Source organism: Tropicibacter naphthalenivorans (assembly GCF_900176475.1).
GTDB classification, from domain to species: Bacteria; Pseudomonadota; Alphaproteobacteria; order Rhodobacterales; family Rhodobacteraceae; genus Tropicibacter; species Tropicibacter naphthalenivorans.
Genome location: NZ_FWXX01000005.1, coordinates 115,344 through 328,186, shown reverse-complemented (window position 1 = coordinate 328,186; position 212,843 = coordinate 115,344). Strand labels below are relative to the sequence as shown.

Here is a 212,843-nt window from a genome sequence, read left to right as displayed (position 1 = left end):
CCTTCGGCCAAGTGGCTTCTGGCGGACCGAGGCTACGATGCCGACTGGTTCACGGAAACGTTGCAGGACAAGAAGATACGCGCCTGTATACTAGGCAGGAAAAGCCGCAAGACACCCGTAAAATACCCCTCTCGGGACATTGCTGCGCAATACCCTGCCGGGCAGTGGACAAGCGTCGCTACCGCCGCCGCAACAGGATCGAGATCATGTTCTGTAGACTGAAAGACTGGCGACGGGTCGCGACGCGTTACGACCGAAACCCGGTCATCTTTCTCTCAGCCATCGCTCTCGCCGCCATCGTCATCTTCTGGCTATGAATGGAAATGAGTCCTGAGCCTAGGCCGCGTCCGCCCGTGCGTTGAATTCCCCTGCTGCTCCGTCTTGGACCTTGAACCGCGCGGTCATCTCTTCGAGCATATCGGTTTCAATCGACAGGGCAGAGACAGAGGACTGCATTTGGTTGGCCATGTTCGCGTTTTCCTGGGTCACCTGATCCAGATTTGTCGCGCCATTGTTGATTTCCGAAATGGCAACCGACTGCTCTTGGGCGCTGCGCGCGATATCGCCGACCAAGGCCGAGATGTTGGTGATATGACCCACGATGAGTTCCAGGGCGCTACCGGCCTCTTCGACCATCGCCACCCCGCTAGACACTTGATCCGCGCTGGTGCCGATCAGTTCCTTGATCTGCGCCGCCGACTCCGACGCCCGCTGCGCCAGTTGGCGCACCTCGCTGGCGACCACGGCAAAGCCCTTGCCCGCTTCACCGGCGCGCGCAGCCTCAACCCCGGCATTGAGCGCCAAGAGGTTGGTCTGAAAGGCAATATCGTCGATGACGTCGATAATGCCGACAATGTTGTCCGAGGACTTTCTGACCTCTCCCATTTTCGACACCGCCTGCCGGACCACTTCACTGCTGGACGAGGCATCGCCCTGCGCCTTGGAGGTGACCCCGTCGACGTTCTGCGCCGCTTCGGCGGCCATGCGCACCGAGGCCGACACCTGTTCGAGCGCCGCTGTCGTCTCTTCCAAGGTGGCGGCCTGACTGGTGGTGCGATGCGACAGGCTGTCGGACGCGCCCCGGATGCCGCGGGCGTGTTGGCCGATGACATTGGCCGAAGAAATCAGCCGCTGCATGGTGTCATGCAGTTGAGTGACGGCCGCGTTGTAGTCATCGCGCATCTCGGCGTAGCTGTCCGGGACATCCTCTTTGATGTGATTGGTCAGATCGCCCTCGGCCAATTGGGCCAGCTTGGCGCGGAACAGCGCCATGACGGTCTCTTGCTCGGTGCCCCTGCGGGTCTGCTCTGCCTCCAGCGCCTGGGCAGAATCGCGCATCCGCAGGCTTTCATCGCGGAAGTCATGGATCGCGCGCGCCATCCGGGTCAGTTCATCCCGCCCCTCGGTGCGGCCCAAAGACGCCTCATAAGAGCCGCGCGTCATCCCCTCGACCGCCTTGCGCAGACAGTTGATGCGGCGGATCAGCCCGTCGAAGTTGAAGATCGCAAAGGCCAGCGACAGCGCCGTGGCCACCAGCGCCGTGATCAACACCGACTGCGACCGGCCAAGCGCCGACGCCTCGTCCGCGGCAGCGCGTGTCTTGATCTGATCGGCGAGCGCCAACTCTTGCTGACGCAGCATGTCGATCCAGGCAGTCGACAGCTTGAACCAATCGGACGCGATCAGATCGCCATAGGTACCTGTTTCAACCCCGTCTCGGACCGTTTTGCGCGCCGCATCAATCGCGGCGAATTCCGGCGTTGCCTGCACCTCAGCGACCAACCCGGCCCCGCCAAGCAGCTTGTCCGCCTCGGTCAAGAGGGTCAGCTGCCCGGCCCCATTGCTTTGGAAGCCATTGAGAACACTGGGGGAAAATCCACCGCCCAGCCCGGTGGCGCCCATGGCCCGCTCGCGCCCGGCCAGTTCCTTGGCCGTAGAGACAAAGGACCGCGCCAGCAAGAGCGACTGCATATCGACCCCCTCCGCCGCGTTGTTGCCGGGATGCGAGCTGTCGAGCAGCGCCATGATAAAGCCGGTGTAGGTCTTGACCGCCTGGGGCACCGTCCGTTCGCCTGCATCAATCGCCGTGCGCAGCGCTGCAAGTCCCTCGACCTTGGCCCTGGCCCCGGTTTGGCCGCGCGCGATCTGGGCCGCCAGCACCGCGTCGGTTTCCGCCCTCTGCGCGGGCAGCTCATTGACGAAATTCTTGCCGCCGGAGGAAATGAACCCGGCCGTATACCCCCGTTCCTTTTGCAGCTCATGCGCGAGATCGGAAAACGCTTCGGCCGTGACGGTCAATTGACTGACCCCGGTGGCGATTTGAATGTCTCGCTGATTTGCGCGCATATCCAGCGCGACAAAATAGGCCGTAACGGCCAGCATCGGAGCAATGACGAGTACCATGATAAGGCGCAGGGGCATGTCGAGTCCTCTTTCAGATCCGACCTGAGGTCTAGCCCCTTGCCTTTCAGAAACCCTTAACAGCGGCCAAAATCGGCGCCTCTAATCCGTAAGATTGAGGACAGTTTTATTGCCCAAATTCTGGGCGTTTTGAGCGGCCTCAAATCAGAGCAGGATATCATCCGCGCCAAGGGTCAAAAGGCCGTTCATAAACAGGTCGAAGTCCGAAGCGCCATCGCCGTCCACATCGCCGTAAACAAGGGTGCTCGCCGCCGTGTTCACCACCCGCAATTCACCCGCCGTGCCAGAGAAATGCGCGTCGCCGATCAGCGTAAAGGCCTGGTCGCCCGCCACCGTGTGGTCCGCGTCGATGCCCGCCAAATCCAGCAGGTCGATGCCGTCCTCAAAGTCGCGAATGATGTCCCGGCCCGCGCCAAAGCGCTGCGATTGCGCCACGTTTTCAAAGACAAAGACGTCCAAAGCCCCGTCGCCGGGAAAGCCGCCCGCCACGAAGTCGCCGCCGATCAGCACATCGCGCCCGAGGCCGCCAATCAGCCTGTCCGACCCGTTGCCACCGCGCAGCTGGTCGTCGCCAAGGCCGCCGACCAGCGTGTCGGTGCCCGCCGCGCCCAGCAGCACGTCGCGCCCTTCGCCGCCATCAAGCGTGTCGTCGCCCGCGCCGCCGTTGAGGTTGTCGTGCCCCGCCTGCCCCGCCAGCGTGTCATCCCCGCCAAGGCCCACCAGCGTGTCGGCATGATCGCCCCCGGCCAGCCAGCTGTCATCGGTGCGCCCGACAAAGCGGTCGGCGTAATCGCCGCCGATCAAGCCTTCGATCCCCGTTAAGGTATCAACGCCCGCGCCGCCGGTGGCCTGCGCGCCGAACAGGTTGAGATTCACCGCGATATTGCCGCCAAAGCCCGCATACAGCGCGATGTCATAGCCCGCGCCGCCGTCGATCAGATCGTCGCCATAGCCGCCTTCGAGCGTGTCGTCGCCGTCGTCGCCGTACAGCGTATCGGCCAGATGACCCCCGTCGAGCTTGTCGTTGCCCGCCCCGCCGTGGACCGTGTCACTGCCCGACCCGGCGCGGATGGTGTCTTGGCCCGTGCCACCGTCAAGACGATCGGCCAACCCGCTGCCGTCGAGCAGATCGTTGCCGCCAAGCGCATCCACTTGCCCCGCCCCGCTCAGGCTGATCCAGTCGTCACCGCCAGACGCGCTGGTCGAGCCCGCCATGACCGCCGAGACCCGCTGATCGTCAAAGCTCAGCCATTCGACGCCCAGCACCGCCACCGCAGCCGCGCCGCCAATGGTCCACGCCCCGCCGCCATCATAGCGCACCGTGTGGCTGGCCCATGTGCCCGACAGCAGCAGATGGTCGTCCCCCGCCCCGCCGTCAACGCTGTCGCTGCCCGCCGAGCCGACAAAGGTGTCATCCCCCTGCCCGCCGATCAGCGTGTCGTCGCCGTCGCCGCCATCCAGCAGGTCGGCCCCGTCGCCGCCGTCCAGCGTGTCGTTGCCCTGCCCGCCGTCCAGCGTATCGGCCCCGGACCCACCGGACAGCGCGTCATCGTGGGAAATCGCCCAAAGCGCGCCTTGGCCGGTGGTCGTGCCGCTGGCGGTCATGTCCGCGCCGCCGCTCAGCCCGCTTTCGAGCGTGCCGTTGCCGGCGGTCCAATAGCCCACCAGCCCGGTGATGCCATCAGGGGCGCTTAGGGAATTGCCCCAAGTGGCGGCGATCTCGGCCCCCGTCAGGGCGCGATCATACAGGCGCACATCACCCACCAAGCCTTCGTCCCGGAAGCGGATCGTGCCATCGGCGGGCACCCCGCGCGTGCCGGGGGTAAAGTCGCGGCTGCCCGCCAGAGCCCCGTCGATATAAATCCCCAGATGGCCCGACGCGTCGTCGTAAGACAGCGAAATCCGGTGCAGATCGCCGTCGGTCATGGTGGTGGGAATGGCCGCATAGCTCCAGTCCTGTTCCGAGGCATTCCAGAACATGATCGACACCACACCGCTGTCATAGCGATAGAGCGACAGACCGGGGAAGGCAAAGCCATAGGCCTGATTCACCAGCGCAGTCTGCTGCCAGAGGAACTCGATGGTAAACGAGCCGGTGGGAAAGCCGGTGGTGGACAGCGACACCTCGGCAGCGCCGGACACCCCAATGAGGTCAAAGTCTTCGGGCGTGGCCCGCAGGTCGGCCCCGTCACCGATCAGCAGGTCATCGCCAAGCCCGCCCAAGAGCGTGTCGTTGCCTTCGCCGCCGCGCAAGGTGTCGCTGTCGCTGCCCGGCAGCGGCTCTGGCGTGGTATCAAAGGCCAGCGCGCCGCCTACCACCGTCAGGTCAGTGCCCGCGGGCAGCGGTGCGCTGGGGTTAGTCTGCGTCTGGGCCGAAGGGCCAAAGACGTTCAGCTCGGCGATGTGCAGGTAGTTGCTGTCGTGCGCGACGCGCACCGCCGCGCCCATCAGCCCCCAAGGCGGCTCGATCCGAACGGTCTGCCCCGACAGCGCGCCAGAGATCGGCGCAGAGGTCCACAGCACCGCGCCGCCCTCGTCCAACACGCTGACCGTCGCCCCGTCCAGCCGCACCCCAGAGGAGTCGCGGTTGACGATCTCGATGATCGCCATCTCGACGCTTTGGTCGAACTCCAGCAGCAGCCACTCATCGCCGCTGTTGAGCGTGTGGTTAAAGCTGGCCGGGTCGTCGTCGATCACCTGCGCCGCGTCATTGCCCCCGTAGACCGAGCTTTGCGAGACGGTCAGCCCCGCCGCGTGTTCGGCGGTCAAATCCACCAGAGGATGGAAATCGCCCGTCGGGACTGCGCCAAAGACGTTCACCTCTGCCAGGTGCAGGTAGTTGCCGTCTTGGTCCACCCGCAGCCCCGCCGCCATCACCGGCGCATCGGGGAACAGGCGCAGCACGTCGCCGCTGGCGGTGTCGGTGATCGGCGCAGAGGTCCAGACCGCGGCCCCGGTTTCATCCAGCAGGCTGACCGTGGCCCCAAGCAGGCGCAGCCCGCTGTTGTCGCGGTTGACCAACTCGACGAAATCCACGCTTAGCGGCTGGCCAAAGCGCACAGACAACCATTCATCGCCCCCGTTATAGGTGTGGTTCGCGGTGCTTGGGTCACCGTCCAGCACATGGGCCGCGACGTTGTCCTGGTACTGCGAGCTTTGCGACACCTCAAAGGTCGCGCCCAAGAGCGCCGTCAGATTGACCGACGCGGCCCCGGTGGCCTGATCGGCCAGCTGGCCGGGCGCAGCCCCGGCGCTCAGACCATCGCTGCGCCAATTGTGCAAAAGCCCCGCCTGCGCGCCGTCCACCACGTCAAAGGCCGTCTCCGCGATCTGCTGGGACGTCAGGGCGTGATCGAACAGGCGGATGTCGCCCAAAGTGCCTTGGAACAGCTGCCCGTCGTCAAAGCGCCCGCCAATCGCGTCTTGTTCCTGACCAAAGATCAGCGTCCCGCCGCCGCCGATGCGATAGCCCGCCTGATGCGTGCCGCTCCACTCGGGGGTGCCGTCCACATAGACCGTCAGCGCACCGCTGGGCCGATCCCACGCCAGCGACAGGCGGTGCGGCTCCCCGTCCACCAGGCTGCGCGTGAGAATATCGGTGTTGATCGTCTTATTGCCGATAGTCACCGTCAGAACGCCATCGCGCTGGCCTTCGAAGATCAGATCGTTGGTGCGCAGCTCGGACGCATAAGAGGCAAAGACCACGCTATCGGAGGGAATGCGGGTGATCTGCGCCATCATCTCAAGGGTAAAGCCCCCGGCCCCGGACAAATCGCTAAAATCGGTTGCCACAAGGTACTGCCCGCGCTCCAGCGGGTCGTGGTTGATCTGCACGCCGGTAAAGTCATGCCGCCCCAGATCCAAGGCCGTCTCATAGCTGCCGACGAGCAGATCATTGCCCCAGCCGCCGCGCAGATCGTTATCAAGACCGTTGCCCCGCAGGTCATCGGCATAGACGCTGCCCACCGCGTGTTCCACCTGCGCGCCATAGGCGATCGAGATGTTATTGGTCAGCCCCGCCCCAGAGCTAAAACCGCCCTCGCGCAGGTCCACCCGGATGCTGCCTGCCGCGCCGGACATATCCAGCGTGTCGATGCCGCCGCCATCCCAGATGGCAAAGGACAGATCGGCGTTGGCGTCCAGATCATAGAACTGCCCGGCGGTGCTGTTGAAGCCGTACACCGTGTCCCCGGCGCGGGTGGCGGTGTTGGCCCCGTACAGCATGTGCAAGCCCAGCAGATCGTGGATCAGCGCCGAACTGCGGTCCCCCATCTCGCCGCCGGTGTTATCCGCGCCCCAATAGGACATCATCGAATACTGGCCGGTGTCGTTCCAGTGGTCGGCCTCGCCCGCGTAGCCGGTGTTGCTCAGGCCGTACTCGCCCGGATGCTCCAGCCCCAGCGCATGGCCGGTTTCGTGCATGATCACGCGCCAGGTTGCGTTGCCGGGCGCTGCCTCGTCTTCCCAAGAGACATGACCGATATTGACGATGCCGCCACCGGGGGACGGCAGATGCGCCCAGCCGCCGCCGTTGGTGGTGCCGATCTCGAACTGGTAGGTGATGTTCGGTCTCTCACCGGGGTCCAGATCGGCGCTGGTGACCTCGACAAATTGGATGTTCGCCAGCTCTGCGAAATAGGCGAGGATCTCGCGCACATGCGCCTGGTTCGCGGGGTCAAAGGCCTCGCCCGTGTCGTTGAAATACGCGGAATCAAAGCTGTAGGTGATGGTGATCCCGTCGCTCAGATCGGCGGCGTGATCGGCCCATGTGCCCCAGCCGCGCACCATATGCGCCGCCGTTTCCGTGGCCGACCAGATCGGCTTGCCATTGTCCGCATTGGTGCCCGCAAGGCCCGCCTCTGGGCTGGAGGGGTCAAGCGTGTAATCGGTGCCCGCGGTGATCGCCACCGCCTCGAAGGCGCCCACGTCCCAGCCTGCGGGCGCGCGCTGCACCCCGTCCATGTCATAGGCGATCTGGGTTGTCTCTGGCGTTACAATGGCGGCCTCATGAGCGGGCGAGTCCGGCGTCAGGCGGTAGTCGCCGCTGGCCGCATCAACAAAGCCTGCGTCGTCCATCAAGCGCACGCCCTGCGCCAAAGCCTCATCGCCAGAGCGCAGCAAGACCCCGCGCGTGCCCGCCGCGATATTGCCCGCCATGGTGGTCGTGGCGCTGGTGGCGCTGGCGGCGGCGTCCACCGCCCAAAGCGTGGAATCGCCGTTCGAAATCAGGTTGTTGATGATCTCCAGCCGGTCCGTTTCCGTCCCGCCGATGCGGATACCGCCCGCCGCAACGCCCACATGGCCAACCATATCCGCCAAGTCCTCTGGCGCGATGGACACGCCCTTGAACTGACCCGAGAAATACCCCTGATAGACAGAGCCCGCCTCGCCGTTCAGCGCAATCAGCCGGTTGACGTAACCTGCGTCGATCAGCGTGTTGAACAGCACCCGCAGACCTTGCGCGTTGTTGCTGGTGATCGCCGCATTGCCAGAGCGTTCCACAAGGTTATTGGCCACCAGCACCTCGCCGCTCCACCCGCCTTCGGCAGTCAGATCCTGCAAGTGGATGCCTTTGCCTTCGTCGATGTGCATGGTCACCTTGGTTTTCGAGGCGACCCAGGAAATCAGCAAATTGTAGTTATCATACAGATGGTTGCCGGTGATGGTGATCTGGTGATCGCCGCCCGCCACGTCCTCGGCCCCTTTAAAGGAAATCGCGTGGGTGCCGTTCGAAGTGTAGTGATTGTTCTCGAATATGGTGTTGCCCGAGACGGTGATCCGGTCGTTGCCGCCATGCCCCGACACCGCATGGGCGGCGCTGTGGTGGATGGTGTTGCCTTGGATCGTGATGTCATGGCTGCCGTTGGGCAAGGAAATCGCCGGCGCGTTCCAGAGCAAGGGCTTTTCCGTGTCCAGCCCGCTGATGTCGGCCAGATCGTCGGTCTGGGTGGTCGTCTCATCGATGCGCTCGTGATAGGTGAAACCGCCCTGCCCGTCCGGGATGCGGTAAGTCCACTGGGCCTCTGCCGCGGCGGCCATCGCGTCTGCATCGCTGGCAAAGCTCGCCCCCGGCCCTTCGATATCAAAGCCTTGGACGACGATATGGCTCGACCCGCGCAGCACCACCGCGCCGTTGCCGTCATATTGCAAGGTCACCTGCGCGCCGGGCGCAGGGGCGATGGTGATGGGCGCGTCAGCGGTGCCATGCACGTTGTTCAGCTTGAAGATCGTATCGCTGCTGTCCTTCCAGATCTCGCGCGCGCCGGTGGCATCCACCGCGCCATAAGTCGCGTTCTGATAGGTGCCGGACAGGTAATAAACCGTGTCACCGGGCTGCAACTGGTTCGCAATCGCCGCGATGCTCGCCAAGGGGCTGTCTTGCGTGCCCGCGTTGCTGTCGCTGCCATGTGTGCCGATGTAATAAACTGTCACGTGCCCTGCCCCAAACCTTGTCTTAACCGCCCCAAAACGGCGTTAACCTTTGGGAACCGTTAAGACAGGTTAAAGATGGCCCGTATAAGGCAAGCTTTGGGCGGTTTTCGCCCAATTCGCTTGCCTTTGAGTTAGGCCAGCAGCGCCTCGATATGCGCAGGGCCCGTGGGGCGGATGCGCTTAGGGTTCAGCGCCTTGATCGCGTAATAGCCGCGCGTGATGTGATCCATATTCACCGTCTCGCGCACGCCGGGAAGCCGCAAAACGCGGGCCATATGCGCCGACAACCGCGGGTAATCGGCGATCTGGCGGCGGTTCGTCTTGAACAGCCCATGATAAGCGGCGTCAAAACGGATCAAGGTCACGAACAGTCGAATATCCGTCTCGGTCAATTGGTTACCAAAGAGGTAGTCGCCGGTCAGCCGCTCTTCGAGCATGTCGAGCGTGTCGAAAACGCCCACGACCGCCTCGTCATAAGCCTCTTGGCTGCTGGCAAAGCCCGCCTTGTAGACGCCGTTGTTCAGACGGTCGTAGATCACCGGGTTGAGCGCCTCGATCTCTTCGGCCAAGTCCTCGGGGTAGAGGCGCACATCAGAGGGCACGATGCCTTCGAACGCGGTGTCCAGCATCCGCAGGATGTCGGCGCTTTCATTGTTCACCATGACGTCGCGCTGTTTGTCCCACAGCACCGGAACCGTGGCGCGACCCGTAAACTCTGGGTCAGCCTTGGTGTAGATTTCGTGAATGTAGGTCGCGCCCATTAACGGATCGTCATGCGCACCGTCATAGCCGCCGAACTGCCAGCCCTGGTCGGACATCACGGGGTTTACGACGACCACCTCGATCACATCCGTCAGACCTTTGAGCGCGCGGGCGATCAGCGTGCGCGACGCCCACGGGCAGATCAGCGCCACGTACAGACGATAGCGCCCCGCCTCGGCCTTGAATCCCCCCTCGCCGGTGGGACCGGCGCTGCCATCGGGAGTGATCCAGTTGCGAAAGCTCGACACCTGCCGCACGAAACGGCCCTTTTCGTCAGCCTTTTGAACGGGTTGCCAGTCGCTGGCCCATTTTCCGTCTACAAGCATATCGGTCCCTCCTTAGCGGGCGTGGAACACGAAAGACCGCATCGAAATCGACGCCAGATCAATGGTGTTCGTCATGAAAGTCAGGTCATCCCCGGCGTCAGAGGCGCCAGCGATGGTCAGAGCGGGCAGGTAGTGGTCCACCGACGGATGCGCCATGCGCAGCAGCGGGCCAAGCCCTTGACGGTCGGCCAGCGCGCCGAAATCGCGGTCAGTCAGACGGTCGGCAAAGAGCTGGTCAAACTCGACGGCAAAGTCATGCGGACGCGCTTTCGCGCCCCATTGCACCGCCCCAAGGTTGTGCACCACGTTGCCGGACCCAAGGATCAAGACCCCTCGATCGCGCAGTTCGGACAGGGTTTTGCCAATGGCCAGCTGGTAATCCAGCCCCTGCCCCATGTCGATCGAGACCTGGAAAACGGGCACATCCGCGCCGGGATACAGGTATTTCAGCACCGTCCAGGCACCGTGATCCAGCCCCCAGGTATCGTCGCCTTCGGCGTGATGACTGGCCAGCAGGCTGACCACGTCGCGGGCCAGCTCGGGGTTGCCGGGCGCGGGGTATTGCTGCGCGAACAGCGCCTCGGGAAATCCGTAAAAGTCGTGGATTGTCTTGGGCATAGCCGACACATCCACCAGCGTCGTGCCGCGCGTCATCCAATGCGCCGACACCACGAGGATCGCCTTGGGGCGCGGCAGGGTCTGGCCCAGCTCGGTCCAGGCCTGGCTATAGGCGTTGTCTTCGATGGCGTTCATCGGGCTGCCGTGCCCAAGGAAAACCAAGGGCATCCGGTCAGACGGAGACAGCCGGTCGCGCAGAGCGTCGAGAGTGGTCACGGTGTTCATGAGAGAGCCTCCTTTGCGTGCGGCAAGCAGTGCCGCGTCTTGAGAGGCAATATGGGGCAAGGCGTTCGACAACGAAATGGCGCATAATCGGAATAACTATCCACATTTCGTTCGCAATCTTACAATTGAAGCACGTCCCTCAGCGAACCCGCCGTCTCGGGCGCGTCGCGCAAATCCAGCGCGCTGTGCAAGTCGACAAGGTGGCTGCGCATCAACTCTTCGGCGCGATCCCCGTCGCCCGTGGCGATCGCGGACACCAGATCGTGGTGCGCCACGCTTTCGCACAGCGCTGCCTGCCGACGCCAATAGAGCGCGATGATCAACGAAGAGCGCGCGATCAGCGCCTCGATAAAGGCCGCGATGGTCGTCTGATCGGCAATGCGCGCGATGTCGATGTGGAACTGCCCGGACAGGCGCAAAGCCTTGCCCCGGTCGGCGGCGGCAAGCGCGTCATGCTCTTCTCTTATATGAAGGTTGAGCAAATCCACGTCTTCGGGGGTCGCGTGCATGGCGGCGCTGCGGGCGGTGCGCGGCTCTAGCAGCTCGCGCGCCTCAAAGACTTCGCGCGCCTCGCGCAGGGACGGGCGGGCCACAAACGCGCCCTTGTTGCGCTGGATGTCCACCAGTTGCTGATGCGCCAGTGACTGCAACGCGGAACGAACAATGGTGCGCGAGACGCTAAAGATCTCGCCGATCTCGTCCTCGCCCAGCTTGGTCCCCGGCGCGAGACGATGTTCGTGAATCGCCACCGACAACGAGTCCGCCACCGTGTCCGCTGCCCCTTTGGAGGTCGTTTTCTCAACCGTATTCATACTCCACCTACCCGTCTGCCTTCTGTCTTCAACGGAACACCAAAGCCCGCGCGACTCAAGAGCGAGTCGATTGCCGACATGATTGTATACAATGATGCGTGCAATTATCGGGCATTTTGAATTTTTTTCGCCCAAAGATTGAGCAACGAAAAAATCCCCCCCCCTTGTCGTTCAGTCCATCATTGCGCGAGGCCCCCGACGTGGGGTCCGGTCAGGTTAACGAAAGGGACACCATGACCGACATTTCCAAAGATCTCGAGTTGGTGGGCGTGACCAAGCGCTACGGAAAGACCGTCGCGGTGGACGCCATCAACCACCATTTCCGCCCCGCCAGCTACACCTGCCTGCTGGGCCCGTCGGGCTGCGGCAAGTCGTCGACGCTGCGGATGATCGCCGGGCACGAAAGCGTGTCTGACGGATCTATCCTATTGGGAGGGAGAGATATTTCCCACCTTCCTCCGGCCAAGCGCGGCACCGCGATGATGTTCCAGAGCTATGCGCTGTTCCCGCACCTGACGGTTCTGGACAACGTCGCCTTTTCGCAAAAGATGAAGGGCGTGGACGCCGCGACCCGCCGCAAGGCCGCTGCCGAGATGCTTGAACTGGTGGACCTGTCCAAGCTGGCCGACCGCCTGCCCGACCAGCTTTCGGGCGGTCAACAGCAGCGTGTTGCGCTCGCCCGTGCGCTGATCACCCGCCCGCAGGTTCTGCTGTTAGATGAGCCCCTGTCGGCGCTCGACCCCTTTCTGCGCATTCGGATGCGCACCGAGCTGCGCAAGCTGCAACAGGAACTCGGGATCAGCTTTTTGCACGTGACCCACGGTCAGGACGAAGCGCTCGCGCTGGCCGATGAGATCGTCGTCATGAACAACGCGGTGATCGAACAGGCTGGCCCGGCGCGCGACGTGTTCAACGCGCCGAAAACCGAATTCGTGGCGCGTTTCATGGGCGGGCACAACGTCATCGCCCTGCCCGAAGGCCATTTCGCCATTCGCACCGATGCCGTCGGTCTGGCCGATCAGGGTCAACTCGAGGCCGCCGTGACGGCCGTCGAATACCAAGGCACCCACGTCAGCGTCACCACCCGCGCGATTGGCGACCAAGAGATCACCGCCGTCATCAAGGACGCCGAGTTTTTCGAGAATCCCAAGGCACCCGGCGACACCGTCGGACTGACCTGGGCGCAAGACAGCCTGCACCGGCTGATCAACTAAAACCTAAAAGCAATACCAACACGGAGAGAAGACATGACCAAAATCAACCGCCGTAACCTGCTCAAAGGCGGCGCCGCTTTCGCCGCGGGCAGCACCCTTGGCGCACCGATGATCTGGGCGCAGAACATCAAGGACGTCACTCTGCGCCAGTTCGGCACCGGCGTGTCCAACCTCAACGAGGTCGCGCAAAAGGTTAAGGAAGACCTTGGCTTTAACCTTGAGATGACCGCGCTGGATTCCGACAGCGTCACCCAGCGCGCGGCGACCCAGCCCAACAGCTTTGACATTGCCGACATCGAGTACTGGATCTGTAAAAAAGTCTGGCCGACCGGCAACTTGCAGGCGATGGACACCTCGAAGATCAAGAACTACGACAAGATCGTGGGCATCTTCCGCAATGGTAAACTGACCCCCGACAGCGAGATCGCACAGGGCACCGCGCCGCACACCGTTGGCTTTACCTCTGGTCCGGACGGTAAGGACTTTGTTCAGGAAGAATCCGGCTGGATGACCCTGATCCCGACGATCTACAACGCCGACACGCTGGGCATCCGCCCCGACCTGATTGGCCGCCCGATCAAGAACTGGTCCGAGCTGCTGAACCCCGAATTCAAGGGCAAAGCCTCTATCCTCGACATTTCCTCGATCGGTATCATGGACATGGCGATGGTCGTGGAATCCATGGGCGAGTACACCTACCCCGACAAGGGCAACATGACCCGCGAAGAGATCGATATGACCATCGGCATCTTCACCGAAGCCAAGAAGAACGGCCAGTTCCGCGCCTTCTGGAAGTCCTTCGACGAAAGCGTCAACCTGATGGCGTCGGGCGAAGTGGTGATCCAGTCCATGTGGTCGCCCGCGATCACCGCCGTCAAATCCAAGGGCATCGAATGCGTCTACCAGCCGCTGGAAGAAGGCTACCGCAGCTGGGGTGGCGGCATCGGCCTGTCCGCAGCCCTGACCGGGCTCGAGCGTGACGCGGCCTATGAGTACATCAACTGGTACCTCGACGGCTGGGTCGGCGGCTTCCTGATGCGTCAGGGCTACTACTCGGCGGTTCCGGAAACCTCCAAGACCTACATGTCCGAAAACGAATGGGGCTACTGGTTCGAAGGCAAGCCGGCCACCGACGTCATCACCTCGCCCTTCGGCGATCCGCTGGCGCAAGCGGGCGACGTGCGCGATGGCGGCTCGTTCTACGACCGCATGGGCTCTGTGGCCTGCTGGAACTCGGTCATGGACGAGAACATGTACATGAACCGCAAGTGGAACGAGTTCATCGCGTCCTGATGCCAAACGGGGGTGCGTTCATCGCGCCCCCACCCCCTAAAAGACAAGCGAGCCCCATGGAAAACCTATTGCGCAACAAAGCCCTAAGCGGCTGGCTGTTGGCGACCCCGCTGACGCTGGTGCTGGCGTTCTTTCTGGTGTTGCCGATTATCCTGATCGTCGTGGTCAGCTTTTGGCAGGCCACCGAATTCTCGATCATTCCGGCGTTCACGTGGGAGAACTACGAGTTCCTCTTTGGCTCGCCCGTCACCTACAAAGTCTTTCTCAACACCTTTAAATACGCCGCGATCACCTGGGCGATGACCCTGCTGATCGGCTTTACGGTGGCGTATTTCCTGGCGTTCCACGTGCGCACGCAGACCTGGCAGATTGCGCTGTTCCTGCTGTGTACGATCCCGTTTTGGACCTCGAACATCATTCGGATGATCTCTTGGATTCCCTTTCTGGGTCGCAACGGCATCGCGAACTCGGCGCTGCTGAGCTGGGGCGTCATTGACGAGCCGCTGGAATGGCTGCTGTTCAGTGATTTCGCCGTAGTGCTGGCCTTTGTCCATCTTTACACGCTGTTCATGGTTGTGCCGATCTTCAACACCATGATGCGCATTGACCGGTCCTTGATCGAGGCGGCGCGGGACGCGGGCGCAAACGGCGCGCAGATCCTGTGGAACGTGATCATCCCGCTGACCAAGCCGGGGATGATGATCGGCACGATCTTTGTCGTGGCGCTGGTCATGGGCGATTTCATCACCGTGCGCTTTATGTCCGGCAGCCAGTCCGCCAACGTCGGGCGCTTGATTTCCAACGATATTGCGCTGCTCAACTACCCCTCTGCCGCCGCGACCGCCGTTGTGCTGCTGCTGACCGTCTTGCTGACCATCGGCATCCTGCTGCGCTTTGTCGACATCCGAAAGGAACTGTAATCATGGAACCGCGTCCGCGTTCATTCTACGTGCTTGCCGGGTTTTTCACCCTGTTCATGCTGTTCCTTTACGGCCCCACCATCACCATCGGCATCCTGTCCTTCCAAGGGCCGGGCGGCGGTCTGACCTTCCCCATGCAAGGCACCTCCCTGCACTGGTTCCGCGATCTGTTCGAAAAGCAAGCGGTGGGCGACATCTGGGGCAGCTTCCGGCGCAGCTTTATGCTGGGGCTGATGGTCATGGTCACCACCGTGGTCGTGTCGGTCATGGGGGGGCTGGCGTTCCGCAAGCGTTTTCCCGGCTCTAGCGTGTTGTTTTACCTCATCATTACCTCGCTGGTGATCCCCTCGATCCTGATCTCGCTCGGCGTGGGTCTGATGTTTTCCCAAGGCGGTCTTGACGTGCATTGGGCGACCTCGGGCTATGGCGCGCAGCTGACCTGGACCCTGCCCTTTGGCCTGCTGATCATGTTCGCCGTCTTCAACCGGTTCGACAAAAGCTACGAGGAAGCGGCGCGCGATCTGGGCGCAACCCCGTGGCAGACGCTGCGCCACGTGGTCCTGCCGATCATTGCACCCTCGCTGATTGGCGTCGCGCTGTTCGGGTTCACGCTGTCCTATGACGAGTTCGCCCGCACCCTGCTGACCTCGGGCAGCTACAACACCCTGCCGCTGGAGATTTTCGGCATGACGACCAACGTCACGACCCCGGTGCTGTACGCCTTGGGCACGCTGACCACGGCCTTTTCGTTGGTCATCATCGGCGTGTTCCTGTGCATCGCCCTGTGGGGCGCGCGGCGCAAGGCCAAGGTGGGCTCTGACGCGGGAAGCGGTTTGGTATGATCGTTCTGATTAACCCCAACAGCACGGTGTCCATGACCGAAGCCATGCTGCGCAGCGCGCGCCAAGCAGCGCCGGGGGCCACGTTCGAAGGCTGGACCTCCCACGACGGTCCGCCCTCGATCCAAGGGGCCGAGGATGGCGAGGCCGCCACCGGCCCCCTGCTCAAACTGGTGCAAAAGGCCAGCGATCAAGGGGCCGAGGCGATCATCATCGCCTGTTTCGACGACACCGCCCTGCCGCAGGCCCGCGCGCTGGCCGCCTGCCCCGTGATCGGCATCGGCCAGGCGGCCTACCACATGGCGGCGCTGGCCTCTGACCACTTTTCCGTGGTGACGACCATGGGCGTCGCGGTGCCGATCCTGCAATCCAACGTGCAGGCCTACGGCCTTGGCGGGCAACTGGCCAAGGTCCGCGCCTCCGAAGTGCCTGTTTTGGCTTTGGAACAAGACCCCGACGCCGCCACATCCCGCGTGCTGGACGAAGTCGTCGCCGCCGAAACCGAGGATCAGGTGCAAACCGTCGCCCTTGGCTGTGGCGGCATGACAGAGATCAGCGCCCGCGCCAAAGGCGTCACGCAGGTGCGCCTGATCGACGGGGTACGCGCTGCGGCGGTTGTCTGCGCCTATCTCACTGGCCATTAGCGATAACCCCAACCTATCATTGCAATCTGAAAATAGAATTTTTCTAAATCACTCTTCCGCACTAGCTTGATCCTCAAGGGCGGCACCCGCGCCGCCTTTTGGTTTCACAAGGCCCGCAACGACCGGGCCGCAAATGGGAGAGACAACATGGACGGCAATGATATCGGCAAGGCGGGCGGCTGCCCGGTGATGCACGGCGCGGTGACCTTTAACGCGCGCTCGAACCGTGACTGGTGGCCGAACCAGCTGAACATCGGCGTGCTGCACCAGAACCCGGCCAAGGGGAACCCCATGGGCGCGGACTTCAGCTATGCCGAGGCGTTCCAAAAGCTCGATCTGGAGGCGGTCAAGAAGGATCTCTTTGCGCTGATGAAAGACAGCCAGGATTGGTGGCCCGCCGACTACGGTCACTACGGCGGATTCTTTATTCGCATGGCGTGGCACAGCGCGGGCACCTACCGCACCGCCGATGGCCGGGGTGGCGCAACCTCTGGCACCCAGCGCTTTGCGCCGCTGAACTCCTGGCCCGATAACGTCAACCTCGACAAGGCGCGCCGCCTTCTGTGGCCGATCAAGCAGAAATACGGCAACGCGCTGAGCTGGGCTGACCTGATGATCCTCGCAGGAAACTGCGCGATTGAGGATATGGGCCTGAAACCATTCGGTTTTGCCGGGGGCCGCGAAGACGTCTACGAGCCCGAGCAAGACATCTACTGGGGCGCGGAGAAGGAATGGCTGGCGGATTCCAAAGCCGAAGGTAGCCGCTATTCCGGCGACCGCGAGCTGGAAAACCCGCTGGCCGCCGTGCAGATGGGTCTGATCTACGTCAACCCCGAAGGCCCGGACGGCGAGCCTGATCCGCTCAAATCGGCGCGCGACATCCGCACGACCTTTGCCCGCATGGCGATGAATGACGAGGAAACCGTGGCGCTGACCGCGGGCGGCCACACCTTTGGCAAGTCCCACGGCGCCGGCGACGCGGCGCTGGTCGGCCCCGATCCCGAAGCCTCTCCCATGGCGGCGCAGGGGCTTGGCTGGGCGTCGACCCACGGCACCGGCATCGGCGCGGACGTCATCGGCTCTGGCATCGAAGGCGCGTGGACCCCGAACCCGACCCAGTGGGACATGGGCTATTTCGACATGCTGTTCGGCTACGAGTGGGAGCTTGTGAAATCCCCCGCAGGCGCGTGGCAGTGGGCACCCAAGGACGTGGACGAGGCGCACATGGCCCCCGACGCGCATGACCCGTCGAAAAAGGTAAAAACCATGATGACCACCGCCGATATGGCGATGCGCATGGACCCCGAGTATGAGAAAATCTCGCGCCGGTTCCACCAGAACCCGGACCAGTTCGCCGACGCTTTTGCCCGCGCATGGTTCAAGCTGACCCACCGCGATATGGGGCCCAAGGCGCTGTATCTTGGCCCGGATGTCCCCGCCGAGGATCTGATCTGGCAAGACCCGATCCCCGCTGGCCCGTCCCTGTCCGATGCGGATGTCTCTGCTTTGAAAGAGAAAATCGCCGCCTCCGGGCTGTCGCTGCAAGAGCTGGTCTACACCGCTTGGTCGTCTGCTGCGACCTATCGCGGCTCGGACAAGCGCGGCGGGGCCAATGGTGCGCGCATCCGTCTTGCGCCGCAGAACGCGTGGGAGGTGAACCAACCCGAGCAGCTCGCCAAGGTGCTCAAGGTCTACGAGGGCATTCAGGCCGATTTCGGCGCGGTGTCCCTTGCCGATCTGATCGTGCTGGGCGGCAATGTCGGCGTGGAAATGGCTGCAAAAGCAGCGGGTTACGACGTGACGGTGCCGTTCACGCCGGGCCGCGGCGACGCGAGCGCCGAGCAGACCGACGCCGAGAGCTTTGACGTGTTGGAGCCGGTCGCCGATGGCTTCCGCAACTACCTCAAGACCAACTACACCGCCTCCGCCGAAGAGCTGTTGATCGACAAGGCGCAACTCATGGGCCTGTCCGCGCCGCAAATGTCGGTGCTGGTGGCCGGGATGCGCGCCATGGACGCCAACGTCGGCGGCGCGCAACATGGCGTGATGACCGACCGTCCGGGCCAGCTGACCAACGACTTCTTCGTGAACCTGCTCGACATGGGCACCAAGTGGGAAGCGGTCGACGAGGATGAGCAGGTCTTTGAAGGGCGCGACCGCAAGACCGGCGATCTGCGCTGGACCGGCACGCGTGTTGACTTGGTCTTTGGCGCAAACTCGCAGCTGCGCGCCATTGCCGAGACCTACGCGCAGTCCGACAATGGCGAAAAGTTCGTTAACGATTTCGTCGCCGCTTGGGCGCAGATCATGGATGCGGATCGCTTTGACGTAAAGTGATCCTTAACAAAAATGAAGGGGCCGCTGTTTATGCGGCCCCTTTTCTTATGTCAGCCTGACAGGCAGGTTCAGCGGTCCGCGAAAGCCAAAGCCCTTCCACACCACGGTCTCCGGGTCGACCAGCCGCATGTTCGGGAACTTGTCAAAGATCATCGGCAGCAGCATCCGCCCCACCATCATCCGCGCCATATGGGTGCCCATGCAGTGATGCGGCCCCGAGCCAAAGCTTTGATGCGGCGCGGATTTTCGCAGCGCATTGTAAAGATGGCCGTCTTCGAAAACGTCCTCATCGTGGTTGGCGCTGGCCTGACAGGTCATCACAACCGTACCCTTGGGGATGTCATAATCGCGGATCTGCGTGTCTTCGAGCACAAGACGGCTGGACACCTGGATCGGCGCAACCCAGCGCACCCCCTCTTCGAACGCGGCGGACCAGTTGCCCGAGGCCTTGATTTCCTCAAGTTGGTCGGGGTTGGTCAACAGCCCGTAAAGGATCGTTAACGCCGCATCGCGCGGTTCGTTAATCCCGCCGCCGATGGCGATCTTGATATTCGCGACAATCTGGCTCCACGGGATGGGGTTTTCCGCGTGGATCATCACCGACAGGGCCGATTGATCCGGCTCGGCGCGCAGACGGTCTGCGTTGGCCTCAATGTTGGCGTTCATTGCGACGTTGGCTTTGGCGACACGCACAAACGGCTCATCGAACCAGCCAAAGTTGCCCGCCCCGTCGATCAGAGCCTGCGACCAGTGCTGCATGTCCTCGTCACTGGCGTCGGGCATCCCCATGGTTTCCGCCAAGATCCGCGCCGCCAAAGGCCCGGCGAGCAGCGGAAACAGGTCAATCACTTCGTCCTTGGGTAGCCGATCCAGATACTCCTCGGCGTATTTTTCATACATCGGCCCCCAGATCCCCTTGAGGTTTTTGGGCGCAAAGGTCGGCATCATCGCGTTGCGCTCGGCCATATGCTCTGCGCCATCCTTGCGCATCAAGGTATGCGCTTCAAACGCCTTTTCCATCGGGGTCGAGGGATCGTTGGAGCTGAAAAGCTGTGGGTTATCTTTGACGTAGCGGCAATCGACCGCCTTGGTCAGCAGGGTCCGTTTGACCGACGGCAGCGTCACCACCGGTGTGTTCGCCCGCGCCTGTTTGTAAAATGTGTACGGTGTGTCGATCAATTGATGGACGGTCACGTCCTCGTTCACTGGCGCTAGCGGCATGGTGCTCTCCTCCCCTTTGTGCTGGCCTGTTGATACTGGATTAGCAACCATGCAACAATTCGATGTAGCTGATCGAAGTTATCAATTTCCCGTATGGAGCGCCAATGCCCCCCCTGCCCCTGAACCTTGATTTTGCAGCCCTACGGACGCTGAAATTGGTCTACGATTTGCGATCTTTCACGGCCGCGGCGGCGCAGTTGGAGGTGAACCAGTCAGCGGTCAGCTATACCATCGACAAGCTCCGCAAAGCCTTTGATGATCCGTTGTTTTACCGCCAAAGCGGGCGCGTTATGCCGACCCAGCGTTGCGATCAGCTTGCGGCCCAAGCGACAGAGATGCTGGATGCGTTTGTGCAGATGGCCATGCCGGATGCTTTTGATCCAGCCACCGCCGAGGCGACGGTGACCATCGCGAGCAATTATTATGAACGGCAAATCATCTTGCCGTCCGTAATTCGCGCTTTGCGCGCCGAAGCGCCCGGACTGCGGCTGCATCTTGTAACGGCGACCAACAAAGGACCCAATCTGTTAAAGACCGGCAAAGCAGATTTGCTGATGGGCCCCATTACACCAACAGAGGGGGAGTTCTTTTGTCAGACGCTCTTGAGCGACGAATACAGCTGCGTTGTGGCCCCCGATGCCAGATATTGCGCAGACTCCTTTGATCTTGCGGCCTATTTGGCGTGCACCCACGTGACCGTGACCTACGGTTATGAATGGCGCTCGCGCTATTTGCGAGAGTTGAGCGACGCCGGGCATACACTCAACACCGTTGTCGAGGTGCCCAGCCCCGCCGGTTTGGGGCTGGTGATTGAGGAGACCGATCTGGTTGCCACGGTCCCCACCCGTTTGGCAGTTGGCTTGGAGGGCCGGCTGAAGCGGTTGCCCTGTCCGGTCCCAGCGCCGTTTGATATTTCGCTGGTCTGGACAACCCGGCTTCATCATTCGCCAATGCACGCATGGATCCGCCAAAAGATATTCAAGTTAGTCCGCAGTGATCCATTTCTGCGATAGCCGGCATTAGCTCGCGGCTGCTTTGCCCGCAGTGGCAGGGCGCGAAGGCGCGGCCGCCGCCATGCTTGCAGGCTCTGATGAGTCCGTCTGAAACAGAGCAACCTTGTCCCGAAGCCCACCAGAGTCGGCGCGCAATGTATGCGCCGCGGCGGTCGCCTCTTCAACCATGGCCGCGTTTTGCTGCGTGACACGGTCCAGGTTGGCGATGCCGACATTGATCTCTTCAAGACCTTGGGCTTGCTCTCCGGCACCGCGAGCAATTTCGCTAACCATATCCGAGATTTCAGCAACCTTGCCCACCACCTCTTCTAGGGCTTTCCCTGCCTTTTCAACCAATTGCACGCCGTTCTGCACCTGGTCCGCGGATCCGATGATCAAATCCTTGATCTGCTGGGCCGCTTCGGCACTGCGCTGTGCAAGCCCGCGCACTTCGGAGGCGACCACCGCAAACCCTTTGCCGGATTCGCCCGCCCGTGCGGCCTCGACCCCGGCGTTGAGCGCCAGGAGATTGGTCTGAAAGGCGATGTCGTCAATGACGGTGATGATCTCGCTGATCTGCTCCGAGCTTTTCTCAATCTCTGCCATCGCGCTGATCGCAGAGTGCATGACCTCGCCGTTCTGACGGGCAATATCGCGCGCATTTCGGGCCGCGGCATCGGCGTTCGACGCGTTCTGGGCCGCGGTGTTCACGCTGTTGAGCAGCTCTTCGAGCGCAGCGGCGGACTCTTCGAGGGTGGCCGCCTGCGTTTCCGTGCGCCGCGACAGGTCATCCGACGCGCGCGCAATGGAATCGGCGTTGCCGAGAATGTCCGAGGAGGCATCGCGCACCTCGCCAATCACGACCCGCAGGCTCTGGACCGCGCGATTGTAGTTGTGACGCAGTTGTTCGTAGTTTTCCGGGAATTCCTCGTGGATGTCGCGGTTAAGGACCCCTTCGGCCAATACATCAAGGCTTTGGCCCAGATGGTCCACGACGCGCGATTGCAGTTGCATCTGGATGACCCGCTGCTCTTCGGCCACGCGCCCATCATGCAGCTTGGTCACGAGCTGGTCGAGATTTCGGGCAATGGCACCAAATTCATCGGCGCGCTCGACCATGGGCACTTTGCTGTCATAGTCGCCATCCGTCACGGTTTGCAGCGCGCCGGACATGGTCGCCAAGGGACGCCCCAGAACACGTTTGAGCACGAGCACCGTAATCGCCATCATCACCACAAAGACCGTGACCGCCGTCATAAGGATCATTTGGTTCTGCTCGCGTACACTGGCAAGCGCCACATCGGCGCTATAGGCGATCACGGCGGCACCGATTGGAGGCTCATCCGCGGACAGCATGACGGGCGTCGCTTGCCAAAGGCCGTTCTCCGCCGCGACATGGTGACCTTCGGCCAGCGCTTGCGCCGCCATGTCAGCAAAATCGCCCCCCAGCGCGTCAACCGCGCCAAAGGAGGACAAAACCGCACCGCTGGCGTCGATCACCAGCAACGCCTGACCAGACTCGCCCGCGATGTCGAGGGTGTTTTGGCCGACCTCGGTGATCTTGTCGCTGGCCTTAAAACGGATCGGCTTCACCAGTTCGACCGCGAGGGCATCGACGGATTTTTCGGCCTGATCCCCGACCGCTTTGACCGCCAGTTGGTTGGCCAGACGCCCGGACTGCACCGACAGCACGCCTGCCACGACAATTGTCGTGACAGCCATGATGGCCGCACAGCGTAGGAACACGGAATTCAAGGCCTGCCTCAGGCCCGTTTTCTTGCTCGAAGGTTTCATCAATGCCCCTATTCTTGCGACTCTTTACGTCTGTTCCCCGATTTACATCAGGGATTCAGCGTTCACCCCAACCGTGATCGCGCCGATCGGCGCGCCCGTGGCGGGATCGGTGATCGTGTAGGAAATCTGTGCCTGATACGTTTGGCTCGATTCATCGAATTCGATCTCGGAGAAGTGATGCGCCCCGGCGCCAACCGAATAGGTTTGCTGCCACTTGGCCTCATCGCCTTGCCAGTAATCCGACGTGGTGTCCGAAGACGCCACGTTCAGGCCCACGGCATCCATGACAAAAATCTCGGTCACCGCGCCGCCCATGTCATTCACCTGCGCGCGCAGGAAATCAGAGGCTTCGCTGAACAGCACAGGGTCGATGGTCGGGGCATTTGCACTGCCGACTTCGGCGCGCCACATCTGGTCCAGTTCATCAATGCGCGCCGCGTCATACCCTTGGGTCTCTGCGTTGCGGGCCTGTACGGCGGCGACAACCACCGGTGCATGCGCCCAGCCTGCCACATGATCGATCAGGAATTGTTGCATCGCCTCAGCGGGTTCCGCCGCCTGGGCAATGCCGGCCAGGGTGGAAAGAAAGGTCGACAGCACGAGTGCGCGTTTCATGAGAATCCTCCAAGGAATAAAATCCCCGGATTCTTAGGGCCTGAGCCCCTACTAGACTGTTAAGTACCCATAAAATTGCGCATACTTAAATCCGCAAGCCCCGCGCCAAGCCGCGATTTACCCCGCGCTTTCAGAACCTTGAGGACACGATGCCCTATCTCACCCTCGCGCTGGCCGTCCTGGCCGAGACCATCGGGACAACCGCGCTTCAGGCCAGCGCTGCCTTTACCCGGCCGCTGCCGTCGCTGATCGTGGTCATCGCCTACGGGCTGGCGTTCTACCTGCTGGGGCACGCGCTCAAGGTCTTTCCCGTGGGGCTGGCCTATGCGCTGTGGTCCGGCGCGGGCATCGTCTTGATCGCGCTGATCGGGCTGGTGGTCTTTGGGCAAAAGCTGGACCTGCCGGCGGTCATCGGGATCGGCCTGATCCTAGCGGGGATCTTGGTGATCCACCTGTTTTCCAACAGCACGCCGCACTAACGGCAAACGCAAAAGCGCGCCCCAAACGGGACGCGCCTTCACAATAATTACAAGACCTTAGAAGCGGAAAGACGCGCGCATGTTAAAGGTCTGCGCCTCGGCATCCGCGCCGCCTAGATCGTTGAAGTCATGGGCCAGCACTTCGCCGCCGATGGTGAAGTTGTCGGTCACCTTGTACTCCAGACCCACGCCGCCGACCGCGCCGGTATCATCGCCAATGCTGGTGTCGATGCGCGCCGCACCCACGGTGCCGTAGATCAGCGCCTGACCAAGGTCATAGCCGCCGCGCAGCTTCAGACGCTGGACGTTGTCCACATCGACACCCGCAATGTTCACATCGCCGCCATCCTGGTATTCGTATTCACCGCCCACGACCCAATCGCCAAAGTCATAGTCGTAACCGACGTGGCCGCCAAAGGCGTAGTCATTGTCCGACGCACCGGCGCTTTGCGCGGACAGGTTGCCGTAGCTCAGACCGCCGTAGGCGCCCGTCCAATCGCCGCCAAAGCTGACCGGCGCCGGGGTTGCGACGACCACCGGTGCTTCGGGCTGGGCCGGCGACAGATCGCCCGCATAAGCGCCCGTGGCGGTCAAAGCGGCGGCAGCGGCAAGAACAAAACGTTTCATGTCAGATATCCTTTTTCTATCCGAATTTCTCGAAAGGACGCCCTGTCTGGCCGCCCTTGTGACACTCGGTTAACTAAGCGCTAAGGCCCAAAGTTCCACATCACAAACGCTTGTTTTCACGTGGGTTTCTCGACTTCGTGAGTTGCCAGCCAAAGCCCGCCGACACGCCCCTGCCCGCTGCGCTGAATGCCGCCGGTTCCGGGGCGCGCGGCGAAATTCCCCCACTGTTCCCGCCATGCAACGCCCCACTGCGTCCCTTTTGCACTGGCCTTTTCACTCAGACCCGGCTAGGGGCCGTGGCAACTCCGAAATCAAAGGGTCTTTTCTCATGGAATTGCGCAACGTCGCGATCATCGCCCACGTTGACCACGGCAAAACCACGCTGGTCGATGAGCTGCTGAAACAATCCGGTGCCTTCCGCGCCAACCAAGCCGTGGCCGAACGCGCCATGGATAGCAACGATCTGGAACGCGAGCGTGGGATCACCATTCTCGCCAAGGCGACCTCGGTCGAGTGGAAAGGCACGCGGATCAACATCGTTGACACCCCCGGCCACGCCGATTTCGGCGCCGAGGTGGAACGCATCCTGTCCATGGTGGACGGTGTTGTGCTGCTGGTGGACGCCGCCGAAGGCCCGATGCCCCAGACCAAGTTCGTGACCTCCAAGGCGCTGGCCTTGGGTCTGCGCCCCATCGTGGTGCTCAACAAGGTCGACAAGCCCGACGCCGAACCCGATCGCGCGCTGGACGAAGTGTTTGACCTGTTCTCGGCGCTGGACGCCGATGAAGACCAGCTGGACTTCCCACATCTCTACGCCTCTGGCCGCTCTGGCTGGTGTGACGCCGAGCTGGATGGCGACCGCAAGAACCTTGATGCGCTGTTCAACCTGATCGTGAACCACGTGCCCGCGCCCAAGCAGGTCAAGAAGGTCGAGGATGACTTCCGTATGCTGGCCGTGACCCTGGGCGCCGACCCGTTTGTGGGCCGCCTGCTGACCGGCCGTGTCGAATCCGGCCACGTCAAGGTTGGCCAGACGATCCAGTCGATTTCGCGCATCGGTCAAAAGATCGAACAGTTCCGCGTGACCAAGATCCAGGCCTTCCGCGGTCTGCAAATGCAGGACATCGACGAGGCGTTTGCCGGGGACATTGTGTCCATCGCGGGCATGACCAAGACCACCGTGGCCGATACGCTGTGCGCGCTGGCCGTCGAAGAACCGCTCGAAGCGCAGCCCATCGACCCGCCCACCATCACCGTGACCTTTGGCATCAACGACTCGCCGCTGGCCGGCCGTGACGGCAAGAAAGTACAGTCGCGCGTCATCCGCGAGCGCCTGTACAAAGAGGCCGAAACCAACGTGGCGATCCGCATCGCGGACACCCCCGGCGGCGAAGCCTTTGAGGTGTCGGGCCGCGGCGAACTCCAGATGGGCGTTCTGATCGAAAACATGCGCCGCGAGGGCTTTGAGCTGTCGATCTCGCGCCCGCAGGTGATCATGCGCGACGAGGACGGCGTCAAGATGGAGCCGGTCGAAGAGGCCACCATCGACGTGGATGACGAATACACCGGCGCGGTGATCGAAAAGCTGACCGGCCCGCGCAAGGGTGAGCTGGTGGAAATGCGCCCCGCTGGCGCCGGCAAGACCCGCATCATCGCGCATGTGCCGTCGCGTGGCCTGATCGGCTACCACGGTGAATTCCTCACCGACACGCGCGGCACCGGCGTGCTGAACCGCGTGTTCCACGGCTGGACCCCGCACAAGGGCGACATCCCCGGTCGCCGCCAAGGTGTTCTGATCTCGATGGAAAACGGCGAGGCCGTGGCCTATGCGCTGTGGAACCTCGAAGAGCGCGGCAAGATGATGATCGGCGCGCAGGCGCCTGTCTACCAAGGCATGATCATCGGCGAGCATTCGCGCGACAACGATCTCGAGGTGAACCCGCTGAAGGGTAAGAAACTGACCAACGTGCGCGCCTCTGGCTCGGACGAAGCGGTCCGCCTGACCACGCCGATCACCCTGTCGCTGGAAGAGGCCATCGCCTACATCAACGACGACGAGCTGGTCGAAGTGACGCCGAACGCGATCCGTCTGCGCAAGCGCCACCTGGACCCGCACGAGCGTAAGCGCGCCTCTCGCGCCTAAACCACTTTTTAATAAGATTGAACGCCCCGGCCCGAACCGCCGGGGCGTTTTGCGTTTGGCTTTGTTTCCTCAAGTGGGGCCAATGCGCCGGATACCAAAAAGGCGCGAGGTGGCAGTCCTCGCGCCTTTCGTCAATGAAAGCCCGCTGTCGTGTCAGCGGAGCCGCGGCTTATTTGCAGGCGGCCGGACGGGCGATGTAATGGCCCGGCGACTTCATCTTTTTGTTCTCTTTGTAAACGGCGGGGTACCAGACCTTAACCATCTGGCCGTCCTGCCACTCCCACTCGGTGTGGGACGCCATGATCAACTCTTTGGTGTAGGCGTATTTGGCAGGCACCCACACTTTGTCATAGCACGCGACGACTTTGCCTTCCCACGCAAAGGCGGGGGCGGCCAGGGTCGTTGCAGCAAGAATTGCGCCAGCAAGAACTTTTTTCATGATCTTTCTCCCAAGAAAAAATTGAAGGTACCTAACCTTAGCCAAGATTTTCGGGAGCGCGCGACAGGAATTCCTGACTTTGATAGGCAAAAGCATCCTTTGACCCCGATTTAGGTCCGAAAACCGGGAATCTGTGCCTGTCCTGCCATAGTTTTCAATGCCTTTGGCCCCAAACTAGGGGTTGTGGATATTTCCTATGCGGAAACAATTCTTGGTATCGAAAATTATACACCACTTTGGAAACAGATCGGGCGAAATTGCCACGAATCAGTCACAGCTCGAAACGGTTTTCACCGGGCAAGCACAGCGACGCCGAACGGCACCGATGACCGGGCGAAAACATGCCGATCAAGCCAAGCGCGCATTCTATGTCTGACCGAACATCGGCCAAAAACCGCACCGAAAATTAAGTAAACTTACCACAGGATAGGTTAACGGGCCGTAATCTCGCCCACCTATCGAAACTGAGGACCAGATACCCACCTCAAACACGGCAAATATCCGAGCAACGGGTTAACAGACGCTGCCTTCGTTAACCTCTAGCAACTCCGCCCCGGCTTGGCCAGAGCCAGTTGCCCAAACCCGCCGCGAACCTGGCGGAATGGGGCAAAAGGCGACCGCCCCCTGCCCCATTGGTTTATTCAGTGATTTCAACCACCATCAGCTCACGCTCCGAAGCACCTCGCGCATGGCTCAGCGCCTCTTGGTAGGCATCCGAGTGATAGCACTCAACCGCCGCCTCGACGGAAGGAAAGCGCGCCACCACGTTGCGCGGGCGCTCTTTTCCCTCCAGTTGCACGTATCGCGCGGCGCGCGCGATAAAATGCCCGCCGTGTGCTGCAATCGCCGGCCCCGCGAGCGCCGCGTACTTGCCATAAGCTTCTTCGTCGGTGACGGTCACATGGGCAATCCAGAGCGCAGCCATTGGTTAACCTCCAATAACGGCTTCAGCGGCCTTGATGGCCTCATCGGCGTTCGACGCATCCTTGGCACCACCCTGGGCCATGTCAGGACGGCCGCCGCCGCCCTTGCCGCCCATGGCTGCCACGGCTGCCTTAACCAAATCCACCGCGCTCAAAGAGCCCTTGAGGTCGTCGGTCACACCCGCCGCCACGGCAACTTTGTCGCCATCAGCAATCAGCAGAACAGCACCAGAGCCGATGCGCGATTTGTGCTCGTCAATCAGCGGCGGCAGGTCTTTTCCGGTCACACCCGACAGGACCTGAGCCACGAATTTCACGCCGTTCACTTCGCGCGTTTCACCGCCCGCGCCGTTGCCAGCCCCGCCGGACATGGCCAATTCACGACGCAGGGTTGCGACCTCATTGGTCAACTCCTTGACCTTCGACATCTCGCCTTTGATCCGTGCAACCAGTTGATCCGGCGTGGTTTTCAGCTCGCTCAGAACTGCGTCCAGCACCTCGCGCTGCGCGCGCAGATAGGCATCGGCACCCGGCCCGGTCAACGCTTCGATCCGCCGGACCCCCGCGCTAGAGGCGCTATCGCCAAGCAGAACAAAAGCGCCAATGTCGCCAGTGTTCGCCACATGCGTGCCGCCGCACAGTTCCAGAGAATAGGTCTGACCATCATTCCCTTTTCCGGACCCGATTTTTGTCCCCATGGAAACCACGCGCACCTCGTCACCATACTTTTCACCAAACAGCGCCTGAGCGCCGAGCGCACGCGCGTCGTCAGGAGTCATGATCCGAGTGTTAACGGCCGTATTCTGACGAATGTGCTCGTTAACTTCGGTTTCCACCTGGCGGATTTCATCCAGCGTCAACGCCTTGGCATGGCTGAAGTCGAACCGCAGACGATCGGGTGCGTTCAGCGAGCCACGCTGCGCCACGTGATCCCCAAGCGCTTCGCGCAGCGCCTCGTGCAGCAAGTGCGTCGCCGAGTGGTTGGCCCGAATCGCCGAACGGCGCTTGTGATCAACCTCAAGGGAAATGGCGTCGCCGACCTTTAGCGTGCCTTTGTCGACGGTGACTTGATGGGCAAACACCTTGCCGCCACCCATTTTCTGGGTGTTGGTGACGGTTGCGCCTTCGTCCTCGTTCTCAAGCCGACGCGCCCAACCGGTGTCGCCAACTTGGCCACCAGACTCGCCGTAAAACGGCGTTTGGTTCAGGACGATCATCCCGGTCTCGCCGGGTTTCAGCTCGGTCAGCTCGGCGCCATCCTTGACGATCGCGAGGATCTGCCCTTCGGCCTCTTCGGTGTCGTACCCAAGGAAATCCGTCGCGCCGTGCTTTTCCGCGATGTCGAACCAGACCGTGGCATCCGCCGCTTCGCCCGATCCGGACCAAGCCGCGCGCGCCTTGGCTTTTTGCTCGGCCATCGCCGCGTCAAAGCCATCGGTGTCGACAAACCGCCCCTTTTCACGCAAGGCATCCTGCGTCAAATCGAGCGGGAACCCGTAGGTGTCGTACAGCTTGAACGCCGCCTCACCGGGCAGCGGAGCATCCTCGGGCAGGTCCGCCAATTCGTCGTCAAGCAGCTTGAGCCCCCGGTCAAGTGTCTGTTTAAAACGGGTTTCTTCCAGCAGAAGCGTCTCTTCGATCATCGCCTGACCGCGCTGCAACTCTGGGTAAGCACCGCCCATCTGACGCACCAAGGCCGGGACCAGCTTGTGCATCATCGGATCTTGCGCGCCCAACAAATGCGCGTGACGCATGGCGCGGCGCATGATCCGGCGCAGCACGTAACCGCGCCCGTCGTTGGACGGCATCACCCCATCGGCAATCAGGAACGAGGTCGACCGCAGGTGGTCGGCAATCACCCGGTGGTGCATCTTGCCGGGACCATCCGGGTCCGCCGAACTGGCGTGCGCCGAAGCTTCGATCAGCGCGCGCATGGTGTCGGTGTCATAGTTGTCGTGGCTGCCTTGCAGCAGCGCGCCGATCCGCTCCAGCCCCATGCCGGTGTCGATGCTCTGCATGTCCAAAGCCTTCATCGAGCCATCTTCGAACTGCTCGTTCTGCATGAAAACGACGTTCCAAATTTCGATAAAGCGGTCACCGTCCTCATCCGCCGATCCAGGAGGGCCGCCCCAGATGTGATCGCCGTGATCGTAGAAAATCTCGGTGCACGGCCCACACGGACCGGTCGGCCCCATCTGCCAGAAGTTGTCCGACGTATCGATGCGAATGATCCGATCCTCGGGCACGCCAACCTTTTTCCAGATTTCAAAGGCTTCGTCGTCCGTATGGTAAACGGTGGTCAGCAGGCGTTTAGGATCAATGCCGAACTCTTTGGTCACCAGCTCCCACGCAAAGGGAATGGCTTCATTTTTGAAGTAATCGCCAAAGGAAAAGTTCCCCAGCATTTCAAAGAACGTATGGTGACGCGCGGTGTATCCCACGTTGTCCAGATCGTTGTGTTTGCCACCGGCGCGCACACATTTCTGCGCCGTGGTCGCGCGCTGGTAGTCGCGGCGTTCAACACCGGTAAACAGGTTCTTGAACTGCACCATCCCCGAGTTAACGAACATCAACGTCGGATCGTTGCGCGGAACAAGCGGAGACGAGGGCACAATCTGGTGCCCCTGCTTTTCAAAGTAGTTCAAAAAGGTGGAACGGATGTCGTTCAGGCTAGCCATTGGTCAGGGCCTCTTTGCGGGCGAATTCAGTCCCGCGCAGGTGTACCGCTAGCCCGGCGCGCTGTCCATGCCTGCCCGGCTTTGCAGCCCCTCTTGGAATGAAAAAGAGCGCCCCAACCGGGACGCTCTTGGTATTTTCAGCTTGAGCCGAGATCAATCATCGTCATCCACAAGATCGGGATCGTCTTTGGGCATGTCGAACTCAAGCCCGTGCGCGGCACGAATTTTATCTTCGATATCAAGGGCAACGCGGGTATTTTCGCGCAGGTACGTCTTGGCGTTCTCACGCCCCTGCCCGATCCGCTCATCCCCGTAGGAATACCATGCACCGGATTTATCCACGACGCCCGCTTTGACCCCCAGGTCCAGCAGTTCGCCCATTTTCGAGATGCCTTCGCCATACATGATGTCGAATTCCACCTGCTTGAAGGGCGGCGCCACCTTGTTCTTGACGACCTTGACGCGCGTCTGGTTGCCAACGACTTCGTCGCGGTCCTTGATCGCGCCAATCCGGCGAATGTCCAAGCGCACCGAGCTATAGAATTTCAGCGCGTTGCCGCCCGTCGTGGTTTCCGGAGAGCCGAACATCACGCCGATTTTCATCCGGATTTGGTTAATAAAGATAACCATACAGTTGGACCGGCTGATCGACCCCGTCAGCTTGCGCATGGCCTGAGACATCAGGCGCGCTTGGACGCCAACGTTGGAATCGCCCATGTCCCCTTCGAGTTCGGATTTCGGCGTCAGCGCCGCAACCGAGTCGACCACCACAAGGTTAACAGCCCCGGACCGCACCAGCGTATCGGTAATCTCCAACGCCTGTTCGCCTGTGTCGGGCTGCGAGATCAGCAATTCATCCAGATCGACGCCAAGCTTTTTCGCATAGCCGGGATCCAACGCGTGTTCCGCGTCGACAAAGGCACAAACGCCGCCTTTTTTCTGTTCTTCGGCAACCACATGCAGGGTCAGCGTGGTCTTGCCCGACGATTCCGGCCCGTAAATTTCAATGATCCGCCCTTTGGGCAAACCGCCGATGCCCAGAGCGATGTCGAGCCCCAGCGAGCCGGTCGACGTCGCCTCGATATCCCGCATGGCGTTGTCGCCACCGAGTTTCATGATCGACCCTTTACCGAACTGGCGTTCGATCTGAGCCAAAGCGCTGTCCAGCGCCTTTTGTTTGTCCGCGTTACGCTTATTGTCCATCGAAAGGAGATCTGCCGTTGCCATTGCTTTGGGTCCTTATTCCACATGCTGCCAATCACAGCAATCGAAGCTTTTTTGTTCACCTCTTGTTCACATTATTTAATGAGACCAAAGTGAGAACATTTCAAGTTAAATCTTTCCTTTCGAAGCTTGGCGCAGGATGGTTAAAGAGTGGTTGAGATTTATGGAGCCTAAAGAATGCTGGTGTTTTGGAAGCAAAGGTTGGTGTTTCTGGCGGTCCCAAAGACGGGGACTTCGGCGTATGCGCGCGCGCTAGGCCCCCATGCCTCGATGGTGGTTAATGACCCGCCAGAGCTGAAACACGCGCCGGTTTACCGCTACAACAGGTTCTTCCGCCCCATGTATGAGAAAATGGGGGCCGAGCACATGGATATCCTTGCCGTGATCCGCGAACCCATCGATTGGCTAGGCTCTTGGTATCGCTATCGGCAACGACCCTTTTTGGATGGTCGTCCGACCTCGACCAAGGGGATCACGTTCGATGATTTCTGCCAAGCCTACGCGACAGGCGATCGGCCGCCGTTTGCCAATGTTGGCTCGCAGGCGAAATTCATCGAGCCGCGCCCCAATGGCGTGTCTGTTTCGCACCTGTTCAAGTACGAAAATCAGGACTGTTTGATTCATTTTCTTGAAGAGCGCTTGAGCACCAAAGTTGATCTACCGCGCACGAACGAATCGCCCAAGACAGATCTGGAACTCACACCTGAAACCCTTGCCAAGCTACACCGCAAATGCGCGGCGGACTTTGACGTGTGGGAGAGCGCAAACTAGCGTCAGTTGAGCTGGCGATGAACGGTATCTGTCAGATCCGAAAGGGAAAATGGCTTTGGCAGAAAGACCGAGTTCGGAATGACTTCGCTGCCTTCTCCAAAGACATCCTCGGCATACCCCGACACAAAAACCACGCTGGTGTCGGGTCGATTTTCACGGGCTTTGCGCACCCAGGTTGGCCCGTCCATCCCCGGCATCACCACGTCCGTCACAAAGATATCGACCGTCAAATCCTCGTCATCAAGCGTCGAAAGGGCATCTTCGGCAGTCTCCGCTTCGATCACCGTATAACCGCGCAACCGCAAAGCGCGCGCCGCAAAAGCACGCACGGGTGCCTCATCTTCGACCAACAGTACGACGCCAGAGCCTTTCTGCGGCAGTTTTCGCGTGGTTTTCTCCGGCTCTTCACTCACTGTTTTTTCCTGCGGGGTTTCATGCGCGGGGAAAAGCAGCGTAAAGCAAGTTCCCTGCCCGACAACACTGTCCAAAAAGATAAAACCGCCGGTCTGTTTGACGATCCCGTACACCGTGGACAAGCCCAAACCGGTTCCTTCGCCGGTGCGCTTCGTGGTAAAGAACGGCTCAAACACCTTTTGCAATTTGTCCTTGGGGATACCCACCCCTTCGTCGGTGATACGAACCGAGACATAAGTCCCTGGCGCAACCACAGCGCGATCCCTGTGCAATGGCTCGCGAAGGACACGGCGCTCCGTTTCGACGATGATCTCTCCGCCATCTGGCATGGCGTCACGCGCGTTGACCACGAGGTTCATCATGACTTGCTCAAGCTGCCGCCGATCACCACGCACAGTGGGCAACAACGGATCATGTTTAAGCGTCAAGCGCACCTTTTCGCCAACAAGCCGGTTCAGCAGATGCGCAAGGTCCGACAGCGTATCGCGCAGATCCATGACCTCTGGCTGCATGGTTTGCTTACGCGAAAAGGCCAGCAGTTGCCCAACCAACGCAGCGGCCCGGTTGGCATTCTGATTGATCTGAACCAAATCACCGTAGTCCGGATCACCCTGATCGTGGCGAAGCAGCAAAAGATCGCAATGTCCTGATATTGCGGTCAAAAGATTGTTGAAGTCATGGGCGACCCCACCCGCCAACTGGCCGATAGCCTGCATTTTTTGACTTTGAACGAATTGCGCCTCGAGGGTTTTCAATTCGGTTGCATCGTTCAAAACTGCGATCAAAGCGGGCGCCCCGTTTTCGATCACCCGGTTGAGCGTGACCTGCACGAAGACTTCGCAATCGTCCCGCGTCAAACGAAGAAACTCCGATCGGTGCAAGTCCCGCCCTTCAGCCGCCTCAAGGAGCCAATCCTTAATAGCGCGCCCGAGACCTTCCATGTGTTCTGTCAAGTTTCCCGGCGCTTGCGCCCCAAGGTTCAACATCCGGCGCGCCTCGGCATTCGCGCGCAGGATCGCTCCGCTCGGCGCAACCTTGAGAAGAGGGACCGGAAGCGTGTCAAAGTTGCTTGTCAGATCAGCGCTTTCGTTTGTGTCCGCGTGATCCTCATCCGGCAAAGTCGCCAAGGACACCTCAACGCGGCCTCCGCCAATATTGGATGATTGCACCAAAACCTTCTGCGTTCCCGTGCTGCTTTTCAAAAGATGCACACCGCCAGACCGCAGCGGCAGGTCAAGAAAAACATCCTCCAAACGCTTGGGCCGTTGGCCCAGCAACTCGCGGGCGGCGCTGTTCATGAACAAAATTGCGCCGTTCCGCCCGAGGGACATGACCGGCGAGTCAGCGCGCTGTACTGCACCGCTGCGCAGCACCTCAGGCTCTAGTCGCCACAGCACGAGGTTCGGCGTAAGGCACCGAACAAAAACGCGAAATCCGTCTGCGTGGCTGGTAATATCTTCGACCGCAGAGCCGCTTTTGAGCGCTTTTTGGTACAGGCGATACAGCACGCCCTCGGAGCTGGCGAAGACGCCGCGCAAGACCTCGGCCAACCCGTCTCCATCGGTCGGATTGAAGCGTTCGCGCGCCGTTGCGTTCGCAGCGAGGATGACACCCTCACCATCGGCAACAAAGCAAAACGCGGCCTCGCCCTCGACCATCTCGGCCAATAGCTGCGCCTTGCGGTCAGAGCGGCGGCGGAAGATCATGTCAAAGACAAGCCAACCCACTGCAATTGCGCCAAAAGTTCCAGTCGCGGCCAGGGCGGCGACCTCGACCACACGGTAATCCACAAAGATCGAGACCAATAGGGATAGCGTCGCAAAAACCAACAGCAATGCTGCCCCTGCAACCGGAGAAAACATGACTTTTGCAGGCACATTTGGAACGACTGTGGCCAAGACCCTCTCCCACTACGCGCGATTCGACTTCATTGGATTGGACGCGGAACGGGTTAATGGGACGTTAACTGACGGGCGAATGCAATCAGTGGTTGCTAGGCGCAGGCTCCTCTCGGCGGAAAGCCGCGACAAAAAAGCCGTCGCCCCCATCATTGGGCAGAAATTGCCGCTCTTGCAGCTTTTCCCAGCCATCGTGCCGGTCCAGGAAATCGGCCACCTGTTGATGGTTTTCCTGACGCAGAACGGAACAGGTCGCGTAGGCCAAAACGCCGCCCGCCTTAACCAATTTCGTGCAATTGTCGAGGATCTGCGCCTGCGTCTCACAAACGCGACCAAGCTCTTGAGCAGTCAGCCGCCATTTGCCCTCGGGCGAGCGTCTCCATGCGCCACTCCCCGAGCAGGGCACATCGCAGAGCACCAGATCGTAAAGACCGTCCGGGCGGGTCTTGGTAACCACGTTGGCCCCGGCACGCCGCGCCCGTTCAGGCAGGTCGCTCATGCGTTTGGGATTGGCATCATGGGCGTGAATGACGCCCTCTTGCAACCGAGCGGCCAGCGCCAAGGATTTTCCGCCGCCACCGGCGCAGTAATCAAGCACACGCTGCGCGTTTTCCAATGGAAGAGCGTCAATCACCGCTTGGCTGGCCACGTCCTGCAACTCAACCATACCGCGAACAAAAGCTTCGCTATTGGAAACGCGGCGCGCCCCTTCGGTCACCAGCAAGGCGGTCGGCGACAAGGGGTGCGGCTCGGTCTCAATGCCTTCGGACGACAGACGCGCCTGCGCCGTCTTCATATCGGCTTTAAGGAGGTTAACGCGCAAGAAGACCGGGGCGCGATGCCGCAAAGCCAGAGCAACCTCTTCGGCGCCTTCTCCCAGACTTTTCCGCAAGCGCTCCCCGATCCAATCGGGCACATCCCAGGCTTCGAACCCCTCTGGGCTGCGGCCGGTTTCAGAGGCGTCAATCGGCGTGGGTCCATGGCCTTGGCCGGAAAAAAGCGCATCTAGATCAGAGCCTTGACCGCGCAACAGACCAATCATCCGGGCCCGTCCGGTTTCGCCGCCCCCCAAGGCCGCAGACGAGCGCCAGCACCGCAGCGTGTCAAAGACATGGTCCCGCACGGCGGCGCGATCCTTGGACCCGGCGTAGCGTGCACCACGGGCCCAATTGGTTAACGCCTTTTCTGCCGCATCCCCGGCAATAGTCCGGTCGAGAATTTCGATGGCGGCCTGAACGCGAGCAGCTGGGGTCATGGGCAGTCCTTTGATCTAAAATGAAAAAGGCCGCCGAAGCGGCCCATTCCGATGTTACCCGATCCGGTAGTTCGGGCTTTCTCGCGTGATCTGCACGTCGTGGACATGGCTCTCGGAAAGACCTGCGCCAGTAATCTTTACGAAGGAACAGTTTTTACGCATGTCCGCCACCGTGGCGTTGCCGGTATAGCCCATGGCCGCACGCAAACCGCCCACCAGCTGGTGGATCACCGTGCCTGCGGGACCTTTATACGGCACCTGCCCCTCGATGCCTTCGGGGACCAGCTTGTCGCTGGCGGCATCCTTTTGGAAGTAGCGATCCGCCGAGCCGCGCGCCATGGCGCCGAGGCTGCCCATGCCGCGATAGGCTTTGAACGACCGGCCTTGGTACAGGATGACCTCGCCGGGGGACTCGTCCGTGCCCGCGATCATCGAGCCGACCATGGCACAGGATGCGCCCGCCGCGATGGCCTTGGCAAAATCGCCCGAGAACTTGATGCCGCCGTCCGCGATGATCGGCACGTCGCCCGCCGCGCGGGCACAATCCATGATGGCCGTCAGCTGCGGCACACCGACACCGGCGACCATGCGAGTCGTGCAGATCGAGCCCGGCCCGATCCCCACCTTGACCGCATCCGCGCCCGCGTCGATCAACGCCTGCGTCGCCTCCGCCGTGGCCACGTTGCCCGCGATGACCTGCACCGTGTTTGACAGTTTCTTAATCCGGGTTACCGCGTCGAGCACACCCTGCGAGTGGCCATGCGCGGTGTCGACAACCACGATATCGACGCCCGCGTCGATCAACGCCTGCGAGCGCTCAAAGCCGCTGTCGCCCACCGAAGAGGCGGCGGCCACGCGCAACCGGCCCAGCTCATCCTTGCAGGCGGTGGGGTTCACCACGGCTTTTTCCGTGTCCTTCAGAGTCAGCAGACCGGTCAGCTTGCCATCCTTGTCAGTGACCAGCAGCTTTTCGATCCGCCGCTCTTTCATCTTGTCGATCGCCTCGTCGCGGTCGGCAGGCTCATGCAAGATCGCCAGATTTTCGTGCGTCATCATGGCCTTGACCGGCGTGTCGTCATGCTGGGCAAAGCGCATGTCGCGGTTGGTCACAATGCCGACGACGCGGTGGTTTTCGTCGACCACCGGGAAACCGGTAAAGCCGTAGCGCTCGGTCAGCGCCTTGGCATCGGCCAGCGTCTGCTCGGGCGTCAGGGTGACCGGATTGTAAACAATGCCGGATTCAAAACGCTTGACGCGGCGCACTTCGCGCGCTTGTTCTTCAACGTTCAGGTTCTTGTGGATCACGCCCATGCCGCCCACCTGCGCCATGGTGATCGCCATGCGCGCCTCGGTCACGGTGTCCATCGCCGAGGACAGCAACGGAATGTTAAGGTCAATGGATTTGGTCACGCGGGTGCGCGTATCCGCCGTGCTGGGCAGAACGCTGGACGCAGCGGGAACAAGCAAAACATCGTCGAAGGTCAGGGCCTCGCGAATCTCCATGGGGCAACTCCTTGGGAGGGTTCGGTTGGCACGTCCCTATTGCATGACATTGCCCAAGTGAAAAGACCAAAAGCGGGGAATTGCGCGCCCTGCGACACCCCGCCGGGCATTTTGCGCGCTTGGCAGAGGTGGCTTGTCCTTGGCGCGGACTTGCCCCCATGATCGGATAAAACGACAGGAGAGCGCGATGAGCGGACATGGGTACGACGGCGGGCGGCTGAACCTGCCTTTCACCGGGATTTGTACGTTTGGCAAACGGCCCTACGTGGCCGACTGGACGCAGATCGACGCCGATGTGGCGATCCTTGGCGCGCCGTTCGATGCGGGGACGCAGTGGCGGGCCGGGGCGCGCTTTGGCCCGCGCGCTGTGCGCGATGCCTCGACGCTGTTTTCCTTTGGCCACGCTGGGGCTTATGACCATGAGGACGATGCGACCTACCTCGGCGAAGACGTGCGGATCGTCGACATGGGCGACGCTGACATTGTCCACACGGACACCCTGCAGAGCCACGCCAATATCCGCGCCGGGGTCGAGGCAGCCTTGGCGGGCGGTGCCTTGCCAGTGGTGATTGGCGGCGACCATTCCATTAACATTCCGTGCATCGAGGCCTTCGAAGGCCACGCGCCCTTTCACGTTCTCCAGATCGACGCGCACCTGGATTTCGTGGATGAGCGGCACGGGGTCACGCGCGGGCACGGCAACCCGATGCGGCGCGCCTCGGAAAAGCCGTGGGTAAGCGGGTTGACCCAGCTGGGCATCCGCAACGTCAGTTCGACCGCCAAAGAAGGCTATGACGACGCCCGTGCGCGCGGCTCTGACATTTTGTCCGTGCGGCAGGTGCGCGCCTTGGGGCCAGAGGCCACCGCCGCCCGACTGCCCAAAGGCGCGCCGGTCTATATCACAATCGACATTGACGCCTTTTGCCCCTCGATCGCGCCGGGCACGGGCACCCCCAGCCACGGCGGGTTCCTGTACTACGACGTGCTCGAAATCCTGCAAAAAGTGGCGCAAAATCATCAGGTTGTTGGCATTGACCTGGTCGAGGTCGCCCCCGATTACGATCCCACCGGATCTACGTCGATCCTGGCGGCGCAGGTCTTGATGAACCTGTTGGGGTTCGTGTTCCACGCGCGCGCGCAGCAAGGGTAACGCGCAATTCGGCACCACCCGGTGCGACAAGACCGCAGTTTCTCGCTTTGTCTGCCTGCGCCCCCTTGCCGTTGGCGGCACGGCGCGGTCATCTAGGCGCACCGCAGTCCAATGCCGGAGAGCCAGATGACCGCCCCCCTTGCCGGATACACGATCCTTGACCTGACCCATGTCCTCGCCGGACCGTATTGCACCATGACCCTGTCGGATTTGGGCGCCAAGGTGATCAAGGTCGAACCCCCTGAGACCGGCGACGACACGCGGGCCTTTCCGCCGTTCAAAGATGGCAAGTCCGCCTATTTTGCCGCCATCAACCACGGCAAGAAGTCCATCGCGCTGAACTTGAAGGACGCCGCGGATCGTGCTGTTTTCGAACAACTTTTGGAGCGCGCGGACGTGATCGTCGAGAACTATCGCCCCGGTGTTATGGAACGCTTGGGCTATGGCTGGGAAGAACTGCACATGGCGTACCCGAGGCTGGTCTACGGCGCGGTGTCGGGCTTTGGCCACAGCGGCCCTGACGCCAAACGCCCCGCCTACGACATGGTCGTGCAGGCCCGCGGCGGCGTGATGTCGATCACCGGCGAAAAGGATCGCGATCCGGTGCGCGTGGGCGCGTCGATCGGCGACATCATTGCGGGCATGTTCCTGACCCAAGGCATTCTGGCCGCGCTCTTGGACCGCGACAAAACCGGCATCGGGCGCAAGATCGACGTGGCGATGCTCGACAGCCAACTGGCCATCCTGGAGCACGCGGTGGCCTTGACCACGGTGACCGGCAAAGCCCCCGGCCCTTCTGGCGCGCGTCACCCGTCGATCACGCCGTTCGAAACCTTCCACGCCAGCGACGGATTGTTCGTGATCGCCGCAGGGAACGACAAATTGTTCGAAAAGCTCTGCATCGCGCTGAACCTGCCGCTGGCCGACGATCCGCGCTTTGCCACCAACCCGGCACGTTGCGAAAATGCGCGCTTGCTCAAGCGGTTGATCGAGGCGGTCACGCTCGACAACACCCGCGCCCACTGGATCGCCAAACTGACCGCCGCAGGGATCCCCACCGGCCCGATCCAGAACGTCGAGCAGGTTATGAAAGACCCGCAGATCCTCGCCCGCAACATGGTGGTGGACGTCTTGGATAAAAACGGGCGACAGGCCTACAAGGCGGCCGGCAACCCGATCAAGATGACGGACGCCCCCGACCCCACCACACGCAGCCCCGCGCCCGATCTGGATGGCAATCGCGGCGAAATTCTGCGCTGGCTGGACGAAGGGTAACCGCGCCCCAAATTCCTTCAAAGGAATTTGCAAAACTCTTGAAAGAGTTTTGTCCGCGCGCGCCGTGACGGTGCATGACACAAAGATGTCGCGCCTTGGCTTTCCTTTCGGCGCGCGCGCAGTATGTTGCCGGGAAACCAGCGAACAAGGCCGAGTATGTCTCAAGATCCTCTCGTCATCTTCACCCCCTCTGGCAAACGTGGACGTTTCCCCGTTGGCACCCCCGTTTTGACCGCCGCGCGGCAGCTTGGCGTGGATCTGGATTCGGTCTGCGGTGGGCGCGGGATTTGCTCGAAATGTCAGATCACGCCCAGCTATGGCGACTTCCCCAAGCATGGCGTGCACGTCGCCCAGGACGCCCTGTCCGAGTGGAACAAGGTCGAGCAGCGCTATGACGACATTCGCGGGCTGAAAGCCGGTCGCCGTCTGGGCTGTCAGGCCACGGTGCAACGCGACGTGATCATCGACGTGCCGCCCGAAAGCCAGGTGCACCGTCAGGTCGTGCGCAAAGCTGCCAGTGCGCGTGTCATCGAAATGGACCCGGCGACACGGCTTTACTACATCGAAGTCCAAGAGCCCGACATGCACGAGCCGACCGGGGATCTGGAACGCATCGCGCGCGCTTTGAAGGCGCAGTGGGATATCGAAAAGATATCCACAGATTTCTCCCTGCTTGGCAAAATACAGCCCATTTTGCGTAAGGGCGCATGGAAAATCACCGTCGCCTTGCACAAAACTGATGAAAATGACATTCCGCGCATGATCGCTGCTTGGCCTGGCTTGCACGAAGGCGGGTTGTTCGGCTTGGCCATCGACCTTGGCTCGACCACCATTTCGGCGCATCTGACCAACCTTGATACGGGTGAGGTCGTGGCCTCTTCGGGCATCATGAACCCGCAGATCCGCTTTGGCGAAGACCTCATGAGCCGCGTGTCCTACTCGATGATGAACAAGGGCGGCGACAAGGAAATGACGCGCGCCGTGCGCGATGCTCTGAACACCCTCACCGAGGAGATCGCGGCCGAGGCTGGCATCACCGCCGAGCTGATCCTCGAGACGGTTTTCGTGTGCAACCCGGTGATGCACCACCTGCTGCTGGGCATCGACCCGTTCGAGCTGGGGCAAGCGCCCTTTGCGCTGGCCACCTCGGATTCTCTGAACCTGACCGCCGCCGAGCTGGGTCTGACCGCCCTGCCCGCCGCGGCGCAGATCTATGTGCTGCCTTGCATCGCGGGCCACGTGGGCGCGGACGCCGCCGCCGTCACCCTCTCCGAAGAGCCGGGCAAATCGCCCGATCTCGCGCTGATCGTCGACGTGGGCACCAACGCCGAAATCCTGCTGGGCGACACCACGCGCGTGCTGGCCTGTTCGTCGCCCACCGGCCCCGCCTTTGAGGGCGCGCAGATCAGCTCGGGCCAGCGCGCGGCCCCCGGCGCGATCGAGGCCATTCGCATCGATCCCACCACCAAGGAGCCGCGCTTCCGTGTCATCGGCTGTGACAAGTGGTCGGACGAGGACGGCTTTTGGGAAGAGACCGCGCAGACCGGCATCACCGGTATCTGCGGCTCTGGCATCATCGAAGCGGTTGCCGAAATGCGCATCGCGGGCGTTCTCGACGCCTCTGGCCTGATCGGCTCTGCCGAGCAAACCGGAACCGAACGCTGCTTTTCCGAAGGGCGCACCCATTCCTACCTGATCCACGACGCCACCGACCAAGGCGGCCCGCGCATCACCGTGACCATGGGCGACATCCGCGCCATTCAGCTTGCGAAATCCGCGCTTTACGCGGGCGCCCGCCTGCTGATGGACAAGCGCGGTGTCGACAAGGTGGATCGCGTCGTCATGGCCGGCGCCTTTGGCGCGCATATCTCGCCGCTGCACGCCATGGTTCTGGGGATGATCCCCGACGTGCCGCTGGATAAGGTGACCAACGCGGGCAACGCCGCAGGCACCGGCGCGCGCATCGCCCTGTGCAACCTCAAAGCGCGCCGTGAAATCGAAAAGACCGTACGCGAGATCACCAAGATCGAGACCGCCATCGAGGAACGCTTTACCGAGTTTTTCGTCGCGGCCAACGCGATCCCCAACGCGGCGGACCCTTTTCCGGAGCTGTCCAAGATCGTCACCCTGCCCGACGTTTCGTTCAAAAGCGGGGGCGATGACAGCACCGGGGGCCGCCGCCGCCGCCGCAGGGGTTAAGCCATCGGGGCCATCAGCTCGGTCTCTTCACCCACCACCGAGGTGTAGAAACACGAACGGCGGTTGGTGTGGCAGGCCGGGCCCTCTTGGCGCACCACCGCCAGCAGGCAGTCGCGGTCACAATCGACGCGCAGATCGACCAGCTCTTGGGTGTGGCCCGAGGTCTCGCCCTTGACCCAGAACGCCTGACGCGAGCGGGACCAATAGGTCACCTTGCCGCTCTTCAGCGTTTTGGCGACGCTTTCGGCGTTCATCCACGCCATCATCAACACCTCTCCTGTGCCCTCGGCCTGGGCGATACAGGGGATCAGGCCATTGGAATCATAGACCAAGGTCGAAGGATCGAAGGGCATGGGCAAAAACCTTTTTGCATCGGGGAAATCCACGCCTATTTATGAGAAGACAGCGATAAAGGGAAAGCCATGTCCCGCGAAAACGACCTGATCAAGCTTTATTCCGGGAAGATTCTCGAACTCGCCGGGGACATTCCCCGGACCGACCGCTTGGAAGCGCCCGATGCGACCGTCAAGAAACGCTCGCCCCTGTGTGGGTCCACTGTGACGGTGGATGTGGCCGTGCAAGACGGCAAGGTCACCGACTACGGTCAAGATGTCAAAGCCTGCGCTCTGGGTCAGGCTGCGGCGTCGGTCGTTGGCGGGGCCATCATCGGCTGCACCAAGGAGCAGATCGTCGCGGCGCGTGATGCGCTCAAAGCCATGCTCAAGGAAGACGGCCCCACCCCGCCTGCGCCTTTTGACGGGCTCGAAGTGTTGCGCCCCGCCGCGGCCTATAAAAATCGCCACGCGTCTATCCTCTTGGCGCTGGAAGCTGCCTGCGAGGCGATGGATCAGGCTTTGGCCGCGCACACCGCTTAACGCTCTGTTTGTCTCATTGTGCTACCCGGAGAGGCAGCGTGAAAGGCGAGACATGCAGGAAAATACGAACTTCGACGCGCCCGACGCGTCCAAAGAGCTGGCAGAGCTGACCGAATCCGCCACCGGATTGGGGCATGAAATTGTTGATATCGTTGGTTTTTTGCAGGATTTGGACAATCGCTGCAAAAGCCAGCTGACGCTGCTGCAAGGCGTTCAAAACAACACTGCGGGCCTTGCAAGAGCCAGTGAATCGACGGTCGCTGCGGTGGATCGCATGGTTTTGGCTGCGGATGATGCCATCGAGCAGGTGCGCACCTCGACCAGCTTGATCGCCGAGTCCGGGCAAAGCTCGCAGTCGCTGGCCGAATGGGTCCGCAGCGTGCATTCCGAAACCGAAATCGTGGAAAAGCTGCTGCACGCGGTGCGCAATTCCAACGCATTGATCACCGATATCGCCTCTCAGGTGCATATCCTTGCCATCAACGCCAAGATTGAGGCCGCGCGCGCCGGACAAGCTGGCAAGGGCTTTTCCATCGTCGCGGATTCGGTCAAGGATCTGAGTGGAAAAACCACCGATGCCGCTGAAACCATTACCGAAACCGTCGCCGAACTGTCCGAGTGGATGTCGCGGTTGCATCGCGGTGCCCAGGAAACCGTCACGCAGGCCGAAACGGTTTTGACGCGCTCGGGCCAGACGGATCGCGCCTTGGCCGAGATCGAAGCCGGCATGAGCCGCCTGCGCGACGATGCCCACGCCTTGTCGCAGGATGCGGCCCGGTCCAAGGAGGCTATGGATCACACCGGCAACGCCGTCGATGACATCGCAGAATCGATCGCGGCTGTCGCCAAGGGCGTTGATGAGGCCAACAAACGCTGTGAAAACCTGATCGACACCTCCGAAGGCATCTTGCAACACGCGGTCGCCTTGGGCGGTAGCGGCGAAGACGGCGCGATGATCACCTTGGTGCAGGACCTGGCGGGCCAGATCAGCATGGCCTTTGACGCCGCTGTGCGCTCTGGCCACATCACGATCGAGCAACTGTTTAACCAAAGTTACCAACCGATTGCTGGCAGTAACCCCGAGCAGGTTTTAGCGCCCTTTACGCGGCTGACCGACCGCCTGCTGCCGCCGATCCAAGAACCCGTGCTGGATCACGATTCGCGGATCGTGTTCTGTGCAGCCGTGGACACCAATGGCTACCTGCCCACGCATAACAAGAAATTTTCGCACCCGCAGGGGCCGGACCCGGTTTGGAACGCGGCAAACTGTCGAAATCGACGGATTTTTGACGACCGGGTCGGGCTCAAGGCCGGGCAAAACGAAAAACCGTTCCTTCTACAGGTCTATCGGCGCGACATGGGCGGCGGCGTCTTTGCCATGATGAAGGATCTGTCCGCACCGATCCACGTTCAGGGCCGTCACTGGGGCGGTCTGCGCTTGGCCTATAAAATATAAAAAAAAACCGCCGCACTCTTGGGGAAGAGGCGGCGGAAAGTATGCGTCTGATCAGCGCCTTTGAACAAATTCGGTGACAGGCAGGCGTACCGAAGGGGACAGGCAGGTGCATCGGGACAGGTGATGCACGCAATGTTCACAGCGCTAAACGCAGGCAGAAAAAGATTGGCAGCCCCCGGCAGGGAACACACCAAAGCGGTTTAGAAAACCGTAGGCAGATGCAGAGCACCAAAGAAAATGACCGCCAAGGACAGTGCACCAAGCGCGTCCTGCCACAACATGTTGTTCTGGCGCGTCAGAGCGATCTTAACAGTGTCGAGCATGGCGTGTTCTCCGATGTTCTCTTGCGTTGCCTATTTGTTCTCATGAAATTAACTACGTGTAAAGAACTTTTTGAGAACATTTGAGAACAAAGTGAGTCGTCTCACTTTTCACGGCGTAAAACCACACTTCAAACGGGCTGGCTCCGCTTCCACGGGCAGCCCGTTTTTCTTTGGATTATCCGACAGTTATCAGACGAATGGCTTCGTCCTGACGCATCAACCACAACAGCAGCCGAGCCGCCTTGCCCCGTTCGCTGTTCAGGCTTGGGTCTTCGGACAAGAGCAGTCGCGCGTCACTTTGCGCCACGGCCATCAAAGCAGTTTGCCGCTCCAAATCTGCGATCTTGAACTTTGGCAGCCCTGACTGCGCCACGCCGATCAAATCGCCCGCGCCGCGCATTTCCAAGTCCACTTCGGAGATCCGAAAACCGTCTTCGGTTTCGCGAAGGGTGGTCAACCGCTTCATCCCGGTTTCGGACAAGGGCGCCTGATACATCAGCAAACAGGTCGAGGCCGCGGCCCCGCGCCCGACACGCCCGCGCAACTGGTGCAACTGCGCCAGACCGAAAATCTCGGCCCGCTCAATCACCATAATCGACGCGTTCGGGACGTTGACGCCCACTTCGATCACCGTTGTCGCCACCAAAACGCTGGTTTCCCCGGCCACGAACTTTGCCATGGCCGCATCTTTTTCAGCCGGAGGCATCTGGCCATGCACCAAACCCACCGCATCCTCACCAAGCGCCGCGCGCAACTTTTTGAACCGCGCTTCGGCAGCAATCAGATCGGACACCTCACTTTCCTCGACCAAGGGACACACCCAATAGGCTTGCCGCCCCTCGGCCACGGCGTTGCGCAGATGATCCACAACTTCGTTGATCCGCTCGGTCGAGATCAGCGCGGTTTTGACCGGGGTGCGCCCGGGCGGCTTTTCATCCAAGACAGAGACATCCATGTCGCCGTACTGAGCCAAGGCCAAAGACCTGGGAATCGGCGTCGCCGTCATCACCAAGACATCAGCGCCCTGCCCCTTTTTCCCAAGTTCCAGCCGTTGCCGAACGCCAAACCGGTGCTGTTCATCCACAATGGCAATCCGCAAGTCAGCGAAAACCACATCCTTTTGGAATACCGCATGGGTGCCTACCAAAATGTGAATATCGCCGCGGGCCAATGCGGCCAATTTTGCCTTTCGATCAGCGCCCTTATCCCGCCCGGTCAGCAAATCCAGCACCACCCCCGCCTCTTCGGCCAAGGGTTGCAGCCCTTCGAAATGCTGGCGCGCCAAGATCTCGGTGGGCGCCATCATGACGCCTTGCCCGCCCGCTTCGACGGCCACCAAAAGCGCCATCAGCGCCACCAAGGTCTTGCCTGCGCCCACGTCGCCTTGAAGCAGCCGGTTCATCCTTTCGGGCAATGCCATGTCGTCGGCAATTTCCTCCATCGCGCGAAGTTGCGCGCCGGTGGGGCGATAAGGAAGGGATTTCAATACCTTACTACGCAACACCCCATTTCCGCGCGACACGATACCGCGGGTTTTCCGCCGGTCTGCCCGGGCCAAAGCCAAGGTCAGCTGATGCGCCATCAATTCGTCATAGGCCAGACGTTCGCGGACCGGCGCGGTCATCGAGACATCTTCGGGGCCCTGCGGCGCATGCGCCAGACGCAACGCCTCTGCCCACGTGGGCCAATCTTTGGCCGCATGCTGCGCGGGATCAATCCACTCTGGCAAATCGGGAATGCGGGTTAACGCATCCGCCATCGCCTTGACCATGGTCTTTTGGGTCACGCCAGACGTTAACGGATAGACCGGTTCATACCCGGGTAGGCTGTGCGCCTCATCCACAGGTAAGATATGTTCCGGGTGCACCATTTGCGCGACACCGTCAAACAGCTCCATTCGACCCGAAACGATCCGCCGTTCGCCCTCCGGCAAAACACGCGTGAGATAATCCGACCGACCATGGAAAAAAACCAATTGAAACCTTGTCTTCGCGTCCTCGACTTCGATCCGATAAGCGCCGCCTTTGCGCGCGGCGGGGCGATGCAGGCCCACCGAAACTTCGACGGTGACCACACCGGGGACTTCCGCCCCCTGTATCGTATCGCGCAACCTACGGTCGATCACCGCATAGGGCAAAGTGTAAAGCAAATCCCGCGGCGTTTCGACACCTAGGTGCTGAATAGCCTGCCCGATCTTGGGGCCGATGCCATCCAGAACCGTCACTTCGGCAAAGAGCGGCCACAGGGGTTCGGGCCGTCCGCTCATACGCCGATCAGCTCCAACCAGCCGTCTTCGTCCAGAACCATAAGGCCCAATTCGAGCGCCTTCTTTTCCTTGCTGCCCGCCCCCGGTCCCGCAACGACGATGTCGGTCTTCTTGGACACAGACCCAGAGACCTTGGCGCCAAGGCTTTCGGCCCGCGCTTTGGCTTCGGCGCGGGTCATTTTCTCCAGTGTTCCGGTGAAAACGACCGTTTTTCCTGCAACTGGGGAGCCGTCGGTGTCAGGGCGTTCCGCGTCCTGCACGTCTAGATGCGCCACCAAACGGTCCATCGACGCGCGCTCAGCCTCTTGGTTCATCGCTGAGACAAGCGATTCCGCAAGCACTTTGCCAACCCCATCGATGGACAGAAGGTCGTCCCAAGCGGGTCCCTGAAGATCGGCCGCTTCTTGCATCGCAGCTTCGAAAGCCTGCCACGATCCATAGTGGCGCGCTAAAAGCGTCGAAGCTTGTTCACCAACGTGCCGGATTCCAAGGGCGAAGATCAGACGGGGCAAAGCAATGCGCCGTCTCTCATCAATGGCGTCAAACAGTTTGCCCGCAGATTTTTCGCCCCATCCTTCACGATTTTTCAACATCTGAAGGCCAGAGCCAAAGCGCGCTTTGAGCTCGAAAATATCGGCGGGCTCCTTTACCCAGCCGTCCTGATAGAATTGTTCGACCTGTTTTGCGCCCAATCCGTCAATGTCAAACGCCGCGCGCGAGACGAAATGTTTTATCTTTTCAACAGCTTGCGCCGGGCAAATCATCCCCCCCGAGCACCGGCGAACTGAATCGCCCTCCTCTCGGATCGCGTCCGAGCCGCATTCGGGGCAAGAAGTGGGAAACACATAAGGCACGGCAGCCGCATCGCGTTTCGACAGGTCCACATCGGCCACCTTGGGGATCACGTCGCCGGCGCGGTAGACCTGCACCCAATCGCCGACGCGAATATCCTTGCCGCCGCGGATTTCTTCGCCCGTGTTGTCGCGCCCGGCAATGTAATCTTCGTTGTGCAACGTGGCATTGGACACCACGACCCCGCCGACCGTCACTGGCGTCAGGCGCGCCACCGGAGACAAGGCGCCGGTGCGCCCGACTTGGATGTCGATGGACTCCAACCGGGTCCAGGCCAGCTCTGCCGGGAACTTATGCGCGGTCGCCCAACGAGGCGTGGTTGAACGAAAACCCAAACGCTCTTGCAGTTTAAGATCGTTCACCTTGTAGACAACCCCGTCTATATCGTAGCCCAAGGTCGCCCGCTGCGCTTCGATCTTGCGATAATGCGCGAGCATTTCGGCGGTTGTCTTGCACACGGCGGTCAGCGGATTTGTCTGAAATCCCAGGGCTTTGAACCGCTCAATCGCGTCAATCTGCGTGTCGGCGAGCGGTTCGGACAGGTCCCCCCAGGAATATGCAAAAAATTTGAGTGGGCGCTCACGCGTGATGTTCGCATCCAACTGCCGCAGCGACCCGGCGGCGGCGTTGCGGGGATTGGCAAAGGTCTTGCCCCCGCGCGCTGCGTACCGTTCGTTCAAGGCGGCAAAATCCGCATGGCTCATGTACACTTCCCCGCGCACTTCAAGTACGGAGGGCGCACCGTGGATTTCCTGAGGAATGTCCGCAATAACGCGCGCATTCGCGGTCACGTTCTCGCCGACGGCCCCATCGCCACGGGTCGCGGCCTGAACCAGAATGCCATCTTCGTACCGCAAGGACAGGGAAAGACCGTCGATCTTGGGTTCCGAGGTGTAGGCCAAGGGAGCGTCGTCAGCCAACCCCAAGTATCGGCGGATCGAACTGTCAAAGGCCGTAATGTCCTCGTCCTCGAAGGCATTCGACAACGACATCATACGGACTTTATGCTGGACCTTGGAAAAGCCCTCTGCGACCGGCGCCCCCACCTGTTCCGAAGGACTATCGGCCCGCTTCAGCTCAGGAAACCGCGCCTCGATCTGAGCATTTCGGCGCTTCAGACGGTCATACTCAGCATCCGAAATTTCGGGCGCATCCTCTGTGTGATACGCCCGATTGGCCTTGGCCAAAACGTTTGAGAGTTGTTCAAGCTCGGCCTTTGCTTCGGCCTCGCTGAGAGTGTCGATATCTTTTTCCGACATTGGCCCTGCCCCCTGTCTCGCGCGGTCACACTGTGCGTGATAGGCGCGCCCGAGGGCAAGGTCCAGATCGCTCAGCCGTTGGCGGCCAGCGGCTTGTGCTCATCTTGGGACGGCTCGGGATCACGCAGCACGTAGCCTCGGCCCCAGACGGTTTCGATATAGTTATCATCGCCGGTGGCTTCGGAGAGTTTTTTGCGCAGTTTACAGATAAACACGTCGATGATCTTGAGCTCGGGCTCATCCATCCCGCCGTAAAGATGGTTCAGGAACATCTCTTTGGTCAGGGTCGTCCCCTTACGCAGGCTCAGCAGTTCAAGCATCTGATACTCTTTGCCAGTCAGGTGCACCGGCTTGCCGCCCACTTCGACCGTCTTTGCGTCCAGATTGACCGAAACCTTACCTGTGCGGATGACCGATTGCGAATGCCCCTTAGAGCGGCGAATGATCGCGTGGATGCGCGCCACCAGCTCATCGCGGTGGAAGGGTTTGGTCATGTAATCGTCTGCGCCAAAGCCGAAACCCTTGATCTTGCTCTGGGTGTCGTCATCGCCGGTCAGGATCAGGATCGGGGTCTCGATCCGGGCCACCCGCAGCTGACGCAGAACCTCATGCCCGTTCATGTCAGGCAAGTTCAGATCCAACAGGATCAGGTCGTAATCGTACAGCTTGGCGAGGTCGATGCCCTCTTCGCCCATATCCGTGGAATAAACATTGAGGTTCGCATGGCTAAGCATCAGCTCAATGCTTTTGGACGTCGTAGGATCGTCTTCCACCAACAGAATGCGCATATAGAGGTCTCCAAGTAACATCTTCGGGTCTCCCCGAACGTGATCGAAAAAGGTTAACGCCTTCTTACCATACGTCAGGAACACGCAAATTTAAATGTTTGCTACCGGAATTTCTGGACGCGGGTGACCTTGAGCGCCTCTTCGCCATGCTGCGCCGCCGCAGTCATCCACTCTGACAGCTCCTCATCGCTAAGCTCATACCGATCAAGCGCCTGTTCTTCCGAGATTAATCCAAACTGGACGGCCTTGACGACAGCGGCCTTGCGCGATGCAACCCATCGGCGCGTATCCGCCGGGGGCAAATCCGCACGGGTCATGGTGCTACCGTCCGGTAGTTTTACCGCACGCGGGCCATCTACCTTTTTGAGATACATTTTTTCGTTCTCCACGCGATTAACTTGGCGCTATCAAGCCACGTCCGTCTTAACGCCCTCTAAAACCCGCTCTTGAGAGTATTTCGTATTTTCCTATATTCCGTTTATTCCACGGAGACTTGTCATGCCCCTCGATCCTAGCCCTTTGAATTCACTGGGCTTTCCCAAACCGCCTTCGGAAACCCGAGTCGTCGTCGCCATGTCCGGCGGCGTGGATTCTTCGGTTGTTGCGGCAAAATTGAAGGAAGAAGGCTACGATGTGGTCGGCGTTACGCTGCAACTTTATGACCACGGCGCGGCCCTGGCCAAGAAAGGAGCCTGCTGCGCGGGAATCGATATTCACGACGCGCGGCGGGTCGCCGAGGAAATGGGATTCCCCCATTACGTGCTCGATTACGAAAACATCTTTCAAGAAGCCGTGATCGAGGAATTCGCCGAATCGTACCTGGGCGGCGCGACCCCGGTGCCCTGCATTCGCTGCAACGAACGGGTAAAGTTCAAGGATCTGCTGGAAACCGCCAAGGATCTCGAGGCCGACTGCATGGCGACCGGCCATTATATCCAGCGCAAAATGGGTGAAACCGGCCCGGAACTGCACAGCGCGGCGGATGCGAATCGCGATCAAAGCTATTTCCTGTTTTCGACCACGCCCGAGCAGCTGGAATTCCTGCGGTTTCCGCTGGGCCACCTGCCCTCCAAGGATGCGACACGCGCGCTGGCGGCGAAATACGGGCTGGCCGTGGCGGACAAGCCCGACAGTCAGGACATCTGTTTTGTGCCCGACGGCAACTATGCTGGCGTGATCGAGAAACTGCGCCCCGGTGCCGCCGAGCCCGGTCAGATCGTCCATGCAGATGGTCGCGTTTTGGGCGAGCACAAAGGCGTCATCCACTACACCATCGGCCAGCGCCGGGGTCTGGGAATCGGCGGGCTATCCGAACCGCTGTATGTGGTGCGGCTGGACGTGGACAAAAAGCAAGTCGTGGTCGGCCCCAAAGAGCTGCTGGCGACCCGCACCATCCCCGTGCGCGAGATCAACTGGCTGGGGGATAAGCCCTTCACTTCGCAGAAAGAATGGCATCTGTCGGTCAAGGTCCGCTCGACCCGCCCGCCGCGTGAAGCCATCATTCGCCCGCTGTCGGACACCACCGCCGAAGTGGAATTGCTGACGCCCGAAGAAGGCGTCTCGCCGGGGCAGGCTTGCGTCTTTTACGACCCGGACAGCTCGCGGATTTACGGTGGTGGGTGGATCTGGCGCGGCTATTAACCCCGCGCCAGACGGCATGTCAGCTATCGTCTAGCGTGTATCAAAGCGCGCGGAAGCGCCCCTTTGGATCAGCCTTCGCCGGGCTTACACCCGGCTGAGCGCCAGCACCGCGTTCAGCCCGCCAAAGGCAAATGCGTTGGACAAAACCACGTCGACCGAGGCCTCGCGCGCCTCGTTCGGCACAACGTCCAGCGCGCATTCCGGGTCCGGTTCCTGATAGCCAATGGTCGGCGCGATCACCCCGTCGCGCAGCGCCATGATGCAGGCCAGCAGCTCGACCGCGCCGGTCCCGCCGATCAAATGGCCGTGCATCGACTTGGTCGAGGACATCATCAAGGCATCCGCGTGCGGGCCAAAGACGTCCGCCACCGCCGCGCATTCCGTCTTGTCGTTGGCCGCCGTGCCGGTGCCGTGGGCGTTGATATAGCCCACCTCGGCCCGGTCGATCCCGCCGTCGCGCATGGCTCCCGCGATTGCCCTCGCGGCGCCTTGCTTCGACGGCATCACGATGTCCGCCGCGTCAGACGTCATTGCGAATCCACGCACTTCGGCCAATATCTCGGCCCCGCGGGCCTTGGCGTGGGTGTATTCCTCAAAGACGAACACCCCCGCGCCCTCGCCCTGCACCATGCCGTTGCGGTTGGCGCTGAACGGGCGGCAGGCGTCCTTGGTCATGACGCGCAGCCCTTCCCAAGCCTTCACCCCGCCAAAGCACAGCATCGATTCGGACCCGCCGGTGATCATCGCGTCACACATGCCCGAGCGGATCATGTGAAACGCCTGCCCCATGGCGTGATTCGACGACGCGCAGGCGGTAGCAACGGTAAAGCTCGGCCCGCGCAGGTTGAATTCCATGCTCACATGGCTCGCGGCGGCATTGTTCATCAGCTTCGGCACCACAAAGGGGTGAACGCGATTCTTCCCCTCCTCATAGACGGCGCGGTAATTTTCGTCCTGAGTCGTCAAGCCGCCGCCAGAGGTGCCCAGCACCACGCCGGACCGTTCGGACAAGGCGTCGTGAAAGGTCAGCCCCGATTGCGCAACCGCTTCACGCGCGGCGATCAAGGTGAACTGGGTAAAGCGATCATACAAAGCCAGCTGCTGGCGGTTGAACACGCGCTCAGGCTCAAAGCCTTTGACCTGCCCGCCGATGGTGATCGCCAGCCGGTCCACGTCGCGAAATTCCAGCTCGGAAATGCCGCAGCGCCCTTCGCGCATGGCCTCGAGCGTGGCAGGCACCGACGATCCCAGCGCGTTGATCGTTCCCGCGCCGGTGATGACAACCCGTTTCACGACGTTTTCTCGGCAATCAGACGTTCGATGCCCGCCACGATGCTGGCGACGCTGGAAATGTCGAAATCGCTCTCGCTGGGGGCGTTGGCATTGAACGGGATAGAGATGTCAAAGGCCTCTTCGATGGAAAAGATCGATTCGACCAAGCCCATGGAATCAATTCCCAAATCCTCGGGCGTGCTGTCCATGGTCACATCCGAAGGCTCCAGCAACGCCTGCTCGGCGATGATCTCGATCACCTGCTGTTTGACTTCCATTTCGCGCGGTCCCCTTACCGAATTGCCCGTGATTTAGTCATTCCCCGCCAGTTTTGAAACCGCTTTCTTGAGGTCCGCAACGTCGCGGAACAGCCGCGGCAACCGGCGTAGCCCCTTATAACTCTCTACATGTGTCTCCATTTTGACAGCCGGATAACCCAGCATCACGCGCCCCTCTGGCACGTTGGAGAGAACCACCGACGCGCCGCCCAAGATCGCCCGATCGCCGATGCGCAGGTTGTCAGAGACGCCCGACTGCCCGCCCAGCACCACATTGTTGCCGATCACCGTCGAGCCCGCGACGCCCACCTGCGCGCAGATCAGACAATCGTTGCCGATCACCACATTGTGGCCGATCTGCACGAGGTTATCGAACTTGCAGCCGTTGCCCACGCGGGTGTCGCGCACGGTGCCGCGGTCGATGCAGCTGTTGGCGCCCAGTTCCACGTCGTCGCCGATGGTCACACCACCGAGCGAGTGGATTCGCGCCCAGCTTTGCGCGTCGTCCGTGCCCTCGGCCCCAAGGCTCGCGCGGGCTTTTTCCACCCCCGAAGGCTCTGGCGTCACAAAGGAGAACCCATCCGCGCCGACCACCGCGCCGGGCTGGGCGATGAACCGCGCGCCGATGGTCACGCGCGCGCCGATGCGCACGCCGGCATGGATCACCGCCCCCGCGCCGATGCGCGCCGCTGTGCCGATCTGCGCCTGCGGGCCGATCACGCTGCCTGCGCCAATCTCTGCCCGCGCGCCGATCACTGCCAAGGGACCGACGCTGACCTCCGCGCCCAGAACCGCGCTGGGGTCGATCACCGCGCTGGGGTGGATGCCCGCGACGTAGCCCTGCCCAAGGTCCATCATCGCCGACAGCCCCGCCATGGCAAAGCGCGGCCTCTGCGAGGTGATCACCGCGCGCAAGCCGTAGCCCTGCCAATCCGCGCCGTCCCACATCATCGCCGCCTGCGCCTGACCGTCGCGCAGCCCCTCGGCAAAGTCGGGCCGCATGGCCAGCGCCAGCTGATCGGCCTGCGCCTGTGCGGGTTCGGCCACGGATGTAATATGCAAGCCTCCATCCCCTTGGAAAGACAGGCCCAAAGCGTCTGCGATCTCTGCGATGGTGTGGGTCATGTCTTCTCCTGCCGTTGGCTTGCCCAAGGATTTAGGCTGTGCGCGCGACCGGGACAAGCACGCAAAGAAAAAGACGCCGGTCCCCGCTCAGGCACCGGCGTCTTACACATTATATATAGGGGCGTGTCAGCTGTTTCTGCCAACCCGCAGCGCGACGCCTTCGCGTTCCAGCGCGCGCCACAGTTGGGCATCGCGGCCATAGACGTCGTTGCGATAGTTCATCTGACCTTTGGCCGAGGTGAACGCGGTGCGGTAAATCAGATGCACCGGCACCGGCTCCACCAGATCCACATGGGTTTCCTGACCCGTGCGCAGGATCGACTGGAAGTAGTTCACCGGATCGCTTTCCTGCTTGGCCAGCAGCGTGTAGGCAAAGTCATGCGGGTCGTCCAGACGGATGCAGCCGTGGCTGAAGGTGCGCACCTCACGCGCAAAGAGGTCCTGCGACGGGGTGTCGTGCAGGTAGATGTTGTACTTGTTCGGGAACATGAACTTGACCGAGCCCAAGGCGTTCCGCGGCCCCGGCGGCTGGCGCATGTTGAACGGGAAGCTGCGGGAGGAATACTGCGAGAACCCGTTGCTGCGCGGCACCACACGGCCCCGGGCATCGATCACCTCCAGGTGACCGGCGGCATAGGGGTTGGCGCGCATGGCGGGCAGATACTCGGACACGATGATCGAGCGCGGCACATACCACGACGGGTTGATGACCATATGCTCCATCGTGTCGGAGAATTCCGGCGTCTCATGGGTCGACTTGTTCTGCCCGATCACCGATTTGGTTTCAAAGGTCAGCTTGTTGTCGTCGAAAATCTGCGCGTGAAAGTTCACGAGGTTGACGCGCACGTGCCGCTGGCCAAGGCCGTCGGGCAGGTTCAGCCAGCGCTCGCGCTCCATGGCGACCATGATGGATTTCAGCCGCTCTTCGGGCGACTTGTTCAGCGCCGTCATGGTCGAGCCGCCCGCCACGCCATCGGCGGTCAGGCCCATGTCCTCTTGGAACTCGCGCACGGCCGCTTCGATGCGGCTGTCGTAGGTCTGCGTCAGCGACGGCTGCAAATAGCCCATCGCCGTCAGACGGTTGCGCAAAGCCACCACGGCGTTGCCGCTTTGACCGGGTTTCAGGCTGCCGCCCGGCACCGTCGGCCCCCAACCGCCATGAGCGATCCGGTGCTCCAGCCGCAGCTTCGCGCGCATCAGGCGGGCATATTCGGGGCTGCTTGGCGACAGCGAACGCATGACCGCCGTGGGGTCTTCGTCCACCAGACGGGTCAGCAGCTCTGCGGCATCGCGGCGCGGAATCACTCGCTTGATGGCCGGAACCACCTTGCCCGGCTCTAGGACGCCGGTCTGAATGTCATGGGCAAACTGCAAGAAGGTGTTCGTCAGCTCAATTTCCAACAGGCCACGATCACGCCCGGTCTGCGCCTGCGCCATGCGCGCCTTGAGGGCGTTGGCATCAAAGCGGCCACGGGGCAGCCCGTGATCGTCCGACAGCGAGAACGCCTCGATCAAGGCCAGACGGCGCGCGCGGTCCGCGTCAGAGCCGCTCGTCCAGATCGGTTCGAAATTGCGCGCCCGATAAAAGGCCGCGATCTGCTCATCGGCACCGATATTTTCCGCGACGGCCTGTTTGAAGGCGGTCACCTGAAACGTCAGCGCCGAATCCCCCTGCTGCGCAGCGGCGCCAGAGGCCAGGAAAAGCGCGCCAGCGGCGACAGCGGCCTTGAGAGCGCGGGTTCGGGACGGTCGTTGAAATGAAATCATCTAAAATCCTTCATACACGAGACGTGTTTTGCTGAAATAACTGTGTAAACAATGGGGTGTCCCTGTCTACTCACAAACGCGCCAAGTGACCTGTCAAAGCGCGCGTTAAGGGTTTGGACACATTCAGGCCACAGTCCGCCGGAGTTTAAGCGGGATTCTGCCCAATTCCCCTTGCACTATCTCACGGACCCCAAATCGTTCTTTTTCGCTTAACTGATTCGTGGCATAGAGACTTCGACATCTGGGGAAAGATGGCAGAGCGCGCACAACGTTGCGCGTATGAACAGGTAACAGCGACCACGGGACAGGCGCTCATATGACTGATATGAACTCGGGCGGCATCACACGCCGCGGACTTCTTGGCGCATTTGCAGCCACGACCATTACAGCAGCTCCGACCTTTTCGAACGCAGCTGGTTTCCTACGCGGTGCGGGCGATATTCGCCGCCTTCGCATGTATTCCGGCCGCACGGGCGAGCGGATCGACATGATCTACTGGATCGAGGGCAACTACCTTGCCGATGCGATCAAGGAAGTGAACTATTTCATGCGCGACTGGCGCACGAATGACGTCAAGAACATCGACACACGCACGCTGGACATCATTGCAGCCGCCCACAACCTGATGGATGTGACCGAGCCTTATATGCTGATTTCCGGCTATCGCAGCCCGAAAACCAACTCGATGCTGCGTTCGCGCTCTTCTGGTGTGGCCAAGAACTCTCGCCACCTCCGGGGACAGGCGGCGGATCTTCGGCTGTCGTCGCGGTCTGTGAACCAGATGGCAAAAGCTGCCCAGGCGTGCAGCGGTGGTGGCGTTGGTCGCTACTCTAAGTCCAACTTCGTTCACATGGATTGCGGTCCCGTCCGCACTTGGGGCGCGTAACCTCCCTTTTGTCTAACCAGTTCCCAGTTTCTTTGTTCCACCTGCTTGTCCAAGGTAAGCGTCCCATCCGGGGCGCTTTTCTTTTGCAGGTCAGACGGTTTGTAGTTCCGATCCCTCCCGCTGTGCAGTCAGGAATACCCTAAGATACCACAAAAACGCCAAAAGCCCGGAAAAAGTTCCGGGCAGTTTCATCGAATTTTTGTGATGTTCGTGAAAGTGGCGCGGTTGACGGGGCTCGAACCCGCGACCCCCGGCGTGACAGGCCGGTACTCTAACCAACTGAGCTACAACCGCGCATTTTCACGTTTAGGCCCAATCCAGATATGCAGCGTGGCGCGGTTGACGGGGCTCGAACCCGCGACCCCCGGCGTGACAGGCCGGTACTCTAACCAACTGAGCTACAACCGCTCGCTGCTATCCAGACCGTGTCGGCCTTGGCGTGAGGTGGCTTTTAGGGATAGGCCCGGACACCGTCAAGCGCTTTCGAACGGAAAAATCGCTTTTTTCTCGGGTCGGCAAAATTCGCTGAAAATCCGAGTGATTTTTCAGCCACTATCCCCATGAGCAAAAAGCAAATTTTAGGGGAATCGCTTGAAACTCAACACCCTGAGCGCGTTTCCTCATGTGCATCTGCTTGCCCAAGTCCCTGCCAGGATACCATTTCATGACGCATTTTTCCCGTCGGACGTTCCTGTCCGCCAGCACCGCTGCCTTTGCCCTGCCCGCCGCCCAAGAGGCAGAGGCCGCCCCGATCATCGCCCTGCCCCAGGATATCGCCCAGCGGGACGCCGCCACCGTCATGGCCGTGCGCACCGTGTCCCCGGTGGTCGCCATGACCTTTGACGATGGCCCGCACCCGTCCCTGACGCCAAAGCTGCTGGACATGCTCAAGGCGCGCGGCCTGCGCGCCACCTTTTACCTGATCGGGAATCGCGTGGTGACCTGGCCGGATATCGTGCGCCGCATCGCCGATGAGGGCCACGAGATTGGCAATCACTCTTGGTCGCACCCGAATCTGGCGAAATACTCGGACCAGGGCGTGCTGGATCAGATCGACCGCACCTCGGACGCGATTTTCAAGATCACCGGCCGGCCGCCGGTCACCTTCCGCCCGCCGTATGGGTCATTCACGCGCCGCCAGCGGATGATGCTGTACACCAACCGCAACCTGCCGACGATTCTGTGGTCCGTTGACCCGCAGGATTGGCGCCGCCCCGGCGCAAGCGTCGTCTCGCAGCGAATCCTCAAAGGCTCGCGCCCCGGCGCCATCATCCTCAGCCACGACATCCAGTCCGGCACCGTCAAAGCCATGCCCAGCACCTTTGACACCCTGACCGGGCGCGGCATGAAATTTGGCACCATCAGCCAGATGATGGGCTGGCCGCTGTGGCAAAGCCGCCGGTTTCGCCGGGTTTCGGCCAAGGGCTGAGCACCGGCACCTGTGCCGTTTGCGCGCCACCACCACCTAGGATTTAACCTAGCATCAAAAGTCTCTGTTTAGGCGATCACTCCGGTGTTAACCTGCGCGCATATTTAAGCGACGTTAAGACATGATGCCCGGACCGACTTTGGCGACTCAAGACCCAGTGCCCCAACCTCTTGAGGTACGCGACTTCTTTGGCGCGCGCTTTGAGATGTCGCCGCAAGAGTTTGTTCAGATCCTGCGGCAACCCGCGACCCAGACCTATCTGGTGCTGTCCTACATCCTGATGGTTGCAACCGATGCGCCGAATCTGTTGGGGGCCATGAGCCTTGGAACCCTGATGGGCCTGTGGTTGGTGGTGCTGGCAGTGTTTCACCTGATGCTGTGGCTGTGCCTGACCGCTGCCACATGGTTGCAAGGCAGCTTTCGCAGCTTTGCTCTGTATCGCACCGTGTGGTTCCAGATCGCGACCCTCGCCACGCTGCTCGTGGGCAAGGCGATGATCGAGTTCACCACGGGCGGGCAGCGGTCGCTGCAACTGTATCCGCACGCGCTGTTCTATTGCGTGGTCGCCGAGGCGTTTGGCTTTATGTTCTTCAACCTGATCCTGCCGAATGTCGCGCGCGATGCGCCGCAAGACCCCGAGCGCCACGTGATCGTCGGGGCAGAGCCCGTGCCGCTGGCGCGCATCCAGACCATCGAGGCGCGCGAGCACCACGTTCACATTACGCTGGACGGCGACAGCCTGACCCACCGCGCGCGGCTGTCCGACATCATCGCTCAGACCCACCCCGAAGACGGCGTGCAGCCGCACCGCTCGTGGTGGATTGCGGCGCAAATGGCTGAAAAATTGGAACGCGACGGCGCAAAACACGTTTTGCACCTAAAGGATGGCAACCGCGTGCCTGTCGCGCGCTCTCGCGTGGGCGAGGTCCGGACCTGGCTCGATCAGCGCGCCTAAAGCCCCCTTGTGGCGCGCCGCGCCGGTTGCTATCGCAAAAGACAAGCCCGAAGGAGCGCCCCCATGACCGATACCCCCGATGTGCCCGCAGACATGATCCGCTTTGGCTGGGAGGAGTGGGTGTCGCTGCCCGATCTCGGCCTGCCTGCGCTGCGGGCCAAGGTGGACACGGGCGCGCGGACATCGGCGCTGCATGCGTTTGACATCGAAACCTTTGGCCCGGCGAATGCGCCCAGAGTGCGCTTTACCGTGCATCCGGTGCCGGGGCGCGAGGATCTGATCATTCCGTGCTCGGCGCGAATCGTGGACCGGCGCAATGTCACCTCGTCCAATGGCGAAACCGAAAGCCGTTATGTCATCGCCTCGACCCTGCGGGTGGGCGACGAAAGCTGGCGGATCGAACTGACGTTGACGGATCGGTCGTCTATGGCGTCGCGGATGCTGCTGGGGCGTGAGGCGCTCAAGGATCACATCAACATCGTGGCCACCGATCGGTTTCAACAGCCGCGCCTGTCCTATGACGTATATTCGGACGCCCGCGTGCGCCAAGCCGCGCCCAACCGCGCCCTGCGCATCGCGGTGATGTCGCGCGAGGACAATTACTCGACCCGCCGCCTGGTGGAAGAAGGCGAAAAGCGCGGTCACACCGTCGAGGTTATCGACACCACCCGCTGCTACATGGCGATCAACGCACTGTCGCCCGAAGTGCACTACGACGGCAAGCGCCTGCCCCGTTATGACGCCGTGATCCCGCGCATCGGCGCGTCGATCACTTCTTATGGCACTGCCGTGATCCGCCAGTTCGAAACCATCGGCACGTTTTGCGTCAACGGCTCGGACGGAATCACCGCCTCGCGTGACAAGCTGCACGCGCACCAGCTGATGGCGCGGCACAAGATCGGCATGCCCAACACCGCTTTTGCCGCCTCGCCCAAGGACACCGATTCCCTGATGCGGCTGGTGGGCACCGCGCCGATGATCGTGAAACTGCTCGAATCGACCCAAGGCAAAGGCGTCGTGCTGGCCGAAACCAAGAAAGCCGCGCAATCGGTGATCGACGCCTTCCGCGGGCTCAAGGCGAACTTCCTCGTGCAAGACTTTGTCAAGGAAGCCGCGGGCGAAGACATCCGCTGCCTCGTGGTCGGCGGCAAGGTTGTGGCGGCGATGAAACGCACCGGGGCCGAGGGCGACTTTCGCTCGAACCTGCACCGGGGCGGCTCTGCGACGGTGGCACGGATCACCCGCGAAGAACGCGAAACCGCCCTGCGCGCGGCCAAGGCGTTTCGCCTGAACCTTGCGGGCGTGGACCTGTTGCGCTCTGAATCGGGCCCGAAAGTGCTGGAGGTAAACTCCTCCCCCGGCCTCGAGGGCATTGAGACGGCGACGCATAAGAACATCGCCGAAAAGCTGTACGAGCACATCGAAGCCAAGGTCCGCCCCACCCCTGTGCGGCGCAAGATCACCCCCGAGGATTAACCAGATCCCAAGGCGCGCGCAGGGCCAAATTCCTTGCAAGGAATTTGCAAAACTCTTGAAAGAGTTTTGGTCTCGCCCTGCCCTTTACCGTGCCGCCCGAGTAACCTATATAATCTCTCAGGTTTTCCGCGAAGAGGACAGTCATGACCGATCAGAGCCCCCAGCTGGAAGGCGCGCCGTTGATTGCGCCCTCAAGCACCGATCATCCGCTTTACGATCAGGTGGTCGAGGCCTGCCGCACGGTTTACGACCCTGAAATCCCCGTGAACATCTACGATCTGGGTCTGGTCTACACCGTCGAGATTGACGACCAGAACGACGTCAAGGTGATCATGACCCTCACCGCGCCCGGCTGCCCGGTCGCCGGCGAAATGCCCGGTTGGGTCCAAGAGGCCGTCGAGCCGGTCGCGGGCGTCAAAAGCGTGGATGTCGAACTGACCTGGAGCCCGCCTTGGGGCATGGACATGATGTCCGACGAGGCCCGCTTGGAACTCGGCTTTATGTAACGCAAGCGAATTTGCTTTCTTTTCCAGAATGAAAGCGATACCACTTGCAGCATGAGACTCGCAGTATTGACCGGAGATATCGTCAAATCCGGCGCCCTTGACGCATCGGCGCTGGATGAGGTGATGCACACGCTCCAAACCGCTTCGGACCAGATTGCCACTTGGGACCCGACTTTTGCCACCTTTGCGCGGCGTGGCGGGGATGGGTGGCAATTGGCCATGGGCCAGCCTGCCCGCGTCCTGCGCGCCGCGCTGTACCTTCAGGCCAGCCTGCGCCGGATGAACAAGACCTACGCCACGCGCATCGCCGTCGCCGTTGGGCGCGGCACCTTCCCCGATATTGACGCCCCCGACCCCAACGCGGGCCACGGCCGCGCCTTTACCATGTCGGGCCGCTTGCTGGAACAGCTCGGCGGCGCGCGGCTCATGGCCCATGCCCGTGGCGGCGCACAGCACGCCGCGCTGACCCTCGCCGATCACATCGCCCAAGGCTGGACCCAAGCCCAAGCCCGCGCCGTGGTGGAAATGCTTCCCCCGGACGCAGGCCCGCGCCTTGAGGCCGCCAAACGTCTGAACATCACCCGTCAGGCGGTGGACCAAGCGCTGTGGGCCGCGGGCTTTCCCGCGCTGGAAACCGCCATAACCGCTTGGGAAACCATCTAGGTGCCCGCGCTTGACCCGGCCATCGCCCAAAGCTTTGCGGCGCTCTTGCTGGCCCACGTGCTGGCCGATTTCGTGTTGCAAACCAAATGGATGGTCGATCACAAACGCACCCCCCTGGTGCTGCTGCTGCACGTCACGCTGGTCTTTGGCCTGTCGACCGCGGCGCTTGGCGGCATCTGGCAGGTCGCCCTGCTGGTCGCCGCCGCGCATATGGTCATCGACGCGATCAAGACCTACGCCCCGCCCGCGCAGCGCGACACGCTGACCGCCTTTTTGCTGGACCAAGCGGCCCATCTGCTGACCCTCGCCGTTGCCGCCTTTTGGTGGCCGGGGGCTGCGGCACAGGGCATCTGGGCGGCGCATCTGCCGCTGCTGACCGCGCCCGCCCTGTTCATCGCGGGCCTCATCACCACCGTCACCGCCGGCGGTTATGCGGTGGGCCTGCTGACCGCCCGGTTTGACATCCAGCTGAACGGCCTGCCCGACGCGGGCCGCCTGATTGGCCAGCTTGAACGCGCGCTGATCTTTCTGTTCGTCTATATCGGCGAGCCCACCGCCATCGGGTTCCTGATCGCCGCCAAATCCGTCCTGCGCTTTGACACCGCCAAAGAAGACCAGCACGCCAGCGAATATGTGATCGTCGGAACGCTTGCATCCTTTGCATGGGCGCTTGCCGCCAGTTATGGCACCCTCTCCCTTCTTGAGATTGCAAGCCGCAGTCACTAGATTGGGGACAGGCAAAAGGAATATCTCATGTTCAGCATTCCCGGTTCGACCCCCGTGACCATCACCGACGCGGCTGTAAAGCAGATTCGCAAGCTGATGGAACGTGACAACCGCCACGGCCTGAAAATCGGCCTGAAAAAGGGCGGCTGCGCGGGCATGGAATACACCATGGATTACGTCGACGCCCCCGAAGCCAACGACGAGGTCATCGAAAAGGACGGCGCGCGCGTCTTGATCGCGCCCACCGCGCAAATGTTCCTGTTCGGCACGGAAATCGACTATGAAACCTCGCTGCTGGAAAGCGGGTTCAAGTTCCGCAACCCCAACGTGACCGACGCCTGCGGCTGCGGCGAGTCGATCAAGTTCAAGGACATCGAAGAGCTTCAGGCCGAACGCGGGCAGTAACAATGGCCGTTTCCGCCGAAGAGATCGCCTTTGCCAAGGATCTGTTTTCGGGGCTGGGCGATTTGACCACGCGCAAGATGATGGGCGGGCTGTGCCTGTACCATCAGGGCACGATCTTTGCGATTGTGCATGGTGACATGGGGATCATGCTGAAAGGCGCTGGCGATTTTGTGCAGCGGCTAGAGGATCTTGGCTGCACCCGCTGGGAATACACCCGCAAGGATGGCGCCCACGCCGCGATGCCCTATTGGACCCTGCCGGACAGCGCGCAGGACGACCCCACAGAGGCGGTCGCCCTCGCGCAAGAGGCGCTGCGCTACCTTTAGGCTTTGTCCTGCAAATGCAGGTAGGTTTCGTTAAAGCGCTTGGTCAGGTGGTCCCCGGCGTGGATCACCTCACCTGAGCCCATGGGGGCGACATTGGTGTCGTGGTTGGGATTAAAGAACAGCGGCACCGAGATTCGCTCGTCGCTGGAGCCTTTGACCCGGTGCAGCGTCGCCTTGACCTGTCCGTTGGTCCACATTTCCAGCATTTCGCCAAAGTTGATGATGAACTCGCCGGGCCGCGCCTCGACCGGCAGCCAGTCGCCATCCGTGGTCAAAACCTCCAGCCCCGGCACCCCGTCGGTGCCCAGCAGGGTCAGGCAGCCGTAATCGGTGTGCGCCGCGATGCCAAAGTCCTTGTCCCCCGCCCAGTCGGGCCGCGGCGGGTAATAGTTCGACCGCAACAGCGCCATGGGCTGGTCGAACTTGTCGTCGAAATAGCCCGCGTCCTGCCCGATCGCCTCGGCAATGCCGCGCAGGATCGTCATCGCCACTTCTAGCGCGTCGCGGTAATAGGCGGCGACAACCTGCTGAAAGCCTTCGGGTTTTTCGGGCCACAGGTTGGGCGCATAAACCGCCAGATCGCTGCCGGGCACTTGGAACCCGCAGTCAAAGACTTGTTTGTAATCGGGGTTGGCGTCCGGGTCGACCTGTTCCGATTGCGGCGCACCCCAGCCCCGGTTCGATCCGGTGCGGGCCATGTCGACCTTGGCTTTTTGCGCCTCTGGTAGATCAAAAAAGGCGCGGTAGGCGGCGATGACAAACCGCATCCGCGCCGGGGTAATCGCCGTGTTGTAAACGGTCAGAAAGCCGCTTTGCTCGGCCCCTTGGCGCAGCTCGGCCAAGGTCTGCGGATCGCGCGCGGCGATCTTTTGCACATCCAGTCTGGGGATCATGGTCACTTCTCCGAGGCGGTTCCAAGGCGTTGTCTCCCCTTGCATAATCGTCGCGCCTTGCGCAACCGGGCTTGACGCCACGCGCCCCCCCGCGATGATGCGAGCTAATCAAGAAATGGGAGACGACATGCGCACGAAACTGGCCGCAGGCAACTGGAAGATGAACGGAACCCGCGCGCAGCTGCAAGAGCTGACCGCGATGAGCGAGGCCGCGACCAAAGGCGCGGCCGAGGTGCTGATCTGCCCGCCTGCGACCTTGGTTTGCGCGGCGGCAGAGGCGGCAGAGGGCATTGCCATCGGCGGGCAGGATTGCCACGCGGCGGCCAGCGGCGCGCACACCGGCGACATCGCGGCGGATATGCTGAAGGACGCCGGGGCCAGCCATGTGATCCTCGGCCATTCGGAACGCCGCGCCGATCATGACGAGCACAACGATGACGTCCGCGCCAAGACCAAGGCCGCGTGGGACGCCGGTTTGGTGGCGGTGGTCTGCGTTGGCGAGACGCTGGACGAGCGCGAGGCGCAGAACACGCTGGATATCATCGGCGGGCAGCTTGCGGGCTCGATCCCCGATGGCGCGACGGGGCATAACCTTGTGGTGGCCTATGAGCCGGTCTGGGCGATTGGCACCGGCAAGGTGCCGACCACCGATCAGATTGGCGAAGTGCATGATTTCATGCGCGCCCGGCTGGAGCGCCGGTTTGGCGAAGGCGTGGGCCGCTCGGTCCGGCTGCTGTACGGCGGCTCGGTCAAGGGCTCGAACGCGGCAGAGATCTTTGCGGTGTCCAACGTGGATGGCGCCTTGGTCGGCGGCGCGTCGTTGAAGGCGTCCGATTTTGTGCCGATCATCGAAGCCTTGAACGCCGCCGGGTGATTTGAGGGCGGGTGCGAGGGGTCCCCCCTCGCGCTCCCCGGGATATTTGGAAAGAGAAGAAGGGGGGCCGGGGTGGCCCTCTTTTGGTTTGGTGAGGGGTGTTGATGGCTGGATCGGTTTTGTTTTGCCACGGGATGCCGGGGAGCGCGGCGGATGCGCGGCTTTTGGCGGCGGGGAATCCTGAGTGGCGGGTGGTGCCTTTGGCGTTGTTGGATCATGCGCCGGGCGATGTGGTAAAGGCCTTACCCGGGGGGCATGGGCCCGCGCATGTGGTTGGGTTTTCGATTGGCGCGATGGCGGCCATGCGTCTTGCGGCACAGGTGCCGGAGCGCGTAGAGCGGTTGACCTTGGTCTCGGCGGCGGCGCCTTTGAGCTTGGGGGATTTCCTGCCGCATATGGCGGGCAAGCCGGTGTTTGAGATGGCGATGCGGCGGCCCCGAGCGCTGGCCGCGATGACTTGGGGGCAAGGCGCGCTGGGGCGTGTTGCGCCGGGGGCCATGATCAAGGCGTTGTTTGCGCAGGCGGGCGAGATGGAGCGCACCTTGCTGGCCGATCCGGAGTTTCGCGCGGTTTTAACGGCGGGTTTCTCCGAGAGTTTTGGCGCAAAGCGGGCGGCGTATCTGGATTATCTTCGCGCCTATGTTTCTGATTGGGCTGGGCTTTTGGCGCAGGTGCGCTGTCCGGTCGATCTGTGGCACGGCAGCAAGGATACCTGGTCGCCGCTCGCGATGGCCACCGCGTTGCAGGCGCAGTTTGAAGGGGCGTCGCTGACCATGGTGGACGGGGCCGAGCATTATTCGACCCTTGCCCGCGTCCGCTTATAAGGAAATGGGGCGCCTCGCAGCGCCCCCTTTTTGGTCTATTCAGCTTTGTTTTATTCCGCACTAAAGCCGCGCGCCTGACAGAAGGCTTTTTCCAGCGGTTCCACCGGCATGACGCCTTCGCAGCGGATTTGCGGGCCCATCACCTTGTCTGGCACCAGCGTCGAGATCTTGGGGATGTAGGTCACCATGATCAGGAAGACGAACAGCACCGCGAGGAAGGGCAGCGCCGCGCGCACAACCCGCATCATGGGCATCCCGGCGACACCGGAGGTGACGAAGAGGTTGAGGCCCACGGGCGGCGTGATCATGCCGATCTCCATGTTCACCACCATGATGATGCCCAGATGGATCGGGTCGATCCCCAGTTGCAGCGCGATCGGGAAGACCAGCGGCGCGACGATCACCAGAAGGCCCGAGGGCTCCATGAACTGGCCACCGATCAACAGGATGACGTTGACGATGATCAGGAAGGTGATCGGCCCAAAGCCAGCATCCAGCATTGCCCCGGCGATATGCTGCGGGATTTGCTCATCGGTCAGAACGTGCTTGAGGATCAGCGCGTTGGCGATGATGAACATCAGTGTGATGGTCAGCTTGCCCGCTTCGAACAGGGTCTTGCGCGTGTCGCGGTGGAAGAAGGCCGTCACCAGCGCGATGGGCTTGTCCAGCAGGGTCAGCTTGCGGCCGTCCCGGTCGACGTTCAGCGGGCCCATGTCGCGGTAGATGAAGGTCGCCACGAAGAACGCGTAGATAGAGGCGACGGCGGCGGCTTCGGTCGGGGTGAACACCGCAGGGAAGACGCCCGGCAGACCGTAGATCCCGAACATGATGATCGCGATCAGCATCAGGCCCCAGAAGGCGTCTGCGAAGCTTTCAAGGATTTCGCCCCAGCCCAGCCATTCGCCCGCGGGCATGTTCTTGATCCGGGCCATGATGTAGATGGTGATCATCAGCATGGCGCCCGCCATCAGGCCGGGGATGACCCCTGCAAGGAACATGCGACCCACGGAGACGTCGGTGGCCGACGCATAGACCACCATCACGATGGACGGCGGGATCAGGATGCCCAGCGTGCCTGCGTTGGCGATGACCCCTGCGGCAAAGTCCTTGGAGTAGCCGACCTGGCGCATGGCGGCGATGACGATCGAGCCGATGGCCACCACGGTCGCCGGCGAAGAGCCCGACAGCGCCGCAAAGATCATGCAGGCAAAGACGCCCGCGATGGCAAGGCCGCCGCGCATGTGGCCGACACAGGCGATTGAAAAGCGGATGATCCGCTTGGCCACACCGCCGGTCGACATGAACGACGAGGCGAGGATGAAGAAGGGGATCGCCAGCAGCGTATAGTGGCCTGCCATGGCTTGGAAAAAGCTTTGGGCGACTGAGGCCAGCGAGGCATCGGACAGCACCAACAGGAAGATGATCGAGGAAAAACCAAGGCTGATCGCAATCGGCACACCGATCAGCATCAGGCCAATGATCATGACAAAGAGAAGTACGACGTCCATGTCCTTAGTCTTCCTTGTTGAGATGGGCGACGTCGGCGACGTCGTCTTCGGCTTCGTGGCTGACGATCAGGCTCTCGGCCTGGCCGGTCCAGATGCGGATGGCGGCCTGAACGGTGCGGAAAAACAGCAGGGCCGCACCAAAGGGCAGCATCGCGTAGGGGATGAAGCGCGGCATTTTCTCGTAGGCGTCGCCGTAGTTGATCCACGGCTCGATGAACCGCAGGATGTCGGGCATGTGGATGTCGTTGACCTCGTACCACGAGCGATAAGAGGTGCGCTTCATCTCTTCGAAGCCCGTGGGGAACCAGCGACCGGTGGTCTGCGGCAGATTGGCGAAGTTGGCCCAGTAATCCCACGCGCCCTTGAGCAACAAAAAGGCGTAGGCCACGCAAACGGCGGCGGCAATGAGGCTCATGACACGGCGCGCGGTGGGCGGCACGATGTTGAGCACCGCGTCCACCCCAAGGTTCGCCGTCTGCTTGACCGCGTAGCTGACCCCAAAGAGCACCAGCCAGGCAAAGAGGAACAAGGTCGCCTCGAGCCCCCAGATGAGGCCCGTGTTGAACACGTAGCGAAGTACGACGTTGGCAAAGGTGATGATGGTCATCGCGCCGAGGATCAGGGCGATAAAGGTTTCTTCCAGCTCGTTGACAAAGGTGCCGAGCAGGGAGTCAGACGGTTTGGATGACATGTCCCCCTCCTGTATTTCAGGAAAAACGGTATCGCGCCGGGCCTGCGCTCTCGGCGGCGGATGGCAAAAGTTTTCGAAAACTTTTGCAAAATTCTTGCAAGAATTTTGCGGTGCGCGTGACGGATGCGCGCGGCCCGGCCCCCGTGTCGGGGACCGGGCGCTGAGGTTTAGTGCTGGGCGTTGATCGCCTGAGCGGCGTCGATGTTGTCCTGACCGACGTCACCGACGAACTGCTCCCACACCGGCTTCATGGCTTCGACCCAAGCGGCGCGGGCGGTGTCGTCCAGCTCGCGCACGGTGCCGCCAGCGGCGATCACGGCCGCTTTGGCTTCCTGGTTCACTTTGAAGGATTCAGAGTTCCGGGTTTCGGTCACTTCGCTGATGATGGTCGCCAGTTGGTCGCGCACGTCGGCGTCGAGGCTTTCCCACCAGTCCACGTTGGTCACCAGCATGTAGTCGATGATGCCGTGGTTGGTTTCGGTGATGCCGTCCTGCACTTCAAAGAACTTCTGGCCGTAGATGTTGGACCAGGTGTTTTCCTGACCGTCCACAACGCCGGTTTGCAGCGCGCCGTACACTTCGGAGAAGGCCATCGGCTGGGGCGAGCCACCCAGGGCCGCCATCTGCGCCTTGAGCACTTCGGAGTTCTGCACGCGGAACTTCAGGCCATTGGCGTCGGTCGGCAGGTTCAGCGCCTTGTTCGCCGACATCTGCTTCATGCCGTTGTGCCAGAACGCCAGGCCCAGCAGGCCGCGGCGGGTCATGGATTCCTTCATCGCCTGACCGGTCTCAGAGTTCTGGAAGGCGTCAACCGCGTCGATGTTCTTGAACATGAACGGCAGGTCGAAAATGCGGAACTGCTTGGTGAAGGCTTCGAATTTCGACAGCGAGGGCGCGGCCATCTGCACGTCGCCGTTCAGCATCGCTTCGAGCACCTGGTCGTCGTTGTACAGGGTCGAGTTCGGGAAGACTTCCATGCAAGCCTTGCCGTTCATCTCTTCGTTCACGCGCTCTTGCAGCAGGCTGGCCGCGATCCCCTTGGGGTGGCGGTCGGTGTTGGTCACGTGGCTCAGCTTGATGACGATCTCGCCGTCGTCACAGGCGGCCATTGCGCCGGTTGCACCGGACATGACAGCGGCGGCCGCCACAGCGGACAAAAGAAACTTTTTCATGGGTATCCTCCCGAGAATACAAAGTTGCGTCGGGGCCTCTCCCTTGGGCCCGATGGCGTAACGAAACCGTGACGGCGACGTGGGATCAAGCATTTGGCGGAAAATTTATGCTATCAAAGAATTTCCCAGCCTTTCCAAGGCTCTGCACGCGCAAATGCCTTGACATCCCGCCACGGGGCGCAGCCCTTGTGCGAAAACCCGCACGGCTGTTAGCGGGCTTTGTGCGGAAATCCGCACATATTCCATTTCACAGAATCCCCTGCCCGCCTCACCCTTCGCGGCGGAACGCCTCGGGCTTGAGCCCGTATTTGCTCAGCTTGTCGTAAAAGGTTTTGCGCGGCAGTTTCAGCGCCTTGGCCGCCTCGGCCGCCTTGCCATTGTGCAGCCCCAGCGCCGCCGCCAGCAAGGACCGCTCCACCTGCGCCATCTGCTCGGCCAGCCCCAGCCCCTGCCCCTTGGACAGCTCTTCGGGCATCCCAAGCACAAACCGCATGGCCGCCGACATCAAGGACCGCGCATTGCCCGGCCAGTCCTGCGCCATGAGTCCCGCCAGATGGTCCGGCGTGATTTCCGGCGGGGTGATCCCGGCCTGCTCGGCGGCCTGCGCCACGTAATGCCGGAACAGGACGGGGATGTCCTCTGGGCGCTCGGCGAGCGAAGGAATGCGCATCTCGCAAACCTCCAGCCGGTAATAGAGCTCTGCGGAAAAGCGCCCCTCGGCCACCGCCCCCGTCAGATCCGAGGTGCTGCCGCCGATCAGCACCGCCCCGCCCCGGTCGAGCGCATCGATCAAGGCCACCTGCGTGTCCACCGGCAAGGCGCCGATGTCATCAAGGAACACGGTCCCGCCTTCGCAGGCCTCCCAGACGCGGGCCAATTCGTCGCGCCCAAGGCCCGCCGCCGCGCGTTTCTCGAACGGGGCCTTGGCGCGGGCGCTGCTCAGGTGAATGACCTCGGCGACCTTGGACACCCCACTGCCCGGCGCGCCGTTCACCAGCACTTCGGTCCCCATCTGCGCCGCCGCCCGTACCCGCGCGCGCAAAGCCTCGGCCTTGGCCGAATGGCCAAACAGCATCCGCGCCGCCGGATCGCCCGTCTCCAGCTGCGCCTTGAGCGCGCGGTTCTCCAGCACATGCCCGCGCGTTTTCAGCGCCCGCTCAATCACCGCGATCAAATCCGCCGCCGAGCAGGGTTTCTCAAGGAATCCAAAAGCCCCTTCGGTCATCGCGCGCACCGCCATGGGAATATCGCCCTCGCCGGTCAACAAGATCACCGGCAGGTCGGCATCCTGCCCCAAGGCGTAATGTAGCAGGTGAAACCCATCGCGCCCCGGCATCCGAATGTCCGAGACGATGACCCCCTCAAAGTCTGGCCCGATCTGATCCTTGGCCTCGACAAAAGACCCGGCGGTGATCGCGTCGAACTCGGCCAGCTCAAGCGTCTGCCCCAGCGCCTCGCGCACCGCCTGATCGTCATCCACCAGCAGAACCAAGCGTTTCATATCATTCGTCCTTTTGTGCGCCAGCGGCGGGGTCGGTGGGTGGGCGCATTCGGCACCGCCGAACAGTCCCACACGCCGTCACGCCGCAGCCTCCTGCCGCCATGGGTCCAACTCGACAGTGAAACAGGCCCCGCCCTCGGGCGCGTTCACCCCGCGAATGTCACCGCCGAAACTCTGCACCAAGCCATAGGAAATCGACAGCCCAAGGCCCATGCCATCGCCCACCTCCTTGGTGGAGTAAAACGGCTCGAACACCCGCTCGGGGTCGGCAATCCCCGGCCCGGTGTCGCGCACCGTCACCCGCAGGCGCGCGCCCTCTTCCAGCGCAATCGTAATCGCCCGCCGCGCCTGCCCCGCCATGGCGTCGGCGGCGTTGTTGATCAGGTTCACGAACACCTGCCCCAGCCGCACCTCACCGCCCACGGCATAGACCGACCCCTCTGGCCGATCCCACTGCAACGCCACGCCGTCCCCGCGCAAGCGCGCCTCGGTCAGCTCCACCGCCGTGTCGATCACATGCGTCAGGTCGACCTTGCCCATAGGCTCGCTTTCGTTGCGCGCAAAGGCCCGCAAGTTCTTGATGATCCGCGCCGCCCGCGTCGCCAGCGAGGCAATCCGCCCAAGGTTCTCCGCCGCCTTTTCAGGCTTGCCGCGCTGTAAAAACGCCGCGCCATTCTCGGCGTATTGGCCAATTGCCATCAGCGGCTGGTTCAGCTCGTGGCTGATCCCCGCCGACATCTGCCCCAGGGCACTCAGCTTGCCCGCCTGTACCAGATCGGCCTGCGCGCGCCGCAGCGCCGCCTCGGCCTCTTCGCGCTCGGACACTTCGCGCCGCAGGGCCACGTTGGCGCTCTCCAGATCACGGGTGCGCGCCTTGACCCGCGCCTCCAGCGTGACATTCGCCTGCGCCAAGGCCCGCCGCCGCTCGGTCGCAAGGAACAAAAGCGAGCCAAAGAACAGGCACAGCGCCATGACGATCGCCGCCTGCAAGCCCGCCACCCGCTGCGCCGGGGCCGCATCGACCAAGGCTTCGCCGCGCATTCCGATCACCGGCAAGGGCTGCTCTAGATGAAGGGCGGTCTGCGGCACATACTGGCTGATCCTTTGATGCCAGATCTCATGCCCGGCGACATCGGCGCGGCGCAGCGCGATCACCTCGCCACCCGGCCCGGTCAGACCGTCGTCCTCCTGCCGCCAGAACAGCAACTCCGAGCGGTTGGTGACAAACACCTCTCCGCCCTCATCGCGGAACAACACCGCCGGCCGAGAGCCGCGCCAATCCCGCTCCAGCGTGTCCACATCCACCATGATGACCAGAACGCCCTGCACCTGCCCATCCGCGTCAAAGGACGGGGTCGCATAGAAAAACGCCCGCTTTTCAAAGCGTTCACTGACCCCGTGCGACACCCCCAAAGCGCCATCCAAGGCCCGCCGGAACCACGGCTGCTCAGGCAGCGCCTCGGGCACCTCCGGCAAGGCCGAGGCCAAGACCTCCCCGCGCGCATCGGCGTAAAACGCGGTCAGCGCCCCGGTCCGGTCCGCCGAGGCCAGCAATAGACGCTCCGCCTCTGCGCGCCCACCGCCCCGGTGCAACGCTTCCAACGCCGGATGATCGGCCAGCAAAACCGCCACCGACCGATAGCGCATCAGCCCCGTCACCAAACGGTCCGAGGCCAAGGCCAAATCCGATTGCCCCCGCGCCGACACCTGCTCCAGCGCCTGCGCATAGCCATAGCGCCAGACCGACCAGCCTAAGCCCGCCACTAGGGCGAGGAACAGCACGATCCACGGCGCCCGCTTATGTCGCATGTCTCTCATGCCCTCTACCTAGCCCCCTCTTGCCCCCAATGCCAAGACAGGCCAGCTTGGCCCCATGCAACGCCTGTCCCAATCGCCCACCGATCCCGCCTTTGTCCAGAACCCCTACCCGTTCTACGACCGCCTGCGCGCCGCCGGAGACCTGACATGGTGGGAGGACTACGCCCTGCCCTGCGCCACGTCGCACCGAGCCGTGCACGCCCTGCTACGCGACAAACGCTTTGGCCGCGAAATCCCCACCGAACAAGCGCCCGACATCCCAGAGCACCTCGCGCCTTTCTATAAAATCGAGGCGCACTCGATGCTCGAACTCGAACCGCCCCGGCACACCCGCCTGCGCAGTCTGGTGCTTCGGGCCTTTACCACGCGCCGCATCCAGACCCTCGGTCCAGAAATCGCGCAGCTGTCACATAATCTGATCGACGCCTTCCCAAAAGGCGAGGTCGACCTGCTGCCAGCCTTTTGCCAACCGATCCCGGTAATCGTGATCTGCCGCCTGCTGGGCGTGCCCGAAAGCATGGCCGATCAACTGCTTAGGTGGTCCGCCGCCATGGTCGCCATGTACCAGGCCCGCCGCGACCGCACCATCGAGGACGCCGCCGCGACAGCCGCCACCGAGTTTGCCGACTTCCTGCGCGGCTACATCGACCAGCGCCGCAGCCAGCCCGCCGAAGACCTCATCACCCAGCTGATCGCCGCCGAAGAGGATGGCGCGCGCCTGTCCACCGATGAGCTGATCACCACCTGCATCCTGCTGCTCAACGCCGGGCACGAAGCCACCGTCCACACCATGGGCAACGGCATCAAAACCCTGCTGGACACGCAAACGCCCATCACGCCAGACACCACCGAGGCCACCACCGAAGAGATCCTGCGCTTTGACCCGCCGCTGCACATGTTCACCCGCTACGCCTATGAAAACGTGGACATTTTCGGCCACAGCTTCAAACGCGGCGACCAAGTCGCCCTGCTGCTCGGTGCCGCCAACCGCGACCCGGACCTCTGGCCAAACCCAAACAGCTTCGACCCGACCCGGCAGACCAAACAAAACACCAGCTTCGGCGGCGGGCTGCACTTCTGCGTCGGCGCGCCACTGGCCCGACTAGAGCTACAAATCGCCCTGCCGATCCTCTTCAACCGCTGCCCAAACCTCGCGTTCACACAGCCGCCAATCTACGCCAACCTCTACCACTTCCACGGGCTAAAACACCTCAAGGTCAAGCTCTAAGCCCTTCTTCTCTTTGAAAATATCCTCGCCGAAGGCATCCCCACCTCACAGCGGCAGAGCCACAGTCGCCTTGATCTCTTCCATCGAGAGCAGCGCCGTCACATTGTGCACCTTCACCTCGGAAATCAGCGCCTGATAAAACTGGTCATAGGCCCGCGCGTTCTGCACCCGCACCTTGAGGATATAGTCGATATCCCCCGCCAAGCGATGCGCCTCCTGCACCTCGGGGCGCTCGCGCAAGGCCTTGAGGAACTTGGCCTGCCAATCCGCCTCATGCTCGGATGTGCGGATCAAAACGAAAAACGTCGCCTCGAACCCCAGCGCCTCGGCATCCAGCATAACGGTCTGCGCGCCGATCACCCCGGCCTCGCGCATCTTGCGAATCCGGTTCCACACCGGCGTCTTCGAAGACCCCACCGCCTTGGCGATATCATCCAGCGACTGCGCCGCATCGCGTTGCAGCTCAATGAGAATTTTCCGATCCGTGGCGTCGATCTTCATCATTGTTCCTCTTTTTCCGCTTCAGAGGAAAATCCCTCCTCCTGACGCCGCCAGTTAGAACAATCATCCTTATCAACGCAAGCATCTAGCCGAAAACCGGGACAATTTCCTATATTGAGGGCATCAAACCACGCAAAAGGCGATGCCCATGTCCCAGACCTTCTCCCAGAGACTTCTGCGCAAACTGGCATCCGTGGTCTGTCCCGCGCGCCCTGCCGCTACGGTGCAATTCGTCGGCGCAGGCCCCGGCGACGCCGACCTGCTGACGCTCAAAGCCCTGCGCGCGCTCGACGCCGCAGAGGTTGTGATCCATGACCGCCTCGTCGGCGCTGACATCCTGGCGCTTGTGCCGGACACCGCGCAACTGATCAACGTCGGCAAAGCGGGCTTTGGCCCTTCGGCAGCCCAAGAGGACATTAACGCACTGATCGTCCAGCACGCCCTGACCGGCGCGCGCGTCGTGCGGCTCAAGGGTGGCGATCCCACGGTCTTTGGCCGCCTCGACGAGGAACTGGACGCGATCACAGCCGCGGGCCTGACCTACGAAGTCGTCCCCGGCATCACCGCCGCCTCTGCTGCACTGGCAGGCATCGGCCAATCGCTCACCAAGCGGGGCCGCAACAAGGCCGCGCGCGTGATGACCGGCCACGACATGCAAGGCTTTGCCGACCACGACTGGCGCAACCTCGCCCAGCCCGGCGAAGTCGCCGCGATCTACATGGGCAAGAAGGCCGCGCGCTTTGTCCAGGGCCGCCTGCTGATGCACGGCGCAGCCCCCGACACCGCCGTGACCGTGATCGAAAACGCCTCGCGCGCCGATCAGCGCGTCATCGGCACCACGCTGGCCGACCTGCCAAACGACCTGACCCAAGCCGCCCTCAGCGGCCCCGCCCTTCTGCTGTTCGGCCTCGCCCCACGCGACGCCGAGGCCCACACCATTGCTCAACAGGAGGTTTCCTGATGCCCAAAGCTTTCACCCCCAAAGTCATCACCGCCAACGCCCTGATCGAGGGCGACGTGGTCTACCTGACCGCCGATGACCGCTGGTCGCCGCGCCTGACCGAAGCGGAGCTTTTGACCGATGAGGCCCACGCCCAGGTCCGCCTGCTGGACGCGAGCAACCGCCACGCCGAAGTGGTGGGCGTCTACCTCGCGGATATGGACGCCACGCAAGACGGCCCAGAGCCCACGCATTTCCGCGAAGCCTTTCGCCGCAAGGGCCCCTCGAACTACGCCCACGGCAAACAGGCCGACCTCTGAACGACACGTCAAATCTTTTTGAAAAGATTTGCAAATTCCTTTGAAGGAATTTGGAAAGGACGCACCCGATGTACACCTACTCTGACTTTGACGCCGCCTTTGTCGCAGAACGCAACCGCCAGTTCCGCGCGCAGGTAAACCGCCGCATCGACGGCTCTCTGACCGAGGACGAATTCAAGCCGCTGCGCCTGATGAACGGTCTTTACCTGCAACTCCACGCCTACATGCTGCGCGTCGCCATCCCCTATGGCACGCTCTCCAGCCGCCAGATGCACAAGCTGGCCGACATCGCCGACCGTTGGGACAAGGGCTATGGCCACTTCACCACGCGCCAGAACATCCAGTACAACTGGCCGAAACTGACCGACGTGCCGGATATGCTTGACGCGCTGGCCGAGGTGCAGATGCACGCCATCCAGACCTCGGGCAACACCATCCGCAACGTGACCGCCGACCATTTTGCCGGGGCCGCCGCCGATGAAATCGCCGATCCGCGCCCTGTGGCCGAGCTGATCCGCCAGTGGTCCACCGACCACCCCGAGTTCCAGTTCCTGCCGCGCAAGTTCAAGGTCGCCGTCTCGGGCAGCCCTAATGACCGCGCCGTCATCGCCGCCCATGACGTAGGCATTCGCATCGTCCAGCAGGACGGTCAGATCGGCTACGAAGTGCTGGTCGGCGGCGGTCTGGGCCGCACTCCGATGATCGGCAAGACCCTGAACGGCTTTGTCGCCCAGGCCGATCTGCTGCCCTATCTCGAAGCCGTCGTCTCGGTCTGGAACCTACTGGGCCGCCGCGACAACAAGTACAAGGCGCGCATCAAGATCACCGTCCACGAGCACGGCATCGACGAGATCCGCACCCTTGTGGACGCGCGCTTTGCCGAAACCAAGGCAGCCTTCAACGGCGCCGACGTCGCCCTGTACCAGCAGATCGAGCCGCAGTTCGCCGCGCCCGCGTTCAGCACCCGTGACACCGCCGATTTCGACCGCGCCTATGAGGCCGATCCGGTCTTCCGCGCTTGGGCCGACATAAACTTGGCCGAGCACCGCGCGCCGGGCTATGCCATCGCGCAGATCAGCCTCAAGGCCCACGGTCAGACGCCCGGCGATGCCACGTCCGAACAGATGCGCGTGATCGCCGACATCGCCAAGGAGTTCGGCCACGACGAGCTGCGCATCAGCCACGAGCAGAATATCGTTCTGCCCCACGTGCACAAATCCGACCTGCCGCAGATCCACGCGCGCCTCAAATCGCACGGGCTTGCGACTGCGAACATTGGCCTGATCTCGGACATCATCGCCTGCCCCGGCATGGACTATTGTGCGCTGGCCACCGCCCGCTCGATCCCCGTGGCGCAACAGATCGCCACGCGCTTTGACGAGCTCAAGCTGGAAAACGAGATCGGCGACCTCAAGATCAAGATCTCGGGCTGCATCAACGCTTGCGGGCACCACCACGTGGGCCACATCGGCATCCTTGGCCTCGACCGCGCCGGCGTCGAGAACTACCAGATCACGCTGGGCGGCGATCACACGCAGACCGCAGCCATCGGCCAGCGCACCGGCCCGGGCTTTTCTGCCGAAGAGATCATCCCCGCCATCGAGCGCCTTGTTGACGCCTACCTGACGCACCGTACCGGGGCCGAAGAAACCTTCCTCGCCGCCTATCGCCGTCTGGGCATGGATCCGTTCAAAGAGGCGCTCTATGGCGAGACCGCTTCGAAACGTACAAGGGCCGCGTGATGTCATGGGTTTGACGCTAAGCCAAACGCCTCAGAATGAGCCACCCGAGCGGGCCGCGCCCGATCTGGACGCCCTGCGCGCCCGGGTCGAGACGCTGAACGCGCGCTATCGTCACCACGGGGCGACGGCAGTTCTCGAAGGCGCCCTGCGCGACCCCGAGGCGGGCAAAATCGCGATGGTGTCGTCCTTTGGGGCGGAATCCGTGGCGCTGCTGCATCTGGTCGCCATGGTCAATCGCAAGACGCCGGTGCTGTTCATCGACACGCGGCTGCTGTTCCCCGAAACGCTGGAGTACCAGCAAGAGGTGGCCCAGCGGCTGCGGCTGGAAAACCTGCAAGTGCTGCGCACGGATGAGGCAACGTTGGCGCAGCGCGACCCCTATGGCGGGCTGCGTCTGGGCGATCAGGACGCCTGCTGCGCGCTGCGCAAGACCCTGCCGCTGGAGGCTGCACTCGACGGCTATGACGGCTGGATCACCGGGCGCAAGCGCTATCAGGCCAAGACCCGCGCCACGCTGGAGTTCTTTGAACTCGAAGAGGCCACGGGCCGGATCAAGGTCAACCCGCTGGCCCATTGGGGGCCGGAGGACGTGCGCAACTACATGGAAGAGAACCGCCTGCCCAAGCACCCGCTGGTGGCGCAGGGCTATCCTTCGATTGGCTGCGCGCCCTGTACGTCCAAGGTGGCGCCGGGCGAAGACCCGCGCGCCGGCCGCTGGCGCGGCCAACAAAAGGAAGAATGCGGCATCCATTTCGTGGATGGCAGACCCGTAAGAAACAAAGGCTGACCCGCTCAACCCCCGATTTGAAAGGACCGACACCATGTCGATTATCGTGACGGACCAAGGCTTTGGCCCCGAAACTTTTTCTGGCGAGATCCTCGATCTGGCCTCTGACACCGCGCCGGAAACGCTGACCGGGGCAGAGACCGCGGATATGATCCGCATCGACTTCCCCAGCTTTGCCGATGGGCGCGGCTTTACACTGGCGCGGCTGCTGCGGCTGCGCGGCTACAAAGGCCAGCTGCGCGCCCGTGGGCATGTGATTGCCGATCAATACGCCATGGCGCGCCGGTCGGGCTTTGACGAGGTCGAGATCGAAGACGATCTGGCCGCGCGTCAGCCCGAAGACCAATGGCTGGCCCGCGCCGATTGGCAGGCGCACGACTACCAGGCACGTATGCGCGGAACGTCTGCTGCGTGATCATCGCCCTGATTTCAGGCGCGGTCCAAATCTTTTTCAAAAGATTTGCAAATTCCTTGCAAGGAATTTGACCCGCTGCGCCCAGAGGTCACCTTTCACCTGATACAGATCAAAGCTATGGATAAGGTGCCGGTTTAAACAGATCGGCAAAACGCAATATGACAGAGATGACCCAAGTGACCGACGCCACCGCCGCCCCTGCTCCGAAAAAGATGGCCGTCCCGGACGCCCAGACCGTGACCGAAGTCAAACATTACACGGATCGCCTGTTCTCCTTCCGTTGCACGCGCCCCGCGACCATGCGCTTTCGGTCGGGCGAGTTCGTGATGATCGGCTTGATGGGCGACCCCGACCCCAAGACCGGCCGCCAAAAGCCGCTTTTGCGCGCCTATTCCATCGCCTCGCCGTCCTGGGACGAAGAGCTGGAGTTCTATTCGATCAAGGTGCAGGACGGCCCGCTGACCTCCAAGCTTCAGCACATCAAGGTCGGGGATGAAATCATCCTGCGCCCCAAGCCCGTCGGCACCCTCGTGCATGACGCACTGCTGCCCGGCAAGCACATCTGGTTCTTTGCCACCGGCACCGGCTTTGCGCCCTTTGCGTCCCTCCTGCGCGAGCCGCAGACTTACGAGGATTACGACGAGGTCATCATCACCCACACCTGCCGCGAGGCCGCCGAGCTGACCTATGGCCGTGAGCTGATCGAGAGCCTCAAGGACGATGAGCTGCTCAACGAAGTCATCGGCGAAGGCTTCTGGAAGAAAATCAAGTACTACCCCACCACGACCCGCGAAGAGAGCGCCAAGATGGGCCGCATCACCGATCTGATGCGCTCGGGCGAGGCCTTTGCCGATCTTGGCGTGGCCCAGATCAACCCGGAAACCGACCGCGCGATGATCTGCGGCAACCTCGCCTTTAACCTTGAGCTCAAGGAGATGCTCGAAGAGTACGGGCTGGAAGAAGGCGCGAACTCCGACCCCAAGCACTACGTGGTGGAAAAGGCGTTCCTCGACTGATCCTGTCGCAAGACACCAAAAATCCCGCCGAGCGCTGGCTCTGGCGGGATTTTTTATGCGCTCTCTATAAGTGTAGTCCCCACGAAAAAGCCCCGCGCGAGCGCTTCGCACGGGGCTGTTTTTGCAGAGCAACGGGGCTTAGAGGCCCAGCATCTCTTTGAGCTTGTCCAAAGCGGCTTGCGGCACCTCGGGGTTGTCCTTGATGGTTTCCAGCACCGTCTTGGCACCGGTTTTGGCCATCATGTTCAGCTCGGAATTGTCGATGTAGTCCGCAACCTTATCGTAGTCGAACCCTTCGGGGGTCAGCAGTTCGGTGATCGCAGGGGCTGCGGTCTCTGCATCCGCCCCGGTGACCGCGTCCAGCGCGTCCTGAGCGGCCTCGACACCGGCATCGACGGCCTCGACAGCCGCGTCACCTGCCGCCGCAGCGGCATCAGCAGCAGCATCCACGGTGGCATCAGCGGTTTCGGCAACGGCTGCGCCTGCGTCAGCGGCAGCATCGGCGGCGGCATCCACAGCCTCTTGGGCGGCATCTACGGCAGCATCGGCCGCTTCGGCACCCGCCTCAACGCCAGCATCCGCCGCAGCGGCGGCCGCATCGGCAGCGGCATCAACCGCCTCGGCGGCGGCGTCCACTGCGCCCTCGGCAGCTTCGACCGCATCATCGGCCAAATCCCCGGCGGCATCGGCAGCGGCATCCACAGCCGCAGCCGCCTCTGCGGCAGCAGCATCCAGCGCGGCTTGCGCGGCTTCGGCAGCGGCGGCAGCTTCGGCCTCGGCAGCGGCGGCCGCTTCTGCTGCGGCAGCGGCAGCGGCTTCCGCTTCTGCGGCAGCGGCCTCTTCGGCGGCCAGCGCAGCGGCAGCTTCAGCTTCGGCCTTGGCCGCTTCTTCGGCGGCGGCGGCTTCTTCTGCGGCCTTGGCGGCTGCGGCTTCGGCCTCTGCCTTGGCTGCTGCGGCGGCCTCTTCTGCGGCGACTTTGGCCGCTTCGGCAGCGGCGGCGGCCTCTTGCTGGCCGGTGTACCAAACATACCCGCCTACGGCGAGCGCCGCAGCGATAAGGATCGCGACGAGATTGCGCATCTTATCCCCCTGTTCATTGTTTACAGACACAACCCGATTGCTGCATCTTTCCCGCCAAGGATGTGCCGCGCCTGCTGCACCTGCACAAGGGGAAAACGCCGCAATGCAGCACCCCAGCGCGGTTTTGCCGCTTGAAACAAGGCGTTCAGAGGTTTACCTTGCGCCTTCGAGAGCAATTCCAAAAGGAGCATTCCAATAGCCCGCCGTCCGCACAACGCGCCTCCGCAGCGCGACACAGGCCCCCGCGTCAATGATCGCATCCGGGCAAACGAAATCCGGCTCATCGGAGCCGAAGGTGAGAACGTTGGGGTTGTGACCCCCGCGCGCGCCATGGAACTGGCAGAGCGCGCCGGTCTCGACCTTGTGGAAATTTCGCCCAACGCGACCCCGCCGGTCTGCAAGATCATGGATTTCGGCAAGTTCAAATATGAACAGCAAAAGCGTGAATCCGAAGCTCGCAAAAAGCAAAAGATCATCGAAGTCAAAGAGGTCAAGTTCCGCCCCGGTACGGACGTCCATGACTATCAGGTGAAAATGCGCAATGTTCTCAAATTCTTGGAGAACGGCGACAAGGTCAAGGTGACCCTGCGTTTCCGTGGTCGCGAGATGGCGCACCAGGATCTTGGCCGCGACCTGCTGCAACGCGTGTCCGAAGACGTCAAGGAAATCGGCAAGGTCGAAAACATGCCCAAGATGGAAGGCCGTCAGATGGTCATGATGATCGGGCCGCTGCCGAAATGATCGGCGCCTAACCCAGACGACAAGAACCCGCCGCAGCCCGGCGGGTTTTTTTGTCGTGATCTTAACGAATAGGAGACCGGCATGTGGGACAAACGATATGCGCAGGATGAGTACGTTTTTGGCACCGCGCCTGCGCAGTTTCTCAGCGCGCATCCAGGGCTGATTCCCTCTGGCGCGCGGGTGCTCTGCGTGGCCGAGGGTGAAGGGCGCAACGCCACTTGGCTCGCGCAGCAAGGGTGCCGCGTCACGGGTTTTGATGCCTCCAGTGTTGGACTCGAAAAGGCGCGCAAGCTGGCCACCGCGCGGGGCGTCGATCTTGATCTGCACCAATGCGGGATCGAAGACTGGGATTGGTCGCAGCCGTTCGACATGGTCGTCGGTGTGTTCATCCAGTTTGTCGGGCCGGACGCGCGGGCCGCCCTGTTCAAAGGAATGCGTCAAGCGCTCGCGCCGGGCGGGCGGCTGATGCTGCACGGCTACACGCCCGCGCAGGTCGCCCTGGGCACGGGTGGGCCGGGCCTGACCGAGAACATGTATACCGAAGACCTGCTGCGCGACAGCTTTGCCGACCTGCGGGTCTTGCGTCTGGCCAGCTATGAAAAAGAGCTGACCGAAGGGACCGGACACGCCGGACGCTCGGCCTTGATCGATTTCATCGCCGACGCGCCGGCCTGATCGGCTGCGTCAAGCTTCGCGCAGGCGGCCCCGGACGGGAATTTCCTTGAGCAAGCCGCCCACGCCCATCCCGGCAATGTCTCGCGGGGTCACCGGCACACCGCACAGCAGCCGTTCCAACACCCAGTCCGCACCATTGAGCGCCGGAGAGCGCGCGCACCCCGGCAGTCCAATGACAGGACATTCCTGTAAGCTACCGAAAAACAACAGGTTTCCGGGGTCGACTGGCATCCCGTAGTGGGTCACCTCGCCCCCCGCCATGCGCAGCGCTTCGGGCGCGACATCGTGCAGATCTGACGTGGCAGAGCCGGTGAGGATCAGCACCATATCGGCACTCGATGCGCGGATGGCCTCGGCCAGCGGTTCAATTTTGTGGGGCACGATCTGCGGCGCGCCAAGGGTCGCGCCCATGCGATTGAGCCGCTCTTGCGTAACGCGATGGCCTTTGTCGCCGGGCTCCGTGCCGTCCACGGTCGTTTGGATCAGATCGGCGGTTTGGCAGGTCACAGGGCGCAGGCGCAGGGCGCTTTGCCCGGCCAGACAGGCCGCTTCCAGCGCCGCTTGCGGCACCGCGTAAGAGATGATCTTGACCGTGGCGACCATGCTGCGGGTGTCGACGCGCTGCCATTCCGGGACGGTCGCGACAGTGATCATCGGGTGCAGCGCATTGAGCGCGTGAATGCGGTCTGGCAGGATCTCGACAACGCCGGGGGCCTGCGCGGTGATGTTCACCCGCCCCGTGGCGGCCCGGCCAAGCGTTAACCCTGCCCGGTCCGCATCAGGCACCAGCGCGCGGGCGAGTTTCTCTGCGGCGGCGTCCTCGAACAGATCGCCCGGTTCCAACTGCGCGGCGATGATTTCGCTCAGCCCCATCTCGGTCAGTTTAGCGAGGTCTTCGGCGGTCAGCACCGAGCCCTTCTTCAACTTTCCCTTGTGCAGCGCGATGGCGTGGGCCAGCACTGCACCTTCGGCCTGCGCAACCGGGAGGGGGCCGAACTTCATGCGCCTTTCCTTAGCACGCGGGTCATTTCGGACAGAATCGATACGGCGATTTCCGCCGGGCCGGACGCGCCAATATCCAGCCCGATGGGGCCGTGGATGCGGGCGATTTCCGCGTCGGAAAACCCGGCCTCCGTCAAGCGGGCCACCCGTTTCGCGTGGGTGCGCGTACTGCCCAACGCCCCGATATAAAAGCACTTTGACCGCAAGGCGCGATGCAGCGCTGGGTCGTCCAGCTTGGGGTCATGGGTCAGCAGAACCAGCGCCGTGCCCACGTCCAGCCCCAGCTGGTCGATCGCCTCGTCCGGCCAGTCGTCCACGATCCGCTCTCCGGGGAAGCGCGCGGCAGAGCCAAAGGTCTCGCGCGGGTCAATGATGACTGGATCATAGCCCGCAATGCGCGCCATGGGCAGCAGCGCTTGGGTGATGTGAACGCCGCCCACGACGATCAAGCGCAATGGGGGGTTGTGGATCGCGACAAAGGTCCGGCTGTCCTCTTCAAAGCCCGAACGGTCCATGCGAAAGCGCGGCTCGTGCCCGTCGGTGGCCAAATGCCGCGCCCCGCTGTCCAGATCGACCACATAGGCGACAGCCTCGCGGGCGGCGCGTTTGTTAACCAACTCTTCCAGCATGTCCTCGGGCAAAACCGCACCGACGGGTTCGACCAGCACGCGGATCGTGCCACCGCAGGCGAGGCCCACGGCAAAGGCGTCGCCGTCCGAGACGCCGAATTCCAACTCGCGCGCCTCGCCCGCCTCCAGCGCTTCGAGCGCCTCGACGATCACCGCGCCTTCGACGCACCCGCCAGAAACCGAGCCTTCGATTTCGGCGTCGCCAGAGATCGCAAGCTGACTGCCCACGCGGCGCGGCGCGCTGCCCCAGGTCTGGATCACGGTCGCAAGGACAGCGCCCTTGCCCGCCTTGTGCCACGCCAGTGCCTTTTCGGGAATCCCGTCGAATTTATCCATGGACTCACCTCCCTTTGAGGGAAATTTAACACCTGATGCGGCAGAGTCTCCCCCTGCGAAGGTGCTGTTTTGCGGTGCTGTGCCGTCGCTGCGGCGATCAGGCTGTGGGCGCCGTCACGTCGTGGGCATAGAGCCAGTCGAACTGATGCAACATCTTGTCGGGGGCGATACGGCCGATCATCCCCAGACCAAGATGCGCAACCCCGCGGATCAGCGGATTGCGCAGGTGATATTTCCACGCGTTGCCGTTGGCGGCGTCGATGGCACGGGACACACGCGGGCGGCGCAGCGCCTGATAGCCGGGCAGCCCACTCGGCCCATCCAGCTGTGCGGCCAGCACCCAGGCGTCTTCAAGCGCCATATTGGCCCCCTGCGCGAGGAAGGGCAGCGTGGGATGCGCGGCATCGCCCAAAAGGGCGACATTCTCGCCGTGCCAAATTTCGGCCACGGGATGGCGGAACAGACCCCACAGACCGGGATGCGCGACGCCCGCGAGTAAATCCGGCACCATCCCGCCAAAGCTGGCAAAGGCGCGGCGCAGATTTGCGGGGTCGTCTTGATGGCTCCACCCTTCATCGGCCCAGGCGGCGCGCTCTTCGACGGCGACGATGTTAACCATTTCCCCGCCGCGCAGCGGATAGGTCACCATGTGACGCCCCGGCCCCATGTGCACGCGCGCTTCGGACGGGTGGTTCACGCGGTTCGGCACCACGGCGCGCCACGCCACTTGGCCCGTGAAGAACGGCTGTGCCGCGCCATTGAGCAACGGGCGCAGGACGGAATGCAGACCGTCGGCGCAAATGATCTGATCGGAATGCACGGTGTCGCCGTTGCACAGATGCACGACGGGAACCGGCCCTGGCTCCACCGAACAGACCTTTTGCAACAACCGGATCGAAACGCCCGCCGCACGCGCGGCCCCGGCCAAAAGGTCAATCAAGTCAGCGCGATGCACGAACCGATAGCTCTGCGCGCTCGGCAGCTTTGTCAGGTCGAGCCGCAGCACCTCCCGCCCTGCACGGTAGTCGCGCAAGGACACCGCCTGCCCGGCTACGGACACATCGCGGAACGCCTCGCCCAGGCCCAAGGCTTCGATCACGCGCAACCCGTTGGGCGAGACCTGAATGCCGGCGCCGACCTCACGGATCGCTTCGGCCTGCTCCAAAACGCGCACCTCGGCGCCGCGCGCGCGCAACGCCAACGCGCAGGCCAAGCCGCCAATGCCGCCGCCGACGATGGTGATATTTCGACCGTTCAAAGACATGCCGCCCCTATGGACAAAAGAAAACGCCGAGGCAACCGCCCCGGCGTCCGATCTTGGTCTTAACCAACCCTAAGCAAGGGTTAATCGTCGCGGTGGACCTTTTCACGGCGCTCGTGGCGTTCCTGCGCCTCAAGGGTCATGGTCGCGATGGGACGCGCATCCAGACGCTTGAGCGAAATCGGCTCGCCAGTCTTTTCGCAGTAGCCGTATTCACCCTCGTCGATGCGGCGCAGCGCGGCGTCGATCTTGTTCACCAGCTTGCGCTGACGATCGCGGGTGCGCAGCTCCAACGCGCGGTCGGTTTCTTCGCTGGCGCGGTCGGTCACGTCGGGAATGTTCCGGGTGCCCTCTTGCAGCGTTTCAATGGTGTCGCGGCTGTCCGCAAGCAACTCGGCCTTCCAGTCCAGAAGCTTGCGCCGGAAATACTCCAGCTGCCGGTCATTCATAAAAGGTTCATCTTCGGCCGGGCGATAGTCGTCGGGCAAAAAGCTTTCTTGTTTCATTTCCGCTCCCTCTTCCTTGCCAATATCCGCCATGTCAAAATTCCTTAGATATCAGGCACCCCTAGGCGCTGCACTTAACCGAAGGTAGAGGGCTTGTCACGAGGCAAACCACCAGTTTTAGCGGTAACGCGGCACAATCTGCGGTCACTGATCGCGCGCGCGGCACAACCTGTCCCGAGCGCCCCGCAAACAAGCTGGACGTGAACAATACCGCGACCGAAAACCCCTTATAGGTGTATAACTTAACCTCGAAGAGGCGCTCTTTCTAAAGCGCAGTCGCGACGACTTGATCAAATTTATACCACGATTCGCCGTTGTCCAGCCCTTGCGGTGCGCTTGCATTGCGCCGCGCGGCTCTTTACCCCTTTGCCAACGACGAAGGAGACGAAAATGCGCTTTGACGGGACTGACGATTACGTCGCAACCGACGATTTGACCATGGCCGTGAACGCCGCCGTGGCGCTGGAGCGTCCGCTGCTGGTCAAGGGCGAGCCGGGCACGGGCAAGACCGAACTGGCGCGGCAGGTGGCCAAGGGCCTTGGGCTGCCGATGATCGAATGGAACATCAAATCCACCACCAAAGCGCAGCAGGGGCTGTACGAATACGACGCGGTCAGCCGCCTGCGCGACAGCCAACTGGGCGATGAGCGGGTCAACGACGTGGCCAATTACATCCGCAAGGGCAAGCTGTGGCAGGCCTTTGACGCCGGCGAAAAGGTCGTCCTGCTGATCGACGAGATCGACAAAGCGGACATCGAGTTCCCCAACGACCTACTGCAAGAGCTTGATAAGATGGAGTTTCACGTCTACGAGACCGGCGAGACGCTCCGGGCGCGCACCCGCCCCATCGTGATCATCACCTCGAACAATGAAAAAGAGCTGCCCGACGCGTTCCTGCGCCGCTGCTTTTTCCACTACATCAAGTTTCCCGATCCGGACACGCTGCGCAAGATCGTCGAGGTGCATCACCCCGGCATCAAGGAGTCTCTGCTGACCACCGCTTTGACCCAGTTCTTTGAGCTGCGCGAACAGCCGGGGCTGAAGAAAAAACCGTCGACGTCCGAGGTGCTGGATTGGCTCAAGCTGCTGCTGGCCGAGGATCTGACCGCCGACGATCTCAAGCGCGACGCCAAGACCGCCCTGCCCCGTCTGCACGGCGCTTTGCTGAAAAACGAACAGGATGTGCATCTGTTCGAGCGGCTGGCCTTTATGGCGCGGCGCGAGCGTTAATCGTTTCGCAACAGGTCTTAAAACGGCAAACGGCGGCGCATCCCCTCGCGCCGCCGACCACCGGTTCAACCTTTGCTGTGTCCCTTTGCGCGGGAACCTTGGTTAATGCCCCGCGTGGATCATACCCGCCTGGGCAAGGGCGCTGGCCAGACGCTGCGCCGCCTCCAGTTCTTCGGCGGTGTGGGCATCCAGCACCTGATCCATGCAGTATTCCGCCAATTGCGACTGCGTCACCACCGGCTCTTTCACCAGTTGCGGAACCTCGATGGGCGCCGGCGCCGGGGCGTCCGCTGGATCGGCCAAAGCCTGCGCCGTCGCCTCATCCACGAACATGTCGCCTTCGATCCCGGCGAACGCCTTGATCTTTTCGATACGCTCGTCCGTGCAATCCAGCAGCGCCGCCATGGCCGGAACCTTGCCCATGGGCACCGTCTCACCGACGTAGTCATAGGGCGCGCAATCGGAGCGTTTCAGCACGCGGTTCATCACCGGATCAATGACCGTCACGATGTCCGTGATCCCGCTATCCTTGCAATATTGCAGCGAGGCCGCCATCAGCTCACACGTCGCATAGCCCACCGAGTTGCGCGATTTGCCGCGATCCAACGCCTCGGTATCAACGCAAAAACGTGTAGATTCCCAGATGGTTGGGCTGCGCAGCGGCGGCTCACCGGCCAAGATCGAAGAGAACACATCCGACAGCATATGCGGCCCCGTCGTCTGCAAGGCGCGCACGCAGGACACCACGCGCCCTGCATCGTTGACGCCAATCACATAGGCCGGGTCAAGATGATCGAACTGGTCGATCTCCTTACCGTCGCGCACGTCCACTTCCCAGCCAAGGCGCCCGCCAAAGACGCGCGCCCGCAGCGCAAACATTTCATCCAAAAGCCGCGTGTAGCGGTCGCGGTTTACCCCATCGACAACAATAATCATGCCAAACCTCCGTTTTCCCAGTCGTTGGAGGAATGATCATGATTTATTAACAAAGATGCTATTGGGGAAATCCCGTATGGGGAAAACCCGTAGTCGTTGACGCGCTGTTAAAGAGGGTAAACCAACCCCAGCCCAATGGCGCGCCCCACCGCCTGCGACGTGGTCAACGCACCCAGCTTGGACCGCCCAGAGCGCAGGTGCACCTCGACCGTGCGGTTCGAAATGTTCAAGATGTCGGCCACGTCCTGCTGCGTCTTGCCCGCCGCGATCCATTGCAGGATCTCGACTTCGCGAGACGAAAGCGAGGGGTGCGACAAGACCCGCGTCAGCTCGTGCGAATGCACAACATGGTCATGAAGATGAACGGCCGCATTCTGCAATTCACCAAGAATCTTAGACTTCAGTTTAGACCACTCGTCATCCGAACAGTTGCGCGTGACGCTGAACAGCCCCACATCACCGAACGGTCCGCGGACCGGAATGGTCAGCCCCTGCTCGGCGATCCCGAAATCATGCGCCTCACGGAACACGGTTTTGAACGCCTCGTCGCCGCGCATCCTCTGCCAATCCACCGGCGCAATGCTGCGCGCAGCGGTGGTCAAAACCGGGTCGCGGGTCTGAAAACCTTGCTCGACGTAGCGCGTCTGCCACGCGTCAGGGTAGTTAACAACGCCATGTACGCTTTGCGCGATCGGGTTCATCCCGGCGTAGGCTGCATAGTCCAATTCATGCGTTTCACAGACCGAGTCCAAAAACGACCTTAGGTTGTTCTCTGGATAGGCCAGCTTGCTCAGATCAACGACGGACACGGGCGCCTCTTTCAGGGTATCAGCTCGACATTCTGTCAGAGCGGTTGATGACAAGTTTGTGTATGAACGACCCGCGTGGCAACCACAAAGAGGCATTTACTAAGCATTTACCGATCATTCCCAATAAATTTTAGGGGATCAGAGATCGACAGCCTCACGGACTACGGCTGTTGTGCTTTGAAAGCGCAGGGGTTTTGCCGCGAACTGTCCGCCGCGTGATGAGATGTGCAACCGTGATGTAACCCGTTAACACTTTCGCTCGTTAGCGCAAATACCGCCGGTTCACCCTAAACCTTCGAAGCAAATTTGTGACGATCCAGCCAAATCTGCTGCAAAGGTGTGGCTGATTTGGTCTGCGCCCTTCCCGTCCTCCGCGCCAGACCGAGACCTCCAACCAAGATGCAAAACACAACTCAAAACAGAGTTGAGGGCGTGGCTTGGCGGGCGGGCCGCTGCCCCAAAGGGGCGGCCGGGGCGCCTGAAAAGCAGCCCTCCCCCCTTCCCAATTCCGCCAAGCCGATGCTCTGAACTCGTTAACGATTGCGGCGATCCACTGCTCCTGGTCCTCACCTACGACATTCTTCGCGTGTTCTCCGTGCTGACCTTGGCTTTTTGCTTGGCCCCACCGGCAAGGCCAGAGCTGACCATCGCCACCATATCGGCCCTCAAATTGCTGGCATTTCCCGCGCAAACGCTGATCGTGCTGGGTGCGGCAGCCCCGTCCGGCGCCATGGCTTTACGCTGGAGCTGCTGCGCGGCGTGCGCACCGATCAAATCGCGCCGATGATCGTCCGGCCCTCAACCTTGTCGCTGTTTTCACTGGTTTGGCTGGCATAAACGTCATCTGGCACCTCGCCCCGAAAACCGCCAAACCTGCCCTAGCGTCAGGCAACAATCTGCCCCAATGCCGCCACTGTTAACCGACGTTAAGATACAATTAATACTGCCAATTTGACTAAATTGTTGCAGCATTGCACGACCTAACCCATTGAATTCAAACAATCCATCCGCACGCATCCCGTGTGTGGGAAAAAATTCAAATGCGTAGATTAACGCTCTGTCCAGAAACCTCACTTATGCCCTATAGTGTCCAAACAGAGGACAGAAAAACACCGGATGCTGCAGGGCATCTGAGTTAAACAATCGAGCAGGCAGGCTTTAAAACGTGTCCCAAGCGACGGCCCTTATCGTGCGCGCCTTGCGTGCCGAAGACGAACCCGTGTGGCGTGAGCTCTGGAAAGGCTACCTGGCCTTTTACGAGAGTACGGCAACCGACGCGGTCTACGCTTCGACATTTGCGCGCCTTCTTGGCGATGATCCGCGCGATTTCAACGCGTTGGTCGCCGAGATCGATGGCCGTGTCGTGGGGCTCACGCACTACCTCTTTCACCGCCACGCGTGGAAAATCGAAGAGGTCTGCTATCTCCAAGACCTTTACGCCTTGCCCGACGTGCGCGGCAAAGGCGTGGGGCGCGCATTGATCGAAGGCGTCTATGCCGCCGCCGACCAACATGGCGCACCAACTGTCTACTGGATGACTCAGGAGTTCAACGAAACCGCCCGCCAACTCTATGACCGGATCGGCGTCGTTACCCCCTTCATCAAGTATCAGAGGCCATAATGCGCAGAACTCGCCAGTTACTTTTGCCGCTGTACCTGTTCCTCGGCGCCTGTATGCCGGTTGCCCCCAGCGACACCGCCGCAACGCGCGCCGCCTCTGACGCGATCGAAGCGCCCTCTGGGATGCCCCCGATGAAAAGCTTTTCGGTGCCGCGCCCGGCGCAGCCCGTGGCCTCGAATTCCGACATGGCACGCGACTTCCTCGATCTGGCGTTTACGCTGGAATCCGGGCGCAGCCTGTCGACCTTTACCCGCTTTGATGGCCCGATTTCGGTCCGCGTGACGGGCGCGCCGCCCGCGTCCCTGGGCCCGGATCTGAACCGCCTGCTGCACCGCTTGCGCACCGAGGCCGGCATTCCCATCAAGCTGACCAACACGGCATCCGCGAATATCACCGTTCAGGCGGTCACCCGGTCGGAAATCCGTTCGGCTCTGCCCACGGCGGCCTGTTTCGTGGTGCCAAATGTCACCTCGCTCAAGGAATACAAGGCCAACCGCCGCACCCGCAAAGTGTCGTGGTCGCAACTGAAAAAGCGCGACAAACTGGCGATTTTCCTGCCGAACGATGCCTCGCCCCAAGAGGTGCGCGACTGCCTGCACGAAGAGTTGGCCCAGGCCATCGGCCCGCTGAACGATCTGTACCGCCTGCCCGACAGCGTCTTTAACGACGATAACGTGCACACCGTGCTGACCGGCTACGACATGACGATCCTGCGCGCCTACTACGACCCGGCGCTGCGCACCGGCATGACCCGCAATCAGGTCGCTGATCGCCTGCCGGAAATTTTCGCCCGCATCAATCCGCGTGGAGCGTCCGCCTCGCCCAAACGCCTGTCCAAGACCCCGCGCATCTGGATCGACGCCGTGCAAACCGCGCTTGGACCGGGCGCGAACCCGGCGCAGCGCCGCGCCTCTGCGACCGAAGCGCTCAAGGTTGCCACGGCCATGGGCTGGAACGATCACCGCCGGGCGTTTTCGCACTACGCCATGGGCCGCCTGCTGCAAGCCACCGATCCCCAGGGCGCCCAGGACCATTTTGTCCTTGCACAACGGTACTTTGGCCAATCCCCTGACACCGCGTTGCACCGCGCCTATGTCGCCTCTCAGCTGGCCGCCTACGCCATCTCTGCCGGCCGCGCCAACGATGCGCTGTACCTGCTGACCCCGCATCTGGACACCGCAGCGCGCCATGAGAACGCCGCCCTGCTCGCCACGCTCATGATGCTGAGCGCCGAGGCGCTGGAATTGGCAGGCCGCGTCACCGAAGGCCGCAAAGTCCGACTGGACAGCCTTGGCTGGGCGCGGTACGGGTTCGGCTCGGAATGGGCCGTGCGTGCGAAACTGCGCGAAATCGGCTCTCTCAACCCCGCAAGACGGAGAAGCGGAGCCCTATGATCGTCATCTTTGCAGCCCTCCTTGGCGCCATCATTGGCGGCACCACTGCCCGCCGCCGCAAAGGCAATAAGCTGGACATTCTGCAATATGCCACGATCTATATGATCGCTTTCGCTCTGCTGGGTATGATCGCGACCGTCATCTTGGAAAAGAACCTCTGAGGCTGGCCGAAACCAGCCCCAGCGATCCGCCCCCTCAATGATCTTGCGCCTCCATTTTTGATCCTCCCTTCCCTGTCTACGACGGGTTCAGGATCGAAAATCCCGGTAAACAAAAAGTAAATTTGGCCGCTCCCCTATACGAAATGGGTAGCGGCTTAGCCTTTCGGACCCGCGCCTGTTGGTGTTGCGCCCTTTGCGCCCGCCCCCTACAACAGGCGCATGTTTGTTCCATTCTTCGAAACCCTGCGCAGCAATGGCGTGCCGGTCTCTTTGCGCGAATACCTGTCCTTTCTCGAAGGGCTGACCGTGGGTCTGGCCACCTATGATGTGGATGCCTTTTACTACTTGGCGCGCGCCGCCATGGTAAAGGATGAGCGCCATCTTGATCGCTTTGACCGCGCGTTTTCCCAGTCTTTCCAAGGGCTAGAGGCAATCACGCCCGAGCAGGTCCTTGACGCCGTCGATCTGCCCGAAGAGTGGCTGCGCAAGATGACGGAAAAGCATCTGAGCGACGAAGAAAAGGCCCAGATCAAGGCGCTCGGAGGCTTTGAAAAGCTGATGGAGACGCTGAAAAAACGTCTCGAAGAGCAAAAGGGCCGCCATCAAGGGGGCAACAAATGGGTCGGCACAGGCGGCACCTCGCCGTTTGGCGCCTACGGCTACAACCCCGAGGGCGTGCGCATCGGCCAAAAAGAGTCGCGCCATAAGCGCGCCGTCAAGGTTTGGGACAAGCGCGAGTTCAAGAACCTCGATGACAACATCGAGCTCGGCACGCGCAACATCAAGGTCGCGCTCAAACGCCTGCGCCGCTGGGCCCGCGACGGCGCGCACGAAGAACTCGATCTGGATGGCACGATCCGCGCCACCGCCGAGCATGGGTATCTTGACGTGCAAACCCGCCCCGAACGGCGCAACGCTGTGAAAGTGTTGTTGTTTTTCGATATTGGCGGCTCGATGGATCCTTATATCAAGATTGTCGAAGAGCTGTTTTCCGCAGCCCGCGCCGAATTCAAACATCTTGAGCATTACTATTTTCATAACTGCCTTTACGAAGGCGTCTGGCGCGACAATCGGCGGCGCTGGGATGCACAGACCCCGACGTGGGAGGTCCTCAACACCTACGGGCCTGATTACAAATGTATTTTTGTCGGGGACGCCTCTATGTCGCCCTATGAAATCGCCTATGCCGGTGGGGCAAATGAGCATTGGAATCAAGAGGCCGGACAGGTCTGGCTGTCGCGGGCCCGCGCGCAGTGGGGCGATCATCTGTGGATCAATCCGGTGCCCGAAAGTCATTGGAAATACACGCAAAGTATCCAGATGATCCGCGAGATTTTTGACGACCGCATGGTCCCCATGACGCTTGAAGGGATTGATCGCGGGATGCGTCTTTTGGGGCGGTAAGTCTAAAGTTTTTTGTATTTTTCGGGCCTGCTTTAACGCGGTCAAAACGCTGGACGCTGCATTGATATGGCGGCGAACCCAGCGGAGTAGATCATGTCCCTGAGATTCAGGATATTTCTCGCAATTCTTATCAGTGCAGTGATTTCTGCCCTGTTGGCGGCTGTGCCCTTGTACCTTGGATCGCAGAAACTGGCCCAAGAGGGGGGCGATCGTGAATTTCGCCAGATCCAGGGTCGGCTCGAAGCGTCGATGGCCGACCGCGTACAAACCGCCCTGTCCATGGCGACGGTCGTTGCGGCCATGCCGCGGGTGCAGCGCGCCGTCGACAAACAGGATACCAAGGGCTTGCACCGCTTGTTCGTCAAGAATTTCGGCGAGGTCTCAGCTTCGACCGGGGTTGCGCAGTTCCAGTTTCATTCGCCTGATGCGATTTCGATCCTGCGGGTCCACAAACCCGATCTGTATGGCGATGATCTGTCCGGCTTTCGCCGCTTGGTGGTCGCAGCCAACCAACAGCAGCGGGCCTTGGCCGGGCTGGAACGTGGGCGCGCGGGCCTTGGCATTCGCGGCATCGCGCCGGTGCGTCAAGGCAACGATCATGTGGGCACGGTGGAATTTGGGCTGCGGTTCGACAGCGCCTTTCTAGAGGACATCTTTGCCGAGGGGAAAAGCAGCGTCGAAATGTACCTGCTACCGGACGATTCGATCGCTGATTTCTCTAGCGATGACAGCGGCTTGCAACGCGTAACAGCCTATTATGATGGCCCGCCCCTACTAAGCGCGTCCGACATCGAAAAGGCATTACAGGGCGATCCCCTGAGGAAAAACTTCCCCCTGAATGACGCACCCGCCGCCGGACAAGCCTATGTCGTCAATGACTTTTCCGGAAAACCGGTGGCCATCGCGCATATCATCATCGACCAGACCAGCCTGAACGCCATCACCGACGCCGTCCTCTGGCAAAGCTTGATCGGCATCGCGGTGGCGCTCGGGATCACGACTTTGCTGGCGTTCATCTTTGGCAGGCAGCTGACGCAAAAGCTGACCCTTGTGATGGATCGCATGAGCGACTTGTCGCAAGGCAAGACAGACATCGCGCTTGACGATTTGGCCCGCGAAAAGGGCGAAATCGGGCATATGGCGAACCGCCTCGTCGTGTTTCGCGATGGGCTGGTGGAGGCGGAAACCTTGCGCACCCAGCAGACCGAGGTTCAGGCACAACAAAGCCGCGTCGTCAAAGCGCTGGAAACGGCGCTGCGCCGGGTCGCCAAGGGCAACCTCGACGCCGCCATCACCGAAGATTTTGGTGCCGATTACCAACAGCTTATGGCCGATTACAACCATGCGATCGCGCAGCTGCGGGACGTGATCACAGCGATTGCCCAATCCGCCCAGGCGGTCAGCGAAAGCGCGGACCATATCAGCAATTCGACGGACGATCTGTCCAACCGGGCCGAGCACACCGCCGCAACGCTGGAAGAAACCGCCGCCGCGCTGCAACATGTGACATCGGCCGTCTCCGACAGCACCGCCGGAGCGCGCGCCGCCAACGACAGCGGGCAAAGCGCCATCAATAAGGCCCGCGCCGGGGCGGACATCGTATCGGGCACCGTTTCCGCCATGACCGAGATCGACAACTCCGCCAAGGAAATCTCTCGGATCAGCGACATAATTGATGACATCGCCTTTCAAACCAACCTCTTGGCCGTCAACGCCGGGGTCGAAGCGGCGCGTGCGGGGAACGCTGGCAGTGGCTTTGCTGTTGTCGCCGCCGAGGTACGATCGCTGGCCCAACGCACCACCGAAGCCGCGCGCCAGATCAAAACCTTGATCTCCACGTCCGGCGAACGCGTCCAGCATGGCGTGCAATTCGTGAATGAAACCGGCGCGGCCTTGGATGACATCCTTCATGCCGTCGAAGAGGTCACATCGCAAATCCGCCGGATCGCCGAGCTGTCAGAGGAGCAGTCCCAAGGCTTGAACGATGTGAACCTCGCGGTTTCTGAGCTGGACAAGATGACCCAAAAGAACGCCGAGATGTTCCAAAAATCCGCCGCCGACAGCCGTATCCTGTTGACCGAAGGTAAAAACCTCAAGGCTTTGGTTGGTCAATTCGAAGTCAGCGCGCAGTCTGGCTTCGCCACATCACCGCAGGTCGAGACAGAGCAAGCCGCTTGACCAAGATGCGCTCAGAACAGCAGCACTGCCTCTAGACCGCTGCTCTGCGTCACGCCAGACAGCAAAATCGTGTCACCTTCGGTCAAAGTCAGCAGCAGCCCAGCCTCTGTCGTCTGCGCCGCCGCAGCCAGATCAACGACCGACTGCCCGCCTAGATCGGCCCCAGTCAGCGAAATTTTATCGTAGCGCAAATCCAGATCCGCGATGGTGTCCTGTCCCGAACCGGCCTCAAAGACAAAAAAGTCCGCGCCGATCCCGCCGACCAGCCAGTCATCTCCTGCCCCCCCTATCAGCGTATCGTCATTGCCGCCGCCGTTCAGCTTGTCCCGTCCTGCGCCCCCGTCAAGCACATCATCGTGACGATTGCCGACCAAACGGTCGTCTCCCGCGCCGCCCAACAGGGTATCCGCGTAACTACCCCCTTTAAGGAAATCGTCCCCTTCGCCGCCAACCATCAAATCAGCGCCGCCGCCGCCCTTGAGCGTATCGCTGCCCAGCCCACCCAGCAGAGTGTCGCCATGACGCTGGCCCACGATCGAGTCGTCACCAGCACCGCCATCGATCGAATCCCACTGACGCCCGCCCCGCAATGTATCGTTGCCAGCATCGCCAAATATGGTGTCGTCGCCACCATCGCCCCAGGCTTGGTCATCCCCATCACCGCCAGAAATATGATCCGCACCCCGGTCTGCATCCAGCGTATCGTCGCCGTCCCCCGCGGTCAGCGTGTCGTCCCCATCGCCGGCATAGAGCGCATCGGCAGACACGCCGCCCATCAGCGAATCGTTCCCCGCCTCGGCGTAGATGATACCGCCAACATCCGGGGCCAGCACGACTTCGTCGCTGTCGTCGCCGAACCAAACGTCCCTGGGCCCACCGTGGTTAATCATCGACAGATCATAGATGCTCGGCAACGGAACGCCGGTCTCATACGGGGCATCAAACAGCGCGACCCATTCCCCGGAGGCCGCGTAAGCGTAGAGCATGGTTCCGCTCGCGCCATCGTCCGCCTTAAGGAACAGTGTCCCATTCAAAAAGAAAAGGCCGTCGGCTTCGATCCCGATCCCGTCCGGTAGATCGAATGGGCGCAACAATCCGTTGTTCACGACGTAAACTGCGGAAGCGTCATAAGAATTCCGGGTCCACGTCGCCTCTTGGGTGTCGAAATTCACCACAAAGCTGGGCGTGTCTAGGGTCCCGTCAGCGCCGAAACCTGTCGACGTGTGGATTACGCCCGCGGCGTCCATGCGGAACCAAACCGTCTCTGCGTCATCCTGAAAGTAGACGTCTTCCCCGACCCGAAGGAAAACGGCGCGCACCAACCCGTTGGCGCTTCCCGGATTTGCGTCCAGCGCAAGGGACAAACCATCCGCGTCCAACCGAAACAACTCTCGACCCACGTCTTGCGTCACGGCGGTAAAATAATGCGCCCCGTTTTGCGTGAACTCATAAGACGGGCTAGACGACCAAAACCCCGGATCCAGATCCTCCACAATCGTCCAGACGCCATCGACCAGTTCCCACAGTTCTTTGCCGTAGGTCGAGGTCCCTATGTTTGCAAAAAGGCGGTCCTGCAGAACAAAGACGTTCGAAACAGACGCACTGCTGATCGCCCCCTCGAACTGATCGTAAATCCGATACTGGGCTTGCGCTCTGTCGATGCCAATCAGCTGCCCGTTATAATTGCCATCCACCTCGGCGATAATCAGCGCCTCGCTTTGATACTTTCCGGCAAAGCGCGCCGAAGTGATCGTGCTTATACCGCCGAAGAATTCCGAGAACGGTTCAAATGTGCCGTCTGAAAACAAGACCGTCGGCATCCCCGACAAGGAAATAAGGTAATCCGACGTCTCCAGGCTATGGACGGTTTTATCCAAGTCAAAAAAGGAAGACTCCGCGCCCGGTTCAATGTCCTGAAACAACGAGACGGTGAAATCGTCATTCAATTCATAGACTTCGTAGCCGACATCCTGTGGACCTGCGACCTTGCCCGACACGAGAATCCGCTGAAACTCGCTATAAAGCGCGGAAGAGGCCGTGAAACTCTGGCCATCGGGACCGGAAATAATGCGGAACTGGCTGCTTTGATGATCAAAGAGGTACATTCCGCTGGGCCCCTGATTCAAATGCGCCCGAAAAACCGTACGCCCAAGACCCTCGATCCACATAAAACGCCCCTCCAAACCAATTCAGCCAAAGGGTACATCCGCACACTCAGACTGACAATAACGCAGTCCAGTTCCGGAAAATGGTAGAGCAAAACAAGGTGGAATGGTGGGTGATGAGAGGCTCGAACTCCCGACATCTTCGGTGTAAACGAAGCGCTCTACCAACTGAGCTAATCACCCGCCGTGCGGTGGATTTAGCGAAAGCCAGCCCCGCGCGCAAGACCGTTTATCCGGAAAAATCCCAAGTTTTTGCGGCCACCCAACCCGCCAAAACACTCGCCCCAGTACGACGAAAGCGCACCCGTCTTAGGTGCGCTTTCTGGAATTCTGGTGGGTGATAAGGGATTTGAACCCCTGACATCTTCGATGTGAACGAAGCGCTCTACCACTGAGCTAATCACCCGGTAGAGCGGCTTCTAACCTCACTCTGCGGCGTGCGCAAGAGGGTCCGTGTCAGAAATTTCATCCGTCTGCGGCTGACGCACGCGGGCGTTGATAATCTGGCCGTTGTCACCCTTTTTCATACGCGTGACCTTGAGTTTACCCAGCGGCTGGAGGTTCAATTCGCGCCCTTCTGCAAGTGCCTCGCCCAGAATCGCCAGAACAGCTTCGATCGCCGGTTTCGCGTCGCGCTTTTTCACGCCGCTGCGCTCGACCGCCATTTCGATCAGCTCGCGCTTTTTCAGCTCGGGCTGTTCGGTCAACTCGACGATGTCCGCGGTCGGCATCGTGGTTTCCGCCGGGGTCGGCTCGCCGGTCAGCTCTGCCAGGACCTCTTCGGCCTTGGGCGTCTTGGTCGATGCTGCCGCGCTGGACGTTTTACGAGTCGACGTCGTCCGACGCCGCGTGGTCGTCTTGGTTTCAGTAGCCATGTGCCTGTCTCTGCTCTTTGTGTGATGCCACGTCGTTGCGCGCGGCTTGGCGTTATCGCCTAAGATTAACTTTAACCGATTTTTCCACCGATTTCCAGCACTTGCTTGACTCGGCGGAAAATCGCGCAAGGATAAAATCTGTTTTCTGAGCACCAGGGGGGATTTCAGATGAAAAAGATTGCTGCCGCGATCGCCATGTCCACAATTGCCGCCAGCGCCACCGCCGGCGGGCTTGAAGAGCCGCAGATGGAGGCGCCGATCATCGTCGAAGCCGCGGCCTCCAGCAGCGCGCCGAGCGCCGAAGTCGTGATGATGTTGGCCTTTCTGACCGTTTTCGGAGCGGCTGCCTCGCACTGAACACCGGTCTCTCAGACACACAAAAACGCCGCGCCCATTTCAGAGCGCGGCGTTTTCTTTGTTCTATAGCAAAGGCTTAGTGCGCGGTTGCCCCCACATCGACGCCGCCCTGTTTGGCCGCCGCAGCAGCTGCCGCCGCTTCTTCGGCCTCTTCGTCCCATTCGATGGGCTCGGGCTTGCCGATCAAAGCCATCTCAAGAACTTCGGACACGTGTTTGACCGGAATGATTTCCAGCCCCTCTTTCACGTTGTCCGGCAGCTCGGCCAGATCTTTTTCGTTCTCTTCGGGGATAAAGACCGTCTTGATCCCGCCCCGCAGAGCCGCCAGCAGCTTTTCCTTGAGGCCGCCAATGGCCGAGGCGTTGCCGCGCAGGGTAACCTCGCCGGTCATGGCAATATCCTTGCGCACCGGCAGCCCCGTCAGCACCGACACAATCGCTGTCACCATCGCCAAACCAGCCGAGGGGCCATCCTTGGGCGTCGCGCCATCGGGCACGTGCACGTGGATGTCCATCCGGTCAAAGCGCGGCGGCTTTACCCCGATCTGCGGCGCAATCGAGCGCACATAAGAGGACGCCGCGTCGATCGATTCCTTCATCACATCGCCGAGTTTCCCGGTCGTCTTCATACGGCCCTTGCCCGGCAGGCGCAGCGCCTCGATGTGCAGCAGATCACCGCCCACCGACGTATACGCCAGCCCGGTGACCACACCGACTTGGTTGTCCTCTTCGGCCAGACCGTAACGGTATTTCTTAACGCCAAGGAAATCGTCAAGGTTTTCCGGCGTCACAGTCACCTGCTCGGCCTCTTTCTTAACGATCTTGGTCACCGCTTTACGCGCCAGCTTGGCCACTTCGCGTTCAAGGTTCCGCACCCCCGCCTCGCGGGTGTAATAGCGGATCACATCGGTCAGTGCCTCGTCGGTCACCGCGAACTCTTTCTTTTTGAGCCCGTGGTTCTTGACCTGCTTGTCCACGAGGTGACGCTTGGCGATTTCCAGCTTTTCGTCCTCGGTGTAGCCGGACAGCGGGATGATCTCCATCCGGTCCAGCAGCGGCCCAGGCATGTTATAGCTGTTCGACGTGGTCACGAACATGACGTTCGACAGGTCGTATTCCACCTCAAGATAGTGGTCCACGAAAGTCGAATTCTGTTCGGGATCAAGCACTTCGAGCATGGCAGAGGCCGGGTCGCCACGGAAGTCCTGCCCCATCTTGTCGATCTCGTCGAGCAGGATGAGCGGGTTCGTGGTCTTGGCCTTTTTCAACGCCTGAATGATCTTGCCGGGCATCGAGCCAATGTAGGTCCGGCGGTGACCGCGGATCTCGGATTCATCGCGCACGCCGCCAAGGCTGATGCGGATGAACTCGCGCCCCGTGGCCTTGGCCATCGACTTGCCCAGCGAGGTTTTACCAACGCCCGGAGGGCCAACGAGGCACAGGATCGGCCCCTTCAGCTTTTGCGAACGCGCCTGCACCGCAAGGTACTCGACGATGCGCTCTTTAACCTTGTCCAAGGAATAGTGATCAGCGTCGAGAATGTCCTGCGCGCGGTTAAGGTCTTTCTTAACGCGGCTCTTGGTCCCCCACGGGATCGACAGCATCCAGTCCAGATAGTTGCGCACCACGGTCGCTTCGGCGGACATGGGCGACATGTTCTTGAGCTTTTTCAGCTCGCCCTCGGCCTTTTCCTTGGCCTCTTTGGACAGCTTGGTGTTGGCGACTTTCTCTTCGAGTTCCGCCAGTTCGCCTTCGCCATCCTCGCCGTCGCCAAGCTCCTTCTGAATGGCCTTCATCTGCTCATTCAGGTAGTACTCGCGCTGTGTCTTCTCCATCTGGGATTTGACGCGGGTCTTGATCTTTTTCTCGACTTGCAGAACCGACATCTCGCCCTGCATCAGACCATAAACCTTTTCGAGACGCTCAGAAATGCTAAGCGTTTCAAGCAGTTCCTGCTTTTGCGGCACTTCGATGCCGAGATGGCCCGCGACGAGGTCAGCCAGTTGCGCAGGCTCGGTCGCCTCGCCAACGGCGGCCAGCGCCTCTTCGGGGATGTTTTTCTTCACCTTGGCGTAACGCTCGAACTCTTCGGCGACGGTGTGCACCAAGGCTTCGATCGCGGCTGCATCGCCGGGCATTTCGGTCAGGTAATCGGCCTTGGCCTCGAAAAACCGATCGTTTTCAAGGTATTCGGTGATGCGCACCCGGCTTTGCCCCTCGACCAGCACTTTGACAGTGCCATCGGGCAATTTCAAAAGTTGCAGCACGTTGGCCAGCACACCAGCCTTGTAAATGCCATCGGTTTCGGGATCGTCCACGGACGGATCGATCTGGCTGGCAAGCAGGATCTGCTTGTCGTCGTTCATCACCTCTTCCAGCGCGCGCACAGATTTTTCGCGGCCCACGAAAAGGGGCACGATCATGTGCGGGAACACGACGATGTCGCGCAGCGGAAGCACCGGATAAGAGGGGTTGAGGGGCTGTTTCATGCTCGCGTTTCCTTGGTCTTGGCAAGACGGTCGCGCCCCGCTCAGCGGCAGCGGTTCACCGTCTCCGGTCATGCTTAGGGAGATGGGGGCATTTTAACGGTTTTCAACCCAAAGGCCCCTGCCCTTTGGCGCAGAATGGCGGTCTTGGCAGGGCGGCGCAAGGGCACATTTCGGGCGCTTTGGCCTACCCACGCCTGTCAGATGGGCGGTTGCCAGAAAAACCGTTGGTTTCAAGGGGGCTAGCCAGCGCCGGATCAATAAAATGCGACACGAATTTTGTGAGCGCCGAACGCCCTTTGATCGCGGCACGCGGCAGCGGATTGATACATGATTGATTGCATCAATTCCGCACAAAGTCCTAAATTTTCGTTGTAAAATTTGAAGATTTCGCAAAGCCAGATATATCAATCTTCAGAAAAGCTTCATTTTACCTAACCAGTGAAATGCCCTACCCAACCGTCAGAGCAACCCCGAGGACACCATGTACGACGCCCCGACCGCGCTGACCCGCCTTGATCCTGCGCTGATCGCAACCCGTCCGGCGCGCGCATCTCGTGCCTTTGTGACCCTCGTGACCAACGCCGATTTTGCGCTTGGCGCCAAAGCTTTGATGAATTCGCTGCGCTTGACCGGCACCGACGCCGATCTGGTTGTCCTGCACACCGCCGCCGTGCCCGACACCGCGTTAGAGCCGCTGCGCGCCATGGGGGTGCGCCTGATCCTGACCCATCATCTGCCGCTCTCTGACGCGTTTAACCATGCACACGCCAAGTCGCGCCTGCATGGCCGCGCCCCGTTCACCAAAGGGACCAAACCCAGCTTTCACACGCCGCTGGATAACTTCATCAAGCTTCGGCTATGGCAACTGGATTACCAGGCTTGCGTGTTCCTGGATAGCGATACGCTGGTGCTGCAAAACGTCGACAAGCTGTTCGATTACCCCGATTTTTGCGCCGCTCCGAACGTTTACGAAAGCCTCGCCGATTTCCATCGCATGAACTCTGGCGTCTTTGTGGCCCGGCCCTCGGCTCAGACCTTTGCGCAAATGCTGGCCCGTCTCGATACGCCGGGCGCGTTCTGGAAACGCACCGATCAGACTTTTCTTCAGGACTTCTTTCCAGACTGGCACGGCCTGCCGATCTTTTACAACATGCTTCAATACTGTTGGATCAACCTGCCGCAACTCTGGGATTGGAACAACATTAAGATCGTGCACTATCAGTATGAAAAACCTTGGCAAAAAGACCATGCAAAGGCACATCAGCTGCGCCCGTTGATCGACCTTTGGCACAGCTACGCCGAAGGCAATATGCCCGATCTCAGCCGCCTTCCGAACGCCGCATGAGGATCGCCCTGACCGGAGCGTCGGGCCTGGTTGGCCAGTTTTTGCTGCGCGGTCTGGCGGGTGAGGTGACGACGTTTGGCCGGACCAAGGCGTCTGACAGACACGTCACGTGGGATCTTGCAGATCAAGACATTGACCTGTCAGGGATCGACGTGCTGATCCATGCCGGCTTTACCCATGAACCCGGCAAATATCGCGGTGGTGAAGGCAACGATCCACAAGGATTTGTGCACGCCAATCTACACGGCACTCAGCGCCTGTTCCGCAACGCCGCCAAGGCGCATGTGCAGACGGTGATCTTTTTGTCGACGCGCGCCGTGTTTGATGATGTGCCGCAGGGCACGCCGCTGACCGAAGAGCTGCAACCGCGCCCCTCCTCGCTTTATGGTCAAGTGAAAGTCCAATGCGAACAGGATCTTAGCGCCCACCGCTTTCGCGGGATTGCCCTGCGCGCCACGGGCGTTTACGGGCCGGGCCCACAGCACAAGTGGCGCCCCCTGTTCGACGACTACCAAAGCGGGCGCCCTATTCCCCCTCGACGCGGGACCGAAGTGCATGGCACTGATTTGGCCGAGGCCTGCAACCTCCTGATCCAAAATGATATTTCCGGGCCGGTTCATGCGTCGGATATTGTGGTCGATCGCCATGATTTGCTGACCGAGGTGCAAATGATCACCGGCAATCCCGCCGCCCCGCCGCCGCCCGCCGGCACACCCGTAAAGCCGCTGATCTGCGACAAGCTGACCAATCTTGGTTGGCGTCCGGGTGGCTGGGATCTGCTGCGCAGCGATCTGAGCGAGATGCTCCGTTAAATTCTGTCACGCCGCCCGCACATGGGCCTCGGCAATGGCCGCGAGCAGCGCGCCGATCATCGCCTGCTGATCCGCGGTAAAGCCTTGATCTGCTGACGTTTCCTGCCTCAAATCATCGGTCTCGAACAACGCCTCGTCCTTGGGGAAATAGCGCTGGCGCACCGCCTCATTGCTGGCGGCATAGTAATCCATCAAGGCACGCGCCTGCGCGGCGGACAACAGCCGCGCCTGACGCCCCAAATCGCCGCAGCGCGCCTCAACCGCCTTGCGCAAGCGCGCCACATCATAGCCGCCTGCGGCCTTTAGCAAGTGCAGCATAGTCAGCATTTCATCGCTGGGCGAGGCGTTGATCGGCGCGGCGCGCAGCTCATGTGGCACATGAGAAACACCTAGCAGTGCATTGAAATCGCTTATTATATCTTCGTCTTTCAAGTGACCCTTCTCGAACCGACGCACGTATATTCGCGCCTGAGGAAAGCCCTCCTCCCACCGTCTTAGAAGCCGATCATAATCGCCATACGCATCCCGCGTCTCTTTGATGTAGCTGCTGATGGGGCCCCCGTAACGCCCATTCTTGACGCGTTGCCGATAGTGCGATTCCATGAACCGATCCTGCCGGCGCAGGTACACCACGATGTTCAAAGGCAAGCGCGTGAGGCTCGGCAGGATTTGCGCCAGCTGCGCCAGATCGACCCCGTTGGCCGACAGCATTTCCGACGACAACACGATATTGCGGGCCGTCGCCTGCGCGATGCCCTCTTCGATCAAGCCACCCACGTGCCGGGCAAAGTCGAGATCCCCGCGCCGCAGCGCTTTGGGCAGCCGGTTCAGCGAGGACCGCCGCACCAGCTTCACGAATTGCACGTCATGCCGCGCCAGAAACGCGGCTTGCGCCTGGCCAAAGTGTTGAATCGCCGTCGAACCGGTCTTTTGCGTCCCGATATGAAGCCACAGCTGCGTCATCGTCCTGCCCCTACCTTCAGGGGCAGGATGGCGGGTAAACATGGCCAAATTCGGGAAAGCCCGTGGCCCGATCAGAGCCGTTCGATGTCGCCTAAGGCGCGCGTCGCTTGGAAATCCGCCTCGAAAGCGACAAAGGTTCCGGCCTCGATCGCGTCACGCATTCCCTGCATAAGCTGCTGATAATAATGCAGGTTATGCCAAGTCAGCAGCATCCCGGCGATCATCTCGCCACTGCGGTACACATGATGCAGATAAGCGCGGCTATAGGACGTGCACGCCGGACAGGTGCAGTTTTCGTCCAAGGGGCGCGGATCATCGGCGTGGCGCGCGTTCTTGAGGTTCACCTGCCCGCGCGGGGTCCACGCCTGCCCGGTGCGCCCGGATCGCGACGGCAAAACGCAGTCCATCATGTCGATGCCGCGTTTGACCGCGCCGACAATATCCTCTGGCTTGCCCACCCCCATCAGGTAGCGCGGTTTATCCTCGGGCAATTGCCCCGGCGCGAAATCGAGACAGCCGAACATGGCCTCTTGCCCCTCGCCCACGGCCAAGCCGCCAATGGCGTAGCCGTCAAACCCGATGTTTTTCAGGGCTTCGGCGCTTTCGGCGCGCAGGTCTTCTTCGAGCCCGCCTTGCTGGATCCCGAACAGCATGTGCCCGGGCCGATCGCCAAACGCATCACGCGACCGCTGCGCCCACCGCATCGACAGGCGCATACTGTCGGTCAAACGCTTGCGATCCGCAGGCAGCGCCGGGCATTCATCAAACGCCATGACGATGTCAGAGCCCAGAAGCTTTTGAATCTCCATCGACCGCTCGGGCGTCAGCTCATGCTTGGAGCCATCGACATGCGACCGGAAGGTCACGCCTTTTTCCGTCAATTTGCGCAGCTCAGACAGGCTCATCACCTGAAAACCACCCGAGTCGGTCAAGATCGGCCGATCCCAGTTCATGAACTTGTGCAAACCGCCCAAACGCGCCACCCGCTCTGCGCCGGGGCGCAGCATCAGATGGTAGGTGTTCCCCAAGAGGATGTCCGCCCCGGTCGCGCGCACGCTTTCGGGCAGCATCCCCTTGACGGTGGCTGCAGTGCCGACCGGCATGAACGCCGGGGTCCGGATTTCTCCGCGCGGGGTGGTGATCACCCCCGTGCGCGCGCGCCCGTCACGGGCCTTTAGGTCAAACGATGTCAAAGCCATAAACGCCCCTTAGCGCCCCGGCCCGCCCCTGTGAAGCCCTTTGCGTGAATTACCTCTCCTCTTGCTCTATCTGCGCAATCCGGCCACTTTGCCGATATGAGCAGAACACCCACGTATAAGGGCGGTATGGCCGCCCTATTGTCCCAGTATGAGGCGCGCCGCGACTCGTTTTCCTATGCAGAGGGCGAAGCGCTCCCGCCGCTCGACCTGGACCTTGCGCCCATGGCCGACCAGATCGTCGCCGATCCCCAAGACGACCCCGTTCTCGGCCCGCCGTTTCGCTCTTCTTATCACCGCAAGTGCTTTCAACTTCGTGAAGAACTGCAAGGGCAGAGCGAGTTGGTGTTTCTCAACGGCCTGCTGATCGCGCATTTGCGCAAACGCAGCTATCCTGACCACGCGCCGACCTTGTTCCAACGGCTGTGGGCCGAACACGGCGCGCACCTGCTGGCGCATCTCAACCAACGGTGGTTGGTGTCCGCCGTCACCACCTTTGGGGATCATGGGACGACGCCTGCGCAGCGCAGCGTCGGGCTGTCTTTGACGGCGCTCTTTGGGATGATGAAGCTCTACGAATCCGAGAGGTTACACTCGGGTCAGCCGCCCGAAAAACCCTTTACGCTGGAAAAGACCCGCGCCCCGTTGCCGATGGAAATGGACGCCTATTCCATCACCAATGGCGGGCTCGATGTGAACCTGCTGGCGCGTTTGTGGCAAGAGGCCGAGGGCGACCAAGTGATCGCCCCGCTGGCGCATCACCTGCTGGATTTGCTGATCCATGACGATCGAACGCTGTTTCGTCGGTTGCAAACCATGCGCACGCGCAAGTTGAAGCAGATCGCGGCCAAGACGAACAAACGCTCGAATATCGCACCCGTTCCGGTGGACCGGCTGCACCTGACGCCTCAGAGCCTGCGCTGGGGTCTGGTCTCGACGATCAGAGCGCCGCTGCCGCAAATCGCCCGCTGGGCCGCGCACCATCTAGAGCTGGGCGCCGATGCTTTGCACATTTACCTTGATGAACCAAATGCTTCCACAGCCGGGTTCCTCAAGCAGAACCCGCGCGTTCATGTCACGCTGTGCGATGACACCTACTGGCAGAATTCCGGCAAGCGCCGCATGGATCAACACCAGCTGCGCCAAGCCTTTAACGCCACGCGCACCCTGCGCGCCAGCGAAGCCGATCTTGACTGGCTGGGGCATATCGATGTCGACGAGTTCTTAATCGCGCAAAATCCCGTTAACGAAATTCTCGCAGCCATGCCGCCCGCCACCGCCGCGGCGCGTGTCTCTCCTGCCGAATGCCTTGCGCCAGAACACGGCCAGCCGCGCCACTTCAAGTTCTCGCACAAGTACGCCGGACTGAAAAAAGCAATATTGCAAGAGGTTTACCCCACCTTCGGACTGCATCTATACGGCGGTTTCCTGTCCCATACCTCTGGCAAGGTGTTTGCCCGAACCGGCATTCCCGACACCCGCTTAGGGATACATGCGCTCAAAATGCACAAGGAAGAAGTGTCCAATCGGCACCGTCCGCCGGGCATTTGGCTGGCGCATTTCCACGCCCCCTCTTGGGAGCATTTCCGATCTCATCTAGAGTTTCGACGCACGCGTGGATCTTACCGTAAACGCAACGAGCGCCCCGAGCTTGGCCAATCCGAACTGTTCGATTTTCTCATGGAGGAAGAAGGCGACGAAGGCCTGCGCGCCTTTTTCGAAGAGGTCTGCGCCGACACGCCCGAGTTGCGCGAACGCCTGTCCGAGCACAACATGCTGTTGACCCACGACTTCGATTTCGACGGCGCGGTGCACCGCGTGTTTGGACGCCTGCCATGACCACTTGGGGAACGGTCACCACGACCAATGCGCCTCTGGATGCGATCCAACGGTTCGCGGCATGGCATTTGGAACAGGGCGCGCACAGGCTGTACATCTACTTGGATGTCGATGCGCATGACACCTTTAGGGCGCTGAAATCCCACCCTAAAATCCGTGTCGTCCAAACCGATAAAGCCTATTGGGCCAAGCGCAATGGACGCCCGGACAAGCATCAGGCCCGCCAAAGCATCAACGCCCGCCACGCCAACAACCGCAAGCCAGAGGTCGATTGGCTGGCCCATATCGACACCGATGAATTCCTCTTGTCGGAAACCCCCGTCGCCGCGCAATTGGCCGCCCTGCCCGCCTCAGCACTCTGCGCCCGCGTGCGTCCGATCGAGGCGCTGGCAAATGGAACCGGCACCGCGCCCGGCGAGACGGCCTTTAAAGCTTTCCACCAAAATCAAGCCGAGCGTCACCGCGCCGCCGAGGATTGCTTTCCAATGTGGGCCTCCCATTTGTCCGGCGGTTTCCTGTCCCATGTGGCCGGCAAGCTGTTCTTTCGCCCGGGCACCAAAGGTCTACAAATTAAGATACATAACGTTACCCTTAACGGCGTCCAAAACCCTGGCCAAGCTGACCTGCCCGGTATTGAGCTTGGACACTTCCACGCCGACAGTTGGGCGCATTTTATAAACGCTTATCGCTTTAGACTGGCGCGCGGGTCGTATCGATCCGAGCTAAAGCCGCAGGTACGCCGGGATGGCGCGCTAAGCTTGCACGACCTGTTTGCGGTGATCGAAGAGGATGGCGGCGAGCCCGCCTTGCGCGCGTTCTTTGACGAAGTCTGCGTCGCGGATCAGCCCTTGTGCGATAGACTCAGTGCCCATGGATTGCTGCGTCGACACGTTATGAAACTGGACGACCTGCGTGCGAAGCATTTCCCCGGAAACAATCCAAGCTGAATTAACCGTTTGTTTCCGTTTTGGGACGAATATAGCATCACGATTGCCCCGCAGGCGTAGGCTTTGATTGACCTTTTACGGCATTTTCACTAAAGACCCCCCCACAGGGGATGCAAACGGCGCGACGCCGGGCCAAAAGGGCTATCCCAGACAGACGCGCGGGCCAGGAAAGTGTCCGCATCGATCGGATACATATGACAAAATTTTCTGACCTGAACCTCAGCCCCAAAGTTCTCAAAGCCATCGAAGAGGCCGGTTATGAATCGCCCACTCCGATTCAGGCGGGTGCGATTCCCCCGGCGCTTGAGGGCAAGGATGTGCTGGGGATCGCCCAGACCGGCACGGGGAAGACCGCGTCCTTTACCCTCCCGATGATCACCAAGCTCGCCCGCGGCCGCGCCCGCGCCCGGATGCCCCGGTCGCTGGTTTTGTGCCCAACCCGCGAGCTGGCCGCGCAAGTCGCCGAAAACTTCGACACCTACGCCAAGAACGTCAAACTGACCAAGGCGTTGCTGATCGGCGGCGTGTCCTTCAAGGAACAGGATCAGCTGATCGACAAGGGCGTCGATGTGTTGATCGCCACGCCGGGCCGCCTCTTGGACCACTTTGAACGTGGTAAATTGCTGCTGACCGGCATCGAGATCATGGTCATCGACGAAGCCGACCGGATGCTCGACATGGGCTTTATCCCCGACATCGAACGCATCTTTGGCCTGGTGCCGTTTACCCGCCAGACGCTGTTCTTTTCCGCCACCATGGCGCCGGAAATTGAGCGGATCACCAACACGTTCCTCTCGGCCCCGGCCCGCATCGAAGTCGCGCGTCAGGCCACCGCATCCGAGAACATCACGCAAGGTGCAGTTGTGTTCAAGCCCTCGCGCAAAGACCGCGAAGGCACCGAGAAACGCAAGGTGCTGCGCGCCCTGATCGACGCCGAGGGCGACAGCTGCGACCGTGCGATCATCTTCTGCAATCGCAAGGTCGACGTGGATATCGTCTCGAAATCGCTCAAGAAATATGGCCACAACGCTGCCCCGATCCATGGCGATCTGGACCAGTCGCAGCGGATGAAGACGCTGGATGCCTTCCGCGATTCTGAACTGCGCATTCTCGTGGCCTCGGACGTGGCGGCGCGCGGGCTGGACATCCCGGCCGTAAGCCACGTGTTCAACTTTGACGTGCCGAGCCACGCCGAGGATTACGTCCACCGCATTGGCCGCACCGGCCGCGCAGGCCGTTCGGGCAAGGCGTTTACCATCTGCACGCCGCGCGATGAAAAGTACTTTGATGCGGTGGAAAAACTGATCCAAAAAGAGATCCCGCGCCTCGACAATCCGGTCAAGACCGAGGCCCCTGCCGAGAAAGTGGAAGAGACCAAGGACACGAATGAGCCGCGCAAATCCAGTCGCTCGCGGTCGCGCAGCAAGTCCTCCGATGACAAGCGCCAAGTGGAAACCCGCTCTGAGCCGCGCACAGAAAAGCGCGAAGAGCCGCGTCGGGACACCCGCGACAATCGCAATGACACCCGTGGCAAAGATCGCGGTGGGCGCAGGGACAACAACGTGGTTGGCATGGGCGACCACCTGCCCGACTTTATCGCGCTGAGCTTTGACGAGCGCCGCGCCAGCTAAGCCCTTGGTAAAATTTACAAAACCGCTCCGAATATCGGGGCGGTTTTTGTATGTTTTGATGCGAAAACGGGCGCACCGTCAAGGCGCGCCCGCAACTCGTTAAGGGTAACCAGAACAGGTAGACAAAGGCTTTTCGTTAAAACTCGTAAATCAAACCAATTCTGCGGACATGGTGATCTCGCAATCCAGCAGCTTGGAGATCGGGCAGTTCTCTTTCGCGGTTTGCGCCGCCTTTTCAAAGGCTTCGACAGAGGCACCCGGCACTTTTGCCGCCACGGTCAGGTGGGATTTCACCACCGCAAAGCCACCGTCTTTCTTATCCATGTAGATCTTGGCCGTGGTCGAAATTTCGTCGGGGACAAGATCGCTCTCGCCTAGGATCATCGACAGAGCCATGGAAAAACAGCTGGCATGCGCCGCGCCGATCAATTCCTCGGGGTTGGTGCCCGCGCCGTCTTCGAAGCGGGTGTTAAAGCCGTAGGGCTGCTCCTTGAGGGCGGTCGACTCGGTGGACACCGTGCCTTTGCCATCTTTCAGGCCACCCATCCATTTGGCGGAACCGGCTTTTTCAATCATTCTGTTCTCCTACAGTCAGGCGTGTTATCCGCCCAACCCGCCGGAGAAGGTTAAGTTCCATTAAAAAAGCCCGCCACTGGGGCGGGCTGATTAACTTTTAGGACAGGCGGCTGACCACCACCGTCACCTCTGGCTTTTTACCAATCTCGTTCATGCAGGTCTGGCGCGTGACGCGGCGCAGCCCCTCTTCGAGCTTGTCGTCGTCGGTCAGGGTCTTGTCCCCGGCGCGGCCCATGAACTGCGACAGGTCCTCTTCGAGCACGTCAACCAGCGGCGCGTTGGACCGCCCCTGCTCGGCCAGCCCCATCAGCTCGCACCACGGCTCGCCCAGCGGCTCGTCGTCCTCGTCCAGGATCACCGTCACGATCACATGACCGTTCAGAGCCATGCGGATACGGTCGCGCACGATGCCATCCAGCGCGCCGATCTGCACCGAACCATCCAGATAGGTGCGCCCGGTTTCGATGTATTCGGCCACCTTCGGCGCGTTGCCGGTGAGGTCGATCATCATACCGTTCACCGCCAGAACGCCCGCGCGGCCCTTGGCCTCGGACAGTTTTACATGCTCGCGCAGGTGACGATGTTCGCCGTGCATGGGCACCACGATCTGCGGCTGAACCACGTCCTGCATGGTTTCCAGATCGGGGCGGTTGGCGTGCCCCGAGACGTGGTAGTCGTTGGAATTGTCAATGACATCAACGCCTTTCTCGGAGAGCTGGTTGATGATGCGGATCACGCCGCGCTCGTTCCCCGGAATGGTTTTCGACGAGAACAGGAACAGATCGCCCTCTTTCAGCTCGATCCCGTGGAACTTGCCGCGCGCCAATTGCGCCGAGGCCGCGCGCCGTTCCCCCTGCGAGCCGGTGACCAGCAGCATCAGGTTTTCACGCGGGATAGAGCCTGCGTCCTCGGTGTTGATGACCTTGGGAAAGTCGCTAAGCACGCCGGTTTCCACCGCCGCTTCGATCATCCGCCGCATGGCGCGGCCCATCAGGCAGATCGACCGCCCAGCCCGCTCGCCCGCCTGCGCAAGCGTTTTGACGCGCGCCACGTTGGACGCAAAGGTCGTCGCCACAACCATGTTCTCGGCCCCGGCGATCAGCTCTTCGACGTTCTTGCCGATCGACGCCTCGGAGCGGCCCGGCTCGGGCGAGAAAACGTTGGTCGAGTCGCAGATCAGCGCCTTGACCCCGTCCTTGGACACTTCGCGCCACAGCTCCGGGTCCCACGGCTCGCCGACCAAGGGCGTGGTGTCCAGTTTGAAGTCGCCGGTATGGATCACGCGGCCCGCCGGGCTGTCGATCACAAGCCCGGAGCTTTCGGGGATCGAGTGCGAAATCGGCAGGAAGCCCAGCGTGAACGGCCCAAGTTTTACCGTTTCCGGCCAAGGGGATACGGTGCGGACGGCCTTGCCCTCAACCCCATACTCCTTGAGCTTGTGACGCGCGATATTCGCGGTAAACGCGCGCGCATAGATCGGCGCGCCGAGCGCTTCAAAGGTGTGGCCGACCGCGCCCACGTGGTCTTCGTGCGCGTGGGTGACGATGACGGCCTCGATCCGGTTGCGGTTTTCACGCAGCCAGCTGATGTCCGGGATGATCAAGTCCACCCCCGGCGTGCCGTCCATATCCGGAAAAGCGACGCCCATATCGACCACGATCAGGCGTTCCTCGCCCGGTTTGCCGTAGCCATAGACGTAACAGTTCATGCCGATCTCGCCGGCGCCCCCAAGGGGGAGGTAAATCAATCGTTCAGTGCTCATAAGGTCTTGCCTTTGTTATGATCATGGATGACCCGCAGACCGTGCATGGTCAGGTCATCGCGGAATTCGTCGAACAGGTCGACGGCCTGCTGGAACAGCGGGGCCAGCCCCCCCGTGGAAATGATGCGCATTTTACGGCCGCGCTCGGCCTTGATCTGGTTGCAGATCTCACGCACGAGGCCGACGTAGCCCCAGAAAACGCCAGACTGCATACAGGCCACGGTGTTGGTGCCAACCACCATGGCCGGTTTGGAAATATCGACGTGAGGTAGCGCCGCCGCTGCCTGGTGCAAGGCTTCGAGGCTGAGGTTAACGCCCGGCGCAATGACCCCGCCCACATAGGCGCCATCCTCGGCCACCACGTCGAACGTCGTTGCGGTGCCGAAATCGACAACGATCAGGTCGCCGCCGAATAGATCGTAACCCGCAACGGTGTTTACAAGACGATCCGGGCCCACGGCAGTGCCCGCATCGACGCGCACGTCCACCGGCAGATCGCATTCTGGCTTGCCCACCACGATGGGGCGCGTGTTGAAATAGCGGTCCGCCAGCACACGCAGGTTGAACACGACGCGCGGCACGGTGCTCGAGACGATCACGTCGGTGATGTCCGCTTCGATCTTTTGAAAGGCCATCAGGGTCGACAGCCAGACATAGTATTGGTCCGCCGTGCGCTGGTGCATCGTGGCCGTGCGCCAAGTGGCGATGAACTTCGCCCCGTCCCAGATGGAAAAGACGGTATTGGTGTTGCCGCAGTCGATGGCCAAGAGCATGGGGGCGGTCCCTTAGAAAAACACGTCCGCGGCGGCGATGGCGACGCGGGCTTTGGGGGTCTTTAAGACCAGATTGCCCTCGGCGTCCACCGTCTCAAACACGCCCACCGTCTCTTGCTGCGTGGTGCGTGCCGTGATGGTCTCACCCAGGCGGGCGGCGCGGGACAGCCACGCCTCGCGCACCGGGGCAAAGCCAAAGGTGGTAAAGGTCCGCTCCCACTTGGCGTAGGCCTGGGCCAGCGCGGTCAGGAAGGCTTCGGGCGTGAGGCGCACGCCGGTTTCGGCCAGCAGGCTGACCGGGGAGACCGCACCCGCTTCGACTTGGGACGCATCCGGCGCAGCGATCAGGTTGACGCCGATGCCGATGGCCAGATAGCCGGGACTGCCCTCTAGCAGGATGCCTGCCACCTTGCCGCCGTTCAGCAGCACATCGTTGGGCCATTTCAGCGACAGGCCCGCGTCGGTCCCGGTGACTTGTGCAAAGGCATCATAAAGCGCCAGAGAGGCCACGAAACTGCGCAGAGCGATCACGTCGGGCGCCTCAAGCGGGCGCATCACCAGCGTGGCGGTAAAGTTGCCCTCGGGGTTCACCCAAGCGCGCCCGCGCCGCCCGCGCCCTGCCGTCTGGCGCAGGCCAAGAATCCACTCCGGCCCCGCCAGATCCGGCGCAATGCGCGCCGCTTCGGCGTTTGTACTGTCGACCTCGGGCAGAACCCGCTTGGCATATCCGTCAGGCCACATTCTGAAAGCCCCCTTAGAAACGCAGCAGCGCGCCCGAAAGGCGCGCCACCGTTTGCTTAATTGTCAGGCCGTCGGTCAGTTGACCAGCGCCATGGCCGCCGCTTGCGCCGCGCCATCGACGCCGAACATGTTGACGATGCCGACCACCATGATGATCGCGGACGCCATCAGGAAGCCCCAAAGGACCGGAGACTTGCCACCGTCCAGCGCCTCTTCCTGCTCTTCGCCAAAGTACATGTAGTAGACGATCCGCAGGTAGTAGAAGGCCCCGATCACCGAGGCGATCACACCGGCCACCGCCAGCCACGCAAGGCCCGCCTCGTAGGCGGCGCGCAGCACGTAGAGCTTGCCAAAGAAGCCCAGCAGCGGCGGAACACCGGCCAGCGAGAACAGCAGCACCAGCATGGCCAGCGCCTTGCCCGGCTCCTTGGAGGCGTACATGCCAAGGGCGTTGATGTCGGTCACCGGCTGGCCGTCACGCTCCATCGACATGATAAAGGCAAAGGTGCCGACGTTCATGGTGACGTAGATCGCCATGTAAACCAGCATCGCGTGCACACCCAGCTCGGTGCCCGCCGCCAGACCCATCAACGCATAGCCCATGTGGGCGATCGACGAGTAGGCCATCAGACGCTTGATATCGCGCTGGCCGATCGCGGCAACGGCACCAAGGAACATGGACAGCACGGAAATCAGCGCGATCACCTGGCTCCAGTCCGCGACGGCCCCGCCAAAGGCGTCGTGCATCACGCGGGCGAACAGGCCCATGGCCGCCATCTTGGGCGCGGTGGCAAAGAAGGCGGTGACCGGGGTCGGCGAGCCTTCATAGACGTCCGGGGTCCACATGTGGAACGGCACGGCAGAGACCTTGAACGCGAGGCCAGAGATCATCAGCACGAGGCCCAGCAGCAGACCGACCGAGACGTGGCCTTCGGTGGCGGCGGCGATGATGCCCGAGAACAGCGTGGTGCCCGCAAAGCCGTAGATCAACGATGCGCCGTAAAGCAGCAGCCCCGAGGACAGCGCGCCCAGCACAAAGTACTTGAGGCCCGCTTCGGTGGATTTCACGCTGTCGCGGCGCAGCGACGCGACAACGTACAGCGCCAGCGATTGCAGCTCGAGGCCCATATACAGCGACATCAGATCGCCCGCAGAGACCATCATCATCATGCCGACGACGGCCAGCGCCACCAGCAGCGGATATTCAAACCGCAGCAGGCCACGGCGGGCCATGTACCCTTCGGACATCAGCAGGACCGCCGCCGCCGAGGTCAGGATGACCACCTTGGCAAAGCGCGAAAAGCCGTCTTCGATGAACATCCCGTTAAAGGCGACCGAAGCCCCCTCGCCCGTGGTGCCCACCCAGAAAGCGATCAGCAGGAACAGCGCCGAGGTCGCCCAGACCAGCACAGAGGCCAGCTTGTCCTTGCCGGTGTAGACCGCGCCGACCAGAGCCACCATCGCGAACAGCGCGATGAGGATTTCCGGCAGGATGATGTTGAGATCAGCCGAGATCATGTGACCCGCCCCCTTAATGTTCTGCTACGGCTGCAACAGGCGCAGCACCCAGACCGGCCGCCTCGACAGCCGAGTCGTAATGTTCAACCAATGCCGTGACGCTCGGCCCGATGCGGTCGAGGATCGGCGCGGGATAGACCCCCATCCAGATCGTCATGACCACCAGCGGCGCAAAGATCAGCTTTTCGCGGGCGTTCATGTCCTGAATGGTCTTGAGGCTTTCCTTGATCAGATCACCCATGACCACGCGGCGGTACAGCCACAGCGCATAGGCCGCCGAGAGGATCACACCGGTTGCAGCGCCCGCCGCGACCCAGGTGTTCTTCTGGAAGATACCCATGAGGGTCAGGAATTCCCCGATAAAGCCAGAGGTGCCCGGCAGGCCGACGTTCGCCATGGTGAAGAACATGAAGATCAGCGCATAGGCCGGCATCCGGTTCACAAGACCGCCATAGGCGTCGATCTCACGGGTGTGCATCCGGTCGTAAATCACGCCCACACACAGGAACAGCGCGCCAGAGATAAAGCCGTGCGACAGCATCTGAAAGATCGCGCCGTCGATGCCCTGCTGGTTCGCCGCAAAGATCCCCATGGTCACGTAGCCCATGTGCGCGACGGACGAATAGGCGATCAGCTTTTTCATGTCCTCTTGGACCAGCGCCACCAGCGAGGTGTAGATGATCGCGATCACCGAAAGGGTGAAGACGAGGTCAGACATCACTTCAGAGCCCACCGGGAACATCGGCAGCGAGAAGCGCAGGAAGCCGTAGCCGCCCATCTTGAGCAGGATCGCCGCCAGCACCACCGAGCCTGCGGTCGGCGCTTGCACGTGGGCGTCCGGCAGCCAGGTGTGCACCGGCCACATGGGCATCTTGACCGCGAAGCTGGCAAAGAACGCGAGGAATAGCAGCGTCTGCATCCCGCCGACCACCTGAATGCCCAGCAGGCTGAACGTCTCGGTGCCAAAGGTATGAGTCATCAGCGTCGGGATGTCGGTGGTGCCCGCGTCCGCGTACATCGCCACCATCGCCACCAGCATCAGCACCGAGCCAAGGAAGGTGTAGAGGAAGAACTTGAACGATGCGTAAATGCGGTTCGCCCCGCCCCAGATGCCGATCACCAGGAACATCGGGATCAGACCGGCCTCGAAGAACATGTAGAACAGCACCAGGTCCAGCGCCATGAACACGCCCAGCATCAGCGTTTCCAGCAGCAGGAAGGCGATCATGTATTCCTTGACCCGCTTTTCCACACCCCAAGAGGCATAGATCGTCAGCGGCATCATAAAGGTGGTCAGCATCACGAACAGCACCGAAATGCCGTCGACGCCCATCTTGTAGGTCAGGCCCATCACCCAAGTGCGTTCCTCGACCATCTGGAAACCGGTGTCGGCGGGGTCGAACTGGAACAGGATGAACAGCGAAATCACGAAGGTCGCCGAGGTGGCGATCAGCGCCAGCCACTTTGCATTGCGATCGGCCGCCTCATCCCCCCCGCGCAGGAACAGCGCGAGGACAAGGGCTGCCAGAGCGGGCAGGAAAGTGACGATGGAAAGAAGGTTACCCATTAGTGCGCCCCTCCGCTGAGCGTCATCCAGGTGATGAAGACCGCGATGCCGATGACCATGGCAAAGGCATAGGTGAAGATGTAGCCGGACTGCGCGCGCCCAGCGAGCTTTGTAAAGAAGGGCACGATGCCCATGGCCACGCCGTTGATCGACCCGTCGATGACATTGGTGTCACCGCGCTTCCAGAAGAAGCGGCCAATGGCCTTGGACGGTTGCACGAACAAGAAGTCGTAGATCTCGTCAAAGTACCACTTGTTCAGCAGGAACTGGTACAGCGGCTGCTGCTGCTGCGCCAGACGCACCGGCAGCGACGGGTTGACGATGTAGAACAGGTAGGCGGTGCCCAGACCGATCAGCATGGCGATGAAGGGGCTGATCTTGACCCAGGTCGGGGCGTGGTGCGCCTCGTCCATGACGTGGTTGTCCGGGTGGATAAAGATCGCGCCCTGCGGGGCCGCGTGGGCCACCGCTGCGCCGTGATCGTCAGCTGCGCCATGATCCGCCGCCGGGGCCGCGTGATCGTCACCGTGACCGGCGTCCGCCATCTCTTCGTGATGGGCGGGAATGCCAAAGAACTTGTTCACCGAGTTGTGGTCGCCAAAGAACGAGTTGTACCACACCATCCCCGAGAAGATCGCACCCAGCGACAGAACGCCCAGCGGGATCAGCATGACAGTCGGGCTTTCATGGGCGTGCTCATGGGCGTGCTTGTCGCCGCGCGGCTTGCCGTAGAAGGTCATGAAGATCAGACGCCAGCTGTAGAACGAGGTGAACAGCGCCGCGATGACCAGCATCCAGAAGGCATAGCCCCCCGCGGTGCCCGCCCATGCGCTTTCGATGACCGCATCCTTGGACAGGAAGCCGGCAAAGCCAAAGTGCGTCAGCGGGATACCCACGCCAGTGATGGCCAGCGTGCCGATCATCATCGCCCAGAAGGTCAGCGGGATCTTCTTACGCAGGCCGCCATAGTTGCGCATGTCCTGCTCGTGGTGCATCGCGTGGATGACCGAGCCTGCGCCCAGGAACAGCATCGCCTTGAAGAAGGCGTGCGTGAACAGGTGGAACATGGCCACCGAATAGACGCCCACGCCCGCCGCCACGAACATGTAGCCCAGCTGCGAACAGGTCGAATAGGCGATCACGCGCTTGATGTCGTTCTGCACCAGACCCACGGTGGCGGCAAAGAAGGCCGTCGTCGCGCCCAGCACGGTCACGAAAGCCATGGCGTTCGGCGCGTATTCCATCAGCGGCGACATGCGGCACACAAGGAACACACCGGCGGTCACCATGGTTGCGGCGTGGATCAGCGCCGACACCGGGGTCGGGCCTTCCATCGCGTCCGGCAGCCAGGTGTGCAGCAGCAGCTGCGCCGATTTACCCATGGCACCGATGAACAGCAGAACCGCGATCACCTCGGAGGCGGTCCACTCGCGCCACAGGAAGGTCAGCTGCGTGTCCGCCAGACCGGCCGACGCGGCAAAGATATCGTCAAAGTTGATCGAGTCCGTCAGGTAGAACAGCGCAAAGATGCCCAGAGCGAACCCAAAGTCACCCACACGGTTGACCACAAAGGCCTTCATCGCGGCGATGTTGGCGCTCGGCTTGCGGTAGTAGAAGCCGATCAGCAGGTAGGAGGCGACACCCACGCCTTCCCAGCCAAAGAACATCTGGACGAGGTTGTCCGACGTCACCAGCATGAGCATGGCAAAGGTAAAGAACGACAGATAGGCAAAGAACCGGGCGCGATAGCTTTCCTCGCCCTCTTTGAAGTTCTCGTCATGCGCCATGTAGCCGAAGGAATAGAGGTGCACGAGCGCCGAAACGGTGGTGACGACGATCAGCATGATCGAGGTCAGGCGGTCCAGACGGATCGCCCAATCGGTGCTGAGCGAGCCAGACTCGATCCAGCGCATGATCGTGATGTGCTGGGTTTCCGGCCCATGGGTCAGGAACACGACCCACGACAGGGCGCAGGCCAGGAACAGCAGGCCCGTGGTGATCCACTGGGCGCCGCGGATCGACACGAACCGCCAGCCGAAGCCCGCGATCAGGCTGCCCACCAGCGGGGCGAATAGGATGATGGTTTCCATCGGCTTAGCCCTTCATCACGTTGACGTCTTCCACGGCAATGGTGCCGCGGTTGCGGAAGAAACAGACGAGAATGGCAAGGCCAATGGCCGCTTCCGCAGCAGCCACCGTCAGGACAAAGAGCGTAAAGACCTGCCCCACCAGATCGCCCAGATGGGTCGAAAAGGCGACGAGGTTGATGTTGACCGCCAGCAGCATGAGTTCGATGCTCATCAGCAGGATGATCACGTTCTTGCGGTTCAGGAAGAGCCCGAAAATCCCGATGACAAACAGCACAGCTGCCACCGTCAGGTAATGTTCCAATCCGATCATTGTCGTCCCTCCGGGTCGTTTGCCCGTTTCAGTTCCGTCTCGTCTTGCACAAGGGCTGCGCCCCTGCCCCCGGTTGCCCGAGGTCTCAAATCTCTGTGCGGCCCGTCAGACCGCCGGGGGGCGCAACCGGGCCATCAGCCCGCGCATCACCCCGATTTTGCCGTTCACCCAGACCTGGCCAGCCTGAGGCAGGATCGAAACGGCGCGGCGGAGCACCCAAGCCCCCGCCAAAAGTTTCGCCACCCAGAACATCCCGTAGGCCGCGACCCCCCACGGCGACAAAAGGAAGTCCCAGACCGCGCTCATCGCGCGCCCCGGCAAGGGCGGGCCATTACAGGCCCTGCCCCGGTTTGACGTCGCGCAGTTCCATCGCCGTGGCGGGGTCGCGCATCATCTGGGCCACCACGTCCTGACGCTTGACGTCGGCACGGTGGCGCAGGGTCAGAACAATCGCGCCAATCATAGCGACCAGCAGGATCAGACCGGCCAGCTGGAACAGCAGGAAGTACTGGTCATAGAGGATCATCCCCAGCGCCTGCGTGTTGTGCATGTCAGCGGGCATCGGCGCGGCCATCTGGCTTGCGGCCAGTTCCGACGCTTCCCAGACGCCAAAGGCCATGGCCAGCTGCATCAACAGCACAAGGCCAATCAGCAACGCCAGCGGCATATAGCTGGCCATCTCGGCCTTGAGCTCGGCAAAGTCCACGTCCAGCATCATCACCACGAACAGGAACAGCACCGCGACCGCGCCCACGTAAACGATGATCAGCAGCATCGCGACGAATTCCGCGCCCATCAGCACGAACAGCCCCGCCGACGACAGGAAGGCAAGGATCAGCCACAGCACCGAGTGCACCGGGTTGCGGCTAACGACCGTGAACAGGCCCCCCGCAATGGCGCTGAGCGCAAACAGGTAGAAGGCAAAGACCATCATGTCTCATCATCCTTTTTGTCGGCCATCACCTCACGCGCCAGTTCCATGGCGCGGGTCATGGCGGGTATACCGGCGAACATCGACATCTGCGCGATGGTCTCGGCCACTTCTTCTTCGGTGGCGCCCGCCTCGATGGCGTGGCGCACGGTCATCCGGAACGGCGTTTCCGCCTGTGCCCCTTGCATGGTCAGCCCCGCGAGGGTCAGCAAAAGGCGGGTTTTGGCGTCCAAGCCCGACTTGGACATGCCCTTGCCAAAGAACATCTCCATGGCGTCCTTGGACATGGTCGGCCAAAGCTTTTCAAAACCCTTGGGATCGAACGAGGTCATCGCAGGGTTAAAGGCCTTGGCCATTTCCTGCGCTTGTTCCATCATCAGTTCAAAAGGCGTCTTGCCGGTCATTGCGCCGTCTCCTTTGTCGTTGCGAACGATACAGGCTCGGCACAAAACGCACCGCCACAGGCCGCCGCGCCCCGGCCAAGGGCCGAAGTCAACGCAGCACAGCTATGGCGGAGAACAGGTTTCATCGGTAGGGCGCATCCATTTCGAGGTTGCGCGCGATCTCGGCTTCCCAGCGCTCGCCGTTTTCCAGCAGCTTGGCCTTGTCGTAGAACAGCTCTTCGCGGGTCTCGGTCGAGAATTCAAAGTTCGGGCCTTCGACGATGGCGTCCACCGGGCAGGCCTCTTGGCAGAAACCGCAGTAGATGCACTTGGTCATGTCGATGTCGTAGCGCGTGGTGCGACGCGAACCGTCTTCGCGCGGCTCGGCGTCGATGGTGATCGCCTGCGCGGGGCAGATCGCCTCGCACAGTTTGCACGCGATGCAGCGCTCTTCGCCGTTGGGATAGCGGCGCAGCGCGTGTTCACCGCGAAAACGGGGCGACAGCGGCCCCTTTTCATGCGGGTAGTTCAGCGTCGCCTTGGGCGCAAAGAAGTACTTCAGCCCCAGCTGAAAGCCCTTCACGAAATCCGCGAGCAAAAAGTATTTTGCCGCCCGCCCGTAATCGATGTTTGCCATCACGCGCTCTCCTGCTTGTCGGCGTCGGGCTCTGCCGCCGCCTCGGGGAGGATCTTGTCCCCACCCGACTGATCACTTTGATCCGCGCCAGCCGCAGCCCGCGCCGTGTTATCTGAACCCGCCGGCACGTCAGCCGCCCAGCGGAACAACGCCGCGGCGATCTCGCTCGCCTGCGGCATCAGGTTTCCCTCGGCATCCACATCCGGCAAGCCGCAGTCGCGGACAACGAAATCGCCGAGCGAAATCATGTCCACATACTTGGCATCCAGAAGCGCTTGCTTGAGGTCGGACATCCTTAGCCCCCAACCGCCCAGCGAGCGTAGAGCCCCCAGAACCAGCCGAACTTGGCAGCGAAGGCCACGAAGACGACCCAGACCAGCGAGAACGGCAGGAAGACTTTCCACCCCAGGCGCATCAGCTGGTCATAGCGGTACCGCGGGGTGATCGCCTTGACCATCGAGAACAGGAAGAAGACGAAGATCATCTTGATAACCATCCAGAACAACCCGTCCGGCAGGCCTTCGACCGGGGACAGCCAGCCGCCAAAGAACAGCAGCGAGACCAGGGCGCACATCAGGACGACGGCGGTCAGTTCGCCGATCATGAACAGCAAGAACGGCGTCGAGGAGTATTCCACCTGGTAACCGGCAACCAGTTCCGATTCCGCTTCGGGAAGATCGAACGGCGGGCGGTTGGTTTCGGCCAGCGCCGAGATGAAGAACAAGATCATCATCGGGAAGTGCGGCAGCCAATACCAGCTCAGCAGGCCCATGCCGTCCTGCGACTTGACGATCTCGCCAAAGTTCAGCGACCCGGCCGAGATGACAACGCCGATGATGATCAGGCCGATCGACACCTCGTACGAAATCATCTGCGCCGCAGAACGCAGCGAGCCAAGGAACGGGTACTTGGAGTTGGACGCCCAGCCCCCCATGATCACGCCGTAAACCTCTAGCGACGAGATCGCAAAGACATAGAGGATCGCCACGTTGATATTCGCGATCACCCAGCCGTCGCCGAACGGGATCACCGCCCAGGCGATGAAGGCCATCACAAGGCTGACCATCGGCGCGATAAAGAACACCGCCCGGTCCGCACCCGCAGGCACCACGACCTCTTTGACGATATACTTCAAAAAGTCGGCAAAACTTTGCAGCAAGCCGAACGTGCCAACCACGTTCGGACCGCGCCGCATCTGGACAGCCGCCCAGATTTTGCGGTCGCCCCACATCAAGAAGGCCAAAGACACAAGAAGCGGCACCAGAACCAAAAGGATCTGGGCCAGCACGACCAGCGCGATTCCTGTGTAAGTGGTGGTAAAGAAGTCAGACATCTGGGGTCCTCACACCATCGGTATTCCGTTCTCGGCACAGGCCAGCGACACCACTTCGGCGTCGATGGTCTTGAGCCCGCGTGGCAGCGCCGCCGAGATGGTGTAAACCGCATCTCCACGCCAGAGGCCACCCTCTTCGTATACATTTGTGCGCAAATGGCGCGCGAAACCGTAACCACGGATCAACGCGTACTGCGCAGCGGCGCACTCGCTATAATCTTTGACGTCAGAGCCGCCACGGGCCCCGCGCATCTGTACAGAAAACTGCACCAGATCCCCTTCCAGCAGCCGCGTTTCGATCCCTTCATAGACCGGCACGAACGGCTGCGCCTGCTGCGTATCCGCGCAGGCGCTGAGGCTGGTGGCGCAAGCCAACAGGGATATGAAGGCGAGCCGCTTCACTTATTCCGCCGCGACCTGCGTCTGGTTGCGCAGCTTGGCGTTGCGCGACAGTTCAGCCATCAGCTCGGACGCCCGCGCGATGGGGTTGGTCAGCCAGAAGTCCTGAATGACGGGGCGGAAATCGGCCTGACCCAGGGTGCCTTCGGAAATCGGCGTCCATGCGTTTTCGGGCACCTCGTCGATCTGCGCCAGATGCGGCACCTCGGCAACCAGAGCCTGACGCAGCTGCGCCAGCGAATCCCACGGCTGGGTTGCGCCCAGCTCGGCGGACAGCGCCCGCAGGATCGCCCAGTTTTCCTTGGCCTCGCCGGGGGCAAAGCCCGCGCGCAGGGCCAGCTGGGGACGGCCTTCGGTGTTCACGAACAGGCCCTGTTCCTCGGTGTAGGCGGCACCCGGCAGGATCACGTCGGCGCGGTGCGCGCCACGATCGCCGTGCGAGCCTTGGTAGATGACAAACGCGCCTTCGCCGATTTCGACTTCGTCCGCGCCGAGGTTGTAGATCACGTCGGCCTCGTTGACCGCATCCATGCCACGCTCGTTGACCGCGCCCACGTCCATCGCGCCCACACGGGACGCGGCAGTGTGCAGGATCAGCAGCTTGGACTGCGCCGCTTCGGCCATCTTCATGACGGTGCCCAGAACGGCAGCGCCGTCGGCCTCGTTCAGGGCGCCCTGACCCACGATGATCACACCCGCTTCGTCGTGCTTGTCCGAGTGATCCATGGCGGCCAGTTTCGCCAGAGCCTCGCGGCCCGTACCGATTTCGGACACATCATAGGTCAGGTCCGCCGGCTGGCCGATCCGCGCCACCTTGGCGCCGTTCATCCACGCCTTGCGGATGCGTGCGTTCAGCACCGGCGCCTCATCACGCGGGTTGGTGCCGATCAGCAGAATGGTCTTGGCGGTGTCGATGTCCTCGATCGCCGCGGTGCCCACATAGGCAGAGCGATTCGCCGCGGGCAGTTTCGCGCCATCGGTGCGCGATTCGACCACGCCACCCAGACCTTCGATCACGTTTTTCAGGGCAAAGGCCGCCTCGACCGAAGCAAGGTTGCCGACGATGCCCGCCGCCTTGGTCGCGCCTTTCAGCTTTTCAGCGGTCAGCGACAGCGCTTCGGGCCAAGTCGCCGGACGCAGCTTGCCGTTCTCGCGCACATACGGGCGATCCAAACGCTGGCGGCGCAGACCATCCCAGACAAAGCGCGACTTGTCGGAAATCCATTCCTCGTTCACGCCGTCGTGGTTGCGCGGCATGATGCGCATCACTTCGCGGCCCTTGGTGTCGACGCGGATGTTGCTGCCAAGCGCGTCCATCACGTCGATGGTCTCGGTCTTGGTCAGCTCCCACGGGCGGGCGGTAAAGGCGTAGGGTTTCGACACCAGCGCGCCCACCGGGCACAGGTCAATGATGTTGCCCTGCATGTTCGAATCGAGCGTCTCGTTCAGATAAGACGTGATCTCTGCGTCCTCGCCCCGGCCGGTCTGGCCCATCTGGGTGATGCCCGCGACCTCGGTCGTAAAGCGCACGCAGCGGGTGCACGAAATGCAGCGGGTCATGTGGGTCTCGACCAACGGACCAAGGTCCAGATCGTCCACGGCGCGCTTGGGCTCGCGGAAGCGGCTGAAGTCGACGCCATAGGCCATCGCCTGATCTTGCAGGTCACACTCGCCACCCTGATCGCAGATCGGGCAATCCAGCGGGTGGTTGATGAGCAAAAACTCCATCACCCCTTCGCGGGCCTTCTTGACCATGGGCGAGTTGGTTTTCACAACCGGAGGCTGCCCTTCCGGGCCAGGGCGCAGATCGCGCACCTGCATGGCACAGGAGGCCGCCGGTTTGGGCGGGCCGCCGACCACTTCGACCAGACACATGCGGCAGTTGCCCGCAATGGAAAGCCGTTCGTGGTAGCAGAAACGCGGAACCTCGATCCCGGCCTCTTCGCAGGCCTGAATGAGGGTCATCGCCCCGTCTACTTCAATCTCGTTGCCATCGATGATGATCTTGCGCGTATCGGACATGCCCGAGCCTTTCCAGTTCCGTGGCTGGCAGCGCCCATCCGCAGATGGGCCGCGGTCGCGCGCTTTCTAGCGCGCCCCGCGTCGTGATACCAGACTTTAGGCGCAGGAATTGCCGGAAAAATCTTCGATAAACATGTATTTTCGCCCAGCCGCCCCAAAGTGTGATCACAAATTTAGGTAATTTTGGAACCTTTGGGTAAGAACTGCCCGTTTTCAGGGGCGGTTTGCGCAATTACTTTAAAAGAGACCCGATATTTGTGCCTTTTGCGATTTCGGCTCTGCCAAATGCGCACAGTTGGTCGCGATTGTCCGCGTCGACACCTTTGCTGGCGAGATACGACTCGGCCTTGGCGCGCATCCGGTCCTTTTCGGATTTGGATTTTGTATAGGCGTCGATTTCCGCGTTGGAATAGCCCAAAGCCTTGGCTTTGTTGCGCAAATCGTTGATGCGGCCAAGCGCGGTGAACAGGCGGGCGTCGATGCCGTCGCACTCTTTGCGGATCTCGTCGGCGATGGCGATGGCCATCAATCCGTTGTCGATGTCTGCCACGTCGCGCAGCGGCACCTTGGCAAAAGCGGGGGCCGCGAGGGCGACACAGAGGACAGCGGTGGGAATCAGGCGCATGGGTTGGCCTCCATTCGGAAAATCACTGCCTTCACATGGGGGCCGGCCCCAGTGTTATTCAATAGCGCGCCTCAAAACCGCAGATTTTCGGCGATTTTTCCCCATTGAGACGAAAGCGCCCGCCTGAGGTATCGGCAGACGGGCGCGTTCAAACGGTGTGATCACATTAATCGTCGCGGCACATGCCAAGGAAGGTCAACGTATCATTGTCCACCACAAGCGCCTCGCGCGGGGTATCGGGGCCGACATCCCAGTCAATATCCGAGGTGCCGTAGTATTTCAGACAATGCCGCGTGCCTTGGTATTCCGCCGCCTCGACCGCGCCATCAAAGGATTTTGACACCCCTTTGACAGAGGCAACAAAGTGCTGGCGGTCGCTGCGCGTGGTGCTTTTGGCGCTGGCGCGGAATTTTTGCCCGTCGAACAGCACGCCCGGCGCGCGTTTGATCCCGATCTTGGAACAGCCCGTCACCGACAGCGCCAAGGCCACCATAATCGCAATTCGCAACATACCTTTGTCCTCTCGCAGGGGCGCTCTGGAGGCGCCTTTGTTAACCGCAGTGTCCCCTTTGAGGCCGCGTGGGTCAAGCAGGTGTTATTGCTCGCCGCCCCTGATGGGGCGTCTCGCCCTGCCGCCCCGATTAAAACAAACGCAAACGCAAAACGGCGACCGCTGGGGCCGCCGTTTGAAATGTCTGTCTGGGTGTTTGTGTACCAGCGATCACTCCGCGGCGATCGTCCTGCCGCTTTGCTGCGCCTTGATGCGATCCTCGATCTCGTCGCGGAAGTTGCGGATCAGACCTTGGATCGGCCAGGCCGCCGCGTCGCCAAGGGCGCAGATGGTGTGGCCTTCGACCTGTTTGGTCACGTCCCAGAGCATGTCGATTTCCTCGGGGTCGGCGTTGCCGTTCACCAAACGCTCCATCACGCGCATCATCCAGCCGGTGCCCTCGCGGCACGGGGTGCACTGGCCGCAGCTCTCGTGCTTGTAGAACTTGGCCAGACGCCAGATGCCCTTGATGATGTCGGTCTGCTTGTCCATGACGATGACCGCCGCGGTGCCAAGGCCAGAGCCCAGCTCGCCGCGCAGGTAATCAAAGTCCATGATCGCATCGCGCATCTTTTCGCCGCGCACGCAAGGCACGGAAGAGCCGCCGGGAATCACCGCCTTGAGGTTGTCCCAACCGCCACGGATACCGCCGCAGTGCTTTTCGATTAGCTCTTCGAAGGAAATCGACATTTCCTCTTCGACGACGCAGGGCTTGTTCACGTGGCCAGAGATCGCGAACAGCTTGGTGCCCGCGTTGTTCTGGCGGCCAAAGCCTGCGAACCACGACGCGCCGCGGCGCAGGATGGTCGGCACAACGGCAATCGATTCGACATTGTTCACGGTGGTCGGGCAGCCGTACAGACCCGCGCCTGCCGGGAACGGCGGCTTCATGCGGGGCATACCCTTTTTGCCTTCGAGCGATTCGAGCAGCGCGGTTTCCTCGCCGCAGATGTACGCCCCTGCCCCGTGGTGCAGGTAGAGGTCGAAATCCCAGCCCGAACCCGCAGCGTTGCGGCCCAGCAGGCCGGCATCATAGGCCTCGTCAATCGCCGCTTGCAGCGCTTCACGCTCGCGGATGTATTCGCCGCGAATGTAGATGTAGCACGCGTGCGCCTGCATGGCGAAGGAGGCGATCAGGCAGCCCTCGATCAGCGTGTGCGGATCGTGGCGCATGATTTCGCGGTCCTTGCAGGTGCCCGGCTCGGATTCGTCAGCGTTCACAACCAGATAGGACGGGCGACCGTCGCTTTCCTTGGGCATGAAGGACCATTTGAGACCGGTGGGGAAGCCCGCCCCGCCGCGTCCGCGCAGGCCAGAGGCCTTCATCTCGTCGATGATCCAGTCCCGACCCTTTTGGATCAGGCCCGCCGTGCCATCCCAATGGCCACGCTTTTTCGCGCCATCAAGGGTGCGATCGTGCATCCCGTAGATATTGGTAAAGATCCGGTCCTGGTCCTGCAGCATCTCTCAGTCCTTGTTCTTCTGGCGCGCACGCCAGAGCCCGTAAATCATCCAAAAAGCCATCAAGAACCCCGCCCCGGCGGCGAGGTCAAAGAAGGCCCGCGTGCGCTGGCTCCAGTCCAGCGCCGCGCCCAGAGCGTTGGCGGCGACCCATCCGACAGCCACCCCGGCAATCAACAGGCCGATATTACGCCCTTGCCGGTTAAGCTCTTCAGAATCTGCCATCGTCGTTCCGGCCCTTATTTAGCCAATTTGGCGGCTTGTGCCACCCATCCATTGCGCGAGGCGCGTCCGCGCACCCCGGCAATATTGTCGTCAATCCAAGCGACATTGGCCTCGGACCATGCTGCCACTTGCGAAAACTGGTATATACCCGCCTCGTTTAGCGCCTTTGCAAGCTTAGGTCCAACCCCTTCGAGCGCGGTCAGATCATCCGCCTTGGCGGGTGCGCTTGCCAAAGTGGCCGGTTTGGCCGGGCCTTTGGGTGCCTCGGCCTTGGGGGCCGGTTTGGGCGTCTCGGCCTTGGGGGCGGGCTTGGCGGTTTCGGCTTTTGGGGCGGATTTGGGAGCTTCGGCTTTGACCTCTGGCTTGGGAGCCGGCTTCGGGGTCTCTGCCTTGGGCGCGGATCCGGCTTTCGGCGCAGAGATCGCAGGCGCGGCTTTCACTTCTGCCTTGGGGGCGGGCTTTGGAGCCTCGGCCTTGGCCGCAGGTTTGGCGGCAGGCTTCGGAGCCTCTTTCGCCACGGGTTCGACCAGTTTTGGCTTGGGGGCCGCTTTGGGCGCAGCCTTGGCGGCGGGCTTTTCTGCAACCTTTGCCTTGGCGGCGGGCGCAGGTTTGGCGGCGGGTTCGGTCGGGGCACCAATCCCCCCAAAGCCCAGCTGCATCCCCTGCCACGGCAAGAACGCCAGCTTTATCATGCCTTGGCTGGTTTCCATCGCAAACCGCGTCTGCATCGCCATCAGCTTTACAACCGGCGAGAAATCAGGGGTCATTGCAAAAATCGGAGTATTCATGGTCACGTCATCGCTCCATTGACTAAGAGGCGCGGACAATCCGCACCTGCTTGAGCGCCGTTCCTCCCCAACAGTGCAATATCAGGCCTTGCATACAGCACAGCCGTACGCAAGGCATAGTGGTGTCGCAGGGGTTAGTAAACCTCCCCTTTATCGACACGTTTCGAGAATTCGGTGTCGCCACCGGCGGCCAGGATCTTGGCCTGTTCGACCCAGCCGTCGCGGCTGACACGGCCCTTGAACCCGCCAAGGTTGGCGTCAACCCAAGCGACCTCTGCGTCCGTCCAGGCTGCGATCTGGTCAAAGTGATAGACCCCAAGGCTATGGCACAGCTTTTCCAGCTTGGGACCGACCCCTTTGATTTCCTTGAGATTATCGGCACCGCCATCGCGCGGAGCATCCATCAGTTGGGGCTTTTCGCCCTCATCGGTGCCCTCTTTGACGCCGTCGCCGTCAAAGTCGGGAGTCGTCTCGGCGGCAGCGGCCTTGGCTTCCTTGGCCGGGGCTTCGTACTTCCAAGAGCCCTTGCGCGTCGCCAGTTCAGCCTCGCCAGCCAAAGGCGTCGAGGGCTTTAGAACAGCCGCAGGCGCGGCGGCGCTGCTGGTTTCCTGAGCAGGCACCGGGGCCGCGTCGGCGGTGTCAGGCGCAGGGGCTTCGGTTGCGGCGGTGTCGTCCGCCTGAGCCGCTGGGTCTGCCGAGGCGTCGGCGCCCGCAGCGTCCGACGCCGTGGCTTCGTATTTCCACTCGCCCTTGCGTGTTGCCAGTTCGGCGGTCCCCGCCAACGCTTTGGACGGTTTTACCAGCGCCTCTCCCGACGCGGCGGGCGCATCGGTCTCGGCAGTCGGGGCATCGGCAGGCGCATCCTCGGCAGGCGTGTCGTCTGCGACGGTGTCTTCAGCGGCGGCCTCGCCTTCGTACTTCCACTCGCCTTTGCGATCGGCCAGCTCAGCCTCACCGGCCAAAGCGGCCGAGGCCTTTACAACCGAATCGCTGGCCGTGGCCGCGCCCGCGTCACCCGCAGCAGCAGGGGTCACCGGTTCGATCAACTCATCGCTGGAAAACTTCGCCGGTTCCGGCAGCGGCGCGCAGAACAGCCACGTCAGCAGCAGCCCAAGCAACACAAAAGTGATCGCGCCCAAAACAACCGCGGTAAAGACGCCCTGGCCACCCGCGACCACCAGCATCACCGCTGCGAACAGACCCATAAGAGCCGCGCCGCCCCATGTCTTGACGGCGCAACCGCTCTGTCCATTCATCTCATTCATCCCATGTCCCTCCAGGTTGAGCAGTCTTTTTGTTAACTTATTCTTAGGTTAACTATTGCTTCTAAAAGGACAAAGGGCAAATCCCGAGTTTATTCCCCGGATAGGACTTTAGCCTGAGCCACCCACTCATCGCGGGTCGCGCGGCCCTTGAACCCTTCGAGATTCGCATCCACCCAAGCCAGTTCCGCCTCGGTAAAGGCGGCGATCTGCGAGAAGTGGAAAATGCCCATGCCGTGCAGCATCTCTTCGAGCTTGGGACCGATGCCTTTGACGCGCTTGAGATCATCCGCCTGCCCGTCCTTGGGGGCACTCAGCGCTTCGGGCTTGGTGCCCACCTCTTCGGCCGGAACCGAGTCGCTCTCGGGCTTGGCGGTGGGCTGAGCCTGCGCCTCGCGCTCGTCGATGCCGGTCTTGTCGGCGGGCTGGCCTTCGGACGGCTTGATCTTGATCTCTTCGCCGCCCGGCGCACGGGTGCCCGACGCATCGCCCCAAGGCGCGCGCAGCGGCACTTCGGTGCCATCGATGCGTTTGACCGTGTCGCCGATGTCATGCGCCAGCTGCGCCGAGGCGTTCAGCGTGATGTTGGCGTTGACGTATTCGGTGAGCGAGGTGATGCCGCCCAGAGGCTCTGCGGCGAAACGACCGTTCTGGGGGCCGACCTGCGGGACTTCGCCCTTGCCCAGACGGGTCAGCAGGTCGCGCAGGCTGTCGGCGGTCAGATCTTCGTAATAATCCTTACCGATCTGGGCCATGGGCGCGTTGGTGCAAGCGCCAAGGCACTCGACCTCTTCCCAAGAGAACTTGCCATCGGCGGACAGCGTGTGCGGCTTGTCGGCGATCATCTCTTTGCAGACCGCGATCAGGTCTTCGGCGCCGCAGATCATGCAGGACAGGGTGCCACAGATCTGGATATGCGCGACCGCGCCCACCGGCTGCATCTGGAACATAAAGTAGAACGACGCCACTTCGAGCGCGCGAATATAGGCCATGCCCAGCATGTCCGCGACGGTTTCAATCGCCGGACGGGACAGCCAGCCCTCTTGTTCCTGCGCGCGCCACAGCAGCGGGATGATCGCGCTGGCTTGGCGGCCTGCGGGATACTTGGTGATCTGCTCTTTGGCCCAGGCGAGGTTCGCCGGAGTGAATTCAAAGCTCTCGGGTTGTTCGTGGTGCAGTCGACGCAGCATGGCAACGTTTCCGTTCTTATCTACGGGGGATCGGCCCCCGGTTATTCCCTAACCCCCTGAGACGCAGGGGAAAATCTTAGACCTCTTTGGGCGTGCAGACCCCGGTGACCAGACGCACACCGCCGTTCTCAAGGCTGACTGCCTCGTCGGTGCTGACCTTGTAGGACGCCACTTCAAGCAGCTTTTCGCGGGTCAGACCGGTTTGCAGTTCCACCGGCAGATAGTCGCTTTCGCCCACCAGATCGCAGCCGATCGAGGCCACGGCGGCATCGAACTGCTCCAGATCCTGCTGGGTGACGTCCTTGGGCGGCATCACGCAGGCGGCGGTCATGCCAAGGGCGGCACAGGCAAAAGCGATCTTCTTCATCTTTGGTCCCTCGTACACCGGCCGTTCTGGCCAATTTCTTTAGTTCGCCGGACAGGTCTTGAGCCGCACCGAACCGGAGCCGTGCAGCACCTCTTCGCGGTCATCCAGCACCTCTCCGCCGTCCTCCAACTTCTTGCTCAAAGCCTTGATCAATTCGGAATCCAGCCCGGCGGGATAGTTAAAACGCTCGATCACCAACTGGGCATAGGCGCGTTCGATCAGCGCGAGTTCCTGTTTGTTGGACGCCGTCAGCGTGCAATCGGGCGCTTGGCGCAGCAGATCGGCCAGCAGGTTGGCAAAGACCACGTCCGGCATGACCTCAAGGTTGCGCAAAAAGATTTCGCGCGCCTCGGTGTTTTGCTCAACGGCGGCAGCCTCAACAGCGGCGCGCTCCTCGGCCTCGATCTGGGCGGCCATGGCGGGGCCGATGATCGGCTCGCAATTGGCCAGTTGCCAGACGTCCCCGCCCGCGCGCAGCGAACAGATAAAGCTGTGCCCGCCGTTGGCGACAACCAAAGAGCCGTCCATCACACCCACAACGTCAAAGCCCTTGGCGTCATCGAACACGGGCATCCCCTGCGCCAGCGCGGGCGCAGCGAAGCCGATGGTCAGGAACGCCAAGGTGCGGATCATCGGTCGATTTCCCCGAACACCACGTCCATGGTGCCGATGATCGCCGCGACATCCGCCAGCTGGTGGCCCTTTGCGACGTGGTCCATCGCCTGCAAGTGCAGGTAACCCGGCGCGCGCAGCTTGGCGCGGTACGGCTTGTTGGTGCCATCGGCCACGAGATAGACGCCGAACTCGCCCTTGGGCGCCTCAACGGCGGCGTAAACCTCGCCTGCGGGGACGTGGAAGCCCTCGGTGTACAGCTTGAAGTGGTGGATCAGGCTTTCCATCGAGGTCTTCATCTCGCCGCGCTTGGGCGGGGTGAACTTGCCACGGGCCAGAACGTCGCCCTGCCCTTCGGGCGCGCGCAGCTTGGCAATCGCCTGATGGATGATCTTGACCGACTGGCGCATCTCTTCCATGCGGCACAGGTAACGGTCGTAGCAGTCGCCGTTCTTGCCCACCGGGATTTGGAAGTCGAACTCATCGTAGCACTCATAGGGCTGGGCGCGGCGCAAATCCCACGCCAGACCCGAGCCGCGCACCATCACGCCGCTAAAGCCCCACTCGTTGATCTCTTCTTCGTTGACCACACCGATGTCGCAGTTGCGCTGTTTAAAGATGCGGTTCTCGGTCAGCAGGCCGTCGATGTCGTCCAGCTTGGCCGGGAATTCATTCGCCCAGGTTTCGATGTCGTCGATCAGCGCCGGGGGCAGGTCCTGATGGACACCGCCGGGGCGGAAATAGGCGGCGTGCAGACGGGCACCACAGGCGCGCTCATAGAACACCATCAGCTTTTCACGTTCCTCAAAGCCCCAGAGCGGCGGCGTCAGCGCGCCCACATCCATGGCCTGCGTGGTCACGTTCAGCAGGTGGTTCAGCACCCGGCCAATTTCCGAATACAGCACACGGATAAGCGACGCGCGGCGCGGCACTTCGATCTCGCAGAGCTTTTCGATGGCCAGACACCAGGCGTGTTCCTGGTTCATCGGCGCCACGTAGTCGAGGCGGTCGAAATACGGCAGGTTTTGCAGGTAAGTCCGGCTCTCCATGAGCTTTTCCGTCCCGCGGTGCAGCAGACCAATGTGCGGATCGCAGCGTTCCACGATCTCGCCGTCCAGTTCCAGAACCAGACGCAACACCCCGTGCGCGGCAGGGTGCTGCGGGCCGAAGTTGATGTTGAAATTGCGGATTTTCTGCTCGCCCGTCAGGGCGTCGTCAAATTTGGAGCCGTCCATCATTTGTCTACTCCTTGTGCTTCCAAGGGCGAAAGCCAGCAACCCAGATTAGGACGATGGCCGCGGGCGGAAATGCTGCCAAAAGAGACCACCATTTCGACAGTCCTACGCGCGGCAGCATGCGCCAGAGAGGAAACGCCACGAGACCAAGCGACACGACCGAAATTTGTGCGACGATGACCGACGCCTCTAGCCAGAGAAGCATGGTTTTCCAGCCGCTTGCCCCCGAAATCGGCGCAACCACAAACTGGTCCATTGGTTCGAATTCCATAGCCTATCACCGTCATCCCTCTTTCTGCGCCTCTTTCTCATCGCCGGGCAGGACGTATTGCGCGCCTTCCCACGGGGACATGAAATCAAACTGGCGGTATTCCTGCGTCAGGCTGACCGGTTCGTAGACGACGCGCTTTTGCTCTTCGTCGTAGCGCACTTCGGTGTAGCCCGTGGTCGGGAAGTCCTTGCGCAGCGGGTAGCCGCGAAAGCCGTAGTCCGTGAGGATGCGGCGCAGGTCCGGGTGGCCCGAGAACAGGATGCCGAACATGTCGAACACTTCACGCTCGAACCAGTTGGCCGACGGGTGCACGTTGACGATCGACGGCACCATCTCGTCCTCGCGGATCGAGACGCGCAGGCGGATGCGCTGGTTCTGGTACATCGACAGGAAGTGGTAAACCACGTCGAACCGCTTGGGGCGGTCGGGGTAATCCACCGCCGTGATGTCCACCAGCGTGGAAAAGCGGCAGGTCGGGTCGGTCTTGAGAAACTCGACAAAGCCCGCGACGTTCGCCGGGGCCACGTCGATGTTCAGCTCGCCGTGCGTCACATCCCATGCGATGACGCAATCGGGGCGTTTCAGCTCGATATGGGTGCCAAGCTCTTTCACTGGAGCGCCTCCATCGTGGTGTTGGTCGGATCGGCAAATTCCCACGCCGCCGTGCTGCCGCCATACATGGTGGACACGCGCGTCAGGAGCGCCTCGAATGTTGAAATGATCGCTGCCTCGGGCAGCACCCGCGTGGTCAGGCGCAGCTCATAGACCGGCTCGGCGGTCTCGTCTGCGTCGTCCACCAGAATCTCGAAACGCGCGGTGGGCAGCGTTCCCGCCGCCTTGACCATGCGCTCTGCCGCGCCAAGCGCGCTTTCGGCAAGCTCGGGGTCCGGGAACTCTGCGATGAAATCCATCCAGACCTCCTGGTCCAGACGCATCCCCTGCTGTTCAAAGCTGGACAGCATCGCGGTGTTCTCTTCCACCAACGCCTGCGACGGCGCGATCTGCGCGGCGCCTTGGCTCATCGGGTGATGGTCCCCGTGCGGCGCATCTTCTTTTGCAGCGCGAGGATGCCGTAAACCAGCGCCTCTGCCGTCGGCGGGCAGCCGGGCACGTAGACGTCGACCGGCACGATGCGGTCACAGCCGCGCACCACGGAATAGCTGTAGTGATAGTAGCCGCCGCCGTTCGCGCAAGACCCCATAGAGATCACGTAACGCGGTTCGGGCATCTGGTCATAGACCTTGCGCAGCGCCGGGGCCATCTTGTTGGTCAAGGTGCCCGCAACGATCATCAGGTCCGACTGACGCGGCGAGGCGCGCGGCGCGGTGCCAAACCGCTCAAGGTCGTAGCGCGGCATCGAGGTGTGCATCATCTCGACGGCGCAGCAGGCCAGACCAAAGGTCATCCAGTGCAGCGAGCCGGTGCGCGCCCAGTTGATGATGTCCTCTGTCGAGGTCAGCAAAAAGCCCTTGTCCTGCAACTCGGCGTTCAGCGCCTGGGTTGCGTGTTCGCGATCACCGCCAGCGGTGTTCAGACCGGTCATCACTCCCATTCGAGCGCCCCCTTCTTCCATTCGTAGGCAAAGCCAGCGGTCAGCACGCCGAGGAATACCATCATCGACCAAAAGCCCACCATGCTCACGTCCTTGAAGGCCACGGCCCAGGGGAACAGGAATGCGATTTCGAGGTCAAAAATGATAAAGAGGATCGACACGAGGTAGAACCGTACGTCGAACTTCATCCGGGCGTCATCGAATGCGTTGAACCCGCATTCATAGGCCGACACTTTTTCCGGGTCCGGGTTGCGCACCGCGACGAGGATGGCGGCGAAAATGAAGACGAGACCAATGGCGATGGCCACGGCCAGGAAAACGAGGATGGGAAGGTATTCCCGCAGCATCTCTTCCACGAGGCGGCTCCTTCGATGTCATGCGTGGATCGCATGGTGGCTCATGCGTTCACGTGCTGACTTATCCCTACGCGCCCCAAGGGTCAACAAGTCGCAGCGATATTCAAAAGATTGAAATCAAATAGGCTTTTGGTCGTATTTTCTTGATTTTCCCTTTGTGTACAAGGGAATACCAAATTTTCCCTTGGATTGCGAGGCGTTGGGCGCGCGCAAGGGTCGCGGGATTTCTTTGGTAAGCCAAAGGTTAAGCCGCCGGAATGGGCAGGTGAGTCTCTTTTGCCGCAGGTTACAGCGTGACAATCACCACATAGGCCGCAAGACCCGCCATGACGGTGGTCACGGGGAACCAAACTGCGCGTTCGCGCGCACTTGGGGTGATGCCGTTGAGGATCATTGTGATCACAGACACGCTTAGCGCCGCGTAAGCCGTCCATCTTGGCCAGCCGAGACCGGGAAATCCGGCGGCGCTGAGGATTGCAAAGCCTTGGAACGCCAGCACCGGGATCGACACGGCGGCGATGATCCGTCCCTTGGCGTTCAGCGCGCCCTTTTGCTGGCCGCCTTGGGTGTATTCCCCCAAGGGCGCGCCCGCGATCAGCGCGATCTGGAAAAAGATCACGGCAAGGCAAGCGGTTGCGTAAAGATGCGCGATTTGGGTCAGCATGACTTACTGTGCCCAGGGCGCGGGGCGTTTGTCAAAGAACGCGCCGATGCCCTCGCGCGCCTCGTTGCCCTGCCAGCGTTTGGCCAGCGCGTCGATGGCGCGGTCCACCTGGGCCTGCGTCACCTGCCCGCCCAAGGCGCGCAGCAACGCCTTGCCGTCCCGCACCGCCCCCGGCGCGCAGGCGAGATAGGGCGCAACCTCGGCCTCGACGGCGGCGTCGAGGTCTTCGGCAGGCACGGCGCGGGTCAGCACCCCGAGGTCCACGGCCTTTGCCGCGTCAAAGATCACCCCGTTCATGAACATCTGCGCCGCCTTCACCGCGCCGAGCCGCGCAACCACATAAGGGCCAATATTCGCCGGGATCAGCCCCAGCTTGACCTCGGTCAGCCCCATCTTGACGGTTTCGGCCCCGATGGTCACGTCACAGACACAAGCCAGCCCGACCCCGCCGCCAAAGGCATTGCCCTGCACCCGCCCGATCAGCGGCTGCGGCAAGGCATAAAGCGCGCCAAGCGCCGTGGCGATCCGCGCGCTTTCGCTGCGCTGGGTCTCGGCGTCCATCTCGAACTGCGCTCGCATCCACGCCAGATCGCCGCCCGCGCAAAAGCTGCGCCCCTCAGCGGCCAGCACGACCACGCGAATGCTGTCGTCTTGCCCCAGCGCCTGCGCCGCGCTTTCAAGGTCGATCATCATCTGCGCCGACAGGGCATTGTGCTTGTCCGCCCGCGTTAACCAAATCGTCGCCACACCGCGCGGATCACGGTCAATTCGGATCAAATCAGACATGGGCTTTTCTCCTTGGGTCAAAGGCTTCGGACGCGCCGTTCAGGTATCGCGCGATGGTTAACGCGCTGCTTTTAAAGCGCTACACGAGCGACCGCGCGCAACGCCTTGTCTTTAAGGGGTTTCTAGGCGGATCGCATGGCGCGCGCCATCTGTGCCGCTTGGGACAATGTCTCGCGGTCCAACCCCGTCTCATACCCCAGCGCGGAGACGTGATCATGGACGGCTTCGGTCGCCACATTGCCCGCAGCGCCGGGCGCATAGGGACAGCCGCCAAGCCCGCCAACTGCCGCGTCGAACACCCGCAGGCCACGCGCCAATGCCACGTCCACGTTGGCCAAGGCCATCCCGCCGGTGTCGTGGAAATGCCCCGCCAGACGCTCCGCTGGCAGCTCGTTCAACACCGCGCTCAGCATAGCGTCCACCGCCTCGGGCCGCCCGCGTCCGATGGTGTCGCCAAGCGAGACCTCGTAGCAGCCCATGTCGCGCAAGGCCGCCACGACCCGCGCCACCGCGCCCGGCGCGACCGCCCCGTCATAGGGGCATTCCACGACGCAAGACACGTAGCCCCGCATCGGCACGCCCGCCGCTTTCGCTGCCGCGGACACCGGCACGAACCGCGCGAGGCTCTCGTCAATGCTGGCGTTGATGTTCGCCCGGCTGAACCCTTCGGAGGCCGCGCCAAAGATCGCCACCTCGTCCGCTTTCGCCGCAAAGGCCCGTTCTAGCCCCTTCAGGTTCGGCGTCAAAGCCGCATAGGACACGCCATGTGACCGCGAGATCCCCGCCAAAACCTCGGCGCTGTCGGCCATCTGCGGCACCCATTTGGGGCTGACAAAACTGGCGCATTCGATACGCGCAAACCCCGCTTCGCTCAGGCAATCGACCAAGGCGATCTTGTCCGAGGTCGCAATCTGCCGCGCCTCGTTCTGCAATCCGTCCCGAGGGCCAACCTCGAAAATCTCAACGAAATCCGCCATCTGCGAGCCTCTCCTCTTGCGATACCTTCAGCAGGACACGTCACGGTGCGGCCTGCGCCCTACCAACCTGCGCGCCGCAAGGCGCTCCGCTGGATCACGCTTCCGGCACCGGGTAAAAGTCCTGCGCGTAGAACCGCTGTGCCCCTTCGCGCGCGATGCAGCGCTGATAGGCAGGCCGTGCCTCCATCCGGGCTTTGTACGCCTGCAACTTGGGAAATTCGTCCAGTTTCACGTAAAAAGGCGCCGCGAACAGGTTGAATCCCATCATAATATCCGCCGCGCTAAAGCCCCCCGGCAGCAGCCAGTCGCCGCTCAGCCGCGCCTCCATCCCCGCAAGGGTCTGCCGCAGCCGCGCGACGTTCAGCTTGATCACAATCGGCGAGGGCTTGGCGGGCGGCCGCAGGAACACCATTTGCAGGTTCAGCTGCTCAATCAGGCTCGCCATGGTCTCTGAGTAGTGCACCCATTGCAGCCAAGACGCGCGCTCTGGATCGCCGATCCGGCGGTTGAGCTCCGGCGCGTAAGTCTCTGTCAGATATTCCACAATCGCGCCGGACTCGGACATCTCGAGCCCTTTGTACTCGATCGCGGGAATGCGCGTGGCGGGCGAGACGCGCCCCAGATCGCTCTCGCGCATCGCGGCGCTGCCGATCTGATGCTCGATCACCTCCAGTCCGCCAAAGGTTTCGATCCCGATCTCTTCGAGCAGCCAAAGCACCCGGAACGACCGCCCATATTGCACGTGATGCAGTCGGATCATGCCGCCGCCTCCTCTTCTTCCTCAAGCTGGATCAGCGGCGCGCCCGCCTCGACCTGATCCCCCTCGCGCACCAAGACCTCGGCGATCACGCCATCGCGCGCCGCTGTCAGGGTGTGCTCCATCTTCATGGCCTCCAAAACCGCGAGGCGATCGCCCGCCTCGACCGCCTGCCCCGCGTGCACATGGACAGAAACGACACGCCCCGGCATCGGGGCCAGCGTCAGGCCACCCCCGGCCTCCGCCGCGGCATCGCGCGCCAAAAGATCAACCACGCGGTAAGCCCGGCCAAAACCCGCAAAGACTGTGATCACATCGCCGGAAATCGACACATCTGCAGCGGCAGTGCCATCCAGATACCATCGCCCTCCCCGCCGTTCGGCAGAAATCGCGTCTATCTCGACCCGATCCGGGCTGTGAACACGCAGTGTGATCACATATTCTTCGTCACCCTCAGCCAATCGCACTTGACGCGCCAAAGGCGCCCACAACGCAAATCCTGTCTCTGGAGTGGCATTTTCCCAAAGCCCCGTTGCCACCAGCGCCGCCTGCGCCCGCGCCAAAGGGGCGTCCCCTGCCGAGGCGGTCAACGCGTCCAAATCACGCGCGATCAAGCCGGTATCGACCTCGCCGCGCGCAAACCCTTTGTGCCCGGCCAACGCACCGAGAAACGCAAGGTTCGTCACCGTCCCGGCCACCTGCGTCTGTGCCAACCCTCGCGCCAACTGCCGCAGCGCCACGGAGCGCGTCGGCCCATGGACGATCACCTTGGCGATCATCGGATCGTAATGCGGGCTGATCTCGTCGCCCGCACGCACCCCGCTGTCGGCCCGCACCCCTTCGGGAAACGACAGAGCGGTCAGCCGCCCTGTCGCGGGCAAGAACCCGGCGGGTACATCCTCGGCATAAAGACGGGCCTCGAACGCGTGACCGGTCAGCGTCAGCTCGTCCTGCCCACAGGGCAAGGCCTCGCCCCCAGCCACACGCAACTGCCATTCCACCAGATCAACACCTGTGACCATTTCCGTAACAGGATGCTCGACCTGCAAGCGCGTGTTCATCTCCATGAACCAAAACCCGTCAGGCCTCAGCCCGCCCGAGCCGTCCACGATAAATTCCACCGTCCCCGCGCCTTTGTAACCAATCGCCTCGGCGGCCCGCACCGCCGCCGCCCCCATGGCCGCGCGCATCTCGGGGGTCATGCCCGGCGCGGGTGCCTCTTCGATCACCTTCTGGTGCCGCCGCTGCAAGGAACAGTCCCGCTCGAACAGATGCACAGCGCGCTGACCATCGCCAAAGACCTGCACCTCGATGTGGCGCGGCTGCTGAATGTACTTCTCGATCAACACCGCGTCGTTGCCAAAAGCGGTGCGCGCCTCGGCCTTGGCCCGCTCGAGCGCATCGACAAAATCGCCCGGCGCTTCGACCAGCCGCATCCCCTTGCCGCCGCCGCCCGCCACGGCCTTGATCAAAACGGGATAGCCAATCGCTGCCGCCTCGACCTCCAGCCGCGACGGCTCTTGATCCTTGCCCAGATACCCCGGCACGATCGGCACCCCGGCCTCGTCCATCAACCGCTTGGCCGCATCCTTAAGGCCCATCGCCCGGATCGCCCGCGCCGAAGGCCCAACGAACACCAGCCCCGCCGCCTCAACGGCTTCGACGAAATCGGGGTTCTCGGACAGGAACCCATAGCCTGGATGGATCGCCTGCGCGCCCACGTCCAAAGCCGCCGCAATGATCGCCTCCCCGCGCAAATAGCTCTCAGCCGGCGAGGCCCCGCCCAAGGACACCGCCACATCCGCCATCGCCACATGCGCGGCCATCGCGTCCACGTCCGAATGCACCGCGACCGTCCGCAAGCCCATGGCTTTCGCGGTGCGGATCACCCGGCAGGCAATCTCCCCCCGGTTCGCGATCAACAAAGTATCAAACATCCCAATCCTCCTCCCGCTCCCGGTCTTCTTCTCTTTTCAAATATCCCGGGGGAATAGCCCAATGGGCTATGGGGGCAGCGCCCCCAACCACCTCACCTCACGCGTAATCCTCAACCACGCGAAACCGCTCGCACATGATCTCCATGTCCTCCGACACCCCGCCCGTGCGCGAAAAATACGCCCGATACGCTTTGCGCCAATGCGCGAGATCGCGAAACTCCCCCTGCGCGGCAACGAATTCTTCATCCATCTCACTGAACTTTCGCGTAACGACCTCGACCGTCTCCAGCATCAGAGCGGGCGATCCGTCCCAGTTCAGCGCCACATCGCGCCGCCCCACCTCGGGCAAGGCATCGCCTTCACGCGTGTAGGCACGCATCGCCTCGACGGTCGCGGTTTTTTTCCCCGACCGCACCAGCGCGATGATCTGCGCGCACAGCTTGGGGTTATCCCCAAAGCGAAAGGTCTCGGCCTCGGGGTTCTCATCAATGATCTGTTGCAAGCTCTTGGCCATCATCGGCCTCCTTTACATGCGGAACACGCCAAAGCGCGTCTCTTCAATCGGAGCATTCAGCGCCGCCCGCAGGCTCAAGCCCAGCACATCGCGGGTCTTGCGCGGGTCAACGATGCCATCGTCCCACAGCCGCGCCGAGGCGTACAGCGGATGCGACTGGCGCTCGAACATCTCGATGGTGGGGCGTTTGAATTCGGCCTCCTCCTCGGCGGACCACTCTTGCCCTGCCCGCTCCAAAGCGTCGCGTTTCACCGTCGCCAACACCCCTGCCGCCTGCTCGCCGCCCATCACGCTGATGCGCGAATTGGGCCAGGTCCATAGGAACCGCGGCTGATACGCCCGCCCGGCCATGCCATAGTTGCCAGCGCCAAAAGAGCCGCCCACCAGCATCGTCACCTTGGGCACGGCGGTGGTCGCCACGGCGGTCACCATCTTGGCGCCATGGCGGGCGATGCCTTCGTTCTCGTACTTGCGGCCCACCATGAACCCGGTGATATTCTGCAAGAACACCAAGGGGATACGCCGCTGAGAGCAGAGCTCGACAAAATGCGCGCCCTTTTGCGCGGCCTCGGAAAACAGCACGCCATTGTTGGCGATGATCCCCACGTCCATGCCACAGAGCTTGGCAAACCCGGTTACCAAGGTCTCGCCAAAGCGCGGTTTGAACTCGTCGAAATACGACCCGTCCACCACCCGCGCGATGACCTCGCGGATGTCATAGGGCGTGCGCAAATCCGCAGGCACCACGCCGAGGATCTCGTCAGGATCATAGGCCGGAGCTTCGCCGCCCAAAGCCGCAACAGCCCCATCGCCGCCCAGCGACAGGACCGCCCGCCGCGCGAGGGCCAAAGCGTGCGCGTCATCCTCGGCCAGATAGTCCGCAACGCCAGACAGGCGCGTGTGCACGTCGCCGCCGCCCAAGTCCTCTGCCGATACGACCTCGCCCGTCGCCGCCTTGACCAAAGGCGGCCCGGCCAGAAAGATCGTGCCCTGTTCCTTGACGATGATCGTCACGTCGGACATGGCGGGCACATAAGCGCCGCCCGCCGTACAAGAGCCCATGACCACGGCGATCTGCGCGATGCCCTTGGCGCTCATCCGCGCTTGGTTGTAGAAAATCCGGCCAAAGTGGTCGCGGTCGGGGAACACTTCGTCTTGGTTCGGCAGGTTCGCCCCGCCGCTGTCCACCAGGTAGATGCACGGCAGACGGTTTTCCTCGGCGATCTCCTGCGCGCGCAGGTGTTTCTTGACCGACATCGGGTAGTAGGTGCCGCCCTTTACCGTGGCGTCGTTGCAGATCACCATCACCTGACGGCCCTGCACCACGCCGATCCCCGCGATCACCCCGGCGCAGGGCGCGGCCCCGTCGTACATGCCGTGGGCCGCCGTCGCGCCAACCTCAAGGAACGGCGCGCCGGGATCGAGCAGGTTCGCCACCCGGTCCCGAGGCAGCATCTTGCCGCGCGACACATGCCGCTCGCGCGACCGCGCGCCGCCCCCCTCTGCCGCAAGCGCCGCCGCCTCCGATACGATCCGCAGCGCCTCCAGGTGCGCCTGCTGGTTGGCCTTAAAGCCTTCGGATGCGGCAATCGCCTGCGAGTTCAGTTTCATCTCTCTCTCCCCTCGACGGTGACGGCGGTCAGCGTCTGTTGCAGCGCCCGCGCCTCGACCCAGCGTTCCAGCGCGGTCATGTAATCGCAGCGCGCCTCGGGCACGCCCTTGGGGCAACCGGGCCAGCCCAGCCCCGCCCGCAGGCCGCGTTTCAAGGCGCGGTAATCTTTGCGGCTAAGCCCAAGCGCCTCTGGTGGCCGTTGCGGCATCGTCGCCAGCACCGCGTCCACGTCGAGCCACAGCGCCTCGCGCAGCGGTGTCAGGCAGTCGGCGCGCAAGGCCCCGCCTGTTTCGCACAGCGCATAGGCCGCCTCGCCACAAGCATAATCGGTGGTCACCTGCGGCGCCCCCGCCGTCATCAAGCATCTCTCCAGCGCGCCGACCGCCGTAGCGTCCTCGCTGGCATAAGCCGTCCCGGCGCTTGTCAACAGCAACAGCGCCAGGCCCCCCAGTGTCTTTGTCATGTCATTCCCTCCCGCGCAGCGCGGGCCTTGAGTTCCTTGCGGATGACCTTGCCCGTGACCGTCATGGGCAGAGCCTCCAGGAACGCAATTTCCCTTGGGTAGGAATAGCTTGCAAGTCGGGATTTAACGTAATCCATCAATTCGCCTTCGGTGGCGGGATGGTTCGGTTTCAGCACCACATAGGCTTTGACGATCTCTGTGCGCAGGGCGTCAGGCTTGCCCACGACGCCGACGGTGGCCACGGCGGGATGGGTCAGCAGGCAATCCTCGATCTCGGCGGGGCCGATGCGGTAGCCAGCGGATGTGATCACATCGTCGTCGCGCCCCACAAAGCGGATAAACTCGCCTTCCAGCCGCCCCCGATCGCCGGTCAACAGCCAGTCGCCGCGGAATTTCTCAGCCGTGGCCTGCGGATTTTGCCAATATTCCAACATCATAGACGGCGCGCCGCGCCGCACGGCAATGTCCCCCTCGCCGCTCTCGTCCGCGTCGATCACCTGCACATCAAAGCCGGGAACGGGCTTGCCGATGCACCCCGGTTTGGGCGCGAAATCGGCGGCACAAGAGCTGACGACCATGTTGCACTCGGTCTGGCCGTAGAATTCGTTGATGGTTACCCCAAGCGCGTCGCGCCCCCATGCCAGCATTTCCTCGCCCAAGGGCTCGCCGCCCGAGGCGACAGAGCGCAGCCCCGGCAAGCGTGTGCCTTCGGCCTTGAGCATCCGCAACGCGGTCGGCGGGAAGAACACGTTGCGCGCCCCGACGTCCAGGGCCGCCTTGCACATCTCGCCAGAGAATTTGCCCCCCGGCCCCGCGATCACCGGCACACCCAGCGCCAGCGCGGGCATCGCCACGTCGAACAGCCCGCCGATCCACGCCCAATCCGCTGGCGTCCACAGGCAATCGCTCGGTTGGCCAAGGTGATCGTGCGACAGCGCAACGCCGGGCAAATGCCCCGCCAGAACGCCATGCCCGTGCAACGCGCCCTTGGGCGCGCCGGTGGTCCCGGAGGTGTAGATCAGCACGGCGGGGGTCGTGGCAACGGCCTGCGCATAGGGCACAGGCGCGCCCTCCACACCGGCGGTTTCGGCCATGACGGCGGGGGCCAAATCGCCCAGCAAATCGGCCCCTTCGGCGTCGGTCAGCACCAAGGCGCAGCCCGCATTGCCCACCCGGCTCGCCAGCGCATCCTGCTTGAAGAGTTTGAACAAAGGCACGGAAATCGCACCGATTTTCCAGATCGCCAGATGGGCGGCGGCGCACCACAGCCCTTGGCCCAGCAGCACGCCAACCCGGTCCCCCGGTTGGATTTCGCCTTGTAGATAGCGCGCCAGCCCGTCCACCGCCTGCGCCAGATCGCCATAGGTCACATCGCGGCGCGCGCCTTCGCTCAGGTCGATGATCGCGACCTGTTCGCTTGGGTGGTCAAGGCATTGCGCCGCCATGTTCATATGCTTGGTCCCCTCAAGGTTCCGCTGGTCTGCGGCGACAGCGCCCGGACAAGATGGCCAAGGCGGTTCACCTGATACTCATAGCTCTGCGCCGGATCGCCGGGGGGCGCGCAGACCACCCGCAGCCAGATGCCGGGCGCTTCGCCGGGATAGGCCACGCAATCGGTCAGCCGCGCGCCGCCCCCCGGACGATCCGCCAAATAGCGCTGCGCGTAGGCGGTGATCACGTCCGTCTCTGTCAGCGTCATCAGAGCCCAACCGTAGCGAAACCCAAGCCCCGCCGTCGCCAGCAACAAAAGCCCAAGCGGCAGGAACCAGACCCAGCGCGGCATGGCCTTAGCTCATCGCCGCCATCAGCTCCCGCCCGACCAGCATCCGGCGGATTTCGCTGGTGCCCGCGCCGATCTCCATCAGCTTGGCATCGCGGAAAATGCGCGCAACAGCGGCGTCGTTCAGGAAACCTGCGCCACCCATGGCCTGCACCGCTTGGTGGGCCTGCACCATCGCCTGTTCAGAGGCATAAAGACAGCAAGCAGCGGCATCGGCGCGGGTCACTTCGCCCCGGTCGCAGGCCTTGGCGACCTCGTAGACATAGGCGCGGGCGCTGTTCAGCGCGGTATACATGTCGGCGATCTTGGCCTGCATCAGCTGGAACGACCCGATCGGCTGGCCAAACTGGTGGCGGTCGCGCAGGTAGGGCATGATTTCGTCCATACAGGCGGCGATGATCCCCAGACCAATCCCGGCCAGAACCACCCGCTCGTAATCAAGGCCCGACATCAGCACGCGCACGCCCTTGCCCTCTTCGCCAAGGACGTTTTCGAACGGCACTTCGACGTCCTCAAAGATCAGCTCGGCGGTGTTCGACCCGCGCATTCCCAGCTTGTCAAAGTGGGGCGAGGTGCTGAACCCCGTCATGGATTTCTCGATCAAAAAGGCGGTGATCCCCTTGGCCCCGGCGTCGGGATCGGTCTTGGCATAGACCACCAAAGTATCCGCGTCCGGACCGTTGGTGATCCAGTACTTGTTGCCGTTCAGCACAAAGCGGTCGTTCTTTTTCTCGGCCCGCAGTTTCATGCTGACCACGTCGGAGCCGGCGCTGGGTTCGGACATGGCAAGAGCGCCGACGTGCTGACCCGAGATCAACCCCGGCAAGTACTTGGCGCGCTGTTCGTCATTGCCGTTCAGCTTGATCTGGTTGACGCACAGGTTGGAATGCGCGCCGTAGGACAGGCTGACGCTGGCCGACGCCCGCGCGATTTCCTCGACCGCGACGGTATGCGCCAGATAGCCCATCCCGGCGCCGCCGTACTCTTCGGACACGGTGATGCCAAGCAGGCCCAGCTCGCCCATCTCTGTCCACAGCTCGGGCGGGAAGGTGTTGGAGCGGTCAATCTCGGCGGCCATGGGTTTGACCCGCTCTTGGGCCCACTTGTGGACCATGTCCTGCAAGGCCAAAACGTCTTCGCCAAGGTCGAACTTCATGCTCGCCAGAAACATCGCCACCCCCTCCCCCGGGTTTATTGAACGCTTGTTCATATCCTAGAGGCGGGTTTGCCGATTGGTCAATGGGTTTTGCGTAGGCAAAGAAAAACGGCCCCCGAGACGATAGGGGCCGCTGCACTGGTTAACCGTTGAAGAAAGCGCGCTAAGTTATCGCAGGATATAGACAATCTCGCCCGATGCGGGCTCTACCAAAGCGTAGGTGTTGTTCAGATTGACGTAAGAGTACGGGCTGTCCGGCACCGCGACCAAGGGCGCCTCGCCTTGGAGTTTTGCGCCCACGACGACCTCACCATCGGCAAAGACCGGGTCGATGGGATTCTCGCGGATGTAGGTCACGGTGGTCTGTTCGGGGTCGATATTGGCCCCGGTCCCCGCGCCCAGCATCACGCCGCCGATGATCGCCAGCGGACCGCCCAAGGCCGCGGCCGCAATGGCCCCACCCGCGACAGCCCCGGCAACGGCGTTGCCTTCGTTCGCCTCGTTATAGGTGATGGTCTGCACCTCGATGGTGCTTTCGGGCAGGTAGACCGGGACGGGCGTTTCCAGCTGGCCGGTCAGGTAATCGCCAAAGGCCCAGCCTTCGGTGCCGTCATAGCTGACCTTGCACCAGTTGGTTTCGACGACGCAGCTTTCGACGGTGGTGGCGTCTTGGCTGTCGATCACGTCGATGATTTCGAACTGCGGGCCGGGACCTGCGCGCAGGTTCAGGTCGGTTGTGGCAAAGGCGGTGCCCGCCGCGGACGCAGTGGTGGCGGTGATAAGGGCGATGGCCGTTGCGGCGCTGATGGTACGCGTAAACATGTGGATTGCTCCTGTTCGTGTCTCCAGATGCAGGACAAACAGGGGGGCGCGCGGTTTCGTTCCGAGCCTGCGCCGGGGATGCGCGGAAACCCGCGATTGCAGAATTAGGCCTCCTGAAAGACCGCGCTGACCTCGGTGCGGATGATCCGGGCGATTTGCGCGCAGTCCTCAAGGGTAAAGGTCAGCGGCAGGCGCATATCGAGCAGCCCCGCAAGGATGCGGTCGCTTTGCGGCAGGCTTTGCGCCGGGGCGTAGCGCCAGCTGTCGTAGCGCGAGGTAAAGCCGCTGGGCTCGGCCCCGCCGAACCATTTCAGCTCCACCCCGGCGGCGGCGCAGCGGTCCAGCACCGCCTGCACCTTGGGCGAGGGCCAGTCCAGCAGCAGGAATTGGATCGACGATCCGACGTAGTTTTCGCGCGCGTCGCGGTCGATCACCGTCAGGCCGGGGGTGCTGCGCAGGCCATTTTCCACCACGCGGTAGCGGTCGTTCCAGCGCTTGATCTGCTCTGGCAGGGCGGCCAGTTGCGGGCGCAGGATCGCCGCGCGCAGGTTGTCCATCCGCCCCGAGACGTTGGGCATGTCGTATTTGATCTGCTCAAAGACCTCTGGGCCGGGGGCGGCGAGGTGCCGTTCGTACAGCATATAGGACCCGGACAGCATGATCGCGCGGGCGGCGATTTCGGCGTCGTCGGTGATCAGGAACCCGCCCTCGCCCGAATTGACGTGCTTGTAGGTCTGGGTCGAGTAGCAGCCGATGACGCCTTGGCGGCCGGATTGCTGCCCGTTCCACGTGGCCCCCATGGTGTGGGCGCAATCCTCGATGATTTGGACATTATGGGCGGCGCAGAGGGCGATCAGCCGGTCCATGTCACACAGATGGCCGCGCATGTGCGAGAGCATAAGGACGCGGGCCAGCGGGAGTTTGCGTTCCAGATCGTCGAGGTCGATGGTCAGGGTTTCGGTGACATCGACAAAGATCGGCTGCGCGCCGAGGCTGGCGATGGCCCCCGGCACCGGCGCAAGGGTAAAGGCGTTGGTGAGCACTTTGTCACCGGGCTGGACGTTCAGCGCACGCAGGGCGCAGGCCAAAGCGTAGCCGCCCGAGGCCACCGACAGCGCGAATTTCGCCCCGGTGAGTTTGGCGAAGTCCTGTTCCAGCAGGGCCGTTTGCGACAGCTCGCCGGGGGCGGTGTTGTAGCGGTGCAGGCGGCCATGGCGGAGCACCTCGAGGGCGGCGGTGATGGCCTCCTCGGGGATGGGCTCTTGTTGGGTGAAATTGCCTTGGAATTTGTCGGTCATTCGTTTTCACCGTTGCGCGGTTGGGGGCGCTGCCCCCCTGCCCGTTGGGCATTCCCCCCGGGATATTTTCAAAGAGAAGAAGGGCGAAGGGTTAGCCAATGAGGCGGCGGACCTCGGCGGGGAGGTCGTCGAAGTGGTCGATGGTGCCTTCGGGGTTCAGGTCGCGGACGGCCTGGCCGGGAGGGGCAAAGGTGACGAGGATCGAGGGCGCGCCGGCGTTGGCGGCGGTGTTGCGGTCGGTGTCGGAATCGCCCACCAGCAGCGCGCGGTCGCGGTTGCCCCCGGCCTGATCGACGGCGGCCCAGAAGTGCGCGGGGTCAGGTTTCTTGACCGGCAGGGTGTCGGCGCCGATCATCGAGGCGAAGAGGTCGCGCACGCCCAGTTCGCGCAAGAGCGCTTCGGCCAGCCCTTGCGGTTTGTTGGTGGCGATGCCCACGGCGTAGCCGTCGCGGCGCAGCTGTTCGACCGCCTCGAGCGCGCCGGGGTAGAGGCGCGTGTGGGTGGCGATGTTGCCCCCGTAGGCCTCTAGCAGGGTAGGATACCATTTCAGCACGCGCTCTTCGGTGTAGGCGTTGGCCCGCTTGAGGCCCGCGGTCAGCATGGCGCGCCCGCCGCGCAGGGCGATCCCGGCGTCATCCTGCGTCAGGCGCACGTCCTCGCCCATACCTTCGAAGCAGATATTGGCGGCGGCCAGCAGATCGCCGCTGGTGTCGGCCAGCGTGCCGTCGAGATCGAATATTACGCAGCGCATGGCGGCCCCCTTTTTGTCACATCCAGAAACGTCGCGTGACCAGTCACGGCTTGCCCCGACAGATACAGGAGATAAAAGGGCGGTTAGTGAAAGACAAATCGGATTTTGAGATGAGTATTGCCCTGATCGTTCTGGCCGCTGGCAAAGGCACGCGGATGGAAAGCGACTTGCCCAAGGTTCTGCACAAGATCGCCCATGCGCCGATGCTGTGGCACGCGCTGCGGGCGGGTGGCGCGCTGGCCCCGGAACGGACGGTGGTTGTGGCGGGCCATGAGGCGGCGCAGGTCGAGGCCTCTGCCCACGACTATGATCCCGAGGTGCAGGTTGTCATCCAGTCCGAGCAGCTGGGCACCGCCCATGCGGTGGCGCAGGCCGCCCCGGCTTTGAACGGGTTCGATGGCGATGCGATTGTTTTGTACGGGGACACGCCCTTTATCAGCGACGCCACGCTAGAGGCGATCCGCGACGCCCGCACCCAGCATGACGTGGTGGTGCTGGGCTTTGAGGCCAGCGATCCTGCGCGCTATGGCCGCCTCGTGACGGATGGCGACACGCTGGACCGGATCGTCGAGTATAAGGACGCCACCGAGGCCGAGCGCGCCATCACCCTGTGCAACTCTGGCGTGGTGGCCGCCGATGCCAAAACGCTGTTCGAGCTGGTCGGCGCGGTGGGCAACGACAACGCCAGCGGCGAGTATTACCTGACCGACATCGTCGGGATCGCGCGCGCCAAGGGCCTGTCCGCCACGGTGGTCCGCTGCGACGAGGCCGAGACCATGGGCGTGAATTCGCGCAAGGACCTCGCCGCCGCCGAGGCCGAATTCCAGGCCAAGGCGCGCGCCGAGCTGCTGGATCTGGGCGTGACGCTGGCCGCGCCGGACACGGTGTTCCTTGCGTGGGACACGGTCATCGGGCGCGACACGGAAATCGAGCAGAACGTGGTCTTTGGCCCCGAAGTCACCGTTGAAAGCGGCGCGCGCATCCGGGCGTTCAGCCACCTTGAGGGCGCGCATGTCAGCCGCGGCGCCATTGTTGGCCCCTACGCGCGCCTGCGCCCCGGCGCAGAGCTGGGCGAGCATGTGCACGTGGGCAACTTTGTCGAGGTCAAGAACGCGGTCCTCGCCGAAGGGGTCAAGGCCAACCACCTGACCTACATCGGCGACGCCGACATCGGCAAAGCCACCAACATCGGCGCGGGCACCATCACCTGCAACTATGACGGCGTGTTCAAGCATCGCACCACCATCGGGGCCAACGCCTTTATCGGGTCGGACACGATGCTGGTGGCCCCCGTCACCATCGGCAACGGCGCGATGACCGGGTCGGGCTCGACCATCACCAAGGACGTGCCGGACGGCGCGCTGGCGGTTTCGCGCCCTGAACAGGTCATCAAACCGGGCCTTGCCACCAAGCTTTTCGACATGCTGCGCGCCCGCAAGGCCAAGCAGCAAAAGTAATTCAGAGCAGACGTTTCACAGGGATTTTTCAAGATGTGCGGAATTATCGGTATCCTCGGCAGCCACGAAGTGGCACCGATGCTGGTCGAGGGGCTCAAGCGCCTCGAGTATCGCGGCTATGACTCGGCGGGCATCGCCACCATCAACGACGGCGTGCTGGATCGCCGCCGCGCCGTGGGCAAGCTGGTGAACCTGTCCGACCTTTTGGTCCATGAGCCTCTGGCCGGGAAATCGGGCATCGGCCACACCCGCTGGGCAACCCATGGCGGGCCGTCCGCCACCAACGCCCACCCGCATCAGGCGGGCCCCGTGGCCGTGGTGCACAACGGCATTATCGAGAACTACAAGGAACTGCGCCTTGAGCTGGCCGAGGCCGGCCTGACCGCGCAGACCGAGACCGACACCGAAACCGTCGCTCTCTTGACGCAAAAGCACCTGAACGAGGGCATGGCCCCGGTTGAGGCGGCGATGGCGACGGTTGACCGGCTGGACGGGGCCTTTGCGCTGGCGTTCCTGTTCGACGGCGAAGGCGATCTGATGGTGGCGGCGCGCAAGGGCTCTCCGCTGGCGATTGGCCACGGGAACGGCGAGATGTTCGTCGGCTCGGATGCCATCGCGCTGGCCCCCATGACCGACCAGATCACCTATCTGGAGGAAGGTGACCGCGCCGTGCTGACCCGCGCTGGCGTGGAAATCCGCGACGAGGCGGGCCGTCTGGTCAACCGCGAAAAGCGCACCATCAAGATGGACGCCGCCCGCGTCGACAAAGACGGCTACAAGCACTTCATGGCCAAGGAAATCGCCGAGCAGCCCACCGTGCTGTCGGCCGCTTTGTCCGCATATCTGACCGAAACGGGCATCGCCCTGCCCGATCCCGGCGTGGACTTTGCCAAGGTCGACCGCCTGACCATGGTCGCTTGCGGCACCGCCTATTACGCCTGTTTCACGGCGAAATACTGGTTCGAACAGCTCGCCGGTCTGCCGGTCGAGGTCGATATCGCGTCCGAATTCCGCTACCGCGAGCCGCCGATCACGCCGGGCACCACCGCGCTGTTTGTCAGCCAATCGGGTGAGACCGCCGATACGCTGGCGGCGTTGCGCTATTGCGCGGGCAAGGCGGAGCGTATCCTGTCGGTGGTCAACGTCCCCGAAAGCTCGATTGCGCGCGAAAGCGATCTGGCCCTGCCGATCCACGCCGGGACCGAGATTGGCGTGGCCTCCACCAAGGCGTTCACCTGCCAGTTGACCGTCCTGCTGGTCTTGGCTTTGAAAGCCGCCGTGGACCGGGGCCGCATGACCGAGGATCAACTCCAGGACGTGCTGGCCTCGCTGCGCGCCCTGCCCGGCACCTTCAACGCGGCGCTTGGCCGGGGCGATGACATCCGCGACACCGCCCATGAGCTGGCCGAGGCGCGCGATATCCTCTTCCTTGGCCGTGGCCTGATGTACCCGCTGGCTTTGGAAGGCGCGCTGAAACTCAAGGAAATCAGCTACATCCACGCCGAAGCCTATGCCTCGGGCGAGCTGAAACACGGCCCCATCGCCTTGATCGACCAAAGCGTGCCGGTGGTGGTCATGGCCCCCAAGGACAGCCTGTTCGAAAAGACCATTTCCAACATGCAAGAGGTCATGGCGCGCGGTGGCAAGGTGGTTCTGGTCACCGATGCGGCGGGCGCGTCCATTGCCGGGGCGGACGCGTGGAAGACTATTGTCATGCCGGAAATCCGCGAGGTGCTGACGCCCTTGTTGTACGCCCTGCCCGCGCAGCTGTTGGCCTATCACACCGCCATCGCCAAGGGCACCGACGTGGACCAGCCGCGCAACCTCGCGAAATCCGTGACGGTGGAATAAGCGCCGATGGTCACGCTGGAGCAGGCGCTGGAGGCGTTAAAAGCGGGGGGCGATGCCTCTCGCGCCAAAGGGGCCGCCGCCTATCACAAGGCCAAGCGCGTCTACTTGGGCGTGCCCAACCCGGTGCTGAACGCTCTGACCACCGAGTGGCGCGGCGCGCTGTCGGTTGAGGACCGCGTGGCCTTGGCGAATGGGCTGTGGCAGACGGATATCTTTGAGGCGCGCGTTGCCGCCGCCAAGCTGCTGACCCAGGCGCGCCTGCGCCCGGACGAGGACGCGTGGGCGGTGATTCAATCGTGGGTGCCGCAGTTCGACAGCTGGGCGATTGCCGATCACGTCTGTTCGGCGGGGGCGCGGCGGTTGCAAGCCGACCCGTCCCGCATCGACACCGTGGCCGAGTGGACCACGTCCGAGCATATGTGGACCCGCCGCGCGGCGCTGGTGATCACCCTGCCCTGGGCCAAGCTGAACAACCCCACCGAGGCGGATCTGGCGATCCGCGACCGGGTGCTGGGCTGGGCTGGGGAGTACGTGGACGACCGCGCGTGGTTCATCCAAAAGGCCATCGCCTGGTGGGTGCGCGACCTGTCAAAGCATGACGCGCCGCGTGCGAAAGCGTTCCTGGCGGCCCATGGCGAGCGGCTCAAGGCCTTTGCCCGCAAGGAAGCCGCCAAGTATCTGTAAAGGTTAGCCGCCGGTAAAGACCTCGATGGTCGGCAGGTCGGTCAGCGGTGCCTCGATCAGGCGCATGGCCGCTAGCGAAAGACGGCTGCCACCCGTGGCTGGCCCGTCGATGGGGATCAGGTCAACCTGCGCCGATTTTCCGGTCGCGGGAAAGAAAACCCGCCCCTTCGAGGCGCTGGAGACCAGCGGCGTTTCCAGCCAGAACCCCGGCTTGGACGGATCACCAAGGCTGGCGACGGTGGTGCCCAGCTTGGTTTCGCCCGCGGGTTCGGGGGCGGCGGCGGCCTCTGCCCGTTCGGCGGCGGTGGTGGTGTCAAACTGCTCGACCGTGCGCGCATTGGCCTGTGGCACCGGGGCGGCAGCGCCTTCGGGACGGGCCTGCGGGCGGGTTTGGGTCTGCGCTGCGGGCGCGGGCGCATCGGGCTTGCCCAGCCCCAACGGCATCTTTCCACAACCCGCAAGCGCGAGCGCGCCGATAAGTACAAAGCCTGTTTTCATTTACCTACCCCTTTGGTCTTGCGTGACACAGTAGTCCTACCTGTGCAGGATGCCAGACACAATTGCGCGTGCGCCCTTGCCCCGCGCGCCGCCCTTGCCTAGGTTCTACGCCATGACAGCCCCATTGATTGACCCCTTTCAGCGCCCGATCTCTTATCTTCGGGTTTCGGTGACCGACCGCTGCGATTTCCGCTGCGTCTATTGCATGTCCGAGAACATGACGTTCTTGCCGAAAAAAGAGCTGCTGACGCTCGAAGAGCTGGACCGCATGTGTTCGACCTTTATCGGTCTGGGCGTGGAAAAGCTGCGGATCACCGGGGGCGAGCCCTTGGTTCGGCGTGATATCATGACGTTCTTCCGGTCGATGACGCGGCATCTGGATTCGGGCGCTTTGAAGGAGCTGACGCTGACGACGAACGGCTCTCAGCTGGCGAAATTCGCGGGCGAGTTGTTTGACGCCGGCGTGCGGCGGGTGAACGTGTCGATGGACACGCTAGACGAGGCGAAGTTTGCCGATGTCACCCGTTGGGGGCGTTTGCCGCAGGTGCTGAAGGGCATTGATGCGGCGCAAGAGGCGGGCTTGCGAATCAAGATCAACGCCGTGGCGCTGAAGGGCTTTAACGAAGATGAGCTGTTCCGGATGACGGAATGGTGCGCCGAGCGCGATATGGATCTGACCTGGATCGAGGTCATGCCCATGGGCGATATCGGCAATGAGAACCGCCTGGACCAGTATTGGAAGCTGAGCGATCTGCGCGCGCGGCTGGCCGAGAATTACACCGTGACCGACCTGCCCGAGCGTACCGGTGGCCCTGCGCGTTACGTGCGACTGGAGGAGACGGGGCAGAAGATCGGCTTTATCACGCCTTTGACGCATAATTTCTGCGAGAGCTGCAATCGGGTCCGGCTGACCTGTACGGGTGAGCTGTTTATGTGCCTTGGGCAAGAGGACAACGCCGATTTGCGCGCGGCCTTGCGCAACCATCCGGGCGATGATGCGCCCTTGGAAGAGGCGATCCGCGCGGCGATCCGTTTGAAGCCCAAGGGCCATGATTTCGACTATTCCCGCCAGACGGTGGACGGGCGTGTCTCGCGTCATATGAGTCATACGGGTGGATAAGACCTGACCGGCGGAGCCTTGCAGACATCGCAGCGAGACAGGTTGGGTTGATGTGATCCAACGGAGCGCCTTTGGGCGCTCTTTTGCTTCTGGGGACTGCGCCCCCAGACCCCCGGTGGGGCGCTGCCCCACACCCCGGGATATTTTTTAAAGAGAAGAAACCAAGGGGCTACGTGGGGCGGCTGATGCGGCCGCCGCCGATGGGGGTAGCGACACCGGTGGTTTTGGGGGCCGAGGTGGGCAGGCCGCGGGCGACGCGGACGGCGAGGTAAGCGAAGGCTTGGGCCTCGAGCATGTCGCCGTCGAGGCCGGTGGTTTCGATCGGCTCGACCGGGCAGTCGAGGCTGGCGGAGAGCATACGCATCATCACGGGGTTCTTGCGGCCTCCGCCGGTGACGAGGACGCGGGTGGGCAGGCTGGGGCAGTGCTCCATCCCTTGCATCACCGCGGTGGCGGCCATGGCGGTCATGGTGGCGGCGGCATCGGCGTCAGACAGTTCGCGCACGAGGTCGAGCATCAAAGAAAAGTCGTCTCGGTCCAAGGACTTGGGGGGCATTTTCCGGAAGAAGGGCTCGTCCAGGAAGAGTTCGAGTGCGCCCTCTTCGACGCGGCCCTTGCGGGCCAGAGCGCCGTCTTTGTCGCAGTCGAGGCCGAGGCGTTCGGCCACCAGATCGTTGAGCGGCGCGTTGGCGGGACCGGTGTCAAAGGCAAGGAGCGCGCCCGGGTCCTGAGGTTTGGCTTTGCTCGGGTCGACCCACGTAAGGTTGCCGACGCCGCCGAGGTTGAGGAAGGCGATGGGCTGGGTCGCGCCGATGTATTTGGCGCAGGCGAAGTGGTAAAACGGCGCGAGCGGCGCGCCCTGCCCGCCCAAATCCACATCGGTGCTGCGGAAGTCCCAGACCACGGGGGTGTTCAGGGCTTCGGCCAAGGCGTCGCCGTCGCCCAGCTGATGCGTGCCGCGACCGCGCGGGTCATGGGCCAGCGTCTGGCCGTGAAAGCCAATGATCTCAGCGCCTTGGAACTGCGAGAGCAGCGCGATGTGGCTGTCTTGGGTGACCTGCAAAGCGGCGTCCAGATCGTCGCCCGGCCAGCGCCCCAGAGCGGCGCGCAAGGTGGCGCGCTCATCCTGCGTGTAGGGCCGATAGTCGGACGGGCCGAATTCGAAAATCGTTTCGCCATCGGTGCGGATCATCGCCGCATCCACCCCGTCCAGCGACGTGCCGGACATGGCGCCAAGCGCCCAGATCGCCTTTGCCTGCAACATGCTCTTTCCCTCAGCCCCACTCGTGCTTATACGTGCCCGCGCTATATAAAGAGGTGACCCCATGACCTACCATCCCAAATCGGACTTCATGCGTGTGATGATCGAGCGCGGCTACCTGGCCGATTGCACCGATTATCAGGCGCTGGACGAAGCGCTGAGCGCGGGCGTGGTGCCGGGGTATATCGGTTTTGACGCCACGGCAAAGTCGCTGCACGTGGGCTCGCTGATCCAGATCATGATGCTGCGCTGGCTGCAAAAGACCGGCCACCAGCCGATCACCCTGATGGGTGGGGGCACGACCAAGGTGGGCGATCCGTCCTTTCGCGCCGATGAGCGCCCGCTGCTGACCGCCGATCAGATCGATGACAACATCAGCGGCATCAAGCAGGTGTTTGCCAAGTACCTGGATTACGAAGGTGAGACGCCTGCGCTGATGCTGAACAACGCCGAGTGGCTGGACGGGCTGAACTACCTCGAATTCCTCCGCGACATCGGGCGGCATTTCAGCGTCAACCGGATGCTGTCGTTTGAATCGGTGAAATCGCGGCTGGACCGCGAGCAGTCGCTGAGCTTTCTCGAATTCAACTACATGATCCTGCAAGCCTATGATTTCCTTGAGCTGAACCGCCGCTATGGCTGTTTGTTGCAGATGGGCGGCTCGGACCAGTGGGGCAATATCGTCAACGGGATCGACCTGACCCGCCGCGTCTTGGACCACGAGATTTACGGGCTGACCTCGCCTTTGCTGACCACCAGCGACGGCAAGAAGATGGGCAAATCCCAGAATGGCGCGGTGTGGCTGAACGCCGATATGTGCGCGCCCTACGAATTCTGGCAGTTCTGGCGCAACACGACGGATGCCGATGTGGGCCGGTTCCTCAAGCTCTATACAGAGCTGCCGGTCGAGGAATGTGAGCGTCTGGGCGCGCTGCAAGGGTCCGAGATCAACGACGCCAAGATCGTTCTGGCGAACGAGGTGACGACGCTGTGCCACGGCGCAGAGGCGGCGGCGGCGGCAGAGGCGACCGCGCGTGAGGTCTTTGAAAAGGGTGGCGTGGGCGACGACCTGCCGACCTTGGAGCTGAGCCGCGAAGAGCTGGGCGACGGGCTGTCCATCGTGCAGGCGATTGTCCGCTCCGGTCTGGCCAAAACCGGCAAGGAAGCCAAGCGCCTGATCGCCGAGAATGGCGCACGCATGGACGACGAACCGCTGACCAACGCGGGTCTGGTGCTGGATGCCGACGCCTTGGCAAGCCCGATCAAGCTGAGCGCGGGCAAGAAACGGCACGCGCTGATAAAGCTGGCCGACTAAGCGCCAGTTTCAGTGCAATTCACGACGCCCCAAGTCCCGCGCTTGGGGCGTTTTGCGTTTCACAGCAGCAATGACACCAACGTCGCCGCCAGCAAAGGCAGGCTAAGCACGGTTGCCAGCAGCAGGGCTGCAGCGGCGGTGGGCCGTGGCCGGGTGGCGGTGACAGAGACGGCGCGGGGCGCGGATCGGCGCAGCGAATCATGTTTCATGTGGGCAGTTAACCACACAGAAACTTTCTAGGTCCTTAATCTGGGTCATGTCCGAGTCGCTGTTGCTGCCCCTGCCCCAGTCTCCTGAATTCGCCCGCGCCTGCGAGGCGATGGAGGTGCCCATTCGCCTGTGTAAACGCGAATGTAGCGGTCAGGCGCAGCTGATCTGGCAGGTGCAATCGCGGCGTCTGGGCTGGCTTGGGCGGGTCGATCTTGTCTCGCGCGGGCCGGTGGCGCGCGACCCTGCGGATGTGACCGACTGGCTGGACCGCTGGCAACATTGGCATGACCGCCGGCCCATGTTGCTGAATGCCGAAGGCTTGGGGCATGACGCTTTGCGCGCCGCTGGGTTCTGGCCGCTGGTGACCCCTGCAACCCTCGCCATGGTGCCCTTGGCCGACAGCACCACCATGCGCGCGCGCCTACAGCAGAAATGGCGCAATCGCCTGAACCGAGCAGAGGCTAGCAGCTTGCGCATCACCCGCCATGCCTTGACCGCGCAGCATCCGATCCTGAGCCAAGAGGCCGTGCAAGCCCGCGCGAAACGCTATCGCGGCCTGCCTCCTGCCTTCTCCGCCGCCTTCGCCGCGCGCAATCCCGGCAAGGCCGTGGTGTTCGAGGCGCGACATGGCGGTGCCCCCGTGGCCTCGGCCTTGATCCTGCGGCACGGCCCCATGGCGACGTGGCAGATCGGCCATTCGAACGCCGAGGGGCGCAAGCTAAACGCCATGAACGCGCTGCTCTGGACGGCGATGACGTGGCTCGCGGATCAGGGTCACAGCCATCTCGACCTTGGCACCATCAACCAGCAGGACGCCCCCGGTCTGGCACATTTCAAGCTGGGCACGGGCGCAGAGGCGCAACGCTTGGGTGGCACATGGCTGCACCTAGGCGCGCTGGCCCCCATTGCCCGCCGCCTGCCCGCCGCCCTCGCCGCCTAATCACACGGTTCACTCGCCAAGCATCCAAACGCCATCCGGCCAGAACGCATCAAAGGCAAAGGCGAACATCACGTCATGGGCCACGTCGCGCCCCTCGGCCCGCACCCGCACATTGCCCACATCGCGCCCGGCGCTGATCTGCCCAGCGTCCAAGGCCGACGCCTGCCCCCGCGCCCATTCCAAGACCACGCCGCCCTCTTCGATGCGCTCCGCCTGCCGCAACCGCTCCAAAGGCCAAGCCCGCTCCCCCACGCGCACCACCCGCGCGAGCGGCGCGATCCCATGCGGCGGCGGCGCGCCACTGTACAAAAACGGCCGCTGCGAGGTGTCGTATCTGCGGTACGGGTTGCTGCCATAGGGACGGCTCCACGCCGGTTCCGCCATGACCTCGCCCTCGGGGTTGCGCGCCTTGAACGCCGCCCAACTCTCCATCCACGAGGGCAATACCGCCAGCTGCACGCCGGTCTGCGCGCCAACGATCCCCTGCCCCACCGCCTGCTGCCACCAGCTCTGGGTCTCGCGGTCGTACATCACCATGTCGGAAAACCGTAACTTGCCCGTGACGCCAAAGCTCAGCACGTCGCCGCCCACCCGCCGATCAAAGGTCACCGCAGAGTTACACAGCGGACAAAAGGTCACCGCGATGGGCCGCCCACCCACCACATCGTTCACGATCTCATGCCACATCAGGTAGCGAATGGGGTAAGCGCGCGGCGCAGCGCCCTCGATCTCCACCGCGATCACCGGCTCCAGATCGCCAATCCCCTGGGCCTCGGCCACCCCGATCACCTGCGGATCACTCAGCGCAGGGATACCATCCTTGCCCGGCCCGCCAGAAATGATCTGCGCCCAATTCTCAACTGTAGTTATGGAAAAATCCGTCTGCGGCCACTCGAACTTCCAAAAGCTCGGGTCCGCCATTGCAGGCACAGCCATACACAGCCAAAACATCAACACGCGCAACATGGGCGATCCTCCTCGCCCCATGATGCCGCAAAACAGCCCGTCTGCACAGCCCGCCCCAGATCCGGCGCGCGAGACAGGCAAGGTCCCTCCCCCCGGGGTGACGGGGGGAGGACAGGAGGGGGGCTGAGGCCTCCGGACTTGCGCAGCAAGCCCTTTGGATCAGCCCGCCTTCGCTTTATTCGGTGACGACCACCTTGGACATGCGGTCCGGCTCGCCGTAAACCTCACCATTGCGGCCTTCGCCGCGCTTGATGCCGTCCACGATCTCCATGCCTTCGGTCACGCGGCCCACAACGGTGTATTGCCCGTTCAGGAAATGCCCCGGCTCAAACATGATAAAGAACTGCGAGTTCGCCGAATCCGGGCTTTGCGAGCGGGCCATGCCCACCACGCCACGATCAAACGGCACGTCCGAGAATTCCGCCACAATGTCCGAGCGGTCAGAGCCGCCCATGCCCGCCATGCGCATGGAAAACGTCTCGCCGTCCACATTGCCGAACTGCACGTCGCCGGTCTGCGCCATGAAGCCGTCGATCACCCGGTGGAAGACCACGCCGTCATAGGCGCCCTCAGCAGCAAGCCCAGTGATCTGTTCGACGTGCTTGGGCGCGATGTCCTCAAGCAGGTCGATCTTGATCACGCCCTTGTCGCCGTCCGGCCCCGCCACGGTGATGTCGATCCCCGTCGCCAGCGCCGGAGACGCCAGCACAGACAGGACCAAAGCCAGCTTACGCATCTGCCGCAACCTTGACGGAAATCATCTTGTCCGGGTTCGCAGGCGGCTCGCCGCGCACGATCGCGTCCACATGCTCCATCCCGTCGATGACGCGGCCATAAACGGTGTACTGCCCGTTCAGGAAGGAGTTGTCCTTGAAGTTGATGAAGAACTGCGAGTTGGCCGAGTTCCGGTTCTGCGAACGCGCAGCGCCCAGCGTGCCCCGGTCATGCGGCAGCTTGGAGAATTCCGCCGGCAGGTCCGGCAACTCAGAGCCACCCGTGCCCGCGCGGCGCATGTTAAAGCTGTCGCTATCAGCGTTGCCGTGCTCGACGTCGCCGGTCTGCGCCATGAAACCGTCGATCACGCGGTGGAACACCACACCGTCGTATTTGCCTGCGCGCGCCAGCTCTTTCATGCGGGCGGTGTGCTCGGGCGCTACATCCGGCAGCAGCTCGATGGTGACGGTGCCGCCTTTGAGTTCCATCAGGATGGTGTTTTCGGGATCTTTAATCTCGGCCATTGTCGCCTCCGTGAATTAACCTTTGCGACTTGATAGTGCGCGCGGGCGCTATTGCCAAGACGCCGTTGACCTCACAGCGTTAACAGGGCAGTCAAGGGTTAACCACGCATGGGAGTCTAAACATGGCCTGGAAAACCCTCGACGAGATGGACCTTAGCGGCAAGCGCGTGCTGACGCGGGTCGATATCAACGTGCCGGTCGAAGACGGCAAAGTCACCGACGCCACCCGGATCGAGCGCATCGCCGCCACCGTCCAGGATATTCTGGCGCGCGGCGGCAAGCCGGTGCTGCTGGCGCACTTTGGCCGCCCCAAGGGCGAGCGCCGCGAGGACATGTCTTTGAAGCCGCTGATCCCCGCGCTCGAAGAGACCCTTGGCGCGCAGGTGGTCTTTGCCGCCGATTGCGTCGGCCCGGCAGCGGCGGCGGTGATCGACGCGCTTGGCGAGAACCAGATCGCCCTGCTGGAAAATACCCGCTTTCACGCCGGTGAAGAGAAAAACGACCCCGAACTGGCCAAGCAAATGGCCGCTTTGGGGGATATCTACTGCAACGATGCCTTCTCGGCGGCGCACCGCGCCCACGCCTCGACCGAAGGCCTCGCGCATCTGCTGCCCTCTTGCGCGGGCCGCCTGATGCAGGCGGAACTTTCGGCGCTGGAAAACGCGCTTGGCACGCCCGAACGTCCGGTGCTGGCGGTTGTGGGCGGGGCCAAGGTCTCGACCAAGCTGGACCTGCTGGGCAACCTCGTGGCCAAGGTCGACATGCTGGTGATCGGCGGCGGCATGGCCAACACCTTCCTCGCCGCTCAAGGCATCGACGTGGGCAAATCGCTGTGCGAGCACGAGATGGCCGACACCGCGCGCGAGATCCTGACCAAAGCCGAGGCCGCTGGCTGCGAGATCATCCTGCCCGCCGACGTGGTTGTCGCCCGCGAGTTCAAGGAAAACGCAGAGAATGAGACCGTCGCGGCAGACGCCTGCCCCGCCGATGCGATGATCCTTGATGCGGGCCCCAAGGCGGTCGAGACCGTCAAGCAGGCCATTGAAAAGGCCAAGACGCTGATCTGGAACGGCCCGCTGGGCGCGTTCGAAATCGCCCCCTTTGACACCGCCACCAATGCCGCGGCGAAATACGCCGCCGAGCGCAGCGAAGCCGGTCAGCTGGTGTCGGTCGCAGGCGGCGGCGACACGGTTGCGGCGCTGAACAAGGCGGGCGCTGCGTCGGACTTTTCCTACATCTCCACCGCCGGGGGCGCGTTTCTGGAGTGGATGGAAGGCAAGGAACTGCCGGGCGTCGCCGCCCTGGGTTAACCCCTTGTAATAATGCACAAAGCGCCCGAGACCCCGCAAGGCTTCGGGCGCTTTTTCGTGCCTAAAGGTCTTGGTCCAGACTGCGCAGCAAGCTGATGGCGGCGGGCGCGGTAAAGGCGGTGGAATGCCCGCCCCGGTCGCCGCCTTCGATCTCCGACAGGTCGATCAGGTCCACCGGCAGACCGTCCAGCGCCTCTGTGTTGCGGATCTGGCCCAGCCGTGCGGGCTTGCCCGTCAGCCGCGCCGACAGATCAAGGATGTGATCCTGCGCCGAGGTGACCAAGGCAAAGGGCTGGGGAAAGGGCGCAATCCGCCTCGCCTGCTGGACAAAGACGTCACTGTCGATGTCCGGGCTGATCAGCGCCACGCCGGACAGCCGCCCCAGCACCTGCCCCTTGCCGGAAATCGACAGCTGGCGCAGCGTTTCCATCACCAGTTGGCTGCCCATGGAATGCGCCACAACCAACACCCGCTGGCCGTCCCCCGTCAGCGTCACCAGCAGATCTTCGAGCCCATCGCGCGAGAAAATCACGCTGTCGCGGTCGTAGACATAGCCGCGCGCATCCCCCGCCGAGGGCCACGAATAGGCGATCACCGGCACCTTGGCGTCGAAATCATGGGCGATCTGCGCGAGGCGATAGACCGCTTCGGCGTTGTTGACGTTGTAGCCATGGACAAACAGGACAACCTCATCGCGCGTCCCTTGCGCGTTCAGATCGGCCAGAAAGGCGGCGGCATCGGCATAGCGCGCCTCGCCTCGGGCTAGGAAGTGCCGTGCCGGATCAGGCGCTTGGCGGGGCCACTCGATCTTGCCGGGAACATGCGCGGGCGGGATCGAGATGTCGATCCGGGCAAAGCGCAAGGCCGGGTCACGGGTCTGGCCGAATTGCTGGCGGAACATCGCGTCCTCGTTTTCGCGCGCGGGGTGGCGGTTGGTGGCGATAAAGACCGAGCGGACAGATTCCGCGCCCAAGGGCACGTCGCGCAGCAGCAAAACTGCCCCGCGCGGCGCGCAGGCCGACAGGGTCAGGACACAAAGAAAAAGCAAAACGCGAGTCATGCCCGCACGATACCCGCGCTGCGGAAAAACGCCAGATGCGCTGGCAGGAATGCAACGGTTTGGCGCGGGATTTTCGGCGGGCTGGATCGGGGCTTTCAAGCGGGCTTTGGCTGAGGCAAGCTAGCGAAACGCATCCACCAAAGAGATGCCGAGGCAGACCAGTATGACAACCCGTTCCGCGCGCCCCTCTATCGGGGTTTTGATCTTTTTCACCGTCACGCTCAGCCTGACGGCCTATTTCACCTTTGCCGCCGTGCAGGGGGATTTCGGCCTGTTCCGCCGCGCCGAGATTGTCGTGGAAAGCCAAAAGCTGGAACGCGAGCTGGCCGCCTTGCGCGCCGAAGTGGGCCGGATGGAAAATCTCACCAGCCGCATGTCCGACGACTATCTGGACATTGACCTGCTCGATCAGCAAGTGCGCGACGTGCTTGGCATGGTGCGCAGCGACGAAATCGTGGTGAACTGACTCGATCTGGCGCGATTTGACGCGGAAGTAATCAATCCTTCACATCTTTGAAACGAAAGATTGTTGCGCGGGCTTTACGCCTGCGCGGGGGCGGAGTACGCTTTCAAAAAACAAGTTCAACGCTAAACAATACCAAGGGAGGAGAGGCCATGGCCCCGCGTAAATCCGCGACCAAGCCGAATGTCTCGGCCGAAGAGCTCAAGACCTGGTACCGCGATATGCTGCTGATCCGGCGGTTCGAAGAAAAGGCCGGCCAGCTGTATGGCATGGGTCTGATCGGCGGCTTTTGCCACCTTTATATCGGGCAAGAGGCGGTTGTGGTGGGGCTGGAATCCGCCGCCGATGAGGGCGACAAGCGCATCACCTCTTACCGCGATCACGGCCATATGCTGGCCTGCGGCATGGACCCCAAGGGCGTCATGGCCGAACTGACCGGCCGCGAGGGCGGCTACTCCAAGGGCAAGGGCGGCTCGATGCACATGTTCAGCCGCGAAAAGCATTTCTACGGCGGACACGGCATCGTTGGCGCGCAGGTGCCGCTGGGCGCGGGTCTGGCGTTCTCCGACAAGTACAAGGGCACCGACCGCGTGACCTTTACCTATTTTGGCGATGGCGCGGCGAACCAAGGTCAGGTTTACGAGACCTTCAACATGGCGGCGCTCTGGCAGCTTCCGGTGATTTTTGTCATTGAAAACAACCAGTACGCCATGGGCACGGCGCAAGTGCGGTCGACCTCGACCCCTGATTTGCACACCCGCGGCGAGGCCTTTGGCATCCCCGGCGAGGTGGTCGACGGCATGGACGTTCTGGCGGTGCGCGAGGCTGGTCAAAAGGCGGTCAAACACTGCCGCGCGGGCAAAGGCCCCTACATCCTGGAGGTGAAGACCTACCGTTATCGCGGCCACTCGATGTCGGACCCGGCCAAGTATCGCACCCGCGAAGAGGTGCAGAAAATGCGCGAGGAACGCGACCCCATCGAACACGTGCGTGACCTGCTGCTGCAAGGCAAACACGCCACCGAGGATGATCTCAAAGCCATCGACAAGGAAATCAAAGCCATCGTCTCGGAGGCGGCTGATTTCTCTCGCGAGAGCCCGGAACCGGACCTCAGCGAGCTGTGGACCGACATTTACGCCGACGCGTAACTTATCAGGATATAAGGAGAAACACCGATGGCGACCCAAGTCCTGATGCCCGCCCTGTCCCCCACCATGGAGGAAGGCACGCTGGCGAAATGGCTGGTCAAAGAGGGCGACACCGTCACCTCTGGCGACATCATTGCGGAAATCGAAACCGACAAGGCGACGATGGAATTCGAAGCGGTCGATGAAGGCATCATCGGCCAGATCCTGATCCCCGAGGGCACCGAAAGCGTCAAGGTCAACACACCCATAGCGGTATTGGTCGAAGAGGGAGAGGCCTTGGACGCCACCCCCGACAGCGCCAGCGCGCCGGTCCCGGCGGACAAGACCCTGACCTCGGAAAGCGCCCCGGCGGCGGCGATTCAGCACCCCGAACCCACCGTCACGGCGGAACCTGACTGGCCCGAGGGCACCAAGGTCAAATCCCAGACCGTCCGCGAGGCGTTGCGCGACGCCATGGCCGAGGAAATGCGAGCGACGCCCGAGGTGTTCCTCATGGGCGAAGAGGTGGGCGAGTACCAAGGCGCCTACAAGATCTCGCAAGGGCTGCTGGACGAATTCGGCTCCAAGCGGGTGATCGACACGCCGATCACCGAGCATGGCTTTACCGGCATCGCGGTCGGCGCGGCCTTTGGCGGTCTGCGCCCGGTGGTCGAGTTCATGACCTTCAACTTTGCCATGCAGGCGATTGACCAGATCATCAACTCGGCGGCGAAGACCCTTTATATGTCCGGCGGGCAAATGGGCTGCCCCATCGTCTTCCGTGGCCCCAACGGCGCGGCGGCCCGCGTCGGCGCGCAGCACAGCCAGGATTACGCGGCGTGGTACGCGCATATTCCCGGCCTCAAGGTCGTCATGCCCTACTCGGCGTCCGACGCCAAAGGCTTGCTGAAAACCGCCATCCGCGACCCCAACCCGGTGATTTTCCTCGAGAATGAGATCCTCTACGGGCGCAGCTTTGACGTGCCGGTGATAGACGATTTCACCGTCCCCTTCGGCAAGGCGCGCATCTGGCAAGAGGGCACGGACGTCACGCTCGTCTCCTTTGGGATCGGCATGAGCCACACGCTGAAGGCCGCAGAGGAACTCGCCAAAGAGGGCATCAGCGCCGAGGTCATCGACCTGCGTACCCTGCGTCCCATGGACACCGCCACGATCATCGCAAGCGTGCAGAAAACCAACCGCTGCGTGACCGTCGAAGAGGGCTTCCCCACGGCGTCGATCGGCAACCACATCTCGGCGGTGCTGATGGAACAGGCCTTTGACTGGCTCGACGCCCCGGTGATCAACGTCACCGGCAAAGACGTGCCTATGCCCTATGCGGCCAACCTTGAGAAACACGCGCTGGTCACGCCCCAGGATGTGATCGACGCGGTGAAAAAGGTCACCTACCGCTAACCCCTTGGGACCAAACGGATGGGGGCGTGCAGTGCCCCCATCGCCCACACCACACACCAGACCTCCGACAGGAGCTTTCCCGATGCCCACAGAAATCCTCATGCCCGCGCTCTCGCCCACCATGGAAGAAGGCACGCTGGCCAAATGGCTGGTGTCCGAGGGCGACAGCGTCCAGTCCGGCGACATCATCGCCGAGATCGAAACCGACAAGGCGACCATGGAATTCGAAGCCGTGGACGAAGGCACCATCGGCAAGATCCTGATCCTTGAGGGCACCGCAGACGTCAAGGTGAACACCCCCATCGCCATCCTGCTGGAAGACGGTGAAAGCGCCGATGACATCACGGCGAGCGCCGGGGCCACCGCGCCGCAGGCCGAGGCCCCCGCGGCCGCAGAGGCGGCCCCTGCAAGGGGCTCCGATAAGGCCGCCCCCCCTGCCCCGGTCAAGGACGGCGGTCGCATCTTTGCCTCGCCGCTCGCCCGCCGGATTGCCGAACAGAAAGGTCTGGACCTTGGCCAGATCACCGGCTCTGGCCCGCGTGGCCGCATCGTCAAGGCCGACGTCGAAGGGGCCTCTGCCCCCGCCGCCGCCCCTGCGCCCGCAGCCCCGCAAGCGGCTCCCGCAACGCAAGCGCAGGCCACAGCGCCAGCCCCTGCCGTCCAGCCGGGGGCCATCGCCAAGCTCTACGCAAACCGCGAGTACCGCGAAATCCCGCTCGACGGGATGCGCAAGACCATCGCCGCCCGCCTCACCGAGGCCAAGCAGACCATCCCACATTTCTACCTGCGCCGCTCGGTGCAGCTGGATGCGCTCATGGCCTTCCGCGCGCAGCTCAACAAGCAACTCGAAGGGCGCGGCGTCAAACTTTCGGTCAATGATTTCATCATCAAGGCCTGCGCCAACGCCCTGCAACAGGTGCCCGCCGCCAATGCCGTCTGGGCCGGGGACCGCATCTTGCAGCTGACGCCCTCGGATGTGGCCGTGGCTGTCGCCATCGAAGGCGGGCTGTTCACGCCGGTCCTGAAAGACGCGCATCACAAATCGCTCTCGGCCCTGTCGGCGGAAATGAAAGACCTCGCGACCCGCGCCCGCGACCGCAAGCTTTCCCCCGAGGAATACCAAGGCGGCAGCTTTGCCATTTCCAACCTCGGGATGTTCGGGATCGAAAATTTCGACGCGGTCATCAACCCGCCCCATGGCGCGATCCTCGCCGTTGGGGCTGGCGTCAAGAAACCGGTGGTGGATGCTGATGGCAATCTTGGCGTGGCGACGGTCATGTCCATGACCCTGAGCGTCGATCACCGGGTGATTGATGGCGCTCTTGGCGCGGAACTGCTGGGCGCGATCGTGGACAACCTCAAAAACCCGCTGGCAATGCTGGCCTAACCCCTTCGCCAGACATGAAAAAAGCGCGCCCGGGACGATCCGCGGCGCGCTTTTACTTTGTTCTGAGAGGGGCTTACAGCCCTTCTGACCGCAAAATCTGATCCATCTCGACCGAGGGCTGATCGCAGCCCGCCTCACCCACGATCTTGGCCGGCACCCCGGCGACGGTTGTGCAGGGCGGCACTTCTTTCAAAACCACCGACCCAGCCGCAATGCGCGAGCAATGCCCGATCTTGATGTTGCCCAAGACCTTGGCCCCGGCCCCGATCAAGACGCCATCGCCGATCTTGGGGTGACGGTCCTCGTCCTCTTTGCCGGTCCCGCCCAGCGTCACGGAATGCAGCATCGACACGTTGTTGCCGACCACCGCCGTCTCGCCGATCACGATGGCATGGGCGTGGTCGATCATAATCCCCTTGCCGATCCTGGCGGCGGGGTGAATGTCGATCCCGAACATTTCCGACGTGCGCATCTGAAAGAAATAGGCCAGATCGGTGCGCCCCTGGGTCCACAGCCAATGCGCTACACGATAGGCTTGGATCGCCTGGAAGCCTTTGAAAAACAACAGGGGTTGCAGATAGCGGTGGCAGGCCGGATCGCGGTCATAGGTGGCGGTGATATCGGCGCGCGCGGCACTCGCCAGTTCAGGGTCCGCGCCATAGGCCTCGTCACAGATTTCGCGGATGATCTGTTCTGACATCTCGCCATTGGCCAGCTTGAGCGAAATGCGATAGCTCAGCGCCCGTTCGATCGTCGGATGGTGCAGGATCGAGTAATGCACCATCCCGCCAAGCAGCGGTTCGGCCTCGACGGCATCCTGTGCCTCTCGCATGATGCGGTCCCAGACGGGATCGACTTTCGCCAGTTTTGCGCGCGTTTCTGCCATCGGTTCCCTCCTTTGACGGGATGAGGTTAGCAGATAGTGCATTCATGCCAAAACGCAAATCCGTGATGACTTTAATCACGTGTAAAAATGCAAAAAACCGGACACCTCGGGAAGAGGCATCCGGCTGTTTTGATCGCGGCGGGCTCAGGCTCCGCAGGTCACGCGGGCAAATGGCCCCGGCCCATAGCGACCAGAGATTTGCGCCACGGCGATGTCAAAGGCCCCGGTAAGGCCATCGCTGCTTTGCTGCGCGGCAGTGTAAGTCCAATCGGGTGTGCTGGTCTGCACCTCGCGGATGACCGTTTCGCCCTGCTGGACACGCACCAGATAGGCCTCTTGGTCCTCGGCGAGCGGCACCTCGTAGCTGTCCCACGAATCGCCGTCGATGCGGGTGCGCCGGATCCACGCGACCGACAGATCTCCGCCCGCGTCCTGCGCGCGCAGATGCGCCGGGCTGTAGGGCCGGAGGCCGTTGCCGTCAAAGGCGTGCTCTTGGTGCACATAGCTGGGGTCGTCATAGGGCCGGCGCGCAGGTCCAATGCGGTAATGCCGGTTGACGCGCCGCTGCGTGGCGGGCATGTCAATCTGCGCCGCGCTGCCGTCCAGCAAGACCACGTACATCCCCGCGGGCCAGACCGGCAGGATTTGCCCGTCGGTCCCCGCCTGCCCGCGCAGCCGGTGCGACAACAGCCAGCGCCCGTCCTCGAGCAATTGCACATCGCGGAACTGGAACAGCTCCCACCCGCCGGGCGAGCCGTCGCCAATCGCCATGAGGTTGCCTCCGCCAAGGAAATCCGCATCCGGCAGCGACTGCAACGTCCCGCTGGCAAGGCGCACCTGCAAGGGCGCGCCCCGGTCGATCACCCCGTGGGGCGCCGCCAGCATCGGCGTTTCCGTCACGCCGATCACCGATTTCGCCGCGTGCAGGCTGTTGAGCGCATAATTGCTGTCCTGCGCCGCGTCATAAACGGCGACCGATCCGGGCCAAGGCGTCGCGGTCAACGCCAGATGCGGCGCGTGTTCAACCTCGTCCCCGGTCATCAGCGGCAGGTCCATAAAGAACGGCGTCACCGGCACGGCGGGGATAAAGGGCCGCAGGGCGACGCTGTCTTCGCTGGCCTCCGAGGCGGTGTAGACGTCAGGTTCGATGCGCACGGCGTCGATGATCTGCTGCTCCATCACTTCGACGCGGTCGATCCGCGCCAGCGTGTCGCCGGATTTCGACGGCACACGCACGATGTCGCCCGCCCCCAGCGCCATCTGCGAGGGCGGCAGCGCAAAGCGCATGGTGTCGCGGGCCACGCGCCCTTCGGCGAGCCAGCGCTCGGCGGTCAGGCGGCCTTCGCCACGGGTCAGCGCCAGCGCCAGTTCGGTTTCGGCCACGGCGTGGGTCTGCTCATCGGGCAGGACCGTTTCTTCGGACGCCACCTGGTGATCGGCGTCGGCCATGACAAAGCGCACACGCACGCGCCCCGCCTGTTCGGCCTCGCTGGCGCGGGTTTCGCTGATCGCGCCGTCGATCTCATCGCTGATGGCGATAGCATCGAGCGTCAGGTCCGTCGCCCGCTGGCCGTTGCGCATCCGAAAGACCAAAAGGCCATCGCGCTCGATCGCGTCAAAACCATAGGCCAGCATAAGCGGCTGAAGCGCCTGCCGCGCGTCCCCGACTTGAGGCACCACGTAGCCGCGCACAAAGCCATGCAGCCCGCTGGTGTCGATCCGGGTCAGGCCCACGCGCCCGCAGATTTCCTGCACGACCGAGGCCAGAGACCGCCCCGAGATACGCCCATTCAGCCAATGCCCCCGGCGGTAATTCGCGCCATCGGACCACAGGTCTTCGTTCGCGGGGAACCACGGATAGGGGCGCGCATCCCACGCCCAGACAAAGGCCCGCGACATGTCCAGCATCGGCGCGCCGTAGACCTCTGATGTGGGGTTATGGGTGTCCTCGGACCAATAGCCCATCATCGCGCGCAGGTATTCGCGCTGGATCAGCTCATCACGCAAGCCATTGGAATAATGCGGCGTTTGCGACTCCGAGCTTTTGGGATCGAGGAACTTGTTGGGTTGGTTGGTGCCCTTGTCCATGGCCGCGCAGCCCAGTTCGGTGAACCAGATGGGCTTGGATTGCGGGGTCCAATCGGTGGGCGTGTCTTCGCGGACGCCGGCGCGGCGCTCGTGGTGGTAATTGCCCCACCAGTTGCGGATGTCCTTATAGCGCCAGACCCACGGCTCGTTGTAGGCACCGTCTTGGATGGGCGCGCGGCGTTGGGCGTCGCGGGCCTCGGGGGAGGAGTAATACCAGTCATAGCCCTCGCCGCCTTCGATATTGGCGCGCAGGTAATCGAGGTTGTAAATCGCGCCCCATTCGGCATCGGCGTGGTCGTCGCCATCGCGCCAATCGGACAGCGGCATGTAGTTGTCGATGCCGATAAAGTCGATGTTGGCGTCGGCCCAGAGCGGATCGAGGTGGAAGTACAGATCGCCAGAGCCGTCCTGCGGGTGATAGCCGAAATACTCGGACCAATCCGCCGCGTAGCCGATCTTGACGGTCGGCCCAAGCAGAGCGCGGCATTCAGCCGCCAGCGCGCGCAGGGCCGCCACGGCGGGAAAGCCGTTCGCCCCGCGGATCTGCGTCAGCCCGCGCATTTCCGAGCCGATGCAAAAGCTGTCGACCCCGCCCGCCGCCGCGCACAGCGCCGCTTGGTGCAGGATAAAGCGGCTGTAGGACCACTCGTCCGGGCCGCTATAGGTGATCTCTTGGCCCGAGATCGCGAAATCGCTGGCGGTGGCGGTGCCGATGAAGGTGGCGACCTCGGCATCGGCGGCAGCGGTCCCATCGGTCGAGCCATCGCGCCCCGGCGCGGTGCCAAGCGTGATGCGCCCGCGCCAAGGCAGCTTGGGCTGGTCGGCAGAACCGCTCCACGGATCGGTCAAACCGTTGTTATCCATCTGATCCATCAGGATAAACGGGTAATACATCACCGCAAGCCCATTCGCTTGCATCCGCTGGATCGCCTGGATCACAGACACATCCGTGGGCGTGCCGCCATAGACCGGGCGTCCATTTTCCAACGGCACCACCTGCGCTTGATCGCGGGTCAGGCCGCTGACCGACCACGCCATGTTGGTGGCCTCGAACTCGGTCTGTTCGACCTTGGGGCGGATCGTGCAGGCATCGCAGCGCAGATCATCGCCGAACCAGCTGACCACCAGGGACGCCGCGCCGCAATTGGGCGCCTCGTCCACCAGCTGCGTGAGCGAAGTGTTGAAATCAGGCTGTTCGGACGGCGAATGCACGTTCGCCACCGCGTTGCCCCCCGGCCCCACGCCGAAAATCTGATCGTCGCCAGCAGCATAGGACATGTAGACCGGCTCGGTCGCCAGCGCGTATTCGCCCGTGCCGGGGATCATCGCAACGCCCCGCACCGCCAAAGGCACATCGTCCGCCGCCGACATCTCGGGACGGGTGACCTCAAAGCTGAACTGCGGCACGCGGTTGCCGAACTGCCCGAGCGAGAGGTCTTCGAGCACCACATAGGCGGTGCCGCGATAGGCGGGGACAAGGCCCGTGCCTTCGACCGCTTCGATCTTGGGGTCGGGTTGCTGGTCCATCGAGCCGGGGTAGACGCGCATGTTCAGATCGCTGACGGGGATTTCCGCCCCGTCCGCCCAGACGCGATTGACGGCGGTGATCTCGCCTTCGCACAGGGCAATGGCGAGGCTGATCGAATAGGAATACTCGCGTACCTCGGGCCGCGAGGGCGCTCCCTTGCCGCCGCCGCCCGACGTCTTGACGTGCTCTAGGAACTCGGTCGCCCAGATCACGTGGCCGCCAACGCGCATCCGGCCATAGACCTGCGCGATGGGCGCGCCCTCGCCCGCGCCGATCAAGCGAAAGCGGTCAACGCGCCCGGTTTCCACCGCCTCGGACCCTTGTCCCATCAACCGCTGATCAAGCCTGCGGCCAAAGGTTGCGCCGATGAACCGGCCCACGGCGGTCATCGACAGGCCCAGAACGGACCCGCCAATCGAACTGCCAATCGCTGCACCTGCGGCGGAGAAAAGGATCGTCGCCATGATTAACCCTCCAATGGAAAGGCAAAACGGGCCACGACCCGTCTCGCCCAAGGCGCGCTGAGCGCGCTCTCGATTACGCCATGCCCGCTGTAGGCATGGATGAATGTCGCGTGTTTGCCGACCTGCGCCTGAAGGCCGACATGTTTGGCCACCGCCCCGTCGCGCATCCGGAACAGCAGCACGTCGCCGGGGGTGGCCTCGCTTAGGGCTTTGGGCGTCAGGTGGCGCAGGGCCGCGGCCCAGAGGCGCTCTTCGCCCTGGGGTTCGGACCAGTCCATGCTGTAGGCGGGGATCGCCTCTGGCTCTGTGCCATGTGTCTCGCGCCACAACCCGCGCAATAGGCCAAGGCAATCGCAGCCCGCGCCCTTGGTCGAGGCCTGATGCACGTAAGGCGTGCCGATCCACGCCCGCGCATGGGTGACCAGCTGGCTCATCGTCGGCTGCCGCCGCTGAGGCTCTTGGACGCGGTCGGGTGGACCGTCATCCAGTCGTCCTCGGGGATGTCCGGGAAGCCCTGGAAATTGACAAGGTTGTTGAACTTGAGCCGGCAGGTCTCAAAGCGCTTGTCGCAGCCCGCGATGACGCGCACCGTATCGCCCACCTCGGGCGTGGCGCGCAAAGGCTCCCAGACCTCGAGGCCGCGTTCGCCGTCGACCTCGCGGTCACGCTTGATGATCGCCGACAGGCCCGCTGCCGCCCCGCTGAGAACCTCCAGCCGCCCACGCATGAACCATTCGGCCTCGAACGCAGGAAGCGCGCCAAAGCGAAAGACACGGTTTTCCAAGACCTCTTGCAACGGTCCCTCGAACACGTAGCCGTTCTGGCTGGTGTCAAACTGGCACGACGCATCGCCCAGCACCGCCGAACACGGCTGTTGGAACACGCGCCCCACAGGGCGGTTCAGCGCCTCGGTCAAACCGCGCAATTCGGCGTGAAAGGCCCCGGCCCCGCGGGTGATCTCGCCAATGGTGCCGCGAAACATCACGCGCCGCGCGGTCACGTCCTGCCAGTTCACCAGCCAAGAGGTCACCTCGGCCCCGTCATAGCGCCCCGCCGCGATGTCTTCTTCGCGGATCGCGGCGTCGGACAGGCCGCCCATGGCCTCGGTGTTGTCCACCGACAGACCCGTCGCCTGCTGCAACGCCTTGGCGGTCAGGCCCGTGTCGGCCTTGAAGGTCACGCCGTCAAACGTCAGATCCCGGTCGTGATCGGTAAAGCCATAGACCGCACCGTCGCGGCACGTCACGGCCCAGGCGCGGCACACACTGGTCGTGCCCGTCGCCAGGTGATCGTGTAGCCCTTGCGCGCCCATCACACACGCACCTCGACCACCGGCACGTCGGGCACCTGGCCCGCGCGAAAGCTGGCCACGCTGACGTTGATCCGGTCGGTGTCGAACCGCACCGGCACGTCGAATTCAAAGCCTGCGCTGACCTCGAGGCCCTTCATCGGCGCTTCGACAAAGGTGAGGATACCGGTTTCCACGTCGGTGGTGAAATGCACGCCTTCGCGCATCTCGACGTCCTGCACCGCCGCCAGAACCGAACCCTTGACCGGCTTGGTCACCGGGCGCGCATAGCTGTGCAGACCGGAGCGATAGGTCTTGATCAAGGGAAAGCTTTTCGTCACGCCATCGCCGCGCGCGATCACCTGATCGGTGCCGGAAATCTGTTTGGAAGGGGCGCAGGATTTGTAATCCGACCAATCCTTCCAGCGAAACCCGTAGAGCTGCCCCCGGCGCGCCTCAAAAAACGCCACCAGCGCCTCGACATCGTCGAGCGAGCGCAGGCCAAGCCCGGCGTCATAGCGTCTGCGCGAATGCGCCCAAGGGGTGTTGCGTTCCTCGTGGCCGCTGGTGAGCGTCACGATATCCGTGCGGCGTTCCGGCCCGCCCACCGAGCCAAAGCTCAGGTCGGCGGGAAATCTCACTTCATGAAACGACATGGTGTCCTCCGATTAGCGATTGCGCGCGCCGCGCCCAAGCGCCTGGCTCATGCGGGCTGCGATCTGGCTTTGGCTGCGTTGAAAGCCCTGCACGTCCGGCGTCTGGATGTTCATCACCACCGTCACCGGCTGGCCGCCCCCCGACGCGCGCACGCCCAGTTTGCCGTCGGCGCCGCGCGTGAGTGGCATGATCGCCTCGGGGCCAGCCTCGCCCATCAGGCCAGTGCCGCCGCGCATGGGAAAACTCGTCGGGCCGCTCACCACGCCGCCATTGGCAAAGGGCATCACCCGGCCTTGGGTGAAACTGCCCCCCTTGGCAAAGGGCGAGAATTCGCCAAAGACCGAAGACAGTCCCCCCGCCAGCATCCCGCCCACGTGACCCGCGACCGGCTGGACGGCGGCTTTCCACGCCGAGTCGATCATCGACTGGGCGACCGTCTGCAACGCGTCCGACAGCTTCATCCCGTCCAGCACCACGCCGTCGATCGCCCGAGAGACCCCGCGCGACAGCTGCGCCTCGAGGCGCTGCGCCCCGCGCCCGGTGGCCGAAAACGTCTCGTGGATGCGCTTGAGCTCGGCGTCGAACTGCGCCGCCATGCCCACCGCCCCGCCGAGGCTGTCCTCGAGCGCGTCAACCTGGGCGCCCAGATCGTCGATCATATCCACTTGGCTCATTTGCAAGCACCTCCGCTTTGGTCGGGAAAGGCCGACATCAGCTCATCAAGCCGCGACCGTCCCATCGGTTTCGCGCCGGAACTCTCGCCCAGCAGCAACTGCAATTCCGCCGGGGTCAGTTCCCAGAACTCCCACGGCTTCAGGCCCAGCCCGCGCATTCCCGCGCGCATCAGGGCGGGCCAGTCAAACCCGTCCATCGCCCTGCTCCGGCAACATGAACGCCCGCGCCAGCAAAGCCGCCGCCGCCCTCGCCGCCGCCATGGGGCCGCCTTCGATCTCGGCCTGCACCAAGTCCGAGGCCTGCCCCTTCCAGCCGCCGCCGCGCAGACCGGCGACGATCAGGGCCAACACGTCACGCGTGTTGAACCCGCCGCTCTCGAAGCGCTGGACCAGATCCACAAGCGTGCCGCTGTCCAGCGTCGCTTCCAGTTCGGCCAGCGCCCCAAGGGTCAGCCGCATCACGTGGCGTTCGCCGTCCATGACCAACGCCACATCCCCCCGCCACGGATTGGCCATTACGCCACCGGCACCGCGGTGAACGCCAGCGCCCCCGCCGAGGCCATCGCCACCTCGTAGGTCGCCTCGCCATTGTGCGAGCCGGCGTATTCGATCGACGAGACCTGGAAACGGCCCTCGACGGTGCCGAAATCGGGGATGATCACCTGAAAGTTCGGCGTCTCTCCGTCGAAAAAGATCTGCCGGGCGCGCTCATCGGTCGAGGCGTCCTTGAACACGCCCGAGCCGCTGATATTGGCCGACTTGACGCCCGCCCCGGCCAGCAGCTCGCGCCAGCCGCCAGAGGATTCCAGCGTGGTCACATCGACCTGCTCGGCGTTAAAGCTGACCCGCGTCGCGCGCAGGCCCGCCATCGTTTCGAATTGACCATCGCCGGTCAGATCCACCTTGATCAAAAGATCCTTGCCGTTCTGAGCACTCATCGCGTTCACTCCTATTCAAAGGCCGTTAAAGGGGTTGGGTGTCTTCCACGGATGCGCGGAAGGTCAGGTCAATGCGGCGCACGCCGTCGTTCTGGCGAGCAGCCTTGGCTTTGCGGAACCACAGGCCCGCTACGCAGCCCCGGCTTAGGGTCAACGTCGCGCCATGCAGGGCGTCGCTGACCGCGCCTGCGGCCTCCTTGGCGGTCTGGAAACCGGCCACCTCGGTCACCACGCTGACGACGAAATCATGCACCGCGCCGTTGCTGGTGCTGTCGCCCGCCTCGGTGACCGTTTCCGGCCCGAGTGACACGTAGGTCGCGGGCAACGGCCCGGCGGGCGGCGCGTCAAAGATGTTGGTGCCCACCAGCACCGACAGCGCCACATCCGCCGCCAACGTCTGGTACACCGCCGCCTGAAGCGGCGCGGAAACGGCATAGGTCATACGGCCACCTCCTCTTGGCATTGGCAAATCAGGTACAACCCGCGCGAGGTCTCTTCGGTGACAGCGTCGATCCGAAAGACCCGCGTGCCCTGGACAAAGCGTTGCCCCGGCACAGGGCGATTGCTGGCGCCCATGGGGGCCGCGCGGACGGTGATCTTGTGCGAGTAGCTGGACAGGGTGACCTCTTCGCCGCCCGTCAGCCGCCCGGACCGAGGCGAGACTTCGCCCCATAGCGTGCCCAAACCGCTCCAGCTTTCGTCATAGCCCCCAGCGCCGTCTGGCACGCGCAACGCGGCCTCCAGCACCAGTTCCTGGTTCAAACGCGGGGTGCTCATGCGGTTAGCCCCACACGGACCGGGCGATAGCGCGCCAGCAGGCTGGTGACACCAAACGGCATGCAGCCCTGGCTCAGCGCGGTCTCGTCGCGGTATTCGTAGTAATGCGCCGCCAGCAGCAGCACCGCCTGCTTGAGATCATCGGGCACCGCGTCAAAGCTGGTGCCATACCCGGCGGTAAAGCGCACCTCGGCCGCGCCGCCCGTGGGAATGGTCGGCAGACAGGCCCCCATGGGCATCAGCTTGGGCGCAAAGCTGTCCTTGACCAGACGATAGGCGCTGGCCGCGATCTGGGTCGCCACGCCATAGGCGTCGACAATCGTCAATTCGGTGATTGCGCTGACCGGGGCCACCGGCAAGGCATAGCCATCACCCTTGCGCCAATCGTCCAACGTCACCACAAAGCTGCGCTCGATCAGCGCCTTGCTTGTCCGGGCCTCGATCGCCGCCATCGCTGCGCGCAGGAAAGAGCCAAGGACCGCGTCCTGAACGTCATCCTCGGCAAAGCCCGTGCCCAGCCGCAAGTGCCGCTTCAGCTCCGCCACCGGAAGGGCCACTTCGGGCACCTGAGTTTCTTCCACCAACATCATGTATCTTCTCCGAAATCCGCGTCTCGTACCCAGCCTGTCTCAGGTGGGCGCGCGCCACCCACGCTGCTCGGGCGGAGGGGTCAACTGGACAACGTCTGCGCGCGCGCCCTGTGAGAGGCGGGACCTGCCCCCGCCTCTCGTTCCGTCACGCCCTTACGAGATGGCGCATTTCAGCAGCTTGATCGCCGCAAAGTCGCTGACGTCGCCGCCCACGCGCTTGGTCGCATAGAACAGCACGTGTGGCTTGGCCGAGAACGGGTCACGCAGGACGCGCAGATCGGGACGCTCGGCGATGGTGTAGCCCGCGCCAAAATCGCCAAACGCGATCGGGGTCGAATCCGCGGCCACATCGGGCATGTCCTCGGCGATCAGCACCGGATAGCCCAGCAGACGCGCCGGCTCACCCTGAGAGAACCCATCGGCCCACAGGTGACGACCGTCATTGTCCTTGAGCTTGCGCAGCGCGCCCGCGGTCTTGGAGTTCATGACAAAGGTCGCGCCCGCGCGGTACTGCGCGCCCAGCGCGTAGACCAGATCGATCAGCGTATCGCCGTCACCGACGCTGGCCGCCACACCCGTCGCCACGTAACCCAGCGAGCCCCAGACCCAAGAGTCTTCGGCCACCGAGGTGTGGTCCAGAATGCCGCGCGGCTTGTCGACACCGTCGCCGTTGATAAAGGCAGCCGCCTCTGCGCGGGCGAACTTGTCACCGATGCGTTGCGCCAGCCAGCTTTCCACGTCAAAGGCGCTGTCGTCCAGCAGACGCTGCGACACCTTGGGCAGCGCGTTCAGCTCATAGAGCGGGATCGAGATACGCTCGATGGTCGCGGTGCCGGTCTCGGCGGTCGAGGCGGTCTCGTTCGCCCAGCCCGCGCCGGTGTCCGCCTGATCGATCAGCACGTCAAAGGACGAGGCCTCGACGTTGACGACATTGGAAATCGCACGGATCGACGCGGTCGAGGACAGGGTTGACTTGATGACCTCGGCGGTCTGCGGATCGACCAGATACCCACCGTCAGAGTTCACGGCGGTGGACATCGCCTTGCCTTCCAGAACCAGACCGCGCAGGCCGTCGTCGTCGCCCGAACGCAAATACGCGTCAAAGGCTTTCTGGTGGGGGGCGTCCAGTTCCGCAGCAGCGGTGGACAGTGCCGGGCGGCCCGCGAGGGCGGTCTTGTGATCAAGCATGGTCAGTCGCTCTTCCTGTTTGTTCAGCTTCTGTGAGATGTCGGCCTGCATGGCCTTGAAGTCCCCGATCAGTCCCGCCATCGCGGCACTCACCCGGGCGACCGGAGACACGTCTTCCCCGGTCCGAGACTTGGTCTCGGTTGTGCTCATATTCATCACCTTGTTTATGCCCAGCGCCTTGCAGCCAAACGGCAGGATGCCCCACCAATGGTGCAAAGAGACAGGCTCGGTTGCCCTACCGCCCCCGTTCAGGCGCGGTCATGAGTGGCGCGCGTCAGTCGCCCGCCAGGTTCAGGCGCATCCCCTCAAGGACATCCGCCAATTCGCACCAGTCATCGGTCATCGGGGTGTCCCCCTTGCCGCTGACCCGCGCACTGGGAAGCATCGGAAAGGTCACCAGCGACACCTCCCAAAGCTCCAGTTCCGCCAAGAGCCGCTGCCCTTGGGAATTCTTCGTCGACTTCACCGTCCGGTACCCGATGGACAGCCCGTCAATCGCCCCCGCCTCGATCAGCGCGGCGGCCTCGCGGCCCTTCTCCACGCTCTCCAGCAGGCGGCCCTTGACGTACAGCCCCTTGTCGTCCTCGCGCACCTCGTCCCAGATGCCGATGGGCTGGGCCGGGTCGTGCTGCCACAGCATCTTGACCGCGCGCCCCTCGGTGGTCAGGCGCTGCAAGGACCGCGCATAGGCGCCCTTGGCCACCACGTCGCCACCCTGATCGCAGGCCCCGAACAGCGAGGCATATCCTTCGATCTGCGTGCCGTCCTTGACTTCGACATCGGCACCCAGCCGACAGAACTTGTGTTCCAATTCCATTTCCGTCTCCTTGCTCAGGGGGTCACGCTCAGCAGACCCTGAAACGCTTGCGCCAGGATCGCCCCAACCACGCCGTAGACCGCCAGCCAAAGGCGTTTCTCCAGCCGTTCCATCAGCTCTTCGAGCCGCGCCAGCTTTTCTTCCAGCCGCTCCACGTGCAGCTTGCTGACGCGTTCATGCGCCTCCAGCCGCATCGCGGGCGCGCAGGCAAAAGCCTCGCTCCGGGGGCGCAGCTCACTCACCGCGCTCTTCCTCGGCCAAGGCGGGCAAGCCCAGCATCTGGCGCTTTTCGGCAGCGGTGAGGAAGTCCGCCTTGACGACGCGGCTCCACTGGGCGTCGCGTTCCGCGGCCAAGGCAGGCACCTGATCCAGATCGGGCTTCAGCGCCACGTCCTCGCCCGTATACAGCGACAGCCAACGGCCCACCTGCGCGGTCACCTTGGTCGCCAGTGGCAGCACCGTCTGGCGATAAAACGCCCGATGCGCCTCGGCGTAATTGGCAAAGGTCGCCTCGCCGGGAATCCCCAGCAGCATCGGCGGCACCCCAAAGGCCACGGCAATCTCGCGCGCTGCCGCCTCTTTGGTTTTCTGGAATTCCATGTCCGACGGCGAAAAGCCCATCGGTTTCCAGTCCAGACCGCCTTCCAGCAGCATCGGCCGCCCGGCATTGCGCGCGCCCTGATGCTGGCTCTCCATCTCAGACACCAGCCGGTCGTATTGTTCGTTGGTAAGATGGCCTTGCCCTTCGGCGCCCTTCCAGACAATCGCCCCCGAGGGCCGCGCCGCATTGTCCAGCAGCCCCTTGGACCAGGTCGACGCGCTGTTGTGCACGTCCACCGCCTGCGCCGCCGCTTGCAGCGGGGACAGACCATAGTGATCGTCCTGCGGGTGAAAGGTCTTGATGTGGCAGATCTGGCTGATCGGCCCGGTCACGTCAAAGCGATGCTTGCGCGCGCCCACCGTGTAATCATAGGCAATCGGCCAGCCATCTGCGCCGGGCACCACCGACATCCGATCCGAGCGCAGCACATGCAGCTCGAACGGCAGACCCGCCTCGCCGCTGACGGCCTCAAGATAGCCATCCCCCGCCAGCAGCAGCTGACCATAGAGCGCTTCGAACAGCTCCGCTCGCCCCTGACCGGGGTTCGGCGCGCCGATCAGACGCAGCATCGGGTGATCCGAATAGCGCATCTCGGCGTCTTGCAGCACCACCGGCAGCGCGGCGGCGGCTTCGGCAATCAGCTTGACCGCGCGAAAACCCACCGGGTTGCCGGTGAACGCCTGCTTGGTCAGCGACACCGTATCGCGCGGGGACCACGCCACGCGCCCGGCGCTCATATGCGCCACAACGCGCCCCGTTGCCGAAGCCTTGGTTTCCGGCACGCTGGCCTCATGTTTGTCCCCGCGCCGCAGAAAATCGAATACCATCGTTTGCTCCTTTGTCCGGGCCCGCCGCTGGGCCGCAGCCGTTCCGGCCATTCCCTCCGAGGCGGGCTTTGAAAGGCGTCCCCTCGTGCTTCGAAAGACAACCTATGACCAAGGCGTTAAGAGCGTCCTCCACCACCGTACGGTGCCCTGCGCGCCCTTTGTTTCCTGAAAAATCAGAAAGTTACCCAACGATCCGCATTTTCGGAAACTGGCCCGTCCGCGCCCCGTCGATCATCAGATCGGTAATCGCCCAGACCAAGGCATCCACCCGGTCAGGGCTGCCCTGGCCTTCGAACCCGTGGCGGGTCATCAGGCACATCTGCGCCTCCAGCGCCTCAAGCCCGCGCCCATGCGCCACCCGTCCCTGTTCGTACAAGGCCGCCACCGGTTCGGCCCGCGCCGCCTTGCCGCGCGTGGCATGGACCTTGCGCACCGGCATCAAGGGATCGACCTGCCGCAGCAGCGTCTCGACCATCGCGCCGCCTTGGTTCACCTCGGCCACCACCCGGTCCGCACCCCAGCGTTTCGCCGCCTTGGCCGTCGCCTCGGCCCAGCCCAAGGGCGACGCCCCCTGCACCGTCGCATCCTCCAGCACATAGGCGCGCCAGTCGGCCACCGGCCCCGTGGTCACCGCGCCCACCACGACAATCCCGCATTCATCGCTGCTCTTGCCTTCGCCGGCGGGTGGGTCCACCGCCACCACGATGCGCGTCATCTCGGGCTGCTTGCCAAAGCGCCCGCCGTCCAGCATGTCGCGCGTCCACAGCGCGCCGTCGATGTCATCCACCAAAATGCCGTCCAGCTCTTGCAAGCCCAAGGCCGTCCCCGCATAGCGCGCCCGCACCTCCGCCAGAAAGCTCTCGGCCAGATGCGCCTTGTTCGCCTCGGTCTTGGCGCGGGTCACCACCGTCGAGGGTGCCTCCAGCAAAGCCTTCAGCACCGGCACATTGCGCGGCGTGGTCGTCACGCAAACGCGCGGATCATCCCCAAGGCGCAAGCCGAACTGCAACATGTCCCAGGTGTCCTGCGCCTTCTTCCACTTGGCCAGCTCGTCAACCCACGCACCATCGAACTGCGGCCCGCGCAGCGCCTCTGGCTCACTCGCGGAAAACACCATCGCCTCGGCCCCGTTGGGCCAGACCAGACAACGCCGCGTTGCCTGCCACACGGGGCGGCGATCGGGCGGCGAGCACGCAAGGATCCCGCTGTCGCCAAACACCATCACCTCGCGCGTCTGGTCAAAGGTCTCGCCGATCAGCGCCAGCCGCTTGCACTTGCCGGGGTCCAGCGGCCGCGCCCCCTCGACCATGGACCGCACCCACTCGGCCCCGGCGCGCGTCTTACCCGCGCCGCGCCCCCCAAGGATCACCCAAGCGCGCCAGTCGCCTTCGGGGGGCAACTGGTGCTCATGCGCCCAGAACTCAAACAAATAGGGGAGCGCAAGGCGCTCCCCATCGGTCAACTCATTCAGAAAGGTCTCCTTGATCGTAGCAGGCCCGGAGGCGAGCCATTCTGCACCCGATCTCATCGCGTGCCTTGCACAGATCGAGCCCGTAGGCGTCTTCGATCCCAGCTTGTCGTCTTCTGATCGCTTCAAGTTCAATCTCCGTCTCTCGGGCGGCCTTCAGCCAGTACCGCAAATCTGCCAAGACCTTGTTGGCCTCGGCCTTTTTCTCCGGGTCTCCCTGCCTCATCCGGATCTGCAATTCGCGGACATCCACGATCAGATCCGACAGCGTCTGGGCGATCTCTTGTCGCTGTTCTTCCAGACGGCTGTCTTCCACACATGCGGTGATCAACACCGCGTCTTGGTAGTTGCTGCTCATGCTCGACACCTTTTTTGCCTGTAGGTTTTACCCCTCCAGAGGCAAGGCACGAAAAAAGGCCCGGCGAAGCGCACTTCGCGGACCTGAGACCATACCTCGTCCAGCATGTCTGAAACTCTACGTCGGACCGTGCGGTCTGTCAAACCGGGGTGCGGGCGCAACCCACTGAATTCATTCACACAACTTGGACGGAGCGTTAACCTTTCGGCAACCTGCTTGCCCCTGTGCGCCAAGCTTGGCAGGGTGCGCGCAAACGATCAAAGGTGCCCCCATGCCCCAGCTTTCCCCGCGCGTGACCGACATGAACGACCAAGGCTCCGACGGCTGGGAGGTCTTCGCCCGCGCCCGCGCCATGGTCGAACAGGGCATCCCCGTCACCGAATTGACCATTGGCGAGCATGACATCCGCACCGCACCTGCGATCCTTGACGCCATGCACGCCGCCGCCCACGCGGGCCACACAGGCTATGCCACCGTCCCCGGCATCACGCCCCTGCGGCAGGCCATCGCCACCCGTGTCACCCAGCGCACGGGCGTTCCGACCAAGGTCGAGAATGTGCTCGTCACCCCCGGCGGGCAGGCCGCCCTGTTCGCCGCGCATCTGACGACGCTACAACCGGGGGATGCGGCGCTTTATGTCGATCCCTATTACGTGACCTATCCCGGCACCCTGCGGGCCTGCTCTGCGCGCCCCGTGGCGATTCCCACCACGGCGGAAAACAGCTTTTTCCCGACCAAGGGCGCGCTGGACACCGCCGCCCAAACGCCGGGTGCCAAGACCCTGCTGATCAACACCCCCAACAATCCCACCGGAACGATCTACCCACGCGCGGTTCTGGAGAACATCGCCCAAACCTGCCGCGATCACGACCTGTGGCTGATCTCGGACGAAGTCTATGACACGCAAACGTGGGAGGGCGATCACCTGTCTCCGCGCGCCCTGCCCGGCATGGCCGAACGCACCATTGTCATCGGCTCCATGTCGAAAAGCCACGCCATGACCGGCTCTCGGATTGGCTGGATCTTCGCCCCGCCCCACGTGATCGAAGCCCTCTCGGACCTTGCCGTCTCGACCACCTACGGCGTGCCCGGCTATATCCAGGACGCCGCGCTCTACGCCTTGACCCAAGGCCCGGACCTTGAACAAGAGATCGCCGAGCCCTTTCGCCGCCGCCGCGCGCTGGCCTTGGACGTTCTGGCGCGCCAAGGCACCGTCGGCGTGATCCCCTCCCAGGGCGCGATGTACCTAATGCTGGATATCCGCAAGACCGGCCTGTCGGGCCAAGACTTCGCCAACCGCCTGCTGGACAGCCACCACATCGCCGTCATGCCGGGCGAGAGCTTTGGCATCTCTGCCGCCGGGCACCTGCGCATTGCCTTGACAGTGAACGATGATCGCCTTTTGGTTGCGCTCGAAACCCTTTGTACCTTTGCCCAAAGCCTAACGAGAGCCTGAACCATGACCAGCTTCCGCGACCTGCACCAGCCCGGAAATCCCTTTATCCTCGCCAATGCGTGGGACGCAGGCTCGGCCAAGATGCTGGTCGCCATGGGCGCGCAGGCCATCGGCAGCAGTTCCGCCGCCCACGCCTTTACCCTTGGCAAGCCTGACATGGGCCACGTCACCCGCGACGAGGCCCTGACCCACGCGCAGACCCTCGTCGGGGCCGTGAACGCCCCCGTCTCGGCAGACTTCGAAAACGGCTTTGGCGAGGCGCCAGAGACCTGCGCCGAAACCGTGCGCCTCTCTGCCGAGGTCGGCCTCGCGGGCATCTCGATCGAGGACACCGCCCTGCCGGACGCGCGCCCCTATGACGCCGCGCTGGCCGCGGAACGCATCCGCGCCGCCGCGTCTGCGGCCCGCGCCCTGCCGGGGGACTTCGTGCTGGTCGCCCGCGCCGATGGCGTGATGAACGGACAGTACGACCTGGCCGAAGCCATCGCCCGCATCCAAAGCTATGAAGCCGCCGGGGCCGACTGCGTCTACATCCCCCTGCCGCCCAGCTTTGACGACCTGAAAACCATCTGCGCCGCCACCCGCCTGCCGGTCAACGCGCTCGCCGCCGGAGGGTTTACGAAACACAGCCGCGCCGAATACGCCGCCGCCGGGGTTGCCCGCATCTCTTTGGGCTCGGCGCTCGCGCGCGTCACCCACCGCGTGATCCATGACGCTGCCAAGGCCATGTTCGAGGACGGCGACTTCACCCCGCTGGCCATGGGCATCTCGTCGGACATCATCGACCCCATGCTCACATGAGCACGCCCGTCTCCAGTATTCGCAACCTCGGCCCCGCCGTGGAACGCGAATGCGCTGCCGCTGGCATCCCCGACGCCGAAACCCTGCGTAAGCTTGGCGCCCACGAGGCCTACCGCCGGATGCTGGCCTCTGGCACCCGCCCGCATTTCATCGGCTACTACGTGCTGCACATGGCGCTTCAGGGCCGGCCATGGAACGACTGCAAAGCGGATGAAAAGGCCAAGCTGCGCACCGCCTTTGACGCCCTCAAGGCCGAAATCCCCGCCACGCCCAAACACGACACCGCCCTACTGCGCGCTCTGGATGAGATCGGCGTAATCGAAAAACCCACATAGAAAAAGGGGCCCCGTCCGGAGCCCCTTCCTCAATTTCCAAAACCTCGAACGGGTGGCTTAGCCGACCAGTTCCAGACCCGAGAAGAAGTACGCGATCTCTTCAGCCGCAGTTTCCGGAGCGTCGGAGCCGTGGACCGAGTTCTCACCAACCGATTCTGCGAACTCGGCGCGGATTGTGCCGGGGGCCGCGTCTGCGGGGTTGGTTGCGCCCATCACTTCGCGGTTCTTGGCGATTGCGCCTTCCCCTTCCAGAACCTGTGCAACGATCGGCGCGGACGCCATGAACTCGCACAGCTCGTCGTAGAACGGGCGCTCAGCGTGCACCTTGTAGAACTCGCCCGCCTGCGCCTTGGTCAGGTGAATGCGCTTTTGTGCGACGATGCGCAGGCCAGCCTCTTCGAACTTGGCGTTGATCTTGCCGGTCAGGTTGCGGCGGGTTGCATCGGGCTTGATGATCGAAAAAGTGCGTTCCAGAGCCATGGTCTCTCTCCATTGATAAGGCACCGGCAGACACCGGCGCGAATTCTGCGCAAGCGCCTAGCACGGGTTATCACACTTGAAAACCCCGCATGTTACGCGCGCTGCGGGGCGGCAGGGTTGGCGGGTGGGCGCCTTTACCTTGGCAAACAGTCCCACCCGCCAGCCCCAACCTCCCCGCGCCGCATTGACAAGCCCCCGGCCCTCTGCCACCTGCCTACCTCATGTTGCGCATCCAAGATATCAATTACTCCGTCGAAGGCCGCCCCCTGTTCGAGGGCGCCTCTGCCACCATCCCCGAAGGCCACAAGGTCGGTCTCGTCGGGCCCAATGGCGCGGGCAAAACCACGCTCTTTCGCCTGATCAAGGGTGAACTCACGCTGGACGGCGGTGACATCTCTCTGCCCAGCAGGGCCAGGATCGGCGGCGTCTCCCAAGAGGTCCCCTCGTCGGAAACCTCGCTGATCGACACCGTGCTTCAGGCCGACACCGAGCGTCACGCCCTCATGGCCGAGGCCGAGACCGCCACCGACAGCACGCGCATCGCCGAGATCCAGACCCGTCTCGCCGACATCGACGCCTGGTCCGCCGAGGCGCGCGCCGCCACCATCCTGCGCGGCCTTGGCTTTGACCCAGACCAGCAGCTCATGCCCTGCTCTGCCTTTTCCGGCGGCTGGCGGATGCGCGTGGCGCTGGCCGGTGTGCTCTTTGCCCAGCCCGACGTTCTGATGCTCGACGAGCCGACCAACTACCTCGACCTCGAAGGCGCGCTCTGGCTCGAATCCTACCTGCAAAAGTATCCGCACACCGTCATCGTCATTAGCCACGACCGTGGCCTGTTGAACCGCGCGGTGAACAGCATCCTGCACCTCGAAGACCGCCAGCTGACCTATTACGGCGTGCCCTACGACGCCTTCGTCAAGCAGCGCGCCGAAAAACGCGCCCAGCAAGCCGCCTCCGCCAAGAAACAGGCCGAGCGCAAGGCGCACCTGCAATCCTTCGTCGACCGCTTCCGCGCCAAGGCCTCCAAGGCGAAACAGGCGCAGGCCCGTCTCAAGATGATCGAGCGAATGGACACCATCGCCGCCCCCGAAGAGGCGGCCAAGCGGGTCTTTACCTTCCCGCAGCCCGATGAACTGTCCCCGCCCATCGTCAATATCGAAGGCGGCGCAACGGGTTACGGAGAGACGGTGATCCTGCGCAACCTCAACCTGCGCATCGACCAGGACGACCGCATCGCGCTGCTCGGCAAGAACGGTCAGGGCAAATCCACCCTGTCGAAACTGCTCTCAAACCGTCTGCCGCTGATGCAGGGCAAGATGAACAGCTCTTCCAAACTACGCATCGGCTACTTTGCCCAACACCAAGTGGACGAACTGCACCTCGACGAAACGCCCATCCAGCACCTGCAACGCGAACGCCCCGACAGCGCCCCCGCGCAGCTGCGCGCCAAGCTCGCGGGCTTTGGCCTCATGGCTGCGCAGGCCGAAACCGAAGTGGGCCGCCTGTCGGGGGGGCAAAAGGCCCGCCTGTCGCTGCTGCTCGCCACGCTCGATGCGCCGCATATGCTGATCCTCGACGAGCCGACCAACCACCTCGACATCGAATCCCGCGAAGCGCTGATGGAGGCGCTGACCGCCTACTCCGGCGCGGTGATCCTTGTCAGCCACGACATGCACCTGTTGTCCATGGTCGCTGACCGCCTCTGGCTGGTCAAAGACGGCACCGTGAAACCCTATGAAGAAGACCTCGACGCCTACCGCGCCATGCTGCTGGCCAAAGACACGCCGCAACGCGCTGAAAAGCCAAAGGAAAAGCCCAAACGCCCCTCGCGTGACAAGATCCTCGAACTGCGCGCCGCCGCCCGCAAATGCGAAGAGCGCGTGACCAAGATCGAAGAGATGCGCGAAAAGCTGGCCAAGAAACTGGCCGACCCCGCGCTTTATGAAAACGACAAGGTCGGCGAGCTGGAAGTCTGGAACAAGAAATACGCCGAAGTCATGGACGGCCTGTCCCGCGCCGAAGAGATGTGGGAAGCCGCTCTGGAAAAGCTGGACGCCGCCGAGAGCCTCTGACGTTTGGCAAATCCGCTTTGCCGGGGCATACTGCGCGCAAACCGGAGCTTTCCATGCGCGCACCGCCCGTCGACCTGCCGTTCACGCCCAACACCATTGATCCCGCTCTGAGCGGCCTGTGGCGTACCGCCAGAGGTGTCCAGATCGAAATCACCGCCGATGGCACGCTCTTCGCACTACAAGACGCGCTGCCCTTCACGTTGTCGGTAGATGGACAGACCCTGACCTTTCCCACCACCGCGCCACTGTGGCAATTCACCCGCCTGTCAGGCAGCAGCGGCCTCCCCGGCCTGTGGGAGCGATTCGAAACCGACGATTCAGGCACGTGGCGCGAGGAATGGCACTTTCGCAGCGACGGCAGCTACACCTTTCACTGGTCCCTGAACGGCCAGTTCGACTCCGAAGGTATCGGCACATACGTAAGTAACGGCACCACGCTCAGCACCCGCGAGCGGCGCGCCATGATTACCACCGGGCCGGACGACGCCATCATCCTTAGCGTCTATTTCGGCGCACTCCTGCAAGGCACCTACAGCGTCGCCCCGGATGGCCAAAGTTGGACCCTGACCACCGCGCAAGAGACATTCAGCTACACGCGACTGTCGCCCCTTTACCCCGGCACCGCCCCGGCCTAAGTCTGCCACATGGACAGCGCCTTTCTCATCACCGCCTTTGCCACGCTTTTCGTGGTCATCGACCCCATCGGGCTGACGCCGATCTTTATCGCGCTGACCCAAGGGACCGATGCCGCGCACCGCCGAGCAGTGGCGCTGCGCTCGGTGACCATCGCCTTTATCCTGCTGACGCTCTTTGCCTTTTTCGGCGAAGCGGTGCTGGGCTTCATCGGCATCGGGATGCCCGCCTTCCGCATCGCGGGCGGCATCTTGCTGTTCATCACCGCCCTCGACATGCTGTTTGAGCGGCGCACCAAACGCCGCGAGGACAAGGCCGAGGAACAGGACGAAGAGCACCCCGACCCCAGCGTTTTCCCCCTCGCCATTCCCTTGATCGCTGGCCCCGGCGCCATTGCCACCATGATCCTGCTCACGGGGCAGGCCCCCGGCATCCTTGGCATGGTCAGCGTGCTGGGCGTCATGGCGGTGGTGCTGCTGCTGGTGCTCGCGCTGTTCCTGATCGGTGGGATGATCGAACGCGCGCTGGGGCGCACCGGGATCAACGTGGTCACGCGCCTTCTGGGAATGCTGCTGGCGGCGCTGTCGGTGCAGTTCGTTTTGGACGGCCTTAGGGCTTTTGGCATCGGCACGCTGTAAAATCGCGGCAAAGCGCCTACATTCCCTTTAGCGAAGGGGAGAGCGTCCATGAACGGCGACCAGATCGGCAACCTTATCTATCTCGTTGTGCTCGGCACGGCGCTGGTATCTTGGTACGTGGTGCAGAACCGCGGCGGGCTGGGCAAGATGATGCAGCACGCCGCGCTTTGGGGGCTGATCTTTGTGGGGGCCATCGCCGCAATCGGCCTGTGGGACGACATCCGCCAAGACGTGAACCCGCAGCAATCGGTCTTTGCCGATCAAGGCCGGATCGAGCTGCCCCGCGCCCCCGATGGCCATTATTACATCTCGCTGGATGTGAACGGCGTGCCGACGCGCTTTGTCGTCGATACAGGCGCCTCTGCCGTGGTGCTGACGCGCGAGGCCGCCGCCCGCGCCGGGCTGACCGACAACCTGATCTTTCTGACCGAGGCGCGCACCGCCAATGGCAGCGTCAAGACCGCGCCCGTGCGGCTGGAAACCGTCGCGCTCGGCCCGTTCGAAGACCGCAATCTGCCCGCCTATGTGAACGGCGGCGAGATGGAAACCTCTTTGCTGGGCATGACTTACTTGAACCGCTTTGACCGGATCGAACTGTCGGGCGGCAAACTGGTGCTGGAACGCTAGGCCTCGGCCTTCTTTTCCCAACGCCCCGTCTCTTCGGACCAGTACTGCGCCGAACAGCCCGCGCCGGTCAGCGCCTTCCACTGCACCCGCGCGGCCTGCACCGCCTCTGGGTCGTGGCCGTCGAACAGGATGCAGACACGCTCCAGCGCCTGCACCTCTTCGGGTGTGACCTCTGCGCCGTCGACGCTCATTAGACACGCCGGATTGTTGCCCGCCGCCCCCGTTGTCAGCAAAACCGGCTGCAAGGCATCATGCGGCCCGCCCGCCATCCCATGCGGTAGAAACGCCTCTTCCGGTCCCAACCACAGCCGTTGGTCCAGCCATTCCAGCCGCCCCGGATCGACCCCGCGCACCGCCACGCGCCAACCCGCCTGCATGGATTTTTCCAGCAGGACAGGCAGCGTCGCCTCTAGGGGGCGTTCCGTCAGATGATAGAAAAAGGCCGCACCCACAGGGACTTATCCTTCGTACTTGTCACGCACAAGACGGTCCAAGGCCATCACGCCCCAGCCGGTTGCGCCCTTGGGGGCCAACGTGGTCTCGCCCGGCGTCTGCGCGACCCCGGCGATGTCGAGGTGAATCCACGGCATGTCGTTCTTGACGAAGCATTGCAGGAACTGCGCCGCGGTGATCGACCCAGCGGCCCGCCCGGCAGAGTTCTTGATGTCCGCCTTGGCGCTCTTGATCAGCTTGGCATAGGGCGCGCCCAGCGGCATCCGCCACGCGCCTTCGCCCTCGGTCTCGGCGGCCTTCATAAAGTCCTTGGCAAAGTCGTCATTGTTCGCGAACACCGCCGCGTTGTCATGCCCAAGCGCCACGATACACGCCCCGGTCAGCGTCGCCAGATCCACCAGCGCGGCAGGCTTTTCCGCCTCTTGCGCGTGCCACAGCACGTCGGCCAAAACCAAACGCCCCTCGGCGTCGGTGTTGATCACCTCGATCGTCGTGCCCTTCATCGAGGCGACGATATCGCCGGGGCGCTGCGCGTTGTGCGAAGGCATGTTTTCCACAAGCCCCACCAGCCCCGTGACATTCGCCTTGGCCTTGCGCAGGGCGAGCGTTTTCATCACGCCAGCGACCACGCCCGCGCCGCCCATGTCCATGGTCATGTCTTCCATGCCGCCCGCCGGTTTCAGGCTGATGCCGCCGGTGTCGAACACCACACCCTTGCCGACCAGCGCCAGAGGGTCGCCCTGCCCGCCCTTCCAGCGCATGATCACCACCTTGGACGGGCTGGCGCTGCCTTGGCCCACTCCCAGCAGTGCGCGCATTCCCAGCTCGGCCAGCTTGTCCTCTTCGAGAACTTCGACCTCGACGCCCAAGTCCGCAAGCCCTTGCAATTGCGCGGCAAATTCCGTGGTGGTCAAGACGTTGGCGGGCTCGGACACCAGATCACGGGTAAAGCAAATCCCCGTCGCCACCGCGCCGCGATCGACCCAAGCGGCCTGCGCTGCGGCCACATCCTTGACCAGCAGCGTCGCGCCTTCGGGGGCGTCCGTCGGGGTTTCCTTGCGCTTGGTGAACGACCACGACCGCAGCACCAGACCCAAGGCGATTTCCTCGGGCGCGCGGGTGTTTTCCGCCAGCACCGTAAGCGCCTTGCCGCCCGCCAGTTTCGCCAGACCCGCCCCGGCCTTGCGCGCCAGACCCGCGCTGGGACGCCGCCCCAGCTTGACGATATCCACCGCCCCGGCCGCCATGCCAACGGGATAGGCCAAGGACAGCGCATCACCCTCTGCCAGTTTTTCAAACGCCTCGCTTTCGACCGCACGGGCCACCGCGCCCTTGGTCAAACGGCTCAGACGCCGCGCGCCGGGGCTTAGCGTGCCTTCGGAGGGCACCAGGACCGCCACACGGCCCTCGGCCCCGGCCAGATCGTCCAGGTTAACTTCGGCAAAAGCGATTTCACGCAGGTCGGTCATCTCGTCATCCTCATCTTGTTCCCCAAGACCTAGCCCCCGCGCCGCCCGAATGCCAGCGGGACTTGGCCCACCGAGGTGCGATAGCGACCTTTTCTAAGCCTGCGCAATCCATTAGGGTACGCCCACTTGGATGTTCTGGGGGGAACACGCGTTTGCAACGATTCGACAGATATGTCCTGTCGCAACTTATGGTGCTGTTCGGCTTTTTCGCCCTAGTCCTAGTGTCGGTCTATTGGGTGAACCGGGCGGTAAAACTGTTCGACCAGCTGATCGCCAACGGCCATTCCGCCGGCGTTTTCCTTGAATTTTCCGCGCTCTGGCTGCCTGCGGTGATCGCCAAGGTCATGCCCATGGCCAGCTTTGCCGCCGCCGTCTACGTGGCGCACCGCCTGTCCGCCGACAGCGAAATGGTCGTGGCCAAATCCTTTGGCTATTCGCCGTGGCGGCTGACGCGCCCGGTGCTGGCCTTTGGCGTGATCGTTGTCCTGATGATGAGCATCCTGACCCATGTTCTGGTGCCTAAATCCGCCGAACAACTGCGGATGCGCGAACAAGAGCTGTCCGGCTCGGTAGCGGCGCGGCTGCTGCGAGAGGGCACCTTCCTGCACCCGTCGGACGGCATCACCTTTTACATCCGCGAAATCACCGCGCGGGGCGAGCTGCGCGACGTGCTGCTGACCGACCGCCGCCTTGAGGGGCGCGATGTGACCTACACCGCTGAACGCGCCTACCTGCTGCGCGACGACGAAGGCGCAAAGCTGGTGATGCTGGCGGGCATGGCGCAGACCCTGGACCTTGGGGACAATACGCTGTCGACCACCAACTTTACCGATCTGACCTATGACATCTCGGCGGTGCTGGCCCCGCCAACCACCACCCGCCGCCGCATCCAGTTCGTGCCCACGCTGGAGCTGTTGACCCAGGCCCCCGCCGTCTCGGCAGAGACCTACCAGCCGCTTGGCCGCGTCTTGGAAACCGCGCACCTGCGGTTCCAGCACGCGCTGCTGTGCGGGGTGGCGGCGCTGGTGGGCTTTGCCGCCATGATGACGGGGGGCTATTCGCGGCTGGGATCGACGCGGCAGGTGATCTTTGCGATCTTTCTGATCGTCTGCGTCAAATTCGTCGAAGGTCTGGTCACCGATCCGGTGCGCAATGACGCCAGCCTGTGGCCCATCACCTATCTGCCCAGCCTCGTGGGCGCGGTGATCACCGTCGGCTTGCTGTGGCAGGCGGCGCGCCCCTATCGGCCCAAACGGCGCCCCGTGACGGAGGCGCCCGCATGATCCTGCACAGCTATTTCGCCCGCCGTTTCGTGCTGAACTTTCTTGGGGTGTTCGGGGTTCTCGCGCTGTTCCAAGGCCTGCTCGACCTGATCGAAGAGCTGCGCAACCTCGGCGATCAAAGCACCTTTGGCCGCGCGGTCCAGCTGACCCTGCTCAAGATGCCAGAGGCGATGTACGCGCTGCTGCCGCTGATCATGATCCTTGCGACCATCGCGCTGTTCCTTGGGCTGGCCAAGTCGTCCGAACTGGTGGCGGCGCGGGCGGCGGGGCGGTCCGGGCTGACCTCGCTGGCGGCGCCCCTTGCCATGGCCCTGCTGATCGGTGCGCTGATCGTGTCCGTGCTCAACCCGATCGTCGCCGCCACCACCAAGCGCTACGCCGATCTGACCGAGTTCTACGACTCGGGCAACACCTCGGCCCTGTCCATCGGCCCCGAAGGTCTGTGGCTGCGTCAGGGCGGCGATACCGGCCAGGCGGTGATCCGCGCCACCCGCACCAACGCCGAGGCCACGCAGCTGTTTGACGTGTCCATCGTCGCCTACGCCCCGGATGGCGGCCCCGCCAGCCGCATCATCGCCCAAGAGGCCGAGCTGATGGAAGGCGAATGGCAGCTGCGCGGAGTCAAGTCGTGGCCCCTCGCCGCCGGGCTGAACCCCGAAAGCGGCGCGCTGGAACAGGCCAGCCTGACGCTGCCCTCGAACCTGACCCGCGACAGCATCCGCGACCGCTTTGGCAAGCCCAACGCCGTGGCGATCTGGGATCTGCCGCAGTTTATCGCCGGACTGGAACTGGCGGGCTTTTCCGCGCGGCGGCACACGGTCTGGATGCACATCGAACTGGCCCGCCCGCTGTTCCTGATGGCGATGGTGCTGGTCGGCGCGGCCTTTACCATGCGGCCCACGCGCTCTGGCGGGACGGGGATTTCCGTGCTCTCGGCGGTGATGCTGGGCTTTGGCCTGTACTACGTGCGCAACTTTGCCCAGATCCTTGGGGAAAGCGGCCAGCTTTCGCCGATCATCGCCGCATGGACACCGCCCGTGGCCGCGAACCTGTTGGCGCTGGGGCTTGTGCTGCATATGGAGGACGGATGAGACGTTATCTTCGCATCCTCGCGCTGGCGCTAAGCACCGCTTGGCCGGTGGCCGCGAACGCCCAAACACCCCCCGCCCTGCTGGTGGCCGACAGTGTGACAGTCGAGGGCCAAGACCGCCTCGTCGCCACCGGCAATGTCGAGGTGCTGCACGACGGGCTGACCCTTAGCGCGACCCGGATTGTCTACGACGACGCCGCGCAAACGCTGGAGATCGACGGGCCGATCTATGTCACCGACCCCGACGGAAACGTCTTTACCGCCGACAGCGCCTCGCTGGATGCCGAATTGCGCAACGGCCTATTGCGCGGGGCGCGGCTGGTGCTGGACCAACAGCTTCAGCTGGCCTCGGTCGAGGCGCGCCGCGTCGGCGGGCGCTACACCCAGCTGTCCAAGGTGGCGGTGACCTCTTGTCACGTGTGCAAACCCGGCGAAACGCCCCTGTGGCAGATCCGCGCCACCCGTGTCGTCCATGACCAACAGGAACGGCAGCTGTATTTCGACGAGGCGCAGCTGCGCTTTTTCGACGTTCCGGTGTTTTACCTGCCGCACATGCGCCTGCCCGACCCGACGCTGAAACGCGCCCGCGGCTTTCTGATCCCCAAGATCCGCAGCAACAGCCAGCTGGGGTTTGGCATTGAAATCCCGTATTTTATCCCCATCGGCGACCATCAGGACATCACGCTGACGCCCTACCTGTCCCGCCAGAGCCGCACGCTGGAGTACCGCTATCGCCGCGCCTACCACAACGGCGATCTGGCCGTCGAAGGCGCGGTGTCCTCGGACAGCCTGCAACCGGGCGAGACGCGCGGCTATCTGTTTGCCAATGGCGGGTTCGACCTGCGCCGCGACTTCAAGCTCAGCTTTGATCTCAAGGCGGTGACGGACATCGCCTACCTGAACGATTACGACATCAACGAACGTGACCGGCTGGATTCGACGCTGACGCTGTCGCGGATCAAGGCGGACAGCTTTTTGCGGGCCAGCCTGATCCACTACCAGACCCTGCGCGCCACCGAAGACAACGACACCCTGCCCACCGTGGTCGCCGACGCGACCTATGAACGCCGGCTCTTTCCCAGCGCCTTTGGCGGAGAGCTGCGGCTGGCGGCGGCGGCGCACGCGCACCTGCGCTGGTCGTCGCTGGATGTGGACGGCCCGGACGCGGACAGCATTGTCGATGGCCGCGACGTCAGCCGCCTCAACCTCGAGGCAAGCTGGCGGCGGCGCTGGACCCTGATGGGGGGCTTGCGCGCCGGGGTCACTGGCGAGCTGGCGCTGGACCGGTTCAACACCTATCAGGACGCCACCAGCCCCAGCGATGTGACCGCCGCCACGGGCGCGCTTGCGGTGGAATTGCGCCTGCCCCTGGCCCGCGCCAGCGCGCAGGGCGGCTATACCCTGCTGGAACCCATCGCACAGATCGGCTGGGCGGGCGGCACGCGCCAGAAAAACCCCAACGAGGAAAGCACCCGCGTCGAGCTGGATCAGGGCAACCTGCTGTCGCTGTCGCGCTTTCCCTCTGCCGACCGGCGCGAGCATGGCCTAAGCGCCGTGGCGGGCCTGCGCTACCTGCATGAGGCGCCCGCCGGATGGGCCGCCTCGCTGACCATGGGGCGCGTCTGGCGGCAGGACGCCGACCCGGCCTTTACCCGCTCTTCGGGCCTGGCGGGGGATGCCTCGGACTGGCTGGTCGCCACGCAGTTCATGCACCCCGCCGGGCTGACCCTGTCGGCGCGTGGCCTGCTGGACAGCGACAACCGCTTTTCCAAGGCCGAAGCCACCGCCATGTGGTCCAACGACCGCCTTGACCTGAGCGCGTCTTACCTGCTGCTGGTCACCGACCCGGCCGAGGACCGGGCCAAGGCGCAGTCCGAATGGAGCTTTGACAGCACCTACCGGGTGAACGCCAACTGGTCCGCCAGCCTTGGCGCGCGCTATGACCTTGCCGACCAGCGGCTTGACCGCACCGGGCTGGGCCTGCAATACCGCAATGAGTGCGTTCAAGTGGATCTGTCGGCCAACCGCGAATTCGCGTCGGCCACCAACCTTGAGCCCTCTACTGATTTCGACCTGACCGTCTCGCTGAAAGGGTTCAGCACCGGCGGCAGCGCCAAGGAGTACCGCCGCACATGTGCAAACTGACCCGCCTGCTTCCCGCCGTGGCCACCGCGCTGGCCCTGACGCTGTCGCCCATGGCGGCCCCGGCGCAGAACCTCTTTGGCCCGGCGATCGTGGTGAACGACAAGGTCATCACCCAGTATGAAATCAACCAGCGCGCCCAGATGCTGCAACTGCTGCGCGCGCCCGGTGTCCCTGCCGAGCTGGCCCGCACCCAGCTGATCGAGGACCGCCTGAAACTGCAAGCGGCGCAGGACGCAGGCATTCGCCCCTCGGCGCAGGACATCCTTGACGGCATGGAAGAGTTCGCCGGCCGCGCCAACCTCTCGCGCGAGGAATTCACCCAGGCACTGGCCCAGGGCGGTGTGGATGAGCAGACCTTCCGCGATTTCGTGGCGGCGGGCCTGTCGTGGCGTCTGCTGGTGCAGCAACGCTTTGTCCCGCGCAGCGCCGTGTCCGAAGCCGAAGTCGACCGCGCGCTCAGTGCCGATGCCTCTGGCAGCAACGTGCGGGTGCTGTTGTCCGAGATCATCATGCCAGTGACCCCCGCGAACCAAGCCCAGATCAACGAGCGCGCCGCGCGCATCGCCCAGCTGGACGACACCGCCAGCTTTTCCGCGCAGGCCCGGCGCTTTTCCGCGACGCCCTCGCGCGGCAATGGCGGGCGTCTGCCGTGGCGTGACCTAAGCGAGCTGCCGCCGCAGCTGCGCCCGATCATCCTTGGCCTTGCGCCGGGCGAAGTGTCGGACCCGCTGCCGCTGCAAGGTGCCGTCGCCCTGTTCCAGCTGCGCGACATCGAGGAAACCGGCTATACCGCACCCGAAGTCGCCGCCATCGAATACGCCGCCTATTACATGCCCGGCGGGCGCTCGGCGGAAACGCTGGCCAAGGCGCGTGTGCTGGCCTCGCAGGTGGACCGCTGCGACGATCTGTATGGCGTGGCCAAGGGCCAGCCCGAAGAGGTGCTGGAACGTGGCACCCTTGCCCCGTCCGAAATCCCCACCGACATCGCCTATGAGCTGTCCAAGCTGGACCGCGGCGAGGTGTCCACCGCGCTGACCCGCGCCAACGGGCAAACCTTGGTCTTTCTGATGATGTGTGGCCGCACCAACAAGATTGCCGAGGATGCCGACCGCGAGCAAGTGACCATCGGCCTGCGCGACCGCCGCGTCCAAGGGCTGGCCGAAGGCTATCTGGCGCAGCTCAAGGCTGACGCGCGCATCATCGAAAACTGACGGGCCGCCGAGGGTGACCCAAGACAGGCGCCGGGCATGTGCTGCGGCGCCTTTTCCATTCCTCCCCGTTAGGAGACAGCCGTGAATAGTCCGGTGAAACCCATTGCCCTGACCTGTGGTGAGCCCTCTGGCATCGGCCCCGAACTGGCCGAGGCCGCCTGGACCGCGCTTGGCGCCGCGTTGCCCTTTGTCTGGCTGGGCGATCCCGCGCATCTACCCGGCACCGTGCGTCACGTGGTGATCGAGCATGCCGCAGACGCCGCCCACGCCGCCAAGACCGGCCTGCCCGTGCTGCCCATCGCCTTTGACGGCCCGCGCACCCCCGGCACGCCGCAACCCGCGCAGGCGCAGGGCGTCATCGCCTCGATCGAACAGGGCGTTCAGCTGGTGCAACAGGGCAAAGCCTCTGCCGTCTGCACCCTGCCGATCCACAAGCAGGCGCTGGCCGAGGGCGCGGGCTTTGCCTATCCCGGCCATACGGAATTCCTCGCCGCGCTGGCGGGGGCCGATGAGGTGGTGATGATGCTGGCGTCCGACCAACTGCGCGTGGTGCCGATCACCATCCATATCGCCATCGCAGACGTGCCCGCCGCGCTGACCCCCGCCTTGCTCGAACAGCGCATCCGCATCACTCACGCCGCCATGACCACTCAGTTCGGCATGTCGGCCCCGCGTCTTGCCGTGGCGGGCCTGAACCCCCACGCGGGCGAAGGTGGGCGCATGGGGACCGAGGAACAGACCCTCATCACCCCCGTGCTGGACAAGCTGCGCACCGAAGGCATGGACATCGCAGGCCCCCTGCCCGCCGACACCATGTTCCACCCCGCCGCCCGCGCCCGCTATGACGTGGCGCTGTGCATGTACCACGACCAGGCCCTGATCCCCATCAAGACGCTCGACTTTGACCGGGGCGTGAATGTCACCCTCGGGCTGCCGTTCATCCGCACCTCGCCCGACCACGGCACCGCCTTTGACATCGCGGGCAAGGGCGTGGCCAACCCGTCCTCGACGGTCGAAGCCTTGAAACTCGCCGCGCGCCTTGCCGCTGGCCAATCCCAAGAGACCCTCACATGAGCAGAATCGACGACCTGCCGCCGCTGCGCGACGTGATCACCACCCATGACCTGCGGGCGCGCAAGGCCTTGGGGCAGAACTTTCTGCTGGACCTGAACCTGACCTCGCGCATTGCCCGCATCGCGGGGGATCTGTCGAATACCGACGTGATCGAGGTTGGCCCCGGCCCCGGCGGCCTGACCCGTGGCCTCTTGGCCGAGGGCGCGCGCCGTGTGCTGGCCATCGAAAAGGACCACCGCTGTATGCCCGCGCTGGCGCAGATCGCGGGTGCCTACCCCGGACGCCTTACCGTGATCGAAGGCGACGCGCTGGAAATCGACCCTCTGGCGCATCTGACGCCCCCCATCGCGATCTGCGCCAACCTGCCCTACAACGTCGGCACAGAGCTGCTGATCCGCTGGCTCACGCCCAAGGAATGGCCGCCTTTTTGGTCGACCCTGACGCTGATGTTCCAAAAAGAGGTGGCCGAGCGCATCACCGCCCAGCCCGGCTCCAAGGCCTATGGCCGCCTCGCGATCCTTGCCCAGTGGCGCACCGACGCGCGCATCGCCCTGTCGCTGCCGCCCGAAGCCTTTACCCCGCCGCCCAAGGTCTCTTCGGCAGTGGTGCATCTGACCGCGCTGCCGGAACCGCGCTTTCCCGCCGATCCCAAGATCCTCGAGCGCATCGTCGCCAAGGCGTTTAACCAACGGCGCAAGATGCTGCGGGCGGCGCTCAAGGGCACGGCCCCCGATCTCGAAGACCGCCTGCTGGCCGCGGGCATCCAGCCCACCGAACGGGCCGAGCAAGTGTCGATTGAGCAGTTCTGCGCGCTGGCGCGGATGTTTGAGCAGGGCTAAGGCCGCTGCGATAAACGCGAAAAAGGCGCGGCCCTGTCGGGGGCACGCGCCTTTTTTTGATGTCTGATTGACGGCTGCTGCGCTGGCTTATTCAGCGGCGTCCGACTGTGCCTCGGGGGCTGCGTCCGCCTCTGCCTTGGGCGCCTCGGCATCCTCGGGCTTTTTGCGCGGCTTACGCGGGGCGCGCGGCTTCTTGGGCTTTTCCTCGGCCTTGGGGGCGTCCGCCGGAGCGTCGCCCTGCGCCTCTGCCTTGGGCTGATCGTCCGCCGCCTCTGCCGGGGCGTCCGCCTTGGGCGCGTCCTTTTTGGTGCGCGACGAGGTGCGCGGCTTGCGGGCGGGCTTGGCTTCTGGCTTGGCTTCGGCGCGCGCCTCGGGGGTGTCCACCAGACCGGCATCGCCGTCCTGCGCGGCGTCGATCACATCCGGCTGCGGTGCCTCAGAGGGGTCGACATCGGCGCGGCGCTCTTGACGCTGATCGTTGCGGTTGTCATTCCGGTTGTCCTGACGCTGCGGCTTGTCGCCACCATCGCTGTCCTGATCGCGCTGCGCACGGTCGCGATCGCGCTGCGCCTGACGTTCGCGATTCTCGCGTTCCTGCTGCTCGCGCTTGGCGTCCTGTTCCTTTTGCGCCGCGCTGAGCAAACGCATGTAATGCTCGGCGTGCTGCTGAAAGTTCTCCAAGGCGACGCGGTCGTTCCCCAGCGCCGCATCGCGCGCAAGCTGGTTGTACTTGTCGATGATCTGCTGCGGAGTGCCGCGGACCTTGCCCTCGGGGCCGTTGCTGTCAAACACACGGTTGACGACATTGCCCAGCGAGTTGTTGTTGCGGTTGCGGTTATTCTTGTTCCGCGAGCGGGATTTGGATGAACGCATGTTGTTGATATCCAGCCTGTTCTTCGGCAGCTTGGCGACATGATCGGGCACAGTCCTGCGCCACCGAACAAACGTCACCTTCATGTTTGGCTTGGCGTCGGGCGCGATCGGCAAGGCCGTCCGTCCGCTCGACTTCGCTTGAATATGCACATGCCATCATATGTGACAAGTGCAAATGACCCGTTACCGACCAATTTCCCCCGGTTTTAAGCGTTATTTTGCGCCTCGCGTGCCCGCAACCACACGATCGCGGCCATCAAGGTCGGGGATGATGCGCAAATCGCCGAGGCCCGCCTGCGACATCATTTCGCGCACAGCCGCCCCCTGCGTCGGCCCGATTTCCACCATAAGGCGACCCTGTGGCGCCAGATAGGCGAGCGCCCCCGCAACGATCAGCCGGTAGCACGACAGCCCGTCGCCCTCATCGGTCAAGGCCATGCGCGGCTCGTAGTCGCGCACCTCGGGGGACAGATCGGCCATCTCCTCGGCGGCGATGTAAGGCGGGTTCGACACGATCAGATCGAATTGCTCATCGGTACCGATCAAAGGCGCATACCAAGACCCCTGCTCCAGCGCCGCGCGCTGTTCCAGTTTGAGCGCGTTGCGGTTCCAAAAGGCAACGTTGAGCGCCCCGGCAGAGAGGTCAATGCCGACGCCAATGGCCCCCTCACGCTCCGCAAGCAGTGTCAGCAGGATGCAGCCCGACCCGGTGCCAAGATCGAGCACCGAGGCAAAGGGCTCGGCCAAGGCCGCCTCGATCAAGGTCTCGGTCTCGGGGCGCGGGTCGAGCACCTCGGGGGTCACAAGGAACTCACGGCCATAGAACTGTCGCCGCCCGGTCAGATGGCTGACGGGCACACGCTCGGCGCGGCGCTCGACCATGGCGTTGAAGATCACCGAAAGGTCCGGATCAATCGGCTCGGGCAGAAAGAGCGTCAGGCGACCGGGCGGCACCTTGAGCACATGCGCCATCAAACGCCGGGCATCGCGGCCCGCATCCGGCACCCCGGCCTGCGCCAGGGTCTGCGTGCCTTTCGCCAGGAGTTCAGAGGCGCGCATCCAAATTCCTTCCAAGGAATTTGCAAATCTTTTCAAAAAGATTTGGCGCGATCCTCATGCGGTCATCTCCGCCAGTAGCGCCGCCTGGTGTTCAGCGATCAGCGCGTCGATGATCTCATCCAGATCGCCCGCCATGATCTGATCGAGCTTGTACAGCGTCAGCCCGATCCGATGGTCGGTCATCCGCCCTTGCGGAAAGTTATAGGTCCGAATGCGCTCGGACCGATCCCCCGAGCCGACCTGCGATTTACGATCCGCCGAGCGCGCCTCGTCGGCCTTGCTGCGCTCTAGGTCAAACAGCCGAGCCCGCAGCACCTGCATGGCGATCTCGCGGTTGCGGTGCTGCGATTTCTCGGAACTCGTCACCACGATCCCCGATGGAATATGGGTGATGCGCACCGCCGAATCCGTGGTGTTCACGTGCTGGCCGCCCGCGCCAGAGGATCGCATGGTGTCGATGCGGATGTCATTGGGATCAATCCGAATATCGACCTCTTCGGCCTCGGGCAGCACCGCCACCGTCGCCGCCGACGTATGGATCCGCCCGCCCGATTCCGTCTCGGGCACGCGCTGCACCCGGTGCACGCCGCTTTCGAATTTCATCCGGGCAAAGACGCCCTCTCCGGCGATCCGCACCGTCAGTTCCTTGACCCCGCCAAGATCCGAGACCTGCTCTTCGATCACTTCCCAACGCCACCCGCGCGCCTCGGCATAGCGCTGGTACATGCGCGCCAAATCCCCAGCAAACAAGCCCGCCTCGTCCCCGCCCGTCCCCGGACGAATCTCCAGCATCGCCGCGCGGCTGTCGGCGGCGTCCTTGGGCAGCAGCGCCAGTTGCACCGCGTGCTCGGCCTCGGGGAGGCGCGCGCGCAAGTCCGGCAGCTCTTCCTCGGCCAATTCCTTCATCTCGGGGTCCGACAGCATCGCCTCGGCTTCGGCGATATCGGCCACAAGACCTTCGTAGTCGGTGATCGTGGCGACCACGGGTTTCAGCTCGGCATATTCACGGCCAAGCGCCGCAATGTCGCCTTCGCCTTGCGACATGCGGGCCTCGACATATTCGAGGCGCTCTTTGATCTGGTGGAGACGGTCGGATGGGATCATGCGTTGGTGCATCCCCCATCCAGCCTAAGGCGTCAAGCGTTTACAGCTTTTGCGCCGTGGCGCGCAGGTCTTCGATCCAGCCGTCGACGCGTTTCTTATTCACACCCATATCCGACTGACCAAAGCGCAAACGCCCATAAATTTCAAGCGTTTCGCCGTTTTTCATCACCGTCGTGTAGTCGGGGAACCCCATCCACTTGGACCGGCTGACATAGGTCACATGACCGTCCTTGACCGAACCGGCCAGACGGTGCGTTCGCGGGGAATTGACGATGATGTGGTCCAGCTCTGCCAGCGTCTGCGCGTCACCGGGCACGCGCCTGCGCACCCCGCCAGCGAGGTCCTGTTCGGCGGTCACATGCGGGTCCACGTGCCACACATCGGGTTTCGACGGTGCAAAGCGAATCCAGCCCAGCCCGCCCACAACGAGAATCAAGAATCCGTAAAGTACCATACGCATGATCTAGGGTGCTCCTGCTCGAAGTCATCTCAAAGTCCGGGTCTTTATCGCTGCCACGGTATGCCGTGATCTGAAAGAGCCGGTTCGGAAACGGTCATATTCTTGCCGATACCGTCGGCGGAACCAGTATGAATCCGCCGACCTTAACAACGCGTTAAGGTTGATGGGCTGAAAATTAACTCAGCTTGGTTAAGATAAACCGCTTCCAAACGCCTTGCGAACAGAAATCTGTGGATTACTTTCGCCGGGTCCACCCCCACAGGCACAAAAGCTCTGTCGCCACATGGGCCGCCGCAATCGCCGTGGCGCCGGTGGTGTCGAACGGGGGCGAGACCTCGACCACGTCACCGCCTTTAAGGTCAATCCCCGCCAGACGCCGCAGAATCACCGCCGCTTGATGGCTTGTCAGCCCGCCCCAGACCGGAGTCCCCGTCCCCGGCGCAAAGGCCGGGTCCAGCGCGTCAATGTCGAAGGTCACGTAACAGGGCTTGGTCCCAACGATTTCATGCACCCGCTCGGCCACCCATTCGGGGCCATTGGAATGCACCGCGCGGGCGTCGATGATGTTGAACCCCATCGTGTCGGGGTTATCCGTGCGAATCCCGATCTGGACCGAGCGTTCGGGCACCACTATCCCCTCTTTCGCCGCCTTGTACATAAAGGTGCCGTGATCGACGCGGCCCGCATCGTCATCGGCCCAGGTGTCCGTATGCGCGTCGAACTGGATCACGCTCAGGGGCCCGTATTTCTCGGCGGTGGCGCGCAGGCAGCCGTGGGTCACCGAGTGATCGCCGCCCAAGGCAATGCACCCCGCCCCCGCGCCGATGATCCCGCCGATATGGGCCTTGATCCGCCCCGGCACGTCCGCAGGGACCGCGTAGTCAAAGGCCATATCGCCATAGTCCGCGATGGCGAAGTCCGACAGCACGTCATAGCCCCAGCCATAAGGCGCATCGCAGGGTTGCAGTAAAGACGCCACGCGGATCGCCCGCGGCCCCAGACGCGTGCCGGGGCGGTTCGTCACCGCCTGGTCAAACGGCAGACCCGTCACCGCGATGTCCACGCCGGTCAGATCCTTGGTGTACTTGCGCCGCAGAAAACTGGTCGCCCCGGCAAAGACATTCTCGAACGACGGCCCCTTAAGGTCGTCGCGGGTAAAGGCGTGGTCGATCTGGCGCTGCGCGTCTTCGAGGCTCATGGGATTTCCTTTAAAGTCTTACAAAGGCAGGGCTTTTTCGATCAGCCGGGCAAAGAAGCTGGCCCCGATGGGGGCGATCTCATCGTCGAAATCATACTTGGGGTGGTGGCAATTGGGCCGATCCCCCATGCCGACAAAGAGATACGCGCCGGGCCGCGCCTGCAACATATAGGAAAAATCCTCGCCCGGCATGATCGGATCGACGGCGTCATCCACCGCCTCGTCCCCGACCACCTCACGCGCCACCGAGGCGGCAAAGGCGGTCTGATCGGGGTGGTTGATGGTGGGCGGATAGCCCTCTTCGTAGTCCAGCACCGCCGTCGCGCCAAAGCTGCGCGCCTGGAATTCGACCAACTCGGCCATGCGCGCCTTGACCTCGGTCTGCACGGCCTTGTCGAAATAGCGCACGGTGCCGTTCATCACGGCGGTCTCGGGGATGATATTGGCGGCAGTGCCGGTGTGGATTTGCGTCACGCTCACCACCAGCTTGTCCAAGGCATTGATATTGCGGCTGATAATCGTCTGAAGCGCCATGGTCAGGCTGGCCGCCGCCACCACCGGATCGACGGCGCGCGACGGTTCGGCCCCGTGGCCACCCTTGCCGGTTATTGTCACGGTGAACTCATCCACCCCCGCCATCAGCGCGCCGGGGTTGGTGGTGATATGCCCCAAAGCCGTGCCGGGCGCGTTGTGCACGCCATAGACTTCGGAGATGTCAAAGCGGTCCATGATGCCCTCTTCGACCATGATGCGCCCGCCGCCTTCGCCCTCTTCGGCGGGCTGGAAAATCAGCGCGACCCGCCCGGCAAAGTTGCGCGTCTCCGCCAGGTACTTGGCCGCGCCCAACAGCATCGTCGTGTGCCCGTCATGCCCGCAGGTATGCGCGAGACCCGGCTTGGTCGAGGCATGGTCGGTGCCGCTCAGATCCTCCATCGGCAGGGCGTCCATATCGGCGCGCAGGCCGATGGTCTTGCCGGGGCCGCGCCCTTCGATGATGGCGACAACGCCGCTGGTGGCGATACCGGTGTGGATGTCGGTGATGCCAAAGCTTTTCAGTTGCTCGACGACAAAACCCGCGGTTTCATGGCATTCAAGGCCCAATTCCGGGTGCTGATGCAGGTGCCGCCGCCACGCGGTCATCTGCGGGGCAAGGGCGGCGATGGAATTGACGATGGGCATGGCGAATCTCCTTATTGCGGGCAGAGTGCGCCGACGCTGGGGCAAAGGAAACCCCTCGCACCGGGTGCCCTAGCGGGACGGTGGGCGGGGCAGTTTGCTTGCGCCCCTCCGGGGCGACGTTCCACCAGAACAAGCGCCGTCTTACCGTCCTCGCCCGTGCCTTGTCTCGATCACCCTTGCAAAGAAACTCGCCCCATAAGGCGCCGCCGCGTCGTTGAAATCGAACGCCGGATGGTGCACCGACGGCCCCTTGCCCTGCCCAAGGAACAAAAACGCCCCCGGCCGTGCCTCGAGCATATAGGAAAAATCCTCGGCCCCCATCTCGGGCGGCAGATCGTCTACCACCTTGCCCGACACCTCGCGCGCCACGTCCACCGCAAAACGCGTCTGCGCCGCGTGGTTCACCGTCGGCGGATAGGTCCGCATGTAATTCAGCTCGGCCCGCACGCCATAGGAGGCCGCCTGCCCCGCGATGATCTCGGAAATCCGCCGCTCGGCCATATCGCGCACCTTTGGGTCAAGGCTGCGCACCGTACCCGCCATCTCGACCCGCTCGGGGATGATGTTCTTGGCCGTCCCGCCGTTGATCTGCGACAGCGCCACCACCAGCGACCCCAGCGGATCGGTATTGCGCGACACCACCGTCTGCAAAGCCTGCCCGATCGCTAGCGCGCAGGGGATCGGATCGACGCATTCCTGGGGATAGGCCGCGTGCCCGCCCTTGCCGATCAAGGTCAGCTCAAAGTCATCGACGGAGGCCATGATCGGCCCCGGACAGGTGCGAAACTCGCCCAGATCGCCAAAGGGATCGGTGTGCAGGGCAAAGACTTCCTCGACCCCGAACCGATCCATGATGCCTTCCTCGACCATGATGCGCCCGCCGCCGATGGTCTCTTCGGCGGGTTGAAAGATCAGCACCACGGAGCCCGCAAAATTCCGCGTCTCGCACAGGTAGCGCGCCGCCCCCAGCAGCATCGCGGTGTGCCCGTCGTGGCCGCAGGCGTGCATCCGCCCCGGCACCGTGCTGGCCCAGATCGCGCCGGTCGCCTCTTCCATCGGCAGGGCGTCCATATCGGCGCGCAAGCCCGTCACCGGCCCATCGCCCTGCCCCCGGATCACGCCCACCACACCGCTTGTGGCGATCCCCTCGTGGATTTCATCAACGCCGAACTCGCGCAAACGCGCGACGACAAACGCAGCCGTCTCATGACACTCCAGACACAGCTCGGGGTGCATGTGCAGATGCCTGCGCCAGCCCGCCATGTCTTCGGCAAAGCCCGCGATGCGGTTGATGACGGCCATGGCTGGACTCCTTGTGCCTGATGTTCCATCCCTCTGGTGACGCAAGACCATGGGGGACGCAATGAGTGATGACCTGATCCACAATCCAAACGGCGGGATGCCGCGCCTTGTCGAGATCATGCGCCGCCTGCGCGACCCGGACAGCGGCTGCCCGTGGGATCTGGAACAGGACTTTGCCACCATCGCGCCCTACACGATCGAAGAGGCCTACGAGGTCGCCGACGCCATTGAACGCGAGGCTTGGGACGAGCTCAAGGGCGAGCTGGGCGATTTGCTGTTCCAGTCGGTGTTCCACGCGCATATGGCCTCTGAACGTGGGCTGTTCACCTTTGACGAGGTGGCCGACACCATGTCCGACAAGATGGTCGCCCGCCACCCGCATGTCTTCGGCGACGAGAGCCGCGAGAAATCCGCCGATCAGCAGACCGTCGACTGGGAAAAGATCAAGGCGGCAGAGCGCGCCGCCAAGGCCCAGACCGGGGTGCTGGACGGGGTGGCTTTGGGCCTGCCCGCCCTCTTGCGTGCGCTGAAACTGCAAAACCGCGCGGCGCGTGTGGGCTTTGACTGGCCCTCGACCGATGAGGTCATGGACAAGGTCGCCGAGGAAATGGACGAGCTGCGCAAGGCTGAGAACGCGGAGCACGCCTTTGAGGAATTTGGCGATCTGCTGTTCGTCATGGCCAACCTCGCCCGCCATATGAAGATCGACCCAGAGGCAGCCCTGCGCGCCGCCAACGCCAAGTTCACTCGCCGCTTTGCCTATATCGAGGCGGCGCTGGCCGAGCAGGGCAAAACCCCAACGGACAGCAACCTGACGGAAATGGACGCGCTGTGGGACGCCGCCAAGGCCGCCGAGCGCGCCAAGGGCTAGGCGCGCCGCCATCTCGCGCTAGCTGTCCAAAAACCGGCGCGCGCCATTCCTGAATTTTCCACTCAGGTATTGACCCGACTGTTTTGGTCGGGTTATCTGCGCCCAACACGGACGCGACACAAACGGAGGATTCCATGTTCCTGCGCCTGACCACCGCCCTTGCCCTCGTGGCCGCCCCAGCCCTGGCCCAAGAGGTGAACCTCTATTCCTATCGCCAGCCCGAACTGCTGGCCCCGCTGACCGACGCCTTTACCGAACAGACCGGCATCAAGGTCAACGTGGCGTTCCTCGACAAAGGCATGGTCGAGCGCCTCAAGGCCGAAGGCCGCCGCTCGCCCGCTGATCTGATCTTTACCGTCGACATCTCGCGCCTTGCCGCTGCTGTCGAGGCGGGCGTCACGCAGCCGGTGCAATCCGACGTGCTGACCGCGAACGTGCCCGCGCAATACCACGACCCGGACGGCCAGTGGTGGGGTCTGACCACCCGCGCGCGCATCGTCTATGCCTCTAAGGATCGTGTCGAGCCGGGCGAAGTCACCACCTACGAAGACCTCGCCGACCCCAAGTGGCAGGGCCGCATCTGCACCCGCTCTGGCACCCATGACTACACCATCGGTCTGGTGGCGGCGATGCTGGCGCACCACGGTGAAGACTACACCAAGACCTGGCTCGAAGGCGTGAAATCCAACCTCGCCCGCAAGCCGCAGGGCAACGACCGCGCGCAGGTCAAAGCGATCTGGGCCGGCGAATGCGACATCTCGCTCGGCAACACCTACTATATGGGCCAGATGCTCGAAGACCCCGAGCAGACCGAATGGGCCAACTCGGTCAACGTGCTGTTCCCGACCTTCGAAGACGGCGGCACCCATGTGAACATCTCGGGCGTGGCCATGACGGCGGCGGCGCCGAACAAGGACAACGCCCTGAAAATGATGGAATTCCTCGTCTCGCCCGAGGCGCAGAAGGTCTACGCCAAGGCCAACTACGAATACCCCATCGCGCCGGGCTCTGAGGCCGATCCGCTGGTCCAGGGCTGGGGCAGCTTTGAAGCGGACGACGTCAACCTGATGGAGATCGCAGGCTACCGCGCGCAGGCGCTGAAACTGGTCGAGACGGTCGACTTCGACGGCTAAGCGCCGCCCTATCACGACACGACAGGCACCCCGGACAGCACTCCGGGGTGCCTTGTTTTTTGCCCCCTGCCCGGATAGCCCTTGCGCGGAAGAATGGGGGTCACATGCGAAGACTGGTGCTGATCGTAACGCTTGCCGGGATCGCCCTGATGGCATGGAAATCGGACAGGCTCTGGCCTTTGCGCGCGCCGCTCTATGACGCGCTTTATGCCGGGCGTGACATTCAAAGCCCCGCCCTGCCCATCGGGCTGACCACCGCCTATGCGCTGATTGACCGGCCCGCGTCCGGGCTGTGGAGCGAATACTGTCACATCAGGCTGTGGAAACTCGGCCCCAAGGCGCAGGCGCGGCTAGAGGCCGACGGGCTGGACTTTCTGATGTCGCTGAACCTGGCGTCCGCGACCCCCTGGACCAAGGACGCCCCGGACCTGGACAACCGACGCGGCCACACCTGCCCCGGCCGAGGCGCAAGGGCACAGGCGACGAGCCTCGTACAGCGGTTTTCCCAATCCCCCGGCTATCACTTGGATACAGGGCGCGAGAGCGGCAGCTATTACGCCATCCTGCCCGCCGAAGGGCTGGTTCTGAGGCTTGACAGCGGGGACTGACGCACCCCGACCCCATCCCACACAAACGAAAACGGCGCCCACAAGGGACGCCGTATCGTAACGGGATAAATCCGCTCTGGAAAGCTTACTGAGCTTCCGAGATGAACTTGACCGCGTCGCCGAAGGTCTGGATGGTCTCGGCTGCGTCGTCCGGGATCTCGATGCCGAACTCTTCTTCGAATGCCATGACCAGCTCGACGGTGTCGAGGCTGTCTGCGCCCAGGTCGTCGATGAACGAAGCGGACTCGGTCACCTTGTCCTCTTCAACGCTCAGGTGCTCAACCACAATCTTCTTCACGCGATCTGCGATGTCGCTCATGTCTCTTCCTCACAAGTCTGTCGGGCAGTTGCCCGGTTTGCCCTGCCCAATCGGGTGGCGTCTGGTTACCCTCTCGGGCGGCTCGATCTCCCGGCGGGCCGGGCATAACCGAAGGGGAGTCTCCTCCCATTCAGTCAAAATCTGGGGGGCCTATAGCACAGGCAGCGCGGATCGCAAATGCTTTCCCGCCGTGTCCCCCAGCGTTTTACAACATGGCCATACCGCCGTTGACGTGCAAGGTCGCGCCCGTCATGTAACCGGCCTCGGCGCTTGCCAAAAACAGCACGCTGGCGGCGATTTCGGCGGGGGTACCCATGCGGCCCGCGGGGATCTGCCCAAGGATCGCGCCCTTTTGGTCGTCGTTCAGCTTGTCGGTCATCGCCGTCTCGATAAAGCCCGGCGCCACGGCGTTTACCGTGATTCCCCGGCTGGCGACCTCGTAGGCGAGCGATTTGGACATGCCGATCATCCCGGCCTTGGCGGCGGCATAGTTGCCCTGACCGGGGTTGCCGGTCGCGCCCACCACCGAAGAGATGTTGACGATGCGGCCCCAGCGGGATTTCATCATGCTGCGCAGCACGCCTTTGCACAGGCGGAAGGTCGAGGTCAGGTTGACCTCCAGCACGCTGTTCCACTCGTCCTCGGACATGCGCATGAACAGGTTGTCACGGGTGATCCCGGCGTTGTTCACCAGAATATCGACGCTGCCCATGGCCTCGGCCGCCTGTTTCGGCAGCGCGTTCACCGCGTCGGCGTCGGACAGGTTGCACGGCAGCACATGCGCGCGCTCCCCAAGTTCCGCGGCCAGCGCTTCGAGCGGCTCGGTGCGGGTGCCGGACAGGCCAACCGTGGCCCCCGCCCCGTGCAGAGCCTTGGCGATTTCGCCGCCGATGCCGCCCGAGGCACCTGTGATGAGGGCATTCTTACCAGTCAGATCGAACATGCTCGTTCCTCTCCCTACATATCTTACGAAGGGGCGCAGCGGCCCCCTATACTTTTATGCGTTCAAAGCCTGAGCGGCGGCGGTCACATCGGCAGCGGTGCCGACGTTGCGCACGGCGGCGGGCTTGTGGATGCGGCGGACCATGCCGGACAGAGCCTTGCCCGCGCCGATTTCCCAGAACTCGGTGACCTCGCCCGTGCCGGTCATCCACAGCACGGATTCGCGCCAGCGCACCGCGCCGCAGATCTGATCCACCAGCAACTTGCGGATCTGCTCGGGGTCGGACACGGCCTCAGCTACCACGTTGGCCACCACCGGCACGGCGGGGTCGTTGATCGTCACATCGGCCAGCGCCTGCGCCATCTCGTCAGCGGCGGGCTGCATCAAGGCACAGTGGAAGGGCGCGGACACCGGCAGCAGCAGCGCGCGCTTGGCACCGGCTTCCTTGGCGATGTCCACCGCGCGTTCCACGGCGGCCTTGGCCCCGGAAATCACCACCTGCGCCGGGTCGTTGTCGTTGGCCGCCTGACACACGTCGCCCTGCGCCGCATCGGCGGCCACCTTGCGCACAGCGTCGAGGTCGAGACCCAGCACAGCGGCCATCGCCCCTTCGCCCACGGGGACAGCGGCCTGCATGGCCTGCCCGCGCTTGCGCAGCAGACGGGCCGCATCCGCCACGGTCAACGCGCCCGCCGCCGTCAGCGCCGAGTATTCGCCCAGCGAATGCCCCGCCACAAAGGACGCCGCATCCATCGACACGCCCTCGGCTTCCAGCGCGCGCATCGCCGCCAGAGACGTCGCCATCAGCGCGGGCTGCGCGTTGGCGGTCAGGGTCAGGTCCGCAATGTCGCCTTCCCAGATCAGCGTCGACAGCTTTTCGCCAAGCGCCTCGTCGACCTCGTCAAAGATCGCGCGGGCCGCCGGGTAAGCGTCCGCCAAGTCCTTGCCCATGCCGATGGTCTGAGCGCCCTGTCCGGGAAAGATGAATGCGCGGGCCATGCCCCTCTCCTTACTGCTTGTCCTTTGGTCAATGCCCATAGCGCCCACGGGCCCCGGGCGCAACGCTTCGCGCACGAATGCTGTGCAAAGGCGAAGATTGCTGCACGCGCAAACTCTGCTAGCTAAAGGTCAACACGACTTTTCGGAGCTATTTTGATGCTTTCCAACACCGCCACGCGCTACGGCGCGGTCACCAAATTCTTTCACTGGACGATTGCCATCGGCATCATGGCGATGATCCCCCTCGGGATTATTGCCACCGACATGCCCTATGACACCGCCGAGGCGTTGGCGCAAAAGGCGCAGTTGTTTTCCATCCACAAGACGGTGGGCGTGGTGCTGTTCTTTGTCGCCCTCGCCCGCATCCTTTGGGCGCTGACCCAGCCAAAGCCCGCGCCCCTGCACCCCGAGCGCAAGCTAGAGGTCTTTGTCGCCGAAGTGGTGCACTGGCTGCTCTATGGCTCGCTGGTGATCGTGCCGCTGTCGGGCTGGGTCCACCACGCCGCCACCGAAGGGTATGCACCGATCTGGGGCATCGGCCAGAACCTGCCCTTTGTGCCGGAAAACGAGCGCCTCTCGCAGGTCGCGGGCGCGCTGCATGGCGTGTTTGAAAAGGTGCTGATGGTGTCCTTGATCCTGCACATCGTCGGCGCGGCCAAGCATCACATCCTCGACAAGGACGACACCCTGCGCCGCATGACCCCAGGCGTGGTCGAGGCCGGCACCCCCGCCCCGCACCCGGTCGTTGCCCCGCTGATCGGCGCTTTGGTGGTCTGGGCGTTTGCCATCGGTCTGGGGCAGGCTCTGGGCGTGTTCAGCGCGCAGGCCGCCCCCGCGCAGGCCGAATTGGCCGAGGTCGAAAGCGACTGGCAAAAGCAAGACGGCGAGATTGCCCTAAGCATCCGCCAGTTCGGCAACGAGGTGACGGGCAGCTTTGCCGACTTCACCGCCCAGATCCGCTTTGACGAGACCCCCGGCCCCGGCACCAAAGGCGACGTGCGCGTCGAGGTGGCGATCCCCTCGCTGACGCTTGGGTCGGTGACGCAGCAGGCCATGGGTCCGGATTTCTTCAACGCCGAGGCGCACCCCACGGCGGTGTTCGAGGCCGACATCCTGCGCGCCGCCGACGGCTATGAGGCGCAAGGCACCCTGACGA

205 protein-coding genes, 4 tRNA genes and 1 pseudogene (1 of these 210 only partly in view) are annotated in these 212,843 nt (G+C 62.8%); 77 read left to right on the top strand and 133 right to left on the bottom strand.

All coding sequences use genetic code 11. The features are described 5' to 3' along the window. Nucleotides 1-317: pseudogene (locus tag B9A11_RS13180) on the top strand (transposase); the annotation flags it as partial. Nucleotides 318-336: 19 nt separating this feature from the next. Here B9A11_RS13180 and B9A11_RS13175 read toward each other — a convergent pair. The 5 genes from B9A11_RS13175 to B9A11_RS13155 form a co-directional block, all read right to left on the bottom strand. Beyond that, nucleotides 337-2,421 carry a methyl-accepting chemotaxis protein gene (locus B9A11_RS13175; RefSeq protein WP_058248497.1) on the bottom strand — a complete coding sequence of 695 codons (2,085 nt, stop codon included), beginning with the start codon at nucleotides 2,419-2,421 and terminating at the stop codon, nucleotides 337-339. A gap of 144 nt (nucleotides 2,422-2,565) precedes the next feature. Then, the gene (locus B9A11_RS13170) at nucleotides 2,566-8,853 is read right to left on the bottom strand and encodes a M10 family metallopeptidase C-terminal domain-containing protein (RefSeq protein WP_058248496.1); all 6,288 of its coding nucleotides are present in this window, start codon (nucleotides 8,851-8,853) and stop codon (nucleotides 2,566-2,568) included. 131 nt (nucleotides 8,854-8,984) lie between these two features. Next, nucleotides 8,985-9,941: a glutathione S-transferase family protein gene (locus B9A11_RS13165; protein WP_058248495.1), complete on the bottom strand. Its 957-nt coding sequence runs from the start codon at nucleotides 9,939-9,941 to the stop codon at nucleotides 8,985-8,987. Between the two features lie 12 nt (nucleotides 9,942-9,953). Further along, nucleotides 9,954-10,784: a 4,5-DOPA-extradiol-dioxygenase gene (gene ygiD / locus B9A11_RS13160; protein ID WP_058248494.1), complete on the bottom strand. Its 831-nt coding sequence runs from the start codon at nucleotides 10,782-10,784 to the stop codon at nucleotides 9,954-9,956. A gap of 119 nt (nucleotides 10,785-10,903) precedes the next feature. Further along, entirely contained in the window at nucleotides 10,904-11,596 is a 693-nt protein-coding gene (locus tag B9A11_RS13155; RefSeq protein ID WP_058248493.1) for a GntR family transcriptional regulator, read from the bottom strand. Between the two features lie 233 nt (nucleotides 11,597-11,829). On the opposite strand from B9A11_RS13155, the gene B9A11_RS13150 reads away from it, so the two are divergent. The 6 genes from B9A11_RS13150 to katG all read left to right on the top strand — a co-directional run bounded on the left by B9A11_RS13150 (nucleotide 11,830) and on the right by katG (nucleotide 18,843). After that, entirely contained in the window at nucleotides 11,830-12,810 is a 981-nt protein-coding gene (locus tag B9A11_RS13150) for an ABC transporter ATP-binding protein (protein WP_058248492.1), read from the top strand. A gap of 33 nt (nucleotides 12,811-12,843) precedes the next feature. Continuing rightward, entirely contained in the window at nucleotides 12,844-14,103 is a 1,260-nt protein-coding gene (locus B9A11_RS13145) for an ABC transporter substrate-binding protein (protein WP_058248491.1), read from the top strand. 56 nt (nucleotides 14,104-14,159) lie between these two features. Continuing rightward, nucleotides 14,160-15,023, top strand: a complete 864-nt coding sequence (locus B9A11_RS13140; RefSeq protein ID WP_058248490.1) for an ABC transporter permease — start codon at nucleotides 14,160-14,162, stop codon at nucleotides 15,021-15,023. A gap of 2 nt (nucleotides 15,024-15,025) precedes the next feature. Then, entirely contained in the window at nucleotides 15,026-15,865 is an 840-nt protein-coding gene (locus B9A11_RS13135; protein WP_058248489.1) for an ABC transporter permease, read from the top strand. Beyond that, a complete protein-coding gene (locus B9A11_RS13130; RefSeq protein ID WP_058248488.1) occupies nucleotides 15,862-16,506 on the top strand; it encodes an aspartate/glutamate racemase family protein in 645 nt (214 codons plus the stop codon). The genes B9A11_RS13135 and B9A11_RS13130 overlap by 4 nt, the downstream gene beginning before the upstream one ends. 147 nt (nucleotides 16,507-16,653) lie before the next feature. Beyond that, a complete protein-coding gene (gene katG, locus B9A11_RS13125; RefSeq protein ID WP_058248517.1) occupies nucleotides 16,654-18,843 on the top strand; it encodes a catalase/peroxidase HPI in 2,190 nt (729 codons plus the stop codon). 45 nt (nucleotides 18,844-18,888) lie between these two features. On the opposite strand, the gene B9A11_RS13120 is transcribed toward katG, so the two are convergent. Further along, on the bottom strand, nucleotides 18,889-20,064 hold the full coding sequence (locus tag B9A11_RS13120) for a cytochrome P450 (RefSeq protein WP_058248487.1): 1,176 nt from the start codon (nucleotides 20,062-20,064) through the stop codon (nucleotides 18,889-18,891). A 104-nt stretch (nucleotides 20,065-20,168) separates the two neighbouring features. Here B9A11_RS13120 and B9A11_RS13115 point away from each other — a divergent pair, with 104 nt between their 5' ends. Further along, nucleotides 20,169-21,077, top strand: a complete 909-nt coding sequence (locus B9A11_RS13115; RefSeq protein WP_058248486.1) for a LysR family transcriptional regulator — start codon at nucleotides 20,169-20,171, stop codon at nucleotides 21,075-21,077. A 6-nt stretch (nucleotides 21,078-21,083) separates the two neighbouring features. Here the strand turns inward: B9A11_RS13115 and B9A11_RS22160 are convergent, their stop codons facing one another. Together B9A11_RS22160 and B9A11_RS13105 are read right to left on the bottom strand one after the other, a co-directional pair. Next, nucleotides 21,084-22,778: a methyl-accepting chemotaxis protein gene (locus B9A11_RS22160; RefSeq protein WP_234988832.1), complete on the bottom strand. Its 1,695-nt coding sequence runs from the start codon at nucleotides 22,776-22,778 to the stop codon at nucleotides 21,084-21,086. Between the two features lie 114 nt (nucleotides 22,779-22,892). Beyond that, nucleotides 22,893-23,465: a hypothetical protein gene (locus B9A11_RS13105; RefSeq protein ID WP_058248484.1), complete on the bottom strand. Its 573-nt coding sequence runs from the start codon at nucleotides 23,463-23,465 to the stop codon at nucleotides 22,893-22,895. A 149-nt stretch (nucleotides 23,466-23,614) separates the two neighbouring features. Between B9A11_RS13105 and B9A11_RS13100 the strand changes: the two genes are divergently transcribed. Next, nucleotides 23,615-23,944, top strand: a complete 330-nt coding sequence (locus B9A11_RS13100; protein WP_058248483.1) for an SMR family transporter — start codon at nucleotides 23,615-23,617, stop codon at nucleotides 23,942-23,944. Nucleotides 23,945-24,001: 57 nt separating this feature from the next. Here the strand turns inward: B9A11_RS13100 and B9A11_RS13095 are convergent, their stop codons facing one another. Beyond that, nucleotides 24,002-24,571, bottom strand: coding sequence for an outer membrane protein (locus B9A11_RS13095; protein ID WP_058248482.1), 570 nt, complete (start codon nucleotides 24,569-24,571; stop codon nucleotides 24,002-24,004). 328 nt (nucleotides 24,572-24,899) lie between these two features. On the opposite strand from B9A11_RS13095, the gene typA reads away from it, so the two are divergent. Next, entirely contained in the window at nucleotides 24,900-26,714 is a 1,815-nt protein-coding gene (typA, locus tag B9A11_RS13090) for a translational GTPase TypA (protein ID WP_058248481.1), read from the top strand. Nucleotides 26,715-26,883: 169 nt separating this feature from the next. Here typA and B9A11_RS13085 read toward each other — a convergent pair whose 3' ends face one another. The 4 genes from B9A11_RS13085 to recA all read right to left on the bottom strand — a co-directional run bounded on the left by B9A11_RS13085 (nucleotide 26,884) and on the right by recA (nucleotide 31,981). Continuing rightward, nucleotides 26,884-27,153 (bottom strand): hypothetical protein, encoded by a 270-nt coding sequence (locus tag B9A11_RS13085; protein ID WP_058248480.1) that lies wholly within the window; start codon nucleotides 27,151-27,153, stop codon nucleotides 26,884-26,886. A gap of 637 nt (nucleotides 27,154-27,790) precedes the next feature. Next, nucleotides 27,791-28,078: a DUF1330 domain-containing protein gene (locus B9A11_RS13080; RefSeq protein WP_058248479.1), complete on the bottom strand. Its 288-nt coding sequence runs from the start codon at nucleotides 28,076-28,078 to the stop codon at nucleotides 27,791-27,793. A gap of 3 nt (nucleotides 28,079-28,081) precedes the next feature. Then, complete coding sequence (gene alaS, locus B9A11_RS13075; RefSeq protein ID WP_058248478.1) at nucleotides 28,082-30,754, bottom strand: alanine--tRNA ligase; 2,673 nt, start codon at nucleotides 30,752-30,754, stop codon at nucleotides 28,082-28,084. Nucleotides 30,755-30,907: 153 nt separating this feature from the next. Continuing rightward, nucleotides 30,908-31,981 (bottom strand): recombinase RecA, encoded by a 1,074-nt coding sequence (gene recA / locus B9A11_RS13070; protein WP_058248477.1) that lies wholly within the window; start codon nucleotides 31,979-31,981, stop codon nucleotides 30,908-30,910. A gap of 174 nt (nucleotides 31,982-32,155) precedes the next feature. On the opposite strand from recA, the gene B9A11_RS13065 reads away from it, so the two are divergent. Next, complete coding sequence (locus B9A11_RS13065; RefSeq protein WP_058248476.1) at nucleotides 32,156-32,749, top strand: hypothetical protein; 594 nt, start codon at nucleotides 32,156-32,158, stop codon at nucleotides 32,747-32,749. 2 nt (nucleotides 32,750-32,751) lie between these two features. Here B9A11_RS13065 and B9A11_RS13060 read toward each other — a convergent pair whose 3' ends face one another. From B9A11_RS13060 to guaB, 3 genes are all read right to left on the bottom strand, one after another. Continuing rightward, nucleotides 32,752-35,025: an ATP-binding protein gene (locus tag B9A11_RS13060; protein ID WP_058248475.1), complete on the bottom strand. Its 2,274-nt coding sequence runs from the start codon at nucleotides 35,023-35,025 to the stop codon at nucleotides 32,752-32,754. Between the two features lie 121 nt (nucleotides 35,026-35,146). Further along, nucleotides 35,147-36,316, bottom strand: a complete 1,170-nt coding sequence (locus tag B9A11_RS13055) for an RsmB/NOP family class I SAM-dependent RNA methyltransferase (RefSeq protein WP_058248474.1) — start codon at nucleotides 36,314-36,316, stop codon at nucleotides 35,147-35,149. A gap of 54 nt (nucleotides 36,317-36,370) precedes the next feature. After that, the gene (gene guaB, locus B9A11_RS13050; RefSeq protein WP_058248473.1) at nucleotides 36,371-37,819 is read right to left on the bottom strand and encodes an IMP dehydrogenase; all 1,449 of its coding nucleotides are present in this window, start codon (nucleotides 37,817-37,819) and stop codon (nucleotides 36,371-36,373) included. A 187-nt stretch (nucleotides 37,820-38,006) separates the two neighbouring features. Between guaB and speB (B9A11_RS13045) the strand changes: the two genes are divergently transcribed. The 3 genes from speB (B9A11_RS13045) to B9A11_RS13035 all read left to right on the top strand — a co-directional run bounded on the left by speB (B9A11_RS13045) (nucleotide 38,007) and on the right by B9A11_RS13035 (nucleotide 42,443). Continuing rightward, nucleotides 38,007-38,969, top strand: coding sequence for an agmatinase (gene speB, locus B9A11_RS13045; RefSeq protein ID WP_058248472.1), 963 nt, complete (start codon nucleotides 38,007-38,009; stop codon nucleotides 38,967-38,969). Nucleotides 38,970-39,095: 126 nt separating this feature from the next. Further along, nucleotides 39,096-40,244: a CaiB/BaiF CoA transferase family protein gene (locus B9A11_RS13040; RefSeq protein WP_058248471.1), complete on the top strand. Its 1,149-nt coding sequence runs from the start codon at nucleotides 39,096-39,098 to the stop codon at nucleotides 40,242-40,244. Between the two features lie 156 nt (nucleotides 40,245-40,400). Then, a complete protein-coding gene (locus B9A11_RS13035; protein WP_058248470.1) occupies nucleotides 40,401-42,443 on the top strand; it encodes an ASKHA domain-containing protein in 2,043 nt (680 codons plus the stop codon). On the opposite strand, the gene hisI is transcribed toward B9A11_RS13035, so the two are convergent. Then, complete coding sequence (gene hisI, locus B9A11_RS13030) at nucleotides 42,440-42,796, bottom strand: phosphoribosyl-AMP cyclohydrolase (RefSeq protein WP_058248469.1); 357 nt, start codon at nucleotides 42,794-42,796, stop codon at nucleotides 42,440-42,442. The genes B9A11_RS13035 and hisI overlap by 4 nt on opposite strands. A gap of 69 nt (nucleotides 42,797-42,865) precedes the next feature. Here hisI and B9A11_RS13025 point away from each other — a divergent pair, with 69 nt between their 5' ends. Together B9A11_RS13025 and B9A11_RS13020 are read left to right on the top strand one after the other, a co-directional pair. Then, nucleotides 42,866-43,318 (top strand): iron-sulfur cluster assembly scaffold protein, encoded by a 453-nt coding sequence (locus B9A11_RS13025; RefSeq protein WP_058248468.1) that lies wholly within the window; start codon nucleotides 42,866-42,868, stop codon nucleotides 43,316-43,318. Nucleotides 43,319-43,370: 52 nt separating this feature from the next. Further along, nucleotides 43,371-44,774 carry a methyl-accepting chemotaxis protein gene (locus B9A11_RS13020; RefSeq protein WP_058248467.1) on the top strand — a complete coding sequence of 468 codons (1,404 nt, stop codon included), beginning with the start codon at nucleotides 43,371-43,373 and terminating at the stop codon, nucleotides 44,772-44,774. 200 nt (nucleotides 44,775-44,974) lie between these two features. On the opposite strand, the gene B9A11_RS22480 is transcribed toward B9A11_RS13020, so the two are convergent. The 5 genes from B9A11_RS22480 to sciP all read right to left on the bottom strand — a co-directional run bounded on the left by B9A11_RS22480 (nucleotide 44,975) and on the right by sciP (nucleotide 50,636). After that, nucleotides 44,975-45,097: a hypothetical protein gene (locus B9A11_RS22480; protein WP_268811250.1), complete on the bottom strand. Its 123-nt coding sequence runs from the start codon at nucleotides 45,095-45,097 to the stop codon at nucleotides 44,975-44,977. Between the two features lie 175 nt (nucleotides 45,098-45,272). Next, on the bottom strand, nucleotides 45,273-47,363 hold the full coding sequence (gene recG, locus B9A11_RS13015; RefSeq protein ID WP_058248466.1) for an ATP-dependent DNA helicase RecG: 2,091 nt from the start codon (nucleotides 47,361-47,363) through the stop codon (nucleotides 45,273-45,275). Further along, nucleotides 47,360-49,474 carry an NAD-dependent DNA ligase LigA gene (ligA, locus tag B9A11_RS13010; protein ID WP_058248465.1) on the bottom strand — a complete coding sequence of 705 codons (2,115 nt, stop codon included), beginning with the start codon at nucleotides 49,472-49,474 and terminating at the stop codon, nucleotides 47,360-47,362. Before ligA ends, recG begins: the two co-directional genes overlap by 4 nt. A 71-nt stretch (nucleotides 49,475-49,545) precedes the next feature. Then, nucleotides 49,546-50,262, bottom strand: a complete 717-nt coding sequence (gene ctrA, locus B9A11_RS13005) for a response regulator transcription factor CtrA (RefSeq protein WP_058248464.1) — start codon at nucleotides 50,260-50,262, stop codon at nucleotides 49,546-49,548. Between the two features lie 101 nt (nucleotides 50,263-50,363). Then, entirely contained in the window at nucleotides 50,364-50,636 is a 273-nt protein-coding gene (gene sciP / locus B9A11_RS13000) for a CtrA inhibitor SciP (RefSeq protein ID WP_058248463.1), read from the bottom strand. Between the two features lie 124 nt (nucleotides 50,637-50,760). On the opposite strand from sciP, the gene mnmA reads away from it, so the two are divergent. Further along, nucleotides 50,761-51,903: a tRNA 2-thiouridine(34) synthase MnmA gene (gene mnmA / locus B9A11_RS12995; RefSeq protein ID WP_058248462.1), complete on the top strand. Its 1,143-nt coding sequence runs from the start codon at nucleotides 50,761-50,763 to the stop codon at nucleotides 51,901-51,903. Nucleotides 51,904-51,987: 84 nt separating this feature from the next. Here mnmA and B9A11_RS12990 read toward each other — a convergent pair whose 3' ends face one another. The 4 genes from B9A11_RS12990 to B9A11_RS12975 form a co-directional block, all read right to left on the bottom strand. Next, nucleotides 51,988-53,196, bottom strand: coding sequence for a beta-ketoacyl-[acyl-carrier-protein] synthase family protein (locus tag B9A11_RS12990; protein ID WP_058248461.1), 1,209 nt, complete (start codon nucleotides 53,194-53,196; stop codon nucleotides 51,988-51,990). Then, nucleotides 53,193-53,453 carry an acyl carrier protein gene (locus B9A11_RS12985; RefSeq protein ID WP_058248460.1) on the bottom strand — a complete coding sequence of 87 codons (261 nt, stop codon included), beginning with the start codon at nucleotides 53,451-53,453 and terminating at the stop codon, nucleotides 53,193-53,195. Before B9A11_RS12985 ends, B9A11_RS12990 begins: the two co-directional genes overlap by 4 nt. A gap of 33 nt (nucleotides 53,454-53,486) precedes the next feature. Beyond that, the gene (lpxD, locus tag B9A11_RS12980) at nucleotides 53,487-54,578 is read right to left on the bottom strand and encodes a UDP-3-O-(3-hydroxymyristoyl)glucosamine N-acyltransferase (RefSeq protein ID WP_058248459.1); all 1,092 of its coding nucleotides are present in this window, start codon (nucleotides 54,576-54,578) and stop codon (nucleotides 53,487-53,489) included. Nucleotides 54,579-54,704: 126 nt separating this feature from the next. Then, the gene (locus tag B9A11_RS12975) at nucleotides 54,705-56,345 is read right to left on the bottom strand and encodes a L,D-transpeptidase family protein (RefSeq protein WP_083499896.1); all 1,641 of its coding nucleotides are present in this window, start codon (nucleotides 56,343-56,345) and stop codon (nucleotides 54,705-54,707) included. A gap of 316 nt (nucleotides 56,346-56,661) precedes the next feature. Between B9A11_RS12975 and B9A11_RS12970 the strand changes: the two genes are divergently transcribed. Next, on the top strand, nucleotides 56,662-57,231 hold the full coding sequence (locus tag B9A11_RS12970) for a YcbK family protein (protein WP_058248458.1): 570 nt from the start codon (nucleotides 56,662-56,664) through the stop codon (nucleotides 57,229-57,231). Between the two features lie 217 nt (nucleotides 57,232-57,448). Here B9A11_RS12970 and B9A11_RS12965 read toward each other — a convergent pair. Both B9A11_RS12965 and B9A11_RS12960 read right to left on the bottom strand, forming a co-directional pair. Continuing rightward, nucleotides 57,449-57,525 (bottom strand) — tRNA-Asp (locus tag B9A11_RS12965). 37 nt (nucleotides 57,526-57,562) lie between these two features. Next, nucleotides 57,563-57,639: transfer RNA gene (locus B9A11_RS12960), tRNA-Asp, on the bottom strand. 256 nt (nucleotides 57,640-57,895) lie between these two features. Between B9A11_RS12960 and B9A11_RS12955 the strand changes: the two genes are divergently transcribed. From B9A11_RS12955 to B9A11_RS12920, 8 genes are all read left to right on the top strand, one after another. Then, entirely contained in the window at nucleotides 57,896-58,660 is a 765-nt protein-coding gene (locus tag B9A11_RS12955; protein ID WP_058248457.1) for a polysaccharide deacetylase family protein, read from the top strand. 157 nt (nucleotides 58,661-58,817) lie between these two features. Continuing rightward, nucleotides 58,818-59,615, top strand: a complete 798-nt coding sequence (locus B9A11_RS12950; RefSeq protein ID WP_058248456.1) for a LytTR family DNA-binding domain-containing protein — start codon at nucleotides 58,818-58,820, stop codon at nucleotides 59,613-59,615. Between the two features lie 63 nt (nucleotides 59,616-59,678). Next, complete coding sequence (gene rimK, locus B9A11_RS12945) at nucleotides 59,679-61,091, top strand: 30S ribosomal protein S6--L-glutamate ligase (RefSeq protein WP_058248455.1); 1,413 nt, start codon at nucleotides 59,679-59,681, stop codon at nucleotides 61,089-61,091. Nucleotides 61,092-61,234: 143 nt separating this feature from the next. Next, nucleotides 61,235-61,597 carry an SUF system Fe-S cluster assembly protein gene (locus tag B9A11_RS12940; RefSeq protein WP_058248454.1) on the top strand — a complete coding sequence of 121 codons (363 nt, stop codon included), beginning with the start codon at nucleotides 61,235-61,237 and terminating at the stop codon, nucleotides 61,595-61,597. Nucleotides 61,598-61,663: 66 nt separating this feature from the next. Next, a complete protein-coding gene (locus B9A11_RS12935; protein ID WP_058248453.1) occupies nucleotides 61,664-62,260 on the top strand; it encodes a hypothetical protein in 597 nt (198 codons plus the stop codon). Continuing rightward, complete coding sequence (locus B9A11_RS12930) at nucleotides 62,261-62,986, top strand: DUF3307 domain-containing protein (RefSeq protein WP_083499894.1); 726 nt, start codon at nucleotides 62,261-62,263, stop codon at nucleotides 62,984-62,986. It begins immediately after the preceding gene. 27 nt (nucleotides 62,987-63,013) lie between these two features. Beyond that, the gene (locus B9A11_RS12925) at nucleotides 63,014-63,391 is read left to right on the top strand and encodes a HesB/IscA family protein (protein WP_058248452.1); all 378 of its coding nucleotides are present in this window, start codon (nucleotides 63,014-63,016) and stop codon (nucleotides 63,389-63,391) included. A 2-nt stretch (nucleotides 63,392-63,393) separates the two neighbouring features. Then, a complete protein-coding gene (locus tag B9A11_RS12920) occupies nucleotides 63,394-63,717 on the top strand; it encodes a TfoX/Sxy family protein (protein ID WP_058248451.1) in 324 nt (107 codons plus the stop codon). Here B9A11_RS12920 and B9A11_RS12915 read toward each other — a convergent pair. Next, a complete protein-coding gene (locus B9A11_RS12915; protein WP_058248514.1) occupies nucleotides 63,714-64,610 on the bottom strand; it encodes an isopenicillin N synthase family dioxygenase in 897 nt (298 codons plus the stop codon). The two genes, B9A11_RS12920 and B9A11_RS12915, sit on opposite strands and share 4 nt — an antisense overlap. A gap of 127 nt (nucleotides 64,611-64,737) precedes the next feature. On the opposite strand from B9A11_RS12915, the gene tpiA reads away from it, so the two are divergent. Next, a complete protein-coding gene (tpiA, locus tag B9A11_RS12910) occupies nucleotides 64,738-65,484 on the top strand; it encodes a triose-phosphate isomerase (RefSeq protein ID WP_058248513.1) in 747 nt (248 codons plus the stop codon). 104 nt (nucleotides 65,485-65,588) lie between these two features. Continuing rightward, nucleotides 65,589-66,308, top strand: a complete 720-nt coding sequence (locus B9A11_RS12905; protein WP_058248450.1) for an alpha/beta fold hydrolase — start codon at nucleotides 65,589-65,591, stop codon at nucleotides 66,306-66,308. 50 nt (nucleotides 66,309-66,358) lie between these two features. Here B9A11_RS12905 and B9A11_RS12900 read toward each other — a convergent pair whose 3' ends face one another. From B9A11_RS12900 to B9A11_RS12880, 5 genes are all read right to left on the bottom strand, one after another. Beyond that, nucleotides 66,359-67,816 carry a TRAP transporter large permease gene (locus B9A11_RS12900; protein ID WP_058248449.1) on the bottom strand — a complete coding sequence of 486 codons (1,458 nt, stop codon included), beginning with the start codon at nucleotides 67,814-67,816 and terminating at the stop codon, nucleotides 66,359-66,361. 4 nt (nucleotides 67,817-67,820) lie between these two features. Continuing rightward, nucleotides 67,821-68,507, bottom strand: coding sequence for a TRAP transporter small permease (locus tag B9A11_RS12895; RefSeq protein ID WP_058248448.1), 687 nt, complete (start codon nucleotides 68,505-68,507; stop codon nucleotides 67,821-67,823). 167 nt (nucleotides 68,508-68,674) lie between these two features. After that, nucleotides 68,675-69,679, bottom strand: coding sequence for a DctP family TRAP transporter solute-binding subunit (locus B9A11_RS12890; RefSeq protein ID WP_058248447.1), 1,005 nt, complete (start codon nucleotides 69,677-69,679; stop codon nucleotides 68,675-68,677). Nucleotides 69,680-69,947: 268 nt separating this feature from the next. Then, on the bottom strand, nucleotides 69,948-71,180 hold the full coding sequence (locus tag B9A11_RS12885) for a sigma-54-dependent transcriptional regulator (protein ID WP_058248446.1): 1,233 nt from the start codon (nucleotides 71,178-71,180) through the stop codon (nucleotides 69,948-69,950). Between the two features lie 78 nt (nucleotides 71,181-71,258). Continuing rightward, complete coding sequence (locus B9A11_RS12880) at nucleotides 71,259-72,998, bottom strand: sensor histidine kinase (RefSeq protein WP_058248445.1); 1,740 nt, start codon at nucleotides 72,996-72,998, stop codon at nucleotides 71,259-71,261. 55 nt (nucleotides 72,999-73,053) lie between these two features. Here B9A11_RS12880 and B9A11_RS12875 point away from each other — a divergent pair, with 55 nt between their 5' ends. Continuing rightward, the gene (locus tag B9A11_RS12875; protein ID WP_058248444.1) at nucleotides 73,054-74,226 is read left to right on the top strand and encodes a cytochrome P450; all 1,173 of its coding nucleotides are present in this window, start codon (nucleotides 73,054-73,056) and stop codon (nucleotides 74,224-74,226) included. A gap of 45 nt (nucleotides 74,227-74,271) precedes the next feature. Here B9A11_RS12875 and B9A11_RS12870 read toward each other — a convergent pair whose 3' ends face one another. Continuing rightward, nucleotides 74,272-74,727: an Lrp/AsnC family transcriptional regulator gene (locus B9A11_RS12870; protein WP_058248512.1), complete on the bottom strand. Its 456-nt coding sequence runs from the start codon at nucleotides 74,725-74,727 to the stop codon at nucleotides 74,272-74,274. 148 nt (nucleotides 74,728-74,875) lie between these two features. On the opposite strand from B9A11_RS12870, the gene cobA reads away from it, so the two are divergent. The 6 genes from cobA (at nucleotide 74,876) to B9A11_RS12840 (ending at nucleotide 79,947) form a co-directional block, all read left to right on the top strand. Further along, nucleotides 74,876-75,688 carry a uroporphyrinogen-III C-methyltransferase gene (gene cobA, locus B9A11_RS12865; protein ID WP_234988830.1) on the top strand — a complete coding sequence of 271 codons (813 nt, stop codon included), beginning with the start codon at nucleotides 74,876-74,878 and terminating at the stop codon, nucleotides 75,686-75,688. Further along, nucleotides 75,688-75,987: a DUF2849 domain-containing protein gene (locus B9A11_RS12860; RefSeq protein ID WP_058248443.1), complete on the top strand. Its 300-nt coding sequence runs from the start codon at nucleotides 75,688-75,690 to the stop codon at nucleotides 75,985-75,987. Before cobA ends, B9A11_RS12860 begins: the two co-directional genes overlap by 1 nt. Nucleotides 75,988-76,055: 68 nt before the next feature. After that, on the top strand, nucleotides 76,056-77,729 hold the full coding sequence (locus tag B9A11_RS12855; RefSeq protein ID WP_058248442.1) for a nitrite/sulfite reductase: 1,674 nt from the start codon (nucleotides 76,056-76,058) through the stop codon (nucleotides 77,727-77,729). A 4-nt stretch (nucleotides 77,730-77,733) separates the two neighbouring features. Beyond that, complete coding sequence (locus B9A11_RS12850; RefSeq protein ID WP_058248441.1) at nucleotides 77,734-78,516, top strand: phosphoadenylyl-sulfate reductase; 783 nt, start codon at nucleotides 77,734-77,736, stop codon at nucleotides 78,514-78,516. Nucleotides 78,517-78,550: 34 nt separating this feature from the next. After that, on the top strand, nucleotides 78,551-78,931 hold the full coding sequence (locus tag B9A11_RS12845) for a DUF934 domain-containing protein (protein ID WP_058248440.1): 381 nt from the start codon (nucleotides 78,551-78,553) through the stop codon (nucleotides 78,929-78,931). 158 nt (nucleotides 78,932-79,089) lie between these two features. Next, complete coding sequence (locus B9A11_RS12840) at nucleotides 79,090-79,947, top strand: ferredoxin--NADP reductase (RefSeq protein ID WP_058248439.1); 858 nt, start codon at nucleotides 79,090-79,092, stop codon at nucleotides 79,945-79,947. Between the two features lie 138 nt (nucleotides 79,948-80,085). On the opposite strand, the gene B9A11_RS12835 is transcribed toward B9A11_RS12840, so the two are convergent. Both B9A11_RS12835 and B9A11_RS21415 read right to left on the bottom strand, forming a co-directional pair. Continuing rightward, on the bottom strand, nucleotides 80,086-81,027 hold the full coding sequence (locus tag B9A11_RS12835; RefSeq protein ID WP_058248438.1) for a hypothetical protein: 942 nt from the start codon (nucleotides 81,025-81,027) through the stop codon (nucleotides 80,086-80,088). 20 nt (nucleotides 81,028-81,047) lie between these two features. Continuing rightward, nucleotides 81,048-81,218, bottom strand: coding sequence for a hypothetical protein (locus tag B9A11_RS21415; protein WP_159452497.1), 171 nt, complete (start codon nucleotides 81,216-81,218; stop codon nucleotides 81,048-81,050). Here B9A11_RS21415 and infC point away from each other — a divergent pair. Together infC and B9A11_RS12825 are read left to right on the top strand one after the other, a co-directional pair. Continuing rightward, on the top strand, nucleotides 81,217-81,768 hold the full coding sequence (gene infC, locus B9A11_RS12830; RefSeq protein ID WP_327442509.1) for a translation initiation factor IF-3: 552 nt from the start codon (nucleotides 81,217-81,219) through the stop codon (nucleotides 81,766-81,768). The genes B9A11_RS21415 and infC overlap by 2 nt on opposite strands. 81 nt (nucleotides 81,769-81,849) lie before the next feature. Next, the gene (locus B9A11_RS12825) at nucleotides 81,850-82,443 is read left to right on the top strand and encodes an SAM-dependent methyltransferase (RefSeq protein WP_058248436.1); all 594 of its coding nucleotides are present in this window, start codon (nucleotides 81,850-81,852) and stop codon (nucleotides 82,441-82,443) included. 9 nt (nucleotides 82,444-82,452) lie between these two features. On the opposite strand, the gene B9A11_RS12820 is transcribed toward B9A11_RS12825, so the two are convergent. The 4 genes from B9A11_RS12820 to dksA form a co-directional block, all read right to left on the bottom strand. Next, nucleotides 82,453-83,445: a molybdopterin-binding protein gene (locus B9A11_RS12820; protein ID WP_058248435.1), complete on the bottom strand. Its 993-nt coding sequence runs from the start codon at nucleotides 83,443-83,445 to the stop codon at nucleotides 82,453-82,455. Beyond that, a complete protein-coding gene (locus B9A11_RS12815) occupies nucleotides 83,442-84,410 on the bottom strand; it encodes an XdhC family protein (protein ID WP_058248434.1) in 969 nt (322 codons plus the stop codon). The genes B9A11_RS12820 and B9A11_RS12815 overlap by 4 nt, the downstream gene beginning before the upstream one ends. Before the next feature lie 97 nt (nucleotides 84,411-84,507). Further along, complete coding sequence (locus tag B9A11_RS12810; RefSeq protein WP_058248433.1) at nucleotides 84,508-85,674, bottom strand: FAD-dependent monooxygenase; 1,167 nt, start codon at nucleotides 85,672-85,674, stop codon at nucleotides 84,508-84,510. Nucleotides 85,675-85,754: 80 nt separating this feature from the next. After that, on the bottom strand, nucleotides 85,755-86,177 hold the full coding sequence (dksA, locus tag B9A11_RS12805; protein ID WP_058248510.1) for an RNA polymerase-binding protein DksA: 423 nt from the start codon (nucleotides 86,175-86,177) through the stop codon (nucleotides 85,755-85,757). Nucleotides 86,178-86,567: 390 nt separating this feature from the next. Here dksA and B9A11_RS12800 point away from each other — a divergent pair, with 390 nt between their 5' ends. Beyond that, entirely contained in the window at nucleotides 86,568-87,407 is an 840-nt protein-coding gene (locus B9A11_RS12800; RefSeq protein WP_058248432.1) for an AAA family ATPase, read from the top strand. A 102-nt stretch (nucleotides 87,408-87,509) separates the two neighbouring features. On the opposite strand, the gene B9A11_RS12795 is transcribed toward B9A11_RS12800, so the two are convergent. Beyond that, complete coding sequence (locus tag B9A11_RS12795) at nucleotides 87,510-88,343, bottom strand: acyl-homoserine-lactone synthase (protein WP_058248431.1); 834 nt, start codon at nucleotides 88,341-88,343, stop codon at nucleotides 87,510-87,512. Between the two features lie 107 nt (nucleotides 88,344-88,450). Next, nucleotides 88,451-89,152 carry an autoinducer binding domain-containing protein gene (locus B9A11_RS12790; protein ID WP_058248430.1) on the bottom strand — a complete coding sequence of 234 codons (702 nt, stop codon included), beginning with the start codon at nucleotides 89,150-89,152 and terminating at the stop codon, nucleotides 88,451-88,453. 1,165 nt (nucleotides 89,153-90,317) lie between these two features. On the opposite strand from B9A11_RS12790, the gene B9A11_RS12780 reads away from it, so the two are divergent. The 5 genes from B9A11_RS12780 (at nucleotide 90,318) to B9A11_RS12760 (ending at nucleotide 95,910) form a co-directional block, all read left to right on the top strand. Continuing rightward, nucleotides 90,318-90,773, top strand: coding sequence for a GNAT family N-acetyltransferase (locus tag B9A11_RS12780; protein ID WP_058248428.1), 456 nt, complete (start codon nucleotides 90,318-90,320; stop codon nucleotides 90,771-90,773). Then, the gene (locus B9A11_RS12775; protein ID WP_058248427.1) at nucleotides 90,773-92,167 is read left to right on the top strand and encodes a DUF2927 domain-containing protein; all 1,395 of its coding nucleotides are present in this window, start codon (nucleotides 90,773-90,775) and stop codon (nucleotides 92,165-92,167) included. Before B9A11_RS12780 ends, B9A11_RS12775 begins: the two co-directional genes overlap by 1 nt. Further along, complete coding sequence (locus B9A11_RS12770; protein WP_058248426.1) at nucleotides 92,164-92,328, top strand: hypothetical protein; 165 nt, start codon at nucleotides 92,164-92,166, stop codon at nucleotides 92,326-92,328. The genes B9A11_RS12775 and B9A11_RS12770 overlap by 4 nt, the downstream gene beginning before the upstream one ends. A gap of 219 nt (nucleotides 92,329-92,547) precedes the next feature. Further along, nucleotides 92,548-93,732, top strand: a complete 1,185-nt coding sequence (locus tag B9A11_RS12765; RefSeq protein ID WP_058248425.1) for a vWA domain-containing protein — start codon at nucleotides 92,548-92,550, stop codon at nucleotides 93,730-93,732. 93 nt (nucleotides 93,733-93,825) lie between these two features. Further along, nucleotides 93,826-95,910: a methyl-accepting chemotaxis protein gene (locus B9A11_RS12760; RefSeq protein ID WP_083499890.1), complete on the top strand. Its 2,085-nt coding sequence runs from the start codon at nucleotides 93,826-93,828 to the stop codon at nucleotides 95,908-95,910. A gap of 11 nt (nucleotides 95,911-95,921) precedes the next feature. On the opposite strand, the gene B9A11_RS12755 is transcribed toward B9A11_RS12760, so the two are convergent. The 4 genes from B9A11_RS12755 to B9A11_RS12740 all read right to left on the bottom strand — a co-directional run bounded on the left by B9A11_RS12755 (nucleotide 95,922) and on the right by B9A11_RS12740 (nucleotide 98,950). Continuing rightward, nucleotides 95,922-98,015: a calcium-binding protein gene (locus tag B9A11_RS12755; protein ID WP_058248423.1), complete on the bottom strand. Its 2,094-nt coding sequence runs from the start codon at nucleotides 98,013-98,015 to the stop codon at nucleotides 95,922-95,924. Between the two features lie 167 nt (nucleotides 98,016-98,182). Then, nucleotides 98,183-98,258, bottom strand: a tRNA-Val gene (locus tag B9A11_RS12750). 148 nt (nucleotides 98,259-98,406) lie between these two features. Beyond that, nucleotides 98,407-98,481, bottom strand: a tRNA-Val gene (locus B9A11_RS12745). 19 nt (nucleotides 98,482-98,500) lie between these two features. After that, nucleotides 98,501-98,950: an HU family DNA-binding protein gene (locus B9A11_RS12740; RefSeq protein ID WP_234988827.1), complete on the bottom strand. Its 450-nt coding sequence runs from the start codon at nucleotides 98,948-98,950 to the stop codon at nucleotides 98,501-98,503. Between the two features lie 168 nt (nucleotides 98,951-99,118). On the opposite strand from B9A11_RS12740, the gene B9A11_RS12735 reads away from it, so the two are divergent. Then, entirely contained in the window at nucleotides 99,119-99,307 is a 189-nt protein-coding gene (locus B9A11_RS12735; RefSeq protein ID WP_058248422.1) for a hypothetical protein, read from the top strand. 76 nt (nucleotides 99,308-99,383) lie between these two features. On the opposite strand, the gene lon is transcribed toward B9A11_RS12735, so the two are convergent. Continuing rightward, nucleotides 99,384-101,795: an endopeptidase La gene (lon, locus tag B9A11_RS12730; RefSeq protein WP_058248421.1), complete on the bottom strand. Its 2,412-nt coding sequence runs from the start codon at nucleotides 101,793-101,795 to the stop codon at nucleotides 99,384-99,386. A gap of 481 nt (nucleotides 101,796-102,276) precedes the next feature. Between lon and B9A11_RS12725 the strand changes: the two genes are divergently transcribed. Then, nucleotides 102,277-103,140 carry a glycosyltransferase gene (locus tag B9A11_RS12725; RefSeq protein ID WP_058248420.1) on the top strand — a complete coding sequence of 288 codons (864 nt, stop codon included), beginning with the start codon at nucleotides 102,277-102,279 and terminating at the stop codon, nucleotides 103,138-103,140. Continuing rightward, the gene (locus B9A11_RS12720; RefSeq protein WP_234988826.1) at nucleotides 103,080-103,952 is read left to right on the top strand and encodes an NAD-dependent epimerase/dehydratase family protein; all 873 of its coding nucleotides are present in this window, start codon (nucleotides 103,080-103,082) and stop codon (nucleotides 103,950-103,952) included. Before B9A11_RS12725 ends, B9A11_RS12720 begins: the two co-directional genes overlap by 61 nt. A 6-nt stretch (nucleotides 103,953-103,958) precedes the next feature. On the opposite strand, the gene B9A11_RS12715 is transcribed toward B9A11_RS12720, so the two are convergent. Next, a complete protein-coding gene (locus B9A11_RS12715) occupies nucleotides 103,959-104,915 on the bottom strand; it encodes a hypothetical protein (protein ID WP_058248418.1) in 957 nt (318 codons plus the stop codon). Nucleotides 104,916-104,986: 71 nt separating this feature from the next. After that, entirely contained in the window at nucleotides 104,987-106,114 is a 1,128-nt protein-coding gene (gene tgt / locus B9A11_RS12710) for a tRNA guanosine(34) transglycosylase Tgt (protein ID WP_058248417.1), read from the bottom strand. A gap of 126 nt (nucleotides 106,115-106,240) precedes the next feature. Here tgt and B9A11_RS12705 point away from each other — a divergent pair, with 126 nt between their 5' ends. The 3 genes from B9A11_RS12705 (at nucleotide 106,241) to B9A11_RS12695 (ending at nucleotide 110,528) form a co-directional block, all read left to right on the top strand. After that, a complete protein-coding gene (locus B9A11_RS12705) occupies nucleotides 106,241-107,950 on the top strand; it encodes a glycosyltransferase family 2 protein (RefSeq protein WP_234988825.1) in 1,710 nt (569 codons plus the stop codon). Beyond that, complete coding sequence (locus B9A11_RS12700; RefSeq protein ID WP_058248415.1) at nucleotides 107,947-108,897, top strand: glycosyltransferase family 2 protein; 951 nt, start codon at nucleotides 107,947-107,949, stop codon at nucleotides 108,895-108,897. Before B9A11_RS12705 ends, B9A11_RS12700 begins: the two co-directional genes overlap by 4 nt. 194 nt (nucleotides 108,898-109,091) lie before the next feature. Next, nucleotides 109,092-110,528: a DEAD/DEAH box helicase gene (locus B9A11_RS12695; RefSeq protein WP_058248414.1), complete on the top strand. Its 1,437-nt coding sequence runs from the start codon at nucleotides 109,092-109,094 to the stop codon at nucleotides 110,526-110,528. 150 nt (nucleotides 110,529-110,678) lie between these two features. On the opposite strand, the gene B9A11_RS12690 is transcribed toward B9A11_RS12695, so the two are convergent. From B9A11_RS12690 to B9A11_RS12470, 45 genes are all read right to left on the bottom strand, one after another. Further along, complete coding sequence (locus B9A11_RS12690) at nucleotides 110,679-111,104, bottom strand: OsmC family protein (protein ID WP_058248413.1); 426 nt, start codon at nucleotides 111,102-111,104, stop codon at nucleotides 110,679-110,681. 97 nt (nucleotides 111,105-111,201) lie between these two features. After that, complete coding sequence (locus B9A11_RS12685; protein WP_058248412.1) at nucleotides 111,202-112,866, bottom strand: ribonuclease J; 1,665 nt, start codon at nucleotides 112,864-112,866, stop codon at nucleotides 111,202-111,204. Beyond that, a complete protein-coding gene (locus tag B9A11_RS12680; RefSeq protein WP_058248411.1) occupies nucleotides 112,863-113,639 on the bottom strand; it encodes a type III pantothenate kinase in 777 nt (258 codons plus the stop codon). The genes B9A11_RS12685 and B9A11_RS12680 overlap by 4 nt, the downstream gene beginning before the upstream one ends. Before the next feature lie 12 nt (nucleotides 113,640-113,651). Next, nucleotides 113,652-114,380 (bottom strand): biotin--[acetyl-CoA-carboxylase] ligase, encoded by a 729-nt coding sequence (locus tag B9A11_RS12675; RefSeq protein WP_058248410.1) that lies wholly within the window; start codon nucleotides 114,378-114,380, stop codon nucleotides 113,652-113,654. 75 nt (nucleotides 114,381-114,455) lie between these two features. Next, the gene (nuoN, locus tag B9A11_RS12670; protein WP_058248409.1) at nucleotides 114,456-115,898 is read right to left on the bottom strand and encodes an NADH-quinone oxidoreductase subunit NuoN; all 1,443 of its coding nucleotides are present in this window, start codon (nucleotides 115,896-115,898) and stop codon (nucleotides 114,456-114,458) included. 13 nt (nucleotides 115,899-115,911) lie between these two features. After that, nucleotides 115,912-117,465 (bottom strand): NADH-quinone oxidoreductase subunit M, encoded by a 1,554-nt coding sequence (locus B9A11_RS12665; protein ID WP_058248408.1) that lies wholly within the window; start codon nucleotides 117,463-117,465, stop codon nucleotides 115,912-115,914. Beyond that, complete coding sequence (gene nuoL, locus B9A11_RS12660; RefSeq protein WP_058248407.1) at nucleotides 117,465-119,555, bottom strand: NADH-quinone oxidoreductase subunit L; 2,091 nt, start codon at nucleotides 119,553-119,555, stop codon at nucleotides 117,465-117,467. Before nuoL ends, B9A11_RS12665 begins: the two co-directional genes overlap by 1 nt. Before the next feature lie 4 nt (nucleotides 119,556-119,559). Next, nucleotides 119,560-119,865 (bottom strand): NADH-quinone oxidoreductase subunit NuoK, encoded by a 306-nt coding sequence (gene nuoK, locus B9A11_RS12655; protein WP_023849383.1) that lies wholly within the window; start codon nucleotides 119,863-119,865, stop codon nucleotides 119,560-119,562. A gap of 105 nt (nucleotides 119,866-119,970) precedes the next feature. Further along, on the bottom strand, nucleotides 119,971-120,171 hold the full coding sequence (locus B9A11_RS12650; RefSeq protein ID WP_058248406.1) for a hypothetical protein: 201 nt from the start codon (nucleotides 120,169-120,171) through the stop codon (nucleotides 119,971-119,973). 25 nt (nucleotides 120,172-120,196) lie between these two features. Next, nucleotides 120,197-120,799: an NADH-quinone oxidoreductase subunit J gene (locus B9A11_RS12645; RefSeq protein WP_058248405.1), complete on the bottom strand. Its 603-nt coding sequence runs from the start codon at nucleotides 120,797-120,799 to the stop codon at nucleotides 120,197-120,199. Next, a complete protein-coding gene (locus tag B9A11_RS12640; RefSeq protein ID WP_058248404.1) occupies nucleotides 120,796-121,200 on the bottom strand; it encodes a carboxymuconolactone decarboxylase family protein in 405 nt (134 codons plus the stop codon). The genes B9A11_RS12645 and B9A11_RS12640 overlap by 4 nt, the downstream gene beginning before the upstream one ends. Before the next feature lie 121 nt (nucleotides 121,201-121,321). Continuing rightward, complete coding sequence (gene nuoI / locus B9A11_RS12635) at nucleotides 121,322-121,816, bottom strand: NADH-quinone oxidoreductase subunit NuoI (protein WP_058248403.1); 495 nt, start codon at nucleotides 121,814-121,816, stop codon at nucleotides 121,322-121,324. Continuing rightward, on the bottom strand, nucleotides 121,816-122,109 hold the full coding sequence (locus B9A11_RS12630) for a hypothetical protein (protein WP_058248402.1): 294 nt from the start codon (nucleotides 122,107-122,109) through the stop codon (nucleotides 121,816-121,818). The genes nuoI and B9A11_RS12630 overlap by 1 nt, the downstream gene beginning before the upstream one ends. A 2-nt stretch (nucleotides 122,110-122,111) precedes the next feature. Further along, a complete protein-coding gene (nuoH, locus tag B9A11_RS12625; protein WP_058248401.1) occupies nucleotides 122,112-123,149 on the bottom strand; it encodes an NADH-quinone oxidoreductase subunit NuoH in 1,038 nt (345 codons plus the stop codon). A 9-nt stretch (nucleotides 123,150-123,158) separates the two neighbouring features. Next, complete coding sequence (locus tag B9A11_RS12620) at nucleotides 123,159-123,551, bottom strand: hypothetical protein (RefSeq protein ID WP_186009217.1); 393 nt, start codon at nucleotides 123,549-123,551, stop codon at nucleotides 123,159-123,161. Further along, a complete protein-coding gene (gene nuoG / locus B9A11_RS12615; RefSeq protein WP_058248400.1) occupies nucleotides 123,552-125,570 on the bottom strand; it encodes an NADH-quinone oxidoreductase subunit NuoG in 2,019 nt (672 codons plus the stop codon). Between the two features lie 232 nt (nucleotides 125,571-125,802). Beyond that, on the bottom strand, nucleotides 125,803-126,195 hold the full coding sequence (locus B9A11_RS12610; RefSeq protein ID WP_058248399.1) for a DUF5333 domain-containing protein: 393 nt from the start codon (nucleotides 126,193-126,195) through the stop codon (nucleotides 125,803-125,805). Between the two features lie 166 nt (nucleotides 126,196-126,361). After that, entirely contained in the window at nucleotides 126,362-126,706 is a 345-nt protein-coding gene (locus B9A11_RS12605) for a hypothetical protein (protein WP_058248398.1), read from the bottom strand. Nucleotides 126,707-126,916: 210 nt separating this feature from the next. Next, complete coding sequence (gene nuoF / locus B9A11_RS12600) at nucleotides 126,917-128,209, bottom strand: NADH-quinone oxidoreductase subunit NuoF (RefSeq protein WP_058248397.1); 1,293 nt, start codon at nucleotides 128,207-128,209, stop codon at nucleotides 126,917-126,919. Between the two features lie 3 nt (nucleotides 128,210-128,212). Beyond that, the gene (locus B9A11_RS12595; RefSeq protein WP_058248396.1) at nucleotides 128,213-128,431 is read right to left on the bottom strand and encodes a DUF5337 domain-containing protein; all 219 of its coding nucleotides are present in this window, start codon (nucleotides 128,429-128,431) and stop codon (nucleotides 128,213-128,215) included. A 14-nt stretch (nucleotides 128,432-128,445) separates the two neighbouring features. Next, entirely contained in the window at nucleotides 128,446-129,219 is a 774-nt protein-coding gene (locus tag B9A11_RS22475; RefSeq protein ID WP_143595878.1) for a hypothetical protein, read from the bottom strand. Between the two features lie 134 nt (nucleotides 129,220-129,353). Beyond that, nucleotides 129,354-130,484: a hypothetical protein gene (locus B9A11_RS22150; protein ID WP_234988824.1), complete on the bottom strand. Its 1,131-nt coding sequence runs from the start codon at nucleotides 130,482-130,484 to the stop codon at nucleotides 129,354-129,356. An 89-nt stretch (nucleotides 130,485-130,573) separates the two neighbouring features. Further along, the gene (locus tag B9A11_RS12580; protein WP_058248394.1) at nucleotides 130,574-131,671 is read right to left on the bottom strand and encodes an NADH-quinone oxidoreductase subunit E; all 1,098 of its coding nucleotides are present in this window, start codon (nucleotides 131,669-131,671) and stop codon (nucleotides 130,574-130,576) included. 76 nt (nucleotides 131,672-131,747) lie between these two features. Then, nucleotides 131,748-132,038 (bottom strand): hypothetical protein, encoded by a 291-nt coding sequence (locus B9A11_RS12575; RefSeq protein ID WP_058248393.1) that lies wholly within the window; start codon nucleotides 132,036-132,038, stop codon nucleotides 131,748-131,750. Between the two features lie 39 nt (nucleotides 132,039-132,077). Beyond that, nucleotides 132,078-132,671 (bottom strand): hypothetical protein, encoded by a 594-nt coding sequence (locus tag B9A11_RS12570; protein WP_058248392.1) that lies wholly within the window; start codon nucleotides 132,669-132,671, stop codon nucleotides 132,078-132,080. Further along, nucleotides 132,668-133,885 (bottom strand): NADH-quinone oxidoreductase subunit D, encoded by a 1,218-nt coding sequence (locus B9A11_RS12565; RefSeq protein ID WP_186009216.1) that lies wholly within the window; start codon nucleotides 133,883-133,885, stop codon nucleotides 132,668-132,670. Before B9A11_RS12565 ends, B9A11_RS12570 begins: the two co-directional genes overlap by 4 nt. A gap of 7 nt (nucleotides 133,886-133,892) precedes the next feature. Further along, on the bottom strand, nucleotides 133,893-134,156 hold the full coding sequence (locus B9A11_RS12560; protein ID WP_058248390.1) for a hypothetical protein: 264 nt from the start codon (nucleotides 134,154-134,156) through the stop codon (nucleotides 133,893-133,895). 12 nt (nucleotides 134,157-134,168) lie between these two features. After that, complete coding sequence (locus tag B9A11_RS12555; RefSeq protein WP_058248389.1) at nucleotides 134,169-134,768, bottom strand: NADH-quinone oxidoreductase subunit C; 600 nt, start codon at nucleotides 134,766-134,768, stop codon at nucleotides 134,169-134,171. After that, nucleotides 134,765-135,178: a ribonuclease E inhibitor RraB gene (locus tag B9A11_RS12550; protein WP_058248388.1), complete on the bottom strand. Its 414-nt coding sequence runs from the start codon at nucleotides 135,176-135,178 to the stop codon at nucleotides 134,765-134,767. Before B9A11_RS12550 ends, B9A11_RS12555 begins: the two co-directional genes overlap by 4 nt. Beyond that, a complete protein-coding gene (locus tag B9A11_RS12545; protein WP_143595881.1) occupies nucleotides 135,175-135,699 on the bottom strand; it encodes a NuoB/complex I 20 kDa subunit family protein in 525 nt (174 codons plus the stop codon). The genes B9A11_RS12550 and B9A11_RS12545 overlap by 4 nt, the downstream gene beginning before the upstream one ends. Next, a complete protein-coding gene (locus tag B9A11_RS12540) occupies nucleotides 135,699-136,064 on the bottom strand; it encodes an NADH-quinone oxidoreductase subunit A (RefSeq protein ID WP_058248386.1) in 366 nt (121 codons plus the stop codon). Before B9A11_RS12540 ends, B9A11_RS12545 begins: the two co-directional genes overlap by 1 nt. Nucleotides 136,065-136,350: 286 nt before the next feature. After that, a complete protein-coding gene (locus tag B9A11_RS12535) occupies nucleotides 136,351-136,728 on the bottom strand; it encodes a hypothetical protein (RefSeq protein WP_143595877.1) in 378 nt (125 codons plus the stop codon). 3 nt (nucleotides 136,729-136,731) lie between these two features. Then, entirely contained in the window at nucleotides 136,732-137,514 is a 783-nt protein-coding gene (locus B9A11_RS12530; protein WP_058248385.1) for a crotonase/enoyl-CoA hydratase family protein, read from the bottom strand. Nucleotides 137,515-137,636: 122 nt separating this feature from the next. Continuing rightward, complete coding sequence (locus B9A11_RS12525; RefSeq protein WP_058248384.1) at nucleotides 137,637-138,491, bottom strand: hydroxymethylglutaryl-CoA lyase; 855 nt, start codon at nucleotides 138,489-138,491, stop codon at nucleotides 137,637-137,639. Between the two features lie 94 nt (nucleotides 138,492-138,585). After that, complete coding sequence (locus B9A11_RS12520; protein ID WP_058248383.1) at nucleotides 138,586-139,251, bottom strand: glutathione S-transferase family protein; 666 nt, start codon at nucleotides 139,249-139,251, stop codon at nucleotides 138,586-138,588. Further along, nucleotides 139,248-141,185: an acetyl/propionyl/methylcrotonyl-CoA carboxylase subunit alpha gene (locus B9A11_RS12515; protein ID WP_058248382.1), complete on the bottom strand. Its 1,938-nt coding sequence runs from the start codon at nucleotides 141,183-141,185 to the stop codon at nucleotides 139,248-139,250. The genes B9A11_RS12520 and B9A11_RS12515 overlap by 4 nt, the downstream gene beginning before the upstream one ends. Before the next feature lie 97 nt (nucleotides 141,186-141,282). Next, entirely contained in the window at nucleotides 141,283-141,699 is a 417-nt protein-coding gene (locus tag B9A11_RS12510; RefSeq protein ID WP_058248506.1) for an ASCH domain-containing protein, read from the bottom strand. Nucleotides 141,700-141,711: 12 nt separating this feature from the next. Then, on the bottom strand, nucleotides 141,712-143,310 hold the full coding sequence (locus B9A11_RS12505; RefSeq protein ID WP_058248381.1) for a carboxyl transferase domain-containing protein: 1,599 nt from the start codon (nucleotides 143,308-143,310) through the stop codon (nucleotides 141,712-141,714). Next, complete coding sequence (locus B9A11_RS12500) at nucleotides 143,307-143,774, bottom strand: hypothetical protein (protein ID WP_058248380.1); 468 nt, start codon at nucleotides 143,772-143,774, stop codon at nucleotides 143,307-143,309. Before B9A11_RS12500 ends, B9A11_RS12505 begins: the two co-directional genes overlap by 4 nt. Beyond that, a complete protein-coding gene (locus tag B9A11_RS12495; RefSeq protein ID WP_058248379.1) occupies nucleotides 143,771-145,225 on the bottom strand; it encodes an AMP-binding protein in 1,455 nt (484 codons plus the stop codon). Before B9A11_RS12495 ends, B9A11_RS12500 begins: the two co-directional genes overlap by 4 nt. After that, nucleotides 145,222-145,557, bottom strand: coding sequence for a hypothetical protein (locus tag B9A11_RS12490; protein ID WP_058248378.1), 336 nt, complete (start codon nucleotides 145,555-145,557; stop codon nucleotides 145,222-145,224). Before B9A11_RS12490 ends, B9A11_RS12495 begins: the two co-directional genes overlap by 4 nt. A 4-nt stretch (nucleotides 145,558-145,561) precedes the next feature. Beyond that, nucleotides 145,562-146,725, bottom strand: coding sequence for an isovaleryl-CoA dehydrogenase (locus B9A11_RS12485; protein WP_058248377.1), 1,164 nt, complete (start codon nucleotides 146,723-146,725; stop codon nucleotides 145,562-145,564). Nucleotides 146,726-146,878: 153 nt separating this feature from the next. Then, nucleotides 146,879-147,532 (bottom strand): SH3 domain-containing protein, encoded by a 654-nt coding sequence (locus B9A11_RS12480; protein ID WP_058248376.1) that lies wholly within the window; start codon nucleotides 147,530-147,532, stop codon nucleotides 146,879-146,881. A 104-nt stretch (nucleotides 147,533-147,636) separates the two neighbouring features. Then, a complete protein-coding gene (locus tag B9A11_RS12475; protein WP_058248375.1) occupies nucleotides 147,637-148,830 on the bottom strand; it encodes a DegT/DnrJ/EryC1/StrS family aminotransferase in 1,194 nt (397 codons plus the stop codon). 91 nt (nucleotides 148,831-148,921) lie between these two features. Beyond that, complete coding sequence (locus B9A11_RS12470; RefSeq protein ID WP_058248374.1) at nucleotides 148,922-149,581, bottom strand: HAD-IA family hydrolase; 660 nt, start codon at nucleotides 149,579-149,581, stop codon at nucleotides 148,922-148,924. 110 nt (nucleotides 149,582-149,691) lie between these two features. On the opposite strand from B9A11_RS12470, the gene glmU reads away from it, so the two are divergent. The 3 genes from glmU to B9A11_RS12455 are packed head-to-tail and all read left to right on the top strand — an operon-like array spanning nucleotide 149,692 to nucleotide 153,573. Further along, a complete protein-coding gene (gene glmU / locus B9A11_RS12465; protein WP_058248505.1) occupies nucleotides 149,692-151,038 on the top strand; it encodes a bifunctional UDP-N-acetylglucosamine diphosphorylase/glucosamine-1-phosphate N-acetyltransferase GlmU in 1,347 nt (448 codons plus the stop codon). Nucleotides 151,039-151,071: 33 nt separating this feature from the next. Then, nucleotides 151,072-152,889, top strand: coding sequence for a glutamine--fructose-6-phosphate transaminase (isomerizing) (gene glmS, locus B9A11_RS12460; protein ID WP_058248373.1), 1,818 nt, complete (start codon nucleotides 151,072-151,074; stop codon nucleotides 152,887-152,889). 6 nt (nucleotides 152,890-152,895) lie between these two features. After that, nucleotides 152,896-153,573: a DNA alkylation repair protein gene (locus tag B9A11_RS12455; RefSeq protein ID WP_058248372.1), complete on the top strand. Its 678-nt coding sequence runs from the start codon at nucleotides 152,896-152,898 to the stop codon at nucleotides 153,571-153,573. Nucleotides 153,574-153,576: 3 nt separating this feature from the next. On the opposite strand, the gene B9A11_RS12450 is transcribed toward B9A11_RS12455, so the two are convergent. Next, complete coding sequence (locus tag B9A11_RS12450; RefSeq protein ID WP_058248371.1) at nucleotides 153,577-154,071, bottom strand: hypothetical protein; 495 nt, start codon at nucleotides 154,069-154,071, stop codon at nucleotides 153,577-153,579. A 112-nt stretch (nucleotides 154,072-154,183) separates the two neighbouring features. Here B9A11_RS12450 and moaA point away from each other — a divergent pair, with 112 nt between their 5' ends. Beyond that, nucleotides 154,184-155,191: a GTP 3',8-cyclase MoaA gene (moaA, locus tag B9A11_RS12445; protein WP_058248370.1), complete on the top strand. Its 1,008-nt coding sequence runs from the start codon at nucleotides 154,184-154,186 to the stop codon at nucleotides 155,189-155,191. A gap of 169 nt (nucleotides 155,192-155,360) precedes the next feature. On the opposite strand, the gene B9A11_RS12440 is transcribed toward moaA, so the two are convergent. Further along, nucleotides 155,361-156,455: an anhydro-N-acetylmuramic acid kinase gene (locus tag B9A11_RS12440; protein ID WP_058248369.1), complete on the bottom strand. Its 1,095-nt coding sequence runs from the start codon at nucleotides 156,453-156,455 to the stop codon at nucleotides 155,361-155,363. A gap of 61 nt (nucleotides 156,456-156,516) precedes the next feature. Between B9A11_RS12440 and tyrS the strand changes: the two genes are divergently transcribed. Beyond that, nucleotides 156,517-157,767 carry a tyrosine--tRNA ligase gene (tyrS, locus tag B9A11_RS12435; RefSeq protein WP_058248368.1) on the top strand — a complete coding sequence of 417 codons (1,251 nt, stop codon included), beginning with the start codon at nucleotides 156,517-156,519 and terminating at the stop codon, nucleotides 157,765-157,767. 59 nt (nucleotides 157,768-157,826) lie between these two features. On the opposite strand, the gene B9A11_RS21630 is transcribed toward tyrS, so the two are convergent. Further along, nucleotides 157,827-157,976, bottom strand: a complete 150-nt coding sequence (locus B9A11_RS21630; RefSeq protein WP_186009215.1) for a hypothetical protein — start codon at nucleotides 157,974-157,976, stop codon at nucleotides 157,827-157,829. Between the two features lie 47 nt (nucleotides 157,977-158,023). Between B9A11_RS21630 and B9A11_RS12430 the strand changes: the two genes are divergently transcribed. Next, nucleotides 158,024-158,917: a GNAT family N-acetyltransferase gene (locus B9A11_RS12430; RefSeq protein ID WP_234988823.1), complete on the top strand. Its 894-nt coding sequence runs from the start codon at nucleotides 158,024-158,026 to the stop codon at nucleotides 158,915-158,917. 9 nt (nucleotides 158,918-158,926) lie between these two features. Here B9A11_RS12430 and B9A11_RS12425 read toward each other — a convergent pair whose 3' ends face one another. The 3 genes from B9A11_RS12425 to B9A11_RS12415 all read right to left on the bottom strand — a co-directional run bounded on the left by B9A11_RS12425 (nucleotide 158,927) and on the right by B9A11_RS12415 (nucleotide 161,121). Then, nucleotides 158,927-159,883, bottom strand: coding sequence for a DUF3179 domain-containing protein (locus B9A11_RS12425; protein ID WP_058248367.1), 957 nt, complete (start codon nucleotides 159,881-159,883; stop codon nucleotides 158,927-158,929). A 175-nt stretch (nucleotides 159,884-160,058) separates the two neighbouring features. After that, nucleotides 160,059-160,619, bottom strand: coding sequence for a peptidylprolyl isomerase (locus B9A11_RS12420; RefSeq protein WP_058248366.1), 561 nt, complete (start codon nucleotides 160,617-160,619; stop codon nucleotides 160,059-160,061). Then, the gene (locus tag B9A11_RS12415; RefSeq protein WP_058248365.1) at nucleotides 160,612-161,121 is read right to left on the bottom strand and encodes a peptidylprolyl isomerase; all 510 of its coding nucleotides are present in this window, start codon (nucleotides 161,119-161,121) and stop codon (nucleotides 160,612-160,614) included. Before B9A11_RS12415 ends, B9A11_RS12420 begins: the two co-directional genes overlap by 8 nt. Nucleotides 161,122-161,243: 122 nt before the next feature. Between B9A11_RS12415 and B9A11_RS12410 the strand changes: the two genes are divergently transcribed. Then, the gene (locus tag B9A11_RS12410) at nucleotides 161,244-162,431 is read left to right on the top strand and encodes a phosphoglycerate kinase (RefSeq protein WP_058248364.1); all 1,188 of its coding nucleotides are present in this window, start codon (nucleotides 161,244-161,246) and stop codon (nucleotides 162,429-162,431) included. 61 nt (nucleotides 162,432-162,492) lie between these two features. Here the strand turns inward: B9A11_RS12410 and B9A11_RS12405 are convergent, their stop codons facing one another. Continuing rightward, nucleotides 162,493-163,479 (bottom strand): alpha/beta hydrolase, encoded by a 987-nt coding sequence (locus B9A11_RS12405; RefSeq protein ID WP_186009214.1) that lies wholly within the window; start codon nucleotides 163,477-163,479, stop codon nucleotides 162,493-162,495. A gap of 175 nt (nucleotides 163,480-163,654) precedes the next feature. Here B9A11_RS12405 and B9A11_RS12400 point away from each other — a divergent pair, with 175 nt between their 5' ends. The 4 genes from B9A11_RS12400 (at nucleotide 163,655) to B9A11_RS12385 (ending at nucleotide 167,884) form a co-directional block, all read left to right on the top strand. Next, a complete protein-coding gene (locus B9A11_RS12400) occupies nucleotides 163,655-163,957 on the top strand; it encodes an FtsB family cell division protein (protein WP_058248363.1) in 303 nt (100 codons plus the stop codon). A gap of 149 nt (nucleotides 163,958-164,106) precedes the next feature. Continuing rightward, nucleotides 164,107-165,102, top strand: a complete 996-nt coding sequence (gene pdhA / locus B9A11_RS12395; RefSeq protein WP_058248362.1) for a pyruvate dehydrogenase (acetyl-transferring) E1 component subunit alpha — start codon at nucleotides 164,107-164,109, stop codon at nucleotides 165,100-165,102. 27 nt (nucleotides 165,103-165,129) lie between these two features. After that, on the top strand, nucleotides 165,130-166,497 hold the full coding sequence (locus B9A11_RS12390; protein WP_058248361.1) for a pyruvate dehydrogenase complex E1 component subunit beta: 1,368 nt from the start codon (nucleotides 165,130-165,132) through the stop codon (nucleotides 166,495-166,497). Between the two features lie 82 nt (nucleotides 166,498-166,579). Next, complete coding sequence (locus B9A11_RS12385) at nucleotides 166,580-167,884, top strand: pyruvate dehydrogenase complex dihydrolipoamide acetyltransferase (protein WP_058248360.1); 1,305 nt, start codon at nucleotides 166,580-166,582, stop codon at nucleotides 167,882-167,884. Nucleotides 167,885-167,957: 73 nt separating this feature from the next. Here the strand turns inward: B9A11_RS12385 and cysE are convergent, their stop codons facing one another. From cysE to B9A11_RS12295, 18 genes are all read right to left on the bottom strand, one after another. Then, the gene (gene cysE / locus B9A11_RS12380) at nucleotides 167,958-168,770 is read right to left on the bottom strand and encodes a serine O-acetyltransferase (protein ID WP_058248359.1); all 813 of its coding nucleotides are present in this window, start codon (nucleotides 168,768-168,770) and stop codon (nucleotides 167,958-167,960) included. A 144-nt stretch (nucleotides 168,771-168,914) separates the two neighbouring features. Then, nucleotides 168,915-172,850, bottom strand: coding sequence for a baseplate multidomain protein megatron (locus tag B9A11_RS12375; protein WP_058248358.1), 3,936 nt, complete (start codon nucleotides 172,848-172,850; stop codon nucleotides 168,915-168,917). 2 nt (nucleotides 172,851-172,852) lie between these two features. Beyond that, nucleotides 172,853-173,284 carry an NlpC/P60 family protein gene (locus B9A11_RS12370; protein ID WP_058248357.1) on the bottom strand — a complete coding sequence of 144 codons (432 nt, stop codon included), beginning with the start codon at nucleotides 173,282-173,284 and terminating at the stop codon, nucleotides 172,853-172,855. After that, nucleotides 173,281-174,162, bottom strand: coding sequence for a DUF2163 domain-containing protein (locus B9A11_RS12365; RefSeq protein WP_058248356.1), 882 nt, complete (start codon nucleotides 174,160-174,162; stop codon nucleotides 173,281-173,283). The genes B9A11_RS12370 and B9A11_RS12365 overlap by 4 nt, the downstream gene beginning before the upstream one ends. Next, complete coding sequence (locus B9A11_RS12360; RefSeq protein WP_058248355.1) at nucleotides 174,162-174,794, bottom strand: DUF2460 domain-containing protein; 633 nt, start codon at nucleotides 174,792-174,794, stop codon at nucleotides 174,162-174,164. Before B9A11_RS12360 ends, B9A11_RS12365 begins: the two co-directional genes overlap by 1 nt. Before the next feature lie 12 nt (nucleotides 174,795-174,806). Then, nucleotides 174,807-175,469 carry a phage tail tape measure protein gene (locus B9A11_RS12355; protein ID WP_058248354.1) on the bottom strand — a complete coding sequence of 221 codons (663 nt, stop codon included), beginning with the start codon at nucleotides 175,467-175,469 and terminating at the stop codon, nucleotides 174,807-174,809. Further along, nucleotides 175,466-175,666: a rcc01693 family protein gene (locus B9A11_RS12350; protein ID WP_058248353.1), complete on the bottom strand. Its 201-nt coding sequence runs from the start codon at nucleotides 175,664-175,666 to the stop codon at nucleotides 175,466-175,468. The genes B9A11_RS12355 and B9A11_RS12350 overlap by 4 nt, the downstream gene beginning before the upstream one ends. After that, nucleotides 175,653-175,985 (bottom strand): gene transfer agent family protein, encoded by a 333-nt coding sequence (locus B9A11_RS12345; RefSeq protein ID WP_058248352.1) that lies wholly within the window; start codon nucleotides 175,983-175,985, stop codon nucleotides 175,653-175,655. The genes B9A11_RS12350 and B9A11_RS12345 overlap by 14 nt, the downstream gene beginning before the upstream one ends. Further along, nucleotides 175,985-176,407: a phage major tail protein, TP901-1 family gene (locus B9A11_RS12340; protein ID WP_058248351.1), complete on the bottom strand. Its 423-nt coding sequence runs from the start codon at nucleotides 176,405-176,407 to the stop codon at nucleotides 175,985-175,987. The genes B9A11_RS12345 and B9A11_RS12340 overlap by 1 nt, the downstream gene beginning before the upstream one ends. 25 nt (nucleotides 176,408-176,432) lie before the next feature. After that, nucleotides 176,433-176,849, bottom strand: coding sequence for a DUF3168 domain-containing protein (locus B9A11_RS12335; protein WP_058248350.1), 417 nt, complete (start codon nucleotides 176,847-176,849; stop codon nucleotides 176,433-176,435). Continuing rightward, on the bottom strand, nucleotides 176,846-177,184 hold the full coding sequence (locus B9A11_RS12330; protein ID WP_058248349.1) for a head-tail adaptor protein: 339 nt from the start codon (nucleotides 177,182-177,184) through the stop codon (nucleotides 176,846-176,848). The genes B9A11_RS12335 and B9A11_RS12330 overlap by 4 nt, the downstream gene beginning before the upstream one ends. Continuing rightward, complete coding sequence (locus B9A11_RS12325) at nucleotides 177,181-177,774, bottom strand: head-tail connector protein (protein WP_058248348.1); 594 nt, start codon at nucleotides 177,772-177,774, stop codon at nucleotides 177,181-177,183. Before B9A11_RS12325 ends, B9A11_RS12330 begins: the two co-directional genes overlap by 4 nt. A gap of 153 nt (nucleotides 177,775-177,927) precedes the next feature. Then, nucleotides 177,928-179,112, bottom strand: coding sequence for a phage major capsid protein (locus B9A11_RS12320; protein ID WP_058248503.1), 1,185 nt, complete (start codon nucleotides 179,110-179,112; stop codon nucleotides 177,928-177,930). Between the two features lie 124 nt (nucleotides 179,113-179,236). Beyond that, entirely contained in the window at nucleotides 179,237-179,779 is a 543-nt protein-coding gene (locus tag B9A11_RS12315) for an HK97 family phage prohead protease (protein ID WP_058248347.1), read from the bottom strand. A gap of 14 nt (nucleotides 179,780-179,793) precedes the next feature. Beyond that, on the bottom strand, nucleotides 179,794-180,021 hold the full coding sequence (locus B9A11_RS12310; RefSeq protein ID WP_143595875.1) for a GTA head formation protein, RCAP_rcc01685 family: 228 nt from the start codon (nucleotides 180,019-180,021) through the stop codon (nucleotides 179,794-179,796). Further along, complete coding sequence (locus B9A11_RS12305) at nucleotides 180,014-181,207, bottom strand: phage portal protein (RefSeq protein WP_058248346.1); 1,194 nt, start codon at nucleotides 181,205-181,207, stop codon at nucleotides 180,014-180,016. Before B9A11_RS12305 ends, B9A11_RS12310 begins: the two co-directional genes overlap by 8 nt. Before the next feature lie 181 nt (nucleotides 181,208-181,388). Then, complete coding sequence (locus tag B9A11_RS12300; RefSeq protein ID WP_083499888.1) at nucleotides 181,389-182,735, bottom strand: DNA-packaging protein; 1,347 nt, start codon at nucleotides 182,733-182,735, stop codon at nucleotides 181,389-181,391. Then, nucleotides 182,671-183,033 (bottom strand): hypothetical protein, encoded by a 363-nt coding sequence (locus B9A11_RS12295; RefSeq protein WP_058248345.1) that lies wholly within the window; start codon nucleotides 183,031-183,033, stop codon nucleotides 182,671-182,673. The genes B9A11_RS12300 and B9A11_RS12295 overlap by 65 nt, the downstream gene beginning before the upstream one ends. Before the next feature lie 271 nt (nucleotides 183,034-183,304). Here B9A11_RS12295 and B9A11_RS12290 point away from each other — a divergent pair, with 271 nt between their 5' ends. From B9A11_RS12290 to B9A11_RS12280, 3 genes are read left to right on the top strand one after another with little or no spacing between them, the layout of a single operon-like run. Beyond that, nucleotides 183,305-184,489, top strand: coding sequence for a pyridoxal phosphate-dependent aminotransferase (locus B9A11_RS12290; RefSeq protein ID WP_058248344.1), 1,185 nt, complete (start codon nucleotides 183,305-183,307; stop codon nucleotides 184,487-184,489). Between the two features lie 3 nt (nucleotides 184,490-184,492). Then, a complete protein-coding gene (locus B9A11_RS12285; RefSeq protein ID WP_058248343.1) occupies nucleotides 184,493-185,290 on the top strand; it encodes an isocitrate lyase/PEP mutase family protein in 798 nt (265 codons plus the stop codon). Next, nucleotides 185,287-185,625: a TfoX/Sxy family protein gene (locus B9A11_RS12280; protein ID WP_058248342.1), complete on the top strand. Its 339-nt coding sequence runs from the start codon at nucleotides 185,287-185,289 to the stop codon at nucleotides 185,623-185,625. The genes B9A11_RS12285 and B9A11_RS12280 overlap by 4 nt, the downstream gene beginning before the upstream one ends. Before the next feature lie 57 nt (nucleotides 185,626-185,682). On the opposite strand, the gene ndk is transcribed toward B9A11_RS12280, so the two are convergent. After that, entirely contained in the window at nucleotides 185,683-186,105 is a 423-nt protein-coding gene (gene ndk, locus B9A11_RS12275; RefSeq protein ID WP_058248341.1) for a nucleoside-diphosphate kinase, read from the bottom strand. A 221-nt stretch (nucleotides 186,106-186,326) separates the two neighbouring features. Here ndk and B9A11_RS12270 point away from each other — a divergent pair, with 221 nt between their 5' ends. Genes B9A11_RS12270 through B9A11_RS12255 form a run of 4 tightly spaced genes read left to right on the top strand, consistent with a single transcriptional unit; the run spans nucleotide 186,327 to nucleotide 190,075 of the window. Continuing rightward, complete coding sequence (locus tag B9A11_RS12270; RefSeq protein ID WP_058248340.1) at nucleotides 186,327-188,177, top strand: ABC-F family ATP-binding cassette domain-containing protein; 1,851 nt, start codon at nucleotides 186,327-186,329, stop codon at nucleotides 188,175-188,177. A gap of 53 nt (nucleotides 188,178-188,230) precedes the next feature. Next, complete coding sequence (locus tag B9A11_RS12265) at nucleotides 188,231-188,812, top strand: hypothetical protein (protein ID WP_058248339.1); 582 nt, start codon at nucleotides 188,231-188,233, stop codon at nucleotides 188,810-188,812. A gap of 9 nt (nucleotides 188,813-188,821) precedes the next feature. Beyond that, the gene (locus B9A11_RS12260; RefSeq protein ID WP_058248338.1) at nucleotides 188,822-189,448 is read left to right on the top strand and encodes a MarC family protein; all 627 of its coding nucleotides are present in this window, start codon (nucleotides 188,822-188,824) and stop codon (nucleotides 189,446-189,448) included. A 48-nt stretch (nucleotides 189,449-189,496) separates the two neighbouring features. Beyond that, nucleotides 189,497-190,075, top strand: coding sequence for a retropepsin-like aspartic protease family protein (locus B9A11_RS12255; RefSeq protein WP_058248337.1), 579 nt, complete (start codon nucleotides 189,497-189,499; stop codon nucleotides 190,073-190,075). On the opposite strand, the gene B9A11_RS12250 is transcribed toward B9A11_RS12255, so the two are convergent. Both B9A11_RS12250 and B9A11_RS12245 read right to left on the bottom strand, forming a co-directional pair. Continuing rightward, complete coding sequence (locus B9A11_RS12250; RefSeq protein ID WP_058248336.1) at nucleotides 190,072-190,527, bottom strand: DNA polymerase III subunit chi; 456 nt, start codon at nucleotides 190,525-190,527, stop codon at nucleotides 190,072-190,074. The two genes, B9A11_RS12255 and B9A11_RS12250, sit on opposite strands and share 4 nt — an antisense overlap. A 6-nt stretch (nucleotides 190,528-190,533) precedes the next feature. Further along, nucleotides 190,534-191,997 (bottom strand): leucyl aminopeptidase, encoded by a 1,464-nt coding sequence (locus B9A11_RS12245; RefSeq protein ID WP_058248335.1) that lies wholly within the window; start codon nucleotides 191,995-191,997, stop codon nucleotides 190,534-190,536. A 152-nt stretch (nucleotides 191,998-192,149) separates the two neighbouring features. Between B9A11_RS12245 and B9A11_RS12240 the strand changes: the two genes are divergently transcribed. The 6 genes from B9A11_RS12240 (at nucleotide 192,150) to rsmA (ending at nucleotide 199,639) form a co-directional block, all read left to right on the top strand. Continuing rightward, nucleotides 192,150-193,280 carry an LptF/LptG family permease gene (locus B9A11_RS12240; RefSeq protein ID WP_083499887.1) on the top strand — a complete coding sequence of 377 codons (1,131 nt, stop codon included), beginning with the start codon at nucleotides 192,150-192,152 and terminating at the stop codon, nucleotides 193,278-193,280. Further along, entirely contained in the window at nucleotides 193,277-194,371 is a 1,095-nt protein-coding gene (gene lptG, locus B9A11_RS12235; RefSeq protein ID WP_058248333.1) for an LPS export ABC transporter permease LptG, read from the top strand. The genes B9A11_RS12240 and lptG overlap by 4 nt, the downstream gene beginning before the upstream one ends. Further along, on the top strand, nucleotides 194,368-196,515 hold the full coding sequence (locus B9A11_RS12230) for an LPS-assembly protein LptD (RefSeq protein WP_058248332.1): 2,148 nt from the start codon (nucleotides 194,368-194,370) through the stop codon (nucleotides 196,513-196,515). The genes lptG and B9A11_RS12230 overlap by 4 nt, the downstream gene beginning before the upstream one ends. After that, on the top strand, nucleotides 196,503-197,726 hold the full coding sequence (locus tag B9A11_RS12225) for a peptidylprolyl isomerase (RefSeq protein WP_058248331.1): 1,224 nt from the start codon (nucleotides 196,503-196,505) through the stop codon (nucleotides 197,724-197,726). The genes B9A11_RS12230 and B9A11_RS12225 overlap by 13 nt, the downstream gene beginning before the upstream one ends. A gap of 81 nt (nucleotides 197,727-197,807) precedes the next feature. Further along, on the top strand, nucleotides 197,808-198,800 hold the full coding sequence (gene pdxA / locus B9A11_RS12220; protein WP_234988822.1) for a 4-hydroxythreonine-4-phosphate dehydrogenase PdxA: 993 nt from the start codon (nucleotides 197,808-197,810) through the stop codon (nucleotides 198,798-198,800). Further along, nucleotides 198,797-199,639, top strand: a complete 843-nt coding sequence (gene rsmA / locus B9A11_RS12215) for a 16S rRNA (adenine(1518)-N(6)/adenine(1519)-N(6))-dimethyltransferase RsmA (RefSeq protein WP_058248329.1) — start codon at nucleotides 198,797-198,799, stop codon at nucleotides 199,637-199,639. Before pdxA ends, rsmA begins: the two co-directional genes overlap by 4 nt. Nucleotides 199,640-199,726: 87 nt before the next feature. Here rsmA and B9A11_RS12210 read toward each other — a convergent pair whose 3' ends face one another. The 7 genes from B9A11_RS12210 to B9A11_RS12180 all read right to left on the bottom strand — a co-directional run bounded on the left by B9A11_RS12210 (nucleotide 199,727) and on the right by B9A11_RS12180 (nucleotide 206,814). Then, nucleotides 199,727-200,512 (bottom strand): DUF4167 domain-containing protein, encoded by a 786-nt coding sequence (locus tag B9A11_RS12210; protein WP_058248500.1) that lies wholly within the window; start codon nucleotides 200,510-200,512, stop codon nucleotides 199,727-199,729. A gap of 213 nt (nucleotides 200,513-200,725) precedes the next feature. After that, entirely contained in the window at nucleotides 200,726-201,571 is an 846-nt protein-coding gene (gene prmC, locus B9A11_RS12205; protein ID WP_058248328.1) for a peptide chain release factor N(5)-glutamine methyltransferase, read from the bottom strand. Nucleotides 201,572-201,625: 54 nt separating this feature from the next. Then, the gene (gene prfA / locus B9A11_RS12200; protein ID WP_058248499.1) at nucleotides 201,626-202,675 is read right to left on the bottom strand and encodes a peptide chain release factor 1; all 1,050 of its coding nucleotides are present in this window, start codon (nucleotides 202,673-202,675) and stop codon (nucleotides 201,626-201,628) included. Between the two features lie 40 nt (nucleotides 202,676-202,715). Further along, the gene (locus tag B9A11_RS12195; protein ID WP_058248327.1) at nucleotides 202,716-203,135 is read right to left on the bottom strand and encodes a DUF1499 domain-containing protein; all 420 of its coding nucleotides are present in this window, start codon (nucleotides 203,133-203,135) and stop codon (nucleotides 202,716-202,718) included. 235 nt (nucleotides 203,136-203,370) lie between these two features. Next, nucleotides 203,371-204,333, bottom strand: a complete 963-nt coding sequence (speB, locus tag B9A11_RS12190) for an agmatinase (protein ID WP_058248326.1) — start codon at nucleotides 204,331-204,333, stop codon at nucleotides 203,371-203,373. Nucleotides 204,334-204,351: 18 nt separating this feature from the next. Then, on the bottom strand, nucleotides 204,352-205,512 hold the full coding sequence (locus tag B9A11_RS12185; protein WP_058248325.1) for a M20 aminoacylase family protein: 1,161 nt from the start codon (nucleotides 205,510-205,512) through the stop codon (nucleotides 204,352-204,354). A gap of 141 nt (nucleotides 205,513-205,653) precedes the next feature. Continuing rightward, nucleotides 205,654-206,814, bottom strand: coding sequence for a M20 aminoacylase family protein (locus B9A11_RS12180; protein WP_058248324.1), 1,161 nt, complete (start codon nucleotides 206,812-206,814; stop codon nucleotides 205,654-205,656). Between the two features lie 61 nt (nucleotides 206,815-206,875). On the opposite strand from B9A11_RS12180, the gene mazG reads away from it, so the two are divergent. The 3 genes from mazG (at nucleotide 206,876) to B9A11_RS12165 (ending at nucleotide 209,426) form a co-directional block, all read left to right on the top strand. Beyond that, on the top strand, nucleotides 206,876-207,685 hold the full coding sequence (gene mazG, locus B9A11_RS12175; protein WP_058248323.1) for a nucleoside triphosphate pyrophosphohydrolase: 810 nt from the start codon (nucleotides 206,876-206,878) through the stop codon (nucleotides 207,683-207,685). A 134-nt stretch (nucleotides 207,686-207,819) separates the two neighbouring features. Continuing rightward, nucleotides 207,820-208,818, top strand: coding sequence for a Fe(3+) ABC transporter substrate-binding protein (locus B9A11_RS12170; RefSeq protein ID WP_186009213.1), 999 nt, complete (start codon nucleotides 207,820-207,822; stop codon nucleotides 208,816-208,818). Nucleotides 208,819-208,922: 104 nt separating this feature from the next. Then, entirely contained in the window at nucleotides 208,923-209,426 is a 504-nt protein-coding gene (locus tag B9A11_RS12165; RefSeq protein ID WP_058248322.1) for a hypothetical protein, read from the top strand. 85 nt (nucleotides 209,427-209,511) lie between these two features. On the opposite strand, the gene B9A11_RS12160 is transcribed toward B9A11_RS12165, so the two are convergent. The 3 genes from B9A11_RS12160 to fabD form a co-directional block, all read right to left on the bottom strand. Then, entirely contained in the window at nucleotides 209,512-209,745 is a 234-nt protein-coding gene (locus tag B9A11_RS12160; protein ID WP_058248321.1) for an acyl carrier protein, read from the bottom strand. A gap of 205 nt (nucleotides 209,746-209,950) precedes the next feature. After that, complete coding sequence (fabG, locus tag B9A11_RS12155; protein WP_058248320.1) at nucleotides 209,951-210,688, bottom strand: 3-oxoacyl-[acyl-carrier-protein] reductase; 738 nt, start codon at nucleotides 210,686-210,688, stop codon at nucleotides 209,951-209,953. A gap of 54 nt (nucleotides 210,689-210,742) precedes the next feature. Beyond that, a complete protein-coding gene (gene fabD, locus B9A11_RS12150; protein WP_058248319.1) occupies nucleotides 210,743-211,687 on the bottom strand; it encodes an ACP S-malonyltransferase in 945 nt (314 codons plus the stop codon). A 156-nt stretch (nucleotides 211,688-211,843) separates the two neighbouring features. Between fabD and B9A11_RS12145 the strand changes: the two genes are divergently transcribed. Continuing rightward, nucleotides 211,844-212,843: the 5' portion of a cytochrome b/b6 domain-containing protein gene (locus B9A11_RS12145; protein WP_306345508.1), read on the top strand. Its footprint extends 188 nt past the window's final position; only the first 1,000 of its 1,188 coding nucleotides appear in the window; the start codon lies at nucleotides 211,844-211,846; its stop codon lies off the right edge, out of view.

Excerpts from the sequence above, each read along its gene's own strand:
- B9A11_RS13175 (WP_058248497.1), bottom strand. The coding sequence starts at position 2,421 with ATGCCCCTGCGCCTTATCATGGTACTCGTCATTGCTCCGATGCTGGCC.
- B9A11_RS13165 (WP_058248495.1), bottom strand. The coding sequence starts at position 9,941 with ATGCTTGTAGACGGAAAATGGGCCAGCGACTGGCAACCCGTTCAAAAG.
- ygiD (WP_058248494.1), bottom strand. The coding sequence starts at position 10,784 with ATGAACACCGTGACCACTCTCGACGCTCTGCGCGACCGGCTGTCTCCG.
- B9A11_RS13155 (WP_058248493.1), bottom strand. The coding sequence starts at position 11,596 with ATGAATACGGTTGAGAAAACGACCTCCAAAGGGGCAGCGGACACGGTG.
- B9A11_RS13150 (WP_058248492.1), top strand. The coding sequence starts at position 11,830 with ATGACCGACATTTCCAAAGATCTCGAGTTGGTGGGCGTGACCAAGCGC.
- B9A11_RS13145 (WP_058248491.1), top strand. The coding sequence starts at position 12,844 with ATGACCAAAATCAACCGCCGTAACCTGCTCAAAGGCGGCGCCGCTTTC.
- B9A11_RS13140 (WP_058248490.1), top strand. The coding sequence starts at position 14,160 with ATGGAAAACCTATTGCGCAACAAAGCCCTAAGCGGCTGGCTGTTGGCG.
- B9A11_RS13135 (WP_058248489.1), top strand. The coding sequence starts at position 15,026 with ATGGAACCGCGTCCGCGTTCATTCTACGTGCTTGCCGGGTTTTTCACC.
- B9A11_RS13130 (WP_058248488.1), top strand. The coding sequence starts at position 15,862 with ATGATCGTTCTGATTAACCCCAACAGCACGGTGTCCATGACCGAAGCC.
- katG (WP_058248517.1), top strand. The coding sequence starts at position 16,654 with ATGGACGGCAATGATATCGGCAAGGCGGGCGGCTGCCCGGTGATGCAC.
- B9A11_RS13120 (WP_058248487.1), bottom strand. The coding sequence starts at position 20,064 with ATGCCGCTAGCGCCAGTGAACGAGGACGTGACCGTCCATCAATTGATC.
- B9A11_RS13115 (WP_058248486.1), top strand. The coding sequence starts at position 20,169 with ATGCCCCCCCTGCCCCTGAACCTTGATTTTGCAGCCCTACGGACGCTG.
- B9A11_RS22160 (WP_234988832.1), bottom strand. The coding sequence starts at position 22,778 with ATGGCTGTCACGACAATTGTCGTGGCAGGCGTGCTGTCGGTGCAGTCC.
- B9A11_RS13105 (WP_058248484.1), bottom strand. The coding sequence starts at position 23,465 with ATGAAACGCGCACTCGTGCTGTCGACCTTTCTTTCCACCCTGGCCGGC.
- B9A11_RS13100 (WP_058248483.1), top strand. The coding sequence starts at position 23,615 with ATGCCCTATCTCACCCTCGCGCTGGCCGTCCTGGCCGAGACCATCGGG.
- B9A11_RS13095 (WP_058248482.1), bottom strand. The coding sequence starts at position 24,571 with ATGAAACGTTTTGTTCTTGCCGCTGCCGCCGCTTTGACCGCCACGGGC.
- typA (WP_058248481.1), top strand. The coding sequence starts at position 24,900 with ATGGAATTGCGCAACGTCGCGATCATCGCCCACGTTGACCACGGCAAA.
- B9A11_RS13085 (WP_058248480.1), bottom strand. The coding sequence starts at position 27,153 with ATGAAAAAAGTTCTTGCTGGCGCAATTCTTGCTGCAACGACCCTGGCC.
- B9A11_RS13080 (WP_058248479.1), bottom strand. The coding sequence starts at position 28,078 with ATGGCTGCGCTCTGGATTGCCCATGTGACCGTCACCGACGAAGAAGCT.
- alaS (WP_058248478.1), bottom strand. The coding sequence starts at position 30,754 with ATGGCTAGCCTGAACGACATCCGTTCCACCTTTTTGAACTACTTTGAA.
- recA (WP_058248477.1), bottom strand. The coding sequence starts at position 31,981 with ATGGCAACGGCAGATCTCCTTTCGATGGACAATAAGCGTAACGCGGAC.
- B9A11_RS13065 (WP_058248476.1), top strand. The coding sequence starts at position 32,156 with ATGCTGGTGTTTTGGAAGCAAAGGTTGGTGTTTCTGGCGGTCCCAAAG.
- B9A11_RS13060 (WP_058248475.1), bottom strand. The coding sequence starts at position 35,025 with ATGTTTTCTCCGGTTGCAGGGGCAGCATTGCTGTTGGTTTTTGCGACG.
- B9A11_RS13055 (WP_058248474.1), bottom strand. The coding sequence starts at position 36,316 with ATGACCCCAGCTGCTCGCGTTCAGGCCGCCATCGAAATTCTCGACCGG.
- guaB (WP_058248473.1), bottom strand. The coding sequence starts at position 37,819 with ATGGAGATTCGCGAGGCCCTGACCTTCGACGATGTTTTGCTTGTTCCC.
- speB (WP_058248472.1), top strand. The coding sequence starts at position 38,007 with ATGAGCGGACATGGGTACGACGGCGGGCGGCTGAACCTGCCTTTCACC.
- B9A11_RS13040 (WP_058248471.1), top strand. The coding sequence starts at position 39,096 with ATGACCGCCCCCCTTGCCGGATACACGATCCTTGACCTGACCCATGTC.
- B9A11_RS13035 (WP_058248470.1), top strand. The coding sequence starts at position 40,401 with ATGTCTCAAGATCCTCTCGTCATCTTCACCCCCTCTGGCAAACGTGGA.
- hisI (WP_058248469.1), bottom strand. The coding sequence starts at position 42,796 with ATGCCCTTCGATCCTTCGACCTTGGTCTATGATTCCAATGGCCTGATC.
- B9A11_RS13025 (WP_058248468.1), top strand. The coding sequence starts at position 42,866 with ATGTCCCGCGAAAACGACCTGATCAAGCTTTATTCCGGGAAGATTCTC.
- B9A11_RS13020 (WP_058248467.1), top strand. The coding sequence starts at position 43,371 with ATGCAGGAAAATACGAACTTCGACGCGCCCGACGCGTCCAAAGAGCTG.
- B9A11_RS22480 (WP_268811250.1), bottom strand. The coding sequence starts at position 45,097 with ATGCTCGACACTGTTAAGATCGCTCTGACGCGCCAGAACAACATGTTG.
- recG (WP_058248466.1), bottom strand. The coding sequence starts at position 47,363 with ATGAGCGGACGGCCCGAACCCCTGTGGCCGCTCTTTGCCGAAGTGACG.
- ligA (WP_058248465.1), bottom strand. The coding sequence starts at position 49,474 with ATGTCGGAAAAAGATATCGACACTCTCAGCGAGGCCGAAGCAAAGGCC.
- ctrA (WP_058248464.1), bottom strand. The coding sequence starts at position 50,262 with ATGCGCATTCTGTTGGTGGAAGACGATCCTACGACGTCCAAAAGCATT.
- sciP (WP_058248463.1), bottom strand. The coding sequence starts at position 50,636 with ATGTATCTCAAAAAGGTAGATGGCCCGCGTGCGGTAAAACTACCGGAC.
- mnmA (WP_058248462.1), top strand. The coding sequence starts at position 50,761 with ATGCCCCTCGATCCTAGCCCTTTGAATTCACTGGGCTTTCCCAAACCG.
- B9A11_RS12985 (WP_058248460.1), bottom strand. The coding sequence starts at position 53,453 with ATGGAAGTCAAACAGCAGGTGATCGAGATCATCGCCGAGCAGGCGTTG.
- lpxD (WP_058248459.1), bottom strand. The coding sequence starts at position 54,578 with ATGACCCACACCATCGCAGAGATCGCAGACGCTTTGGGCCTGTCTTTC.
- B9A11_RS12975 (WP_083499896.1), bottom strand. The coding sequence starts at position 56,345 with ATGATTTCATTTCAACGACCGTCCCGAACCCGCGCTCTCAAGGCCGCT.
- B9A11_RS12970 (WP_058248458.1), top strand. The coding sequence starts at position 56,662 with ATGACTGATATGAACTCGGGCGGCATCACACGCCGCGGACTTCTTGGC.
- B9A11_RS12955 (WP_058248457.1), top strand. The coding sequence starts at position 57,896 with ATGACGCATTTTTCCCGTCGGACGTTCCTGTCCGCCAGCACCGCTGCC.
- rimK (WP_058248455.1), top strand. The coding sequence starts at position 59,679 with ATGACCGATACCCCCGATGTGCCCGCAGACATGATCCGCTTTGGCTGG.
- B9A11_RS12940 (WP_058248454.1), top strand. The coding sequence starts at position 61,235 with ATGACCGATCAGAGCCCCCAGCTGGAAGGCGCGCCGTTGATTGCGCCC.
- B9A11_RS12925 (WP_058248452.1), top strand. The coding sequence starts at position 63,014 with ATGTTCAGCATTCCCGGTTCGACCCCCGTGACCATCACCGACGCGGCT.
- B9A11_RS12920 (WP_058248451.1), top strand. The coding sequence starts at position 63,394 with ATGGCCGTTTCCGCCGAAGAGATCGCCTTTGCCAAGGATCTGTTTTCG.
- B9A11_RS12915 (WP_058248514.1), bottom strand. The coding sequence starts at position 64,610 with ATGATCCCCAGACTGGATGTGCAAAAGATCGCCGCGCGCGATCCGCAG.
- tpiA (WP_058248513.1), top strand. The coding sequence starts at position 64,738 with ATGCGCACGAAACTGGCCGCAGGCAACTGGAAGATGAACGGAACCCGC.
- B9A11_RS12905 (WP_058248450.1), top strand. The coding sequence starts at position 65,589 with ATGGCTGGATCGGTTTTGTTTTGCCACGGGATGCCGGGGAGCGCGGCG.
- B9A11_RS12900 (WP_058248449.1), bottom strand. The coding sequence starts at position 67,816 with ATGGACGTCGTACTTCTCTTTGTCATGATCATTGGCCTGATGCTGATC.
- B9A11_RS12895 (WP_058248448.1), bottom strand. The coding sequence starts at position 68,507 with ATGTCATCCAAACCGTCTGACTCCCTGCTCGGCACCTTTGTCAACGAG.
- B9A11_RS12890 (WP_058248447.1), bottom strand. The coding sequence starts at position 69,679 with ATGAAAAAGTTTCTTTTGTCCGCTGTGGCGGCCGCCGCTGTCATGTCC.
- B9A11_RS12885 (WP_058248446.1), bottom strand. The coding sequence starts at position 71,180 with ATGAAACGCTTGGTTCTGCTGGTGGATGACGATCAGGCGGTGCGCGAG.
- B9A11_RS12880 (WP_058248445.1), bottom strand. The coding sequence starts at position 72,998 with ATGAGAGACATGCGACATAAGCGGGCGCCGTGGATCGTGCTGTTCCTC.
- B9A11_RS12875 (WP_058248444.1), top strand. The coding sequence starts at position 73,054 with ATGCAACGCCTGTCCCAATCGCCCACCGATCCCGCCTTTGTCCAGAAC.
- B9A11_RS12870 (WP_058248512.1), bottom strand. The coding sequence starts at position 74,727 with ATGAAGATCGACGCCACGGATCGGAAAATTCTCATTGAGCTGCAACGC.
- cobA (WP_234988830.1), top strand. The coding sequence starts at position 74,876 with ATGTCCCAGACCTTCTCCCAGAGACTTCTGCGCAAACTGGCATCCGTG.
- B9A11_RS12860 (WP_058248443.1), top strand. The coding sequence starts at position 75,688 with ATGCCCAAAGCTTTCACCCCCAAAGTCATCACCGCCAACGCCCTGATC.
- B9A11_RS12855 (WP_058248442.1), top strand. The coding sequence starts at position 76,056 with ATGTACACCTACTCTGACTTTGACGCCGCCTTTGTCGCAGAACGCAAC.
- B9A11_RS12850 (WP_058248441.1), top strand. The coding sequence starts at position 77,734 with ATGGGTTTGACGCTAAGCCAAACGCCTCAGAATGAGCCACCCGAGCGG.
- B9A11_RS12845 (WP_058248440.1), top strand. The coding sequence starts at position 78,551 with ATGTCGATTATCGTGACGGACCAAGGCTTTGGCCCCGAAACTTTTTCT.
- B9A11_RS12840 (WP_058248439.1), top strand. The coding sequence starts at position 79,090 with ATGACAGAGATGACCCAAGTGACCGACGCCACCGCCGCCCCTGCTCCG.
- B9A11_RS12835 (WP_058248438.1), bottom strand. The coding sequence starts at position 81,027 with ATGCGCAATCTCGTCGCGATCCTTATCGCTGCGGCGCTCGCCGTAGGC.
- B9A11_RS21415 (WP_159452497.1), bottom strand. The coding sequence starts at position 81,218 with ATGCTCCTTTTGGAATTGCTCTCGAAGGCGCAAGGTAAACCTCTGAAC.
- B9A11_RS12825 (WP_058248436.1), top strand. The coding sequence starts at position 81,850 with ATGTGGGACAAACGATATGCGCAGGATGAGTACGTTTTTGGCACCGCG.
- B9A11_RS12820 (WP_058248435.1), bottom strand. The coding sequence starts at position 83,445 with ATGAAGTTCGGCCCCCTCCCGGTTGCGCAGGCCGAAGGTGCAGTGCTG.
- B9A11_RS12815 (WP_058248434.1), bottom strand. The coding sequence starts at position 84,410 with ATGGATAAATTCGACGGGATTCCCGAAAAGGCACTGGCGTGGCACAAG.
- B9A11_RS12810 (WP_058248433.1), bottom strand. The coding sequence starts at position 85,674 with ATGTCTTTGAACGGTCGAAATATCACCATCGTCGGCGGCGGCATTGGC.
- dksA (WP_058248510.1), bottom strand. The coding sequence starts at position 86,177 with ATGAAACAAGAAAGCTTTTTGCCCGACGACTATCGCCCGGCCGAAGAT.
- B9A11_RS12800 (WP_058248432.1), top strand. The coding sequence starts at position 86,568 with ATGCGCTTTGACGGGACTGACGATTACGTCGCAACCGACGATTTGACC.
- B9A11_RS12795 (WP_058248431.1), bottom strand. The coding sequence starts at position 88,343 with ATGATTATTGTTGTCGATGGGGTAAACCGCGACCGCTACACGCGGCTT.
- B9A11_RS12775 (WP_058248427.1), top strand. The coding sequence starts at position 90,773 with ATGCGCAGAACTCGCCAGTTACTTTTGCCGCTGTACCTGTTCCTCGGC.
- B9A11_RS12770 (WP_058248426.1), top strand. The coding sequence starts at position 92,164 with ATGATCGTCATCTTTGCAGCCCTCCTTGGCGCCATCATTGGCGGCACC.
- B9A11_RS12765 (WP_058248425.1), top strand. The coding sequence starts at position 92,548 with ATGTTTGTTCCATTCTTCGAAACCCTGCGCAGCAATGGCGTGCCGGTC.
- B9A11_RS12760 (WP_083499890.1), top strand. The coding sequence starts at position 93,826 with ATGTCCCTGAGATTCAGGATATTTCTCGCAATTCTTATCAGTGCAGTG.
- B9A11_RS12755 (WP_058248423.1), bottom strand. The coding sequence starts at position 98,015 with ATGTACCTCTTTGATCATCAAAGCAGCCAGTTCCGCATTATTTCCGGT.
- B9A11_RS12740 (WP_234988827.1), bottom strand. The coding sequence starts at position 98,950 with ATGGCTACTGAAACCAAGACGACCACGCGGCGTCGGACGACGTCGACT.
- B9A11_RS12735 (WP_058248422.1), top strand. The coding sequence starts at position 99,119 with ATGAAAAAGATTGCTGCCGCGATCGCCATGTCCACAATTGCCGCCAGC.
- lon (WP_058248421.1), bottom strand. The coding sequence starts at position 101,795 with ATGAAACAGCCCCTCAACCCCTCTTATCCGGTGCTTCCGCTGCGCGAC.
- B9A11_RS12725 (WP_058248420.1), top strand. The coding sequence starts at position 102,277 with ATGTACGACGCCCCGACCGCGCTGACCCGCCTTGATCCTGCGCTGATC.
- B9A11_RS12715 (WP_058248418.1), bottom strand. The coding sequence starts at position 104,915 with ATGACGCAGCTGTGGCTTCATATCGGGACGCAAAAGACCGGTTCGACG.
- tgt (WP_058248417.1), bottom strand. The coding sequence starts at position 106,114 with ATGGCTTTGACATCGTTTGACCTAAAGGCCCGTGACGGGCGCGCGCGC.
- B9A11_RS12705 (WP_234988825.1), top strand. The coding sequence starts at position 106,241 with ATGGCCGCCCTATTGTCCCAGTATGAGGCGCGCCGCGACTCGTTTTCC.
- B9A11_RS12700 (WP_058248415.1), top strand. The coding sequence starts at position 107,947 with ATGACCACTTGGGGAACGGTCACCACGACCAATGCGCCTCTGGATGCG.
- B9A11_RS12695 (WP_058248414.1), top strand. The coding sequence starts at position 109,092 with ATGACAAAATTTTCTGACCTGAACCTCAGCCCCAAAGTTCTCAAAGCC.
- B9A11_RS12690 (WP_058248413.1), bottom strand. The coding sequence starts at position 111,104 with ATGATTGAAAAAGCCGGTTCCGCCAAATGGATGGGTGGCCTGAAAGAT.
- B9A11_RS12685 (WP_058248412.1), bottom strand. The coding sequence starts at position 112,866 with ATGAGCACTGAACGATTGATTTACCTCCCCCTTGGGGGCGCCGGCGAG.
- B9A11_RS12680 (WP_058248411.1), bottom strand. The coding sequence starts at position 113,639 with ATGCTCTTGGCCATCGACTGCGGCAACACCAATACCGTCTTTTCCATC.
- B9A11_RS12675 (WP_058248410.1), bottom strand. The coding sequence starts at position 114,380 with ATGTGGCCTGACGGATATGCCAAGCGGGTTCTGCCCGAGGTCGACAGT.
- nuoN (WP_058248409.1), bottom strand. The coding sequence starts at position 115,898 with ATGATCTCGGCTGATCTCAACATCATCCTGCCGGAAATCCTCATCGCG.
- B9A11_RS12665 (WP_058248408.1), bottom strand. The coding sequence starts at position 117,465 with ATGGGTAACCTTCTTTCCATCGTCACTTTCCTGCCCGCTCTGGCAGCC.
- nuoL (WP_058248407.1), bottom strand. The coding sequence starts at position 119,555 with ATGGAAACCATCATCCTATTCGCCCCGCTGGTGGGCAGCCTGATCGCG.
- nuoK (WP_023849383.1), bottom strand. The coding sequence starts at position 119,865 with ATGATCGGATTGGAACATTACCTGACGGTGGCAGCTGTGCTGTTTGTC.
- B9A11_RS12650 (WP_058248406.1), bottom strand. The coding sequence starts at position 120,171 with ATGAGCGCGGTCTGGGACTTCCTTTTGTCGCCGTGGGGGGTCGCGGCC.
- B9A11_RS12645 (WP_058248405.1), bottom strand. The coding sequence starts at position 120,799 with ATGATGGTCTTTGCCTTCTACCTGTTTGCGCTCAGCGCCATTGCGGGG.
- B9A11_RS12640 (WP_058248404.1), bottom strand. The coding sequence starts at position 121,200 with ATGACCGGCAAGACGCCTTTTGAACTGATGATGGAACAAGCGCAGGAA.
- nuoI (WP_058248403.1), bottom strand. The coding sequence starts at position 121,816 with ATGGCAAACATCGATTACGGGCGGGCGGCAAAATACTTTTTGCTCGCG.
- B9A11_RS12630 (WP_058248402.1), bottom strand. The coding sequence starts at position 122,109 with ATGTCCGACCTCAAGCAAGCGCTTCTGGATGCCAAGTATGTGGACATG.
- nuoH (WP_058248401.1), bottom strand. The coding sequence starts at position 123,149 with ATGTCTGACTTCTTTACCACCACTTACACAGGAATCGCGCTGGTCGTG.
- nuoG (WP_058248400.1), bottom strand. The coding sequence starts at position 125,570 with ATGTCCGATACGCGCAAGATCATCATCGATGGCAACGAGATTGAAGTA.
- B9A11_RS12610 (WP_058248399.1), bottom strand. The coding sequence starts at position 126,195 with ATGCGCCTGATTCCCACCGCTGTCCTCTGTGTCGCCCTCGCGGCCCCC.
- B9A11_RS12605 (WP_058248398.1), bottom strand. The coding sequence starts at position 126,706 with ATGTTGCGAATTGCGATTATGGTGGCCTTGGCGCTGTCGGTGACGGGC.
- nuoF (WP_058248397.1), bottom strand. The coding sequence starts at position 128,209 with ATGCTGCAGGACCAGGACCGGATCTTTACCAATATCTACGGGATGCAC.
- B9A11_RS12595 (WP_058248396.1), bottom strand. The coding sequence starts at position 128,431 with ATGGCAGATTCTGAAGAGCTTAACCGGCAAGGGCGTAATATCGGCCTG.
- B9A11_RS22475 (WP_143595878.1), bottom strand. The coding sequence starts at position 129,219 with ATGAATACTCCGATTTTTGCAATGACCCCTGATTTCTCGCCGGTTGTA.
- B9A11_RS22150 (WP_234988824.1), bottom strand. The coding sequence starts at position 130,484 with ATGAATGAGATGAATGGACAGAGCGGTTGCGCCGTCAAGACATGGGGC.
- B9A11_RS12580 (WP_058248394.1), bottom strand. The coding sequence starts at position 131,671 with ATGCTGCGTCGACTGCACCACGAACAACCCGAGAGCTTTGAATTCACT.
- B9A11_RS12575 (WP_058248393.1), bottom strand. The coding sequence starts at position 132,038 with ATGAAGAAGATCGCTTTTGCCTGTGCCGCCCTTGGCATGACCGCCGCC.
- B9A11_RS12570 (WP_058248392.1), bottom strand. The coding sequence starts at position 132,671 with ATGATCCGCACCTTGGCGTTCCTGACCATCGGCTTCGCTGCGCCCGCG.
- B9A11_RS12565 (WP_186009216.1), bottom strand. The coding sequence starts at position 133,885 with ATGGACGGCTCCAAATTTGACGACGCCCTGACGGGCGAGCAGAAAATC.
- B9A11_RS12560 (WP_058248390.1), bottom strand. The coding sequence starts at position 134,156 with ATGGAATTCGAACCAATGGACCAGTTTGTGGTTGCGCCGATTTCGGGG.
- B9A11_RS12550 (WP_058248388.1), bottom strand. The coding sequence starts at position 135,178 with ATGAGCCAAGGCGCCGCGCAGATCGCGCCGTCGCAGGCGTTGGTGGAA.
- B9A11_RS12545 (WP_143595881.1), bottom strand. The coding sequence starts at position 135,699 with ATGACCGGTCTGAACACCGCTGGCGGTGATCGCGAACACGCAACCCAG.
- B9A11_RS12535 (WP_143595877.1), bottom strand. The coding sequence starts at position 136,728 with ATGCTGACCCAAATCGCGCATCTTTACGCAACCGCTTGCCTTGCCGTG.
- B9A11_RS12530 (WP_058248385.1), bottom strand. The coding sequence starts at position 137,514 with ATGTCTGATTTGATCCGAATTGACCGTGATCCGCGCGGTGTGGCGACG.
- B9A11_RS12525 (WP_058248384.1), bottom strand. The coding sequence starts at position 138,491 with ATGGCGGATTTCGTTGAGATTTTCGAGGTTGGCCCTCGGGACGGATTG.
- B9A11_RS12520 (WP_058248383.1), bottom strand. The coding sequence starts at position 139,251 with ATGATCCGACTGCATCACGTGCAATATGGGCGGTCGTTCCGGGTGCTT.
- B9A11_RS12515 (WP_058248382.1), bottom strand. The coding sequence starts at position 141,185 with ATGTTTGATACTTTGTTGATCGCGAACCGGGGGGAGATTGCCTGCCGG.
- B9A11_RS12510 (WP_058248506.1), bottom strand. The coding sequence starts at position 141,699 with ATGGCCAAGAGCTTGCAACAGATCATTGATGAGAACCCCGAGGCCGAG.
- B9A11_RS12505 (WP_058248381.1), bottom strand. The coding sequence starts at position 143,310 with ATGAAACTGAACTCGCAGGCGATTGCCGCATCCGAAGGCTTTAAGGCC.
- B9A11_RS12500 (WP_058248380.1), bottom strand. The coding sequence starts at position 143,774 with ATGACAAAGACACTGGGGGGCCTGGCGCTGTTGCTGTTGACAAGCGCC.
- B9A11_RS12495 (WP_058248379.1), bottom strand. The coding sequence starts at position 145,225 with ATGAACATGGCGGCGCAATGCCTTGACCACCCAAGCGAACAGGTCGCG.
- B9A11_RS12490 (WP_058248378.1), bottom strand. The coding sequence starts at position 145,557 with ATGCCGCGCTGGGTCTGGTTCCTGCCGCTTGGGCTTTTGTTGCTGGCG.
- B9A11_RS12485 (WP_058248377.1), bottom strand. The coding sequence starts at position 146,725 with ATGTTTCTGGCGAGCATGAAGTTCGACCTTGGCGAAGACGTTTTGGCC.
- B9A11_RS12480 (WP_058248376.1), bottom strand. The coding sequence starts at position 147,532 with ATGTTTACGCGTACCATCAGCGCCGCAACGGCCATCGCCCTTATCACC.
- B9A11_RS12475 (WP_058248375.1), bottom strand. The coding sequence starts at position 148,830 with ATGACCGACAAATTCCAAGGCAATTTCACCCAACAAGAGCCCATCCCC.
- B9A11_RS12470 (WP_058248374.1), bottom strand. The coding sequence starts at position 149,581 with ATGCGCTGCGTAATATTCGATCTCGACGGCACGCTGGCCGACACCAGC.
- glmU (WP_058248505.1), top strand. The coding sequence starts at position 149,692 with ATGAGTATTGCCCTGATCGTTCTGGCCGCTGGCAAAGGCACGCGGATG.
- glmS (WP_058248373.1), top strand. The coding sequence starts at position 151,072 with ATGTGCGGAATTATCGGTATCCTCGGCAGCCACGAAGTGGCACCGATG.
- B9A11_RS12455 (WP_058248372.1), top strand. The coding sequence starts at position 152,896 with ATGGTCACGCTGGAGCAGGCGCTGGAGGCGTTAAAAGCGGGGGGCGAT.
- B9A11_RS12450 (WP_058248371.1), bottom strand. The coding sequence starts at position 154,071 with ATGAAAACAGGCTTTGTACTTATCGGCGCGCTCGCGCTTGCGGGTTGT.
- moaA (WP_058248370.1), top strand. The coding sequence starts at position 154,184 with ATGACAGCCCCATTGATTGACCCCTTTCAGCGCCCGATCTCTTATCTT.
- B9A11_RS12440 (WP_058248369.1), bottom strand. The coding sequence starts at position 156,455 with ATGTTGCAGGCAAAGGCGATCTGGGCGCTTGGCGCCATGTCCGGCACG.
- tyrS (WP_058248368.1), top strand. The coding sequence starts at position 156,517 with ATGACCTACCATCCCAAATCGGACTTCATGCGTGTGATGATCGAGCGC.
- B9A11_RS21630 (WP_186009215.1), bottom strand. The coding sequence starts at position 157,976 with ATGAAACATGATTCGCTGCGCCGATCCGCGCCCCGCGCCGTCTCTGTC.
- B9A11_RS12430 (WP_234988823.1), top strand. The coding sequence starts at position 158,024 with ATGTCCGAGTCGCTGTTGCTGCCCCTGCCCCAGTCTCCTGAATTCGCC.
- B9A11_RS12425 (WP_058248367.1), bottom strand. The coding sequence starts at position 159,883 with ATGTTGCGCGTGTTGATGTTTTGGCTGTGTATGGCTGTGCCTGCAATG.
- B9A11_RS12420 (WP_058248366.1), bottom strand. The coding sequence starts at position 160,619 with ATGCGTAAGCTGGCTTTGGTCCTGTCTGTGCTGGCGTCTCCGGCGCTG.
- B9A11_RS12415 (WP_058248365.1), bottom strand. The coding sequence starts at position 161,121 with ATGGCCGAGATTAAAGATCCCGAAAACACCATCCTGATGGAACTCAAA.
- B9A11_RS12410 (WP_058248364.1), top strand. The coding sequence starts at position 161,244 with ATGGCCTGGAAAACCCTCGACGAGATGGACCTTAGCGGCAAGCGCGTG.
- B9A11_RS12400 (WP_058248363.1), top strand. The coding sequence starts at position 163,655 with ATGACAACCCGTTCCGCGCGCCCCTCTATCGGGGTTTTGATCTTTTTC.
- pdhA (WP_058248362.1), top strand. The coding sequence starts at position 164,107 with ATGGCCCCGCGTAAATCCGCGACCAAGCCGAATGTCTCGGCCGAAGAG.
- B9A11_RS12390 (WP_058248361.1), top strand. The coding sequence starts at position 165,130 with ATGGCGACCCAAGTCCTGATGCCCGCCCTGTCCCCCACCATGGAGGAA.
- B9A11_RS12385 (WP_058248360.1), top strand. The coding sequence starts at position 166,580 with ATGCCCACAGAAATCCTCATGCCCGCGCTCTCGCCCACCATGGAAGAA.
- cysE (WP_058248359.1), bottom strand. The coding sequence starts at position 168,770 with ATGGCAGAAACGCGCGCAAAACTGGCGAAAGTCGATCCCGTCTGGGAC.
- B9A11_RS12375 (WP_058248358.1), bottom strand. The coding sequence starts at position 172,850 with ATGGCGACGATCCTTTTCTCCGCCGCAGGTGCAGCGATTGGCAGTTCG.
- B9A11_RS12370 (WP_058248357.1), bottom strand. The coding sequence starts at position 173,284 with ATGAGCCAGCTGGTCACCCATGCGCGGGCGTGGATCGGCACGCCTTAC.
- B9A11_RS12365 (WP_058248356.1), bottom strand. The coding sequence starts at position 174,162 with ATGGGCGCGCAAGGGCTACACGATCACCTGGCGACGGGCACGACCAGT.
- B9A11_RS12360 (WP_058248355.1), bottom strand. The coding sequence starts at position 174,794 with ATGTCGTTTCATGAAGTGAGATTTCCCGCCGACCTGAGCTTTGGCTCG.
- B9A11_RS12355 (WP_058248354.1), bottom strand. The coding sequence starts at position 175,469 with ATGAGCCAAGTGGATATGATCGACGATCTGGGCGCCCAGGTTGACGCG.
- B9A11_RS12350 (WP_058248353.1), bottom strand. The coding sequence starts at position 175,666 with ATGGACGGGTTTGACTGGCCCGCCCTGATGCGCGCGGGAATGCGCGGG.
- B9A11_RS12345 (WP_058248352.1), bottom strand. The coding sequence starts at position 175,985 with ATGGCCAATCCGTGGCGGGGGGATGTGGCGTTGGTCATGGACGGCGAA.
- B9A11_RS12340 (WP_058248351.1), bottom strand. The coding sequence starts at position 176,407 with ATGAGTGCTCAGAACGGCAAGGATCTTTTGATCAAGGTGGATCTGACC.
- B9A11_RS12335 (WP_058248350.1), bottom strand. The coding sequence starts at position 176,849 with ATGACCTATGCCGTTTCCGCGCCGCTTCAGGCGGCGGTGTACCAGACG.
- B9A11_RS12330 (WP_058248349.1), bottom strand. The coding sequence starts at position 177,184 with ATGAGCACCCCGCGTTTGAACCAGGAACTGGTGCTGGAGGCCGCGTTG.
- B9A11_RS12325 (WP_058248348.1), bottom strand. The coding sequence starts at position 177,774 with ATGATGTTGGTGGAAGAAACTCAGGTGCCCGAAGTGGCCCTTCCGGTG.
- B9A11_RS12320 (WP_058248503.1), bottom strand. The coding sequence starts at position 179,112 with ATGAGCACAACCGAGACCAAGTCTCGGACCGGGGAAGACGTGTCTCCG.
- B9A11_RS12315 (WP_058248347.1), bottom strand. The coding sequence starts at position 179,779 with ATGGAATTGGAACACAAGTTCTGTCGGCTGGGTGCCGATGTCGAAGTC.
- B9A11_RS12305 (WP_058248346.1), bottom strand. The coding sequence starts at position 181,207 with ATGGTATTCGATTTTCTGCGGCGCGGGGACAAACATGAGGCCAGCGTG.
- B9A11_RS12300 (WP_083499888.1), bottom strand. The coding sequence starts at position 182,735 with ATGAGATCGGGTGCAGAATGGCTCGCCTCCGGGCCTGCTACGATCAAG.
- B9A11_RS12295 (WP_058248345.1), bottom strand. The coding sequence starts at position 183,033 with ATGAGCAGCAACTACCAAGACGCGGTGTTGATCACCGCATGTGTGGAA.
- B9A11_RS12290 (WP_058248344.1), top strand. The coding sequence starts at position 183,305 with ATGCCCCAGCTTTCCCCGCGCGTGACCGACATGAACGACCAAGGCTCC.
- B9A11_RS12285 (WP_058248343.1), top strand. The coding sequence starts at position 184,493 with ATGACCAGCTTCCGCGACCTGCACCAGCCCGGAAATCCCTTTATCCTC.
- B9A11_RS12280 (WP_058248342.1), top strand. The coding sequence starts at position 185,287 with ATGAGCACGCCCGTCTCCAGTATTCGCAACCTCGGCCCCGCCGTGGAA.
- ndk (WP_058248341.1), bottom strand. The coding sequence starts at position 186,105 with ATGGCTCTGGAACGCACTTTTTCGATCATCAAGCCCGATGCAACCCGC.
- B9A11_RS12270 (WP_058248340.1), top strand. The coding sequence starts at position 186,327 with ATGTTGCGCATCCAAGATATCAATTACTCCGTCGAAGGCCGCCCCCTG.
- B9A11_RS12265 (WP_058248339.1), top strand. The coding sequence starts at position 188,231 with ATGCGCGCACCGCCCGTCGACCTGCCGTTCACGCCCAACACCATTGAT.
- B9A11_RS12260 (WP_058248338.1), top strand. The coding sequence starts at position 188,822 with ATGGACAGCGCCTTTCTCATCACCGCCTTTGCCACGCTTTTCGTGGTC.
- B9A11_RS12255 (WP_058248337.1), top strand. The coding sequence starts at position 189,497 with ATGAACGGCGACCAGATCGGCAACCTTATCTATCTCGTTGTGCTCGGC.
- B9A11_RS12245 (WP_058248335.1), bottom strand. The coding sequence starts at position 191,997 with ATGACCGACCTGCGTGAAATCGCTTTTGCCGAAGTTAACCTGGACGAT.
- lptG (WP_058248333.1), top strand. The coding sequence starts at position 193,277 with ATGATCCTGCACAGCTATTTCGCCCGCCGTTTCGTGCTGAACTTTCTT.
- B9A11_RS12230 (WP_058248332.1), top strand. The coding sequence starts at position 194,368 with ATGAGACGTTATCTTCGCATCCTCGCGCTGGCGCTAAGCACCGCTTGG.
- B9A11_RS12225 (WP_058248331.1), top strand. The coding sequence starts at position 196,503 with ATGTGCAAACTGACCCGCCTGCTTCCCGCCGTGGCCACCGCGCTGGCC.
- rsmA (WP_058248329.1), top strand. The coding sequence starts at position 198,797 with ATGAGCAGAATCGACGACCTGCCGCCGCTGCGCGACGTGATCACCACC.
- B9A11_RS12210 (WP_058248500.1), bottom strand. The coding sequence starts at position 200,512 with ATGCGTTCATCCAAATCCCGCTCGCGGAACAAGAATAACCGCAACCGC.
- prmC (WP_058248328.1), bottom strand. The coding sequence starts at position 201,571 with ATGCGCGCCTCTGAACTCCTGGCGAAAGGCACGCAGACCCTGGCGCAG.
- prfA (WP_058248499.1), bottom strand. The coding sequence starts at position 202,675 with ATGATCCCATCCGACCGTCTCCACCAGATCAAAGAGCGCCTCGAATAT.
- B9A11_RS12195 (WP_058248327.1), bottom strand. The coding sequence starts at position 203,135 with ATGCGTATGGTACTTTACGGATTCTTGATTCTCGTTGTGGGCGGGCTG.
- speB (WP_058248326.1), bottom strand. The coding sequence starts at position 204,333 with ATGAGCCTCGAAGACGCGCAGCGCCAGATCGACCACGCCTTTACCCGC.
- B9A11_RS12185 (WP_058248325.1), bottom strand. The coding sequence starts at position 205,512 with ATGCCCATCGTCAATTCCATCGCCGCCCTTGCCCCGCAGATGACCGCG.
- B9A11_RS12180 (WP_058248324.1), bottom strand. The coding sequence starts at position 206,814 with ATGGCCGTCATCAACCGCATCGCGGGCTTTGCCGAAGACATGGCGGGC.
- mazG (WP_058248323.1), top strand. The coding sequence starts at position 206,876 with ATGAGTGATGACCTGATCCACAATCCAAACGGCGGGATGCCGCGCCTT.
- B9A11_RS12170 (WP_186009213.1), top strand. The coding sequence starts at position 207,820 with ATGTTCCTGCGCCTGACCACCGCCCTTGCCCTCGTGGCCGCCCCAGCC.
- B9A11_RS12165 (WP_058248322.1), top strand. The coding sequence starts at position 208,923 with ATGCGAAGACTGGTGCTGATCGTAACGCTTGCCGGGATCGCCCTGATG.
- B9A11_RS12160 (WP_058248321.1), bottom strand. The coding sequence starts at position 209,745 with ATGAGCGACATCGCAGATCGCGTGAAGAAGATTGTGGTTGAGCACCTG.
- fabG (WP_058248320.1), bottom strand. The coding sequence starts at position 210,688 with ATGTTCGATCTGACTGGTAAGAATGCCCTCATCACAGGTGCCTCGGGC.
- fabD (WP_058248319.1), bottom strand. The coding sequence starts at position 211,687 with ATGGCCCGCGCATTCATCTTTCCCGGACAGGGCGCTCAGACCATCGGC.